Annotated in this window: 229 protein-coding genes, 2 tRNA genes, 2 pseudogenes and 1 riboswitch (1 of these 234 only partly in view); of the genes and pseudogenes, 102 read left to right on the forward strand and 131 right to left on the reverse strand. The window is 63.2% G+C overall.

Annotation, left to right across the window (positions count from 1 at the left end; translation table 11 throughout):
• Nucleotides 1–130: 130 nt before the first annotated feature.
• From iolG to ACX3OW_RS15795, 10 genes are all read right to left on the reverse strand, one after another.
• The gene (iolG, locus tag ACX3OW_RS15750; RefSeq protein WP_459096745.1) at nucleotides 131–1,168 is read right to left on the reverse strand and encodes an inositol 2-dehydrogenase; all 1,038 of its coding nucleotides are present in this window, start codon (nucleotides 1,166–1,168) and stop codon (nucleotides 131–133) included.
• 34 nt (nucleotides 1,169–1,202) lie between these two features.
• On the reverse strand, nucleotides 1,203–1,982 hold the full coding sequence (locus ACX3OW_RS15755; protein ID WP_459096746.1) for an ATP-binding cassette domain-containing protein: 780 nt from the start codon (nucleotides 1,980–1,982) through the stop codon (nucleotides 1,203–1,205).
• A 1-nt stretch (nucleotide 1,983) separates the two neighbouring features.
• Complete coding sequence (locus tag ACX3OW_RS15760) at nucleotides 1,984–3,111, reverse strand: ABC transporter permease (protein WP_459096747.1); 1,128 nt, start codon at nucleotides 3,109–3,111, stop codon at nucleotides 1,984–1,986.
• A gap of 74 nt (nucleotides 3,112–3,185) precedes the next feature.
• Nucleotides 3,186–4,127 (reverse strand): sugar ABC transporter substrate-binding protein, encoded by a 942-nt coding sequence (locus ACX3OW_RS15765; protein WP_459096748.1) that lies wholly within the window; start codon nucleotides 4,125–4,127, stop codon nucleotides 3,186–3,188.
• Nucleotides 4,128–4,878: 751 nt separating this feature from the next.
• Nucleotides 4,879–5,334 carry a MerR family transcriptional regulator gene (locus tag ACX3OW_RS15770; RefSeq protein WP_459096749.1) on the reverse strand — a complete coding sequence of 152 codons (456 nt, stop codon included), beginning with the start codon at nucleotides 5,332–5,334 and terminating at the stop codon, nucleotides 4,879–4,881.
• 26 nt (nucleotides 5,335–5,360) lie between these two features.
• Nucleotides 5,361–5,672: an integration host factor subunit alpha gene (locus ACX3OW_RS15775; protein WP_459096750.1), complete on the reverse strand. Its 312-nt coding sequence runs from the start codon at nucleotides 5,670–5,672 to the stop codon at nucleotides 5,361–5,363.
• Between the two features lie 252 nt (nucleotides 5,673–5,924).
• Nucleotides 5,925–6,902: a beta-ketoacyl-ACP synthase III gene (locus ACX3OW_RS15780; RefSeq protein WP_459096751.1), complete on the reverse strand. Its 978-nt coding sequence runs from the start codon at nucleotides 6,900–6,902 to the stop codon at nucleotides 5,925–5,927.
• Complete coding sequence (gene plsX / locus ACX3OW_RS15785) at nucleotides 6,899–7,969, reverse strand: phosphate acyltransferase PlsX (protein WP_459096752.1); 1,071 nt, start codon at nucleotides 7,967–7,969, stop codon at nucleotides 6,899–6,901. The genes ACX3OW_RS15780 and plsX overlap by 4 nt, the downstream gene beginning before the upstream one ends.
• A gap of 78 nt (nucleotides 7,970–8,047) precedes the next feature.
• Complete coding sequence (locus ACX3OW_RS15790; protein ID WP_459096753.1) at nucleotides 8,048–8,593, reverse strand: YceD family protein; 546 nt, start codon at nucleotides 8,591–8,593, stop codon at nucleotides 8,048–8,050.
• Nucleotides 8,590–9,117: a ubiquinol-cytochrome C chaperone family protein gene (locus ACX3OW_RS15795; RefSeq protein WP_459096754.1), complete on the reverse strand. Its 528-nt coding sequence runs from the start codon at nucleotides 9,115–9,117 to the stop codon at nucleotides 8,590–8,592. The genes ACX3OW_RS15790 and ACX3OW_RS15795 overlap by 4 nt, the downstream gene beginning before the upstream one ends.
• A 166-nt stretch (nucleotides 9,118–9,283) precedes the next feature.
• On the opposite strand from ACX3OW_RS15795, the gene ACX3OW_RS15800 reads away from it, so the two are divergent.
• Entirely contained in the window at nucleotides 9,284–9,733 is a 450-nt protein-coding gene (locus ACX3OW_RS15800; RefSeq protein ID WP_459096755.1) for an outer membrane protein assembly factor BamE, read from the forward strand.
• A gap of 228 nt (nucleotides 9,734–9,961) precedes the next feature.
• On the opposite strand, the gene nusB is transcribed toward ACX3OW_RS15800, so the two are convergent.
• From nusB to ACX3OW_RS15840, 8 genes are all read right to left on the reverse strand, one after another.
• Nucleotides 9,962–10,456 carry a transcription antitermination factor NusB gene (gene nusB, locus ACX3OW_RS15805; RefSeq protein WP_459096756.1) on the reverse strand — a complete coding sequence of 165 codons (495 nt, stop codon included), beginning with the start codon at nucleotides 10,454–10,456 and terminating at the stop codon, nucleotides 9,962–9,964.
• Between the two features lie 101 nt (nucleotides 10,457–10,557).
• Nucleotides 10,558–11,661, reverse strand: a complete 1,104-nt coding sequence (gene ribD, locus ACX3OW_RS15810) for a bifunctional diaminohydroxyphosphoribosylaminopyrimidine deaminase/5-amino-6-(5-phosphoribosylamino)uracil reductase RibD (RefSeq protein ID WP_459096757.1) — start codon at nucleotides 11,659–11,661, stop codon at nucleotides 10,558–10,560.
• Entirely contained in the window at nucleotides 11,658–12,134 is a 477-nt protein-coding gene (gene nrdR / locus ACX3OW_RS15815; protein ID WP_459096758.1) for a transcriptional regulator NrdR, read from the reverse strand. Before nrdR ends, ribD begins: the two co-directional genes overlap by 4 nt.
• A 9-nt stretch (nucleotides 12,135–12,143) precedes the next feature.
• Nucleotides 12,144–13,445, reverse strand: a complete 1,302-nt coding sequence (glyA, locus tag ACX3OW_RS15820) for a serine hydroxymethyltransferase (RefSeq protein ID WP_459096759.1) — start codon at nucleotides 13,443–13,445, stop codon at nucleotides 12,144–12,146.
• Between the two features lie 119 nt (nucleotides 13,446–13,564).
• Nucleotides 13,565–13,647: riboswitch (ZMP/ZTP riboswitch) on the reverse strand.
• 47 nt (nucleotides 13,648–13,694) lie between these two features.
• Nucleotides 13,695–13,907, reverse strand: a complete 213-nt coding sequence (locus tag ACX3OW_RS15825; protein WP_459096760.1) for a DUF6898 family protein — start codon at nucleotides 13,905–13,907, stop codon at nucleotides 13,695–13,697.
• 164 nt (nucleotides 13,908–14,071) lie between these two features.
• Complete coding sequence (locus ACX3OW_RS15830; protein WP_459096761.1) at nucleotides 14,072–15,295, reverse strand: L,D-transpeptidase family protein; 1,224 nt, start codon at nucleotides 15,293–15,295, stop codon at nucleotides 14,072–14,074.
• A gap of 284 nt (nucleotides 15,296–15,579) precedes the next feature.
• A complete protein-coding gene (gene ldtR, locus ACX3OW_RS15835; protein ID WP_459096762.1) occupies nucleotides 15,580–16,089 on the reverse strand; it encodes a transcriptional regulator LdtR in 510 nt (169 codons plus the stop codon).
• Between the two features lie 200 nt (nucleotides 16,090–16,289).
• Complete coding sequence (locus ACX3OW_RS15840; protein WP_459096763.1) at nucleotides 16,290–16,679, reverse strand: hypothetical protein; 390 nt, start codon at nucleotides 16,677–16,679, stop codon at nucleotides 16,290–16,292.
• Between the two features lie 100 nt (nucleotides 16,680–16,779).
• Between ACX3OW_RS15840 and hemB the strand changes: the two genes are divergently transcribed.
• The 4 genes from hemB to ACX3OW_RS15860 all read left to right on the forward strand — a co-directional run bounded on the left by hemB (nucleotide 16,780) and on the right by ACX3OW_RS15860 (nucleotide 20,420).
• Nucleotides 16,780–17,793, forward strand: a complete 1,014-nt coding sequence (gene hemB / locus ACX3OW_RS15845) for a porphobilinogen synthase (RefSeq protein ID WP_459096764.1) — start codon at nucleotides 16,780–16,782, stop codon at nucleotides 17,791–17,793.
• Between the two features lie 215 nt (nucleotides 17,794–18,008).
• Nucleotides 18,009–18,521, forward strand: coding sequence for an RDD family protein (locus ACX3OW_RS15850; RefSeq protein ID WP_459096765.1), 513 nt, complete (start codon nucleotides 18,009–18,011; stop codon nucleotides 18,519–18,521).
• Nucleotides 18,522–18,581: 60 nt separating this feature from the next.
• Nucleotides 18,582–19,310, forward strand: coding sequence for an arginyltransferase (locus ACX3OW_RS15855; RefSeq protein ID WP_459096766.1), 729 nt, complete (start codon nucleotides 18,582–18,584; stop codon nucleotides 19,308–19,310).
• A 120-nt stretch (nucleotides 19,311–19,430) separates the two neighbouring features.
• Complete coding sequence (locus ACX3OW_RS15860; RefSeq protein ID WP_459096767.1) at nucleotides 19,431–20,420, forward strand: endonuclease/exonuclease/phosphatase family protein; 990 nt, start codon at nucleotides 19,431–19,433, stop codon at nucleotides 20,418–20,420.
• 3 nt (nucleotides 20,421–20,423) lie between these two features.
• On the opposite strand, the gene ACX3OW_RS15865 is transcribed toward ACX3OW_RS15860, so the two are convergent.
• The 10 genes from ACX3OW_RS15865 to rpoZ all read right to left on the reverse strand — a co-directional run bounded on the left by ACX3OW_RS15865 (nucleotide 20,424) and on the right by rpoZ (nucleotide 30,790).
• Nucleotides 20,424–20,753, reverse strand: a complete 330-nt coding sequence (locus ACX3OW_RS15865; RefSeq protein WP_459096768.1) for a Dabb family protein — start codon at nucleotides 20,751–20,753, stop codon at nucleotides 20,424–20,426.
• A gap of 127 nt (nucleotides 20,754–20,880) precedes the next feature.
• On the reverse strand, nucleotides 20,881–23,151 hold the full coding sequence (gene parC, locus ACX3OW_RS15870) for a DNA topoisomerase IV subunit A (protein ID WP_459096769.1): 2,271 nt from the start codon (nucleotides 23,149–23,151) through the stop codon (nucleotides 20,881–20,883).
• Between the two features lie 265 nt (nucleotides 23,152–23,416).
• Nucleotides 23,417–24,127, reverse strand: coding sequence for a DNA repair protein RecO (gene recO, locus ACX3OW_RS15875; protein ID WP_459096770.1), 711 nt, complete (start codon nucleotides 24,125–24,127; stop codon nucleotides 23,417–23,419).
• A 62-nt stretch (nucleotides 24,128–24,189) separates the two neighbouring features.
• Complete coding sequence (gene era / locus ACX3OW_RS15880; protein WP_459096771.1) at nucleotides 24,190–25,131, reverse strand: GTPase Era; 942 nt, start codon at nucleotides 25,129–25,131, stop codon at nucleotides 24,190–24,192.
• Complete coding sequence (rnc, locus tag ACX3OW_RS15885) at nucleotides 25,128–25,847, reverse strand: ribonuclease III (protein WP_459096772.1); 720 nt, start codon at nucleotides 25,845–25,847, stop codon at nucleotides 25,128–25,130. Before rnc ends, era begins: the two co-directional genes overlap by 4 nt.
• Nucleotides 25,844–26,638, reverse strand: coding sequence for a signal peptidase I (lepB, locus tag ACX3OW_RS15890; RefSeq protein WP_459096773.1), 795 nt, complete (start codon nucleotides 26,636–26,638; stop codon nucleotides 25,844–25,846). Before lepB ends, rnc begins: the two co-directional genes overlap by 4 nt.
• A gap of 87 nt (nucleotides 26,639–26,725) precedes the next feature.
• The gene (gene acpS / locus ACX3OW_RS15895; RefSeq protein WP_459096774.1) at nucleotides 26,726–27,136 is read right to left on the reverse strand and encodes a holo-ACP synthase; all 411 of its coding nucleotides are present in this window, start codon (nucleotides 27,134–27,136) and stop codon (nucleotides 26,726–26,728) included.
• 109 nt (nucleotides 27,137–27,245) lie between these two features.
• Nucleotides 27,246–27,839, reverse strand: coding sequence for an orotate phosphoribosyltransferase (pyrE, locus tag ACX3OW_RS15900; RefSeq protein ID WP_459096775.1), 594 nt, complete (start codon nucleotides 27,837–27,839; stop codon nucleotides 27,246–27,248).
• Nucleotides 27,826–30,114 (reverse strand): RelA/SpoT family protein, encoded by a 2,289-nt coding sequence (locus tag ACX3OW_RS15905; RefSeq protein WP_459096776.1) that lies wholly within the window; start codon nucleotides 30,112–30,114, stop codon nucleotides 27,826–27,828. The genes pyrE and ACX3OW_RS15905 overlap by 14 nt, the downstream gene beginning before the upstream one ends.
• A 313-nt stretch (nucleotides 30,115–30,427) precedes the next feature.
• Nucleotides 30,428–30,790, reverse strand: a complete 363-nt coding sequence (gene rpoZ / locus ACX3OW_RS15910) for a DNA-directed RNA polymerase subunit omega (protein ID WP_459096777.1) — start codon at nucleotides 30,788–30,790, stop codon at nucleotides 30,428–30,430.
• A 244-nt stretch (nucleotides 30,791–31,034) separates the two neighbouring features.
• Here rpoZ and ACX3OW_RS15915 point away from each other — a divergent pair, with 244 nt between their 5' ends.
• Entirely contained in the window at nucleotides 31,035–31,616 is a 582-nt protein-coding gene (locus ACX3OW_RS15915) for a LabA-like NYN domain-containing protein (RefSeq protein WP_459096778.1), read from the forward strand.
• A 163-nt stretch (nucleotides 31,617–31,779) separates the two neighbouring features.
• Here ACX3OW_RS15915 and smpB read toward each other — a convergent pair whose 3' ends face one another.
• Complete coding sequence (gene smpB, locus ACX3OW_RS15920; protein WP_459096779.1) at nucleotides 31,780–32,277, reverse strand: SsrA-binding protein SmpB; 498 nt, start codon at nucleotides 32,275–32,277, stop codon at nucleotides 31,780–31,782.
• Between the two features lie 5 nt (nucleotides 32,278–32,282).
• Nucleotides 32,283–33,158 carry a 4-hydroxy-tetrahydrodipicolinate synthase gene (dapA, locus tag ACX3OW_RS15925; protein WP_459096780.1) on the reverse strand — a complete coding sequence of 292 codons (876 nt, stop codon included), beginning with the start codon at nucleotides 33,156–33,158 and terminating at the stop codon, nucleotides 32,283–32,285.
• 249 nt (nucleotides 33,159–33,407) lie between these two features.
• On the opposite strand from dapA, the gene ACX3OW_RS15930 reads away from it, so the two are divergent.
• Nucleotides 33,408–35,435 carry a lytic transglycosylase domain-containing protein gene (locus tag ACX3OW_RS15930; RefSeq protein WP_459096781.1) on the forward strand — a complete coding sequence of 676 codons (2,028 nt, stop codon included), beginning with the start codon at nucleotides 33,408–33,410 and terminating at the stop codon, nucleotides 35,433–35,435.
• A 50-nt stretch (nucleotides 35,436–35,485) separates the two neighbouring features.
• Nucleotides 35,486–36,424, forward strand: a complete 939-nt coding sequence (locus ACX3OW_RS15935; protein WP_459096782.1) for an alpha/beta fold hydrolase — start codon at nucleotides 35,486–35,488, stop codon at nucleotides 36,422–36,424.
• 60 nt (nucleotides 36,425–36,484) lie between these two features.
• On the opposite strand, the gene ACX3OW_RS15940 is transcribed toward ACX3OW_RS15935, so the two are convergent.
• The 3 genes from ACX3OW_RS15940 to ACX3OW_RS15950 all read right to left on the reverse strand — a co-directional run bounded on the left by ACX3OW_RS15940 (nucleotide 36,485) and on the right by ACX3OW_RS15950 (nucleotide 41,093).
• A complete protein-coding gene (locus tag ACX3OW_RS15940; protein WP_459096783.1) occupies nucleotides 36,485–36,643 on the reverse strand; it encodes a hypothetical protein in 159 nt (52 codons plus the stop codon).
• A 129-nt stretch (nucleotides 36,644–36,772) separates the two neighbouring features.
• Nucleotides 36,773–39,355 (reverse strand): OmpA family protein, encoded by a 2,583-nt coding sequence (locus ACX3OW_RS15945; protein ID WP_459096784.1) that lies wholly within the window; start codon nucleotides 39,353–39,355, stop codon nucleotides 36,773–36,775.
• 304 nt (nucleotides 39,356–39,659) lie between these two features.
• Complete coding sequence (locus tag ACX3OW_RS15950; RefSeq protein WP_459096785.1) at nucleotides 39,660–41,093, reverse strand: hypothetical protein; 1,434 nt, start codon at nucleotides 41,091–41,093, stop codon at nucleotides 39,660–39,662.
• 454 nt (nucleotides 41,094–41,547) lie between these two features.
• Between ACX3OW_RS15950 and ACX3OW_RS15955 the strand changes: the two genes are divergently transcribed.
• The gene (locus ACX3OW_RS15955) at nucleotides 41,548–42,285 is read left to right on the forward strand and encodes an SDR family oxidoreductase (RefSeq protein WP_459096786.1); all 738 of its coding nucleotides are present in this window, start codon (nucleotides 41,548–41,550) and stop codon (nucleotides 42,283–42,285) included.
• Between the two features lie 13 nt (nucleotides 42,286–42,298).
• Here the strand turns inward: ACX3OW_RS15955 and nagA are convergent, their stop codons facing one another.
• Genes nagA through ACX3OW_RS15970 form a run of 3 tightly spaced genes read right to left on the reverse strand, consistent with a single transcriptional unit; the run spans nucleotide 42,299 to nucleotide 45,275 of the window.
• Complete coding sequence (gene nagA, locus ACX3OW_RS15960; RefSeq protein WP_459096787.1) at nucleotides 42,299–43,459, reverse strand: N-acetylglucosamine-6-phosphate deacetylase; 1,161 nt, start codon at nucleotides 43,457–43,459, stop codon at nucleotides 42,299–42,301.
• Nucleotides 43,456–44,466, reverse strand: a complete 1,011-nt coding sequence (locus tag ACX3OW_RS15965) for an SIS domain-containing protein (protein ID WP_459097019.1) — start codon at nucleotides 44,464–44,466, stop codon at nucleotides 43,456–43,458. Before ACX3OW_RS15965 ends, nagA begins: the two co-directional genes overlap by 4 nt.
• 20 nt (nucleotides 44,467–44,486) lie before the next feature.
• Nucleotides 44,487–45,275: a GntR family transcriptional regulator gene (locus tag ACX3OW_RS15970; protein WP_459096788.1), complete on the reverse strand. Its 789-nt coding sequence runs from the start codon at nucleotides 45,273–45,275 to the stop codon at nucleotides 44,487–44,489.
• Nucleotides 45,276–45,626: 351 nt separating this feature from the next.
• On the opposite strand from ACX3OW_RS15970, the gene ACX3OW_RS15975 reads away from it, so the two are divergent.
• Nucleotides 45,627–46,523 (forward strand): N-acetylmuramic acid 6-phosphate etherase, encoded by an 897-nt coding sequence (locus ACX3OW_RS15975; protein ID WP_459096789.1) that lies wholly within the window; start codon nucleotides 45,627–45,629, stop codon nucleotides 46,521–46,523.
• A 6-nt stretch (nucleotides 46,524–46,529) separates the two neighbouring features.
• Here ACX3OW_RS15975 and ACX3OW_RS15980 read toward each other — a convergent pair whose 3' ends face one another.
• Complete coding sequence (locus tag ACX3OW_RS15980; protein WP_459096790.1) at nucleotides 46,530–46,850, reverse strand: XRE family transcriptional regulator; 321 nt, start codon at nucleotides 46,848–46,850, stop codon at nucleotides 46,530–46,532.
• 129 nt (nucleotides 46,851–46,979) lie between these two features.
• Between ACX3OW_RS15980 and ACX3OW_RS15985 the strand changes: the two genes are divergently transcribed.
• From ACX3OW_RS15985 to ACX3OW_RS16010, 6 genes are all read left to right on the forward strand, one after another.
• A complete protein-coding gene (locus ACX3OW_RS15985) occupies nucleotides 46,980–47,462 on the forward strand; it encodes an SRPBCC family protein (RefSeq protein WP_459096791.1) in 483 nt (160 codons plus the stop codon).
• Between the two features lie 501 nt (nucleotides 47,463–47,963).
• Entirely contained in the window at nucleotides 47,964–49,112 is a 1,149-nt protein-coding gene (locus ACX3OW_RS15990) for an extracellular solute-binding protein (protein WP_459096792.1), read from the forward strand.
• 89 nt (nucleotides 49,113–49,201) lie between these two features.
• Complete coding sequence (locus ACX3OW_RS15995; protein WP_459097020.1) at nucleotides 49,202–49,984, forward strand: ABC transporter permease; 783 nt, start codon at nucleotides 49,202–49,204, stop codon at nucleotides 49,982–49,984.
• Nucleotides 49,985–49,987: 3 nt separating this feature from the next.
• The gene (locus ACX3OW_RS16000) at nucleotides 49,988–50,809 is read left to right on the forward strand and encodes an ABC transporter permease (protein WP_459096793.1); all 822 of its coding nucleotides are present in this window, start codon (nucleotides 49,988–49,990) and stop codon (nucleotides 50,807–50,809) included.
• Nucleotides 50,810–50,965: 156 nt separating this feature from the next.
• Entirely contained in the window at nucleotides 50,966–52,003 is a 1,038-nt protein-coding gene (locus ACX3OW_RS16005) for an ABC transporter ATP-binding protein (RefSeq protein ID WP_459096794.1), read from the forward strand.
• A 5-nt stretch (nucleotides 52,004–52,008) separates the two neighbouring features.
• Complete coding sequence (locus tag ACX3OW_RS16010) at nucleotides 52,009–52,842, forward strand: glycerophosphodiester phosphodiesterase (protein WP_459096795.1); 834 nt, start codon at nucleotides 52,009–52,011, stop codon at nucleotides 52,840–52,842.
• Nucleotides 52,843–52,988: 146 nt separating this feature from the next.
• Here ACX3OW_RS16010 and ACX3OW_RS16015 read toward each other — a convergent pair whose 3' ends face one another.
• From ACX3OW_RS16015 to ACX3OW_RS16040, 6 genes are all read right to left on the reverse strand, one after another.
• A complete protein-coding gene (locus ACX3OW_RS16015) occupies nucleotides 52,989–53,804 on the reverse strand; it encodes an inositol monophosphatase family protein (protein ID WP_459096796.1) in 816 nt (271 codons plus the stop codon).
• A gap of 15 nt (nucleotides 53,805–53,819) precedes the next feature.
• Nucleotides 53,820–55,493 carry a Na/Pi cotransporter family protein gene (locus ACX3OW_RS16020; protein ID WP_459096797.1) on the reverse strand — a complete coding sequence of 558 codons (1,674 nt, stop codon included), beginning with the start codon at nucleotides 55,491–55,493 and terminating at the stop codon, nucleotides 53,820–53,822.
• A 63-nt stretch (nucleotides 55,494–55,556) separates the two neighbouring features.
• Nucleotides 55,557–57,638 (reverse strand): ABC transporter ATP-binding protein, encoded by a 2,082-nt coding sequence (locus tag ACX3OW_RS16025; RefSeq protein ID WP_459096798.1) that lies wholly within the window; start codon nucleotides 57,636–57,638, stop codon nucleotides 55,557–55,559.
• Nucleotides 57,639–57,645: 7 nt separating this feature from the next.
• A complete protein-coding gene (locus tag ACX3OW_RS16030; RefSeq protein WP_459096799.1) occupies nucleotides 57,646–58,794 on the reverse strand; it encodes an ABC transporter permease in 1,149 nt (382 codons plus the stop codon).
• A gap of 228 nt (nucleotides 58,795–59,022) precedes the next feature.
• A complete protein-coding gene (locus ACX3OW_RS16035) occupies nucleotides 59,023–60,015 on the reverse strand; it encodes an ABC transporter permease (protein WP_459096800.1) in 993 nt (330 codons plus the stop codon).
• 130 nt (nucleotides 60,016–60,145) lie between these two features.
• Nucleotides 60,146–62,140 carry an ABC transporter substrate-binding protein gene (locus ACX3OW_RS16040; protein WP_459096801.1) on the reverse strand — a complete coding sequence of 665 codons (1,995 nt, stop codon included), beginning with the start codon at nucleotides 62,138–62,140 and terminating at the stop codon, nucleotides 60,146–60,148.
• Nucleotides 62,141–62,460: 320 nt separating this feature from the next.
• Here ACX3OW_RS16040 and ACX3OW_RS16045 point away from each other — a divergent pair, with 320 nt between their 5' ends.
• The 8 genes from ACX3OW_RS16045 to mnhG all read left to right on the forward strand — a co-directional run bounded on the left by ACX3OW_RS16045 (nucleotide 62,461) and on the right by mnhG (nucleotide 71,267).
• Entirely contained in the window at nucleotides 62,461–63,489 is a 1,029-nt protein-coding gene (locus ACX3OW_RS16045; RefSeq protein ID WP_459096802.1) for a LacI family DNA-binding transcriptional regulator, read from the forward strand.
• Nucleotides 63,490–63,734: 245 nt separating this feature from the next.
• Nucleotides 63,735–64,979, forward strand: coding sequence for an HAD family hydrolase (locus tag ACX3OW_RS16050; RefSeq protein WP_459096803.1), 1,245 nt, complete (start codon nucleotides 63,735–63,737; stop codon nucleotides 64,977–64,979).
• A 252-nt stretch (nucleotides 64,980–65,231) separates the two neighbouring features.
• Complete coding sequence (locus ACX3OW_RS16055) at nucleotides 65,232–68,183, forward strand: monovalent cation/H+ antiporter subunit A (protein WP_459096804.1); 2,952 nt, start codon at nucleotides 65,232–65,234, stop codon at nucleotides 68,181–68,183.
• Nucleotides 68,183–68,518 carry a Na+/H+ antiporter subunit C gene (locus ACX3OW_RS16060; RefSeq protein WP_459096805.1) on the forward strand — a complete coding sequence of 112 codons (336 nt, stop codon included), beginning with the start codon at nucleotides 68,183–68,185 and terminating at the stop codon, nucleotides 68,516–68,518. Before ACX3OW_RS16055 ends, ACX3OW_RS16060 begins: the two co-directional genes overlap by 1 nt.
• A gap of 4 nt (nucleotides 68,519–68,522) precedes the next feature.
• Nucleotides 68,523–70,127: a monovalent cation/H+ antiporter subunit D gene (locus tag ACX3OW_RS16065; RefSeq protein WP_459097021.1), complete on the forward strand. Its 1,605-nt coding sequence runs from the start codon at nucleotides 68,523–68,525 to the stop codon at nucleotides 70,125–70,127.
• Nucleotides 70,124–70,612 carry a Na+/H+ antiporter subunit E gene (locus tag ACX3OW_RS16070; protein WP_459096806.1) on the forward strand — a complete coding sequence of 163 codons (489 nt, stop codon included), beginning with the start codon at nucleotides 70,124–70,126 and terminating at the stop codon, nucleotides 70,610–70,612. Before ACX3OW_RS16065 ends, ACX3OW_RS16070 begins: the two co-directional genes overlap by 4 nt.
• Nucleotides 70,609–70,890, forward strand: coding sequence for a K+/H+ antiporter subunit F (locus tag ACX3OW_RS16075; RefSeq protein ID WP_459096807.1), 282 nt, complete (start codon nucleotides 70,609–70,611; stop codon nucleotides 70,888–70,890). Before ACX3OW_RS16070 ends, ACX3OW_RS16075 begins: the two co-directional genes overlap by 4 nt.
• Nucleotides 70,887–71,267, forward strand: a complete 381-nt coding sequence (gene mnhG, locus ACX3OW_RS16080; protein WP_459096808.1) for a monovalent cation/H(+) antiporter subunit G — start codon at nucleotides 70,887–70,889, stop codon at nucleotides 71,265–71,267. Before ACX3OW_RS16075 ends, mnhG begins: the two co-directional genes overlap by 4 nt.
• Nucleotides 71,268–71,276: 9 nt before the next feature.
• Here mnhG and ACX3OW_RS16085 read toward each other — a convergent pair whose 3' ends face one another.
• The 6 genes from ACX3OW_RS16085 to ACX3OW_RS16110 form a co-directional block, all read right to left on the reverse strand.
• The gene (locus tag ACX3OW_RS16085; protein ID WP_459096809.1) at nucleotides 71,277–71,864 is read right to left on the reverse strand and encodes a DUF6969 family protein; all 588 of its coding nucleotides are present in this window, start codon (nucleotides 71,862–71,864) and stop codon (nucleotides 71,277–71,279) included.
• Complete coding sequence (locus tag ACX3OW_RS16090) at nucleotides 71,865–72,275, reverse strand: hypothetical protein (RefSeq protein WP_459096810.1); 411 nt, start codon at nucleotides 72,273–72,275, stop codon at nucleotides 71,865–71,867. It abuts the gene before it with no gap.
• The gene (locus ACX3OW_RS16095; RefSeq protein ID WP_459096811.1) at nucleotides 72,272–73,486 is read right to left on the reverse strand and encodes a YeeE/YedE family protein; all 1,215 of its coding nucleotides are present in this window, start codon (nucleotides 73,484–73,486) and stop codon (nucleotides 72,272–72,274) included. The genes ACX3OW_RS16090 and ACX3OW_RS16095 overlap by 4 nt, the downstream gene beginning before the upstream one ends.
• Nucleotides 73,487–73,595: 109 nt before the next feature.
• On the reverse strand, nucleotides 73,596–74,498 hold the full coding sequence (locus ACX3OW_RS16100) for a sulfurtransferase (protein ID WP_459096812.1): 903 nt from the start codon (nucleotides 74,496–74,498) through the stop codon (nucleotides 73,596–73,598).
• A 158-nt stretch (nucleotides 74,499–74,656) separates the two neighbouring features.
• Entirely contained in the window at nucleotides 74,657–75,181 is a 525-nt protein-coding gene (locus tag ACX3OW_RS16105; RefSeq protein WP_459096813.1) for a carboxymuconolactone decarboxylase family protein, read from the reverse strand.
• Nucleotide 75,182: 1 nt separating this feature from the next.
• Complete coding sequence (locus ACX3OW_RS16110) at nucleotides 75,183–75,614, reverse strand: OsmC family protein (protein WP_459096814.1); 432 nt, start codon at nucleotides 75,612–75,614, stop codon at nucleotides 75,183–75,185.
• Between the two features lie 292 nt (nucleotides 75,615–75,906).
• On the opposite strand from ACX3OW_RS16110, the gene ACX3OW_RS16115 reads away from it, so the two are divergent.
• From ACX3OW_RS16115 to ACX3OW_RS16135, 5 genes are read left to right on the forward strand one after another with little or no spacing between them, the layout of a single operon-like run.
• Entirely contained in the window at nucleotides 75,907–77,442 is a 1,536-nt protein-coding gene (locus tag ACX3OW_RS16115) for an ABC transporter substrate-binding protein (protein WP_459096815.1), read from the forward strand.
• Between the two features lie 46 nt (nucleotides 77,443–77,488).
• Nucleotides 77,489–78,433, forward strand: a complete 945-nt coding sequence (locus ACX3OW_RS16120) for an ABC transporter permease (protein ID WP_459097022.1) — start codon at nucleotides 77,489–77,491, stop codon at nucleotides 78,431–78,433.
• Complete coding sequence (locus ACX3OW_RS16125) at nucleotides 78,430–79,287, forward strand: ABC transporter permease (RefSeq protein ID WP_459096816.1); 858 nt, start codon at nucleotides 78,430–78,432, stop codon at nucleotides 79,285–79,287. Before ACX3OW_RS16120 ends, ACX3OW_RS16125 begins: the two co-directional genes overlap by 4 nt.
• Nucleotides 79,284–80,084, forward strand: coding sequence for an ATP-binding cassette domain-containing protein (locus ACX3OW_RS16130; RefSeq protein WP_459096817.1), 801 nt, complete (start codon nucleotides 79,284–79,286; stop codon nucleotides 80,082–80,084). The genes ACX3OW_RS16125 and ACX3OW_RS16130 overlap by 4 nt, the downstream gene beginning before the upstream one ends.
• Nucleotides 80,081–80,827: an ATP-binding cassette domain-containing protein gene (locus ACX3OW_RS16135; RefSeq protein ID WP_459096818.1), complete on the forward strand. Its 747-nt coding sequence runs from the start codon at nucleotides 80,081–80,083 to the stop codon at nucleotides 80,825–80,827. Before ACX3OW_RS16130 ends, ACX3OW_RS16135 begins: the two co-directional genes overlap by 4 nt.
• A gap of 103 nt (nucleotides 80,828–80,930) precedes the next feature.
• Here ACX3OW_RS16135 and ACX3OW_RS16140 read toward each other — a convergent pair.
• Nucleotides 80,931–81,021, reverse strand: a tRNA-Ser gene (locus tag ACX3OW_RS16140).
• Nucleotides 81,022–81,365: 344 nt separating this feature from the next.
• On the opposite strand from ACX3OW_RS16140, the gene ACX3OW_RS16145 reads away from it, so the two are divergent.
• On the forward strand, nucleotides 81,366–81,518 hold the full coding sequence (locus ACX3OW_RS16145) for a hypothetical protein (protein ID WP_459096819.1): 153 nt from the start codon (nucleotides 81,366–81,368) through the stop codon (nucleotides 81,516–81,518).
• A gap of 75 nt (nucleotides 81,519–81,593) precedes the next feature.
• Here the strand turns inward: ACX3OW_RS16145 and ACX3OW_RS16150 are convergent, their stop codons facing one another.
• Complete coding sequence (locus ACX3OW_RS16150) at nucleotides 81,594–82,292, reverse strand: glutathione S-transferase family protein (RefSeq protein WP_459096820.1); 699 nt, start codon at nucleotides 82,290–82,292, stop codon at nucleotides 81,594–81,596.
• A 105-nt stretch (nucleotides 82,293–82,397) separates the two neighbouring features.
• Nucleotides 82,398–82,838, reverse strand: a complete 441-nt coding sequence (locus ACX3OW_RS16155) for a glyoxalase superfamily protein (protein WP_459096821.1) — start codon at nucleotides 82,836–82,838, stop codon at nucleotides 82,398–82,400.
• A gap of 318 nt (nucleotides 82,839–83,156) precedes the next feature.
• Between ACX3OW_RS16155 and ACX3OW_RS16160 the strand changes: the two genes are divergently transcribed.
• Nucleotides 83,157–83,924 (forward strand): sulfite exporter TauE/SafE family protein, encoded by a 768-nt coding sequence (locus tag ACX3OW_RS16160; protein ID WP_459096822.1) that lies wholly within the window; start codon nucleotides 83,157–83,159, stop codon nucleotides 83,922–83,924.
• On the opposite strand, the gene ACX3OW_RS16165 is transcribed toward ACX3OW_RS16160, so the two are convergent.
• The 3 genes from ACX3OW_RS16165 to ACX3OW_RS16175 all read right to left on the reverse strand — a co-directional run bounded on the left by ACX3OW_RS16165 (nucleotide 83,925) and on the right by ACX3OW_RS16175 (nucleotide 88,535).
• Nucleotides 83,925–86,018 (reverse strand): molybdopterin-containing oxidoreductase family protein, encoded by a 2,094-nt coding sequence (locus ACX3OW_RS16165; RefSeq protein WP_459096823.1) that lies wholly within the window; start codon nucleotides 86,016–86,018, stop codon nucleotides 83,925–83,927.
• 50 nt (nucleotides 86,019–86,068) lie between these two features.
• Nucleotides 86,069–86,668, reverse strand: coding sequence for a hypothetical protein (locus tag ACX3OW_RS16170; protein WP_459096824.1), 600 nt, complete (start codon nucleotides 86,666–86,668; stop codon nucleotides 86,069–86,071).
• Between the two features lie 304 nt (nucleotides 86,669–86,972).
• Nucleotides 86,973–88,535: an MDR family MFS transporter gene (locus ACX3OW_RS16175; RefSeq protein ID WP_459096825.1), complete on the reverse strand. Its 1,563-nt coding sequence runs from the start codon at nucleotides 88,533–88,535 to the stop codon at nucleotides 86,973–86,975.
• Nucleotides 88,536–88,673: 138 nt separating this feature from the next.
• Between ACX3OW_RS16175 and ACX3OW_RS16180 the strand changes: the two genes are divergently transcribed.
• Nucleotides 88,674–89,297 (forward strand): MarR family winged helix-turn-helix transcriptional regulator, encoded by a 624-nt coding sequence (locus tag ACX3OW_RS16180; protein ID WP_459096826.1) that lies wholly within the window; start codon nucleotides 88,674–88,676, stop codon nucleotides 89,295–89,297.
• Here ACX3OW_RS16180 and ACX3OW_RS16185 read toward each other — a convergent pair.
• The 4 genes from ACX3OW_RS16185 to ndk form a co-directional block, all read right to left on the reverse strand.
• A complete protein-coding gene (locus ACX3OW_RS16185) occupies nucleotides 89,288–90,100 on the reverse strand; it encodes a glycosyltransferase family 32 protein (RefSeq protein ID WP_459096827.1) in 813 nt (270 codons plus the stop codon). The two genes, ACX3OW_RS16180 and ACX3OW_RS16185, sit on opposite strands and share 10 nt — an antisense overlap.
• A gap of 12 nt (nucleotides 90,101–90,112) precedes the next feature.
• On the reverse strand, nucleotides 90,113–92,074 hold the full coding sequence (locus ACX3OW_RS16190; RefSeq protein WP_459096828.1) for a DEAD/DEAH box helicase: 1,962 nt from the start codon (nucleotides 92,072–92,074) through the stop codon (nucleotides 90,113–90,115).
• A 180-nt stretch (nucleotides 92,075–92,254) separates the two neighbouring features.
• On the reverse strand, nucleotides 92,255–92,440 hold the full coding sequence (locus ACX3OW_RS16195) for a tautomerase family protein (protein WP_459096829.1): 186 nt from the start codon (nucleotides 92,438–92,440) through the stop codon (nucleotides 92,255–92,257).
• Nucleotides 92,440–92,862 (reverse strand): nucleoside-diphosphate kinase, encoded by a 423-nt coding sequence (gene ndk, locus ACX3OW_RS16200; RefSeq protein ID WP_459096830.1) that lies wholly within the window; start codon nucleotides 92,860–92,862, stop codon nucleotides 92,440–92,442. The genes ACX3OW_RS16195 and ndk overlap by 1 nt, the downstream gene beginning before the upstream one ends.
• Nucleotides 92,863–93,105: 243 nt before the next feature.
• On the opposite strand from ndk, the gene ACX3OW_RS16205 reads away from it, so the two are divergent.
• The 4 genes from ACX3OW_RS16205 to ACX3OW_RS16220 are packed head-to-tail and all read left to right on the forward strand — an operon-like array spanning nucleotide 93,106 to nucleotide 97,243.
• Nucleotides 93,106–94,977 (forward strand): ABC-F family ATP-binding cassette domain-containing protein, encoded by a 1,872-nt coding sequence (locus ACX3OW_RS16205; protein WP_459096831.1) that lies wholly within the window; start codon nucleotides 93,106–93,108, stop codon nucleotides 94,975–94,977.
• Nucleotides 94,974–95,405, forward strand: a complete 432-nt coding sequence (locus ACX3OW_RS16210) for a cupin domain-containing protein (RefSeq protein WP_459096832.1) — start codon at nucleotides 94,974–94,976, stop codon at nucleotides 95,403–95,405. The genes ACX3OW_RS16205 and ACX3OW_RS16210 overlap by 4 nt, the downstream gene beginning before the upstream one ends.
• A gap of 56 nt (nucleotides 95,406–95,461) precedes the next feature.
• Nucleotides 95,462–96,295 (forward strand): DUF4344 domain-containing metallopeptidase, encoded by an 834-nt coding sequence (locus ACX3OW_RS16215; RefSeq protein WP_459096833.1) that lies wholly within the window; start codon nucleotides 95,462–95,464, stop codon nucleotides 96,293–96,295.
• 57 nt (nucleotides 96,296–96,352) lie between these two features.
• Nucleotides 96,353–97,243, forward strand: a complete 891-nt coding sequence (locus ACX3OW_RS16220; protein ID WP_459096834.1) for a DUF4344 domain-containing metallopeptidase — start codon at nucleotides 96,353–96,355, stop codon at nucleotides 97,241–97,243.
• A gap of 114 nt (nucleotides 97,244–97,357) precedes the next feature.
• Here the strand turns inward: ACX3OW_RS16220 and ACX3OW_RS16225 are convergent, their stop codons facing one another.
• Nucleotides 97,358–97,804 (reverse strand): DNA polymerase III subunit chi, encoded by a 447-nt coding sequence (locus ACX3OW_RS16225; protein WP_459096835.1) that lies wholly within the window; start codon nucleotides 97,802–97,804, stop codon nucleotides 97,358–97,360.
• 153 nt (nucleotides 97,805–97,957) lie between these two features.
• The gene (locus ACX3OW_RS16230) at nucleotides 97,958–99,439 is read right to left on the reverse strand and encodes a leucyl aminopeptidase (RefSeq protein ID WP_459096836.1); all 1,482 of its coding nucleotides are present in this window, start codon (nucleotides 99,437–99,439) and stop codon (nucleotides 97,958–97,960) included.
• Between the two features lie 211 nt (nucleotides 99,440–99,650).
• Between ACX3OW_RS16230 and ACX3OW_RS16235 the strand changes: the two genes are divergently transcribed.
• The 6 genes from ACX3OW_RS16235 (at nucleotide 99,651) to rsmA (ending at nucleotide 107,001) form a co-directional block, all read left to right on the forward strand.
• Complete coding sequence (locus ACX3OW_RS16235) at nucleotides 99,651–100,721, forward strand: LptF/LptG family permease (RefSeq protein ID WP_459096837.1); 1,071 nt, start codon at nucleotides 99,651–99,653, stop codon at nucleotides 100,719–100,721.
• The gene (locus ACX3OW_RS16240) at nucleotides 100,718–101,788 is read left to right on the forward strand and encodes an LptF/LptG family permease (RefSeq protein ID WP_459096838.1); all 1,071 of its coding nucleotides are present in this window, start codon (nucleotides 100,718–100,720) and stop codon (nucleotides 101,786–101,788) included. Before ACX3OW_RS16235 ends, ACX3OW_RS16240 begins: the two co-directional genes overlap by 4 nt.
• A 59-nt stretch (nucleotides 101,789–101,847) precedes the next feature.
• Complete coding sequence (locus ACX3OW_RS16245; RefSeq protein ID WP_459096839.1) at nucleotides 101,848–104,109, forward strand: LPS-assembly protein LptD; 2,262 nt, start codon at nucleotides 101,848–101,850, stop codon at nucleotides 104,107–104,109.
• Between the two features lie 96 nt (nucleotides 104,110–104,205).
• The gene (locus tag ACX3OW_RS16250; protein ID WP_459096840.1) at nucleotides 104,206–105,105 is read left to right on the forward strand and encodes a peptidylprolyl isomerase; all 900 of its coding nucleotides are present in this window, start codon (nucleotides 104,206–104,208) and stop codon (nucleotides 105,103–105,105) included.
• Between the two features lie 52 nt (nucleotides 105,106–105,157).
• Complete coding sequence (pdxA, locus tag ACX3OW_RS16255; RefSeq protein WP_459096841.1) at nucleotides 105,158–106,156, forward strand: 4-hydroxythreonine-4-phosphate dehydrogenase PdxA; 999 nt, start codon at nucleotides 105,158–105,160, stop codon at nucleotides 106,154–106,156.
• Complete coding sequence (gene rsmA / locus ACX3OW_RS16260) at nucleotides 106,153–107,001, forward strand: 16S rRNA (adenine(1518)-N(6)/adenine(1519)-N(6))-dimethyltransferase RsmA (RefSeq protein ID WP_459096842.1); 849 nt, start codon at nucleotides 106,153–106,155, stop codon at nucleotides 106,999–107,001. Before pdxA ends, rsmA begins: the two co-directional genes overlap by 4 nt.
• Before the next feature lie 158 nt (nucleotides 107,002–107,159).
• Here rsmA and ACX3OW_RS16265 read toward each other — a convergent pair whose 3' ends face one another.
• From ACX3OW_RS16265 to fabD, 8 genes are all read right to left on the reverse strand, one after another.
• Nucleotides 107,160–108,392 carry an MFS transporter gene (locus ACX3OW_RS16265; protein ID WP_459096843.1) on the reverse strand — a complete coding sequence of 411 codons (1,233 nt, stop codon included), beginning with the start codon at nucleotides 108,390–108,392 and terminating at the stop codon, nucleotides 107,160–107,162.
• A gap of 187 nt (nucleotides 108,393–108,579) precedes the next feature.
• Complete coding sequence (gmk, locus tag ACX3OW_RS16270) at nucleotides 108,580–109,218, reverse strand: guanylate kinase (protein WP_459096844.1); 639 nt, start codon at nucleotides 109,216–109,218, stop codon at nucleotides 108,580–108,582.
• 10 nt (nucleotides 109,219–109,228) lie between these two features.
• Nucleotides 109,229–110,119, reverse strand: coding sequence for a YicC/YloC family endoribonuclease (locus ACX3OW_RS16275; protein ID WP_459096845.1), 891 nt, complete (start codon nucleotides 110,117–110,119; stop codon nucleotides 109,229–109,231).
• On the reverse strand, nucleotides 110,116–111,237 hold the full coding sequence (mltG, locus tag ACX3OW_RS16280; RefSeq protein WP_459096846.1) for an endolytic transglycosylase MltG: 1,122 nt from the start codon (nucleotides 111,235–111,237) through the stop codon (nucleotides 110,116–110,118). Before mltG ends, ACX3OW_RS16275 begins: the two co-directional genes overlap by 4 nt.
• A gap of 158 nt (nucleotides 111,238–111,395) precedes the next feature.
• Entirely contained in the window at nucleotides 111,396–112,658 is a 1,263-nt protein-coding gene (fabF, locus tag ACX3OW_RS16285) for a beta-ketoacyl-ACP synthase II (protein WP_459097023.1), read from the reverse strand.
• Nucleotides 112,659–112,697: 39 nt separating this feature from the next.
• Nucleotides 112,698–112,934: an acyl carrier protein gene (locus tag ACX3OW_RS16290; protein ID WP_046138081.1), complete on the reverse strand. Its 237-nt coding sequence runs from the start codon at nucleotides 112,932–112,934 to the stop codon at nucleotides 112,698–112,700.
• A 275-nt stretch (nucleotides 112,935–113,209) separates the two neighbouring features.
• Nucleotides 113,210–113,947, reverse strand: coding sequence for a 3-oxoacyl-[acyl-carrier-protein] reductase (gene fabG, locus ACX3OW_RS16295; RefSeq protein WP_459096847.1), 738 nt, complete (start codon nucleotides 113,945–113,947; stop codon nucleotides 113,210–113,212).
• Between the two features lie 53 nt (nucleotides 113,948–114,000).
• Nucleotides 114,001–114,951: an ACP S-malonyltransferase gene (fabD, locus tag ACX3OW_RS16300; RefSeq protein ID WP_459096848.1), complete on the reverse strand. Its 951-nt coding sequence runs from the start codon at nucleotides 114,949–114,951 to the stop codon at nucleotides 114,001–114,003.
• A gap of 234 nt (nucleotides 114,952–115,185) precedes the next feature.
• Here fabD and ACX3OW_RS16305 point away from each other — a divergent pair, with 234 nt between their 5' ends.
• From ACX3OW_RS16305 to ACX3OW_RS16365, 13 genes are all read left to right on the forward strand, one after another.
• Nucleotides 115,186–115,566 carry a VOC family protein gene (locus ACX3OW_RS16305; protein WP_459096849.1) on the forward strand — a complete coding sequence of 127 codons (381 nt, stop codon included), beginning with the start codon at nucleotides 115,186–115,188 and terminating at the stop codon, nucleotides 115,564–115,566.
• Between the two features lie 141 nt (nucleotides 115,567–115,707).
• A complete protein-coding gene (locus ACX3OW_RS16310) occupies nucleotides 115,708–117,156 on the forward strand; it encodes a GGDEF domain-containing protein (protein WP_459096850.1) in 1,449 nt (482 codons plus the stop codon).
• Between the two features lie 234 nt (nucleotides 117,157–117,390).
• Nucleotides 117,391–117,792 (forward strand): 30S ribosomal protein S6, encoded by a 402-nt coding sequence (gene rpsF / locus ACX3OW_RS16315; protein WP_459096851.1) that lies wholly within the window; start codon nucleotides 117,391–117,393, stop codon nucleotides 117,790–117,792.
• An 18-nt stretch (nucleotides 117,793–117,810) separates the two neighbouring features.
• Nucleotides 117,811–118,065, forward strand: a complete 255-nt coding sequence (rpsR, locus tag ACX3OW_RS16320; RefSeq protein WP_046169334.1) for a 30S ribosomal protein S18 — start codon at nucleotides 117,811–117,813, stop codon at nucleotides 118,063–118,065.
• A 205-nt stretch (nucleotides 118,066–118,270) separates the two neighbouring features.
• Nucleotides 118,271–118,843, forward strand: coding sequence for a 50S ribosomal protein L9 (gene rplI / locus ACX3OW_RS16325; RefSeq protein WP_459096852.1), 573 nt, complete (start codon nucleotides 118,271–118,273; stop codon nucleotides 118,841–118,843).
• 352 nt (nucleotides 118,844–119,195) lie between these two features.
• Nucleotides 119,196–120,680 (forward strand): replicative DNA helicase, encoded by a 1,485-nt coding sequence (locus ACX3OW_RS16330; RefSeq protein WP_459096853.1) that lies wholly within the window; start codon nucleotides 119,196–119,198, stop codon nucleotides 120,678–120,680.
• A gap of 2 nt (nucleotides 120,681–120,682) precedes the next feature.
• Nucleotides 120,683–121,813, forward strand: a complete 1,131-nt coding sequence (gene alr, locus ACX3OW_RS16335; protein ID WP_459096854.1) for an alanine racemase — start codon at nucleotides 120,683–120,685, stop codon at nucleotides 121,811–121,813.
• 3 nt (nucleotides 121,814–121,816) lie between these two features.
• Nucleotides 121,817–122,359 (forward strand): DUF1697 domain-containing protein, encoded by a 543-nt coding sequence (locus tag ACX3OW_RS16340; RefSeq protein WP_459096855.1) that lies wholly within the window; start codon nucleotides 121,817–121,819, stop codon nucleotides 122,357–122,359.
• A gap of 76 nt (nucleotides 122,360–122,435) precedes the next feature.
• Complete coding sequence (radA, locus tag ACX3OW_RS16345) at nucleotides 122,436–123,836, forward strand: DNA repair protein RadA (RefSeq protein WP_459096856.1); 1,401 nt, start codon at nucleotides 122,436–122,438, stop codon at nucleotides 123,834–123,836.
• 133 nt (nucleotides 123,837–123,969) lie between these two features.
• Nucleotides 123,970–124,578 (forward strand): CvpA family protein, encoded by a 609-nt coding sequence (locus tag ACX3OW_RS16350; protein WP_459096857.1) that lies wholly within the window; start codon nucleotides 123,970–123,972, stop codon nucleotides 124,576–124,578.
• Between the two features lie 165 nt (nucleotides 124,579–124,743).
• On the forward strand, nucleotides 124,744–126,234 hold the full coding sequence (purF, locus tag ACX3OW_RS16355) for an amidophosphoribosyltransferase (protein ID WP_459096858.1): 1,491 nt from the start codon (nucleotides 124,744–124,746) through the stop codon (nucleotides 126,232–126,234).
• Nucleotides 126,234–126,983: an SDR family NAD(P)-dependent oxidoreductase gene (locus ACX3OW_RS16360; protein ID WP_459096859.1), complete on the forward strand. Its 750-nt coding sequence runs from the start codon at nucleotides 126,234–126,236 to the stop codon at nucleotides 126,981–126,983. The genes purF and ACX3OW_RS16360 overlap by 1 nt, the downstream gene beginning before the upstream one ends.
• Nucleotides 126,983–127,582 (forward strand): GNAT family N-acetyltransferase, encoded by a 600-nt coding sequence (locus ACX3OW_RS16365; RefSeq protein ID WP_459096860.1) that lies wholly within the window; start codon nucleotides 126,983–126,985, stop codon nucleotides 127,580–127,582. The genes ACX3OW_RS16360 and ACX3OW_RS16365 overlap by 1 nt, the downstream gene beginning before the upstream one ends.
• A gap of 126 nt (nucleotides 127,583–127,708) precedes the next feature.
• Here the strand turns inward: ACX3OW_RS16365 and ACX3OW_RS16370 are convergent, their stop codons facing one another.
• A complete protein-coding gene (locus ACX3OW_RS16370; protein WP_459097024.1) occupies nucleotides 127,709–128,971 on the reverse strand; it encodes a hemolysin family protein in 1,263 nt (420 codons plus the stop codon).
• 235 nt (nucleotides 128,972–129,206) lie between these two features.
• On the opposite strand from ACX3OW_RS16370, the gene ACX3OW_RS16375 reads away from it, so the two are divergent.
• From ACX3OW_RS16375 to ACX3OW_RS16395, 5 genes are all read left to right on the forward strand, one after another.
• Entirely contained in the window at nucleotides 129,207–130,496 is a 1,290-nt protein-coding gene (locus tag ACX3OW_RS16375; RefSeq protein ID WP_459096861.1) for an RsmB/NOP family class I SAM-dependent RNA methyltransferase, read from the forward strand.
• A complete protein-coding gene (locus ACX3OW_RS16380) occupies nucleotides 130,493–130,879 on the forward strand; it encodes a hypothetical protein (RefSeq protein WP_459096862.1) in 387 nt (128 codons plus the stop codon). Before ACX3OW_RS16375 ends, ACX3OW_RS16380 begins: the two co-directional genes overlap by 4 nt.
• A gap of 62 nt (nucleotides 130,880–130,941) precedes the next feature.
• Nucleotides 130,942–131,427 carry a TspO/MBR family protein gene (locus ACX3OW_RS16385; RefSeq protein WP_459096863.1) on the forward strand — a complete coding sequence of 162 codons (486 nt, stop codon included), beginning with the start codon at nucleotides 130,942–130,944 and terminating at the stop codon, nucleotides 131,425–131,427.
• A gap of 85 nt (nucleotides 131,428–131,512) precedes the next feature.
• Entirely contained in the window at nucleotides 131,513–133,084 is a 1,572-nt protein-coding gene (gene guaA / locus ACX3OW_RS16390; protein ID WP_459096864.1) for a glutamine-hydrolyzing GMP synthase, read from the forward strand.
• A 174-nt stretch (nucleotides 133,085–133,258) separates the two neighbouring features.
• The gene (locus ACX3OW_RS16395; RefSeq protein WP_459096865.1) at nucleotides 133,259–133,873 is read left to right on the forward strand and encodes a 2'-5' RNA ligase family protein; all 615 of its coding nucleotides are present in this window, start codon (nucleotides 133,259–133,261) and stop codon (nucleotides 133,871–133,873) included.
• Between the two features lie 3 nt (nucleotides 133,874–133,876).
• Here the strand turns inward: ACX3OW_RS16395 and ACX3OW_RS16400 are convergent, their stop codons facing one another.
• On the reverse strand, nucleotides 133,877–135,040 hold the full coding sequence (locus tag ACX3OW_RS16400; RefSeq protein WP_459096866.1) for an acyltransferase family protein: 1,164 nt from the start codon (nucleotides 135,038–135,040) through the stop codon (nucleotides 133,877–133,879).
• Nucleotides 135,041–135,234: 194 nt separating this feature from the next.
• On the opposite strand from ACX3OW_RS16400, the gene ACX3OW_RS16405 reads away from it, so the two are divergent.
• Together ACX3OW_RS16405 and der are read left to right on the forward strand one after the other, a co-directional pair.
• Entirely contained in the window at nucleotides 135,235–136,032 is a 798-nt protein-coding gene (locus ACX3OW_RS16405; RefSeq protein WP_459096867.1) for a tetratricopeptide repeat protein, read from the forward strand.
• 39 nt (nucleotides 136,033–136,071) lie between these two features.
• Nucleotides 136,072–137,526, forward strand: a complete 1,455-nt coding sequence (gene der, locus ACX3OW_RS16410; protein WP_459096868.1) for a ribosome biogenesis GTPase Der — start codon at nucleotides 136,072–136,074, stop codon at nucleotides 137,524–137,526.
• A gap of 186 nt (nucleotides 137,527–137,712) precedes the next feature.
• Here the strand turns inward: der and guaB are convergent, their stop codons facing one another.
• Nucleotides 137,713–139,215: an IMP dehydrogenase gene (gene guaB / locus ACX3OW_RS16415; RefSeq protein ID WP_459096869.1), complete on the reverse strand. Its 1,503-nt coding sequence runs from the start codon at nucleotides 139,213–139,215 to the stop codon at nucleotides 137,713–137,715.
• A 294-nt stretch (nucleotides 139,216–139,509) separates the two neighbouring features.
• On the opposite strand from guaB, the gene ACX3OW_RS16420 reads away from it, so the two are divergent.
• Nucleotides 139,510–140,904 (forward strand): MFS transporter, encoded by a 1,395-nt coding sequence (locus tag ACX3OW_RS16420; protein ID WP_459097025.1) that lies wholly within the window; start codon nucleotides 139,510–139,512, stop codon nucleotides 140,902–140,904.
• A 19-nt stretch (nucleotides 140,905–140,923) separates the two neighbouring features.
• Nucleotides 140,924–142,315, forward strand: a complete 1,392-nt coding sequence (locus ACX3OW_RS16425) for an MFS transporter (protein WP_459096870.1) — start codon at nucleotides 140,924–140,926, stop codon at nucleotides 142,313–142,315.
• An 89-nt stretch (nucleotides 142,316–142,404) separates the two neighbouring features.
• Here ACX3OW_RS16425 and ACX3OW_RS16430 read toward each other — a convergent pair whose 3' ends face one another.
• Nucleotides 142,405–143,145: an RlmE family RNA methyltransferase gene (locus tag ACX3OW_RS16430; RefSeq protein WP_459096871.1), complete on the reverse strand. Its 741-nt coding sequence runs from the start codon at nucleotides 143,143–143,145 to the stop codon at nucleotides 142,405–142,407.
• Complete coding sequence (locus ACX3OW_RS16435) at nucleotides 143,135–144,319, reverse strand: Ppx/GppA phosphatase family protein (protein WP_459096872.1); 1,185 nt, start codon at nucleotides 144,317–144,319, stop codon at nucleotides 143,135–143,137. Before ACX3OW_RS16435 ends, ACX3OW_RS16430 begins: the two co-directional genes overlap by 11 nt.
• A gap of 241 nt (nucleotides 144,320–144,560) precedes the next feature.
• Between ACX3OW_RS16435 and ACX3OW_RS16440 the strand changes: the two genes are divergently transcribed.
• From ACX3OW_RS16440 to ACX3OW_RS16455, 4 genes are all read left to right on the forward strand, one after another.
• A tRNA-Gln gene (locus ACX3OW_RS16440) sits at nucleotides 144,561–144,634 on the forward strand.
• 137 nt (nucleotides 144,635–144,771) lie between these two features.
• Nucleotides 144,772–145,170 carry a hypothetical protein gene (locus tag ACX3OW_RS16445; protein WP_459096873.1) on the forward strand — a complete coding sequence of 133 codons (399 nt, stop codon included), beginning with the start codon at nucleotides 144,772–144,774 and terminating at the stop codon, nucleotides 145,168–145,170.
• On the forward strand, nucleotides 145,167–145,424 hold the full coding sequence (locus ACX3OW_RS16450; protein ID WP_459096874.1) for a hypothetical protein: 258 nt from the start codon (nucleotides 145,167–145,169) through the stop codon (nucleotides 145,422–145,424). The genes ACX3OW_RS16445 and ACX3OW_RS16450 overlap by 4 nt, the downstream gene beginning before the upstream one ends.
• Before the next feature lie 11 nt (nucleotides 145,425–145,435).
• A complete protein-coding gene (locus ACX3OW_RS16455) occupies nucleotides 145,436–145,651 on the forward strand; it encodes a hypothetical protein (protein WP_459096875.1) in 216 nt (71 codons plus the stop codon).
• A 1-nt stretch (nucleotide 145,652) separates the two neighbouring features.
• Here ACX3OW_RS16455 and ACX3OW_RS16460 read toward each other — a convergent pair whose 3' ends face one another.
• Nucleotides 145,653–145,880 carry a hypothetical protein gene (locus ACX3OW_RS16460; RefSeq protein ID WP_459096876.1) on the reverse strand — a complete coding sequence of 76 codons (228 nt, stop codon included), beginning with the start codon at nucleotides 145,878–145,880 and terminating at the stop codon, nucleotides 145,653–145,655.
• Between the two features lie 144 nt (nucleotides 145,881–146,024).
• Here ACX3OW_RS16460 and ACX3OW_RS16465 point away from each other — a divergent pair, with 144 nt between their 5' ends.
• Nucleotides 146,025–146,570 (forward strand): hypothetical protein, encoded by a 546-nt coding sequence (locus ACX3OW_RS16465; RefSeq protein WP_459096877.1) that lies wholly within the window; start codon nucleotides 146,025–146,027, stop codon nucleotides 146,568–146,570.
• Here the strand turns inward: ACX3OW_RS16465 and ACX3OW_RS16470 are convergent.
• The 24 genes and pseudogenes from ACX3OW_RS16470 to ACX3OW_RS16585 form a co-directional block, all read right to left on the reverse strand.
• The gene (locus tag ACX3OW_RS16470) at nucleotides 146,567–146,914 is read right to left on the reverse strand and encodes a hypothetical protein (RefSeq protein WP_459096878.1); all 348 of its coding nucleotides are present in this window, start codon (nucleotides 146,912–146,914) and stop codon (nucleotides 146,567–146,569) included. The two genes, ACX3OW_RS16465 and ACX3OW_RS16470, sit on opposite strands and share 4 nt — an antisense overlap.
• A gap of 202 nt (nucleotides 146,915–147,116) precedes the next feature.
• Complete coding sequence (locus ACX3OW_RS16475; RefSeq protein ID WP_459096879.1) at nucleotides 147,117–147,671, reverse strand: hypothetical protein; 555 nt, start codon at nucleotides 147,669–147,671, stop codon at nucleotides 147,117–147,119.
• Nucleotides 147,672–147,744: 73 nt separating this feature from the next.
• Nucleotides 147,745–148,236, reverse strand: coding sequence for a hypothetical protein (locus tag ACX3OW_RS16480; RefSeq protein WP_459096880.1), 492 nt, complete (start codon nucleotides 148,234–148,236; stop codon nucleotides 147,745–147,747).
• A gap of 67 nt (nucleotides 148,237–148,303) precedes the next feature.
• The gene (locus ACX3OW_RS16485; RefSeq protein ID WP_459096881.1) at nucleotides 148,304–150,391 is read right to left on the reverse strand and encodes a hypothetical protein; all 2,088 of its coding nucleotides are present in this window, start codon (nucleotides 150,389–150,391) and stop codon (nucleotides 148,304–148,306) included.
• Nucleotides 150,367–152,091 carry a terminase large subunit gene (locus ACX3OW_RS16490; protein ID WP_459096882.1) on the reverse strand — a complete coding sequence of 575 codons (1,725 nt, stop codon included), beginning with the start codon at nucleotides 152,089–152,091 and terminating at the stop codon, nucleotides 150,367–150,369. Before ACX3OW_RS16490 ends, ACX3OW_RS16485 begins: the two co-directional genes overlap by 25 nt.
• Nucleotides 152,066–152,440, reverse strand: coding sequence for a phage terminase small subunit P27 family (locus ACX3OW_RS16495; protein WP_459096883.1), 375 nt, complete (start codon nucleotides 152,438–152,440; stop codon nucleotides 152,066–152,068). The genes ACX3OW_RS16490 and ACX3OW_RS16495 overlap by 26 nt, the downstream gene beginning before the upstream one ends.
• Nucleotides 152,437–152,754 carry a phage head closure protein gene (locus tag ACX3OW_RS16500; protein ID WP_459096884.1) on the reverse strand — a complete coding sequence of 106 codons (318 nt, stop codon included), beginning with the start codon at nucleotides 152,752–152,754 and terminating at the stop codon, nucleotides 152,437–152,439. The genes ACX3OW_RS16495 and ACX3OW_RS16500 overlap by 4 nt, the downstream gene beginning before the upstream one ends.
• A complete protein-coding gene (locus tag ACX3OW_RS16505) occupies nucleotides 152,754–153,164 on the reverse strand; it encodes a DUF3168 domain-containing protein (protein WP_459096885.1) in 411 nt (136 codons plus the stop codon). Before ACX3OW_RS16505 ends, ACX3OW_RS16500 begins: the two co-directional genes overlap by 1 nt.
• Complete coding sequence (locus tag ACX3OW_RS16510; protein WP_459096886.1) at nucleotides 153,161–153,562, reverse strand: HK97-gp10 family putative phage morphogenesis protein; 402 nt, start codon at nucleotides 153,560–153,562, stop codon at nucleotides 153,161–153,163. Before ACX3OW_RS16510 ends, ACX3OW_RS16505 begins: the two co-directional genes overlap by 4 nt.
• Nucleotides 153,562–153,849 (reverse strand): head-tail connector protein, encoded by a 288-nt coding sequence (locus ACX3OW_RS16515; RefSeq protein ID WP_459096887.1) that lies wholly within the window; start codon nucleotides 153,847–153,849, stop codon nucleotides 153,562–153,564. The genes ACX3OW_RS16510 and ACX3OW_RS16515 overlap by 1 nt, the downstream gene beginning before the upstream one ends.
• Nucleotides 153,850–153,863: 14 nt before the next feature.
• Nucleotides 153,864–154,412, reverse strand: a complete 549-nt coding sequence (locus tag ACX3OW_RS16520; protein ID WP_459096888.1) for a hypothetical protein — start codon at nucleotides 154,410–154,412, stop codon at nucleotides 153,864–153,866.
• Nucleotides 154,405–155,064: a hypothetical protein gene (locus ACX3OW_RS16525; protein WP_459096889.1), complete on the reverse strand. Its 660-nt coding sequence runs from the start codon at nucleotides 155,062–155,064 to the stop codon at nucleotides 154,405–154,407. The genes ACX3OW_RS16520 and ACX3OW_RS16525 overlap by 8 nt, the downstream gene beginning before the upstream one ends.
• On the reverse strand, nucleotides 155,061–155,417 hold the full coding sequence (locus tag ACX3OW_RS16530; protein WP_459096890.1) for a phage tail protein: 357 nt from the start codon (nucleotides 155,415–155,417) through the stop codon (nucleotides 155,061–155,063). The genes ACX3OW_RS16525 and ACX3OW_RS16530 overlap by 4 nt, the downstream gene beginning before the upstream one ends.
• Nucleotides 155,414–155,752 carry an HNH endonuclease signature motif containing protein gene (locus ACX3OW_RS16535; protein ID WP_459096891.1) on the reverse strand — a complete coding sequence of 113 codons (339 nt, stop codon included), beginning with the start codon at nucleotides 155,750–155,752 and terminating at the stop codon, nucleotides 155,414–155,416. Before ACX3OW_RS16535 ends, ACX3OW_RS16530 begins: the two co-directional genes overlap by 4 nt.
• On the reverse strand, nucleotides 155,752–156,339 hold the full coding sequence (locus tag ACX3OW_RS16540; protein ID WP_459096892.1) for a phage tail assembly chaperone: 588 nt from the start codon (nucleotides 156,337–156,339) through the stop codon (nucleotides 155,752–155,754). The genes ACX3OW_RS16535 and ACX3OW_RS16540 overlap by 1 nt, the downstream gene beginning before the upstream one ends.
• On the reverse strand, nucleotides 156,339–156,806 hold the full coding sequence (locus ACX3OW_RS16545; RefSeq protein WP_459096893.1) for a phage tail tube protein: 468 nt from the start codon (nucleotides 156,804–156,806) through the stop codon (nucleotides 156,339–156,341). Before ACX3OW_RS16545 ends, ACX3OW_RS16540 begins: the two co-directional genes overlap by 1 nt.
• A 3-nt stretch (nucleotides 156,807–156,809) precedes the next feature.
• Nucleotides 156,810–157,961 carry a phage major capsid protein gene (locus ACX3OW_RS16550; RefSeq protein ID WP_459096894.1) on the reverse strand — a complete coding sequence of 384 codons (1,152 nt, stop codon included), beginning with the start codon at nucleotides 157,959–157,961 and terminating at the stop codon, nucleotides 156,810–156,812.
• Entirely contained in the window at nucleotides 157,962–158,486 is a 525-nt protein-coding gene (locus ACX3OW_RS16555) for an HK97 family phage prohead protease (protein ID WP_459096895.1), read from the reverse strand.
• Nucleotides 158,479–158,805 carry a gene transfer agent family protein gene (locus ACX3OW_RS16560; RefSeq protein ID WP_459096896.1) on the reverse strand — a complete coding sequence of 109 codons (327 nt, stop codon included), beginning with the start codon at nucleotides 158,803–158,805 and terminating at the stop codon, nucleotides 158,479–158,481. The genes ACX3OW_RS16555 and ACX3OW_RS16560 overlap by 8 nt, the downstream gene beginning before the upstream one ends.
• Nucleotides 158,802–160,046, reverse strand: a complete 1,245-nt coding sequence (locus ACX3OW_RS16565) for a phage portal protein (RefSeq protein WP_459096897.1) — start codon at nucleotides 160,044–160,046, stop codon at nucleotides 158,802–158,804. Before ACX3OW_RS16565 ends, ACX3OW_RS16560 begins: the two co-directional genes overlap by 4 nt.
• A 78-nt stretch (nucleotides 160,047–160,124) precedes the next feature.
• Nucleotides 160,125–161,945, reverse strand: coding sequence for a DUF6538 domain-containing protein (locus ACX3OW_RS16570; protein WP_459096898.1), 1,821 nt, complete (start codon nucleotides 161,943–161,945; stop codon nucleotides 160,125–160,127).
• A gap of 654 nt (nucleotides 161,946–162,599) precedes the next feature.
• On the reverse strand, nucleotides 162,600–164,003 hold the full coding sequence (locus ACX3OW_RS16575; protein WP_459096899.1) for a copper resistance CopC/CopD family protein: 1,404 nt from the start codon (nucleotides 164,001–164,003) through the stop codon (nucleotides 162,600–162,602).
• On the reverse strand, nucleotides 164,000–164,521 hold the full coding sequence (locus ACX3OW_RS16580; RefSeq protein WP_459096900.1) for a YcnI family copper-binding membrane protein: 522 nt from the start codon (nucleotides 164,519–164,521) through the stop codon (nucleotides 164,000–164,002). The genes ACX3OW_RS16575 and ACX3OW_RS16580 overlap by 4 nt, the downstream gene beginning before the upstream one ends.
• A 1,069-nt stretch (nucleotides 164,522–165,590) precedes the next feature.
• Nucleotides 165,591–165,914: pseudogene (locus ACX3OW_RS16585) on the reverse strand (winged helix-turn-helix transcriptional regulator); the annotation flags it as partial.
• A gap of 145 nt (nucleotides 165,915–166,059) precedes the next feature.
• Here ACX3OW_RS16585 and ACX3OW_RS16590 point away from each other — a divergent pair.
• The 3 genes and pseudogenes from ACX3OW_RS16590 to ACX3OW_RS16600 form a co-directional block, all read left to right on the forward strand.
• The gene (locus ACX3OW_RS16590; RefSeq protein ID WP_459096901.1) at nucleotides 166,060–167,475 is read left to right on the forward strand and encodes an FAD-binding oxidoreductase; all 1,416 of its coding nucleotides are present in this window, start codon (nucleotides 166,060–166,062) and stop codon (nucleotides 167,473–167,475) included.
• 248 nt (nucleotides 167,476–167,723) lie between these two features.
• Entirely contained in the window at nucleotides 167,724–168,044 is a 321-nt protein-coding gene (locus tag ACX3OW_RS16595; protein ID WP_459096902.1) for a hypothetical protein, read from the forward strand.
• A 63-nt stretch (nucleotides 168,045–168,107) separates the two neighbouring features.
• Nucleotides 168,108–168,200 (forward strand): annotated as a pseudogene (locus ACX3OW_RS16600) (CsbD family protein); the annotation flags it as partial.
• 63 nt (nucleotides 168,201–168,263) lie between these two features.
• Here the strand turns inward: ACX3OW_RS16600 and ACX3OW_RS16605 are convergent.
• The 10 genes from ACX3OW_RS16605 to ACX3OW_RS16650 form a co-directional block, all read right to left on the reverse strand.
• A complete protein-coding gene (locus ACX3OW_RS16605; protein ID WP_459096903.1) occupies nucleotides 168,264–168,704 on the reverse strand; it encodes a CBS domain-containing protein in 441 nt (146 codons plus the stop codon).
• 115 nt (nucleotides 168,705–168,819) lie between these two features.
• The gene (locus tag ACX3OW_RS16610) at nucleotides 168,820–168,951 is read right to left on the reverse strand and encodes a hypothetical protein (protein ID WP_459096904.1); all 132 of its coding nucleotides are present in this window, start codon (nucleotides 168,949–168,951) and stop codon (nucleotides 168,820–168,822) included.
• Between the two features lie 323 nt (nucleotides 168,952–169,274).
• A complete protein-coding gene (locus tag ACX3OW_RS16615) occupies nucleotides 169,275–170,027 on the reverse strand; it encodes a sulfite exporter TauE/SafE family protein (protein ID WP_459096905.1) in 753 nt (250 codons plus the stop codon).
• A 96-nt stretch (nucleotides 170,028–170,123) separates the two neighbouring features.
• Nucleotides 170,124–171,035: an alpha/beta hydrolase gene (locus tag ACX3OW_RS16620; protein ID WP_459096906.1), complete on the reverse strand. Its 912-nt coding sequence runs from the start codon at nucleotides 171,033–171,035 to the stop codon at nucleotides 170,124–170,126.
• A gap of 11 nt (nucleotides 171,036–171,046) precedes the next feature.
• Nucleotides 171,047–172,495 carry an aldehyde dehydrogenase family protein gene (locus tag ACX3OW_RS16625; protein WP_459096907.1) on the reverse strand — a complete coding sequence of 483 codons (1,449 nt, stop codon included), beginning with the start codon at nucleotides 172,493–172,495 and terminating at the stop codon, nucleotides 171,047–171,049.
• Nucleotides 172,496–172,608: 113 nt separating this feature from the next.
• Nucleotides 172,609–174,297 (reverse strand): thiamine pyrophosphate-dependent enzyme, encoded by a 1,689-nt coding sequence (locus tag ACX3OW_RS16630; protein ID WP_459096908.1) that lies wholly within the window; start codon nucleotides 174,295–174,297, stop codon nucleotides 172,609–172,611.
• Between the two features lie 112 nt (nucleotides 174,298–174,409).
• Nucleotides 174,410–175,690 (reverse strand): TRAP transporter large permease, encoded by a 1,281-nt coding sequence (locus tag ACX3OW_RS16635; protein ID WP_459096909.1) that lies wholly within the window; start codon nucleotides 175,688–175,690, stop codon nucleotides 174,410–174,412.
• Nucleotides 175,687–176,232 carry a TRAP transporter small permease gene (locus ACX3OW_RS16640; RefSeq protein WP_459096910.1) on the reverse strand — a complete coding sequence of 182 codons (546 nt, stop codon included), beginning with the start codon at nucleotides 176,230–176,232 and terminating at the stop codon, nucleotides 175,687–175,689. Before ACX3OW_RS16640 ends, ACX3OW_RS16635 begins: the two co-directional genes overlap by 4 nt.
• A gap of 104 nt (nucleotides 176,233–176,336) precedes the next feature.
• Nucleotides 176,337–177,347 carry a TRAP transporter substrate-binding protein gene (locus ACX3OW_RS16645; protein ID WP_459096911.1) on the reverse strand — a complete coding sequence of 337 codons (1,011 nt, stop codon included), beginning with the start codon at nucleotides 177,345–177,347 and terminating at the stop codon, nucleotides 176,337–176,339.
• Between the two features lie 182 nt (nucleotides 177,348–177,529).
• On the reverse strand, nucleotides 177,530–177,910 hold the full coding sequence (locus tag ACX3OW_RS16650; protein ID WP_459096912.1) for a RidA family protein: 381 nt from the start codon (nucleotides 177,908–177,910) through the stop codon (nucleotides 177,530–177,532).
• A gap of 162 nt (nucleotides 177,911–178,072) precedes the next feature.
• Here ACX3OW_RS16650 and ACX3OW_RS16655 point away from each other — a divergent pair, with 162 nt between their 5' ends.
• The 5 genes from ACX3OW_RS16655 (at nucleotide 178,073) to ACX3OW_RS16675 (ending at nucleotide 180,328) form a co-directional block, all read left to right on the forward strand.
• Nucleotides 178,073–178,978 (forward strand): LysR family transcriptional regulator, encoded by a 906-nt coding sequence (locus ACX3OW_RS16655; protein ID WP_459096913.1) that lies wholly within the window; start codon nucleotides 178,073–178,075, stop codon nucleotides 178,976–178,978.
• A 534-nt stretch (nucleotides 178,979–179,512) separates the two neighbouring features.
• A complete protein-coding gene (locus ACX3OW_RS16660; RefSeq protein ID WP_459096914.1) occupies nucleotides 179,513–179,698 on the forward strand; it encodes a DUF3008 family protein in 186 nt (61 codons plus the stop codon).
• A 62-nt stretch (nucleotides 179,699–179,760) separates the two neighbouring features.
• A complete protein-coding gene (locus ACX3OW_RS16665) occupies nucleotides 179,761–179,937 on the forward strand; it encodes a hypothetical protein (RefSeq protein ID WP_459096915.1) in 177 nt (58 codons plus the stop codon).
• Nucleotides 179,934–180,185: a hypothetical protein gene (locus tag ACX3OW_RS16670; RefSeq protein ID WP_459096916.1), complete on the forward strand. Its 252-nt coding sequence runs from the start codon at nucleotides 179,934–179,936 to the stop codon at nucleotides 180,183–180,185. Before ACX3OW_RS16665 ends, ACX3OW_RS16670 begins: the two co-directional genes overlap by 4 nt.
• On the forward strand, nucleotides 180,182–180,328 hold the full coding sequence (locus tag ACX3OW_RS16675) for a hypothetical protein (protein WP_459096917.1): 147 nt from the start codon (nucleotides 180,182–180,184) through the stop codon (nucleotides 180,326–180,328). Before ACX3OW_RS16670 ends, ACX3OW_RS16675 begins: the two co-directional genes overlap by 4 nt.
• Before the next feature lie 51 nt (nucleotides 180,329–180,379).
• Here ACX3OW_RS16675 and ACX3OW_RS16680 read toward each other — a convergent pair whose 3' ends face one another.
• Complete coding sequence (locus ACX3OW_RS16680) at nucleotides 180,380–181,801, reverse strand: PAS domain S-box protein (protein WP_459096918.1); 1,422 nt, start codon at nucleotides 181,799–181,801, stop codon at nucleotides 180,380–180,382.
• 133 nt (nucleotides 181,802–181,934) lie between these two features.
• The gene (locus tag ACX3OW_RS16685) at nucleotides 181,935–182,978 is read right to left on the reverse strand and encodes a DNA topoisomerase IB (RefSeq protein WP_459096919.1); all 1,044 of its coding nucleotides are present in this window, start codon (nucleotides 182,976–182,978) and stop codon (nucleotides 181,935–181,937) included.
• Between the two features lie 179 nt (nucleotides 182,979–183,157).
• Here ACX3OW_RS16685 and ACX3OW_RS16690 point away from each other — a divergent pair, with 179 nt between their 5' ends.
• Complete coding sequence (locus ACX3OW_RS16690; RefSeq protein WP_459096920.1) at nucleotides 183,158–183,472, forward strand: hypothetical protein; 315 nt, start codon at nucleotides 183,158–183,160, stop codon at nucleotides 183,470–183,472.
• Nucleotides 183,473–183,527: 55 nt separating this feature from the next.
• Nucleotides 183,528–183,740, forward strand: coding sequence for a DUF2934 domain-containing protein (locus ACX3OW_RS16695; RefSeq protein ID WP_459096921.1), 213 nt, complete (start codon nucleotides 183,528–183,530; stop codon nucleotides 183,738–183,740).
• Nucleotides 183,741–183,792: 52 nt separating this feature from the next.
• Here the strand turns inward: ACX3OW_RS16695 and ACX3OW_RS16700 are convergent, their stop codons facing one another.
• Nucleotides 183,793–184,380 (reverse strand): DUF1236 domain-containing protein, encoded by a 588-nt coding sequence (locus ACX3OW_RS16700; RefSeq protein WP_459096922.1) that lies wholly within the window; start codon nucleotides 184,378–184,380, stop codon nucleotides 183,793–183,795.
• A 399-nt stretch (nucleotides 184,381–184,779) separates the two neighbouring features.
• Here ACX3OW_RS16700 and ACX3OW_RS16705 point away from each other — a divergent pair, with 399 nt between their 5' ends.
• The 3 genes from ACX3OW_RS16705 to ACX3OW_RS16715 all read left to right on the forward strand — a co-directional run bounded on the left by ACX3OW_RS16705 (nucleotide 184,780) and on the right by ACX3OW_RS16715 (nucleotide 185,899).
• Nucleotides 184,780–185,241, forward strand: a complete 462-nt coding sequence (locus tag ACX3OW_RS16705) for a hypothetical protein (RefSeq protein ID WP_459096923.1) — start codon at nucleotides 184,780–184,782, stop codon at nucleotides 185,239–185,241.
• 79 nt (nucleotides 185,242–185,320) lie between these two features.
• Nucleotides 185,321–185,590 (forward strand): hypothetical protein, encoded by a 270-nt coding sequence (locus tag ACX3OW_RS16710; RefSeq protein WP_459096924.1) that lies wholly within the window; start codon nucleotides 185,321–185,323, stop codon nucleotides 185,588–185,590.
• A 75-nt stretch (nucleotides 185,591–185,665) separates the two neighbouring features.
• Entirely contained in the window at nucleotides 185,666–185,899 is a 234-nt protein-coding gene (locus ACX3OW_RS16715; protein WP_459096925.1) for a hypothetical protein, read from the forward strand.
• Nucleotides 185,900–185,966: 67 nt separating this feature from the next.
• Here ACX3OW_RS16715 and ACX3OW_RS16720 read toward each other — a convergent pair whose 3' ends face one another.
• Nucleotides 185,967–186,443, reverse strand: a complete 477-nt coding sequence (locus tag ACX3OW_RS16720) for a hypothetical protein (RefSeq protein ID WP_459096926.1) — start codon at nucleotides 186,441–186,443, stop codon at nucleotides 185,967–185,969.
• Nucleotides 186,444–186,649: 206 nt separating this feature from the next.
• Here ACX3OW_RS16720 and ACX3OW_RS16725 point away from each other — a divergent pair, with 206 nt between their 5' ends.
• The 6 genes from ACX3OW_RS16725 (at nucleotide 186,650) to ACX3OW_RS16750 (ending at nucleotide 189,480) form a co-directional block, all read left to right on the forward strand.
• On the forward strand, nucleotides 186,650–187,303 hold the full coding sequence (locus tag ACX3OW_RS16725; protein WP_459096927.1) for a phosphoribosyltransferase: 654 nt from the start codon (nucleotides 186,650–186,652) through the stop codon (nucleotides 187,301–187,303).
• Between the two features lie 68 nt (nucleotides 187,304–187,371).
• Nucleotides 187,372–187,662 (forward strand): hypothetical protein, encoded by a 291-nt coding sequence (locus ACX3OW_RS16730; protein WP_459096928.1) that lies wholly within the window; start codon nucleotides 187,372–187,374, stop codon nucleotides 187,660–187,662.
• A gap of 64 nt (nucleotides 187,663–187,726) precedes the next feature.
• Entirely contained in the window at nucleotides 187,727–188,044 is a 318-nt protein-coding gene (locus ACX3OW_RS16735) for an I78 family peptidase inhibitor (protein WP_459096929.1), read from the forward strand.
• A gap of 79 nt (nucleotides 188,045–188,123) precedes the next feature.
• Entirely contained in the window at nucleotides 188,124–188,567 is a 444-nt protein-coding gene (locus tag ACX3OW_RS16740; protein ID WP_459096930.1) for a PPC domain-containing DNA-binding protein, read from the forward strand.
• Between the two features lie 33 nt (nucleotides 188,568–188,600).
• Nucleotides 188,601–189,014, forward strand: a complete 414-nt coding sequence (locus ACX3OW_RS16745) for a DUF1801 domain-containing protein (RefSeq protein ID WP_459096931.1) — start codon at nucleotides 188,601–188,603, stop codon at nucleotides 189,012–189,014.
• Nucleotides 189,015–189,042: 28 nt separating this feature from the next.
• Nucleotides 189,043–189,480, forward strand: a complete 438-nt coding sequence (locus tag ACX3OW_RS16750; RefSeq protein WP_459096932.1) for a VOC family protein — start codon at nucleotides 189,043–189,045, stop codon at nucleotides 189,478–189,480.
• A 22-nt stretch (nucleotides 189,481–189,502) separates the two neighbouring features.
• Here ACX3OW_RS16750 and ACX3OW_RS16755 read toward each other — a convergent pair whose 3' ends face one another.
• A complete protein-coding gene (locus ACX3OW_RS16755; RefSeq protein ID WP_459096933.1) occupies nucleotides 189,503–190,132 on the reverse strand; it encodes an FMN-binding negative transcriptional regulator in 630 nt (209 codons plus the stop codon).
• A gap of 10 nt (nucleotides 190,133–190,142) precedes the next feature.
• Nucleotides 190,143–191,006 carry a DMT family transporter gene (locus ACX3OW_RS16760; RefSeq protein ID WP_459096934.1) on the reverse strand — a complete coding sequence of 288 codons (864 nt, stop codon included), beginning with the start codon at nucleotides 191,004–191,006 and terminating at the stop codon, nucleotides 190,143–190,145.
• A 103-nt stretch (nucleotides 191,007–191,109) separates the two neighbouring features.
• On the opposite strand from ACX3OW_RS16760, the gene ACX3OW_RS16765 reads away from it, so the two are divergent.
• From ACX3OW_RS16765 to ACX3OW_RS16785, 5 genes are all read left to right on the forward strand, one after another.
• Nucleotides 191,110–192,498, forward strand: a complete 1,389-nt coding sequence (locus ACX3OW_RS16765; protein WP_459096935.1) for an aminotransferase-like domain-containing protein — start codon at nucleotides 191,110–191,112, stop codon at nucleotides 192,496–192,498.
• Nucleotides 192,499–192,626: 128 nt separating this feature from the next.
• Nucleotides 192,627–193,721 carry a microcin C ABC transporter permease YejB gene (locus tag ACX3OW_RS16770; RefSeq protein WP_459096936.1) on the forward strand — a complete coding sequence of 365 codons (1,095 nt, stop codon included), beginning with the start codon at nucleotides 192,627–192,629 and terminating at the stop codon, nucleotides 193,719–193,721.
• Nucleotides 193,718–194,818 (forward strand): ABC transporter permease, encoded by a 1,101-nt coding sequence (locus ACX3OW_RS16775; protein WP_459096937.1) that lies wholly within the window; start codon nucleotides 193,718–193,720, stop codon nucleotides 194,816–194,818. The genes ACX3OW_RS16770 and ACX3OW_RS16775 overlap by 4 nt, the downstream gene beginning before the upstream one ends.
• Nucleotides 194,815–196,437, forward strand: a complete 1,623-nt coding sequence (locus tag ACX3OW_RS16780; RefSeq protein ID WP_459096938.1) for an ABC transporter ATP-binding protein — start codon at nucleotides 194,815–194,817, stop codon at nucleotides 196,435–196,437. The genes ACX3OW_RS16775 and ACX3OW_RS16780 overlap by 4 nt, the downstream gene beginning before the upstream one ends.
• A 33-nt stretch (nucleotides 196,438–196,470) precedes the next feature.
• Nucleotides 196,471–198,330 (forward strand): extracellular solute-binding protein, encoded by a 1,860-nt coding sequence (locus ACX3OW_RS16785; protein WP_459096939.1) that lies wholly within the window; start codon nucleotides 196,471–196,473, stop codon nucleotides 198,328–198,330.
• Nucleotides 198,331–198,442: 112 nt separating this feature from the next.
• Here the strand turns inward: ACX3OW_RS16785 and ACX3OW_RS16790 are convergent, their stop codons facing one another.
• The 9 genes from ACX3OW_RS16790 to hemP are packed head-to-tail and all read right to left on the reverse strand — an operon-like array spanning nucleotide 198,443 to nucleotide 205,060.
• The gene (locus ACX3OW_RS16790) at nucleotides 198,443–199,435 is read right to left on the reverse strand and encodes an energy transducer TonB family protein (RefSeq protein WP_459096940.1); all 993 of its coding nucleotides are present in this window, start codon (nucleotides 199,433–199,435) and stop codon (nucleotides 198,443–198,445) included.
• The gene (locus tag ACX3OW_RS16795; RefSeq protein WP_459096941.1) at nucleotides 199,435–199,884 is read right to left on the reverse strand and encodes an ExbD/TolR family protein; all 450 of its coding nucleotides are present in this window, start codon (nucleotides 199,882–199,884) and stop codon (nucleotides 199,435–199,437) included. The genes ACX3OW_RS16790 and ACX3OW_RS16795 overlap by 1 nt, the downstream gene beginning before the upstream one ends.
• Nucleotides 199,884–200,570, reverse strand: a complete 687-nt coding sequence (gene tolQ / locus ACX3OW_RS16800) for a protein TolQ (RefSeq protein WP_459096942.1) — start codon at nucleotides 200,568–200,570, stop codon at nucleotides 199,884–199,886. The genes ACX3OW_RS16795 and tolQ overlap by 1 nt, the downstream gene beginning before the upstream one ends.
• Nucleotides 200,571–200,572: 2 nt before the next feature.
• The gene (locus ACX3OW_RS16805; RefSeq protein WP_459096943.1) at nucleotides 200,573–200,998 is read right to left on the reverse strand and encodes a hypothetical protein; all 426 of its coding nucleotides are present in this window, start codon (nucleotides 200,996–200,998) and stop codon (nucleotides 200,573–200,575) included.
• The gene (locus ACX3OW_RS16810; protein WP_459096944.1) at nucleotides 200,998–201,822 is read right to left on the reverse strand and encodes a heme ABC transporter ATP-binding protein; all 825 of its coding nucleotides are present in this window, start codon (nucleotides 201,820–201,822) and stop codon (nucleotides 200,998–201,000) included. Before ACX3OW_RS16810 ends, ACX3OW_RS16805 begins: the two co-directional genes overlap by 1 nt.
• Nucleotides 201,823–201,826: 4 nt before the next feature.
• Nucleotides 201,827–202,930, reverse strand: a complete 1,104-nt coding sequence (locus tag ACX3OW_RS16815; protein ID WP_459096945.1) for a FecCD family ABC transporter permease — start codon at nucleotides 202,928–202,930, stop codon at nucleotides 201,827–201,829.
• Nucleotides 202,931–202,941: 11 nt separating this feature from the next.
• A complete protein-coding gene (locus tag ACX3OW_RS16820) occupies nucleotides 202,942–203,820 on the reverse strand; it encodes a heme/hemin ABC transporter substrate-binding protein (RefSeq protein ID WP_459096946.1) in 879 nt (292 codons plus the stop codon).
• 7 nt (nucleotides 203,821–203,827) lie between these two features.
• Nucleotides 203,828–204,883: a hemin-degrading factor gene (locus ACX3OW_RS16825; RefSeq protein WP_459096947.1), complete on the reverse strand. Its 1,056-nt coding sequence runs from the start codon at nucleotides 204,881–204,883 to the stop codon at nucleotides 203,828–203,830.
• 9 nt (nucleotides 204,884–204,892) lie between these two features.
• Nucleotides 204,893–205,060, reverse strand: a complete 168-nt coding sequence (gene hemP / locus ACX3OW_RS16830) for a hemin uptake protein HemP (RefSeq protein WP_459096948.1) — start codon at nucleotides 205,058–205,060, stop codon at nucleotides 204,893–204,895.
• 193 nt (nucleotides 205,061–205,253) lie between these two features.
• On the opposite strand from hemP, the gene ACX3OW_RS16835 reads away from it, so the two are divergent.
• Nucleotides 205,254–207,449 carry a TonB-dependent receptor domain-containing protein gene (locus tag ACX3OW_RS16835; protein WP_459096949.1) on the forward strand — a complete coding sequence of 732 codons (2,196 nt, stop codon included), beginning with the start codon at nucleotides 205,254–205,256 and terminating at the stop codon, nucleotides 207,447–207,449.
• Between the two features lie 60 nt (nucleotides 207,450–207,509).
• Here the strand turns inward: ACX3OW_RS16835 and ACX3OW_RS16840 are convergent, their stop codons facing one another.
• The 6 genes from ACX3OW_RS16840 to ACX3OW_RS16865 form a co-directional block, all read right to left on the reverse strand.
• Entirely contained in the window at nucleotides 207,510–208,406 is an 897-nt protein-coding gene (locus ACX3OW_RS16840; RefSeq protein WP_459096950.1) for a CehA/McbA family metallohydrolase, read from the reverse strand.
• A 9-nt stretch (nucleotides 208,407–208,415) separates the two neighbouring features.
• Nucleotides 208,416–210,182 carry an ABC transporter ATP-binding protein gene (locus ACX3OW_RS16845; protein ID WP_459096951.1) on the reverse strand — a complete coding sequence of 589 codons (1,767 nt, stop codon included), beginning with the start codon at nucleotides 210,180–210,182 and terminating at the stop codon, nucleotides 208,416–208,418.
• 58 nt (nucleotides 210,183–210,240) lie between these two features.
• Nucleotides 210,241–211,785: an ABC transporter substrate-binding protein gene (locus ACX3OW_RS16850; RefSeq protein WP_459096952.1), complete on the reverse strand. Its 1,545-nt coding sequence runs from the start codon at nucleotides 211,783–211,785 to the stop codon at nucleotides 210,241–210,243.
• A 102-nt stretch (nucleotides 211,786–211,887) separates the two neighbouring features.
• Entirely contained in the window at nucleotides 211,888–212,796 is a 909-nt protein-coding gene (locus ACX3OW_RS16855; RefSeq protein WP_459096953.1) for an ABC transporter permease, read from the reverse strand.
• Complete coding sequence (locus ACX3OW_RS16860) at nucleotides 212,793–213,713, reverse strand: ABC transporter permease (protein WP_459096954.1); 921 nt, start codon at nucleotides 213,711–213,713, stop codon at nucleotides 212,793–212,795. The genes ACX3OW_RS16855 and ACX3OW_RS16860 overlap by 4 nt, the downstream gene beginning before the upstream one ends.
• A complete protein-coding gene (locus ACX3OW_RS16865) occupies nucleotides 213,706–214,572 on the reverse strand; it encodes a metallophosphoesterase family protein (RefSeq protein ID WP_459096955.1) in 867 nt (288 codons plus the stop codon). The genes ACX3OW_RS16860 and ACX3OW_RS16865 overlap by 8 nt, the downstream gene beginning before the upstream one ends.
• Before the next feature lie 158 nt (nucleotides 214,573–214,730).
• On the opposite strand from ACX3OW_RS16865, the gene ACX3OW_RS16870 reads away from it, so the two are divergent.
• The 3 genes from ACX3OW_RS16870 (at nucleotide 214,731) to ACX3OW_RS16880 (ending at nucleotide 216,890) form a co-directional block, all read left to right on the forward strand.
• A complete protein-coding gene (locus ACX3OW_RS16870; RefSeq protein WP_459097026.1) occupies nucleotides 214,731–215,456 on the forward strand; it encodes an HAD-IIA family hydrolase in 726 nt (241 codons plus the stop codon).
• A 9-nt stretch (nucleotides 215,457–215,465) separates the two neighbouring features.
• Nucleotides 215,466–216,332 carry a MurR/RpiR family transcriptional regulator gene (locus ACX3OW_RS16875; protein WP_459096956.1) on the forward strand — a complete coding sequence of 289 codons (867 nt, stop codon included), beginning with the start codon at nucleotides 215,466–215,468 and terminating at the stop codon, nucleotides 216,330–216,332.
• A gap of 72 nt (nucleotides 216,333–216,404) precedes the next feature.
• Nucleotides 216,405–216,890 (forward strand): methyltransferase family protein, encoded by a 486-nt coding sequence (locus ACX3OW_RS16880; protein WP_459096957.1) that lies wholly within the window; start codon nucleotides 216,405–216,407, stop codon nucleotides 216,888–216,890.
• A gap of 19 nt (nucleotides 216,891–216,909) precedes the next feature.
• Here ACX3OW_RS16880 and ACX3OW_RS16885 read toward each other — a convergent pair whose 3' ends face one another.
• Nucleotides 216,910–217,374: an SgcJ/EcaC family oxidoreductase gene (locus tag ACX3OW_RS16885; protein WP_459096958.1), complete on the reverse strand. Its 465-nt coding sequence runs from the start codon at nucleotides 217,372–217,374 to the stop codon at nucleotides 216,910–216,912.
• A gap of 150 nt (nucleotides 217,375–217,524) precedes the next feature.
• Here ACX3OW_RS16885 and ACX3OW_RS16890 point away from each other — a divergent pair, with 150 nt between their 5' ends.
• The 5 genes from ACX3OW_RS16890 to ugpC form a co-directional block, all read left to right on the forward strand.
• Nucleotides 217,525–217,845 (forward strand): hypothetical protein, encoded by a 321-nt coding sequence (locus ACX3OW_RS16890; protein WP_459096959.1) that lies wholly within the window; start codon nucleotides 217,525–217,527, stop codon nucleotides 217,843–217,845.
• Nucleotides 217,846–218,209: 364 nt separating this feature from the next.
• Nucleotides 218,210–219,538, forward strand: coding sequence for a sn-glycerol-3-phosphate ABC transporter substrate-binding protein UgpB (ugpB, locus tag ACX3OW_RS16895; RefSeq protein WP_459096960.1), 1,329 nt, complete (start codon nucleotides 218,210–218,212; stop codon nucleotides 219,536–219,538).
• A gap of 101 nt (nucleotides 219,539–219,639) precedes the next feature.
• The gene (ugpA, locus tag ACX3OW_RS16900; protein WP_459096961.1) at nucleotides 219,640–220,524 is read left to right on the forward strand and encodes a sn-glycerol-3-phosphate ABC transporter permease UgpA; all 885 of its coding nucleotides are present in this window, start codon (nucleotides 219,640–219,642) and stop codon (nucleotides 220,522–220,524) included.
• 14 nt (nucleotides 220,525–220,538) lie between these two features.
• Nucleotides 220,539–221,387, forward strand: coding sequence for a sn-glycerol-3-phosphate ABC transporter permease UgpE (ugpE, locus tag ACX3OW_RS16905; protein WP_459096962.1), 849 nt, complete (start codon nucleotides 220,539–220,541; stop codon nucleotides 221,385–221,387).
• 5 nt (nucleotides 221,388–221,392) lie between these two features.
• A protein-coding gene (ugpC, locus tag ACX3OW_RS16910; protein ID WP_459096963.1) for a sn-glycerol-3-phosphate ABC transporter ATP-binding protein UgpC crosses the window boundary here: on the forward strand, nucleotides 221,393–221,412 show its 5' portion. The gene runs 1,021 nt beyond the window's last position; only the first 20 of its 1,041 coding nucleotides appear in the window; it begins with the start codon at nucleotides 221,393–221,395; its stop codon lies beyond the right edge, outside the window.

Consider the following 221,412-nt stretch of genomic DNA (forward strand, 5'->3'; position numbering starts at 1 on the left):
GCCCACCACAACAACACCCCCCGAAAATGCCTCGGCTTCCGTACCCCCGCCGAGGCCTTCATCCCGTTGCACTTCAAATGTGAATCCACACCCGGCTCAAGGCCGGGGTGACACCGTGGACGGGGTGGGCTTAGCGGCCCTGGAACACGCTCTTGTCGGCCAGGGCGCCGGTGATTTCGCTTACTTTGACTGCCCTGCCCTCTTTGACGGATTTCAGCGCTGCGTCGGCGAGGGCCAGGGCGATGAGGCCGTCCAGGCCGCTGGGAGATGCCGGAGATTTTGATTCAACGGCGTCGATGAAGCTACTGATTTCGCGGGCATAAGCTTCGGTGTAGCGGGTCATGAAGAAGTCGTGCAGCGGCGGGCGGGTGTAGCCGGACGCATTGGCGACTTCGATGGAGACCGGGCGCTGGTTCTCGGCGGAGACGGCACCCTTGGAGCCATGCACTTCGATGCGCTGGTCATAGCCATAGGTGGCGCGGCGCGAATTGGAGATGGTGGCGTGCTTGCCCGAGGCGGTGGACAGCATCACCGAGACGCTGTCGTAATCGCCGGCTTCGCCGATGGCCTTGTCGACCAGCACCGAGGCCTGGGCGCTGACGGTGTCGATCTCCTCGCCGAGCAGGAACCGGGCCATGTCGAAATCATGGATGGTCATGTCGCGGAAAATGCCGCCTGAGCGCTTGATATAGTCGACCGGCGGCGCGCCGGGATCGCGCGAGACAATGGTGACCATTTCCACGGCGCCGATCTCGCCCTTGGCGATGACGTCATGCACGGCCATGAAATGGGGGTCGAAGCGGCGGTTGAAGCCGACCATCAGCGTGCCGGCCGCGGCGTCGACCACCTTGAGGCAGGATTTGACACGGTCGACGCTGAGATCGATCGGCTTCTCGCAGAAGATTGCCTTGCCGGCGCGCGAGAACTGCTCGATCAGATCGGCATGGGTATCGGTCGGGGTGCAGATCACCACGGCGTCGATATCGGCCGAGCCGAGGATCTGTTCGACGCTGCGCACTTCGCAGCCGTACTGGCTGGAGAGGTCACTAGCGGCCTTGGGGAAAGCATCGGCCACGGCGACGAGCTGGGCCTTGGGGTTGGCGGTGATGGCCTTGGCATGCACCTTGCCGATGCGGCCCGCGCCGAGCAGACCGAAACGAAGAGTCATTTACAAAAGTCTCCAAAAATCTGGTGTGATGCTATCAGACCGTGCCGCCCAATGACGAGCTGAGTTCGGCCATTTCGGCGCCGCCGGCCATCATATCCTGCAGCGCCTCGGGGGTGATTTCGCCGCGCAGGGCGGTGCCCAGGGTCTTGCCGCGATTGAGCACGGTGAAGCGATCACCCACGGCCAGAGCGTGGCGCACATTGTGGGTGATGAAGACGATGCCGATGCCGGTTTTTCGGACCCGGTCGATGGTGGCCAACACATTGGCGGTCTGGCGGACGCCGAGCGCCGAGGTGGGCTCATCGAGGATGAGCACCTTGGCGCCGAAATAGACGGCGCGGGCGATGGCCACGGTCTGGCGTTCGCCGCCCGACAGGGTTCCCACGGCCTGATTGGGCTCGCGCAGGCTGATGCCCATGCGGCGCATTTCTTCCATGGTGACGCGGCTGGCGGTTTCTTCGTCAAAGAACTGGAACGGGCCCCAGCCCTTGCGCGGCTCGCGGCCCATCCAGAAATTGCGGGTGACCGACATTAGCGGGATCATCGCCAGGTCCTGATAGACGGTGGCGATGCCGGCGCTCATGGCGTCGCGGGGATTGGCGAAATTCACCGGCTGGCCGTTGACCTTGATCTGCCCGGAGCTGGGTTTGTGGACCCCGGCCATGGTTTTGATGAAGGTGGATTTGCCGGCGCCGTTATCACCCAGGAGGCAATGGCATTCGCCGGGCATGACCGAGACGGAGACGCCATTGAGGGCGATGACCGGGCCGAAGCTTTTGGTGATGTCGATCAGTTCGATAAGGGGGGTGTTCATGTTAGCGCTCCCCGGTGATCAGGCGACGGATATAGGTGTTCAGCACCACGGCCAGCAGCAGGATGATGCCGAGGAAGACGCGGAACAGCGAGCTTTCGACGCCGGCGAAGAACAGCCCCTGCTGCACCACGCCAAAGATCAATGCCCCTAGCGCCGCGCCGATGATCGAGCCATAGCCGCCGGTGAGCAGAGCCCCGCCGATGACCACGGCGATGATGGCCTCGAACTCTTTCAGCAGGCCACGGTCGGCGGCGGCGGAGCCGAATTCCATCACCTGGGAGGTGGCCAGCACGGTGGCGCAGAAGGCGGAAAAAATGAACATCAGGATTTTCACCCGATTGACCGGCACGCCGACATAGCGCGCGGCCTGGGCATCGCCGCCCGAGGCGAAGATCCAGTTGCCGAAACGGGTCTTGGTGAGCAGGATATGGGCGAAAATGATCAGCGCCAGCGCCCAGATCATCAGCATCGGAATGCCGTCCACCACGGGCTGGCCGGCGCGGTTGCCGGCGGTGAATTTGGCGATCCAACCCATGTCGGCGAGCCAGTAAAAGAAGAAGCCAAACACCTTGCCGCCGAAAATCGGGGCCAGCCAATCGCCGGCTGCAGCTTCGCGCACGCCACCGATGATGGTCTGCCGCGTGGTGGAAATGGCGGTGTAGATGGTCAGGCCGCGCAGGATGTAGAGCGAGGCCAGGGTGACGATGAAGGAGGGCAAGCCTGTCTTGATCACCAGATAGCCATTGGCGGCGCCGATCAGCATGGCGACGATGAAAGCGGCGATGATGGCGGCCCACATCGGCCAGCCGAGATGCACGCTGAGCACGGCGATGACGATGCCGGCAAAGCCGATCATCGAGCCGACCGAGAGGTCGAATTCACCGGCGATCATCAGCAGGCACGCGCCGACGGCGATGATGGCGAATTGGGCGGAAACCACGCCCCAGTTCATGATGCCATCGGGGGCGAACATGCCGGTCGAGCCGGCGACGACGCCAAAATAGATGAACACCAGAATGGCGCCGGCCATGGCCCCGAGTTCGGGCCGCATCAGCATGGTGCGCAGCCCCGATTGGCGGGCGAGGCGTTCGTCTGTCGCGGCGGGCGTTGGGGCGCTCGGCTGGGTCATGTCACGATCTCGTTGGATTTCGGGGCGCAGTGTGGCCGGCCCCGGAGTGAAGCGGGGCCGGCCAGCAGCGGCTGTTAGCGGTATTCGCCGGCGAACTTCTCAACCAGGGCGATATTGTCCTTGGTGATGAAGCCTGGGCCCGAATTGATCGAGTTGCCAGGCACCACGCCATAGCGCGCCAGATTGGTCAGGATCACCACAGGGAGGTAGCCCTGCAGGAAGGGCTGCTGGTCGATGGCGAAATTGATCGTGCCGGCCTTGATGGCGGTGGAGATTTCCGGCGACAGATCGAAGGTGGCGAAGAAGATGGTGCCCGCCTTGCCGGTCTGGTCGAGGGCGGCAATGGTCGGGTGGGCCGAGTTCGGGCCAAGGGTCAGGATGCCATTGGTGTCCGGGTTGGTCTGCAGATAGGCGGCGACCTTGGACTGGACTTCGCTGGGGTCCATGCCGGAGTCGATCATCTGGTTGCCCAGCTCGATGCCGAGTGCGTCGGCAAAGCCCTGGCAGCGCTCAACCGAGGCCGGGTTGGTGATGTAGTGGTTGACGCAGACGAAGCTGGTCACGCCGGCGGCCTTGGCCTTTTCGCCCGCACCGAAGCCAGCGTCATATTCAGGCTGGCCGACATGCAACAGCGCGCCGATTTCCTTGGACTGTTCCAGGGTGCCCGAATTGATGGTGATCACCGGAATGCCACGCGCCACGGCGTCGCTCAGCGGGCCCTTGAGGGCGTCGAAGTCGGCGATGGTGGAAATGATGCCATTGGGTGAGGAGGCGGCGGCCTGCTCGATGATGCGGGCCATGTCCGCAATGTCGCCGGTCGGCGGATTGCGATATTCGACGGTCACGCCCATCTGCTCGCCGGCCAGATTGATGGCGTTCTTGATGGTGTTCCACCAGCTATCGGAATCGGGGGCGTGGCTGACGAGCACAAAGCGCTCGCCTTCAGCCTGGGCCGGCATAACCGCGGACACCAGGGTCGCGGTGGCTATCATGCACGCGAGTGCGAGTTTTTTCATGTCGTTTCTCCTCCACAGAGCGGGTGTCCGGCAGCACCCATTTGGTCCCGGATCTATCCCTTGTCGGGAATTGTTGGGCCCAGGGGCATGCTCCTGAAACCCTGGTCGATATGACAGTGAGCGGCAGCCAGAATGGTCAGGCCGGAGCCGGTGGCCAGCAGTGCGCGTGGCGCTTTCAGCTGCTGATTCACACGCTCGGGCAACAAGGCTGGACACTCCCTGCAGCGCCGGACCTTGTTGCATTGGTCCGGTCATTTATTGACCATAATGAAACACCAGTTCCGTTATATTGTCAACGCGGAATATTCATTCCATATCGGTGGAAAATGGGGATGAAATCGATGCAGGGGGCGGGGTTGAGGGGTGGGGGATTCGTTTTGTGTGAGGAGGTTAGGCGGGGGGGGCGCGCACGCGGAAGCACCGCTGGATTGCCCGGACGAGCCGGGCAATGACGGTGGGAGGGAGACGGTGAACGCCGACATGGCAATTTGCGCCTCCCTCCCCCTCCAGGGGGAGGGATTGAGGGTGGGGGTCACAAGCCCCCCCCTCCCCGGCCCTCCCCGCAAGGGGGAGGCTGGGCAGGAGCCGATAGTTTTTGCGGGTGGGTGGCGTCGGGTCAAACACGCCGATGGAGGGCGCGGAGAGCGCTCGGGATGGGTCCCAGCTCAGGGCCGGGATGACATCGGGGGTGGGGTTAGCGCTGCGTTGGCAGTTGGCGCTGAGCCAACAAAGCGGCCGCTAGCGGCTGGCCTCAGGTTTCGCGGGCGCGTTCGAGGATGCGTTTGCATTCGAGGAGTTCGCGCAGCACGTCGGAGAGCTTATCGCGGGATTCGCGGTCGAGGCCGGGGCTGGCGAGCATCACGGCGTCTTCGATTTCCGCCTCGTCGCTGGCGGCCTCGGCCTGTTCGATCATCGGCAGCAGGTCTTCGAGCGGCTTGCCCTCGCCCACGGCGATGACATAGCGGCTGCCCTGATCCTTGAGGATGCGCTGCACGCCCTTGATGGTGAAGCCCTGATCATAGAGCAAATGGCGGATGCCGCGCAGCAGCATCACATCTTCGGGCCGGTAATAGCGCCGGCCGCCGCCGCGCTTCAGCGGCTTGATGGTGGAAAAGCGCGTCTCCCAAAAGCGCAGGACGTGCTGGGGCAAATCCAGCTCGTCGGCGGCTTCTGATATCGTGCGAAAGGCGTCTGGAGACTTATCCACGGAGGCTGAGACTCACTCTGGATGGCTTATTTCCCAGCGCTCACCATAGATTTGTTAATCTTGGACTTCAACACGTTGGATGGCTTGAACACAAGAACCTGCCGCGGAAGGATCGGAACCTCCTCGCCGGTCTTGGGATTGCGGCCGATCCGCTCATTTTTAGAGCGCACCTGAAACGAGCCGAAGGAGGATAGCTTAACGTTGGCCCCGGTGATCAGGGCGTCGCCGATGAGTTCGAGCACCCGTTCGACCAATTCGGCCGACTCGGTTCGCGACAAGCCAACCGTGCCATAGACTGCCTCGGCCAGATCGGCCCGCGTAATCGTCTTCTGCGTCATTCGTACCCCCGTGTTGTCGAAAGGTGCAAATCCCCGCGCGCCGGGACGCGTTGGTTCGCGCCCCCGATCAAACTTGCTGTCGGCACGACCTTATAATGAAGGTCGGGCCATACCGCGGGAATCCTAGCCTTCGCTCAGCGCTACCGGACCGTCACAAATCCCTCGTGCGACCCGATTTCTGCGCTGGGTTCCTCCGCCCGGAAGGACACTAACGCCTTGAAACGGCTAAGGTCAATCAGGTCCGGGCCGGGTTTACCAGCGAATGAGGGAAGCACCCCAGGTAAAGCCGCCACCCATGGCCTCGAGCATCACCAGGTCGCCCGGCTTGATGCGGCCATCGGCAACGGCGACGCTCAGCGCCAGCGGCACCGAGGCGGCCGAGGTGTTGGCATGCTCCTGCACGGTGATCACCACCTTCTCGGGCGGCAGGCCAAGCTTGGCCCCTGCCCCGTCGATAATGCGGCGATTGGCCTGATGCGGCACGAACCAGTCGAGATCGTCGACGGTGTAGCCGGCCTGGTCGAGCGCGGCATAGACCACGTCGGTGATCTTGCCAACGGCGTGGCGGAACACTTCCTTGCCCTGCATATGGACATGGCCGGTGGTGCCGGTGGTGGACGGGCCGCCATCGACATAGAGCTTGTCCCAGTGATGGCCGTCAGAACGCAGCGCCGAGGCGAGCACGCCCTGTTCGGGCGCATCGTCGGCCAGTTCGATCTTTTCCAGCACCACGGCGCCGGCGCCGTCGCCGAACAGCACGCAGGTGGTGCGGTCATTCCAGTCGAGCAGACGCGAGAAGGTTTCGGCGCCGATCACCAGCGCGCGGGTGCCCAGGCCATTCTTGATATAGCTGTCGGCCGTGGCGATGGCATAGACGAAGCCCGAGCACACCGCCTGAATGTCGAAGGCCATGCCGTGATGCATGCCCAGCTTCATCTGCACCAGCGTCGCCGCTGATGGAAAGGTGTAGTCGGGCGTGGTGGTGGCGACGATGATCAGATCGATATCGTCGGGCGTGACGCCAGCGGCGGCCATGGCCTTCTTGGCGGCTTCCACCGCCAGATCGGAGGTGAATTGGCCCTCGGCGGCGATGTGGCGCTGCTTGATGCCGACGCGCTGCTGAATCCATTCGTCGGACGTATCGACCATGGTGGCGAGTTCGGCGTTGGTCAGCACCTTTTCAGGCAGGTAGCCGCCGACACCGCGGATGATGGTACGCGTTTTGGTCACGCCGGTTTTGCCTCAGGTTCAGCTTCGGGAGTGGCGGGGGCCGCCTTGATGGGGAAGCGTTGCATGGTCTCGCCGATCTTGTCGATCAGGCGGCTATTGGCCATTTCATAGGACAGGCTCAGGGCGCTTTTGTAGCCGATCTCGTCGGTGCCGCCATGGGATTTGATGACGATGCCGTTGAGGCCCATGAACACGCCGCCATTGACGGTGCGCGGGTCCATGCGGCGACGCAGGGCATTGAGGGCCGAGGAGGCAAGCAAGGCGCCGATGCGGCTCATCAGGGTGGATTTCAGCGCCGTGCGCAGATAGGTCGCGACCTGGCGGGCGGTGCCTTCGGCGGTTTTCAGCGCGATATTGCCGACAAAGCCTTCGGTGACCACCACATCGACGGTGCCCTTGCCGATATCGTCGCCTTCGACAAAGCCCTGATAGCTGAAACCAGCGCCGCTGGCCTCGGTGAGGATGCGGCCGGCTTCCTTGATCGATTCGAGGCCCTTGACCTCTTCGGTGCCGACGTTGAGCAGGCCGACGGTGGGCGACTCGTTGTGGAACAGGCAGCGCGCCAGGGCCGAGCCCAGAATGGCGTAATCCACCAGCTGCTGGGCGTCGGCGCCGATGGTGGCGCCCATGTCGAGCACGACGATGTCGCTGCGCACGGTGGGCCAGATGGCAGCGATGCCGGGGCGGGAAATGCCCTTCATCGGCCGCAGGCAGAAGGTGGCCATGGCCATCAGCGCCCCGGTATTGCCACCGGAGATCGCCACATCGGCCTCGCCATCCTTGACCGACTGGATCGCCATCCACATCGACGAGGTGCCCTTGCCCTTGCGCAGGGCCTGGCTGGGCTTCTCGTCCATGGCGATGACCTGATCGCAATGGCGCACGACGGAAGCGGGCTTGAGATCGGGAAATTCATCGAGCAGCGGCGTAATCTGCTCCTGCCGCCCGTGAAAGATAAAGCGGGTGTTCTTGCGCTCGCGCAGGGCCAGAAAAGCTCCGTGGATCACTGCCCGAGGGGCATTGTCGCCGCCCATGGCATCCACTGATATCGTTATTGTATCGGTCATTTCAGCCTGTTCTGAGCCTCCCGAGGAGGCAGGCAAACATATCCCATCGGGGAGTCGGTGCAAGCCCGCCCGCCGACGCTAACGGTCAATATCGGTGGACTTCTTGAGCTTTTGAAGGGCGGCGAAGGGCCCGGAGGGTCCGTTGCCGGCATTTATGTCGAGCGCGTCGAGGCTTTCGCCCTCGCGGCGCGGATAGGGATCGATGGCCAGTGCCAGCGTTTCAATCAGCAAGGCGCTGAGATCGACTTCATGACCGTCGATATGGTCGGGAAAGTCGTCATCTTCAAGATCGACGAAAACTTCCGACCCCGCCGCCGGCTTGGGCGCCTGGGCGTCGGGCAGGAAGATGCGGTCAACGACTTCATCAACATGCTGGCCCACCGGCTCGAAGGTCACCACGGAAGGCTGCACGATATCGGCAACCAGCCGGCCCTGGGCGCGCAAACCGCCACGCAGCGGCACCACGACGAGATTGGCCTCGAACGAATCGATGGCGCTCAGCTTGAGGACGATGGCCAACTCGGCGCGGGTCGCTTCATCGAGCGAGACTTTCAGGTCGCGGCCACCAGCCGGCAGGCGGTCGATGCGGACGACGGCGTCGAATAGCGGGGCTTCAGTGCTCACGCGGCAACCTCAAAATTGAGCGCGCCGTCCGTGATGGAAGCGGCAGGCTGGGCGGCAAGCGCCCGATCTTCAGCCAGCAGATAGCTGGCGAGCGCCGCGACGTGATCGCCGGTGGCACCATCGAGAATATTGCGCGACAGCACGGCTTGCAAAGCGGCCTCGTCGCCGCGATCCATCGCTTCGTTCATCGCGGCCAGCAGGCCAAAAAAGATATTGCCCATTTTCTGGATGCGCTTGGGGACGGCGAGATCGCCAACCCCCATTTCGCGCAGCGAGCGGTCCATATCCTTGAAAAACAGATCGAACACCGCCTGGCTGAAATCCTTCTGGTCGCCGGTTTCAGCGCGCAGGCGCCGGAACAGCAGCGCCAGATGCAGGCTGATCATATCAAAACGACCGGTGACGGTATCGGGCACCTGCCAATCGGCGTAGAAAAACGGCTGCCGGGATTGCGCCACAATAGCGTTATAGACGGCGTAAACTGGTGCGGTGGCAGTGTTCTTGCGGAACAGGGACATGATCATGGGATTGCGCTCAGCATCTTGCTCGGCCTAACAGGGGCAAACAGCTGCGCCGGACCATTGCCAGCTTGCCAGACGGACAAGTTGGCAGCTACACATTCCGACGGCCGCAATGGCCGCTGCCTTGTTGCCGTGCCTATAGTCGAGAGCCATCGGGAAAGTCAAATTCATGCTCCTGCGTAACGTCTCCAGTTCATTCGCACCGCTCGCCGCGGCCGCCCTGCTGGCGCTGACGCTGGCCGCCTGCACCAGCAGCAATTCGCTGATCACCAAGCGGACCCAGGGCTATGAACTCTCCGACAGTGCCATGGCCCAGATTCGCCCGGGCCAGAGCCAGCAGCTGGTCACCCTGGTGCTGGGCTCGCCGCAGTCGACCAATAGTTTCGGCGACCAATCTGCATTCTATTATGTCGAGACCAAGGTGCGGCAGACCGCGTTTGGCATGACCATGATCGACTCGCGCACCGTGCTGGTGGTGTATTTCGACAAGAACAAGAAGGTCATCGACAAGGCCGTTTACGGCCTGCAGGACGGCAAGACCGTGGCGGTCGAGAGCCGCCGCACCGCGTCCTTTGGCGAGGATCGCAACTTCATCGACCAGATTTTGCAGAGCTTCTAAGCAAGCGAAATGAGAAAGCCCTGGGAAACCGGGGCTTTTTTTGTTTGTGGGGGATGGTTGTTGGGCTGGCATCGCCCCCTCACCCTAGCCCTCTCCCCGAAGGGCGAGGGGATTTGGCTGGTGGGTGGGCACAGATTTTACCACTGACCCCATCTCAGGATGGGTCCCGGCTCAAGGCCGGGATGACATCGAGTGTGTTGGAGCGCTTGATGCCGCCACGGCGCAGGCCTAGACCGTGCCGTCCATGTCGGAGCCGGCTTCGCGGGCGATGGCGTCCAGGGTGGCGTTGACCAGGCCGGAGGCGTCGTCTTCGTAGAAGGCTTTGGCGATATCGACATATTCAGTGATGACGACGCGGGGCGGAATGTCCTTGCGGCGCAGCAGCTCGAAAGCGGCGGCGCGCAGGATGGCGCGCAAAGTGGCGTCAACGCGCTCGACCGGCCAGCCATCGGCCAGGGCACGATCTACGGCGGGATCGATGGCCAGCTGGTGCTTGGCGACGCCGGCAACGATCTGGCGGAAGAAATCGGCATCGGCGGGCAAATATTGCTCGCCCTCGATTTCGCGGCCGAGGTGGAAGGCGCCGAACTGGGCCAGCGTATCCTCAAGGGTCGCGCGACCGACATCCATTTGATAGAGCGCCTGGACCGCAGCCAGCCGGGCGGCACCACGCTGATTGGCGGGGCGGTCGGTATGCGGGTCGCGTTTGGGAGCGTCGGCCATAACTGCTTTCAACTTTGCTGTGTGGCCGAGGGCCGCGCTGCCGGAGGAGGCGTCGCATTCCCATTAATCGCCCACGGGGGGAACTGCAACTGCGCGCGCGGCTAATCTGGCTGGGCCGGGCGCTCGAAAAGGGTCAATTGGGCATCACCGAGACGCTGATCCTCGACGGCAACGAGGCCGGCGGCGGCCAGAACATCGGCCATTTTGCCATCCTGGCTGGCGGCAATGCCGGCGGCGCCAATGGTCTGATCGAGGGTGATCAGGGCAAAGCGGTCGACCAGATCGGCCTCGAGCAGGGCCGCGGCAAGGCGCTGGCCGGGCTCGACCAACAGGTTCTGGATGCCCTTGTCGGCCAGCGCGGCAAGCGAGGCGGGCAAGTCGGGGCGGCCACTATTACCGGCAACTCGCAGGGTCTGGACCGAGGCTGGCGCATCGACCGATACGTCGGTTTCGGCAATGATTGCAGTGCGATAGCCGGAGAAACCACCAATCAGATTCACCTTGCGATCAATCCCCGCAGCGCCGGCCAGCACGACGCGCAAGGGCGTGCGGGCGGCAAGGCCCGGCAGGGTGACGGTCAGCTTCGGATCATCGGCACGGGCGGTGGCGGCGCCGATCAGCACGGCGTCGGAGCGGGTGCGCAGCAGATCGAGCCAGGCACCGGCTGGACCGGTCAGAGCCGCCCTGCCCTCGCCTGCGACGCCGATCCGGTCATCGGTCGAGATGGCGAGCACGGCGGTGACGAAGGGACGGCCGGCGCTATGCCGTAACGCATGGCCGGCATGCAGCGCCTTGCACGAGGCAGCATCGGCAATCAGGGTTTCGACACCGGCGGATTCGAGCTGGGCAACGCTGCTGCCGGCGATGCGCGGATCAGGATCGGCCATGCCGATGACGACGCGCATGATGCCAGCGCGGATGATGGCATCGACGCAAGGCGGCGTGCGGTCCCAATGATGGCAGGGTTCGAGCGTGAGATAGAGCGTGCAGCCAGCCGCGTCGAAGCCGGCGGCCTCGATGGCCAGGGCTTCGGCGTGCGGGCGACCGCCCTTGGCGGTCACGGCGCGGGCCAGCAGGGTCTGGTTGTGCGGCGCGACCAGCAAGGCGGCTACGGTCGGGCTATCGCCGGTGGTACCGAGAAAGGGCGTGGCGTAGCGGGCGGCGGCATCGAGCCAGCGCCGGTCGTCGGCGGTCAGTTCGTTCACTCGTCGTCCTGAATCGTCGACTGTCCCTCGGCGAGTGCCGCAAGGAAATTGCGGAAATCGTCGGCGGCGGAGAAATTCTTGTAGACCGAGGCGAAGCGCACAAAGGCCACGTCATCGAGGCCCTTGAGGCCATCCATGACATATTCGCCGATCTGGTCGGAGGTGACCTCCACATCGCCCAGGCTTTCGAGCTGGCGGACGATGCCGGAAATCATCCGCTCGATGCGGTCGGCCTCGACGGTGCGCTTGCGCAAGGCGGTATAGACCGAGCGCGCCAGCTTTTCGCGGTCGAAGGGCACCTTGCGGCCGCTCTTCTTGACCACGGTGAGGTCGCGCAGCTGCACGCGCTCAAAGGTGGTGAAGCGGCCGCCGCAGCCATTACAGACGCGGCGGCGGCGGATAGCGCCAGAATCTTCGGTCGGGCGGCTGTCCTTGACCTGCGTATCGTCATTGCCGCAATAGGGACAGCGCATGAAAAGCCCTTACTGACCGTAGATCGGGAAGCGATCGGTGAGCGTCTTGACCTTGGCGCGAACCGCAGCCTCGACGGCCCCGTTATTCTCGTCGCCATTGGCCTTGAGGCCATCGAGCACTTCGATGATCAGCTCGCCGATGAGCTGGAATTCAGCAACGCCGAAACCACGCGAGGTACCGGCCGGGGTGCCCAGACGGATGCCCGAGGTGATGGCCGGCTTTTCCGGGTCGAACGGCACGGCATTCTTGTTGCAGGTGATGTGAGCACGCTCGAGAGCGGCTTCCGTCGCCTTGCCGGTGAGGCCCTTGCGGCGCAGATCGACCAGCATCAGATGGTTGTCAGTGCCGCCGCTGACGATCTCGACGCCGCCCTTGACCAGCGTGTCGGCCAGCACCTTGGCATTGGCCACGACCTGAGCAGCGTAAGCCTTGAACTCGGGCTGCAGGGCTTCCTTGAAGGCCACGGCCTTGCCGGCGATGACATGCATCAGCGGACCGCCCTGAATGCCGGGGAAAATCGCCGAATTGATCTTCTTGGCGATGGCCTCGTCATTGGTCAGGATGAGGCCGCCGCGCGGGCCGCGCAGAGTCTTGTGGGTGGTGGTGGTGGCGACATGGGCATGGGGGAACGGGCTGGGATAGACGCCGCCAGCAACCAGACCGGCCACGTGGGCCATATCGACGAAGAGGATGGCGCCGACTTCATCGGCGATGGCGCGGAATTCGGCCCAGTCCATGATGCGGGAATAGGCCGAGAAACCAGCCACGATCATCTTGGGCTTATGCTCGCGGGCGAGGCTACGCACCTGATCCATATCCACGAGGCCGTCCTGCGCGCGCAGGCCGTACTGGATGGCGTTGAACCACTTGCCGGACTGGTTGGGCTTGGCGCCATGGGTCAGGTGACCACCAGCATCGAGCGACATGCCGAGGATGGTGTCGCCGGGCTGGATCAGCGCCTGATAGACGCCCTGATTGGCCTGCGAACCGGAATTGGGCTGCACGTTGGCATATTCGACGCCGAACAGCTGCTTGGCGCGGTCGATGGCCAGGGTTTCGGCAACGTCGACATACTGGCAGCCGCCATAATAGCGGCGGCCGGGATAGCCTTCGGCGTATTTGTTGGTGAGGACGGAGCCCTGAGCTTCCAGCACCGCCTGGGAGACGATGTTCTCCGAAGCGATCAGCTCGATCTCGCCCTGCTGGCGGGCCAGCTCATTGGTCATGGCCGTAGCCAGCTCCGGATCGGTCTGGGCGACGGAGTTGGTGAAAAACTGCGGAAAGAGCGGAAGGGACGCGGCAGCGCTCATAGGACAACGACCTCGCTGGAGACGAAACGGGCAAGCATGGGAAAGGCCTTATCATGGCGCGGAGCGCGATTCCAAGACCGGGAAAGAGGTTGTGAGTGCATAGGGCTCCCCTAGTTGCGGATGGGTGCCCAGGCGAGCGGCTCTACAAGGTTCGCGTTCCCCGATGGTTACCCATCTCTTCTCGCCAGTCGCGCGAACAGGCGGAATATGGCCCAAAACACGCGCCAGGGGAAGAGCTGGCGGCCAGGCTCAGGCAAATTTGCCGGGGATCACCGGTGGCGCCGGAGTGGTTTCCACCAGTTTGCGGCGCAGTTTGGCGAGGGCGACCTGCTGCATTTGCAGCTTGGTGGCCGAACGCGGGGTGATGACGATGACCTCGATGCCGGTGGCCGCATCGATGGCGGCGACCCGCATCTGCGGGCCAACCTGCACGAACTCGAAATAGACCTCGCCGTCGCTCATGCCACGCCCCTGCCCCAAGCTGTTCACCGCGCCGGTGTCACGATAGCAGGTTTTGGGAGGGGGTGCGATTGGCCCGGATATGGGGGCTAAACATCCCCCACCCTTGATCCCTCCCCGCAAGGGGGAGGGTGTCGACTGAGGCGATTGCGATCTACGAGGCGGGATTAGGCCTGGTCGAAGGTGACCTTGCCCTGTTCGTCGAATTTATAGACGTCGTCGCGGAAGCTGACGGTGCCCTGGCGATTGGCCCAGGCGGTGATGTAGGTGGTGTGGATCGGCACGCGGGCCTTGCACTCCACATCGAGCCGCTGCAGCGAATCGAAGGTCGAGTTGACCTTGTTCTGGTCCCAGTCGCCATTGTCGCGCAGCAACCAGTTGACCAGCTCGGCGACGCCTTCGACGCGGACGCAGCCCGAGGAATGGAAGCGACCGTTTTCGCCGAACAGCTCCTTGCCCGGCGTGTCGTGCAGGTAGCAATCATAGGGATTGTAGAAATTGATCTTGCAGTGGCCCATGGAATTGGCCGCACCGGGCTCCTGGCGATACATGTAGTTGACCGCCTGGTCGCTGATGTTGGTCCAATCGATCGACTGCGGATCAACCTTGTTGCCCGACCCATCGTAGATGAAGATGTTCTGCTCGGTCAGGTAGTTTGGATTTTCCTGCATGTACTTGGTCAGGTCCTGACGGACCAGCGACTTGGGCACGTGCCAATAGGGATTGAAATTGATCTGGCTGATCTTGCTGGCCATGATCGGGGTGGCGCGCTCGACGCGGCCGACCACCGCAGTGTGGCGCTGTTCGACCATGCCGTCATTGACCGCCTCGATGGTGGCGGCCGGAATGTTGACCACGACATAACGCGGGTTCAGCGACGCGGCCATGTTCTGGACGCGAGTGTAATTGAGATAGAGCTGCTGCAGGCGGGTCTCGGCCGGGATGTTCAGGGCGTACCAGGTCGCCTCGTCCACCTGGCCGTTGACCACCAGGCCATGACGGGCCTGGAAGCTGCGCACGCCGCGATCGGTATCCTGATCGAACATGTCGTTGACATTGGGCACCAGCACCATGTCGCCCGACGAAATCAGTCGGCGCTTGAGCGCGATCACCGGAGCGCCGGACTTGCCGATCAGCAGGCGGAACGCCTCCTGGGGAATTTCTTCCCAGCCGCCATTGGCGACGAAAGGCTCATATTGGGAGATGGCCAGCTGGAGATTATACAGCGTGTCATAGGACAGGATCGGCTCATTGGTGGCGATCAGCGCCTGAGCGGCGGCCGTGTTGCCATCCTTGTCGACATTGCGCAGCACATTGCCGCTGTTCATCATGTCGAAGAACGACTCCTGCCCGCGAACCACCGCCGGCATTGCCAGAGATGCTCCGGCCATGGCCGTATACCGGAGCAAGGAACGTCTATTCAGCCGCATCAAGTCACCCGAAATTGCTGGCCCCGAAAAACGTGCCAGTTTTACCATTGCGCCCCGCTGGTCACAACGCGGTCAACCGCATGTGAGCCCGGAATTGCCTGATCCGAAAATACGCATAAATGGTTTCAAACCACGTAACATCGCAGTCGCGCGCGTTTGCGGCGAAAAAGTGAACGCCGGCCCATGGGACCGGCGTTGACCTTCAGATGTGGCACAGCAGCAACAGTGGCGGCAGGCGCCCGGCGTTACAGCTTGTAGAGGATCTGATCGACCCAGAAGCGCTCAAGGCGGGCCAGCGCCTTGTTCAGGCCGTCGAATTCGTCGTCGCCCAGGCCACCGACCTTGTCGATGGACTTCAGGTGACGGTCATAAAGTTCGTCGATGACCTCGGCCACTTCCTCGCCCTTGGGGGTGAGCTTGATGCGGACCGAACGACGGTCAGTGCGCGAGCGCTCCTGGAAGATGTAACCGGTCTCGACCAGCTTCTTCAGATTGTAGGAGACGTTGGAGCCCAGATAGTAACCGCGCGAACGCAGCTCGCCGGCGGTCAGTTCAGCGTCGCCAATGTTGAACATCAGCAGCGCCTGGACCGGGTTGATATCGTCCCAGCCCATCCGGTCGAACTCATCCTTGATGAGGTCGAGCAGGCGACGGTGCAGGCGCTCTACGCGGGAAACAGCTTCCAGATAAAGCGGCTTCAGGCTCTGGGGACGTTCCGGGGACAGGGCCTCGGCTGCGTTGGATTTGATTGCCATTTGTGCCTCACTGTTGTGCAGTCTGTGCGATTTTTCGCATCTCATGAGGCCAAACTACGACCGCCGGACTAAGATCACCCTAAGTGGCGTGATTAAGACTATCTTACTGGAAAGCAATGAGAATTTGGCTTTATTCTTCGTTACACCAGTACATAAAGTTGTAACCTTACGGGGGTGTAAACGGCTTTTTGGCCCTAAGCTCAGTCGGCGGCGCGGGCGCGGCGGTGGCGGACCGACAGCACGAAGATGATGAGGATGGAGGCCAGCAGCACCAGCCGAACGGCGAAGCCAAAGGCGGTCATGCGCACATCGGCATTGCCCAGCAGATAGAGCGCCAGCTCGACCGTGGTGGCCCCCACCAGCAGCACCGCGCCCCAGCTCGCCTTGATCCACAGCCCGACCGCGGCAAACAGCCGGGCGAGGCCGAATATGGCGAGATAGACAAAGCCCGTCATGCCCATGGTGGTGATCGGGCTGACCGCACCCAGATTGACCCCGAGCAGACGCGCCGCATCGTTCAGCCCGAGCAACAGGCTGATGATGGCGACGATGCGGATATAGATGCCGATGGGCTGGGCGTTGAAATCCATGTTGGGTTTCTACCCGCACGCGAGGGATGCGACAAGCCGGAGCTTGGAGCAGGCACACAGCGCTGGTAAACCGGACGCACACGATAAGGAGCCTCCTACAATGGCCGACGATTGGCAGAAGCACGACATGGCATTTCTCGGCGGCAGCCGCCTGCGCCGAACCCGCCGCACCGCATGGAGCCGGGCCATGGTGCGCGAAAGCGTGCTGACGCCGTCCGATCTGATCTGGCCGCTCTTCGTCATCGACGGGCACAATGAGAAGACCCAGATTCGCACCATGCCGGGCGTCGAGCGGCTGAGCGTCGATCTATGCGTCGAAGCCGCCAAGGCGGCGCGCGATGCGGGCATTCCGGCGCTGGCGCTGTTTCCGAATACGCCGGACCATCTGCGCAGCGAAAACGGCGCGGAAGCCTATAACCCGGACAATCTGATGTGCCGGGCGCTGTCGGCCATCAAGAGTGCCGTCCCCGAGATCGGGCTGATCGCCGACGTGGCGCTGGATGAATATTCCAGCGACGGCCAGGACGGGCTGGTGCGCGACGGGGAAATTCTCAATGACGAGACCGTGGCGGTAATGATCCGCTCGGCGCTGGTGCAGAGCCAGGCGGGCGCCGACATCATCGCCCCCTCGGATATGATGGACGGCCGCGTCGCCGCCATCCGCGAGGCGCTGGATGACGAAGGGTTCGAGCAGACCCAGATCATGGCCTATGCGGCCAAATATGCGTCCTATTACTATGGGCCATTCCGCGAAGCCGTCGGCTCGGGCAGCCGGCTCAAGGGCGACAAGCGCACCTACCAGATGGACTATGCCAATTCCGACGAGGCGATGCGCGAGATCGAGCAGGACATTGCCGAGGGCGCCGACAGCGTCATGGTCAAGCCCGGCCTGCCCTATCTCGACATCGTGCGCCGGGCCAAGGACAGCTTCAACATTCCGATCTACGCCTATCAGGTGAGTGGCGAATTCGCGATGATCGAGATGGCCGCTGCGGCCGGGGCGATCGACCGCAAGGGGGCGATTCTGGAGAGCCTGTGGGCGTTCAAGCGCGCCGGGGCCAATGGGGTGCTGACGTATTTTGCGCTGGAAGTGGCGCGGGAGTTGGGGCGGTAAGAGCGGCATCGGGGCTAAACGGCTCGCTCCGCTACCTGGAGGATGGATCACCGGGACAAGCCCGGTGATGACGGTGGGGTAAGATCGGGGTTTTCCTCCTATCGTCATTGCCCGGCTTGTCCGGGCAATCCATTTCGCCACAAGCTCAATTTCGATGGGCACATTTTCGTGCCCGCCCTCTTGCACCCTGCCCTGGCCGTGACAATCTTCTGCTCATGAACCAGAGCAACCCTACCCTGCCCGATCCTGCCACTGCCCCCGAACTGTTCGAGGGGGTGCTGACGCGCCGCGTGATTGCGTTTGTCATCGACCTGTTCGTGATGAGCCTGATGATCATCGGCTTTTCCATGGTGGGGATCATCGCCGGCTTTCTGACCTTCGGGCTGGCCTGGTTGGCGCTGGTGTTCGTCGTGCCGGCCACCATCATCGTCTATTATGGCGTGACGCTCGGCTCGTCGAAGCGCGCCACGCTGGGCATGCAGATGATGGATATCGTGCTGACGCCGACGCGCGGGCAGCCGCTCGACGGGTGGATGGCGATCATCCATGCCGCCGTGTTCTGGCTGACCACCTGGATTTCCTGGCCGCTGTCGCTGGCCTTCGCGCTGTTTACGCCGCGCCGGCAGATGATCCACGATCTGGTGGTGGGTACGCTGATGGTGCGCCGCTCGCCGATGGTGCGGCATTGGCGGCAGACTCATTCAGGTCCTGCGACCGAGGCATTTTGAGGCGTTGCCGGGGGTGACCGGGGGGAGTACCATCCTGCCGATGCCACTTAAGGGTCTTCGATGACCGACCAGACGCCCGAAACCACGCAGCTGTTTTTGACCGCCGCCATGCCGTGCCCCTATCTGCCGGGCAAGCAGGAGCGGAAGCTGTTTACCCATTTGACGGGCCGCCGCGCGGCGAGCCTGCATCATCTGCTGAGCGAAAACGGCTTCCGGCGCAGCCAGAACCTGATCTATCGCCCGGCCTGCGAAGGCTGCAATGCCTGCCTGTCGGTGCGCATCGTCGCCGACGAATTCGAGGCATCGAGTCGATTCCGTCGCGTGTTGCGCCACAATGACGATCTCTCAGTGGAAGTGCGCCCGACCACAGCGACCAGCGAACAATATGAGCTGTTCAAGCGCTATCTGGAATCGCGCCATGCCGGCGGCGGCATGAACCAGATGAGTTTCGTCGACTATGAATATATGGTCGAGGATACCCCGGTGCAGTCGGTACTGGTGGAATATCGCCTGCGCGACCATCCCGACCAGACGCTGATCGCGGTGGCGCTGACCGATGTGATGCCGGATGGGCTGTCGATGGTCTATTCATTCTACGACCCCGACCTGGCGCCGCGAAGCCTGGGGACCTACCTCATTCTCGACCATATCGCGCAGGTGCGCTCCGCCGGCTTGCGCTATGTCTATCTCGGCTATTGGGTGAAGGATTCCCCCAAGATGGCCTACAAGGCGCTGTATCAGCCGCTGGAAGTGCAAAAGGGTCCGCTCGGCTGGTGCCGGCTCGACTAGGCGATCCAGCAGAATTCGGATCAAGGGTAACCGCGCGGTTGCCCTTTTTTCATTGCCGCTGGCATGGTTGCGCCATAAAGCTCGGCTATCGCCCGCCTCCCTTCCCTGCCGGACTGCCGCATGTCTTTTCTTGTTAAACTGATCCGCCTGGGCCTCATTCTCGGCGCGCTGGGCGTCGCCACGCTGGCGATTCTGGCGCTGTTCGGCTTTGCCCTGCCCGAACTCGACCTGCTCAATCACGCGCAGATTTTTCTGTTGCCGGGCACGGCGATTGCGCTGCTGATCCTCGCCGTGCTGCTGCGTGGCCGGCTGCGCAGCGTGGCGATCATCTATGCCGTGGTGGGCGTTGCGGCGTCGGCCAATGTGATGTTGCCCGAATATGTCGGCTCGCTGCAGACGCGGCCGGCAGCGCCCAGCAGTGGCAGCGTGACGCTGATGACGCATAATCTGTTCGGCATGAATTACGAGATGGAAAAGGTCACCGCCGCGATTTTCGCGGAAGATCCCGACATCATCGTGCTGCAGGAGTATTTTGGCGAACAGGCCACCGACCTGCATCCGGCTCTGCTGACGCGCTATCCGTATTTTGTGCGCTGCCGGGGCGGCAAGCGCGCCAATCTGGGGCTGTATTCGCGCATTCCATTCGAGCAGACCGACGCGGATGCCTGTCCCGACAATGCCTATGGCACGACGCGGACAGCGCATATTCTGGCCAAATTCCATCCCGAGGCCGGCAAGAGCTTCTCGGTGATCACCACCCATATGGATTGGCCGATCCCCGTCTCACGCCAGCAGGAGCAGCTGGCGGCGCTGTCCGAGGTGGTGGCCAAAGTCGAGGGCCCGGTGATCCTGGCGGGAGATTTCAACTCAACGCCGTGGTCCTACGCGCTGCGCGATTTCGTGGCGCGGAACGGGCTGGTGCGTCAGACGATGAACCTGCTCACCTTTCCGATGAGCTGGTATTATCTCGGGGACTGGCGCGACACGGTGCCGTTCCTGCCGCTGGACCATGTGATGACCAAAGGCGGCATCGTGGTGCACGACATTCATATCGGCGCGGCGACGGCGAGCGATCACCTGCCGGTGGTGATGATTTTTTCGGTGGAGTGAGGGCTAGGCGCCGAGCTTGAGATCGAACACCAGCAAGCCCTCGCGGCCGCCTTCCAGGGCGCCGACCAGCTTGGCGCCAGCGGCTTTGTGGGCGGGATCCACGAGGTAGCGATCACGGGCGGCTTCGTCGGCCAGGTCCATGATGAAGCCGTCATTGAAGCCCTTGGCGTGGCCTTCGGGCGAGATATTGGGACCGAAATCGGCCGAAAGCAGACCCTCGATCTGGCCCACCAGTGCGTTGAGCCCGGCATAGATGTCAGCGCGTTCGGCGGCGCTGATTTCGGGGCGGAATTTGACGAAGACGCAGTGGCGGATCATGGCTTCCACTTTCATCCTTCTCCCCTCGTGAGAGAAGGTGGCGCGCGCAGCGCGACGGATGAGGGGCGCGATGGAGGTTAGGCCCCCTCATCCGCCCTGCGGGCACCTTCTCCCACGAGGGGAGAAGGGAAGAAGGGGCGATTTACCCGACGAACTTGTTGTTGCGCGGGAAGCCGTTGGGGGGCTGGCGGCCGGCGGTGGCGCGGTCGCCGAGCCAGTCGGTCAGCTCTTCCATCGGCTTGGTGAAGGTGCGGCCGGAGCTGTCGGTCCAGGTCAGGCCATCAGCGGCATAGAAGGTCTTAAGGTCGGAAATGCCGCCATCCTTGTAGCGCTGCAGGCGGACGCCCTTGCCACGGCCCATTTCGGCCAGCTGGGCGAGCGGGAACACCAGCAGCTTGCGGTTCTGGCCGATGACCGCGACGCGATCGCCATTGGCCGGGACCAGCAAGGCGGCTTCGGCGGGCGTGGTGACGTTGAGGATCTGCTTGCCCTTGCGGGTATTGGCGATCATCTCGTCTTCGCCGACGATGAAACCGTAGCCGGTGGATGAGGCGACGATGCGCTTCTGGCCGGGGCGATAGACGAAGATATCGACGATATCCTGCCCCTCCTCGATATCGACCATGATGCGCACCGGCTCGCCCTGGCCGCGCCCGCCCGGAAGCTTGTCGCCGAACAGAGTATAGACCTTGCCGCCGGTGGTGAGCAGCAGCAGCTTGTCGGTGGTCTCGCATTTGAACGAGAGCTTAAGCCGGTCGCCGGCCTTGAAGCCCTTCTCGTCATTGACCTCAACGGCGTGACCGCGCGGCGCGCGAATCCAGCCCTTTTCGGAGAGGATGACGGTGATCGGCTCGCGCTCGATAAAGGCTTCGGTGACCTCGGCCAGATCGGCGGTCGGCGCATCCTTGAGTTCGGTGCGGCGGGCGCCGAGGGCGTGTGGCGTGCCATCGGCATTGGTCAACGGATAGATTTTCTTGAGGGCCTCGATCTCCTTGGAGATGACGCCCCACTGGCGCTTGTCGGAGGCGAGCAGGGTCTGCAAATGGCCCTGTTCGTCGGTCAGCGTGCCGTGCTCCTTGCGCAACTCGATTTCCTCGAGCTTGCGCAACGACCGCAGCCGCATATTGAGGATGGCTTCGGCCTGCACGTCGCTCAGCTCGAAGGTCGCCATCAGTGACGCCTTGGCATCATCCTCCTCGCGGATGATGCGGATCACCTCATCGAGATTGAGATAGGCGATGATGTAGCCGGCCAACACTTCCAGACGGTGGGCAATCTGCTCGAGCCGGTGCGTCGAGCGGCGAACCAGCACTTCCTTGCGGTGCTCCAGCCAGGCCTTGAGGGCCTGGGCCAGGCTCATCACCTTGGGCGCGGTGCCGCGATCGAGCACGTTCAGATTGAGCGGAAAGCGGGTTTCGAGATCAGTGGTCTTGAACAACTGCTCCATCAGGATCACCGGATCGACGGTGCGGGCGCGCGGTTCGAGCACCAGACGGATATCGTCCGAGCTTTCGTCGCGCACGTCCTTGAGCAAAGGCAGCTTTTTGGCCAGCAGCAGTTCGGCGATCTTTTCGACCAGCCGCGACTTGGGAATGCCGTAGGGAATCTCGGTGACCACGATCAGGTAAACGCCACGGGCGCTTTCCTCGACTTCCCACTTGGCGCGTAGCCGGAACGAGCCGCGCCCGGTGGCGTAGGAATGGGCAATGGACGAGGCCGATTCGACCAGAATGCCGCCGGTGGGGAAATCCGGGCCCTTGACGAATTGAGTCAGGTCCTGGGCCGAAGCTTCTGGATTCACATTGATAAGATGCAGCGCCGCATCGCACAGCTCGGAAATATTATGCGGCGGAATCGAGGTCGCCATGCCCACGGCAATGCCGGTGGACCCGTTGGCGAGCAGGTTGGGGAAGTTGGACGGGAGCACGATCGGCTCTTCGTCTTCGCCGTCATAGGTCGCCTTGAAGTCGATGGCGTTTTCGGTGATGCCTTCCAGCAGGCGCATCGCCACGTCGGTCATGCGGCTTTCGGTGTACCGCATCGCCGCGGCGCTATCGCCGTCGATATTGCCAAAATTGCCCTGGCCATCGACCAGCGGGTAACGCTGGGCAAAATCCTGCGCCAGCCGCACCAGCGCGTCATAGATCGACTGGTCGCCATGGGGATGGAACTTACCGATCACGTCACCGACGATACGGGCCGATTTCTTGTAGCCCTGCCCCGGATCGAGCTTGAGCAGACGCATCGCATGGATGATGCGGCGGTGCACCGGCTTGAGGCCGTCGCGCACGTCGGGCAGCGCCCGCTGGGTGATGGTCGAGAGAGCGTAAGAGAGGTACCGCTCCTCAAGCGCCTGCTTGAGATCGACGACGCGCTGGTCGTCGGCAGGCGGCAAGGTATCGGCGTCGGACATCGGCAAGGCTTCCAGAGGAACGAATCAGGAAAGCAGTATAGCGGGCGGGGCTCTCCGCCTCACGATAAATGGCGGTTCCGCGCGCTTTCCACATGATTATCGGGGGTGGGAAGCACTGAAGTCGGCGGGCGGGGCTCCACCCCCTCCTAGCCTCCCCCATCAAGGGGGAGGTATCGGCCGGTGGGGTCTGGCTCGATGGTGCCTCATACACGATCAGACACCTCCCCCTTGATGGGGGAGGATGGGAGGGGGTGATTGGAGATCACTAGCCTTCGTCGCGGGACAGAGCCTCGATCAGCAGTTCCCGGGTGGCCGGGTGGGCCAGCTCGCGGGGGGCCCAGATGTGCAGGTCGAGGAAGTGGCCGCTGAGGCGGAGGGCGTCGCCGATGTCGTGGGGGCTGGCATTGCCGCGGGCGGTGAGGAAGCTGGGCAGCGGCAGCAGGCGGTCAAGATAGGGCGCGGCGGCGGCGCGACAGACGGCGCGGCCGGTTTTGGGCGAGACGTGGGTGAGGTCGTCGGTAACGCCGGTGACGGCGCAGACGCTGAGATCAAGGCCGAAGCCCAGTTCGTCGAGCACGGCCAGCTCGAACCGGGCCAGAGCCACGCCGTCGGGGGCGCCGTCGATGAGACGCAAGCCCATGCCGAGCAGGCGATCATGCGGATCGCGCTCGGGCAGCAGGCGGAGATGGTCGCAAACCAGCTGGCTGAGATAGAGCCGGGTGCGGTCGATGATCAGTTCGGCGGCGCGGGCCTGCAGCAGTTCGACGGTGAAAATGCCGAGGTGGCTTTCGAGGCGGCCGCGCCAGGTGAGCTGGACGGTATTGCCGGGCTGTAGGGCGGCGGCGAGCTTGCTGGAACGGCCGCCGCGCACTAGGCCAAGGGAGCGCCCACGCCCGGCGACCATGGCCTCGGCAATGACGCTGCTTTCGCCGTGGCGACGAACGCCGATCAGCAGGGCGTCAGCGGTCCATTCCATGGCTACTTCCTTCCCTTCTCCCACAGGGGGAGAAGGGTGACGACTGAAGGATCGGGGCCGTGTCAGCCCTTCCCATGGGGGTATTCCAGGCCCATTTCGCGGTAGCGTTCGGGGTCGTCGCCCCACTTTTCGCGGACTTTGACGAAGAGGAAGAGGTGAATCGGCACCTCGTACATTTCCATCAATTCCTTGCGGCTCTCCTGGCCGATGGATTTGATGGTCTGGCCGCCGGCACCGAGCACGATCTTCTTGTGGCTGTCGCGGGTCACATAGACCACCTGGTCGATCTTGTAGGAGCCGTCCTTCTGGATCTTGAAGGACTCGGTTTCGACCGTAGTGTTGTAGGGAATTTCGTCGTGGACGCGCAGGAACAGCTTCTCGCGGGTGATCTCGGCGGCGGTGATCGCCATGGTCAGATCGGTGAGGTGATCCTCGGGGAAATGCCAGGGACCGGGCGGAATGTGCTTGATGCACCACTCCATGAAGTCGGCAACGCCATAGCCCTTGAGCGCCGAAATCATGAAGGTCGCTTCGAAGCGCAGCTTTTCATTGATGGCGGCGGAAAGCTTGAGCAGTTCCTCGTTCTTGACCGTGTCGATCTTGTTGAGGATCAGGATGCGCGGGTGGCGGACGTTCTCCAGCCCTTCAAGCAAAGATTCAAGTTCCGCCGTCAAACCCCTGTCAACGTCGACAATCAGGGCGACGATGTCGGCATCCCCTGCCCCGCCCCAGGCGCTATCGACCATGGCGCGGTCGAGCCGGCGCTTGGGCGCGAAAATGCCGGGCGTGTCGATGAACACCAATTGGGCCTTGTCGAGCGTCACCACGCCGCGCACCTGGCTGCGGGTGGTCTGCGCCTTGTGGGTGACGATGGAAACCTTGGTGCCGACCAGGGCGTTGAGCAGGGTCGACTTGCCGGCATTGGGAGCACCAACCAGGGCGATGAAGCCGCAGGCGGTGTCGATCGGTTCGATGGTCGGGATGGGAGGGATGGATTCGGTCATTGCGGTGTGCCTTTGGGTTCCTGCCATACCTGCTGGGCGATGAGAAACAGCTCGGCGGCCTTGTGTTCGGCAATCTTCTTGGAAGGGCCGGTGGCGCTCAGCGGTTCAAATTCGCCCAGAGTGACAGTGATGGTGAATTCGGGGGCGTGGTCGGGACCACGCCGGTCAGTCTGGGTATAGGTCGGCGGTTCGAGGCCCCGGGCCTGGGCCCATTCCTGCAGGGTGGTCTTGGCATCGGCCTTGTTGGCCTGGCCGTCGGCGAGAAATTCCTCGAACATGCGCTCGACGAATTCATAAGCCTTGTTCATGCCGCCGTCGCAATAAATCGCGCCGATGACCGCTTCGGTCACGTCGCCGAGAATGGCTTCCTTTTCGGCGCCGCCCGTGCGGGCTTCGCTCTCGCCCAAAATCATCTCACTGCCCAGATCGAGGGTGCGGGCAATGATGGCGCAGGTTTCCTTGCGCACCAGCGTATTGAGGGTGCGGCTCAGCTCGCCCTCATTGGCCTTGGGATAGCGGCGATACAGCATGTCGGCGACAACGAGCCCCAGCACGCGGTCGCCGAGAAATTCGAGGCGCTGATAGGAGCGCTCGATGCGCCGCGCCGGAGAGACGGCGCTGGAATGGGTGAGCGCGCGGTTCAGCAGTTCCGGATCGGCAAATTTATAGCCGAGCCGGAATTGCAGTTTTTCATGGCTGCGCGCGGCACGACTCATCGATCGATCGACTGGAACATGCGGTCCCAGCGCACATTGGCCGGCCACTGCCACAGCTGCCAGGGCGGCAGATTGTCCTTGATGGAGAAGAAGCGCGCTTCGGCCTTGGCGATCAGATTGATCGCCGGCACATAGCCGACCTGGCTCAGCACGCGGCTATCGGCAGATCGGTCGCGGTTGTCACCCATCATGAAGTAATGGCCGGCGGGCACGACATATTCGGAGGTGTTGTCGAGCGGGCCGTTATCGGAGATTTCCTGAATGGTGTGGGTCGAGCCCTCGGGGAAGGTCTCGCGATAGACCGTGACGTCGCGGGTATCGCCATTGCTGTCGGTATCCTGCGCCTTACCGATTTCCTCGCGTTCGACCATGGTGCCGTTGATGTAGAGCCGGCCCTGCTGGACCTGGATGGTATCGCCCGGCAGGCCGACGACGCGCTTGATATATTCCATATTCTGCGGCACCGGGCGGAACACGGCGACATCGCCGCGATTGGGCTCACGGCCGAGAATACGGTTATTGATCGGCAGTTCGAAATCCAGCGCGGTGAAATCGCCGTAGCGGCCGAGCGAGAAGGAATGCTTGCCGTAGCCCCAGACGAATTTATTGGCGACGAAATAATCGCCGATCATCAGCGTCTGCTGCATCGAGGCGGTGGGGATGGAAAAGGGCTGGTAGAGGAACGAGCGCAGCACGATGGCGATCAGCAGCGCCTCGACCACCACGACGATGGTTTCGACCCATTCATTGGCCGGGGCCTTCTTGATGGACTTGTCAGTGGGCTGGCTCATGAATTTCCCCGAAAAAGGTAGCGCGGCAGCGTTATTCTGCTGGCGCTTCGATTGCAATCAATGCGTGCGAAACTATTGCCGATGACCTTAGCGTATCGGAGCAATGGGCAGCGCCTCGATGATGACGAAAGCCTGGGCCAGGCCCGCATCGTCAGTGATGGTCAGGTGGATGTGGGCTTCGTGGCCGGGCGGCACAAGCCGGGCCAGCGCTTTTGCCGCGCCATTGGTCAAATTCATCGTGGGTTTGCCCGAGGGCAGGTTCACCACGCCCATATCGCGCCAATAGACGCCCCAGCTGATGCCGGTACCCAGCGCCTTGGAGCAGGCTTCCTTGGCAGCAAAGCGCTTGGCGTAGGAGGCAGCGCGCTGAGCACGGCGGTCGGATTTGCGGCGCTCGATCTCGGTAAAACAGCGCTGGGTGAAGCGCTCGCCATAGCGGTCGAGGGTCTTTTGCACCCGCGCAATCTGGCAGAGGTCGGAGCCTAGGCCGATGATCATGGGGTCACCGCTCCGTACGTGTGGCCCCACCCCCTCCTAGCCTCCCCCATCAAGGGGGAGGTATCGGGCCGGTTTGTGTCGCACAAGGGTGCCACAAGCACGATGCGGATCACTTCACCCCCTGAATGCCGCGGCTGCCGGGCTTGATGGGGGGGATGGCTGCCAGTTCGGGGGGGAGTTGGTCGGCGGGATAGGCGGGAACCTTGAATTCGATGAGGCTGACCAGCGGCACGCCGACATCGGCTTCGCCGCCGGACCGGTCGATCAGGCAGGCGGCGGCAATGACATTGGCGCCGATGCCGCGCAAAGCTTCGACGCATTCGCGGATGGAGAGGCCAGTGGAGACGATGTCTTCCACCACGATCACCTTGTCGTCAGGCGAAATTTCAAAGCCGCGGCGCAGTTCGAATTTGCCGTCGACGCGTTCGGTATAAAGGGCCGGGAGGCCGAGTTGGCGCGCGGTTTCGTAGCCGGGAATGATGCCGCCAATGGCGGGCGAAACGACCTTGGTGGCGTCGCCAAAGCCTTCGGCGCGAATCTTGTCGGCCAGCGCCTTGCACAGCTTTTCGGTCTGGGCGGCGTATTGAAAGACTTTGGCCTTTTGCAGGAACACCGGCGAGCGCAAGCCCGACGACAGGATGAAATGGCCTTCGAGCATGGCGCCGCATTCCCGGAAAATCGCCAGCACGTCATCTTTCGTCATCAACAAACCTCTTATCAACCTTGCCGTCCCATTCCAGGGTCGAAATCATGCCCGCTTCGCGCACACCGGCGCGCTGTACGGCGCTGAGGCCGGGGCTGCGCTTGAGCGTTGCCAGAACATCGGTCAGTTGCGCAAGGTCGCGCACCTCGATTTCAAAGATCATCTGGTGAAAGTCGGGCGAAATCATCCGCATCACGAGATTGTTGATGTTGGCGTCGCAGGCGGCGATGGCCGAGGAAATCTGCGCCAGCGAGCCGGGCTTGTTGACGCTCTCCATGGTGATGACCGTGGGATAGAGCCGATCATCAGTGCTGGCGATGTTCCAGCGCACGTCGACCCAGGCCACATCGCTGTCATGCTTGTCGATCAGCGCTTCGGAATGGATCGGATAGACCAGCATCGGGCTATCGGGCTGCAGGATGCCGACCAGCCGGTCGCCGGGCACGACGCCCTCCCCCGACACCACCACATTCATATGGAAATCGAGCTGGGCCAAAGCCGCCTTGGCGCGCGGACCCGAGCGCTGGCCGCCCGGCACGCGGAAGCGGAACAGGTCGGTGGAGCGCAGGGCAAACCAGCCATCGGCGGTGTCGGCGACCGGCAGATCGAGCTTGCGGCGACGCTTGCGCAGCCCCTTGAGCTTAGCCAGTTCGGCGGCCAGCGGCTCGGAGCCGATCTTGCCCTCACCCACGGCGATCAGCAGATCGCGCCGGTTGGGCAAAGCCAGCGCCTCGGCCAAGGCCTTGGCCTCGCTGTCATCGAGCATGACGCCTTCGCGCTCAAGCAGCATGGCCAGCACATGCTCGCCCAGCGCCAGCGCGCGCTGCGTCGCGGCATGGCGCACCGAACGGCGAATGGCGGCGCGGGCCTTGCCGGTGGCAGCAATGCCGAGCCAGTTGAGCGGCGGCAGATGGTTCTGGTCGCGGATGATTTCGACTTCGTCGCCGCTGCGCAGCTGGGTCACCAGCGGCAGAATGGAGCCGTTGATCTTGGCGCCAACCGTGGTGTCGCCGATATCGGTATGCAGGGCATAGGCGAAGTCGATGGGCGTGGCGCCGCGCGGCAGGGCAATCAGCCGCCCGCGCGGGGTGAAGCAGAACACCTGATCCTGGAACAGCTCCAGCTTGGTATATTCGAGGAAATCCTCGGTGGAGGAATTGCCGGTGGTGAGGTGGGCGATGGTGGAGCGCAGCGAGCCATAGGCCTGCGATTCATTCTCGATGCGGCTGAGATCGGCCGACGCGCCATCCTTGTAGAGCGAATGGGCGGCGATGCCGAACTCGGCGACCAGATCCATTTCCTCGGTGCGAATCTGCAGCTCGGCGCGCTGGCGGCCGGGGCCGACAATGGTGGTGTGGATCGACTGGTAGTCGTTATGCTTGGGGACCGAGATATAGTCCTTGAAGCGCCCGGGCACGACTTTCCATTTGGTATGGACCACCCCGATGGTGCGGTAGCATTCCTCGATGGAGCCGACGATGACGCGGAAGCCGATCATGTCGGAGAGCTGTTCCAGCGCGATGGATTTGCGCTCGATCTTGTTGAAGATCGAAAAGGGCGATTTCACCCGCGCCTTGACCCGCGCGGTGATGCCTTCGGCGGACAACCGCTCGGTCAGCTCGGTCGAGATGGTGGCGATGGTTTCGCGATAGGTTTCCTGCATTTCGTCAAGGCGGGTGACGATGGCCTGATAATGCTCAGGCTGCAGGATCTTGAAGGAGATATTCTCCAGCTCGTTGCGCATGTCCTGCATACCCATGCGGCCGGCGAGCGGCGCATAGATATCCATGGTTTCCTGCGCGATACGCGTCCGCTTTTCGGGCGGCATATAATGCAGGGTGCGCATATTGTGCAGGCGGTCGGCGAGCTTGACCAGCAGAACGCGCACGTCCTGGCTGATGGCCAGCAGCAGCTTGCGCAGGTTTTCCGCCTGCGCTTCCTCGCGCGACACCAGGTTCAGCCGGTCGATCTTGGTCAGGCCATCGACAATGGCTCCGATTTCGGCGCCGAACAGCTGATCGATTTCGGCGCGGGTGGCGTCGGTATCCTCGATAGTGTCGTGCAGTAGGCCGACAGCGATGGAGGCATCATCGAGCTTGAGCTCGGTCAGGATGGCCGCCACTTCGAGGGGATGATTGAAATAGGGGTCGCCGGAGGCGCGCTTCTGCGAGCCATGCTTCTGCATGGCGTACACATAGGCCTTATTCAACAACTGCTCGTCGACGTCAGGATTGTAAGCCTGAACACGTTCGACAAGCTCATACTGACGCATCATGGGGGTGGCTGCCGCTCGCTCGAAGGAATGAGCTTAGCGCTTTGAAAGAAAATGGGAAAGGGCGGCGACGGAGTATCTGGGGTGCGATGAGGGATGAACGGGAGTATCGCGGCTGTGGCTCCACCCCCTCCTAGCCTCCCCCATCAAGGGGGAGGTACAGCGCAGCGGAGTTGGCACCATGCTGCCCCAAGCACGGAACGGCACCTCCCCCTTGATGGGCGAGGCTGTCGCGGGTGATGTTTGGGCAGGATCAAACAAAAACACCCCCGGCTGGCGCCGAGGGTGTTGATAATTTTCGCGAGACGACGCGTATTTAGTCGTCGCGGCGCTCTGGCGGAGCCAGGCTTTCGATACCGCGCAGCAGTTCTTCTTCGCTGATGGTATCGAAACTGATCGAATCGTCGTCGCCACCAATCATTGGAGCCGCATGGCTCTCGGGCTCGTCGACTTCGACATATTTCTGCAGCGAGTGGATCAGATCCTCACGCAGATCGTCGGGCGAAATGGCGCCGTCGCCGATTTCACGCAGCGCAACAACAGGATTCTTGTCGTTGTCGCGCGGAACGGTGATCTGGGCGCCAGCCGAAATCATGCGCGCCCGGTGGGCAGCCATGAGAACGAGATCGAAGCGGTTCTCGATCTTTTCAATGCAATCTTCAACGGTGACGCGGGCCACGAACGTCTCCAAAACTTATGGAATGAACGCATCCCATACACCAGTGGTCCGGCTGGCACAAGGATTGCCTGCCCCGCTCTGTGCGCAGCGGCCATGCAGCGCCCATTCAGCCATATCTTGCTCGCCGCCAGAAAACATGCGAATACCGAAATTAATGCTCTCTGCGGAATTTAAGTCATCCATTCCAGCCACTTTTTCGTGGCACTTGTTCTAGTCGGGGCACACCGCCATCGGGAGATTTGAGATGCCCATCGACCCCCGCGAAAAAATCGTGCTGTTTATCGACGGCGCCAATCTATATGCGACGTCCAAAGCCATCGGCGTCGATATCGATTATCGCAAGCTGCTGGCCGATTTTGCCGCCAGGGCCTATCTGCTGCGCGCCAATTATTACACGGCGCTAATCGAGGAGCAGGAATACTCGTCGATCCGGCCCCTGATCGACTGGCTCGACTATAATGGCTTCACCGTCATAACCAAGCCGGCCAAGGAGTTCACCGACTCAACCGGGCGCCGCAAGGTGAAGGGCAATATGGACATCGAGCTCTGCGTCGATGCGCTGGAGCTGGCCCCCTATTACGATCACATGGTGTTGTTTTCCGGCGATGGCGACTTCACCGCGCTGGTGGTGGCGCTGCAGCGCAAGGGCAAGCGCGTGACCGTGGTGTCGACACTGACCACCTCCACCCCGATGATTTCGGACGATCTGCGCCGGCAGGCGGATTTCTTCATCGACGTCGCCGACCTGGCCAAGACGGTCGGCCGCCCACCGAGCACGAGGCCGGTGGTGGCGCCGGTTGCGCCGGTGGCGGACGACGCCGAGTAGCGCCCTCACCCGACAATTCCAGCAGCTAAACGCGGTGTCATCCCGGCCCTGAGCCGGGACCCATCTCGAGATGGGTTCACCGGCATGGTCTCAGGATGGGCCCCGGCTCTACGCCGGGGTGACATCGTGGGTGGGGATAGGCCAGTCAGGTGAAGGCGAAGCCTTAGCCCCGGCCGCCCTCTTTCATGATGCGGGATTTGTCGCGGTTCCAGTCGCGGTTGCGCTCGGTTTCGCGCTTGTCGTAGTTCTTCTTGCCCTTGCCGATGCCGATCAGCACCTTGGCGCGGCCCTGGTCGTTGAAGAACAGCTTGAGCGGCACGATGGTATTGCCGGCGCGGGACACTTCCTGGTCGAGATGGGCCAGTTGCTTGCGCGAGACCAGGAGCTTACGCGGACGGCGCTCCTCGTGGTTGAAGCGGTTAGCCTGCAGATACTCAGGAATATGGGCGTTGATCAGCCACAGCTCGCCCTTTTCGGGCGAGGCATAGGCCTCGGTGATCTGGGCTTTGCCCAGGCGCAGGGATTTGACCTCGGTGCCGGTCAATACCAGCCCGGCCTCAAGCGTCTCGCCGATTTCATAGTCGTAGCGCGAGCGACGGTTTTCAGCCACGAGACCGTGGCTGATCACTCCGTTTTTCGCTTTGTCGTTCTTGGGTGCCATGGGCTCTAGATAAGGCCTGCGTGCCGCATTGCAAAGTCCACCGCCGCTTCGCCTTCCTTCGTCATCGGCACGACGGGCAGCCGCATCTCGTTGGCGCAGAGGTTGAGGCGGCTGGCGGCATATTTCACCGGCGCCGGGCTGGGCTCGATGAACATGTTCTTGTGCAGGTAAACCAGCTTGTTCTGGACGGCGCGGGCAGCGGCGAAATCGCCGGCCAGCGACAGCTCCTGCAGCTGCGAGCAGAGGCGCGGCGCAACGTTGGAACTCACCGAGATACAGCCATTGCCGCCATGGGCGTTGAAGCCCAGCGCGGTGATATCCTCGCCCGAGAGCAGGATGAAGTCGTCGCCAAGCTTGACGCGCTGCAGGCTGGCCCGGCCCAGATCGGCCGTCGCATCCTTGACGCCGATGATATTGGCATGGGCTTCGTGCAGGCGCGCAATGGTGTCGACGGTGAGATCGACCGTGGTGCGGCTGGGAACGCTATAGAGAATGACCGGAATGCCCACGGCCTTGGCCACGGCGGAGAAGTGCTGGAACAGCCCTTCCTGATTGGGCTTATTGTAATAGGGCACGACCGACAGCACGGCATCGGCGCCGATTTCTTCGGCGAACTTGGCCAGGGCGACGGCTTCAGTGGTCGAGTTCGAGCCAGCGCCGGCAATCACCGGAACGCGCTTATTGGCGACTTCGACGCAGATTTCGACGATGCGGCGATGCTCTTCATGGCTCACCGTGGGGCTTTCGCCGGTGGTGCCGACCGGCACCAGGCCATGGGTGCCCTCAGCAATCTGCCAGTCGACAAAGCTGGCGAAGGCTTTCTCATCGACGTTCCCATTGAGCATGGGAGTGATGAGCGCCGTAATCGATCCTCGCAGCATTGTCGGGACGTCCTTGATTTAAATGCCACAGTTCAGCCGTGGCCGGATGGTATGAACTGCCTGGATGGCAGCTGATTTGTGGGCCGCACCATACTTTCACTTCGCCGCCGCGACAATGTTTCGTTGGCTTCATCCCGCAGGAAACATCGCCGCCGCAACCGAGTGTTTACCCAAACTGGGTAACGATGGCTTAACCGCAGGATGGGGGCACCCTGTTGGATCGAGAAATGCGTACCAGCAGGACGGCAGATGCAACGGCGACTGGCAGCCGGTCTCATCGCAGCGGTTTTGGGTCTGGCGAGCTTTGCCCCCCTTCCCCATGCGACGACCAATGAACTGATCGACCCGGTAACCACCGGCGCCTTGCCGCCGAGCAGCGGCACGCCCGCGGCCGAGGCCAAGGGCTCACAGAGCTTCCGCGACGCCCTGACCGAGCTGGTGAGCGGCGATGCGACAGTGGCTTTTGCGCAGGCGACGACGCTGCCCGATACCGAGCGCCGCACCATCCAGTGGGCTGCGATCTATTTTAATCCCCGCGCCATCGACGCTGCCACCATCGAAACATTCGCCGCTGACGCCCCCGATTTCGCCGCTGCGAGCCTCTATCGCACCCGCATCGAGCAATCGCTGAGCAAGGCCGAACCCGCTCCGGCAGCGATCATAGCCGCCCTGGGCGACGCCCCGCCCAATACCATAGATGGGCAGATCCTGCTGGCCGGTGCCTATCTGGCGCAGGGTGAAACCAGCCTCGCCGGCGGAATCGCCAAGAGCCTGTGGGTCGACAATTTCCTGACCGAGACGCAGGAAGCCGCCGTGCTCGAGACGCTTGGTCCCCTGCTCGACCGCGAGGCGCATTGGGCCCGTGCCGTGCATTTGATGATGCATGACCGGGCGCGGGCCAGCGAACGGTTGCTGCCGCATCTGAGCGCGGCCCAGCAATCGCTGGTGGTGGCGCGGGCTGCGGTGGCGCGCAAGGATGCGGACGCCAAAAAGCTGCTCGACAGCGTCGATCCGTCGATGCGGTCCAACCCGGTCTTCATCTTCTCGCGGGTGCAGCGGGCGCGGCAGTTCGAGCTGTGGCAGAGCGCCGTCGATTGGCTAGCCAAAGCCCCGGCGGACCTGCCCGATGCCGCCGAATGGTGGACCGAGCGGCGATTGCTGGTGCGCAAGCTGCTCGATATCGGAGAACCAAAGCTGGCCTATCAGGCCGCCGCCGGCTACAGCACCGGCCCCGAAGGCCGCTTGGTAGAGGCCCATTTCCACGCTGGTTGGATCGCCCTGTCGTTTCTCAACGATGCGGCGAGCGCCAAAACCCATTTCACCGCCATGGCGGCCCTATCCACCCTGCCCGACACTGTCACCCAGGCCAATTACTGGCTGGCGCGGGCCGAACTGAAGCTGGGCGACACCGAGGCCGCCCGCGCCGCGCTGCAAATCGCCGCCGGTTATGGCGTGGTGTATTACGGCCAGCTGGCCCGCACCGAGCTGGGCGAAGCTGGCGTGGGGCTGCGGCCCCTGCCCGATAGCGAGCCCAGCGAGGCGCTGTTCAATATTCATCCGGTGGTGCAGGCGGTGCGCCTATTGGCCGATAACGGCCAGGCCAATTTGGCCCTGCCACTGCTGCGCAATTTCGGCACGGCGCAGGCCGGCGGCGGCGAATTGCTGCTGGCGGCGCGGCTGGCGACCGAAATCGGCGCGCCGCAGCTGGCGATTTCGATCGCCGCGACGGCCGATCAGCGCGGCACCCCGCTCGACAGTTTCAGCTTTCCCAAGTCCAGCCTGCCCGATACGGCCGTGCTGGCAGCGGACCGGGCGGCGGTTTATGCCGTGGCGCGGCAGGAATCGATGTTTCAGCTCGACGCCGTGTCGCCGGTTGGCGCGCGCGGGCTGATGCAATTGATGCCGGGCACGGCGCAGGAGGTGGCCCGCAAGGTTGGCGTCGACTATTCGCCCAGCCGGCTGGTCAGCGACGCCGAATATAATGCGCTGTTGGGCTCGACCTATCTCGGCACGCAGCTGGATCGCTATGACGGCTCGCTGGTGCTCGCGGCGGCCGCCTATAATGCCGGGCCGGGCAATGCCAATAAATGGATCAAGGCCTATGGCGATCCGCGCCTGCCCAATGTCGATCCGGTGATCTGGGTCGAACTGATTCCGTTTCAGGAAACCCGGACCTATGTGAAGCGGGTGCTGGGCAATTATCTGGTGTATCGCGAGCGGCTGGGCGACGCCCCGGTGACACTGCAACAGGCATTGCGCAGTATTCGCCCGCAATAAGGCTTGAGGCGGCGGGGCGACTACCGCAAAATGGCGCATCGAGATTTGCCATGCCCCGCCCCAGAAAATTTCCCGCCGATCACCCCGCCTTTGCCGAACTGCCGGTCACCCAGGTGACGCTGGCGGGCGGGCTATGCGCGGTCGTGCATGTGGCCGGACAGCTCTCGAGCCAGCGGCTGCCGGTGATCTGCATTCCCGGCTATCAGCGCAATATGAGCGATTTCACCGAATTCGCCGGTTATTTCCGCCGCGTTGGCGGCGGCGCCTGGCCGGTGGTGCTGCTCGATCTGCCGGGGCGGGGCCGCGCCGATGACCGGCGACGGGCCGAGGATTATGGTTCGCCGGCCGATGCGCGCGACGTCGCCTCGGTGCTGGCCGCGCTCGGCATTGGCAAGGCGGTAGTGCTGGGCCAGGGCCATGGCGGCCAGGTGGCGATGATGCTATCGGCCAATCACCCGCTGCTGATCGCCGGCACCGTCTTGCTCGATTCCGGCCCGGTGACCGACTCGCGTGGCATCGTGCGGCTGCGCAACAATCTGGCGCATGTGGAGAGCCTGCGCGGCGCCAAGGCGGTCTCGGCCGGCTTCCGGCGCATTCTGAGCGGCGACTATCCCGGCCTGCCCGATACGCGGCTGGATGCGCTATTGGCGCGCAGCCACGTCATCGACAAGCGCGGTCGCGCCAAACCGCTTTATGACCGCCGGCTGATCGAGGCCTTGGCCAGCATCAATTTCGATGACGTGCTGATGGCGCAATGGCCGCTGTTCGACGCATTGCGCTGCGCCCCGCTGATGCTGCTGCGCACCCAGCTGACCGACCAGCTGCGCCGCGAAACCTTCGATGAAATGACCCGCCGCCGGCCTGACGCGGTGGCGCTGACCATTGCCGGGCAAGGCTCGCCGGCGCTGTTCGATCAACGCGAGGAAATCGAAGCGGTAGCCGAATTCGTCATTCGCACCAGCACGCAATTGCTGGGCCGGGCGGCCTAGGGTGCTCGGCACCTGGCACATTGAATCAAGCGACCGCGCGATTGTCTTGATTTAGCAGGGTTATTGGGTGCCGGTGTGGCCCTCAACGGGCCGACCAACCTGCCTGGTGCCGCGGGCGGCATGGAGCGTGCGGCGCAGGCCATAGCCGACGATGCAGCCGATGAGATAGGCCGCCGCCAGCAGCAGCGCGGTTTCGCCGATAGGGGCCAGATTGCTCATCTCACGCCCTCGGCGCAAAGCTGCGCCAGCCGACAACGAGGCCGATCAGCCCCGCTGCCGCCAGATAGGGCCAGTAAAAGCCCAGCAGATAGCCCAGCGAACTCCAATTCATCGTCATGCTTGCCCGTCTCAGAAGTGCTGCGGCTGCACGATGACGACGATGCGGCGGTTGAGCCGCTTGCCCTGCGCCGTGGCATTATCTGCCACCGGCACCGACTCGCCATAGCCGATGGCATAGAGCCGCCCGGCCCCGATGCCACGCGCCACGAGCGCGCCGACCACGGCCTCGGCGCGAGCCACAGACAATGCCAGGTTCAGCGCCTCGTCGCCGTCTGAATCGGTGTGGCCTTCGACATGCACCACGGCATCCGGGCAGGCCGCCAGATACATCGACAATTCATCCAGCGCAGCATTGGATTCCGCCGCGATGATGGCCGCGCCCGACTGGAAAAGAATGGCGTTTCGTGCCGAAAAATCAGCCACTTGCGCGGCACAGGCGGTGATATCGACAGGCAGCGTCGCCACCGGCTGGCTCGGCGCCGCAACTGGTTCCGGCTCTGGCGCGGGAGCCGGTAGCTCGACGCTTGCGCCCCATGTCGCGGCGCCCGAATCGGCGTTCAACGCCGCCAGGACCATGGTCTGGGTCGTCGCATCAGCGGCAACGCCACTGAGGGACCAGTTGCCATTGGCAAAATTGATCTGACCTTCGCTGAGCTGCAACAGGGCGCGCAGGCCGGTTTCGGCGCTCGCGAGGAAATCTGCCGGCGCGCCTTGGGCGAGACTGACCGCGGCAAAATCGCCGCCGCTGATGGTGCCGAAATAGCGCATGGCCGCATCGGTGGGCAGTTGGCCGCTCAGAATGACGGTGCCATCGGCGGCGCGACTGGCGGAGAAGGCATAATCGGGATCGATGGCCGGCGCGGGTGGGGCTGCAACCGGGGCAGCTTCCGCCGCGATGACGGGTTCGGCGACGGCTGGTTCAGCGACCACCGGTTCAGCGATCTCGGGCTCAGCAATAGCGACGGTCGGGTTTCCGCTCTGCGGTTCAGCGACAGCCATCGACCAGCCGCTGGCCGCGAGCTGGCGGCTGACGAAATCGGCTTCGAGCGCGGCTTTGGCGGAAGGCGAACTGGCCGTGCCGGTCAACGTCCAACCATGGCCGTCATAAGCTACCCTGCCCTCGCTCAGCCCCTGGAGCAGACCGAGGCCGGTCTGGGCGGTGGCCACAAAATCTCGCGGGGCGCCGGAGGCGTAAGCCATTGTTTCCGTTGCGCCCTGCCCGGCTGTGCTGAGCAGGAGCGCTGCGTCATTCGGGCTTGGCACGGCACCGGTGAGGGCGATGGTTCCGGCAATATCCTTGGTGGCCGACCAGTCATAATTGGTGACGCGCGGCGCTTCGATTTCGGCGCGGGCCAGCACCAGGCCCTGCGGCGCCTGATCCGCCAAAATCGCCAGCAGCGCTGCATAATCTGCGCCGGAGCGGGCAATACCGGCAATGGTCAGCACATTGTCGCGGAGCGCTATGCGCCCCTCGCTCATCAGCGCGAGCGCCGCCAGACCGAAATCGGCGCCCGAGCGATAGCGTTCGGGGGCACCACGGCCCAGCTGGAGATAGCTGGTATCGGCGCCTTCGAGCAGGCTGAAGGCTTCGCGGGTGGCTTCGTCGGGCGCATAGCCATCGAAAACCACGACGCCGCCGGGCTGGCGGGTGGCGCTCATCCAATACTCGGCGATGCGGGGCGGTTCGAGCACCACGATACTGCCGCTGGGCGCCAGCGTGTCGACAATGGCCTGGGCAACTTCCAGCGAGGGCGGCGCGCCGCTCAGCGTGCTGTCACTATCGGTGATGCTGGCCGTGCCGTAATCGAGGCGGGCCAATTGCTCGATCAATTGCTGGGAAAGCTCTGCAAAACCAGCGGGTTCGCCGGAGCCCAAGGCCAGACCGGTGGCTACTGGCAGGCCGGAGACATCGGCGGTGCGATAGCGCTCGGCCATGGTATCATCGGGCACAAAGCCGGTGACATCGATGCGCTTGCCATCAAAGCTGGCGCTCCACTGATAGGGCGCAACGAGTGCGGGCGTGATGTCGACTGTGCCGAGCGTCACCCCTGCCGGCGCACCGGCGCGCATGACGATCAGCAGATCCCGAAAGGCGCGCTCGGATTTGGCGCGACCACTGAGGTTAACCGTCAGATCGGAGATGACAGCCTGCCCCTGGTCGAAATATTGCAGCTGGTCGATGGCGAATTCGGCGCCAGCAACCCAGCTGCGCCGCTCCGGCATGCCCGAGCGCAAGTCCAGCTCGCCCTGCGTCAGACCGGCGCGCGCCAATAGGCGCTGTCGCGTGGCTTCATCCGGCACGCCGCCGGCAAGGCTGACGGCGCCCTGCTTGATCCTGGCGGTAAACTGATAGGGCTTGGCCAAAGGCGCCAGGGCCACCTCAGTTGTGACCGGCCCCAAGCCAGCAATGCTGGCGAGGCGTGTCGTCGCGGCCTTCACCGCAATCGGGTCGGTCGCGGTGCCGCTCAGGGTCAGGTCACGGCCATCGAGCGCCAGTTCGGCCCAGTCATGGCCGCTGACAGCCATGGCGGTCGCGCTTTTTGCTGCCAAATCGGTGGCGATCTCGCCCGAAGTCATCGCCAGGCACAGGCTTGTGCCGCCCAGGACAGTGGCGAGTCCCGGTGCGACCCACTTGATGAGGTCCCTGATCATTCTCGTTCCAGTGAATGTCCGCAATTGCCGCAAGGCTAGTGCATTTCAGGAGTCGAGGAAACGAAAATGCCTGCGGTAAGTGATTGTTTGCGTGAGATTATTTCACGCTGTCCAGCGCCACGCTGATCCACCACGCGGAAACACCGGAATCAAGCCGGGCGGTGGGTGCACGGCGGTTTTCGCTGTCGCAAAACCGACACCGCGGAGAGCTGAGGAGAAACCGGCTCGTCAGCATCAGCATTGCCTAAAAGCAGAAAGGCCCGGCGTGAGCCGGGCCTTTCCGTATTGACTAGTAATCCAAGGACTACTCGAAAGCCTTCTTGGCAGTGAAGGTAACCTTGTAGGCACCGTTCTGCTGTGCCTTGGCACCGATCGACGACTCGAAGCCGCCGCCGGGGTTCCAGCCGAGCTTGGCCGAACCGTAGAAGTCGGAGTAGGAAGCGCCGCCGTTGCGAACATCAGCAGGAAGAAGAACCGCGACATCGTCGGCACCATGGCCATAGACGCCGATTTCACCGGTGATCTTGATGGTTTCGGTGACAGCAGCAACGAGCTGAGCTGCAACCTGGTAGCCATCAGCCCGGCCATTGGTGCCATCGTTGAAGTAACGACCGCCGATGTTGATTTCGATGCCTTCAGCAACCTTGGCGCCGATCGAGCCGCCGAAGCCGGCGTCGGTGTCGAGAGCAAGGCCACCAACAGCGGTACCGCCAGCGAATTCACCGGACAGAGCAACCTTGAACATGTCAAAGTTGGCTTCGCCCGAGACCAGACCGTTCCAGTAGGACCAGTTGCCAGCCGCAGCGTAACCGCCGCCGGCAGCACCAGCTGCACGGAGCTTGAATGCGTCGAAGGTGGCGGTGATGCCAGCGTGGACAGCATAGGTATCGCCGGTGTTCTGGACGCCGTCCAGAATGCCGCCGACGGAGCCGCTGACGTGAGCGGTGATGCCGCTACCAGCATACTGCAGCACGCCAATCAGGCTACCAGCGTCGGCGCCGGTGCGGTCGAGAGCTTCAAGACCGATCTTGCCAACGAAGCCTTCGCCGAACTGCGACTCAAGCTGGATGACGTGACCGCCCTTGCGGACCGGACCTTCCCAGACGCCAACGTCGGCGTCGTCAGACATGAACAGGCCGGTGAAGTTGAACGGCTCGTCGTCGCCTTCGTTGAAGATCGAACCCTTCTTACCAGCGCTGAGGATGGTGGTGTCGCCGACCTGGACATAAGCGTCCTGTGCGCGCAGGGGATGAGCGTCGCCGTTCACATACGCGACACCGGTCGCCGGATCGATGCTTCCAGCATCGCGCGAGCGGATGTAGTCGCGCTGGCGCAGGTTGATCACGACGCGGGCCGGACCGAAATCGCTCGAAGCGGTACCAACGAACTTCAGGAAGGTCTCGACCTTCGAGTCCCAATCCTGATTGGAAACACCAACGAGAGCGCTGGGGGTGTCAACGTTGCGAACGCCGTCGTTGTTCAGGCCGGCAGGGAAAGCCTGGCCAACCGGGGTGCGGGCAATGTTCTCGGCAGCGCCGTTCCAGTTGCCATAATCAAAGGTGTACGAGACCGAGCCCGAGATCTGCAGGCAGTTGGTGTCGGACGAAATGGTCAGGCCCGACAGGCCCAGCTCGTCGCAAACGTCCAGCGAGGTGAGGACGCCCAGATCGGCAGCAAAGCCAGCGGTCGAGAGACCGGCAGCAGCGATAGAACCGAGGATAAGGCTCTTGAGTTTCATTAGTTGACCTCCAAAGTCAGTCATTCTTGGTGCCGGTTACCCAGCGGTTTGTCGTAACGCGACCACACTATTCGTGGTGCAGTGTGTTGCCGTCGCGCTGCGACCGACAAACGATCCCATGCATGGATTCGCAAGACCCACCATACGCACGGCGGGAAAGGACGCAATCGCGCAAAAGCCGTTTTGGCGGTCCAGCAATGTGGTTGCCAGCGGTATGTTGCAGATTCAGCACACAGATGGAAACCACCTGTTAACCCGGCTAAACAATGCGTTAAAATCCACACATTTTGAAGGGGTTAGCGCCGAGAAACGGAGATTTTGGGCGCTATTTTGCGGGCCCCGCGGACAAAATGCTCTGCCATGGACGCAGCGCTGATGCGGCCCCAATGTGCGCAAAATCGGGACTCAACGCGGCAGACTACAAGGCACCGCCACAATTGGAGCGAGCAGGACAATGCAGAACAAGGTTGCGGTGGTGACGGGCGGCAGTGCCGGCATCGGGCGGGCGGCGGCGCTGGGTTTCGCCCAGGCGGGCTATCAGGTGGCGATCTGCGGCCGGCGCGCCGAGGCGCTGCAGGCAGTGGCCAGCGAGACCGGCGGATATTGGGCGGCATGCGATGTTACCGACCCGACCGCCGTGGCGCAGTTCTTCGCCGGGGTGAAGGAGCGCTACGGTCGGGTCGATGTGGTGTTCAACAATGCCGGCCGCTTTGCCCCGGCGATTTCATTCGGCGATCTTGACGTGCTCACCTGGCGCGAGATGGTCGATACCAATCTCAATGGCGCCTTCTATGTCGCCCGCGAAGCGTTCCGCGCCATGCGCGACCAGGTCCCGCAAGGTGGGCGGATCATCAACAATGGCTCGATCTCGGCCCATGCACCGCGCCCCGGCGCCGCATCCTATACCACCACCAAGCATGCCATCACCGGACTAACCAAGGCGATCTCGCTCGATGGGCGGGCCTTCTCCATCGCCTGTGGGCAGATCGATATCGGCAATGCCGCCACCGATATGACAACGGAAATCGGTAGCGGCGTATTGCAGGCCAATGGCACCATCCTGCCCGAGCCGGTCTTTGACGTGCGCCATGTGGTGGATGCCCTGCTCTATATGGCCGGGCTGCCGCTGGCGGCCAATGTGCAGTTCATGACCGTAATGGCGACGACCATGCCCTATATCGGGCGAGGGTAGCCCCCTCGCCCGCTCAGGCCCGCCATACCTCTGAACCGGCGATCCAGGTGGCGCGCATCTGCCGATCGTCGGACAGATGGGCGAAGCTGGCGATGGCGCCGGGCTGCAGATGGCCGAACTGGTCTTCGATCCCCATCGCCTGGGCCGGATAGAGCGAGGCCATGCGCAGGGCCTCCTCGAAGGGCAGGCCGATACGGCTATGCATGAATTCGACGGCGTCGATCATGTCGAGATCGGCGCCGGCCAGCGTACCATCGGCCAGGCGCAGTGCGCCGTCGGCGCGGGTGATGGTGCGGCCATTGAGCGTGAGGCTCTTGAGGTCGGTGCCGGTCTGGGACATGGCGTCGGTGACGAGGAAGATGCGGCCCGCGCCGGATTTGGCGCGCAAGGCAATCTCGATCGCTGCCGGGTGGACGTGAATGCCATCAGCAATCAGTCCGGCCCACACCGTGTCACCGTTCAGCACTGCGCCGACCACGCCGGGTTCACGGTTGCCGAGCTGGCTCATGGCGTTGAACAGATGCGTCGCCATGCTGGCGCCCGCAGCGACAGCGGCGCCAGCTGTTGCGGCGTCAGCATCGGAGTGTCCGATGCTGACAATAATGCCGGCATCGGCCAGGGCCCGAATCTGCTCGGGGGTGACGGTCTCGGCCGCCACGGTGACAATCAGATTGGGCAAGTCGGCCCGCGCCGCGATGAGACGGACCAGATCGGCCTCATCCATCGGCCGGATCAGCGCCGGATCATGCGTGCCCTTGCGGGCCAGCGACAAATGCGGGCCTTCCAGATGCAGCCCGATAAAGCCGGGCACGCCCTGCTCGGCGGCCGCCTTGCCGGCAGCCATGGCGGCGACATTGACCGCCACCGTGTCGGTGATCAGCGTCGGCAGCAGCGCGGTGGTACCGAACTGGGCATGGGCGGCGCAGATGGTGCGGATCGACTCGACGCTGGGCGCATTGTTGAACAGCACCCCGCCGCCGCCATTGACCTGCAAATCGACAAAGCCCGGCACCACCGATCCGCCATCGAGCCGGGTGACCACCGCATTGGCCGGGACGGCGTCAGACTGCACAATGCCCGACACATGGCCGAATTCGACCAGCAGCGCCGCATCGTCATGCCAGCGGTGCCCGTCGAAAATACGGGCACCCAGAATGGCGGAGAGGTCGCTCATAGGGTTTCGGTCACCTTCTTGAGGGCCACCGGCACGTCGGGGTTGAAACCGCGATGGCGCGACAGCGCTTCGACAAAACCATAGAATGACACGATCAGCGCCAGCGGGTCGGTGATCGGGTGGCCGGTGGCGGCGAAGGGCAGCGCCTTGGCCGGCCCTGCGCGATCACTGGTGAGGAAGCCCAGCGCGCCCTGCGTGACCAGCTTGTGCGTCATGTCGGCCACGGACGCCTCGGTGGCGTCGCGTGCAGCCAGGCCCAGCACCGGATAGCCGGGCGTGACGATGGCAACGGGACCATGCATCACTTCGGCGGCGCTGTAGGCGGCGGCCTGGATATTGCAGGTTTCCTTGAATTTCAGTGCCGCTTCATTGGCGATGGCGAGGCCCGGGCCCCGCGCCAGCACGTAAAGCGCCGAGTGGCCTTCCAGCGCGCCGATCATCTCCGACCAGTCGCAGGCGACCGCCTTGGCGAGGCTATTGGGCAGGTCGTTGACGGCGGCGTTGAGTGCATCATCGCCGCTCCAGCGCGCGACCAGCGCCAGCCCACTGACCACCGAGGTAACAAAGGTCTTGGTGGCGGCAACCGACTTTTCGAGCCCGGCATGCAGGTCGATGGTGAAATCGGACGACTCGGCCAGAGGCGAGCCGGCGGTGTTGGTAATGGCAATCGTCGTCGCGCCAGAACGGCGGGCCGACTGGGTCATGCCGACAATGTCGGGCGACTTGCCGGACTGCGAAATGGCAATGGCGGCGGCGCCGGCCAGCTTGAGGTCCTTGCCATAGATCGAGGCGATGGACGGGCCGACCGAGGCAACCGGCAGGCCCAGCGTCAGCTCGATGGCATATTTGAGATAGGAGCAGGCGTGATCGGACGAGCCGCGCGCGACGGTGACCACCATATTCGGGTTACGCTCGCGCAGGGCCGCAGCCGCCGCGTCGAGCACCGGCCCGCTCTGGTCGAGGAAATTGGCGACGGTGTCGGGAATGGCGTCGACTTCCTGGCGCATAAAGGTCTGGTTCGTCACAGTCACGGCGTTTTGCCTCCAATCGTGGGCGCGTCGCCGATCCGCAGTTCGGCGACGAAATCATAGGTATCGCCCCGGTAGATGGAGCGGGTGAATTCAATGACTCGCCCGGAGGCGAGATACGAGGTGCGCTCGATATTGAGCCCGGCCGAACCGGTCGGCACCTGTAGCAGATGGGCGTCATCCTCATCCAGATTTGCGGCGCGAATGCGCTGGATGGCGCGAATGGGTCGGTGGCCGGTCTTGTCGAGGTGCTTATACAGCGAGTCGCCGATATTGGCCGGGTCCGGAAGCACACGCGGCGACAGGCTGGCGCGCTCGATGGCCAGCGGGATATCGCCGGTGAGGCGCAGGCGGGAAATCCGCGCCACCAGATCGCCCGACGACAGCCCCAGAATCACGGTTTCCTCGGGCGATGGCAGATAGAGCCCACGGTCGAGCCATTCGGCGCGCACCGCCATGCCGCGTCGCGCCATGTCTTCGGTGAAGGAGGTGAGCTGGGATAGCGACTGTTCGACGCGCTGGGGCTGCGGGGCCACGAAAGTACCCGAGCCGTGGCGCTGCACCAGCACGCCTTCCTTGACCAGTTGCAGCATCGCCTTGCGCACCGTGACGCGCGACACATCGACCTTGGTGGCCAGATCGCGTTCGGAGGGCAGCGCGTCGCCGGGATGGATGGAGCCGCGATGGATGGCGTCCTCAATCCAGCGCTTGAGCTGGAGATAGAGTGGGCCACCCGATGGCAGCACCACCGGACCGGCAGCAAAGAAGTCGTTCGACGGGCCGTCCACTATGTCCCCCTCGCCATGCTGCGATCACTGGTGCAGGCGGGCGCAGTTGCAGCGCTTCCACCGGAAGCGTATGCCGCGCCTCGGGCCTTGAAGGCCAGCATTTTCGGCTCGCCCCGAGCCACCTGTTCACTCACCTGAATGTCCGCCGCTTGATCCAGTCTCGCCCCCTGGCGTTATAATACCAATAAAATACCATTCACCAAGTCCCAAAAAGCGATTCTGCACAAGCGGGGCATTCTGCTGGCGCAATTGAGCTTTTTTCGGTTCTAACAAGGCTTTAGCGCTGCGGTTTCTGCCATCGTCTGGACAAGTGGTATTTTTTTGGCATTATTGCCGCGATGGGAGACTGGCATGAAGGCAACGCAAACCGAGAGGCTCCACGCAAGCGCCAAGGGCTTTGATACCAAGCCCCCGCTGGAAGCGCTGGACATTCTCGCCACCGCACAGGCGGAGGCCGCCCGGGCGGTGCAGCAGGCCGTACCCGCCATTGCCGACGCGGCGCAACTGGCGGCGACATGCCTCGGCGCCGGTGGCCGGCTGGTTTACGTGGCCGCAGGCAGCTCGGGGCTGATGGCACTGGCCGACGCGCTGGAACTGCCCGGAACCTATGGCATTGCGCCGGACCGGATCAAGGTGCTGCTGGCCGGCGGCGTCGCCGGGCTCACCGAAATGGCAGGCGCTCCCGAGGATGACGCTGACGCGGGTCGAGCCGAGGTCGCTGCTGCGGGCGTCGGGCCCAATGATTGCATCATCGCCCTTTCCGCCAGCGGCTACACGCCCTACCCGATGGAAGCCGTAGCGGCGGCACGGGCGGCGGGTGCCAAAACCATCGGCATCAGCAACAATCATGGCGCGCCGCTATTTGACCGCGTCGACGTCGCCATCTGCCTGCCCACCCCGCCCGAGGTCATTGCCGGCTCGACCCGCATGGGGGCCGGAACGGCACAGAAGATCGCGCTCAACATGCTCTCCACCATGATGGCCATTCATCTTGGCCATGTGCATGACGGCTTCATGGTCAACCTCGTCGCCGACAATATGAAACTGCGCAGCCGGGCGCGGGGCATTGTCATGGCGGTGAGTAAAGTGTCCGAAGAGCAGGCGGCAGCAGCGCTGCAACAGGCCGGCGGCTCGGTCAAAACCGCGATCCTGCTGGCGGCCGGCGCCGATAGCGTGGTCGCCGCCCAGCGTCTGCTTGAACAGCATGCCGACCGGCTCAGGCCGGCGCTGCGGACCTTGGGACGCTAGGCTCGCTCAGCCGATATCGTCCTCGCCGGTGGTGCCGCCCTCGCCTTCCCAGGTCTGGAGACGCTTGACGGTCTGGCGCGGAAATCTCAGGCGAACGCCGAACCCCTCCCCGCCCTGCTCTGGCAGAAACAGCACGCCCCCAGTCTCGAGCGCGGCGCGGATGGCGCGCTGGCAGGCGGTATCGGGTTCGGAAATTTCAGCCTCGAACTGCTCGATATCGAGCTCCGCCATGCCGGCGGCTTCAGCCAGCGCGGCGACCGACCAGCCGACAAGCGCCCGACCGGCGCGGCTTTGCGGCGGGGTGATGGGGGGCATCGGGTCGGTCATGGCAATCTCCTATGGCTGCTGCCAGAGAGCATGGCAGCAGGAAAAAATCAAAGAAGCCGATTGCAGCTGTCGAAAGCGCCCGGCACCACTCGTAGCTGGGGTAAGACCACACCAATACAAGGAGACAATATGCCCAACGCCCTGCCTACCGAGGATACCGACCGCGATCTGGTGCTGAGCCGTGTGCTGAATGCCCCGCGCGACAAGGTTTTTCAGTGCTGGACCCAGCCCGAGCTGATCAAGCAATGGTTCGCGCCCAAACCATGGAGCACTCCCAAGGCCGAGGTCGACCTGCGGCCGGGCGGCGGCAATCTCATCACCATGGCCGACGAAAACGGCACCGAATATCCCAATGCCGGCCAATATCTGGAAATCGTGCCCAACGAGAAGCTGGTGTTCACCGACGCCTTCACCGGCGACTGGACGCCATCGGCCAAGCCGTTCTTCACCGCCATCCTGACCTTTGAGGACGCCGGCCCCGGCAAGACCCGCTACACCGCCGTGGCGCGCCACTGGACCGCCGGAGACGCCACCGCCCACAAGCAGATGGGGTTCCACGAAGGCTGGGGCATGTGCGCCGCCCAGCTCGAAGAACTGGCGGCCCGAATCTGATCCGCACAGTCACAATAGAATATTTGTTTCAAATATAGAACGCCTGATGAACTTCATTCGAAACCGCACGGACGGCAAGCGACACCCTGCCGCCCCGTCCGTCGAGCCCTGTCTGGCGCAGATTGTGATCGTCCCGCACCCTCCTGCACCTGCACCACGCCGCGCGCCCAACGCCCGCCGCCCTACTGGGCACTCGCAGCGAACTGCTAGACATATTCATGTTCAATTACAGTCCACTAGCGTGTCACACCTGACATTTTGAATCGCGTTTCGTTGCACCTGAAACCCGTCCACTTCGCGCTGTTACACCGCTGTCGCACGCCTGTGATTTGTTCGCGCCGATCGTCGTGTCGACCAGCAACGGGTTTCCGCTTGCATAATCTTCTGACCAGTAGTTAGCTTTGCTGCGGGAGAGGTCGACGCAAGATCGATGAAACCTGCGGGCGGAACTGACCGCCTTGTGGAACATCCGTTCTAACGAGCGGACTTTGGGAGAGAACAATGAAACGGCGTGATTTCATGCTTGCCGCCGGCACGGCCGCCGGCGCTCTGATGCTGCCCCGCATAGCCTTCGGCGCGGAAGGCACGATCGACTGGTACACCAGCTCGGACCAGAACGTCCTCGATTTCTGGACCAATGTGGTCAAGCCGAAATTCGAGGCGGCCAATCCCGGCGTGATCGTCAATCTGGTGGATGGCGGCGACAATGCCGGCCTGCAGGCCATCGCCGAGCGCGCCATTGCCGCCATGGACACCAATACCGATCCGCAGGCTGACTTCTTTGAAGGCTTTGACGCCCGCCAGCCGGTCGGCGCCATCGAGAAGGGGCTGTGGACCGATTTCTCCACCGCCGGACTCAGCAATTATTCCAAGATCAACCCGCTGGCCCTCGATATCCCGCAGAACATGCCCTATCGCGGCTCGCAGGTGCTGCTGGCCTATGACACCACCAAGCTCGACCCCGCCAACGCCCCCAAGACCTGGGCTGACCTGATCACCTGGATCAAGGCCAATCCGGGCCAGTTCATCTATAACCGGCCCAACAAGGGCGGTTCGGGGCTCAATTTCGTGCGCCGCGCCGTGCTGGAGGCCAATGGCCAGGACCTCAGCAAATTCACCGTCGACAATGCGACGCCGGAAAATGCCGCGGCAATGCTGCCAGGCGCCTGGGACATTCTGAACGATATCGGCCCGTCCTTGTTCGACAATGGCGCCTATACCTCGGGCAATACCCAGTCGCTGCAGCTGCTCGGCCAGGCGGCCGTCACCATGATCCCGGCCTGGTCGGACCAGACCCTGTCGGCCATCGAGCAAGGCGTGCTGCCGGAAACCACCGGCCTCGTGCAATTGCAGGACCTCGGCCTGCCGGGCGGCTTCTCGCGCCTGACCATCAACACCAATGGCGTCAATCATGCCCTGGCGCTGAAGCTGGCCGACTTCGTGCTGAGCGAAGAAATCCAGTCGGCGGTGCTGACCGAACTGGGCGGCTTCCCCGGCGTCAGCTGGGATTATGTCGATCCGGCACTGCGCGAGCGCTTCGCCGACATCATCCCGACCTCGATCCCCGTGTTCCCGAGCGGGGACTGGGAGCGGGCCATCAATGACGGCTGGTATCGCACCGTGGCGCCCAATGTGGACCCGAACGCGTGACAAGTCTCGAAGCGGGCCCACTGACGCCCGTCGCCGCAGAACGCAGGAGGCCCATCGGCCTCCTGCTCGTGGCCGTTCCGGTGCTGCTGATGGTCTGGCTGGTGATCTGGCCGATCGTTTCGGCGGTCATCACCACGCTCTGGATCAAGACCCCCGAGGGCACCGAATTCTCGGTCGCGACCTATAAATTCTTTTTCTCGGACGGCTACAGCCTGTCCAATCTGGCGATGACGCTGTGGACCACCGGGGTCTGCGCCATCCTGTTGCTGGTGATCTGCCTGCCCATCGCGCTGTATCTGCGGTTTTCCGACAGCAAGGTGGCCGCCTATGTGCAGGGCCTTGCCATCTTCCCGATGTTCGTGCCCTCGATCATTCTCAGCTTCGCCTTTATCCGCGTGCTGGGGCCAAATGGCACCGTCGACCTGCTGCTGAATGCCGCCAGCCTGCCCAAGATCCGCTCGCCCTATCTGACGCCCTGGGGGCCGGTGATCGGGCTGGTATGGGACAATATTCCGCTGACCGTGCTGATCCTGCTGTCGGGCCTTGGCAGCGTCTCCAACCAGGCGATCGAGGCGGCCCGCGACGTCGGCGCCGGCCGGCTGGCGGTGCTCTGGTACATCATCCTGCCCCGCATCACCAATTCCATGCTGGTGGCGATTTCCTTCGCCGTTCTCGGCATCTTCTCGGCCTTCACCCTGCCCTATATTCTGGGCCCGGCGGCGCCGGAAATGATGGGACCGTTCATGCAGCGCACCTTCCGCGATCTCTACGATCCGACCAATGCCATCACCCAGGCGGTCATCACCTTCGGGTTCTGCATCATCTTTGGGCTCTTTTATGTGCGCTCCGTCGCCAAAAACAGGACGCCCTAGGCCATGGCGACGGTTATCGTTCGACCCAAAATCGACTGGACCGGCATTGCCCTGGCGGTAGTGCTGACGCTGGTCATCGTGCTGCCGATGGTGGTGGTGGGCACCTGGGCCTTCACCAATGTGTGGCGCTACCCGTCCGTCATTCCGCAGGAATTCGGCCTGCGCTTCTGGAACCAGACCCTGGCCCGCGCCGATGTGTGGAGTTCGATCACCATGAGCCTGTCGCTGGCGACCATGGTGACGGCGATTTCCGCCGCCATCTGCCTGCCGGCCGCCTATGCCTTTGCCCGGCTGGATTTCCCGGGGCGGAACCTGCTGTTCTTCTCGTTCCTCGCCGGCCATGCATTTCCCAAATTTGGCCTGCTGGTCGCCATCGCCGGCATTTTCCTGCAGCTCAATCTCATCGGCACCTTCTGGGGCGTGGTGCTGATCCAGTTGGTGGGCACACTGCTGTTCATGATCTGGATTCCGGTAGCCGCCTTTCAGGCCGTCGACCGGCGCATGGAAGAGGCGGCGCGCGATGTGGGCGCCGGGCCGTTCCGGGTGTTCTGGTCGATCACCCTGCCCCAGGCCGGCCCGACCATTGCCGCCGCCGTGCTGCTCAGCTTCGTCGGCACCTTTTACGAGACCGAAGGCGCCTGGCTGATCGGCGCGCCGCAGGTCCGCACCCTGCCGGTGCTGATGATCTCCTTCATCAACAACCAGCCGGTCATCCAATATGGCGCCGTGCTGTCGGTGCTGCTCTGGGTGCCCAGCTTCATCGCCCTGCTGTTTGCGCGGCGTGTGGTCAATTCCGGCTCGTTTGCCCGGGGGTTTGGGGGATGATGGTGATGACGCCTTCTTCACCTCTCCCTTTGGGGGAGAGGTCGACCCTCTTGGGTCGGGTGAGGGGGCCTTCCCCCGCATCGCACCCCGTAAAGGCCCCCTCACCCGGCGCTGCGCGCCGACCTCTCCCCCAAGGGAGAGGTGAAGGAAACACATATGTCCGTTCTTAAAATCAACGACGTCTCCAAGATTTTCGCCGGCGGCGTGCGCGCTGTGGATAGCTTTTCGCTCGATGTGGCCGATGGCGAACTGGTGTGCCTGCTCGGCCCCTCCGGCTCGGGCAAGTCGACGCTGCTGCGCATGGTGGGCGGTTTCGAGCGCCCCACCAGCGGCGTGATGACCATCGATGGCGACGACATCACCCATGTGCCGCCGGAGCGTCGCCCCACCGGCATGGTGTTCCAGAGCCATGCGCTGTGGACGCATATGAATGTGTTCAAGAACCTCGCCTTCGGCCTCAAGCTGCGCAAGGTGGCGCCCGACGAAATCAAGCGCCGCGTCGAAGAGGTGCTCGATCTGGTCGGCCTCTCCGGCTATGGCACGCGCGGCGTGACCCAGCTATCGGGCGGTCAACAGCAGCGCGTGGCGCTCGCCCGCTCGCTGGTGCTGGAGCCCAAAATCCTGCTGCTCGACGAACCTTTTGCGAGTCTGGACCAGCACTTGCGCGAAAGGCTTCGCGAAGAGGTTCGGGACATCCAGCAGCGGCTCAAGATCACCACGCTGTTCGTCACCCATGGGCAGGACGAAGCCCTGGCGATGGCCGACCGCATCGTGGTGATGCGCGACGGCAAGACCGAACAGATCGACCGGCCCGACGTGGTCTATCGTGAACCGCAGACGCCGTTTGTCGCCGGCTTCATCGGCACGATGAATCTGATCGAGGGCAGTGTCAGCAATGGCATTTTCAGCAAGGCGGGTTATTCCACCGCCCTGCCGGTCAGCGATGGCCCCGTGACGCTGGCCATCCGCCCCGAGTCGCTGGATCTCGTCGCGGCCACCGACAACAGCCAGGGCAAGGTCCACCGCGTCACCGATTATGGCTCGCATGGGCTGGTGGATCTCGAACTGCTCGACGATACCAGGATCAAGGCGATGGTGTCCGACCCCAATCAATTCAAAGCCGGTCAGGGCGTCACTTTGGTGCCCAAAGCCATTGCGGCCTATCGTGACGGCGCGGTGATTTTTCGGACCTGAGAAGCATGACCGCGCCCCTGTTTCTCACCCGCGACGGCCATCGCATTTGGCTCAAATGGCATCGCGCCCGCCGCCGCGCCAGCGATCCGGTGTTTACCGGCGCGCGTATTCTGGAGGGCATGCGGCTCGGCGCCAGCGTCGAGGTGGATCTGGTGATCCATGCCGACCGGGGCTATGCGGTGCTGCATGATCTCAGCGTCGAGCGCGAAACCACCGGTAACGGCAAGGTTGCCGATCTGAGCGCCGAAACCTTGCGCTCATTTCACCTGCGCCATCAGGACGGCACCCCGCTCGCCGACAAGGTGATGCTGCTGGAAGACCTTTGCGCGCTGCTGGCGCAAGGCGGGCTGCATCCCGAGGCCCTGCTGCAACTGGACTATAAGGAGGATGCAACAGCGCTCGACGCCGCCGCCATCGCCTCATTCAAGGCCAGCGTCGGCCCGGTGTCCCAACACATGATCCTGTCATCCGGCGACGCCGAGGCGGTGCGCCTGCTGACCGATGGCGTGCCCGGCCTGCGCATCGGCTATGACCCTTGCCATGATGGTGCGCTGGAACGGCTACAAGCCTCACAGGATTTTGCCGGCTTCGTCCACGATGCCGTAGCCGCCTCACCCAAGGCCGAAATGATCTATCTCGCCTATCCGCTGGTGCTGGAAGCCGACCGCCTGGGCTTCGACATCATCGCCGCCTTCCACACCGCCGGTCGGCGCATCGACGCCTACACCATCAAGCGGGCGGATGACGAAAGCCGTCCCAAGCTGGCGCGACTACTGGAACTCAAGGTGGAGCAGATCACCACCGATGATCCCGAAGGCGTGCTGGCGTTGATGGGCTGATCTTCCTTCACCTCTCCCTCTGGGGGAGAGGTCGACCCTCTTGGGTCGGGTGAGGGGGCCTTCCCCACGTACAGCGCCCAGCAAAGGCCCCCTCACCCGGCGCTACGCGCCGACCTCTCCCCCGAAGGGAGAGGTGAAGATTTCCCTCAGTGTGACCCGTCCTTCGGATCCTTCCTCGGCGCATCCTTGAGCTTGTCCAGCAAATACGCATGCGTAGCCGTGTTCGCCACGATCACGCAGCCGGTGCGCTCGTAGAATTCCGGCCCCCTTCCCCACCAATCGGTGACGATGCCGCCGGCTTCCTGCACCAGCAGTACGCCGACCGCCCAATCGACCAGCCCCGATTCCTCGAAATAGCCGGTGAGCCGGCCGAGCGCGACATAGGCGCAGCTATTGGCCGAACTGCCGACGACGCGGACCGCGCCGATGGGCGCGCGCAGCGCGTCGAGGCGCTGGTAGAAACCATCATGGGTGAACAGGCCCGGCGTGGCGAGGCCGGTGCCGACATTGAACAGGCCGATATCGGCCTGCTCGCTCACCCAGAGCCGTTCGCCATTCATGAAGGCGCCCTTGCCCTTGATGGTGGTGAACATCTCGTCGGAGACTGGATTGTAGAGCGCTCCCGCCACCGTCTCATTGCCCCGGCGCAGGGCGATGGAGATGGTGTAATGCATGCCGTTGATGAAATTGGTGGTGCCATCGATCGGGTCCACCAGCCAGCGGTGTTCGCTGTCCTTGTCCACCGGGGCGAATTCCTCGCCGGTGAAACTCCAGTCCGGGTAGCGCTCGAACAGGAATTTGCGGATCAGCAGCTCGCTTTCCTTGTCGGCTTCGGAAACGAAGTCGGCCGGTCCCTTGATGCCGATTTCCAAATCGCGGAAGCGCTTGAAATAGGTCTGGGTCAGGGCTCCGGCCGCGCGGGCCACCGCAACCATATCCGCGAGGACGGCATCGTAGTTCATCGCAAACTCCAGGATTTATTCTGACGCCGCGCTGGGATCGAGGGCGGCGTGCGGGCGCAGGCGGCTTTCATCAAGCTCGCCCTTGGTTTCGAGGATGGGATAGGCCACCGAGGCCAGATGCGCGGTGATCCGCTTGAGGTCACGCAGCAGATCGAGATGCAGCGAGCTGGTTTCGACCGAGGCCGGCACCCGTTCGCGCACGCGCTGGATATGGCTCTGGGCCGACTCGGCCTCGAGCCGGCGCACCTCAACCTTGGCGGCCACCAGCTGACGCGCCAGTTGCGGGTCGTCGGTGAGGAACACCGTCTGGCTCAGCTGCATGTTGAGAATGGTCTTCTCATACAGCGCGGTGATTTCGGCGAGGCCATCGGCGGAGAATTTCCAATGCCGCTTGGCCATCTTGGCGGCGACGTCATAGAGCCCGGATTCGATGATGTCGCCGACATGTTCGAGATTGATGGCAAAGCTCATGATTTCGCCGGAGCGGCGGGCGTCTTCCAGATCGAGATCGGTCTGGTCGAGCCGGGTCAGATAGAGCTTGATGGCCTGATTAAGCGCGTCGACATCGTCATCGAGCAGCGCCGCAGCGCTGCGCCCGCCCGGGCCGGGATTGCGTAGCGCTTCGAGACTGCCTTCGAGCATATGCAGCACGATATCGCTGACGCGCAGGGTTTCGCGGGCCGCCGCCGCCAGCGCGATGGCCGGGGTGTCGAGCACGGTATCGTCGAGATAGCGCACGCCGCGCTGCCCGGTGGCCGGCTCCGGCACCACCATGGCGGCGAGCTTGCCGATCGGGCCGATCAGCGGCAGGAACAGCACCAGCAGCGCCAGGTTGAAGCCGATATGGGCGGCAATGGTCAGGTCATCGGCCTCCGGCAGGATGGTTTCGAGCAGGCCAGCGGCCGGTGTGGCGAAAATGGTGAGAATGATGGCGCCGATGGCCCGGACCACGAAATTGGCCATGGTCAGCCGCCGCGCCTCGGTGCCTTCGCTCAACACCGCCAGCATGGGGGGAATGGCGCCGCCCAGATTAGCCCCGGCCACCAAAGTCACCGCCAGCGGCGGCGAGACAATGCCGGCCGAAGCCAGCAGCGCCACGAACAGCACCACCGCCAGACTCGAGGACGAGACAAAGGCCAACACGCCGGCCAGAATCAGCGCGAAAGCCGGCGCATCGGCCAGCCCTGACAATATGGCGACCATCACCTCGGATTCGCGCAGCGGCCCGGTGACATTGCCAACCAGTTGCAACGCCAGCAGCATCAGGCCAAGGCCGAGCACGGCCCGGCCAATGCCCTTGCCGCGCGCGAATTTGCTCAACGAAAACACCGTGACGCCGACCAGAATCATCGCCGAGGCGAACCAGTGCACATCGAGCGACAGGATCACCGCCGCGATGGAGGTGCCCACATTGGCGCCCAGCATGACGGCCTGCGCCATGCGCGGATTGATGGCGCCCTTGCTGGCGAAGGAGGCGGTGATGACGGCGGTAGCGGTGCTCGATTGCAGCGCCAGCGTTGCCATGATGCCGGAGAAGACGGCGGCGAAGCGATTGCCGGTGCCTTTGGCGATCCACAGCCGGAGCGAGGCGCCAAACGCGCGCATCACGCCCGTCTTGATCATCCGCAGCCCCCAAAGCAGCAAAGCGCCGGCCCCGAGCAGGTCGATCAACTGAATTGTGGAATGCATGTTCCCTAACCGAAGCACTTGGAACAGGCATTGTACGCCTGTACCGGGGTCTGTCGACCGATTTCACGCCTCGGTCAACTCGGGCTTGCCGGTGACCGTGCGCAGCTGAAGTTCATCGGCCCGAATACAGGCATAACGATGATCCGCTGCCCCGGCCAGTGGTGGTTCGATCTGCCGGCACGCCGGCTGGGCATATTGGCAGCGATCGGCGAAGGCGCAGCCGGTGAGTTGCTGGCTCGGGTCCGGCACATGCCCGCCCAGCCGCACCCGGCCCGCCGATTTTTCCGCGCCCTGACCGGGAATGGCCGCCAGCAATGCCTCGGTATAGGGATGGCGCGGCTTGCGGAAAATCGCCTCGGTGGTGCCGATTTCGACAATGCGCCCGGCATACATCACGGCCACCCGGTCACTGATATTGGCGATCACCCCCAGATCATGGCTGACGAACAGATAGGTCAGCCCCATCTCGGCCTGCAGCGCCTTCATCATATTGATGATCTGGGTCTGCACCGACACGTCGAGCGCCGACACCGCCTCATCAGCAATCACCAGCCGCGGCTCCGACGCCAGCGCCCGGGCGATGGCGATGCGCTGGCGCTGCCCCCCGGAAAAGGCATGCGGATAGCGCTCGGCATAGTCCGGGCTCAGCCCCACCTGCTTGAGCAGCAATTGCACCCTGGCCTCGATCTCAGCGGCGCTATGCCTGCCATTGACCTGCAGCACTTCGCCAATGATATCCCGCACCCGCATGCGCGGATTGAGCGAGCCGGTGGGATCCTGAAAGATCATGCGGATATCGGTGCGCAACCGCTTGGCCTCAGCCCCGCGGGCCGTGCGCAGATCGACCGGCGGATGGCTGCCATCGGCAAAGCTGATGGCGCCGCTATCGGCGCGATGCAGCCCGACAATGGTCTGGCCCAGCGTGGACTTGCCGCAACCGCTTTCGCCGACCAGCCCCAGCGTTTCGCCGGGATAGATATCGAGCGAAATATCGTTGACCGCCCGCACCGCCCCCAGCTGGCGCTGGAAAAAGCCGGCGCGGATGGGGAACTGCTTGTGCAGCGCGCGCACGCTCAGCAGCGGCTCAACCACGGCCGGCTTCGGCACCGCGGCAGCAGCCACCGCCGGCGGGCGCAGCGGCGTTCTGCTGATCTTGGCGCCCTGCGGCCCATAGGCGTGGCAGGCGACCATATGATCATCGCCCAATTGCGTTTCCAGCACGGCGATGCGGTCGCAAAACCCGGCCAGCGCCCAGTCGCAGCGCGGATGGAACGAGCAGCCGGGCGGCCGCAGCGCCGGCGGCGGCACCATGCCGGGGATGGCCTTGAGCGGCGTCTTGAAATCCCCATCCAGTCGCGGCATCGAGGCCAGCAGCCCGCGCGTATAAGGATGCTTGGGATGCTCCAGCACTTCCTTGACCGGCCCACGCTCGACGATCTTGCCGAGATACATCACCGCAACTTCATCGGCGATTTCGGCCACCACGCCCAGATCATGGGTGATGAACAACACCGCCATGCCGGTATCGCGCTGCAATTGCGCCAGCAGGTCGAGAATATTGGCCTGCGTGGTCACGTCGAGCGCCGTGGTCGGCTCGTCGGCAATCAGCAGGCGCGGTTGGTTGATCAGCGCCATGGCGATCATCGCCCGCTGCCGCTGCCCGCCCGACAGCTGGAAGGTGTAGCTGTCATAGCGCCGCGCCGGATCGGGCATGCCGACCTGTTCGAGCATCCTGATGCCCTCGGCCCGCGCCTCGGCCTTGCTCAGCTTGCGGTGCAACGTCAGCGCTTCGCTGATCTGGTTGCCGATGGTGTAGAGCGGCGACAGGAACGTCATCGGTTCCTGATGGATCATGGCGATATCGGCGCCGCGCACCGCGCGCATGATCGGGCTGGAGGGCTTGGTGCTGGCAATATCGAGCAGGCCGCCATCGGGCTGGCGCAAGGTGATCGCGCCGCCCGATACCCGGCCGGGATGGTCGATGACCTGCAAAATCGCCTTGGCCGTCACCGACTTGCCGCAGCCGCTCTCGCCGACCAGGCACAGCGTCTTGCCGGCCGGAATATCGAGATCGAGCCCGGTGACCACATCCACCGCACCGGCGAAAGTGATCCTGAGGTCGCGGATTTCTACCAGGTTTTCCATAGCGTCCTCAGTCCGAATAGGGGTCGGCGGCGTCGCGCAGGCCATCGCCGAGGAAGTTGAGCGCCAGCACCGCAATCACCACCGCCCCGCCCGGCAGCAGCAGCCAGGGCGCCGAGGCGATGGTGCGCACATTCTGCGCCTCCTGCAGCAGCACGCCCCAGCTAACGATTGGCGTGCGCAGCCCGATACCAAGATAGCTCAGCGCGGTTTCGGCCAGGATCATGCTGGGAATAGCCAGCGAGACGGTGGCGATGATGTGGCTCAGGAAACTGGGCAGCATGTGGCGGAAAATGATCCGCACCGGCCCGCAGCCATCCAGCCGCGCCGCCTTGACGAAGTCCTCGTTGCGCATGGCGAGGAACCGTCCGCGCACCACGCGTGCCAGGCTGGTCCAGCCCAGCACCGACAGGATGATGGTGATGAGGAAATACACCTGCAGCGGCGGCACCGAGGCCGGAATGGCGGCGGCCAGCCCGATCCATAGCGGAATCGCCGGCACCGACTGAATAAACTCGATGAAGCGCTGGATGAGATTGTCGACCACGCCGCCGAACAGGCCGGAAATGCCGCCCATCAGAATGCCAAATACCAGACTCAGCGCCACCCCGATCAGCCCGATGGTCATGGAAATCCGGGTGCCATAGATGGTGCGGCTGAGAATGTCGCGGCCCAGCCGGTCGGCGCCGGCGATGAAAAACGGCTGGCCGGCTTCGACCGCCCCGAACAGATGCAGCTCGGTCGGGATCAGCCCGAGCAGGCGATAGGATTCGCCCTGCACGAACAGGCCGACATTGATGGGTTGCTCGGGATTTTCCTCGAACAGGCGACGGCCCGAATTGTAGTCGATCACCGATTTGTAGGCGTTGACATGGGGGGCAAAGCGCCAGCCCTCGCCATCGTCGCGCCCCCAATGCAGCGTCTGCGGCGGCGCATAGCTATAGGCCGGATTATAGGCTTCCAGCGTCACCGGCGCGAGAAATTCGGGGATCAGCGCAACCACATAGGCGAGGATGACGACGATGCCGCCGGCCACACCGAGCCGGTGGCGCAGGAATTTCTGCCAGACCAACGCCCAATGCCCATCATAACCCCGCCCACGCTGCTGGCTGGCAGCGACCGGCGCTACCAGCCCGGTGGTTTCGTCGAAGGTAGTCATGGGTAAGCCCCCATCGTGCGGCGCTGCGGTCTCTGCTCTATCGCCTCCCTCCCCCTTGTGGGGAGGGACAGCGAGATAGGACTTAGCTTGCTAAGTCCGTGATCGAGCCGGGTGGGGGTATGGTGCCGCAGGCTCGGTGCTTGTGGCTCACCCCCACCCTTGATCCCTCCCCACAAGGGGGAGGGAGACGATGAGCCGATGGCACGGTGAAAATTCATCATCATCGCCCTACCCCTGCTGATAGCGAATGCGTGGATCGAGCCAGGCGAGCAGCAAATCCGACAGCAGCGTGCCGATCACCACCAGCACGCTCAGCATCAGAATGAAGCTCGAGGCCATATACATGTCCTGGGTGCGCAGGGAATCGAGCAGCAGTGGCCCGGTGGTCTGCAGCCCCATCACGATGGCGACGATGGTGCCGCCCGAGACAATCTCGACGAAAATATCGTTCTGCCCCGAAACGAACGGGTTGAGCGCGTGGCGCACCGGATATTTCATCAACAGCGCGAACTCGCCCTTGCCCTTGGCGCGGGCCGCCGTGACATAGGGCTTGTGCAACTCGTCCAGCAGATTGGCGCGAATGATGCGGATGACGCTGGCAGTGCCTGCCGTGCCCAGCACCATCATCGGCAGCCACAAATGGTTGAGCAGGTCGAGCACCCGGTCCCAGCTCCAGGGCGCCTCGATATAGTCCGGCGAAAACAACCCGCCGACATTCATGCCAAACCAGGCGAAGGCGACGTACATGCTGGCCAGCGCCAGCAGGAAGCTGGGAACGGCCAGCCCGAGAAAGCCGATAAAGGTGGCGATATAGTCGCCGGCCGAATAGCGGCGCACCGCCGAAAAAATGCCGATGGGGATGGCGACGACCCAGATGAACAGCAGGCTGGCGACCGACAGTACCACGGTCAGCCCCATGCGCGGCCAGATCACGTCCTTGACCGGCAGGTTGAACGAGAAGGAATAGCCAAAATCGCCGCGCAGCACGACGCCGGTGATCCAGTTCCAGTATTGCACCATGATCGGCAGATCCAGGCCATAGGCCCGGCGCATCGCCTCCTGCTCGGCCATCGGCATGACGTCGCCCTTGGAGGCGGAAATTTCGGCGAGGCGGGTCACATAGTCACCCGGCGGAATGGCGATGATCAAAAACGAGATCAGCGAAACCGCGATCAGCGCGGGGATCACATAGATGATCCGGCGCAGCATGAATGCCCCCATTGGCGGCCTCCCTTTTCTGCAGTGGCACGCAGCTGCATCGGAAAAATGGCCGGCTCCGCCAAAGCGATTGGAACAGAGCCGGCCCAGTGAATGGCCCCAGTCACCTGGGACCATCCCGCTCGTGGAGACATTATTCCTTGAAGAAGAAGGTCGAGAAGTTGGCCGGGCCCGGGCCGGGATAGAGCCAGCCTTCGATCAGCTCGGCCGGCACGTTGTGCAGATTGTTCTTGACCGAACGGTAGTAGCCCGCCGGATTGGCGATGCCGATGGTGAGGAATTCCTCGGCCAGCAGGTCGGTGAATTCATTCATCAACGCGGCCTGTTCCTCGCCCACCGTGGTGGGAATGGTCGAGCGCAGCACATAAAGACGCTGCACATTGGCCGGCGGCTCGATGGCGGTCACGCCTTCGGCCAGCTTGGCGTCCGGGTTGAGGCGCAGCGCGTCCCAGGCGGCCCAGCCGCTCCAATTGCCCAGCGACCAATAGCCATAGTCGTTCATGAACCGGCCGAGATTGAGCAGCGGCAACTGTCCGCAACCATTCTCGCCCACCCACACAGCCGCGTCGGAATCCGGCTTGGCGCGGGCGTTGCCGAACAATTCGTCGGAGTGGTAATTGACCGTCACATCGAGGCCAGCCTGTTTCCAGGTGCGTTCGATAAGCTGGAAGGCGTCAACCGTATCCGGCTTGAAGTCGGCGTTGATTTCCACGGAGAATTTGAACGGCTTGCCGTCCGGCCCGACCCGGACGCCATCGGCGCCCATCGGGATGATCTTGTCGAGATGCTCGGCGGCGGCGGCCAGATCGAACTGGGTGAATTCCTTGGCCAGCGTCTCATTGTAGAAGGGCGAATTCGGCAACGGCGCCGGCTGGAAGGGCTCGCCCTGCCCCAGATAGATGGTGTCGATGATTTCCTGGCGGTTGATCGCCAGCGAGACGCCGGCGCGGAAATCCTTGGAGCCGAACACCTGCGCCTTGATCGGATCGGGGTGGTTCACCGAGAAGCCGAGCACGGCGGTATTGTAGTCGCAGCTGGTGGCCGGCACGAGGTGATAGTCACCTGCTTCCTGGCTGTCGAAGAACACCGCGCGGTTCTGCGGCGTCGATACGTTGCGCGGCGACATGGTGATCTGGCCCTGAATGGCCTGCAGCAGCGTCACTTCGGGGTCGGCCGCCACGCTCCAGATGCGCTCATCGATATAGGGCAGCTGCTGGCATGAGGGATCGACGGCGAAGTAATACGGGTTGCGGGTAAAGGTCACGCGTTCCTTGCCCAGCAGCGTGTCGGTGCCGATCCAGGCATGCACCGATGGGCGCGCCGGATTGTTGAACTGGGCCGGGTCATTATAGGAGCCGACATTACCCTTCCACCACGCGGCGTAGTCGGTGGCGTTGGCGGCGGCCATCAGCTCGGCCACGCCATCGGGATTCAGGTCGATATCGAACTGCTCCATATAATGCTTGGGAAACTGCACGGCGCGCTGGCCATAGGGCCCGGCCATATTCTGCAGGAACAGCCCGTTGGGCTCGCTATAGGCAAAGCTGACCGTATAATCGTCCAGCTTGGTGACGATCGGGCTTTCGCCATTATTCTTGAGTTCAGCGCGCGGGCCGCCGGTGGTGACCTTGATATTGTTCTCCACCCGATCCCACCAGAACAGGATGTCGTCGGCGGTGAAGGGCTGGCCATCGGACCATCTCATGCCTTCGCGTAGATGGAAGGTGTAGGTCTTGGCGTCCTCGCTGATGTCCCAGCTCTTGGCGATGCCAGGCACCACCTCGGAACCATCGACGCTCCAGCGCACCAGCGGCTCGTAACCGAACTGGCGGATATCGGCGATGTTGCCGCCACCCCAGCTATCGATGAACTGGCCGCCATAAACGCCGATTTCTTCGGCCGGCTGGATTACCAGCGGATCGAGCGGCAGGCGCTCGGCCACCGGGGGCAACGTACCCGCATCGACCATGGCCTTGAGTTGTGGCGCCTCGGCATAGCTGCCGGCGCAGCTCTTGGCGGCGTCCTGGGCTTGTGCCGGCACCACGATGGCACCAGCCAAAGCCGTTGCACTGAGCAGCACCGACGTTACCGCCAGCAGCCGCGTCACCGCGAAACGATCCTTCTGCATTTGCATTTCCCTCCCACGAAATGAAAACTTCGCATCCTCCGAGGTCCAGCTGGTGGGTTTGAGCCGGAAGCCTCCACTTCCAAGGGTGCTTTTGCCCCTCGTCACTAATACCCACGCTTGTCGATTGAGTGACGATATCTTGTAAACGTTTTCAAAACAAGATATGAATCCCGACCACCAAACGCGGGCAGCAAATCCGCCGGCAGATCCACCAGAAAACCGCAAGAAAACTACAAGAAAACCACCAGCATGCTGGCAGAAAACCACCAGAAAACCTGCAAGCATGCTGGCGAAAGAAAAACACAGAAAAGAGCCGTGGAATGGTAACGATCAAGGATGTGGCGCGGCTGGCGAATGTTTCGATTGCGACGGTGTCGCGCGTGGTCAATGGCTATGCCCATGTGCGGCCGGCGGTGCGGGAAGCCGTTAGCAAGGCGATTGCCGAGCTGGGGTATCGGCCTAACGGGCTGGCGAGTTCGTTTCGCACCCAGCAGTCCAATATTGTCGGCGTTTTGCTGCGCCAGCAGCGCACGCCGTTCAGCAGTGCTTTGGCCTATGCCATTGAAACTACTATGTTTGATCAGGGCTATCGCGTGCTGCTGTGCTCGACCAATGGCGATGCGGATCGCGAAGAGGCCTATCTCGAGACCATGCTCGACATGCGAGCCCAGGGGGTCATCATCCGGCCCTCGGCCGCCAACGCCCGCACCATCAAGCAGGTCAACACCCTGCGCGACCGGGGCATTGCGGTCTCCTTTGTCGATATGAAACCCAAGATCGCTGCGGTCAGCTCGGTGGTTTGCGACAACTACTCCGGCGGCTATCAGGGCATGCGGCATCTGATCGAATTGGGTCACCGCAAGATCGGCGTGGTGGCCGGGAACGTGGCGCAAAAGGGCGGCGCGGCGGATGTTGGCAGTGAGCGCGTACGCGGAATTCGTCAGGCAGCAGAAGACCTTGCGACCGATGTGCAGATCATTTTTTCGCAGCCCTTCGACATTGCCAGCTTTGAAATCGGCAAGGAGGCCGGCGAGGCGATGATCACCGGCCATCCGGAGCTGACGGCGATTTTTGCCACCACCGACATGCTGGCCATCGGGGTGATGCACGCGGCCCACGCGCTCAATCTCGACCTGCCCCGCGACCTCTCGATCCTGGGTTACGATGGCGTGCTTGAATCATCGGTCACCTTCCCGACGCTATCAACCATCGCCCAGCCGATCCATGAAATGGGCCAGATTGCTGCCACGACGCTGATTGACCACATGCGCGGCATCAGCAAATCCCCACGCCAGGTCGTGCTGGAAAACACTTTGATTCAAAGGGCTTCCACCATCCCCCTGCCCTGACCGCGCCAATTTTGCCGACAAGCCTGCGCTGCCAGCATGCTGACAGTTTTCTTGCGGTTTTCTTGATGGTCTCCACCTCAATATCCAAACCGATTTACAAGCAGATTTACTAGCAGATTTACAAGCACTGGCAGCAAGACGGAGCTGATGGCAAAAATTTACCTTTGGCGGCGGCTTGCGGGTCGATGTTGAAAACGATTACAAGATAGAGCACTGCCGTTTTCTGGGTTCGAGGAAAGCCTGCCATGTCGTCACCATCCCGCACCGCCACTGACGCCGACATCGCCCTGGCGCGCCGGTTGGCACCGGTCCTCCGGTTTTGCGACAATGAGCCGTTCCTGCCCTCGCGGGTCGGCGTCTCGGTGTTAACGGCTGCGGGCCAGTCGCCCTCGTCGGCGCTCGACATCGCTTTCGAGCCCGGCGTGGCCAAGGTGATCGAATATGCGATCTGGTGGGACTGGGATATTCAGCATCTCTATGAGCTGGAGCATATCTGGCTCAAGCTCGACGCCGATGACGCGGTGATCGCGGTGGAAGCCAGTGCCCATGGCGGCAAGTTCGCCATGCGGGGCAATGACGGCGCCCTGCCCGTCGAAGCCGGCCGAGTGACGCTGGTATCGACGCCGGGCAAACATGCCTTCACAGCAACGGTCGACGAGCAGCGCCAGGGCGCGGACCTCACCACGATGAGCTGCCAGGAGCTGGCGGGGCGCGGCGGGATTTTGATCAACGCCATGTTCCACGACGCACTGGTTGCGGTGACGCCGGAGGACCATCGCGCGGTCAAACGCTATCTGCAGGCCCGCGCCTTCCTGCCCACGTTCAATTTCGGCCAGACCTTCGACCTCGCCGACGCCCAGTTCAGCGACTGGACCGCATTGGCGGCCTGGATTCCGGGCCAGGTAAAGAGTGTGCTAGCCCAGGTGCGGCAGGAACAGCCGCTGCTCAAGGCGGTGTTCCTCGATAGCGGCGACACGCTGGTCAATGAGGCGAGCGAGAAATTCGACGCCGAGGGCTATGTCATCGAGGCGGGGCTGATCCCCGGCGCGCTGGAAATGGTCCGCGCGCTATCTGACGATGGCTACCGGCTGGCGCTGGTAGCGGATGGCAGGGTGCGCAGCTTTGCGACGATTCTGGGCGGACACGGCATCAGCCCGCATTTCCATGCGCAGGTGATTTCCGAGGCCGAGGGCTGCGAAAAGCCGGATCAGCGGATGTTCGAGAAAGCCATGACCTCGCTGGGACTGGCCAGTGCCGACGCCCAGTCCATCGTCATGGTGGGCAACCATCTGGAGCGCGACATTGGCGGCGCCAACCGGCTGGGCATTATCAGCATCTGGCAGAGCTGGTCCAAGAAGCGCAGCCACATCCCGGCGGAAGCTTGCGAAGTGCCGCGTTATACCATTCGCTCACCCGGGGAATTGCCAGCGCTATTGGCCGATATCGAACGGCAGATGGCGCGCGCCAAGGCCAACCCGTCACCAGCGTGACGCGAATCTGGTGAGCATCGGTTGCGTCACCTTCCCGCAGACCAGACGCCGTTTTTACTGACGAATGAGGTATCGAAGGTGGCTGGCGCCGCCGCCTGACCCGTTGGTTACAAAAATTTCACGCGCCGAAGCGTCGCACGACTTTATTCGGGGTTGCGTAAAACTTCCGCTCAGTTGAAAAGCGGGTATGCCGGTTCGCTTTCGCAAACCGCGCAAACCCTTTTCAGCCATTGGAAGATTTCCGCCGCGCCAATGACTCCAGCTCTATTGCTCACCGCCGTCCTGCTTCTACCGTTTCTGGCCAGTGTGCTGGCGGCGGTCCTGCCCTCGAACGCGCGCAATACTGAAGCCTGGCTGGCCGGAACGGTCGCGGTGTTTGGCCTGGCGGTCATGGTCTGGCTGTATCCCCAGATCACCAATGGTCAGGTCCTCCGGCACGAAATCGAGTGGATCCCCTCCCTCGGGCTGAACATCATCCTGCGGCTCGATGGCTTCGCCTGGCTGTTTGGCGTGCTGATCACCGGGGTTGGCCTGCTGGTGGTGCTGTATGCGCGCTACTACATGTCGCCCAAGGACCCGGTGCCACGGTTCTTCGCGTTTTTCCTGGCCTTTATGGGGTCGATGCTCGGCCTGGTGCTGTCCGGCAATATCATCCAGCTGGTGGTGTTCTGGGAACTGACCTCGATCACTTCCTTCCTGCTGATCGGCTACTGGTTCCATCTCAATCTGGCCCGTGACGGCGCGCGTATGGCGCTGACGGTGACCGGCCTGGGCGGGCTGGGCCTGCTGGTCGGCATGCTGATCATCGGCCATATCGTGGGCAGCTATGACCTCGATGTGGTGCTGAACTCGGGCGATCTCATCCGCGAGCACGCGCTGTATCTGCCGGCTTTGCTGCTGGTATTGCTCGGAGCCCTGACCAAGAGCGCGCAGTTCCCGTTCCATTTCTGGCTGCCCCACGCCATGGCGGCGCCGACCCCGGTTTCGGCCTATCTGCACTCGGCGACCATGGTGAAGGCCGGTGTGTTCCTGCTGGTCCGCTTCTGGCCGGTGCTGGCGGGGACCGATGCCTGGTTCTGGATCGTCACCTGTGCCGGCATGGCGACGCTGATCTTTGGCGCCTATTCGGCGATTTTCCAGACCGACCTCAAGGGGTTGCTGGCCTATTCGACCATCAGCCATCTCGGCCTGATCACCACGCTGCTGGGCATGTCGACCCCGCTGGCGACGGTGGCGGCGATCTTCCATATCGCCAACCATGCGACCTTCAAGGCGTCGCTGTTCATGGCGGCCGGCATCATCGATCACGAGACCGGAACCCGAGATATTCGAAAACTGAGCGGGTTGTTCCGCTTCATGCCCTTCACTGCGACACTGGCCATGGTGGCGAGCGCGGCAATGGCCGGCGTGCCGCTGCTGAACGGATTCCTGTCCAAGGAAATGTTCTTCGCCGAAACAGCGCTGCGTGACGCCAATCCGTTCGTCAACATCGCCCTGCCCGTCGGCGCGACGCTCGCCAGCATGTTCGCAGTGGTCTATTCGCTGCGCTTCGTGCATGGCGTGTTCTTCGGCCCGGCCCCGACCGAACTGACCAAGGTGCCGCATGAGCCGCCCGGGCTGATGCGCCGGCCGATCGAAATCCTGGTGCTGCTGTGCCTCATCGTCGGGATCATTCCCGGCATTACCATCGCCCCCTATCTGGCGGCGGCTGTGATCTCGGTCACCGGCCCTGATACACCCTATTATAGCCTGTCGGTTTGGCACGGTCCCAATCTGGCGCTCGCCATGAGCGGTGTGGCGCTGGTCGGCGGCGGGCTGCTGTATTGGGCGCTGTATGGCTATTTGAACAAGGGCCTCGATGGTCCGCCATTGATCCGTGAGCTCAAGGGCAAGCGCGTCTTCGAGCGCATCATGCTGACCGTCACCTCCAAATGGGCGCGCCGGCTGGAAAGCGTGCTGGGCACGCGTCGCCTGCAGCCGCAATTGCTGCTGCTGTTCGCGGCGGCAACCGCCGCTGCGGCCGTCATCCTGATCGGCGGGCTGGGCCCGATCGAATTCTCCCTGGCCGGGTTTGACCCCGCCTTCGCCCTGCTCTGGGCCGTGGGCATCGTCTGCGCCATCATGGCGGCGCATCAGGCCAAATTCCACCGGCTGGTGTCGCTGGTGCTGCTGGGCGGCACCGGGCTGGTCAGCTGCATCACCTTTGTCTGGCTGTCGGCGCCGGACCTCGCCATCACCCAGTTGCTGGTCGAGATCGTCACGACGGTGCTGATCCTGCTGGGGCTGCGCTGGCTGCCCAAGCGGGTCGAGGACCTGACCGACGAAGCCGCCTTGCAGCAAGCAAAGTTCCGCCGCTATCGCGACATGGGGCTGGCAGCCATTGCCGGGCTTGGGCTGGGGCTGGTGGCCTATGCGGTGATGACGCGCCAGATTCCGTCCGGCATCTCGGAATATTTCCTCAAGAATGCCTATAGCCTTGGCGGCGGCACCAATGTGGTCAACGTCATGCTGGTGGATTTCCGCGCCTTCGATACGCTGGGCGAAATCACCGTGCTGGGCATTGTGGCGCTGACGGTGTTTGCCGTGCTGCGCCGGTTCCGTCCGGCCGCCGACTCCATCGACAAGCCGGAACAGCAGAAGTTCCAGAACGCCTTCGATGATCAGGCCCCGGACCGCGAACAAGGCGACACCATCAGCGAATATCTGCTGATTCCGTCAGTGATCATGCAGTGGATGTTCCCGGTCATCATCGTGCTGGCGCTGCATTTGTTCCTGCGCGGCCATGACCAGCCGGGCGGCGGTTTTGCGGCCGGCATCGTCATGTCGATCGGGTTTATCCTGCAATATATGGCGGGCGGCACCCGCTGGGTCGAAGAGCGGCTGCGTATCCTGCCGGTGCGCTGGATCGGCGCCGGACTGCTGGTGGCGGTGCTGGTTGGTGCGGCCTCGCTGCTGCTCGGCTATCCCTTCATGACCACCTCGTTCCAATATGTGGAAATTCCCTTCATCGGCCGGGTGCCGATGGCAAGTGCGCTGATTTTCGACCTGGGTGTGTTCGTCCTGGTGGTCGGCGCGACCGTGCTGATCCTGATCGCGCTGGCGCACCAATCGATCCGTTCGCCCAAGGTGGCGCGCCATGCGCCCCCGCCAGCGCCGATCAAGGAACCGGAATTGCCGCCCCAGACCACGGGGGAGACACGCTGATGGAACTCATCCTCGCCATTGGCATCGCCGTTTTGTGCAGTTGCGGCGTCTATCTGATGCTGCGGCCGCGGACCTTCCAGGTCATTATCGGGCTGTCGCTGCTGTCCTATGCGGTCAATCTGTTCATCTTCGCGATGGGCCGGCTGGCGGTGGGCAAGGCGCCGGTGATCAGCGGCGGCATTGTCGATCCGAGCCAATATGTCGATCCGGTGCCGCAGGCGCTGGTGCTGACCGCCATCGTCATCGGCTTTGCCATGACGGCGCTGTTCCTCGTGGTGCTGCTGGCGGCACGCGGCCTGACCGGCACCGACCATGTCGATGGACGGGAGCGCTGAGATGATGGGCCTGTTCGACCACCTCATCATCCTGCCGATCCTGTTGCCGATGGCGACGGGCGCGCTGCTGCTGATGTTCGATGAGCGCCGGCGCGCTATCAAGGCGTTTATCAGCCTCACCTCCACCCTGCTGCTGGTGGTGGTGGCGGTCTTGCTGGTGATCCAGGCGGATAACCAGACGACCGTCACCAGCTATGCCCTGGGCGACTGGCCGGTGCCCTATGGCATCGTGCTGGTGGCCGACCGGCTCTCGGCGATGATGGTGCTGCTGACCGCCCTGCTGGGCATTTCGGCGCTGATCTATTCGCTGGCCCGCTGGCATGCGGCCGGGCCCAGCTTTCATGGGCTGTTCCAGTTCCTGCTGATGGGGCTGAGCGGCGCGTTTCTCACCGGCGACTTCTTCAACCTCTTCGTGTTTTTCGAAGTGCTGCTCGCCGCCTCCTATGGGCTGGCGCTGCATGGGCTGGGATCGGCGCGGGTCAGGGCATCGCTGCATTATATCGCGGTCAATCTGGCGGCATCCTTCCTGTTCCTGATCGGCGCGGCGCTGATCTATGGCATTACCGGCACGCTCAATATGGCGGATCTGGCGTCCAAGGTGGCCGGCGTCGCGGCGACCGACCGCGCCTTGCTGGAAACCGGCGCGGCGATTCTCGGGCTGGCCTTCCTGCTCAAGGCGGGCATGTGGCCGCTCGGCTTCTGGCTGCCGACCTCCTATGCGGCGGCGAGTGCGCCGGTGGCGGCGATCTTTGCCATTATGACCAAGGTCGGGCTCTATGCCGTGCTGCGGCTGTCGACGCTGGCGTTTGGCGTCGATGCGGGGGCATCGGCGGGGTTCGGGCAGAATGTGCTGCTGGTCGGCGGCCTCGCCACCATCGCCTTTGGCGCCATCGGCGTGCTGGCCTCGCAGAGCACGGGCCGGCTGGCCGGCTATTGCGTGCTGGTGTCGTCGGGCACCCTGCTGGCCACTATCGGCACCGGCAATGCGGCGGCGACCAGTGGGGCGCTGTTTTATCTGGTGGTGTCGACGCTGGCGATCAGCGCGTTTTTCATGCTGGTCGAATTGCTCGACCGGGTGCGGATCGAAGGCGCGCATGTGCTGGCCATGACCATGGAAGCCTATGGCGACGACGAGGAAGAAAACGAGGACGATGAGGTCGGGCTGGTGATTCCGGGCGCGCTGGCGGTGCTGGGTATCAGCTTTGCGCTCTGCGTGCTGCTGCTGGCCGGGTTTCCGCCGCTGGCTGGATTTCTGGCCAAATTCGCGGTGATTTCGGCGCTGTTCAATCCTGATGGCCTGACGATGGAAACGCCGATTTCGGCTTCGGCGTGGTGGTTGACCGGCTTGCTGGTGTTTTCCGGCTTTGCCGCGCTGGTGTCGCTGATGCGAACCGGCATCAATACCTTCTGGGCCACCATGTCGGATACGCCGGCGCCGGTGCGGGTGGTGGAAATTGCGCCGGTGATCCTGCTGCTGACGCTGACCATTGCCATGACCATCATGGCCGGGCCGACCATGGATTATATGCAGGCGATGGCCGAGGCGCTGTATGCGCCGACTGACACCATCGCCGCCGTGCTGGCGACGCCATTGGTGGGGGCACCATGAGAAAGATCCTCCCCTACCCGCTGCTGACGCTGGGCCTGCTGGCGCTATGGTTGCTGCTGCAGCAATCGCTGGGGCTCGGGCAGATCCTGCTGGGCAGCGTCATCGCGATTTTCGCCAGCCGGGCGCTGGCGGCACTGGAGCCGGAGAAGCCGCGCGTGCGCAAGATCGGCGCGATGCTCCGGCTGCTGGGCGTGGTCATCATCGATATCTTCAATTCCAATGTCGCGGTGATCGGCATCATCCTGCAGGGGCGCCGGCGCAAGTCGACATCGGGTTTTTTGGCTGTGCCGCTGGAACTGCATGACCGCTCCGGGCTGGTCATCCTGGCCTGCATCATTACCGCCACGCCGGGCAGCGCCTGGCTGGAATACAGCCCGACCAGCGGCGTGGTGCTGATCCATGTGCTGGATCTCTATGATGAAGCGGCCTGGACCAATATCGTCAAGCATCGCTATGAACGCCTGCTGCTGGAGATTTTCCAATGAGCGCAGACATTCTGCATTGGTCATTGCTGCTGGCGCATGTGCTGCTGGGGCTGGGCATGGTGGCCGCGACCTATCGCATGATCCGGGGCCCGCGCGCGCAGGACCGCATCCTGGCGCTCGACGCGTTTTACGTCGCCGCCATGCTGATGCTGGTGGTGTTCGGCATTCGCGTCGGCACCTCGGTGTATTTCGAGGTGGCGCTGATCATCGGCGTGCTGGGCTTTGTCAGCACCGTCGCGCTGGCCAAATTCCTGATGCGCGGCGAGGTGATCGAATGAGCGAGCTTCCGGTCTGGGTCGCCGCACTGGTCGGCCTGCTGGCGGTTGCCGGCGCTTTCCTGACGCTGCTGGGCTGTATCGGTCTGGCGCGCTTCAAGACGTTTTATGAACGGGTGCATGCGCCAACGCTGGGCACCAGCTTTGGTTCGGTCGCGATACTGCTGGCTTCGATGGTGTATTTTTCCGTGTCCGGCCAGCGGCTGGCCGTGCATGAAGTGATCATCTTCGTGTTCGTGACGCTGACCACGCCAGTCACGCTGATGCTGCTGGCGCGAGCCGCCCTCTATCGCGACCGGGCCGAGCAGAACGGCATCGTGCCGATGTCGACCGGCCCAGAGGGGCAGACCGACCTCAGCCCCGATATCCGCAAGCCCTGACGAGTTGCCTCAGCGGCGGATGATGTGGTGTTCGGAGGTGACTTCGAGCGCCCGATCTTCGTGCGAAGTCACGCCCTCGGGCGGGAGATGCGCCGCCAAAACCCGATCACGTTCAGCGACAAGCTCGGCGATCTCAGCCTCATAGGCCGCGAAAATGGCGGTGAGCCAGCGATTGACGAGATAGGACGGCCGCGGCATCTGCATGTCGAAGCGGCCCAGCAGCGGAATGGTGGCTTCCGCGTCGGCCCAGTCGTCGCCCACAACCCATTGATTGACGGTGAACAGCCGCAACAGCCGCCCCTCGGCATCGACACCAATGGCGGCGAGGTGATGGATTGGACCCTGCGGCCCCTCGGGCCGCAGGAAGCAGTGGAAGTGTCCGTGCTCGACGGCGGCTTCGGCGGCGGGATGGCAGTGATAGTACCACTGCGCATTGCTGGCAGGGTCGAAGACATCGCCGGGGGGATAATGGTCCCAAGCGGCGATGGCTGAGACGCCCTGGAAGGTTTCGCTCAACACATTGAGACCGCCCTTGGCGAGAATGGACTCGCAAAAGGCGATTTCTTCCAGGGCCCTGTCGCGCGCCGAACCGGACACTCAGGCGCCTCCGACCACAAGATCGGGGGCTTCCTGCCCAGCGGGCAGCGGCTTGGGGGCCGGAGGCGGCGGCGCCAGCTGCTTGGCCGGCTCGGCCACAGGCGGCTGGGCCGGTGGTGGCGGCGGGGCAGCCTTGGCGGGGGTGGCCGGTGCGCCAGCGGCGCAAGGGGCCATGGCTGGCGGCGGCGGTGGCGCGGCCTTGCCCTGCGCGGCAGGGGCGCCGGCGGCGCAAGGCGACATGGCAGCGCCAGCTGCACAGGGCGCGGCAGCGCAGGGAGAGGCGCCGGCGGCAGCAGTGGTGCCGCCATAGACCGGGCGCGGCGGCACCGGATTGCTTACATGGTCGTAGGCGATGGCGGCGGTGCTGGCGACGAGGGCAGCACCAAAAAGCAGAGTGTTACGAGCGCTCATTTCTTGGCAAACCCATCAAGACCAAAAATCGGACGCAACCAAACGCCAGCGAAAGAACCAACAAAGGCCGCAGCGAACCACAGCCAGCCGTGAACGCTGCCCGTGGCGATGCCGGAGAACAGCGCCCCGATATTGCAACCAAAGGACAGGCGGGCGCCATAGCCCATCAGCAGGCCACCAACGATGGCGGCGATCAGCGAGCCCAGCGGCAGCTTGGCCTTGGGGGCGAATTTGCCGGCAATGGCAGCCGCCAGCGCGGCGCCCAGCACCAGACCGAAATCCATCACCGACACGGTATCGGCCAGGACGCTGGAATTGAGCGCCTGAGCCTGAGCCGGCCAGGTCCAGAATTCCCAGCTGGCGACATCAACGCCGACCGCCTGAGCAATCTTGGCGCCCCAGAGGCCGAAGCCATAGGTGATCGACCAGGGATGGCCGGCCAGCAGCAGGGTGGCGACATTGAGCACGGCGAGCAGGAGCCCTGCCCCCACCAGCGGCCACGGGCCACGCAAGATCCAGCTCCAGCCGGGGCGCGCCGGGGCGGGCTCGGTTTCGAGATTGCCATGCGCCCGCTTTTCGATGACTGCCGTGATCAGCGCCACCAGAGCCAGACCGGCAATGGTGACGGCAAGGGCACCGGCCACACCCAATTCAGCGCCGAGGCTGATCGGGGGCAACGAGGGCTGTTCCAGCCAATAGGGCAGATGCGCGGTGCCGAGCAGCGCGCCGACGATGAAGAACACCAGCGTCACCAGCATGCGGGCCGAGCCACCGCCCACGGTGAACAATGTGCCCGAGCCACAGCCGCCGCCCAATTGCATGCCCAACCCGAACAGGGCTGCGCCGAGCAGCACGGAGATGCCAACAGGCGCCAGCGCACCGACCATCGACTGACCGCCGATATTGCCTGCCGCCACCAACGGCAGCATGGCGAGGGCGGCGACGCCGATCATCAGCATCTGGGCCCGCATCGGCCGGCCGCGCTTTTCGGCCACCATGCGGCGCCAGCCGCCGGTGAAACCAAAGGAGCCATGATAGAGCGTGGCGCCAAGCGCCCCGCCGATCAGGAACAAGCCGCCCTGGCGAAAATCGACCAGACCGGAGATCAGCAGAAAGCCCACGACCAGCGCGGCCGCCGCAACAAACAGTGGCGCCCGGTCGGGAATGGCCGGTGGCAGGAATTTTGGGGCGGAAATAGAAATGTCGCTCATGAATACCAGATCTATGAAAGGCTAAAACGCGTTCTGGATGCTGCCGCCATCGCGCACAACACCCAGAACCCGTTCAAAATCGTCGACGGTGCCAGTTCGCTGGACCAGCTTACTGGATCGGACGCGCCGGATCGGCGGCCCATTCGGCCATGGACCCGTCATACATGGCGGTGCCCTTATTGCCGGCAACTTCGCTCAGAGCGAACCAGGCGATGGAGGCCCAGTGACCGGTATTGCAGAAGACAATGTTGTCTTCACCGGCAGCCAGGCCGACACCTTCAGCCAAAGCGGCAATGGTTTCGGGGGTGGCGAAGCTGGCATATTCGGTGCTGAACAGCGAGGAATGCTCGATATTGACCGAACCGGGAATGGTGCCGACGACACGCACGACCGGGCTCTTGGAATTGCCGATATGCTGGTCATGCGGGCGGGCATCGATCAGTTTGGTGCCCTTGGCCAGCGCCGCCAGCACGTCCTCGGTGGTGCCGCGCAGTTCTTCGCGGACCTCAAAGGGGAACTCCACGGCCACGGGCGTCACCGGCTCGGCCACGCGTTCGCCGCCCTGGGCGTCATACTGACGCCAGCCGCCATCGAGGATGGAGACATCATCATGGCCGAGATATTTGAAGGTCCAGTAGATGCGTGTGGCACCGGCGAATTCGGAGGAATCGGTGCCCCAGGGCACGATGACCACATGGTCGTCGCCATCGACGCCCAGGCTGCCGATCAGCGCGGTGATTTCGTCCACGGGCGGGATCTGGCCCGGCACGCCATCGACCTCGGTGCGCCAGCCGGCCGACGCATAGGGCGCGACCACGGCATTGGCGATATAGGGCAGCTCGCCCAGATCGGTTTCGCCGATCTTGTCACGCACGTCGAGAATCACGACGTTTTCGTCAGCGGCATGCGTCTTGAGCCACTCGGCCGTGACCAATGGGGTGACATCTGCCGCTTGGGCAAAAGCGGGAACCGCAACGACAAGGGCGGCGGCGGCGAGCAATGCGAGACGCATGCGAATACTCCGGTGTGATCTGCCCCAGATGTTACCGATAGCGCCGCGGCGATGCGACGATGGACGAACCAATTGCAGCCGCAAACGAGAAAAAGCAGGCTCCCTTGCGGGCCGCCGTCAGAAATATGTTGCGATGACGGCTGCGCCGGCTGTTTCGCCTAGCCGGCGAGGAACGGCAGCAGCTCCACATCGAGGTCGGTGGCGACGGCGTCGGTGAACAGATTGGTGGCCACCATCAGCCCGGCAAAACCCACCAGATCGACCAGGGTCTTGTCCGAATAGCGCGCAGCCAGCGCGGCCCAGAGCTCGTCAAGCACCGACTTGGGATCAGCACCGATGGCGGCGCCAAAACGCTGCAGCAGGGTCTCGGCTTCGCTCAGGTCCAGCGAATCGGGATTATCGCCGCCCTGGATCAAGGCCCGGCGCATGAAGCCGGTGCCGACCGCGCTGCCGGAGGCCACGCAGATGGCGTGGGCGAACACCCAGATGGGACGATCACCCAGCACCGGTAGCAACTCGTCGCGCAGGGTGAACCATTCGCCATAAATGCGCAGCGCCGCCGGCGAGTGATAGAGCGTGCGCTTCATATTGGTCATGCGGCCGCGCAGGCGCAGTTCCTCGTCATGGGCTTGCTGCTGCTCCGGCGTCGCGTCGGCATAGGCCAGCTGGGAAATATGGGCCATGTCAGCTGGCGGTCCCGGCCGGCTCGACATCACGGATCACCGCGCCATGCTCGAAAGTATTGCCCACCGTGCAGAGCGCATGCGCGTCTTCGATCAATTGCTGGCGTTCCGCCGGCGAAAAATCGCCTTCGATCACAAAGGACGAAGCGAAGGACGCCACCCGCGACGGCGCTTCGGGGGCTTTTTCATGGGTCACTTCGACATCGACTTTGACCAGCCGGTCGAGCCAGCCGAGCTTGCGCGCCGCGATGCGCAGGCTCAGCACCAGGCAGCCGGCCAGCGCCGCATCCATGAATTCGAGTGGGGTGAAGCCTTCGTCGGACGCCATGTTCGCCAATCTGGCGGCCGCACCTGACTTGGCCTGCACCGAGCCGTGCCCGGCATGATCGAGAGTGGCGCCGACACTGGTGGGGCGAGTAGCGATATTGACCATGATGAGGAGCTTTCCAATGCAGCGCGCAGTCTGGGGCGCGGGCTTATAGATTGTCGCCGCCGCAGCTGCGTGCAAGATAAAGCAGCGCAGGAATGGCGATAAGAATGGCTTTATCAAAATTCGCGCGGAATCGGGAGATTGATTCCGCCCCGGACCGACAAAATGGAACCCTGCCCCAGCCGCCAGCATGGGTTTCGCGGCGCTGGCGGGGTATCGATAGGGCAGCAATACAGCGCGGCCGCCACGGTCGCGTGTCGCTCAATTCGAGCGGCGAGGACCAGGAGCAGTGCAGATGAAAAATTCGAATAGCAGCGGCAGCATTTCGCGCCGCCAGTTTGGCGCCCGTGCCATTGCCGCCACGTTCGCCACAGCGGCGCTGCTGTCGGTCAGCCCGGCGGCGCTGGCCCAGGCCAGCTTCGATCCGGAAGCGATCATCGAGATCGGCTCGCTCTATGAACCGCAAAACCTCGACAACACCGCCGGCGCCGGCCAGGGCATCAACGAGGCCTTCAACGGCAACGTCTATGAGGCGCTGTTCGCGCTGACCGATGCGGGGACTGTCGAAAACGCGCTGGCCAGCGACTACAGCATCAGCGAAGACGGGCTGACCTATACGATCACCTTGCAGCCGGGCGTGACCTTCCATTCGGGCGATCCACTGACCGCCGCCGACGTCAAGGCCAGCATCGAGCGGGTGACCGCCGAAGCCTCGAAAAGCTCGCGCAAGAACAGCCTCAAGACCATCGCCAGCATCGAGACCCCGGACGAGCAGACCGTGGTGATCACGCTGGCGGAAAAGTCGATCTCGCTGCCGTACAACCTGAGCTATGTGTGGATCGTCAACGACACCGCCACCAGCCTGACCGACAGCGAAGACGGCACCGGGCCCTATGTGCTGGCCGATTGGCGGCGCGGCTCGACCCTGTCGCTCGACCGCAATGACGCCTATTGGGGCGAGGCGCCCACCAATGCCGGCGTCACCTTCAACTATTTCACCGACGCCACCGCGCTCAATAATGCGCTGCTGACCGGGGCCGTCGATATCATCACCTCGGTGCAGAGCCCGGACGCCCTCACCCAGTTCACCGGCAATCCGGATTTCACCGTCACCGACGGGCAGTCCACCACCAAGGAAATCATGGCGTTCAACGACCGGGTCGCCCCGTTCGACAACGTCAAGGTGCGCAAGGCGGTGGCGCGGGCCATCGACAACCAGAAGTTGCTGCAATCAATCTGGGGGGACTACGGCACGCTGATCGGCTCGTTCGTGCCGCCGACCGACCCGTGGTATGTCGATCTGACCGGGGTGGACCCGTATGATCCGGAGAGCGCCAAGGCGCTGCTGGCCGAAGCCGGCTATGCCGATGGCTTCACCTTCAAGCTCGACACGCCCGATTACGATCCGCATCCGATCGTCGCCGAGTTCATCAAGAGCGAATTGGCCAAGGTGGGGATCACCGTCGAGATCAACATCATCACCGCCAATGAATGGTACACCAAGGTGTATCAGGCGCATGATTTCGACGCGACGCTGCAGGAGCACGTCAACCATCGCGATATCGTGTTCTACGGCAACCCGGACTTCTATTGGGGCTACAACAACCCGGCGGTGATCGAGCTGATCAAGCAGGCCGAGGCCAGCGCCGCGGTGGACGAACAGACCGCCAAACTGACTGAAGCCAACACGCTGATTGCCGAAGACGCGGCGAGCGACTGGCTGTATCTTTATCCGCAGATCGTGGTATCGGCAGCGTCAGTGACCGGCTATCCGGTCAATGGGCTGAACTCGCAATTCTTCGCCTACAACATCGAAAAAGCCGCGGATTAATACCGCGACGAGCCGGTGAAAGGGACTGCATATTCTCAGTTATATCCTGCGCCGGCTCGTCATTCTGATCCTCTCGCTGCTGCTGGCCTCAGTGGTGCTGTTCGCGCTGCTGCGGCTGCTGCCGGGCGATCCTGCCAATGCCCTATTGGGCGTTGGCGCCACGCCGGAGCAGATCGCTGCGGCGCGGGCCCAGGTCGGCTCCGACCTGCCGCTGTGGCAGCAATTCGGCAATTTCATCGGCAATCTGGCCCGCTTCGATCTGGGCAATTCCTTTGTCAGCCAGGCCTCGGTGGGCCAGGAAATCCTCACCCGGCTGACGGTGACGCTGCCGCTGACGCTGCTGTCATTCCTGCTCGCCATCGTTTTGGCGGTGCCGCTGGGGATCATTGCGGCGGTCAAATCCGAGCGCTGGTATGGCGCGACGATTTCGGTGGTGTCGCAACTGGGCATCGCCATTCCGGTGTTCTGGGTCGGCATTCTGCTGGTCGCGGTGTTTGCCATCAATTTCCGGCTGTTCCCCTCGGGAGGGTTTCCGCGCCATGGCTGGGCCGATCCGATGGGCGCGCTGCGCAGCCTGGCGCTGCCGGTGCTGACCATCGCTATTGTCATGTCGTCGTCGCTGCTGCGCTATGTCCGTTCCGCCACGCAGGACGTGCTGGGCAGCGATTATCTGCGTACGGCGCGGGCGCTGGGCTCGGGCTTCACCGAGGCCTTGCTGCGCCATGGCGTGCGCAATGGCGTGGTGCCGATCATTTCCATTCTGGGGATCGAGCTGGCTTCGACCTTTCTCGGCGCGGTGGTGGTGGAAAAAGTCTTCGCGCTGCCGGGGCTGGGCACCATGCTGCTGCTGGGCATTTCGCAGCGCGATTATCCCAATGTGCAGGGCGTGCTGTTCGTCTCAACGCTGCTGGTGCTGCTGATCGGCTTTAGCGCCGATCTGATCCAGCGGCTGGTCGATCCGCGCCTGCGTGACCGGGGAGCCGGACATTGAGTGCGGTCGATACAGTGGCGATAGCGCCCCGCCCCCGCTCGCGGCGCTCCTGGCTGTTTGTCGTCGGGCTGGTGCTGGTCGGGCTCAATGTTGCGGTGGCGCTGCTGACGCTGGTCTGGCTGCCTTATGATCCCTCCAGCACCGCCGGTGGACGGCTGGAGGCGCCGTCGCTGCTGCATTGGGCCGGCACCGACCGGCTCGGGCGTGACCTGTTCACCCAGATCATGATCGGCACCCGCATCGCGCTCACCGTCGGGGCCGGCGCCATCGCCATCGGCGCCACGATCGGCGTGACGCTGGGGGTTCTGGCGGCCTTTGCCACCCGCCTGCTCGATGACGCCTTCGCCGCCGCCTTCGATATCCTGATCGCCTTCCCGACGCTGCTGCTGGCCATGCTGGTGGTGGCGGCCAGCGATACGGCAAGCCTCGGCTCGGCGATCCTGGCGCTGGGCATTGCCATTTCGGCCATCGTGGCACGGCTGGCGCGAATTCTGGCCAAGCGCGTGCTGGCGATGGATTACATCACCGCCGCCCGCACCTCGGGCACCTCATGGCCGCGCATCGTGGTCAAACATGTGCTGCCCAATATCTGGCCGACGCTGCTGGTCAATTTCGCCCTGCAATTCGGGCTGGCGGTGATCGCCGAAGCCTCGCTGTCCTATCTCGGTCTTGGCGCACCGCCGCCCAATGCCTCATGGGGCCGACTGCTGCAGGAAGCGCAGGGCACGGTCTATACCGCCCCATTCGGCGCCATCGTGCCGGGCTTGGCGCTGGTGGCGCTGGTCATCGGCATCAACCTGTTGGCCGATGGGCTGCGCGACATTGCCGACCCGACGCAGCGAGGCAAAGCATGAGCCTTCTGACCGTCGAAAACCTGTCGATCCGCGCCGGCGACAAAGCGCTGGTGACCGATCTGTCGCTCAGCATCGCCCCCGGCGAGCGCGTCGGGTTGATCGGGGAATCGGGGTCGGGGAAATCGCTGACGGCGATGGCCATCACCGGATTGTTGCCCGGCAATATCGTGCCGAGCGGCTCGATCCTGTTCGACGGGCAGCAAGTGATCGGCGCCTCCGAGGCCGAATTGGGCCGGCTGCGCGGCAATGCCGCTGCGGTGATTTTCCAGGAACCGCTGACGGCGCTCGATCCGCTGATGCGGCTGGGCCGCCAGATCGAGGAGCCACTGCGCCGGCGCTATCGGCGCGAAGGCCACGATCCCGCAAAAATCAAAACCGAAGTGCTCGAACTGATGGAGCGCGTCGCCCTGCCCCAGCCGGAGCGGATCGCGGCCGCCTATCCGCATGAAGTGTCGGGCGGACAGCGCCAGCGCGTCGCCATCGCCATGGCGCTGGCCTGCCGGCCCAAGCTGCTGATCGCCGACGAGCCGACCACGGCGCTCGACGTGACCACGCAGATCGAAATTCTCAAGCTGCTCGACACCCTGGTGCGCGAGTTGGACATGGCGCTGCTGTTCATCAGCCACGATTTGCCGGTGGTGGCGATGGTGGTCGACCGGCTGACCGTGCTGCGCCAGGGCGTGGCGGTGGAACAGGGGCCGGTGCGTGAGGTGCTCGGCGCGCCGCAGCACGCCTATACGCAAACGCTGGTCGCCGCGGCGCGGGCATTCGATGAAGCCCTGGGGGCGCGACCATGACGCTGATTTCGGTCGATCAGGTCAGTTTTGGCTATTCACGCGAGCGGCAGGTGCTGGACCAGGTCAGCCTGACCGTAGCGCGCGGCCGCAATCTGGGCATTGTCGGGGAATCGGGCTCGGGCAAGACGACGCTGCTGCGCCTGTTGCTGGGGCTCAATCGTGCCAGCAGCGGCGCCATCAAATTTGGCGACGACGTGGTCGATCTGCGTAATGGCGCCTTCATGCGCCGCTATCGCCGCTCGGTGCAGGCGGTGTTTCAGGACCCCTATTCCTCGCTCGATCCACGCCAGACCGTCGCCAGCATCATCGCCGAACCGCTGCAATCGCTGCGCATTCCCGGCAACCATCCCGAGATGGTCGAAGCGGCACTGGTCTCGGTTGGCCTGTCGCCTGACGCCATGACGCGCTATCCGCACGAATTTTCCGGCGGCCAGCGGCAGCGCATCGCCATCGCCCGGGCCATCGTGGCGCGGCCTGAACTGGTGCTGGCCGACGAAGCGGTGAGCGCTTTGGACCTCTCCACCCGCGTCCGCATTGTCGATCTGCTCAAGACGCTGGAACAGTCGATGACGCTGGTGTTCGTGTCGCATGATCTGGGCGTGGTGGCGTCGCTGTGCGAGGACATCGTCATCCTCGAGCGCGGACGCATCGTAGAAAGCGGCAAGACCAGCCAGATCCTGGCCGCGCCGCAGCACCCCTATACCATCAAGCTGATCGCCAGCGCGCCACGCATGCCCGCCTGACATTTTTGTCGGGCGTCTGGTGCGGTGTTGCCAATGGAATCGGAACGCTCCAGCGCGGGACGCTGAACGGGCCTGTGGGCGCATCAATGGCTTGTGGAGAAAATGGCGGAGAGGATGGGATTCGAACCCACGAGACCCTTTAGAGGTCTGCGCCCTTAGCAGGGGCGTGCCTTCGGCCACTCGGCCACCTCTCCGTCAGGGGGGTGGATACCGGTCAAGCGCCTTGCGTTCAAGGTCTATTTCGCAGTCTCGGCATTTTCCCCGAAAAATCATCCGCGCAGGTCCGCAGGGAACTTTGCCGGAACAAACGAACGATGCGTAGGAGGCTGCGTACAAAACCCGTACAGCATGTTTCTCGCCTGTTCCGGGCCAGATCATAGCCGACAGCATTGAGGATTCGTGGGGGCTGCTCCAGGCCGCCATCAAACAGTGCCGCGTTCGGGTGGTTTTGCGAAAGCGCCATCGGGATGTCATTGCTGGCAAAGGAAAAACCCGCTCAAATGGCGGGCGGAGTTTGTCCAAAAATACGAGGTAGCGAATGCGGATCGGTCGTTGGCTGCTTTACGGACTCGCCGTGGCCATGGCGCTGGTCGGCATCTATATTTTTACCCTGGGTGGATATTTCGTCTTTGTCGGCGTGGGTCTCTATGGGGCGTGCTGGTTGGTAGCTTGGCTCGCCGGCAAAATTTAGCCCATGCCGGTGGTCACAAGCGTCGGCAGCAAGACCGGGTTCGGAGGCTTCCGAACCCGGTCTTGCAAGGTGGGATCAGCGCTGGTTGAACAGCATCTTTTGCGCGTCCTTGTCCTGGGACAGATCAGCTGATGGCGCCTCCTTGCCGACAAGCAGGCCCTTGGCGACGCCCGGGCGGGCGTTCATGCGGTCAATCCAGGCCAGGACATTGGGGAACTCGTCCCTGGTGATGCCATAGCGCTCCCAGGACTGGGCCCAGCCAATGGAGGCGATATCGGCGATGGAATAATCGCCGGCGATATAGTCGCGGCCTTCGAGCTGAGTGTTCAGCACGCGGAACAGGCGGTGAGTCTCATCGCTGTAGCGCTTCAAGGCGTAGGGGATTTTTTCGGGCGCATAGACGTTGAAGTGGTTGTTCTGGCCCAGCATGGGGCCGAAACCGCCGACCTGCCAAAACAGCCATTCATCGACTTTGACCTGCTGGCGCGGGTCGGTCGGGTAAAGCTGGCCGAATTTCAGGCCGAGATATTTCAGAATCGCGCCTGATTCGAAGATCGAGATCGGCGCGCCGCCGGGACCTTCGGGATCGACGATGGCCGGGATCTTGTTATTGGGCGAAATCGCCAGGAATTCGGGCTTGAACTGATCGCCCTTGCCGATATCGATGCGGTGATAGGTCCACGGCACCCCCAGCTCTTCGAGCATGATGTGGACTTTCTGCCCGTTGGGGGTGGGCAGGGAATAGGCCTCGATCGGCTTGGTCTGGGTGGTCATTGCCGGTTCCGTCATAAGAATGGGAAGTCTCCCACCTATATCGGTGCCTTACGATGAAAGGCAAGGTAGCGCGACGCTCCCCTGCCTTCCAAAATTGGGCCACGCTCAAGCGCGCCGCAGAATCATCTGTGGATTGCCATTGCCGCGCAGCGCCGACGAAACGCCGTGACTATCGATGGTGGCGACAACACGGTGGCGATAGGCGGCGAACATGAAAGTGGGTGTAACATTGACGGGCTCGTCAAAATTCACCGTCACGGTCATGTGCTGCATGTCGCTGAGCAACTGCACGCCGATCAGCATGCCGGTAAAGGGCTGATCGAGATAGAGGCCGGTAACGCGGGCGCCGACCTGGAACGGCACGGCCACACGGTCCGGCAAGGCGGCGCGGGCGGTGTTCCAATCGCGATAGCCGTGTGCCTTGGCGACCGCTTCAAGGGCAGCGCCATGGGACAGGATTTCGCCGGCGTCGGCCTTCAGCTGGCGCAGCGCCTTGGCTTCGGATTTCAGCGTCTGGGCCGATGGGGTGTCGAGTGAAAACGACATGATAGTCCTCTCATTTGCGATGAGGCGACTGTGCCATGGGAGCCCGCATTGCCATGCTACGCCTCGCAAAGATGAACCTGGGTTCGTTCTCATGCTCGGGGCTGGACTTCACCATCGGAATTGCTTCCGGCGAGCGGCGGGTGCCAGCGACCTGAGCCGGATATGATCCCCGAGCGCGGTTTTGTCAATCTCATGGCTGACCTGCGATCAATCGCGGTGATGCTTCGATCAGACAAATCTGTTGGGCGGGCGCGGCAATGCGGGGTATGGGACATAGTAACGAAGCGAGGGACTGAGCCCTCTATGAGGGCTGTCTCCATGCTTGAAACGCTGTTCCTGTTGCTTGCCGGCCTGGTGGGTGGCGCGGTCAATTCGCTGGCGGGCGGCGGCTCGTTCATCGTGTTTCCGGCGCTGCTGTTCGTCGGCGTGCCGCCGGTGATCGCCAATGCGTCGAACACCTATGCCGCCCTGCCCGGCTATGCCAGCGGCGCTGTCGGCTATTGGCACGCCATGGTGAAATACAAGGATCGGCTGGTGCTCTATGGCATCATGTCGGCGATCTTCGGCTATGTCGGCGCCGAACTGCTGCTGGTGGTGTCGGACGAGTTGTTCAACCTGGTGGTGCCGTGGCTGATGGCGTTTGCGGTGCTGCTGTTCATCTTCGGCAATCAGATCAACGGTTTTGTCGCTTCGCGTAGCGGTGGTGGTCGCGGCATGAAGATGCTGGGCAGCGTCCTGCTTATGATTTTCCTAGCTGGCGTCTGCGTTTACGGCGGGTTCTTCAACGCCGGTCTCGGCATTTTGCTGCTGGCATTCCTGGCCACGGCCGGCCTGACAGACATTCACGCGATGAACGGGCTCAAGCTCTATGTGTCGGCGGTGGTGGCGCTGGTGGCGGTGGCGCGGTTTGCGGTCAGCGGGTCGATCGACTGGTATCACGGCTCGATCGCACTGGTCGGGGTGGTAATCGGCGGCTATCTGGCGGCCAGGAATGCGCATTTCATCCCGGCGCAGTGGATCCGGATTGCCGTGATCATCTATGGCGTGGCGATGACGGGGTATTTCTTCTGGACGGCATATGCCTAGCTAGTCCGCTTTCCTGATCCAGACCGCCGCGTCGTGGAATGCTGCGCCGCCGAAGGGGCGGGCTGGCTTGGAGGTGGTCAGGGTATTGATACCCCGGCCACCGCGATGCGATTTGTTCTGGTGCAGGCCCTCGGCGATGAGCACGCCGGTGGGCAGGCCGGTGCGAACGCGGGCGGTGAGATCAACTGAGCCGCGTCGGTTGCCGACGGTGACGAACATGCCGTCAGTGACGCCCAGAGCCGCCGCATCATCGGGATGGATGAACACCGAGGGCACGCCCTCGCGCTTCTGGCTGCCGGGGGTTTCGTTAAAGCTGGAATTGAGAAAGGCCCGCGCCGGACTGGTGGCGAGGCGGAACGGGTGTTCGGCGTCGGTGGGCTCATTGATGGCCCAATGGTCGGCGAAGCGCGGCATCTCGGCCGGATCGCACATCCATTGATAGTCCTTCTTGATGCGAGCGCCCTCCCAATCCGGGGCGAAGCGGAAGCGTTTGTCGGGCCAGTCGAAACCATCGGCAAAGCGGGCGGCGGCGTCGGGGCGCTCGCGGTCGACAAAGCCGGTCTTTTCGATTTCGTCGAGGTCGCCATAATTGGAGCGGCGGAAGGTTTCGGCGACGACGTCGCGGTCGATGCTGCGGAAACAATCGTCATCGAGGCCGAGCCGCAGGGCCAGCGCGTTGATGACTTCGTGATTGGAGCGAGCCTCGCCGGGCGGCGGGATCAGCGCCGGGCCGTAGAGCACGCGGGTGTGGCCGCCACGGGTGTAATAATCATTGTGCTCGAGGAACATGGTTGCCGGCAGGACGATATCGGCGAATTCGGCGGTTTCGGTCATGAACTGCTCGTGGACCACGAGAAACAGGTCCTCGCGGGCAAAGCCCTGATTGGTCAGGGCCTGATCGGGGGCGACCGAGGCCGGATTGGTGTTCTGGATCAGCATGGCCTTGACCGGACCGCCGCCCTTGAGCGCCTTGGCGTCGCCGGTAAGGATGGGGCCGATCTCGGACATGTCGAGCCAGCGCGGATCACCCTTTTGCAGCGCTGCGCCGGTAATGGCGGATTTGTCGAGCTTCCAGGTGCCTGAATTGGAATGGAAGGCGCCGCCGCCGCGATGTTGCCAGGCGCCGGTCATCGCCGGGATGCAGAGCGCGGCATGCATGGCGGTGGAGCCGTTGAGCTGGCGGGTGAAGCCGTAGCCGAGGCGGAAATAGCTGCGTGGCGTGGTGCCGACGAGGTGGGCGAAGGCGGTGATCTGTTCGACGGTGAGGCCGGTGATGGCGGCGGCCCATTCGGGCGTCCGAGTTGCGAGGTGAGCCTCGAATTCAGGGCTGAAATCGGTGTTGCGGGCCATATAGGCGCGGTCGGCCAATTGGTCGCGCAGCAGGACATGCATGACGGCAACGGCCAGCGCGCCATCGGTGCCGGGCCGCAGAATGAGCCCCATATCGGCCTGCGCCATGGTGGCGGTTTCGTAGATGTCGATGACCACGATCTTGGCCTTGCGCTCCTTGCGGGCGCGCATGGCGTGGGTCATCACATTGACCTGGGTGTGGACGGCGTTGGTGCCCCAGATGACCACGCAATCGCTTTCGGCCATCTGTTCGGGATTGACGCCGCCCAGCAAGCCCGTGCCGGCGATGAAGCCGGGCCAGGAGCTGCCGACGCAGATGGTTTCATACTGGCGGGAATAGCCCATGGCGGCGCGCAGCCGCCCGAGGCCGTCACGCTGCACGTGGCCCATGGTGCCAGCATAAAAATACGGCCAGATGGATTCGGCGCCGTGTTCGGCTTCGATCTGGGTAAAGCGGGCAGCGATCTCGTCGAGCGCTTCATCCCAGGAGATGGGGGTAAACTGGCCGCTGCCCTTGGGGCCGCTGCGGCGCAAGGGACGCGTCAGCCGGTCGGGATGATGCACCCGCTCGGCATAGCGGGCGACTTTTTCGCAGATGACGCCGGCGGTATAGGGATCCTCCTTGGCGCCACGCACCCGGCCAATGGTGTGGGCGTCGATGAGCTCCACATCCAGCGCACAGGCCGATGGACAATCATGCGGGCAGACTGAGCGGGCGGTGCGGATGGCGACGGGCTGGTTCATGCCCGCAATCTATCTGAGCGCCGGGCGGCGCTCAAATAAATTGGTGAGGCTCAGAGCGTGGCAAAAGCGCGGGTGGCCGTCTCGGCATTGCGGCGGGCGCGGTTGGTGGCGTGGATGGCCAATTGGGCGGCGCCGGAATGGAACTGCGAGAAGGTAACGCGCCGCGCATCATGGGTGGCGATGGTGACGCCGCGCCAGGTGGGATGCACCGAACGCACATCGGACCAGGCGAGCTGGGTTTCCCGCCCGAAGGCGCTGCGATGTTCGAGCACGGTATTGTTCCAGCGCACCTTGGTGAACAGGCCGGTCAGGCCGATACCGAAGGCCCCTGCCCCCAACAGGATTGAGGCGATGAACGTCGCCACCATCTGGGCGGCCGCGACATGCCGGGTGCCACCGACGACAATGATGGCGGACATCAGCACCACCGCCAGCGCAGCAGCGCCGTAGCAGGCGAAATATTCCATCATCGAGGGGCGAAGCTCGGACCAGCCATCGACATGGATGGCCTCCTCGCTCTGCACCAGACGCAGCGCCAGAAAGGCGGCATAGCCGAAGGCTACGACCCCTGCGGCCCGGGCCAGCGGCAGGCCAGCAGTAGCAGGCATATATTTGAGGACGATCAGCGAAACGATCACGAGTAGTGGCATAGCCACTTCCTGCCAGCGCAAGGGCACTATTGCTCTCCAATGTGATTGGGGCCGGCGACGCGAGTTCGGCATTCCTATGATTTGAATCTAGCAAAGCTCACTGATTTGGCCATTAACAAATCGGCGAGCGGCTGCGGTTCATGGCGAATACCAACCTTTTTGCCACAGGTGCGGCGGCTGAGAGGTTGAATCAAGGCGCTGGGACTTTGAGTCTGAACGCCGGTCTAAGTGATTGAAAATATGTTGCAATAGTCAATAAAAAACGGCCCGCATTGAGCGCGCCGCTAAGTTGATGGCTTGTGGTTCAGGAGGCTGGCGCGCCGGCAGCGGCAGCAGCGCCATTCTCTCCGCCGTCAATCTCGGCCTCGGGTTCCTTGCGCAGCGTGGTGGCCAGCGGGATTTCCTTGAGCAGGAAGGACAGCGCGAAAGCGAGCACGGCGGCACCGGCAGCGGTGAGGAACACCGGATGCAATGCCGCTGCAAAGCCTTCGAGCACCTGTGTGCGTACGCCCTCGGGCAAAGCCTGAATCGCCTGGGCGTTGAAGGCCCCGCCGCCCGCCGGCATGGTGTCACCCAAGCGGCTGGCCAGACTGCTGCTGAAGATGGCGCCGAACACCGACACGCCGATGGAGCCGCCGATCTGGCGGAACAGCGTGCTGCCGGCGGTGGCGACGCCGACGAGAGCCTGCGGCACCGCATTCTGGGTGGCAGTGACGCTGACGCTGTTGACCGGGCCGATGCCCAGGCCGACGATGAACATATAGAGCGCGATCTGCCAGTCAGGCGTCGACAGCTGCATGACGCCCAGCAGCAGCAGGCCGACAAACAGCGTCGCCGTCGCCAGGGTCGGCAGAATCTTGTAGCGGCCGGTCTTGCTCATGAAGAAGCCGGACAGCGTCGAGGAGCCAATCAGCCCCACCATCATCGGCAGCAGCTGCAACGCCGAATTGGTCGGCGAGACGCCCTTGGCGATCTGCAGATAGAGCGGCAGGAAGGTGATGGAGCCAAACATGGCCATGCCAACCAGAAAGCCGATGGAATTGGTGACCAGGAAGGTGTTGTTGGAAAACAGCTGCAGCGGCAGCACGGGCTCGGCGGCGCGGGATTCGACCCAGATAAAGGCTCCGAGCGCCGCGAAGGACGCCACGATCAGACCGATGATCTGCACCGAGAACCAAGGGAAAGTGTTGCCGCCCAGGCTGGTGGCCAGCACGAAGGCCGACAGCGCCGTGGTGAGCAGCACGAAGCCCATATAGTCGATCTTGTGCGAGACGCGCTCGGTGCGCGATTCAAGGGCAAAGCCAATGACGGCCAGCGCCAGCAGGCCCAGCGGCAGGTTGATGATGAAAATCCACTGCCAGCTCAGCTTTTCGACGATGAAGCCGCCGAGCAGCGGCCCGACAATGGTCGAGACACCGAACACGGCGCCAAAAATGCCCTGAATCTTGCCACGTTGACGCGGAGGAATGACGTCGGCCACCACAGTCATGGCGACCACCATCAGACCGCCACCGCCAAGGCCCTGCACGGCGCGGGCGATGATCAGGAAGGTCATCGAGGTTGCCATGGCGGAGAGGATAGCGCCGCCGAGGAAGATGACGATGGCTGCCTGCAGCACGATCTTGCGACCGAACAGGTCGCCAAGCTTGCCATAGATCGGCGCCACCACGGTGGAGCTGAGCAGATAGGCGATGACCACCCAGGTCAGGTGATCGAGGCCACCCAATTCGCTGACGATGCTGGGCAGTGCTGTCGAGACGATGGTCTGGCCCAGCGAGGCCAGTAACAGGGTGACGGCGACAGCGCCGATGATCAGGCCTACCGACTGCGCTGGCGGCGCTTCGGCAGATTGTGCAGCTTGGGACATTAGGCGATCCTTTGACCGCAATGACGCAGGGAGTCGCGCCCTCTTGCGGGATGAGTTGTTGCGGAATATATCTGCCCGCAGCAAATACATGTCAATAGCATGCAATTGCCATTATCATGCAAAACCACGAGGACAGCCATGCCCCATTCTGGTGGCAAAACCGATATGAATGCCCTGCTGCGCAAGGCCGGCATCGAGCAGGCCACCGTTGACGCGGTGATCGGCATCGATGCGCTGATGCAGACCTGGCGCCGCCGCGCCCGGGCGCGCGAGCTGGGGCACCGGGCGCTGATCGACCTCAAGATCGATATGGATCTGGCGCAATTTGACGTGCTGGTGGCCATTGAGGCGCCGGAGAACCAGTTTGGCGACAGCGGTGCCGGCGAGACCATGGTGGCGACGGTCGCCGAGCGGTTGGGCATCGATCCGTCGCGCGCCAGTCGCGTGGTGAGCGAAATGGTCGACGCCGGCTATGCAAGGCGCGCCGTAAGCCAAGCCGACGCCCGCCGGACCATTATCGAGCTGACCGATGCCGGCGCCGCCATCATCGAAGCGGTGCGGGCCTATAAATTCCTGATCCTGGGGGATTTCCTGTCCGGCTGGACGAAGGACGAGGTCGACAGCTTCGTGCCGCTGCTGCGCAAATTCGGCGACTGGTCGGCCCATACCGAAGTTGGCGTGGTCAAATTTGCTGACGATATTGCGCTCCTTGCCAAGGGCATCGCCGCCAGCCGCAAACAGGCCGAAACGGCTCAGGGATAGGCGGCGGGATCGACGCCCTCGCGGGCGCAAAGTTCGGCCATGGCGCTGCCCGGTGCCGGTTGCGGCAGGCCGGCGCGGCCGCGGCGGGTGAGTTGGCTGCGCCACAGGTGGATGGCGAGGGTTTCCGGACGGATCGCCGCGTCAACGCTGGAGCCGGGCTCCATCAGCGCCGGAATGCCCTCATAGGGAATGGGATAGAGCACGGTGCTCGGCAGGACCGCATCCACCAGGCCATGACGGTGCATATAATGGGTCAGCGCCATCGGGCCGGTGGCGCCATATTGCATGTCTTCGGGGGCGATTTTTTCGCCGAACAGGCGCCGGACCGCGACTTCGATACGGCGGAACGGCGGCAGATGCGGCTCCAGCAATGGCCGCTTGGTATCGGTGAAAATCGACAGCAGATCGGCCAATAGCGGCGCATCGGCAGGGATGTGCAACACCGCGCCATTGATCGAGCCGGGGCGCTCATAGGCCATCAGATAGTCGGGCGGACCCTCGATGGGACGGACGCAATAGACGTCGAGATCGGCATAGACGCCCCGGTTCTGCCGGAGCGCCATCATGCGGAAATAGTCCGAAAACACGCCGGGCGTGCCCTTGCCCTTGTAGAACACCAGCTTGTCGCGCGGCAGCACGTCGGCCGCGTCGCGGGCGATGGCGCTGGCCGGCAGGCCAGCCACCGGATCGAAGGAATAAACCTCCACCCGATGGCCCTGCCGCACGAAGGAGGCGATGGACAAGGCTTCGAGCCAGCTCATCGGCCCGTGCCAGAAGCTCACAATGGTCGGCAGCGTGGTCATCGTTAGCTGAGCCTAGACCTGCGGCGCGCGCTTGGGCTTGTGGTCCTTGAGCTTTTTGGCAGCCTTGGGAGCGCCATCAGCCGGCTTGCCAGCCCATTTTGGCTTGCCCTTGTCCTTGGCCGGCGGAGCCTTGGCGACCTTGGGCGGACGCGGCTTGTCGAAATCGGGCTTTGGCTGGCGCGGCGTTTCGGCCTCGGCGGCTGGGTTCCAGCTACCGGTTGCCGGCTCGGCAAAATCGTCAGGACGCAGGCCGGCGGAGCCATAGCGCGCCTGGCGGTCGGCGCGTTCAGGACGCGGTGCATTGGGGTCGAAGCGCTCCACCGGACCGGGCGGACGACGCTGCGACGGGGGCGGACCGGCACGGCGTTCGCCGGGGCCATCTACGGCCGAAATGGTAACGCCGCGCTCGCCGGAGCCGTTCTTCTCGACGCTGCGAGCAAAGGCATCAGCCTTGGGCGCGGCAACTTCAAAGATGGATTCGGTGTCGAAAATGCGGATCGAGCCGATGGCGGTCTTGGTGACGTTGCCCGCCTTGCACAGCATCGGCAGCAGCCAGCGCGGCTCGGCCTTCTGCTTGCGGCCGACGGAAACCTTGAACCAGGTGCCGCCTTCGAACTTTTCGCGGACCCGCGGATCGCTGTCGCCGGGCTTGCTCGGCACCGGATTGTCGCTGATGTCCTCGGGGGCCGGACGCGCTGCCAATTGCTGGCGCAGATAGGCGCCGGCGATGGCCTCGACGCTGTGGCGCGCCAGCAGCTCGGTGACCATGGCGGCCTCGTCTTCGGTGGCCGGGGTGGTCAGGATCGCAGCGGACAGGATGCCTTCGCGGAAGCGCGCATCGATCTCGGCGGCGGTCGGCGGGGCCATCATGGTCACGTCGAGCTTGGCGGTCTTGAGGATGCGCTGGGCGACGTTGCGGCGATGCATCGGCGAGATGATGACGCAGGTGCCCTTGCGCCCGGCGCGACCGGTACGGCCCGAACGGTGCAGCAGCGTATCGGGATTGTTCGGCAGATCGGCGTGGATCACCAGATCGAGATTGGGCAGATCGATACCGCGCGCGGCCACGTCGGTGGCAACGCAGATATGGGCACGGCCATCGCGCATCGACTGCAGCGCATTGGTGCGCTCGGCCTGGCTGAGTTCGCCCGACAGCGTCACCACGGCAAAGCCGCGATTATGCAGCCGTGCCGACAGATGCTTCACCCCTTCGCGGGTGGAGGCGAAAACGATGGTGTTGACCGCTTCAAAATACAGCAGCGTGTTGATGATGGCGTTTTCGCGCTCGGCGGCGGGCACCAGCATCAGCTTGTAGTCGATATCGGCGTGCTGCTCGGTAGCACTGGTGGCGGCAACACGCAGGGCATTGCGCTGGAAGATCTTGGCCAGCTGGGCAATCGGCTTGGGAACAGTGGCCGAGAACAGCAGCGTGCGGCGGTCTTCCGGCGCGGCGTCGAGGATGAATTCGAGGTCTTCGCGGAAACCCAGATCGAGCATCTCGTCGGCTTCGTCGAGCACGACAGCGCGCAGCGCCGACATGTCGAGGGCGCCACGGGTGATATGGTCACGCAGGCGGCCGGGGGTGCCGACGACGATATGGGCACCTTGATCGAGCGCACGGCGCTCGGCACGGGCATCCATGCCGCCAACGCAGGACGCGGTCTTGGCGCCGGTTTCGGCATAGAGCCACTCGAGTTCGCGCTGTACCTGCAGGGCAAGTTCGCGGGTCGGGGCAATCAGCAGCGCCAGCGGAGCGCCAACGGAGGTGAAGCGTTCGGCGTCGCCCAGCAGAGTCGGCGCAATGGCCATGCCGAAGGCAACGGTCTTGCCGGAGCCGGTCTGGGCGGAAACGAGCAGATCGCGGCCGGCGGTCTCATCTTCGATGATGGCGGCCTGGACGGGGGTCAGGGTCTCGTAACCCTTGTTGGCAAGAGCACGAGCGAGCGGGGCGAGAATGGTCTCGGGAAGGGACATATGTGGCTTTCGCTGGACGCCGATCAAACAACGGCGTCGTACCCGCTTCAGCGGGAAGCCCACTTTGCGGATGGTTCAGTTTTGGAATTATGCGGCAGAGTTGGCGTGCATCATAGCACAAACGAGCAAAAAGGCCGCCCGGCGGGCGGCCTTCGCGTGACGACTAGCAGATTGCGGGGCTTAACGCTCGCTGAAAGGAATGCCGCCCTTGGCCTTACTGTCCTTGGGCGACTCGACGATCTGCACCGTTACCTTTTCGGGATCGGTGCCGAAATTCTTCACCACCGCGTCGGTGATGTCCTTCATCAGGCCGCGCTTTTGTTCGGCGCTACGGCCTTCGACAGCGTAAACGTAAACCTCGGGCATTAGCCGACCAGTTCGTCGTCGTTGAAGAAGAACTTGATCTCTTCAGCAGCGGTCTCGGGAGCGTCCGAACCATGCACGGAGTTTTCGCCGATCGAGAGGGCGAAGTCCTTGCGGATGGTGCCGGGAGCGGCGTTTTCCGGATTGGTTGCGCCCATGACTTCACGGTTCTTGAGGATGGCGCCTTCGCCTTCCAGAACCTGCACGACGACGGGCGAAGCAATCATCTGCTCGACCAGCTCGCCAAAGAAGGGGCGATCCTTGTGCACGCCGTAGAAGCCTTCGGCCTGGGCGCGGGTCATGTGGATCTTCTTCAGCGCGATCGGACGCAGGCCGGCGGCCTCGAACTTGGCAATGATCTGGCCGATGAGGTTGCGGCGGACGGCATCGGGCTTGATGATGGAGAAGGTGCGTTCGAGCGCCATGAGGTCGATCCTTGAATGGGTCTGTTGGACAGGTGGCGCCTTGTAACGTCAGAGTTTGACGGAGGCAAGACGGGGCTTTGTCGTGCCTGCCATGCGCCAAAGGGTCCCCCGGCCCGCGCGCAAAGCCGGTTGCCATGCGGACGGCTTAACTCTATCCAACCAGCAACACATTTTCGCAGTGCGTTTGCCGCGCCGGCCCGGTGTCGCCGCAGGCACCCTGCCCTCTCCAAAGATTGCCGCATCATGCTGACCATTAACAACCTTACCTATCGCATCCAGGGCCGCGAACTGTTCGAGGATGCCTCGGTGGTGCTGCCGACCGGCTCCAAGACTGGCTTTGTCGGCAAGAACGGCACCGGCAAGACCACGCTGTTCCACCTGATTCAGGGCCATATCAGCGCCGATGCCGGCTCGATGGAGCTGAACAAGAAGGCGCGCATCGGCGCGGTGGCGCAGGAAGCCCCCGCCGGCAATGAAAGCGTGCTGGAGGTGGTGATGGCCGCCGACAAGGAGCGCACGGCGCTGATGGCGGAAGCCGAAACCGCCGATGATCCAGATCGCATCAGCGAGATCTATACGCGCCTGGCCGACATCGACGCCTATTCCGCCGAGGGTCGCGCCTCATCCATTCTGAAAGGGCTGGGCTTCGAGCAGGATCGACAGAACGCGCCGACGCATGAGCTGTCGGGCGGCTGGCGCATGCGCGTGGCGCTGGCGGGCGTGCTGTTCAGCCAGCCTGACCTGCTGCTGCTGGACGAGCCAACCAACTATCTCGATCTGGAAGGCACGCTGTGGCTGGAGAAATATCTCGCCACCTATCCCTATACCGTCTTCATGATCAGCCACGACCGTGACCTGCTCAACAAGTCGGTCAGCTCGATCATCCATCTCGAGCACCGCAAGTTCACCTTCTACAAGGGCAATTACGACACGTTCGAAAGCACGCGTCGCATGCAGATGGAGCTGAACAACAAGGGCCGCGACAAGGCGCTGGACCAGGTCGCGCATATGCAGAAGTTCGTCGATCGCTTCCGCGCCTCCGCCACCAAGGCCAAGCAGGCCCAGGCGCGCATCAAGATGATCGAAAAGCTGAAGCCGCCGGCGGCGATGTTCGATGAATATTCCGCGCCCTTCACCTTCCAGCAGCCCAAGGCCGACCAGTCCACCCCGATGATCACGCTGGATGGCGTGTCGGCCGGCTATGGCGACAAGACCATTTTGCGCAATATCAATATGCGTATCGACCCGGAAGACCGCATCGCGCTGATCGGCGTCAACGGCAACGGCAAGTCGACCTTTGCCAAGCTGCTGGCCGGCGATATCGCGCCGTTGAGCGGCACTATGCGCAAGGGCAAGAAGCTCGAAATCGCCCACTTTGCCCAGCACCAGATGGACAAGCTCAAGCCCGAATGGACCCCGTTCGAGCATATCGTCGACCTTATGCCGACGGATGGCGAAGCCAAGCGCCGGTCGCGGCTCAGCCAGATGGGCCTGACCAAATCGCGCATGGATACCAAGGCCAAGAACCTGTCTGGTGGCGAGCGGGCGCGCCTGTTGATGGGGCTGATCACCTTTGGCGGGCCGGGGATGATGATCCTCGACGAGCCGACCAACCATCTCGACATCGACAGCCGCGATGCGCTGGTGCATGCGCTCAACGATTATGAAGGCGCGGTGCTGATCATCAGCCACGACCGCCATCTGATCGAGGCGACCTGCGACACGCTGTGGATCGCCGACGGCGGCGGCATCCGCGTGCTGGACGAGGATCTGGACAGCTACCAGCGCAGCATCACTTCCTCCAAGGAAGGCAAGGGCGGCGGTGGTGGTTCGAAGGCGGATCGCAAGGCCAACAAGGCTGAAGCGGCGGCCCGTCGCGCCGAGATCGCGCCGCTCAAGGCGTCGATCAAGGATGCCGAAACCAAGATTGCGCGCTTGAAGACCGAGATCAGCAAGGTCGATGCGCAGCTGGAAGACCCCAAGGTTTACAACGGCGCGCCCGACCGGGTGATTGCGCTTGGCAAGGACAAGGCGCGCTTTGCCGCCGAGCTCGAGACCACCGAGGAACAGTGGCTGGCGCTGAGTGCCGAGCTGGAGCAAGCGGAGCGCGCATGAGCAAGCTCACCGCCAAGGACGTGATCTTCACGCTCGGGATGCAGCGCCATCCCGAGGGCGGCTGGTATGCGCAAACCTTTGAGGATGAAGCGAAATCTGACGACCGCCCCCGTTCCACCGCGATTTATTACCTGCTCGAAGCCGGCGATGCGTCGCATTGGCACCGGGTTGATGCGGTTGAGGTGTGGCACTTTTACACCGGGGCGCCGCTTAAATTGCGCATCTCGGATGGCCAGTCCGTTGTTGAACATGTGCTCGGTGCGGACCTCGACAAGGCCGAGCGGCCGCAGGTGGTGGTGCCGCGCGGAGCCTGGCAAGCGGCGGCCAGCACGGGGGATTGGACGCTGGTGGGCTGCACGGTGGCGCCGGGATTTCAGTTCTCCGGCTTCGAGCTGGCGGACCCTGACTGGACACCGGGCGGCCGTTGACAGCAAGGCAGCATTGCCATTTCCTGCTGCCACGACACGCCTGGCGAAAGGGCACCATGCGCCTCCCCGGTTTCAAGCTGATATGCCTGCTATTGCTGGGCTTTTTGTGCGTTCCTGGCGCTCTGCAGGCGCAGGAGCCGGGCAAGAAACGTCTTGCAGCAAGCTGGCAGTTTTCTTCCAATAACAGCCTGTTTGCCCTCTATCACGAGATGGCGCACCTGTTGTTCCACAAACTCGACCTGCCGGTGCTGGGCAAGGAGGAGGATGCGGCCGACAATATGGCGACCTGGCTGCTGCTCAACAAGCGGACCGAGGCGGCCGATCGGGCGCTGGCGGATGCGGCGGAGGGCTGGGTGCTGTCGGGCACGGCTTACGACAGCGGCGGCGCCGAGAGCGACTATGCCGACGGCTATAGCCTCGACAAGCAACGAGCCTATCAGATCGTCTGCCTGATGGTGGGCAAGGACAAGACGGCCTATCGGCCGCTGGCCAATGAGTATCGGCTGGAGCGCGACCGGCAGGAGAGCTGCGTCTGGGACTACGATACGGTCAACCGGGCGTTCCGCGGCTTGCTGAATGAGCATGGCAAGAAGAAGAGCCGGGGCACCAAGGTGGTGGTGACCTATCACCCGGTCGGCGGGCGGCTGAAAGCGGCGGCGGATGCCTTCAAGTCGAGTGGGGTATTCGAGCAGGTGGCCGATGAGCTGCGCAAGAATTATACCCTGCGCGGGCCGGTGCAGTTCAACGCCAAGCGCTGCGGCGAGGCCAATGCCTTCTATGATCCCGAAACGGTGGAAATCATCTTCTGCTACGAGTTGATGGCCGATTATATGGCGCTGTTCGAGGCCAATATGCCCCCGCCCGGCAAGGAAAAACCTGCAAAATTTTGACGATTGCGTGATCTAGTGGGATGAGGCGACTTCTCGCCAATATTCCCGGAGACCGTCTTGCGTGCAGTTTTTTCTGTGCCTGCCGCCCTGATCTGCGGCCTGGGCCTTGTGTGTTCCGCGACGGCGCAGGACTTGTCCGAGGCGGATGCCGAAGCGGCCATCGCCTTTGCCATGCATGACGCCAGTTTCACCATGTATCACGAGATCGGGCACCTGCTGGTCGGGGAGCTGGGCTTGCCGGTGCTGGGCAAGGAGGAGGACGCCGCCGATGCGCTGGCCGTCATCATGCTGCTCAACGATGACAGCGACGATGATAGCTATAACGCGCTCGTCGACAGTGCCGATGGCTGGTATTTCAACGCGGTGAAATCGACCGGCTCGGGCGTCGAGGATTTTTCCTATTACGACGAGCATAGCCTCGATATCCAGCGCGCCTATGCCATGGTGTGCATGATGGTCGGCAAGGACCCCGAGGCCTTTTCCGACACCGCCGATGCCTATGAACTCGATCAGGATCAGCGCGACGCATGCGCTGTTACCTATGAGCAGGCCAATGTCAGCTGGACGACGCTGCTGGAGCCGCATGCGGTCAGCGAGGCGGAAGGCGCTGCCATCTCCATCAGCTACGAAGATGCTGGCGACTATACCGAATTCGCCAATGCGCTGGAAAGCTGGCAGGTGCTGGAGCGGGCGGCGGCGCTGGTGACCAGCCGCTATGTATTGCCGGGACCGGTGACGTTCCGGGCCACATTATGCGGCGAGGCCAATGCCTATTACAGCCCCGGCGACAGCGAAATCACCTATTGCTACGAATTGGCGGCGGACATGTTCGGGCTGTATGTGAACGACATTCTGGGCGCCGGTGACGAGGGCGCGGAAGGCGACGGCGAGAGCAATTATTTCACCAAGGATGCTGATGAGGCGCCGGTGCGGCAGCGCGCCGAGTAGCCCCATCGTCACCACCCGGTTTATCCGGGTGGTCCATACAACGCTCCCGAAGATGGATTGCCGGGACAAGCCCGGCAATGACGAAGGAGGGGTTGAAGCGCTCTCGCTGATGCCTCAGGCCTTTTTGACCCAGCGGCCGCCGGCTTCCTGGTGCCAGTAGGTTATGGCATTGCTGCCTTTGAGGGCGGTCCAGGCCAGGCGGGCTTCGGCGACGGCGTCGGGGTCGTGGCCGGAAAACAGATAGACGACGCGCTCATAGCCCTCGGCCGATTGCGGCACGGCGCGATCGACGAAGAAGCGCACATTGGCAGCATTGGGATTGTCGGTGCCGGTGGTGAGCAGCACCGGCTGGTCGGCGTCCGTCTCGGCGCCGGCCAGCGCGTGGGGAATGAAGCTGTCGTCGCGCCAGGTCCAGAGCTGTCCATCGAGCAGTTCGGTCCGCTCGCTGGAGCCGATTTCGACCACGGCACGCCAGCCGCGCTCAAGCGTCTTCTCCAGCAATTGGGGAAGCACCATTTCGAGCGGTTGGGTTTCGAGGTGGTAGAAGAAGACGTCGGGCATGGGGACACTTAACCGCGTTGTGGGCTGGGGCGGAAGGGGGGATCGGCGTGCCCACGACTATAGAGCGCGCGGAGAGAACCCCTCACCCTCGCAAATCCGCTGAACGCGGATTTTCTATCCCTCTCCCGCAAGGGGAGAGGGGAAGAAAATGGGTTAGCCCTGATAGTGGTCGCGGACCAGGCGGTCGAGGAGGGCGACGCCGAAGCCGGGGGCCCAGGAGGTGTTGATTTCGGTGGTGCCGGCGCCGAAGGCGGTGCCGGCGATGTCGAGATGGGCCCAGGGCACGTCATTGACGAAGCGCTGCAGGAATTGGGCGGCCAGGATCGAGCCCCCCGGGCGGCCGGCCGAGTTGCGGATATCGGCGAATTTGGATTCGATGATCTTGTCGTAGGCCGGGCTCAGCGGCAGGCGCCACAGCTTCTCATTGGCAGTGAGGCCGGCACTGAGCAGCTGGGTCGACAGCTCGTCATTGTTGGAGAACAGGCCCGCATGCTCGTGGCCGAGGGCGACGACGATGGCGCCGGTCAGCGTTGCCAGATTGATCATGAAGCGGGGCTTGAAGCGGTCCTGCGTGTACCAGAGCGCGTCGGCCAGCACGAGGCGGCCTTCGGCGTCGGTATTGATCACTTCGATGGTGGTGCCGCTCATCGCCTTGACGATATCGCCGGGGCGGACGGCCTTGGCCGAGGGCATGTTTTCCACCAGGCCGATGACGCCGACGACATTGACCGGAGCCTTGCGGGTGGCCAGGGCCAGCATCAGGCCGGTAACGGCGGCCGCGCCGCCCATGTCGCCCTTCATGTCTTCCATGGAGGCGGCAGGCTTGATGGAAATGCCGCCGGTATCGAACACCACGCCCTTGCCGACAAAGGCCAGCGGCGCGTCATCGGCCTTGCCGCCGCGCCATTGCATGACGACGAGGCGCGCCGGACGGTCAGAGCCCTGCGCGACGCAGAGCAAGGAGGCCATGCCAAGCTGTTCCAGCGCCTCGGGTTCGAGAATTTCGATCTCGACGCCCAGCTTGGCCAGTTCGGCGGCGCGGGCGGCGAATTCGACCGGGCCGAGCACATTGGCCGGCTCGTTGATCAGGTCGCGGGCCAGCAGGGTGCCGGCGACGGTGGCGCCACGGTCGGCGATGGCAAGTTCGGCGGCAGCCGGATCGGCAACGTGGAGGGTTACGGTGAGCGCGCCGGGGGCGTCTTCGGCGCGGACGGACTTGTATTTGTCGAAGCGATAATGGCGCAGGCGCAGGCCGGCGGCGACCTCGCCAATGGCAGCGGGGCTGGCCCCGGCCTCATCAATCACCACGGCCACGGTTTCGGCGCGGGTGGCGGCGATCTTGGCCAGCAGCGAGCCGCCACGATCAGTCCAGCCATTGAGCGGCGCGTCGGCACCGGCCTTGCCGCTGCCCAGCACCAGCAGGCGCTTGCCCCCTACCCCCAGCACGTCGAGCGTCTGGCCCTGCTTGCCCTTGAAGGCGTTGCTGGCGGCGCTCTCGGCCCAATCAAGTCCGGTGGCGGCCCAGATCGCTGCCGCAGCCCCGGCAGGTGCGGCGCTTTCAGCGGCATAGATGATGGTCAGGGGGGCGGACACGCCGGAGAGCGGGGCAGTGCGAATGGTGATGGATTGGGACATTGAACAGCCTTAGTGGGCAGAGGCCGACAGGAACGGTCGGGCGGAAGGATTGGTCTTACATTGAAGGCTTTGCCGGCCGCGTCAATCCCGCAACAGGACGCTGGACAATTCCCCGCGCCGGCGGTTGCGCGCTTGTGCCTGAGCACAAACTGCACCAAGGTTCGGCTTGCGGGCGGGGTGGCCCGCTCCCCGGAGACGCTGGCAAAACGGCATGAAGAGACTGACGGCCTATCTTGCACGCCTGTTTGTGACGGACGCGCTGATTCTGTTTGGCGTGGTCTGCTTTTTGCTCTGGCTGGTCAATTGCCTGCGCTCGTTCGACGTGGTGTCGGTGAAGGGGCAAAGCGTGCTCGTGCTGGGGGTGCAGGCGCTTTACACCATGCCGCCGCTGGCCATCTCCTTCTTCTATATCTGCATCGGCATCGGGCTGGCGCGGGCGCTGATCTCGTTGCAGGCCAATAAGGAACTGCACATCATCCACACCAGCTACGGGCTGGGGTCGCTGTGGCGCGCCACCGGGGTGGTGACCGGCGCCGGCGTGCTGGGCGTGCTGCTGCTGTCCAATTTCATCGAGCCCTATGCCAATCAGCGGCTCAATACGCTGAGCGCCAGCATCGCCGCGGATCTGGTGAGTTCGACGCTGCGGCCGGGGCGGTTCACCCAGGTGACGCCGGGGGTGATTCTGCTGATCGGCGGCCGTTCGGGCAGCGGCGAAATCGAGGAATTCTTTGCCGATGACCGGCGCCAACCCGGCCGGCGGCGCACCTATATTGCCGACACGGCGCGGGTTTCGACGGATGGCGAGACCTATGTCATCGAGCTGCGTGACGGCGCGATGCAATATGTCGAGGCCGATGGCCGGTTCTCGGAGATTTCCTTTGCCCGCTACGACATCAGCGTCGAAGGCCTGTCGCAGCCTTATGGCGTGACCGATCCGCTGCAGGAGCATGACAGTATCCAACTGGTGCGCGACGCCATCGCCAATGACGACTGGAGCCAGCAGCGGGTGATGCTGCTGACCAACCGGCTGGCCGAGGGGCTGCGGGTGATCGGCATGGCGATGATGGTGTTGGCGATGATGGCGTTTCCCAGTGGGCGGCGGTCGCGCATCCCCGTGCCGATGGAAGCGGCGGTGTTACTGATCGCCTTTGGCGAGCGGGGACTGAGCGCCTATAGCCCGCTGGGCACGGCGACCGGGGCGCTGGTGCTGGTGATCATCGCCGGCAGCGTGCTGCTGTGGCGGGTGCGACCGCGCCGCATTCCCGAGGCGGTGACGCCATGAGCAGGATCGACTGGCTGGTGCTCAACCGGCTCGGCAGCCGCATCGGGGTGACGGTGTTCGTGTTTTACGGGCTGATCGCGCTGGTGGAATCGCTCGACACCTGGCGCTTCAATTTCGTCGCCGAGGCGCATGGCGTGCCGATGGCCATCGTCATGGTGCTGATGAGCGCCGTGCGCTGGACCATCAAGACGCTGCCGGTGACGGTGCTGATGGGGGCGATCCTGGGGTTTATCGACCTCAAGAGCCGGCAGGAACTGACGGTGATCCATGCCAGCGGGATTTCGATCTGGCGGGCGGTGCGCGCGCCGGTGATCGTGCTGGCGCTGTTGAGTCTGGTGATCTCGCTGGGGCTGGAGACGGCCAGCACCCAGATCAACCGCGACCTGTATCCCACCCCGCCCGGACAGGCGGCGATGCTGACCCCGGCCGACGAAGTCTGGCTCGAGCAGCGCAGCGGCGAGCTGCATTATGTGCTGATGGCCAGCGGCATGCAGGGCGGCGGCGCGACGCTGGGCAATGTGACGGTGTTCCAGCTGGGTGACAGCCCGGCGCCGCGCATCGAGGCGCCGACCGCGCGGCTGGAGGATGGGCAATGGGTGTTTCCGACCGCCACCATCCTGACGCCGGAAAAGCCGCCGCAGCAGGTGACGGACTATGCCATCGCCACCAGTTCCTCCGCGGCCGAGCTGGAGCTCAAGCTGATGTCGACCGAGGACATGACTTTTTTTGAACTGGCGGACCTGTTGCGGGCCGGCGTGAGCGACCCCGCCATCCGCAATGCGGCGGCCATGCGGCTGGTTAAACTATTGGCGCTGCCGCTGGTTTTGACCGGCTCGCTGTTCATTGCTTTTGCGTTTACCGCAGGTTATCGAAGAGCCTCTAATTATGGACCTGCGGTTCTGTACGGGATCGTGCTCGGGTTTGTTGTATTCGTGATTACCGAGATGGCCGACCGTGCCGGGTCGACCGGGGTTCTCGATCCCACGTTTGCGGCAGTTGGCCCGGCATTCGTAGCCATCGTCATCGGCGTGACGGTGTTGCTGCATAGGGAAGACGGGCGCGTTTGAGGATGATGGCCAAGGCCAAGAGGGGGACACCGTCGTGGCGACTGGCCTGTGCCAGCGCAGTGTTGACGCTCGCCCTCAGCTCCGGCGCCATGGCCCAGGGGATTTTGCCCGCCAGCCTGTTCAGCGCCCCGATCGACAGCAGCGCCCCCTCGGCCATCGAGGCCGATACGCTCAGCTTCAACAGCGTCTCCAATGTCATCACCGCCGATGGCGATGTGGTGCTCAGCCAGAGCGGCTATACCCTGACCGGCCAGCATCTGGTGTATGACCGCAATACCGGAAATCTGAAATTCGTCGGCGCGGTGACGGTGCGCGATCCGTCCGGCAATCTGGCGGAAATGACCGATCTCGATGTGACCGGCGGGTTGAAGCAGGCCTTCATCAATTCGCTGACGATCACCACTTTCGACGGCTCGCGCGTCACCGCCGACAGCGCCGATTATGACGTGGCGCTGCGCACGATTCTCGAAAACGCCACCTATGCGCCGTGCGGCGACTGCATCGACGACAAGGGACGGCGCATCGGCTGGTCGATCAGCGCGGCGCGCGTGACCCAGAATGCCGAGGACGGCTCGCTCTATCTGGAGCAGCCGAGCCTGGCGCTGCTGGGGATTCCGGTGGCGTGGCTGCCGTTTTTCTGGATGCCCGACACCAGCGAGGGAGCGCTGGCCAAGCTGCGCATGCCCACCTACGACTATGGCGAGCAGACCGGGCATCGGCTGGAAGTGCCGTATTACGCCTATTCGAGCCGCTGGACCGATGTCATCCTGACCCCGACGCTGATGACACGGCAGGGCTTTTTGATGGGCGCGGAATGGCTGCAGCGGTTTGACGCCGGCTCGTTCCAGATCAAGGCTTCGGGGCTGTATCAGCTCGACCAGGATGCCTTCACCTTCACCGAAGCCCGGCGCGACTGGCGCGGCGCGGTGCAGACCTCCGGGGAATTTGTCCCGGTCAAGGACTGGAAAGCCGGCTGGAGCTATACCGCCTTTACCGATGCGGCCTATCTGACCGATTACCGGCTGACGGTGGGCAAATCCTCGATCAACGAGGTCTATGCGACGCATCTGACCGAGGACACCTATATCGACGCGCGGGTGCAGCAGTTCACTCTGCTGGGCAATTACACCATGGAATCGCAGGGCCGGCAGGGTCAGACCGTGCCAACAGTGCGGTTCGAGCATGTCGAAGAGCTGGGGCCGGGCAATGGCCGGATCGAGATCAGCGGCAAGCTGCTCGGCGTCAGGCGCGAGCTGGATGCGACCGGGCCGGTACTGACCGACGGATCCGGCAATCCGGTGCCGTATAATTTCGGCTATGCCGGCAACAAGCAGCATTTGAGCCTGCAGGCGGGCTGGCAGACGCAGTGGATCGGGGCTGGTGGCTTTGTCGCGACGCCTTATCTCGGCGGGCGCGGCGATGTGGCTTATTATGATGGCACCAGCGCCCTGTTGCCCGGGGCGACCACTTTGTGGAGCGCCACGCCGATCGCGGCGATGGATGTGCGCTTCCCGGTGGCGGCCAATGACGGCTCCACCGTGCATCTGATCGAGCCGGTGGCGCAGCTGGTCTATCGCGGCTCGAGCAGCACGGCCGTCGGCATCACCAATGACGATGCGCAGAGCTTCGTCTTCGATGACACAAATTTGTTCAGCTATAACCGCTTCTCGGGCAGTGACCGGCAGGAGACCGGGCTGCGCGCCAATATCGGTGGCCGCTATCAGGCCAGTTTCGACAATGGCGGCTATGTGGAAGTGATTGCCGGGCAGTCGTTCCAGCTGGCGGGTGACAATGCGTTTGCCGCAGCGGACCCGGCCAATACGGCGCTGGGCGCGGGACTGGGCGCCACGGCGTCCTATGCCGTGCTGGGGGTTTATGGCTCCTTCGTGCCGTGGCTGACCATAGGCGGCAAGCTGCAGCTCGATAGCGGCACCGGCGAAGTCGCCCGCGCCGGACTGGGCGCCAATGCCAGCCTGGCGGGCTATACCGGCGGCGTCGACTACACCTATCTCGCGGCCAATCCGGATGCCGGCGTGCTGAAGGACCAGCATGAGATCGGCGGGCGGATCGGCGTGCCGATTGCCGATTACTGGACCCTGTCGGGCAGCACCTATTGGGATATTGCCGGCAATAGCTGGCTGCAGGTCGGCGGCGGCGTGACCTATGATGACGGCTATCTGCAGATCGGCGCCAGTGCGACGCGGAACGGGCCGACCCACGCCACGCCCAACGAAACACGGGTCACCGCGACCTTCCGCATCAAGGCGCCGGCGGGGCTGAATGTCGGCTATAGTGGCGACGTGCCGGTGCCCGCGTTCTGAGCGATATCGGATTTTGGCCTCAATCATGGGGCAATTGACAGCGCGCCGTTCCCGCCGCATTGAGGGCGGGCAGTTGACGTGAGGCGGATGAAGATAATGGCCAAGAATTTCTGGATGCGCGCGGCGAGCGCGATGATCGTGGGTGTGGTGCTGAGCTTTGGCGCTGCCCTGCCGGCTGCTGCGCAGAATGTCGTTGCCACCGTCAATGGCACCAATGTCACCGATATGCAGGTGCAGGCGCGCCTCAAGCTGTTCGCCATCGAAGGCAACAAGACCGGGCGCAAAGGGGCGACCGAGCAGCTGATCGACGAAGCCATCCAGTTGAGCGAAGCCAAGCGGCTCGGCATCACGGTCTCGAATGCGCAGATCGATGAGGCGCTGCTGCAGATCGCCCGTAACATGAAGGTGAGCCAGGACCGCCTGGTGGCCATGCTGCAGCAGGGCGGCGTCAGCACCGAGACGCTGAAGGACCGGCTGCGCGCGGCGATTGCCTGGAATGCCGTGACCGAGCGGGCGATCATGCCGCAGGTGCAGATTTCCGAACTCGATCTCGACCAGAAGGCCGCCACGCAGGTCAAGGAATTCCAGACCTTCGATTATATCCTCAAGGAAATCATCTTTGTCGGCGCCGGCTCGAGCAACCGGTCGGGCCAGGCCAACAAGTACCGCGCCAATTTTGCCGGCTGCGATACTGCCGTGGATCTGTCGCTGGCCTATACCGATGCCGCCGTGCTCGATATCGGCCGCCGCCACGCCACCCAGATCCCCGAGGCCATCGCCAAGGAACTGGCCGGGCTCAATGTCGGCGGCATCACCAAGCCGCGCGTCGTTGAATCGGGCGTGTCGATGCTCGCCGTATGCGAGAAGACCCAGGCGGAAGACCTGACCTTCATCAAGGGCGATTTGCGTGCTACGGCCGGCAATGACGCGCTGGGTACCCAGGTGAAGGACTATTTCGCCAACCTGCGCAAGACCGCCAAGATCATCTACAACTGACACGAACGGGTCCGCTAGCCGGACCCGTTGCCTGTTGTCCGACGGGGGCGAGATGGACAAGCCGCTGGCCATCAGCATGGGCGAACCCGCCGGGGTTGGCCCCGATATCATTTTAGCACTGTATGCGCGCCGGGCCGAACTGGGGCTGGCGCCATTCTGCGTGTTCGGCCATGCCGAATTTCTCAAGGCGCGGGCGCAACGGCTGGGGCTGGACATTGAATTTGCCGATGTCGGCGCCGAGGGCGCCAACGCAGCCTTTGCCACCGCCCTGCCCGTCGCGGCGGTGGAGGGGCTGGTGCCCGACCATCCGGGGCAGATTTCGCCGGTTTCGGGCGGGGCGGTGATCCGTTCCATCGAAGCGGCGGTCGCGGCGACGCTGACCGGCGCCTGCCGGGCGCTGGTGACGGCGCCGATCCACAAGGGCGCGCTCTACAATGCCGGCTTCCGGCATCCGGGGCATACCGAATTTCTGGCCGAACTCTGCGCCAATGGCGGCACGCCACGCCTGCCGGTGATGATGCTGGCGCATGGCGGGCTGCGCGCCGTGCCGGTGACCATCCATGTGCCGCTGCGCGATGTGCCGGTGCTGCTGACCAAGGCACTGATCGTCGAGACCGTCCGCATCGTGGCCTATGACCTCAAGCACCGCTTCGGCATCGCCAATCCGCAGATCGGGCTGGCGGGGCTCAATCCGCATGCGGGTGAAGGCGGGGCCATCGGGCGGGAGGAACTCGACATTATCGGGCCGGCCGTGGCGCAATTGCAGGCGGAGGGCATCGGGGTGGACGGGCCCCTGCCCGCCGATACGCTATTTTATCCGACGCATTGGGCGCGCTATGACGCCGTGGTGGCGATGTATCACGACCAGGCGCTGATCCCGATCAAGACCGTGGCGTTTGACAGCGCCGTCAACGTAACGCTGGGCCTGCCCATCGTGCGAACCTCGCCGGATCACGGCACCGCATTTGACCTGGCCGGCACCGGCCGCGCCTCCCCCGCCAGTTTTCTGGCCGCCATTGAATTGGCCGACACGATGACAGCCAAAACATGAGCCAGATCGACAATTTACCGCCGCTCCGCGAAGTCATCGCCGAGCATGGCCTGCAGGCCAAAAAAGAACTCGGGCAGAATTTCCTGCTCGACCTGAACCTGACGTCGCGCATAGCGCGGGTGGCGGGGCCGCTGGAGGGCGTTCGCGTCATCGAAGTGGGTCCGGGCCCGGGCGGGCTGACCCGGGCGCTGCTGGCCGAGGGCGCGCGCGAAGTGATCGCCATCGAGCGCGACGCGCGGGCGCTGCCGGCGCTGGCGCAGATCGCCGAAGCCTATCCCGGACGGCTGACGGTGATCAGCGGCGACGCCATGGAAATGGATTATTCCCTGCTGGCCGATGGGCCGACGCGGATCATTGCCAATCTGCCGTATAATATCGCCACGCCGCTACTGACCGGCTGGCTGACCATGGACCCATGGCCGAATTTCTTTGAAAGCCTGACGCTGATGTTCCAGCGCGAGGTGGCCGAGCGCATCTGTGCCAAGCCGGGGGAAGACCCCTATGGCCGGCTGGGCGTACTGGCAGGCTGGCGCAGCGAGGCGCGGATTGCCTTCAATGTCGGTCGGCAGGCCTTTGTGCCCGCGCCCAAGGTGACGTCCTCGGTGGTGCATCTGGTGCCCAAGGCCGTCGACGGCGACGTGACGGTGAAGAATCTGGAGCAGATTACCCGCGCGGCGTTCGGCCAGCGGCGCAAGATGGTGCGGCAGAGCCTCAAGGCCGCAGGCGTGCCCGTGGAAGGGCTGCTGGCGGCGGCGGGGCTGCGCGGCGACGAGCGGGCCGAGGAGTTGCCGATTGAGGCGTTTCTGGCGATGGCGCGGGTGTTGCCGGGGTTGCGGCAGGGTTAGGTTGCGCTCCCCTCATCATACTCGACGTCATCCCGGCCTTGAGCCGGGATCCAGCTTGAGATGGTTGTCGACGCGAGATCTCAGGATGGGCCCCGGCTCAAGGCCGGGGTGACACGGTGGGTGGGGCTAGATCTGTAGTCTGCACCTGCGATGCCCAGTCAGACCCCGGCTGGTGGTTCGGCGGGACGTTCCGGCACGGGCAATGGTGGCAGGGAGAGCAGGCGCAGCGCGACCAGCAGGGCAGCGAGGGCGGCGCCGCCGCTGACCAGCATGACGCCGTTCCAGCCCCAGGCGACCCAGGCATAGCCGCCCAGCGTGCCCAGCACCGATGACCCCAGATAATAACTGAACAGATAGATGGCCGAGGCTTGCGCCCGGCCGATTTGCGCGCGGCGGGCGACCCAGGCGCTGGCGATGCCGTGGGCGGCGAAATAGCCGATGGTGGCAATGGCGAGACCGGCGATGATGACCGGCGTGGACGGGATCAGCGTCAGCAGCGTGCCGATGACCATGGTCAGCACCAGCGTCCAATAGACCTTGCGGCGGCCAAGGCGCTGGGCCAGACCGCCGGCCCAGGCCGAGCTGATGCTGCCGAGCAGATAGACCACGAAAATGCTGGCGATGGCGGCATGGCTGAGATCGAAGGGCGGCAGGGCCAGACGGAAGCCGGCATAATTATAGAGGGTGACGAAGCTGCCCATCAGCAGGAAGGCCGAAGCGAACAGCCAGGGCAGTCCGCGATCGGTGAACTGGACGGCGATCAGCCTTGTCAGATCGCGCAGGCCGAGGCGCGACGGGGCTGAATTATGCGGCTTGGGCAGCAGCAGCACGACCACCAAAGCGGCGGCGGCAATGGCGAGGCCCAGCACCAGCAGCGCTCCACGCCAGCCGATCAGATCGGCCAGGACGCCGGCGATCAGCCGGCCGGCCATGCCGCCAATGGCGGTGCCGCCAATATAGAGGCCCATGGAGAAGCCCAGCGCGTCGGGGTCCATCTCCTCGGCGAGATAGACCATGGCAACGGCGGGCAGGCCCGAGAGGGTCAGGCCCATCAGGGTGCGGATGGCGAGCAGCGCGCCCCAATTGGGCGCGAAGGGCAGCAGTACGCCCAGCGAGGCGGTGAGCAGGATGGCCCAGATCATCAGCGTCCTGCGACCCAGCCGGTCGGCGACCCAGGAGGCAAGCAGCAGGGCGATTGCGAGGGTTGCCGTGGTGGTGGAGAGGGCCAGCGAGGCCGCGCCGGCGTCAAGGCCGAACTCAGTGGCAAAAATCGGCAGCAGCGGCTGCACCGAATAGAGCGAGGCGAAAATGGCGAAGGCGGAGAGGAAGAAAGCAATATTGGCGCGGCGAAAGGCCGGGGTGCCGCGACGGATGACGGTGGGGGTGCTCATGCAGAGGCTGCCATGGTGGGCCGGCACCGGGCGGTACCTCCCCCTCGACGGGAAAGGCTAGGAGGGGGTGCGAGAGCCCGGATGATCGGAGCCAAACCACCCCCACCCTTGATCCCTCCCCGCAAGGGGGAGGGTGTCGACTGCAACATCGAGGCAAGGTGCGCAGTCATGGCCACGGCTCACCCTCTCAAAGAGAATCGATCTGGTCTTGTAAGTCTTTGACGAAGCTATCCAATTGGACGAGGCGCGGGCGGGCCAGGCGGGCGGCGGCGAGGATCGAGCGCACTTTCTGGGAGGAGGCCTCGAGGTCGTCATTGATGATGATGTAGTCGTATTCGCCGAAATGCTGCATTTCGAGCTTGGCGTTGCGCAGGCGCTTTTCGATGGTGCCGGCGCTGTCCTGAGCGCGGCGTTCCAGCCGGGCGCGCAATTCCTTGATGGTGGGCGGCAGGATGAACACCGTCACCATGTCGGCGCGGCTCTTTTCGTAGAGCTGCAGGGTGCCCTGATAATCGACGTCAAACAGGATGTCGTTGCCTTCGGCGAGCTGCTCCTCGACCTTGGCGCGCGGGGTGCCATAGAAATTGTCGTGTACCTGGGCCCATTCGAGCAGGTCACCCTCGTCCTTCATGCGGTTGAAGGTAGGCACGTCGATGAAATAATAATGGACGCCCTCGACCTCGTCGCTGCGCTTGGCGCGCGTGGTCACCGATACCGACAGGCGGATATTGGGGTCCTGCTGAAACAGGGAGCGGGAGATTGACGACTTGCCGGCGCCCGACGGCGAGGCGATGACCAGCATGACGCCGCGGCGCTGAAATTCCATCAGCCAAATCCTATTCGATGTTCTGCACTTGCTCGCGTAGTTGATCGATCGCCGCCTTGAGGTCAAGGCCGATGGCGGTCAGCTCCACTGCATTGGATTTGCTGCACAGGGTATTGGCTTCGCGATTGAATTCCTGGGCGAGGAAATCCAGCCGGCGACCGACGGCGCCGCCGCCCCGGATCAGCTGGCGGGCGCTGGCGATGTGGGCGGTGAGGCGGTCGAGTTCCTCGCGGATATCGGCCTTGGTGGCGAGCAGCAGGGCTTCCTGCGCCAGCCGCTCCTCGGGGAGGGCAATATCGGCGGCAAGATCGGCCATCTGCTGGCGCAGGCGGGCGAGGATGACCTCGCGGCTGCGGCTGGGATGAGATTCGGCGCGGGCGACCAAAGCTTCGATTTCGTCGAGGCGGTCGAGCAGCACCGTCGCGATCTGGCCGCCTTCCTGGCGGCGGGATTGGACCAGATCGGTCAGGGCCTGGGCGGCGGCGGTCAGAATGGCGGCGCTCAGCGCCTCCTCGGCGTCGGCGGACATGGGGCGGTCGCGCTGTTCGAGCACGCCGCGCAGGCCGAGAATGCCGTCGAGGCTGGGTGGGGCGGCGGTGATGGTGCCGGAGAGTTCGTCGAGGGCGGACAACACGGTGGCGAGGGCCTGTCGGTTGAGCAGCAGGTCGCCCCCTGCTCCGTCGCGCTCGATGCTGAGATTGAGGGTGAGCGAGCCGCGCGCGATCTGTTTGCCGACCAGCTGGCGCAGCTCGCTTTCGAGCGCGTCAAAGCCCGGCGCGAGGCGCAGGCGGATGTCGAGGCCGCGGCCATTGACCGATTTGACCTCGCAGGCGAAGGACGCGCCGGGCACCGACCCGGCGGCGCGGGCATAGCCGGTCATGCTGGCAAGCGGCTGGCTCACGGCGTGGCCGGGGTTTCGTCGGCCGTGTCGGCTTGCTCAGCCTCCAGCGCCTCGCGGGCTTTCTCGGCGTCGGCTTCGGCCTGGGCGGCGGCTTCGGCAGCGATGCGGCGATATTGTGCAACGTTCTTCTGATGCTCGGCATAGGTTTCGGCGAAGACGTGGCCCTCGCGCGGGGACGCGCCCTTGGCGACGAAATAGAGATATTTGTGGCTGTCGGGATTGGCGACGGCCTTGAGGGCATCAATGCCCGGATTGGCGATCGGCGTCGGCGGCAAGCCGTCGATCTGATAGGTGTTGTAGGGGGTTTTCGCCTCGATCTCGGAGCGGCGCAGGCCGCGCTCGAGGGTCGATTGACCCTTGGTGATGCCATAGATGATGGTCGGATCGGACTGCAGGCGCATGCTCTGGCGCAGGCGATTGACGAAGACGGCGGCGACCTGCGGGCGCTCGCTGGCGACGCCGGTTTCCTTTTCGACGATGGAAGCCAGCACCAGCATCTGCTCGGGTGTTTCGATGGGCAGGTCGGGCTGGCGGCTCGCCCAGACGGCGGCGAGTTCGGCGGTCATGGCGGACTGCATCTTGTCGAGCACGGACTGGCGGGTGTCGCCGGGCACGTAGTCATAGCTGCCGGGCAGGATCGAGCCTTCGGCCGGCAGGTTGGGGACGTCGCCGACCAGATTGCCGTCGCCACTGATGCGCTGGATGGCCTCCCAGGCGGTCCAGCCCTCGGGGATGGTCACCGCATAGCGGATCGGATTGCCCTCGGTCAGTTCCTTGAGGATATCGGCCATGCTGGAGCCGGCGGGAATATTGAAATCACCGGCCTTGATGACGGTGTTGGTTTCGACGCGGCCACCAAACTGGCGGAAGATCAGCGCGTTGGAAATCAGCCCCTGCTCTTCGAGGCGATTGGCGGTGGTCGAGAGCGAGCTGCCCGATTCGACGCGGAAGGTCTTGTCGGCCGTCGCCGGACCATCGCCGTAATATTGCGAAGCAACGAAGAACAGCCCGCCCCCGACCACGACGAGGCCAATGACCAGCAGGGTCAGCAGGCCGTTGAGAATATCGACAAAACCGTTGCTCGAACGGCGGCGGCGCCGGACCTTGCGATCATTCATCGTGCTGGATCACCCTCAAAGCCCATACGCATGCGACGGGACTTGTCATCGTTTTTAGGCGGCCGTGTGGCCTGCGGCATTGTTTGCACGCCGGAGCGCAAAAACAAGAGGCACATCGCGCGGCAACGCGATGTGCCTCCAATTTGAAGCGGCAAAAATCAGTGGACTTTGCGCATCACCAGGGTCGCATTGGTGCCGCCAAAGCCGAAGCTGTTGGAAAGCGCCACGTTGATCTCCTTCTTGAATGCCGTTTTGGGCACCAGGTTGATCACCGTTTCGACCGATGGATTGTCGAGATTGAGCGTGGGCGGGGCAATGCTGTCCCGCATGGCCAACAGGCAGAAGATGGCTTCCACCGAACCGGCGGCGCCCAGCAAATGCCCGATGGCCGACTTGGTCGAGCTCATCACGGCCTTGGGAGCCGAATCGCCCAGCACGCGGGTAACCGCGCCCAGTTCGATTTCGTCACCCAATGGCGTCGAGGTGCCGTGGGCGTTGATGTAGTCGACTTCCGAGGGCGCAATGCCGGCCCGCTTGATCGCCGCGCTCATGGCGCGGAAACCGCCATCGCCATCCGGCGACGGTGCAGTGATGTGATAGGCATCGCCGGACAGGCCATAACCGATCACTTCGCCATAGATCTTGGCACCGCGAGCCTTGGCGCGCTCATAATCTTCGAGCACGACAATGCCGGCGCCTTCGCCCATGACGAAACCATCGCGATCCTTGTCGTAAGGGCGCGATGCGGCTGCTGGATTGTCATTGAAGCCGGTCGACAGGGCCCGGGCAGCGGCAAAGCCGGCCAAAGCCAGGCGGTTGACGCAGCTTTCGGCGCCACCGGCAACCATCACGTCGGCATCGCCGAACGCGATCAGCCGGGCCGCATCGCCAATGGCGTGCGCCCCGGTGGAGCAAGCGGTCACGACCGAGTGGTTGGGCCCCTTGAGGCCAAACCGGATCGAGACATAGCCGGACGCCAGATTGATCAGGCGGCCAGGGATGAAGAAGGGGCTGATACGGCGCGGGCCCTTTTCGTGCAGCATGATGGAGGCATCATAGATGCCGCCGACGCCGCCGATACCCGAGCCGATCAAAACGCCTGTGCGTTCCTGATCTTCCTGGGTCTTGGGCTCAACCCCGGCATCGTCAATGGCTTGCTTGGCAGCAGCCATGGCATAGACGATGAACGGATCGACCTTGCGCTGTTCCTTGGTATCCATCCACTCATCGGGATTGTACTTGCCGTCGGCGTAGTCGCCGAGCGGCAAGCGATGAGCGATCTGGCAGGCGATATCATCGACCTGGAACTCGTCGATCCGTCTGGCGCCACTCTTGCCTGCCAGAATATTGGACCAAGTGGCTTCAACTCCGCAACCGAGGGGCGTAACAAGGCCCAGTCCGGTGACGACGACGCGACGCAATTCCATGTTCTGTTGCCTAACCCGGCGAAGCCCGGGGGCTTAGCCGACGGCCTTGGTGAGGAACGACACGGCGTCGCCAAAGGTCTGGATGCCCTCAGCAGCGTCGTCAGGGATCTCGACCGAGAATTCTTCTTCGAAGGCCATTACCAGTTCAACCTGGTCAAGGGAGTCCGCACCAAGATCGTCGATGAAGCTGGCCTTTTCGACAACCTTCTCGGCATCCACATTGAGGTGTTCCACAACGATCTTGCGGACCCGATCAGCGACATCGCTCATATTTGACTTCCCTTTTCGAAATCGAGGTTTCGTTTCGCTTCTTATTGGCGCAGTGCCAAATCTTCAAGCACCGTTTGGCTGACGAACGGGCAATGTAGGCGCGCTTTTCGACGCCTGCAAGGCAGTCCGCCATGGGTGACAGCGGCGGCGAGTATCACACTTGGTCCAGCTTCGCCATAAGCGAGTACCCTGGTTTTCAACGGCTTTCGCTTCGTTTTGCCGTTCTGACAGCGATTGATCGGCAAATCACTGACCGGTTTGCCGACCGATCCCGATCAAATCATCGCCATGCCGCCATTAATGTTGAGCGTATGGCCGGTGATGTAGGCAGCGGCGTCGCTGGCAAGGAAAACCGTGCTGGCGGCGATTTCCTGCGCCGTTCCCAGCCGATTGGCGGGAATCGTCGACAGGATGGCTTCGCGCTGCTTGTCGTTGAGTTCGTCGGTCATCGCCGAGGCAATGAAGCCCGGAGCGATGGAATTGACCGTAATGCCACGGCTGGCCACTTCATGGGCCAGCGCCTTGTTCATGCCGATCAGGCCGGCCTTGGACGCGGCATAATTGCCCTGCCCCGGATTGCCCATCACCCCGACCACCGAGGAAATGCCGATGATACGGCCGAAACGCTGCTTCATCATGCCCCGCAACACGGCCCGATTGAGATGGAAGGCAGCGGTGAGGTTGACGGCGATGACGTCGTCCCACTCTTCGTCCTTCATGCGCATGAACAGATTGTCGCGCGTCAGGCCGGCATTATTGACCAGGATATCGAGGCCACCGAGCGCCGCTTCGGCGGCGGGGACCAGCTTGTCGACTTCCTCAAGCTTGCTGAGATTGGCCGGCAGAATCGGGCAGTCCTTGCCAATTTCGCTGGCCGTGGCTTCCAGCGCGCTGACGCGGGTGCCGGAAAGGGCCACGGTGGCGCCGGCCGCAGCGAGTGCCTTGGCGATCTCGCGCCCGATGCCGCCGCTGGCGCCAGTTACCAGAGCGCGTTTGCCAGTTAGATCAAACATTTAGTCGTCCTCACGGAGATATCGATTCAAGCCCTTAACGAGCTGATTCAAGGTCAGGCGGATAGTTCAGCCACCAAAGCGTCAATGTCGGCTGGGGAGCCGATGGCGGTGCCGACGGTCTCGGGATTGATGCGTTTGGCGAGGCCAGTCAGCACCTTGCCGGTGCCCAGTTCGGCCAGATGGGTCACCCCACCCTGCCCGGTCAGCCAGATGACGCTCTCGGTCCAGCGGACGACGCCCGTCACCTGCTCGACCAGACGCTGGCGAATCTCGGCCGGGTCGGAAATCGGGGTGGCCAGCACATTGGCGACCAGCGGCACGACTGGGGCATGCATGGTGACTTCGCCGAGCGCAACGGCCATGGCCTCGGCAGCGGGCTGCATCAGCGAGCAATGGAACGGGGCGCTCACGGGGAGCAGCAGCGCGCGCTTGGCGCCCTTGGTCTTGGCAATTTCGACAGCGCGCTCGATGGCGCCGGTGGCGCCGGAGACCACGATCTGGCCCGGGGCATTGTCGTTGGCGACGGCGCAGACTTCGCCCTGCGCGGCTTCGGCAGCGACTTCGAGCGCGGTTGCCATATCGAGGCCGAGCAGTGCGGCCATGGCGCCGTGACCGACCGGAACGGCCTTCTGCATCGCCTGACCGCGGGTCTTGAGCAGACGGGCGGTATCGCCCAGCGAGAAGGTGCCAGCAGCGCAGAGCGCGGAATATTCACCGAGCGAATGGCCGGCGACATAGGCGGCGTGATCGGCGAGTCGGATGCCCTTGGCTTCCAGCACCCGCATCACGGCCATGCTGACGGCCATCAGGGCCGGCTGGGCATTTTCGGTGAGACGCAGGATATCGTCGCTGCCCTCGAACATGATGGCCGACAGGCGCTGATCCAGCGCCTCATCGACTTCCTGAAACACGGCACGCGCTTCGGGGAAGGCGGCGGCAAGGTCCTTGCCCATGCCAACGGCCTGGCTGCCCTGCCCGGGAAAGGTGAATGCGCGTTTGGTCACGATGTGGCCTCCGATACGTCCGCGATAAGGCTGCTGTCGCCGCAGATAGCGGCGGTTTCTTGCCCGCCAAACTACGACAGGCAGCAAGGCGGGTGCAAGTTGGGAAGCCGCATGCCTGTTCCGGCGGGGTGGAGTCAAGCGAGCACATGGCACATGGACGCGTGAGCGCGTTTACATGACTGGCGGAGAGGCGTATTTTTACGAGGTCAAAGGCTCTCAGAAAGGGAGGAAGTCATGCTCGCGGACCATCGTGCTTACGCAACCATCCCGGCTGCAGACATGAACCGAGCGAAGACCTGGTACAGGGACAAGCTCGGGCTGACGCCAGCGATGGAAGACGAACTGGGCTGCATATACAAGATCGGCGGCGGCACCAGTTTCCTGCTTTATCCCACCCCGAATGCCGGCAAGGCGCCCAATACCCTGCTGTCCTTCGCCACTGACGACGTCGAAGCCGAGGTCCAGGACCTGCGCCGGCACGGCGTCATGTTTGAAGACTATGACATGCCGGGTCTCAAGACCGTCAACGGCATTGCCACGATGGGCAAATTCCACGCCGCCTGGTTCAAGGATTCGGAAGGCAATATCCTGGCGGTGGGCGACGAGCCCAACTGACCCAGCACGCGAGCCGGGCCCAGCTTCGATCCGCCCGGCTTGCCTTTATGCTCCCGCGCTTGAGGACAAAGCACGGGCCGATCTCGACGGTCCATTAACTCGCTACAGTTATGATGCTCTCTCGACTGGAGAGATATCGGTGTGGCAACACGCGCTGTAGTCAAGATCGGCTGGGACCTATTACCCGACAACCCGACCCTGCTGTCGATGCTCGTCGGCTTGCTGGTTCTGGGTGCCTGTATCGTCGGCATTCACAGTCAGGTGCTGTTTTCGCTCGCCAGCATCTGGCCCGCCAATGCCATGCTGCTTGCCATTCTCGTGCTCAAGCCGGAAACCAACCGGCCGCTGACCTGGCTGGTGTCGTCGCTTGCCTTCATTGGCGCCGATCTATTGGCCGGCAATGACCTGGCCCGCTCGACACTGCTGAACGGGGCCAATATTGCCGGCGTGGCCGGTGGCGCGCTGGTATTCAAATCCATGCCCAAGGGGGTCCTGCTGATGCAGCGCCCCACCGACGCAATCTTTATTGTCGTCACCATCGTGTTTTCCGCCACCTGCGCCGCCGTGGCCGGGATCGTTCCCGGAACCATGCTGTTCGCCATGTCGGTCACCGACAGCTTCTATCTGTGGTTTTCGACCGAGCTGGTGAATTACTCCATCGTGCTGGCGCTGGCGTTTGGCATTGCCATGCCAAAGCACCACAGCACGCTGTCGGATGACCGGTTTCGGGTGCTGTCGATGATCGCGGCGGTGGTGGGGCTGCTGGGGTCAATCGGGCTGATGCACCTGCTGGGCCGTGCCGGGAGCATCGCTTTTTCGGTGCCGGCGCTGATCTGGTGCGCGGTGATCTTTCCGCCGATGGTGTCGATGCTGCTGACGGCGCTGACCTGCGGCTGGCTGCTGATTGCGGCGCCGCTGAACCTGCTCCCCCTGCATACCGACCTGGCAGAATCGGCGTCGCTGTCGTCGCTGCGGCTGGGGGTCGCCATGGTCGCCATCGCGCCCTTCGCCGTCGCCTGCCTGACCGCGGCCTGGAACACGGCGCAGGCGCGGCTGGAATTTGCCGCCGAGCATGACGCCCTGACCGGCCTGTTCAATCGCGGGGCCTTTGTCGAACGCGCGGCGCGGCTGCTGACCAGCGGCGCGCGCAATGGCGCCTGCATGCTGATGCTCGATGTCGACCATTTCAAGCAGATCAACGATACCCATGGCCATGCCATGGGCGATGATGTGCTGGGCGCGATCGGCGTCTTGCTGCGGCGCGCCCTGCGGGAAGACGACCTGATCGGCAGAATTGGCGGCGAGGAATTTGCCGTGCTGCTGCCAGGCACCTCGATCCTGGCTGCCACCATCATTGCCGAACGCATCCGGCGCGCCATGGCAACCTGCCAGGTGCCGTGCCAGTCGGGCCAGCCCGTGCCAGTGACCGTCAGCATCGGCCTGGCCCATGGCGTTGCCGGCACGCCGCTCGGCACCCTGATGTCGGCTGCCGATACGGCGCTGTACCGGGCCAAGCGCGGCGGGCGGGACCGGGTCGAGCTGGCCGGGCAGGATGTCCCCGAAATTCCGCTGAGCGCCCGCACGCGCTGAGGCCCCTGCCAGTTCTTGCGTTCGCGAGGCTTTTCCCCTATAGCGACGCCAGCAATTCGTTTGGCCGGGGGCTGAACGGAGGGTTTGTTGATCGGCTTGTGCCGCCAGCAGATAGGGTTTCGGCCCGGCCTCCCGTGTTCCCGCTCTTTGCAAGACTGCTTTGATGCCCTTCCGGCTTCAAGGAGGCTCCGCGCCAGATATTGCTGTGTTTGAACCACGAAGGAAGGCGCATCAATGGCCCTCTACGAGCATATCTTCCTGGCGCGCCAGGACGTTTCCCAGCAGCAGGTCGAAGAACTGACCGCTGCACTGACCGAAATCCTCGCTTCCGGCGGCGGCAAGGTCACCAAGAACGAATATTGGGGCCTCAAGGGTCTCTCTTATCGCATCCGCAAGAACCGCAAGGCGCATTACACGCTGCTGAACATCGACGCATCGGCTCCGGCCATTGCCGAAATGGAACGCCAGATGCGCATCAATGAAGACATCCTGCGCTTCATGACCATCCGCGTGGACGAGCATGAAGAAGGCCCGTCGGCAATGATGCAGAAGCGCGACCGTGATGACCGCGATGGCGGCCGTCCCGGCGGCGACCGTGGTGGCTTCAGCGGCGAACGCCGCCCGCGCCGTTTCTAAGATAAGGACCTAACAGCTATGGCAATCAAAGACCTCACCACCGCCCAGGCCCGCCGTCCGTTCCAGCGCCGCCGCAAGACCTGCCCGTTCTCGGGCGAGGGCGCGCCCAAGATCGACTACAAGGACGTGCGCCTGCTGTCGCGTTACGTGTCGGAGCGCGGCAAGATCGTGCCGAGCCGCATCACCGCCGTTTCGGCCAAGAAGCAGCGCGAACTGGCCCAGGCCATCAAGCGTGCCCGCTTCATCGGCATCATGCCTTACGCTGTCCAGTAAGTCCGCTGGGCTGGCGATCTAGCGGCGGTTTTTGCGAATCGCCGCTATCTCATCCGGCCCAACGACTTCCTGTCCGCGTAAGCGCCAGACTACCAGCCTGCCCTGCATGGGCGGGCTGCGTGCCTTCTAGGCACATCGTTGGGGTTTCGGATGGTCCGGGGCTCCTAACCGTCATCGAGACGGGACAGCTACAAGGAATATTCAGATGAAAGTCATTCTGCTCGAGCGTATCGGCCGCACCGGCGCGATCGGCGAAGAAGTCACCGTCAAGGACGGCTTTGCCCGTAACTTCCTGCTGCCGCAGGGCAAGGCGCTCCGCGCCACCGAAGCCAACCGCAAGAAGTTCGAAGCCGAACGCGCCCATATCGAAAAGCGCAACGACGACCGTCGTAACGCTGCCGCCGGCATTGCCGAAGGCATCAATGGTCGTGAAGTCATCATCATCCGCCAGGCCGGCGAAACCGGTCTGCTCTACGGTTCGGTCGCCTCGCGCGATATCGTGGAAGCCCTGGCTGCCGATGGTTTCACCATCCAGCGTTCGCAGGTCGACCTGACCGATCCGATCAAGTCGGTTGGCGTGCACTCCGTGCCGCTGAACCTGCATGCCGAAGTGGCCGTGACCATCTCGGTCAACGTTGCCCGTTCGGAAGACGAAGCCGGTCGCCAGAGCCTTGGTGAAGACGTCACCGTCACCCATTACGAAGATGACGTGGATGGCGATTTCGCCGCCGGTCAGAAGGACGCCCAGCAGGACGACCGCTTCGACGACGAACTCTAAGGCTCCGCCTTATGGATTGAAGAGGCCGGGCCATGTGCCCGGCCTTTTTGTTTGTTTGCGCGCGATGCCGCCCCGCCACTGGCCGTCACCCTCGGGCTTGACCCGAGGGTGCTGCGCTCTCTAAACCCGGCAAGTAAAGAGCCCTCGGGTCAAGCCCGAGGGTGACGGTCGAGGTTGGCTGCGACTCATGCCATTCTGCTGCCTTGCTCACATGCAACACAGGATCGTCATGATCCCCGTTGTCCACAAAGTTCACAGGGGCGAAAGGGCTGCATTAACCCCTCACCAGATAGGCCAAGACTCACGCCCGAGTCGCGTGATTAAGACACGTTAACGTTTCTTCAGAGGCACCATGGCAGAGATCGCGCGGCTCCATCCGGTCGAAGACAAGTCCTTCCGTCTGGCCCCCCATAACGTGGAGGCCGAGCAGGCCTTGCTGGGCGCGCTGCTGCTGAACAATGACGCCTTCTACCGCGTCTCGGACTTCCTTGAGCCGATCCATTTCTACGAGCCGATCCACCGCGATATCTATGAGCTGGCCGGCAAGATCATTCGCGCCGGAAAATCGGCCGACCCCACCACCATCAAGACGCATTTGCCCGATCAACTGCTGCCGGATGTGACCATGGCGCAGTATCTGGCGCGCCTGGCGGCGGAAGCGACCACGGTGCTGAACGCTGCCGATTATGGGCAGGCGATCTACGACCTGGCGATTCGGCGCAACCTGATCCTGGTCGGCGAGGAGATGGTTCAGGTCGCCTATGAGTCGGACGTCGAGATGACGCCGAACAAGCAGATCGAAAAGGTCGAAGGCGAGCTGTTCCAGCTGGCCGAAAAGGGCCGCTATGATGGCGGCTTCCTCAATTTCTCCACGGCGCTCAGCGCTTCGATCCAGATGGCCGGCGAAGCCTATCAGCGCGATGGCGGCCTGTCGGGCATTTCGACCGGGCTGGATGACATGGACCGCCAGATGGGCGGCTTGCAGCGCTCCGACTTGATCGTGCTGGCCGGCCGCCCCGCCATGGGCAAGACCTCGCTGGTTACCAATATCGCTTTCAACATCGCCAAGGCTTACGCGAATGAAGTGCAGGCGGACGGCCACAACAAGACCACCAATGGCGGCATTGTCGGCTTCTTCAGCCTGGAAATGAGTTCCGAGCAGCTGGCCACGCGTATTCTTGCCGAGCAGGCCGAGATTTCCTCGTCGGACATTCGCCGTGGCCGCATCCATGACAGCCAGTTTTCCAAGCTGGTCGACGTCTCCAACATGATGAGCAAGCTGCCGCTCTATATCGACGATACTGGCGGCATCAGCGTGGCGCAGCTGGCGGCGCGGGCGCGGCGGCTAAAGCGGCAGAAGGGGCTCGACTGCGTGATCGTCGACTATTTGCAGCTGTTGAGTGGCTCGTCCAAGGCCTCGAGCCAGAACCGCGTGCAGGAACTGACCGAAATCACCACCACGCTCAAGGCGCTGGCCAAGGAACTTGAAGTTCCGGTGATCGCGCTGTCCCAGCTGTCGCGTCAGGTGGAAAACCGTGACGACAAGCATCCGCAGCTGTCAGACTTGCGCGAATCGGGCTCTATCGAGCAGGACGCCGACGTGGTGCTGTTCGTGTATCGCGAAGAGTATTATCTGAAAAACAAAGAGCCCAAAGAGGGCACGCCAGAGCACATGACCTGGCAGGGGGAAATGGAACAGGTACACGGCAAGGCCGAAGTCATCATCGCCAAGCAGCGCCACGGGCCGACCGGCACGGTGCAGCTTAGCTTCGAGGCGCAGTTCACCCGCTTCGGCAATTTGGCGCGGGCTGAATACCTGCCGGAGCGCATGGAATAGGCATGGCGTTGACGTCCGGGCTTGGGGGCCAACTCAGTATCGATCTCGGGGCATTGGCCCGCAACTGGCGCGCACTCGACAAGGTGAGCGCCGGCGCGCTGACCGGCGCCGTGGTGAAAGCGGATGCCTATGGCACCGGCATCACCATGGCCAGCAAGGCGCTGCATGCGGCCGGAGCCCGCTTCTTTTTTGTTGCCACGCCCGATGAAGGCATGGCGGTGCGCGCGGCGGTGCCCGATGCGCATATCTTCGTGCTCAACGGGCTCTATCCGGGGGCAGCCAACCTTTATATCCGGCAGAATCTGATGCCGGTGATCGCCTCGATGGCGATGCTGGAGGAATGGCTGGCCAAATGCATGGAGCGCAACGAGGCCTATCCTTCCGCTTTCCATTTCGACACCGGCCTCAACCGCTTCGGCTTCCGCCTCAATGAGGCGAGCCTGGTGCGCGAACGCATCCAGGCGCTGGGCTATGCGCCGCAGATGATCATGAGCCATTTGGCCTGCGCCGATCAGCCCAACCACGAGAAGAACCGCACCCAGCTGGCGCTGTTCGGCTCGGTGATGAACCAGTTCCCCGGCATTCCGGCATCGCTGTCCAATTCGGCGGGGATGATGACGGGGCGCGACTATCACTTCCAGATGGTGCGGCCCGGCATCGCGCTGTATGGCGGGCGGGCAGTCAATGGGCGCAAGAACCCGATGGCGCCGGTGGTGACGCTGCATGTGCCGATCCTGCAGGTCAAGGAAGCGCGCACCGGGGAAACCGTGGGCTATGGCGCCAATTATTCGCTGTCGCGCGACAGCCGGCTGGCCATCCTCGGGCATGGCTATGCCGATGGGTTTTTCCGCTCGCTGTCAGGCAATAATATGCGGCCGGGCGGCAAGGTGGCGATCCGGGGCAAGCTCTGCCCGGTAATTGGCCGGGTGTCGATGGACCAGATCACGGTGGATATCACCGAACTGGGCCCTGACCTGCCGAGCCCAGGTGAAGGCGCGGAAATCCTCGGCAATCTGATCAGCATCGATGATCAGGCCGATGCCGCCGGCACCATCGGCTATGAAATCCTGACCTCGCTCAAGGGGCGCTATAGCCGCAATTATGTCGGCGACGGCAATCTGCCGACGGAGTAGCGCATGGCCCTGTTCGTCGTGCTGCTGCGCGCTATCGGCCCCATCACCCATAAGGTGATGTCGATGCAGCAGTGGCGCGATGGCGTGGCGGCGGCGGGCTATGACAATCCGCAGACCTATGTGGCGACCGGCAATATGATTGTCGGTGGTGATGGCGCGCTGAGCGCGGTCACCGAGGATATGAACGCGGTGGTGCGCGGGCTGGGGCTCGGTCCGGGCAATATCGCGGTGGTAAGGACGCCGGCGCAATTGCGGGCGCTGTTCGCCGCCAATCCCTTTCCTGAAGCCAGCGCCGAGCGCCCCAGCGAAGTGGCGATATATTGCTTTGCCGGCGACAGGCCGGATTTTGCGTGGGTGGCCGATTATGACGGGCCGGAGCGCATCCACATCGCGGGCGAGCATCTGATTGTCGATTATTCCGGGCAGCTTTCGGCGAGTCCGCGGCTGCCGGGGCTGATCGAGAAGCGGTCGGGCGCGGTGACGGCGCGGAACTGGAATACGCTGCGCGGGCTGGTCGAGCGGGCCAATGCGCGCGAGAGCAACTAGCGCAGGTTCCTCATTTGTTCTTGCCAGCCTAATGAGGCTCGGCTACACCGACTGAGAGTCTAACCGAGAGCGTCGCGTGGCCAAATCCCGATCATCCTTCATCTGTCAGTCCTGTGGCGCCATCACCACCCAATGGCAGGGACGGTGCGATGCCTGTGGCGAATGGAACTCCATCGTCGAGGAAATCACCGATAGCGGGGTGGGCGCAGGGCCGAAATCGGCCAAGGCCGGGGGGCGGCCAACCAATCTGGTGCCGCTATCGGGCGAAACCGAGAGCGCCGCGCGCGTGGTGACCGGGCTGGCGGAGCTGGACCGGGTGACCGGCGGCGGCTTCGTCAAAGGCTCGGCATTGCTGGTGGGCGGCGATCCGGGCATCGGCAAATCGACCTTGCTGCTGCAGTCGGCGGCGGCGCTGGCCAATAAGGGCAAGCGCGTCGTCTATGTGTCGGGCGAAGAAGCGGTGGCGCAGGTGCGGCTGCGGGCGCAGCGGCTGGGGCTGGGCGAAGCCAATGTGCTGCTGGCGGCCGAGACCAATGTGGAGATCATTCTCGCCACGCTGGAAAACGGCCCTGCCCCCGATCTGGTGATCATCGATTCGATCCAGACGCTGTGGACCGACCGGGTGGACAGCGCCCCCGGCACGGTGACGCAGGTGCGCACCTCGGCGCAGGCGCTGACGCGCTTTGCCAAAAAGAGCGGCGCGGCGGTGGTGCTGGTCGGGCACGTGACCAAGGACGGCCAGATCGCCGGGCCGCGTGTGGTGGAGCACATGGTCGACGCGGTGCTGTATTTCGAAGGCGACAGCAGCCACACCTTCCGCATTTTGCGCGGGGTGAAGAACCGTTATGGCGCGACCGACGAAATCGGCGTGTTCGCCATGACCGAGCGGGGCCTCGAGCAGGTGGCCAACCCATCGGCACTGTTTCTCGATCAGCGCGACGAAGGCGCGGCGGGCTCGGCGGTGTTTGCCGGCATGGAGGGCACGCGGCCGATTCTCATCGAAATCCAGGCGCTGGTGGCCCCTTCCCCGCTGGGCACGCCACGCCGCGCCGTGGTGGGCTGGGATAGTTCGCGGCTGTCGATGGTGCTGGCGGTGCTGGAAACCCGCTGCGGGGTGCGGATCGGGGCCAATGATATTTATCTCAATGTCGCGGGTGGGCTGAAGATCAACGAGCCGGCGGCGGATCTCGCGGTGGCGGCGGCGCTGATTTCCTCGCTGACCAATTCGCCGCTGCCCTCCGAGTCGGTGTATTTCGGCGAAATCTCGCTGGCGGGCGGGGTGCGGCCGGTGGTGCATGGCTCGCTGCGGCTGCGCGAGGCGCAAAAGCTGGGCTTCAAATCGGTGTCGACCGGCAAGCTGAGCCAGGCCGACCGCAATTCGGGGATGGAGGTGGCTGAATACACCGCTCTGTCCGAACTGGTCGGGCGGATTGCGGCGGCAGGAACGCCGCGCGAGCCCGAGCGGGACGAGTGGTAGCGGGCGGCGTTCTCAGAAGAGAGGTGAAGTGGCCGGTTTCTTGGGAGATCGCGCCGTTACCCTTGGCATCGCGACACAAAGCGGATAAACGAACCGACAAAGCCGGGGCGGCAACTGGAGCTAGCGAAGACATATGCTGACAGCGTTTGACGTTGGTGTTGGTGTTCTAGTGCTGATTTCGGCAATTCTTGCCACGGCGCGCGGCTTGACCCGCGAAGTGCTGTCGCTGGCGACTTGGGCCGGTTCAGCCGCGATCGCCATCTATATGTGGCAATATCATCCCGAAATCGCGCGGCAATATATCGCCGAGCAGATCGTGGCCGACATCGCCACCGTGGTGGTGACGTTCATCGTCGCGCTGATCGTGCTGCATCTGTTGACCATGCGCATTGCCGATTTCGTCGTCGACAGCCGCATCGGGCCGATCGACCGGACGCTGGGCTTTGTGTTCGGCGTGCTGCGCGGCGTTCTGATCGCCATCGTCATCACCATTTTCGGGACCTGGCTGCTGCCAACCAATTTGCCGAGCTGGGCTGCTGAATCGCAGTCGCTGCCGCATTTGCGCAATATGGGCCAGACGCTGATCTCCATGCTGCCTGAAGGCCTGGAACAGCAGGTGACCGACATGCTCAAGGGCGGCACCGGCCTCACCGAGGACCCGGAGGCCGTAGTGCCGCTCGAAGAGGGCACGGACGCCACGGAAGACGGCACGGTGGAACCGGCGCCCGCCACCCAGACCTGATCATTTTCCGGTGAGCGCCGAGCGCTCGCCACAACCCTGACCGCCCAGTATGGCATTGGTCGGGATCGACAAAATGGGCTATGGCGTAAGCCCTTAGTTTTTAGCCCAGCCGTCACAGCGACACGCAATCAATGCGGTTGAGGCAGCATTGGCATGGAGAACCCGGTGAACCATCCAAGCGATGACAATTTCAGTCTCGATGGCGACACGCTGCATGAAGAATGCGGCGTGTTTGGCATTTTGGGGCATAGCGACGCCGCGACGCTAACCGCTCTGGGGCTGCATGCCCTGCAGCATCGTGGCCAGGAAGCGGCAGGCATCGTCAGCTTCGACGGCCGCCAGTTCTATACCGAAAAGCGCATGGGGCTGGTGGGCGACCACTATACCGACCCGGCTTTGCTGGCGAAGTTGCCCGGCTCGATCGCCATCGGCCACACCCGCTATTCGACCACCGGCGAAGTGGCGCTGCGCAATGTGCAGCCGCTATTTGCCGAGCTGGAAGATGGCGGCATCGCCATTGCTCACAACGGCAATTTCACCAATGGGCTGACGCTGCGCCGGCAGATCATCGCCACCGGCGCCATCTGCCAGTCGACTTCGGACACCGAAGTGGTGCTGCATCTGGTGGCGCGCTCGCGGCACAGCTCCAGCACCGACCGCTTCATCGACGCCATCCGGCAGATGGAAGGCGGCTACGCCATGCTGGCGGTGACCCGCACCAAGCTGATCGCGGCGCGCGACCCGGTCGGCATCCGGCCGCTGGTGATGGGCGAACTCGACGGCAAGCCGATTTTCTGCTCGGAAACCTGTGCGCTCGACATTATCGGCGCGAAATATATCCGCGACGTCGAGAATGGCGAAGTCATCATCTGCGAATTGCAGCCGGATGGCTCGATCACCATCGAGGCGCGCAAGCCGGCCCGGCCGCAGCCGGAACGGCCATGCCTCTTCGAATATGTCTATTTCGCCCGCCCCGATTCCATTGTCGCCGGCCGCAGCGTTTATTCGGCGCGCAAGCGCATGGGGATGAACCTGGCCAAGGAAGCTCCGGTGGAAGCCGATGTGGTGGTGCCGGTGCCCGATGGCGGCACGCCGGCGGCAATCGGCTTTGCCCAAGCGAGCGGCATTCCGTTCGAGCTGGGTATTATCCGCAACCACTATGTGGGCCGCACCTTCATCGAGCCGACCCAGTCGATCCGGGCCTTTGGCGTCAAGCTCAAGCATTCGGCCAACCGCGCCGAAATCGCCGGCAAGCGCGTGGTGCTGATCGACGATTCCATCGTGCGTGGCACCACCTCGGTCAAGATCGTGCAGATGATGCGAGATGCCGGGGCGACCGAGGTGCATATCCGCGTCGCCAGCCCGATGATCTATTATTCGGACTATTACGGCATCGACACGCCGGACCCGGAAAAGCTGCTGGCCAACCAGCACAAGGATCTGGAGTCGATGTGCAAATTCATCGGCGCCGACTCGCTGGCCTTCCTGTCGATCGATGGTCTCTACGACGCCGTGGGCGGGGAACCGCGCAACGCCAAGGCGCCGCAGTTTACCGACCATTATTTCACGGGCGACTATCCGACGCAGTTGACCGATCTCAACGGCCGCGCCAAGAACGGGCCGAAACGTATTTCTCTGCTCAAAGAGGCCGGTTAATGGCTGGAAAACAGGATCGCGCTGGACAGGATCTGGCCGGTAAAGTCGTCCTCGTCACCGGCGCTTCGCGGGGCATCGGCTATGCCGCCGCCATCGAAGCGGCGAAACGCGGCGCCCATGTGGTGGCCGTGGCCCGCACTGTTGGCGGGCTGGAAGAGCTGGACGACGAAATCCAGGACCTGGGCTCGGCGGCAACGCTGGTGCCGCTCGACCTGCGCGATGGCGACGCCATCGACCGGCTTGGCGCAGCGATCTTCGAGCGCTGGGGCGCGCTGGATGGCCTGGTGGCCAATGCCGGCCAGCTCGGCGTACTCAGCCCCCTGCCCCATGTGAAGCCGGAAGATTTCGACAAGGTGATGGCGGTCAACGTCACTGCCAATTATCGCCTGCTGCGCGCCACCGACCTGCTGCTGCGGCAGTCGACGGCCGGCCGGGCGGTGTTCGTGTCGTCGTCCTCTGCGCGTTCGGCGCGGCCATTCTGGGGGCTCTACGCCGCCACCAAAGCCGCCGTAGACGCCATGGCAAAATCCTATGCCGGGGAAATCGCCCAGACCAAGGTCCGGGTCAACGTGTTCTATCCCGGCGCGGTGCGCACGGCGATGCGCGCCAAGGCTATGCCGGGCGAGAACCCGGATACGCTGCCCACGCCGGCTGAAATCGCGCCGAAGCTGATCGACCTGATCACGCCTGCGGTGAGCGAAAATGGCCGGTTGTTCAATGTCGAAACGGGTGCTTTCGAGGACATCTGATGGTCGAGCTGCGGCCCTATCGTGCCGAGGACCTGGACGCGCTCTACGAGATTTGTCTCGTTACCGGCGATTCCGGGCAGGACGCGAGCAGGCTGCATCATGACCGCAAGGTGATCGGGCACCTCTATTCGGCGCCCTATGGGGTGCTGGAGCCCGAGCAGGTGTTTGTCGCCGAGGATGACCAGGGCGTCGCCGGCTATATTGTCGGCACAAATGACAGCACGGCGTTTGCCGCGCGGCAGGAACGCGAATGGTGGCCGGCGCTGCGCCGGCATTATGCGACCATTCCCGCCGATCAACTGACGGCAGCTGATCGGCAGCGCATCACGGCGATCACCCAGCCAGAGAGCAATCCGGCCGATATCGTCGCCCGCTATCCAGCCCATATTCATATGAACCTGCTGCCGCGCCTGCGCGGACAGCGCGTCGGCACCGGGCTGCTGCAGCTGTGGATCGCACAGGCGCGGGCGGCTGGGGTCAGCGGCATCCATCTTGGCGCCAATGCCGGCAATACGGGCGCCGTGGCGTTCTGGACCCGGAGCGGATTTGAACCCGTGCAGACCATTGGGCGGACGGTGTGGTTCGGGATGGCGCTGTAGGACGAGGCTTCCGCTAGCATCGCGCTCGCGGAGAGAACCCCTCACAACCTGATCTGCTGCTGAACGCGTCAGGTCTGCCCCTCTCCCGCAAGGGGAGAGGGTCGCTCCACTCTTGGGGCCCTGCCCCTAGTCCAGCTTGGTCATCAGAATCTTGTCGATGCGGCGGCCGTCGAGGTCCATGACTTCGAATTTCCAGCCATTATGCTCAAAGGTTTCGCCAACGGCCGGCAGGCGGTTGATGATGGAGAGCACGTAGCCGGCGACAGTTTCGTATTTGCCGTCGCGGGCGATGGACAGCTTGAGGCGGTCGCCGAATTCGTCGACGGGCATCCAGCCGGCCACCAGATAGGACCCGTCTTCGCGGCGGACCAAAGCCGGGTCATCACCGGTTTCTTCCTGGAACACGCCGGTGATGACTTCAAGGATATCGCCCGAGGTGACGATGCCTTCGAAATGGCCGTATTCATCGACCACCAGCGCCATATGCACGGTGGAATTGCGGATGGCGCGCACCACGTCCAGCGCATCGGCATGGTCCATCACCACCGGCACCGGCTGGACGAATTTGCGAATTTCGAGCGGCAGGCCATTGGCGAAGACGCCGATAATGTCCTTGATCGCCACCACGCCGATGATGGAATCGGCATCGCCGTCCTGCACCAAGAGGCGTGAGCGATGGGTGTCGAGAATGGTGCGGCGCAGCTCATCGCTATCGTCGGAGAGGTCGATGACGTCGACATCGAGGCGCGGCGTCATCAGGCCACGGGCCGAACGGTCGGCCAGACGCATGACGCCCGAGATCATCGAATGTTCGTCACTCTCGATCACGCCGGCCGTGGTGGCCTCGGCAATGATGGTCTTGACCTCTTCTTCGGTGACCTTCTCATCGGACTCGCCGTGCTGGCCCAAGAGGCGCAACACGCCCTTGCCGGAAACATCGAGCACCCAGACCACCGGCGAGCCAACGGCGGCCAGCAGTTTCATCGACGGGGCGACGCGGGCGGCAACGCCTTCGGCATCGCGCAGGGCAATCTGCTTGGGGACCAGTTCGCCGATGATCAGCGAGATATAGGTGATCAGCAGCACCACGACGCCGACGCCCAGCACATCGGCGACATTGTTCGCCACGCCGACCGTTTGCAGCCAATTGGTGAGGCGCAGGCCCAGCGTGGCGCCCGAGAAGGCGCCGGACAGGATGCCCACCAGGGTAATGCCGATTTGAACGGAAGACAGGAACTTGCCCGGGTCTTCAGCGAGGGCGATGGCGATGGCGGCGCCCTTGTTGCCCTGGTCGGCCATGCCGCGCAGGCGGGCCGGTCGGGCGGAAACGACGGCCAGTTCCGACATTGCCAACAGGCCGTTGACGATGGTCAGAACGACGACGATCAATATTTCTACGTACAAGGTGTTTTCATATGGATGCGGCCCCGCTCTCAGCATCGGGTCGCTTGTGCCGGTGCAATATAAGGGTAAAGCGCCCGCTTACACCATGGGTCTGGAAAATTAGTCGCGGCCAGTCGGCGGCGGGCATTTCCGCCCTGCGGCAGCAGGTCTTGTGGTGCGGGCGCTTCTGCGGCTATGGCTCGTATTGCCTAGTGTTTTCCGTAACTCGCGAGTGTCCCAAATGCGTCTTCCCGGTCGCCTGTCTGCTGCCATTGCTGTGCTGACCGACGTGGAAACGCGCAAGCGTCCAGTGTCGGAAGCGCTCAAAGCCTGGGGAATCAATAACCGCTTTGCCGGGGCCGGCGACCGCGCCGCCATCGGCAATCTGGTCTATGACGCGCTGCGCCGCCGCGCCTCGCACGCCGCGCTGATGGGCAGCGACAGCCCGCGTGCGCTGGTGCTGGCCGTCGCGGTGCGCGACTGGAATGAAGACCCGGCGGCGCTGAATGAGAGTTTTGCCAGCGACAGCCATGCGCCCGAGGCGCTGAGCGAAGATGAAATGGCCCGCGTGGGCGAGTTGAATGACGATACGCCGGGCTGGGTGCTGGCCGATGTTCCGGAATGGCTGACGCCATCGCTGCAGCGGGCGTTTGGCGACAACTGGATTGCCGAGGGACAGGACATGGCCGGGCGGCCATCGCTGGATTTGCGGGCCAATAGCCTCAAGGCCAGTCGCGAGCGGGTGATGAAGTCGCTGGCGCGGTTCAATCCGCAGGAGACGGCGATTTCGCCGGTGGGCGTGACTATGCCGGCCGGGCCGCGCGATGCGCGGACGCCCAATGTCACCACCGATGAGGGCTACCTCAAGGGCTGGTTCGAGGTGCAGGACCAGGGCAGCCAGATCGTGGCGGCACTGGCCGGGGCCAAGCCGGGCGAGCAGGTGCTGGACCTCTGCGCCGGCGCGGGCGGCAAGAGTTTGGCGCTGGCGGCGGCCATGGCCAATAAGGGCCAGATTTTTGCTTTTGACAGCGACCGTAACCGGCTGGCGCCGATCTATGACCGGCTCAAGCGCAATGGCGCGCGCAATGTGCAGGTGCGGGCGCCGCAGCCGGGCGCGCTGGATGATCTGGTGGGCAAAATGGACCGGGTGGTGATCGACGCGCCCTGCACCGGCACCGGAACCTGGCGGCGGCGGCCGGACACAAAATGGAAACTGTCGCCGGAACTGTTGGCGCAGCGGATCGGTGAACAGGCGGCAATCCTTGCCGAGGCGCAGCGCTTTCTCAAGCCGGGCGGCACGCTGGTCTATATCACCTGCTCGATCCTGCCCGAGGAGAATGATGATCAGGTCGCGGCTTTCATCGCCGCCCATCCGGGCTTTGCCTCGGTGGCACCGGAAGAATTGTGGCAGGCGGCGTTTGGCGCCGAATTGCCGGCCGAGCTGGCGACCGCGCAGTCGGGCATTGCGCTGACGCCGCGACTGACCGGCACCGACGGGTTTTATGTGAACGCCTTGCGGCAGGTGGCATGACCACCGACACGCAGGAAACCGGCATTCCCCTATGGGGGTTTGTGGCGGGGGCGGCGCTGCTGATTGTGGCAGCGCTGGCCGCCGTGTGGTTCATGTTCCCTGCCCCCGATACGCGACATGATCTGGTCTCGCCCTCCGGCGCGGTGCGGCTGGAGCTGGGCGAGCTATGTGGCGAGACTGGCTGCACGCGTGTGGCGATCCTCGATGTTGGCGGCCAGCGTCAAGGTTGTCAGCTGGCGCTGGAGGGCAATCAGCCGCTGTTTGAGGCGGTGACGGCGGCCTGGGCGGCGGATGAAAGCAGCGTGGAGCTGAGCTATGTCGCGGCCGATGGGACCAAGGGCGCGCTGAGCATCGCGCAGGCGGACTGCAGCCCGACGCAATAGGTGAACTCTACGGCGTGTGGCGCGTTGATGGAGCAGTGCTCTCTCCATCGAGTTTTTGACCCATGACCACGCCCTCGCTTGCCGACTACAAGACACCCCGCCCCTGGCTCACCCTGGGGGTTTTTCTCGTCGTGGTGATCGGCGTTGGCGCGCTGATCGGGACGCAATCGGTGCCGGGCGAATGGTATGCCGGGCTGACCAAGCCGCCCTTCAATCCGCCGAACTGGATTTTCGCGCCGGTGTGGTTCGCGCTCTATGTGATGATCGCGGTGGCGGGCTGGCGCATCTGGATGATCGACGCCGGCAGCAAGGCGATGAAAATCTGGTTCGCCCAGATGGCGCTCAACTGGGCGTGGTCGCCGATCTGGTTCATCGGGCAAATGCTGTGGCCGGCGGCTGTCGTGATCGTGGCGCTGCTGGCGCTGATCCTGGCGTTTATCCTGACGGCGCGGGACGATGATCCCACCGCAGCCTGGTTGTTCGTGCCCTATGCGGCCTGGGTCGGCTTTGCGACGCTGCTGAACCTGTCGATCGCGATCCTGAACTAGCGCCAGCGCCACCAAAGACCAATCGCAAGCCTGTGTTGCACGCGTGAGGCTTGCGGAATCTACGCCACGGCGATAATGGCTCGCCATGCAAAACCCTGACCCCTCCGCCCGCCCGCAATCAATCCTCATCGTCGACTTTGGTTCGCAAGTCACTCAGCTGATTGCGCGTCGAATTCGCGAGACCGGGGTATATTGCGAAATCCATCCGTTCCAGAACGCTGCAGCGGCCATGGAAGCGATGCAGCCCAAGGGCGTCGTGCTCTCGGGCGGCCCGGCGTCGACGCTGGACGAGCACGCGCCGACCATCGATCAGTCGATCCTGGACGCCAATGTGCCGATCCTGGGCATCTGCTATGGCCAGCAGGCACTCTGCGTGGCGCTGGGCGGCACGGTTGAGGCCGGCCATCACCGCGAATTCGGCCGCGCCGAGGTCAAGGTCGACAAGGCTAGCGCGCTGTATGACGGCGTGTGGGAGCTGGGCAGCGAGCATCAGGTGTGGATGAGCCATGGCGACCGCGTCGTGGCCCTGCCCGAGGGCTTTGAGGTCGTCGGCACCTCGGCCAACGCGCCTTATGCCATGATCGCCAATGAGGCGCGCCGCATTTGGGCGGTGCAGTTCCACCCCGAAGTGGTGCACACCCCGGACGGCGGCAAGCTCTACGCCAATTTCGTCCACCAGATTTGCGGCATCGAGTCCAACTGGACCATGTCGGCCTATCGCAGCAAGATGGTCGAGAAGATCCGCGCCCAGGTCGGCAGCAACAAGGTGATTTGCGGGCTGTCGGGCGGGGTCGATTCCTCGGTCGCTGCCGTGCTGATCCACGAAGCCATCGGCGACCAGCTGACCTGCATCTATGTCGACCACGGCTTGATGCGGCTCAATGAGAGCGAACAGGTCGTCACCATGTTCCGCGACCAGTACAATATCCCGCTGGTGCATGTGGACGCGTCCAAGGTGTTTTTGAGCGAGCTGGAGGGCCAGTCGGACCCCGAGACCAAGCGCAAGATCATCGGCCGGCTGTTCATCGAAACCTTCGAGGCGGAAGCCAAGAAGCTCGGCGGCGCCAAGTTCCTGGCCCAGGGGACGCTCTATCCCGACGTGATCGAATCGGTGTCGTTCACCGGCGGTCCCTCGGTGACCATCAAGAGCCACCACAATGTGGGTGGCCTGCCCGAGCGCATGAATATGGAACTGGTCGAGCCGCTGCGCGAGCTGTTCAAGGATGAAGTGCGGGCGCTGGGCCGTGAGCTGGGCCTGCCCGAGAGCTTTATCGGCCGCCACCCCTTCCCCGGTCCGGGCCTCGCCATCCGTTGCCCCGGCGGCATCACCCCGGAAAAACTCGACCTGCTGCGCCGGGCCGACGCCATCTATCTCGATGAAATCCGCAAGTCGGGCCAGTATGACAAGATCTGGCAGGCCTTTGCCGTGCTGCTGCCGGTGCAGACCGTCGGCGTCATGGGCGACGGGCGGACCTATGAGTTCGTCTGCGCGCTGCGCGCGGTGACCTCGGTCGATGGTATGACTGCCGATTTCTACCAGTTCGACATGAACTTTCTCGGCAAGACCGCCACCCGCATCATCAACGAAGTGCGCGGCATCAATCGCGTCGTCTATGACGTGACCAGCAAGCCGCCCGGCACCATCGAGTGGGAATAAGCCGCGGCTAGTTTAGCTGAGACGTCCCAGCTTCCCGCGCAGGCGGGAAGCGCCAGCCTGCCCTAACCACATGTCGATCCCGCCCTCGCGGGATCAGATCGTGATCTATGACACGATTGACGCTCCATTGCGGCCGCTCTATTTTAGAACAAATAGAGAACAAACGGTGCCATCATGGATATGCAGTTGGAGCTTTTCGGCGGCGCGCCGCCTCAAGATGCAGCGACCCAGCGGGCGCTGGACCATCGCTATTATTTCACCCTGGTGCCGCCGCCGGCCGTGGCGCAGGACATTGAACGCGGCGCGATGCTGCTGGCACGGCGTGTTGGGGCGCGCAATCTGGTACGAGCCGATCGGCTGCATGTCTCGCTCCACTGTGTGCAGCAAGGCCGGGAAATTACGCAGGATCGGCTGGACGAAGCGCTTGAGGCTGGCGGGGCCGTGCGGCGGCCGGGGTTCACCGTCAGTTTTGACCAGGTGCTGAGCTTGTCCGGCAAGCGAGCCGGAACGGGCGGGCGAAGGCAATTTCCAACCGTGCTGACCTGCAGTAATGGCGCGCATGATTTGCTGGGGCTCTATGGCGACATTCGGCAACAGCTGCAGCGGCTCGGCCTGCCGGTTGGGCCGCGCAAGGTCGTGCCGCATCTGACGATCTGGTACAGCCCCGAGCGGCTGCCAGAGACACCGCTACGGCGGGCCTATCGTTGGCCGGTGCGGGCATTCTGGCTGGTGCACACCACGCCGGGAATGCGACGGCCGGACTATCTGGGAGAGTGGGTGCTGGGCTAATGCCTATTCAGCCGCTGCGGGTGCAACGGCCAGCGGGGCGTTGCGCAGGAGGCTCAGGCCGCGGCCTTGGTTGCCTAGCCAATCCAGAATGGTCATGGCCAGTTTTTCGACGGGCTTGCGGAAGCGGTGTTCGACCAGATGGGCGAAGACCACGGCAATGCAGAAGGTCGAGATCATCGCCAGCACCAGAGCGATTTGGGCCGGCAGATAGATATCCAGCGTGGTCAGGAAGCTGATGCCGATATTTTCGTGGATCAGATACCAGGAGAAGCTGAGCAGCCCGACCTTGGCCACGGCCGAGGACAGGCCGGGCACATGCGGGATCGAGCCGCCCGAGACAAAGCGGACGAACAGCAGGGTCAGGCCAAGATAGGCCAGTGCGCAGACGCTGGCGCTGAGACCGCCATCATGCAGTTCGAAGGAATAGGCCTCGATCCAGACCACGGCGGTGGACAGCACCAGATTGGCCAGCAGCAGGTTGCGGACCTGCGGGGCGCCGTTCTCCAGTTGCCGGCCGAGAATGCCGACGGCGAAGAAGGTCAGATAGGGCGCGATGGCGAGGAATTTCAGCATGGATTGCGGCGTCACCGGACCGCTGCCCAGATGGGAAAACAGGGTCGAGACTGCCCAGATTGGGGCCATAACGATGGCCAGCCAGGCAAACACCGTGGTGAAGCGGGCTCGATCGGTGAAGACGCCGGCCAGAATCGCCACCAGCAGGTAGAATTTCACTTCCACGGCGATGGACCAGAACGAACCATCGACCCACTCGCCAATCTCCCCGATGAAGAACAGATTCATCAGCACATCGAGCAGATTGGGCGGGATGACATGGAAGTGAGCTTCGGGAACGCTGGGAATATAGGCGACCAGCCCGAAGACGAAGAGCAGCAGTACGGCGGCAAAAAAGGCGGGATAAATGCGCGAAAAGCGCCGCGCCAGGAATATTCCGACCGTCGCCGAGCGCTCCAGCGTCATGAAGATGCAGTAGCCCGAGATGATGAAGAAGAAATACACCCCGACCCAGCCGAAAAACACCGGCAATGGCGCGCCTTCGGTGATGTTGAGGGAATAGGCCGGCAGGCGGGCGGTAAAATGAAACATCACCACCATCAGGATGGCGATACCGCGAAAGACGTCGATGGTTTCGACCCGGCCTTTGGTCATGCTGGTTTACTCTGGTGTCCGCGGCCTGATTATAGCGGCGATTGCCGGTCACGGCAGGCGATCCTCAGCCTAAGCTTAATAGATAAAGCTTTAGCCAAGCGAATTGGCCGGGAACCCATGCCCTGGGCGCATTTGCTTTCGCCCGACAGCGTGCTAAACGTGCGCCCAATTCAGCCAGTGACTTTAGGCAGGCCATGTCCCAGGACAATATCTTCCAAGAAATCGACGAGGAGCTGCGCAGCGATCGTATGCGCGCCCTGTGGCGTCGGTTTGCTCCCTATGTGATCGGCGCTGCCGTGGGCGTCGTGGCGCTTGTCGCGGTCAATGAAGGCTGGACCTGGTATCACGCCAACAATGCCGCGCAGTCGTCCGACGAGTTGTACAGCGCTTTCGAGCTGATCGATGGCGGTGATCTCGTCGCGGCCCAGACGCAGCTCGATACGCTGATGGCCGATGGCTCGGGCAGCTATCCGGTGCTGGCGCAGTTCCGCAAGGCCGGCGTGCTGGCCCGCGAGGGCAACACCGCCGACGCCGTGGCCGCTTATGACGCGCTGGCCAATAGCCAGTCCAACGCCCGCCTGCGTGAGCTGGCGCTGGTGCTGGGCGGCACGCTGATGGTCGATACCGGCACCCTGGCCGATGTCGAATCGCGCGTCGGCAGCATCGCCGTCGAGGGCAATGCGCTGCGCAATGCGGCGCGCGAAACCCTGGGATTGGCACAGTACAAGGCCGGCGACTTCGCCGCCGCGCAGGCCAGCTTCGAGGCCGTGATCAACGACCCGCTGACCCAGAATTCAGTGCGCAACCGCATGGGTTACTACCTCGCCCAGCTGCTGTCGCAGGGTGTGCTGACCGAAACGCCGGCCGATGCCGACGCCGAAGCAGCCGCTACCGCCATTGATGCCATCGTCAGCGACGAGACGCCTGCCGCCGAATCCCCGGCTGCCGACGCCCCCGCTGCCACCACCGAGGCCGCGCCAGCCGCGCAATAGCGGCTGTCTCGCCTCCCGCCGGATCGGAACCTTACTCGCATGACCGTCACCGTCGCCATTGTCGGTCGCCCGAACGTCGGCAAATCCACTCTGTTCAACCGCCTCGTCGGGCGCAAAATTGCGCTGGTCGATGACACGCCCGGTGTCACCCGCGACCGCCGCGAAGCCGAGGGCCGCATCGCGGACCTGACCTTCCGCATTCTCGATACCGCCGGCTACGAAGACGTGACCGATGGGAGTCTGGAAGACCGCATGCGCCAGCAGACCGAGCTGGCGATTCGGGAAGCCGATGTCATCCTGTTCATGATCGACGCCCGCGTCGGCGTGATGCCGCTGGACCAGCGCTTTGCGCAGGTGCTGCGCAAAGCCGGCAAGGACGTGCATCTGGTCGGCAACAAGGCCGAGAGCGGCGCGGCCGAGGCCGGGCTGGTCGAGGCCTATAAGCTGGGCTTCGGCGAAGCCATCGCGCTGTCGGCGGAACACGGGCTGGGCCTGTCGGAACTCTATTCGATCGTTTCGTCCACCATCGACCGCATGGCGGCCGAAAAGGAAGCGACCGAGATCGGCGATCTCGACGCGATGCCGGAAACCGACATCGACATCACCGAGGACATGCTGGAAGGCGAAGGCGACGAAGCGACCCTGCGCTGGAACCCCAATCGCTATCTCAACGTCGCCATTGTCGGCCGTCCCAATGCGGGCAAGTCGACGCTGATCAACCGCATGGTCGGCGAAGAGCGCGTGCTGGTCGGTCCCGAGGCCGGTATCACCCGCGACTCGATTCTGGTGCCGTGGGAATGGGAAGGCCGGGTGATCAACCTTGTCGATACCGCCGGTATCCGCCGCCGCGCCCGCGTCACCGAGAAGCTGGAAAAGCTGGCCGTGGGCGACAGCCTGCGCTCGATCCAATATGCCGAAGTCGTCGTGCTGATGCTCGACGCCACCATCCCCTTCGAAAAGCAGGACTTGGCGCTGGCCGATCTGGTGGAGCGCGAAGGTCGCGCCCTGGTGATCGCGCTCAACAAATGGGACCTGATCGAAGACAAGAACGAAACGCTGGCGCATCTGCGCGAAGCCTGCAACCGCCTGCTGCCGCAGCTGCGCGGCGTGCCGCTGGTGACGCTGTCGGGCCTCACCGGCAAGAATATCGACAAGCTGATGGACGCGATTTTCACCATCGAGCGCAGCTGGAACTCGCACGTCTCGACGGCGCGACTGAATCGCTGGCTGGCCGGCATGATCGATGGACATCCGCCCCCGGCCGTGTCGGGCCGTCGCCTCAAGCTGCGCTACATGACGCAGGCCAAGACGCGGCCGCCGAGCTTCATCATCTTCGCCTCGCGGCCGGAAGCGCTGCCGATGGCCTATCAGCGCTATCTGATCAACGGGATGCGGGAAGCCTTTGACATAAAGGGTACGCCGATCCGGCTGTGGATCCGCGCCGGCAGTGAAAAGAACCCGTATGACGACAAGCGCAAGCGTCGACTGGGTTAAGCCAATCAAAATAAGAAAAACCCGCGGAGCGATCCGCGGGTTTTGTTTTGACCGTCACCGTGCGCCGCGCTGCAATTCACGCGATTGAATGTTCAATCCCTTGCGGGCGGCCGCCCTATCTCAGGATGGGCCCCGGCTCCAAGGCCGGGGTGACACCGTGGGTGGGGAGAGACGAAAGCGGGCTGCTTAGCGGCCGCTGCGGTAGTTGGGGGCTTCGCGGGTGATGATGACGTCGTGGACGTGGCTTTCGCTGAGCGCAGCGCCGGAGATTTTCACGAACACCGAATTGTCGCGGAAGTCCTTGAGATTGTGGGCGCCGGTATAACCCATCGAGGCGCGCAAGCCGCCGGCGAGCTGATGCAGCACGGCACCGGCCGAACCCTTGTAGGGCACCTGGCCTTCGATGCCTTCAGGCACCAGCTTCATCTGATCGCGCACATCCTGCTGGAAGTAGCGATCGGCCGAACCGGAGCCCATGGCGCCGACCGAACCCATGCCGCGATACGACTTATAGGAGCGGCCCTGGTAGAGATAAACCTCACCGGGGCTCTCGTCGGTGCCGGCCAGAAGTGAGCCGACCATGACGCAAGAAGCACCACCGGCCAATGCCTTAGCCATATCGCCTGAGTATTTGATTCCGCCGTCGGCGATGATCGGGATGCCGTGACGGGCCCCCTCCTCGGCGCAGGCCATGACGGCTGCGAGCTGGGGAACGCCGACGCCGGCGACGATGCGGGTGGTGCAGATCGAGCCGGGGCCGATACCAACCTTGATCGAATCCGCGCCGGCATCAATCAGCGCCTTGACTGCCTCGGCGGTGGCGACGTTGCCGGCGACGATGCGAGTGGAATTGCTCTCGCGCTTGACGCGCTCGACGGCCTCGGCGACGCGCACCGAGTGTCCGTGGGCGGTGTCGATGACCAGAAGGTCCACCCCGGCGTCAATCAGGGCCATGGAGCGCTCAAAGCCCTGGTCGCCGACCGTAGAGGCGGCGGCGACGCGCAGGCGCCCCTGCTCGTCCTTGACGGCGTCTGGGTTGAGCTGGGCCTTTTCGATATCCTTGACGGTGATCAGGCCGGTGCAGCGATAACCGGCGTCGACCACCAGCAGCTTTTCGATGCGGTGCGTGTGCAGCAGCACCTTGGCTTCTTCCTTGGAGATGCCGTCGCGCACGGTGACCAGATTCTGGTGGGTCATCAGCTCGCTGACCGGCTGCGCCGGATGGGAGGCGAAGCGCACGTCGCGGTGGGTAAGGATGCCGACCAGCTTGCCGATGGCGCGACCGCCCTTGCCGCCGTTTTCGACGACCGGAATGCCGGAAATGCGGTTGACCTGCATCAGCGACAGCGCATCGGCCAGCGTGGCGTCGGGGCCGATGGTGATCGGATTGACCACCATGCCGGATTCGAACGACTTGACCTGGCGGACCTGCTCGGCCTGCTCGGCGGTGGTGAGGTTCTTGTGGATGACGCCCAAGCCGCCGGCCTGCGCCATGGCAATGGCCATGCCGCTCTCGGTGACGGTATCCATGGCTGAACTGATGATGGGAAGATTGAGCGCTATGTCCTTGGTGACATAGGTGGAAATGTCGGTTTCCGTGGGCAGGATGTCAGAGCGCGCCGGCTGCAGCAGCACGTCATCGAAGGTTAGCGCCGCATCGCCGGTGATGGTGGTAATAATCTTCGCCAAGGCCAGACCTTTCCTGCCTTCTGATATGATCAGAAATGTTGGAGTGTGAACCGGGCCGACGTTTGCGGCGGGTTCAGGTTGGCGAGGGTCAATAGCACCGGGGGGCCGGCTTGCATAGGGGGCGGCCACCGCGTGCAAGGCGGGGCGGCCCAGCGGCGAACGCATGCCTCGACGAGGACGGGGCAAATGTGGACGGAAGGACTAGGGCAAATAGCCTTTCCAGCCTCTGGTCCACAGTCCATATTATGCCTGCCACATATTGGCGCATCCCGATTCCTTGCCGGTCCCAGTGTCCTGATCCGCGTCACCCCCCTCATTCTTGCGGTCGCCCTGTTCATGGAACAGATGGATTCGACCGTCATTGCCACCTCGCTGCCGGCGATTGCGGCCGATATCGGCACGGACCCGATTGCGCTGAAGCTGGCGCTGACCGCCTATTTCGTGTCGCTGGCGATTTTCATTCCGATCAGCGGCTGGATGGCCGACCGCTTCGGTGCCAAGACTATTTTCCGGCTGGCCATCGTGGTGTTCATGCTCGGCTCGCTGGCCTGCTCCTTCTCGTTTTCGCTGGAGAGCTTCGTGCTGTCCCGTTTCTTTCAGGGCATTGGCAGCTCGATGATGACGCCGGTGGGCCGGCTGCTGCTGGTGCGCTCGACGCCGCGCAGCGAGCTGGTGTCGGCCATGGCGTGGCTGACCGTGCCGGGCCTGCTGGGGCCGCTGACCGGGCCGCTGATCGGCGGTTTTCTCACCACCTATCTCAGCTGGCACTGGATTTTCTGGATCAATATTCCCATCGGCATTGCCGGGGTGATCCTGGCCGGGATTTTCCTTAAGGTCCCCGATGCGCGCAATCCGCGCCCCATCGACGTCACCGGCTTCCTGCTGGCCGCCATCGCCTTTTCCGGCACGGTGTTCGGGCTGTCAGTTGTGAGCCTGCCGGCGCTGCCAATCGCCTATGGCTATCTGACCATTGCCGTCGGCGTGGCCGCTGGCCTGTTATATCTGTCGCATGCCAAGCGGACGGCATTTCCGCTGCTCGACCCGCAATTGTTCCGCCACAAGCTGTTTCGCGCCTCGATTACCGGGGGCTCGCTGTTCCGCATCGGCGTCGGGGCGCTGCCGTTTCTGCTGCCGCTGATGTTGCAGCTCGGCTTTGGCCTCAATCCGTTCCAGTCCGGCGCCATCACCTTCGTTTCCGCCTTTGGCGCGATCATGAGCAAGTTCGTCGCCGAGCGGGTGTTCAAGCGGTTCGGCTTTCCGCTGATACTGGGCATAGCGGCCGTCGGTGGCGGGGCGCTGATCGCGGCGCAGGGGTTTTTTAATGCCGCCACGCCCGTCCCGGTGATCATGGCCGTGCTGCTGCTGGGCGGCGTGCTGCGCTCCGTGCTGTTCACCGGCTCCAACGCGATGGGCTATGCCGATGTCGACGACGAAGACGCCAGCCAGGCCACGGCCATCGTTGCCGTGTGCCAGCAGCTGAGCATCGCATTCGGGGTGGCCATGGCCGGCGGCGTGCTCGAAGTCAGCATGCGGCTGCGCGGCAGCGCGCTCGACCTCATCGATTTCCAGATCGCGTTTTTCGTGGTCGGCGGCCTCAGCATCCTGGCCGGTCTGATTTATTTCCGATTGCCGCCCAATGCCGGCAACAATGTTTCGGGCCATCAGGGCGCCGTCATCCACAGGGAGTGACCGGGATAATCCCGGCAATATGGCTGTGTCGCGTATCGTTCCCCTCATCCTCGCCACGGCGCTGTTCATGGAAAACATGGACGCGACCGTCATTGCCACCTCGCTGGCGGCCATTGCCGACGATCTGGGCACCGATCCGATTTCGCTCAAGCTGGCGCTGACCGCCTATCTGGTGGCGCTGGCCATCTTCGTGCCGATTTCGAGCTGGATGGCCGACCGCTTCGGCTCGCGCAACGTGTTCCGCATCGCCATGGTGGTGTTCGTGCTGGGCTCGATTGCCTGTGCCTTCTCCGATTCGCTGCTGGCCTTCGTGGTCGCCCGCTTCATTCAGGGCATGGGCGGCGCCATGATGACGCCGATTGCCCGGCTGGTGCTGGTGCGGGCCACGCCGCGCCACCAGCTGGTCCATGCCATGGCCTGGCTGACCATTCCCGGGCTGATCGGCCCGATTGCCGGGCCGCCGTTTGGCGGCTTTCTCACCACCTATCTGAGCTGGCACTGGATCTTCCTGATCAATGTGCCGATCGGCATTGTCGGGGTGGTGCTGGTGGGGCTGTTTTTGCCGGAAACCCAGCGCAATGCGCCGCGCGCCATTGATTTGCCAGGCTTTTTCCTGGCGGGAACCGCCTTCGCGCTGTTTGCCTTCGGCACGGCGGTGATCAGCCTGCCGGCGCTGCCGCCGATTATCGGGGTGATCGCCACCGCGATTGGCATCGGCATTGGCGTTCTCTATGCCCGCCATGCGCTGACCGGCGACAATCCGCTGCTCGATCTGCGGCTGTTCCGCCTGCCCTATTTCCGCAGTGCGGTGGTGGCCGGCGCGGCCTTCCGGCTGGGTCAGGGCGCGACGCCGTTCCTGTTTCCGCTGATGCTGCAGCTGGCTTTCGGCATGACGCCGTTTGAATCCGGCATGGTGACCTTTGCCGGCGCCGTCGGCGCGATCATCGCCAAATTCTTTGCCACCTGGATTTTCAAATCCATCGGCTTCAAGACCTCGCTGGTGATTTCCACCGCCGTCTCGGCCCTCGGCATCCTTGCCATGGGGCTCTACACCCCCGAAACGCCGATACCGCTGATCCTGTCGGTGCTGGTCTTTACCGGCTTCTGGAACTCGACCTTCTGGACCGGCTCCAGCGCTTTCGTGTTCGCCGATGTCGAGGACAAGGATGCCGGCCAGGCCAATGTGATCAACCAGGTGAGCGGGCAGCTGACCATGGCGCTGGGCATTGCCGTGGGCGGCGGGGTGCTGGAAGCCGCCAATGCGCTACGCGGCGGGGGCGAGCTGATCCTGTCGGATTTCCACGCCGCCTTCTTCGTCGTCGGCGCTATCTGCGCCATTTCGACGGTGATGTTCTTGCGCCTGCCCAAGGATGCCGGACAGGCGCTAACCCGTGGTCCGCACGCGCATTAGCCGGGATATAGCCCCCATAACCGCGCAAGCAAAAGCCGCCAGCATGCTGACGGCTTTCTTGTGGTTTTCAGCCTGTTGCCGCCGAGCGACTAGCGGTCGTATTCGCCTTCGCCGGGCACGGTATCGTTGGTGCCCTTGAAACCCTTGGCGATGAGATAGGCCTCGGCCGAATTGGAGCGGCTGGAAGGCGGCTTGGCGTGGAAGGTCGATTTGAAGTGGCGCTTGAGCATATGCAGCAGCTCATGCTCGGTGCCGCCCTGGAACACCTTGGCGACAAACGAGCCGCCCGGCGCCAGCACGTCGAGCGCGAAGGCGGCGGCGATCTCGATCAGCTGCACGATGCGCAGGTGGTCGGTCGGGCGGTGGCCAGTGGTCGGCCAGGCCATGTCGCTCATCACCAGATCGGCCTTCTTGCCACCCATGGCAGCAATCAGCGCCGCCGGCGCGTCCTCATCGGTGAAATCCTTCATCAGCAGGGTGACACCGGGGATGGGGTCCATCTCCAGATAGTCGATGCCGACGATCAGCGGATTGGCCTCGGTGGAGCCGATGGCCTTGGCGGCCACCTGCGACCAGCCGCCCGGCGCGGCGCCCAGATCGACGATGCGCATGCCCTTGCGGAACAGGTGATGCTTTTCGTCCATCTCCTTGATCTTGAAGGCGGCGCGCGAGCGATAGCCTTCCGAGCGAGCCCGCGCCACATAGGGGTCGTTGAGCTGGCGTTCGAGCCAGATCGTCGACGACACCTTGCGACCCTTGGCCGTCTTCACCCGAATCTTGAGGTCCCGTTCGGACTTGCGTCCGCCAGTACCGAGAGCTTTATCCACCATTGCCAGTCCTCCGCGGGTACCGCGACGCCCGATTATGGGCGCGGTCCGCGTCCATCAGCGAAATTAAAATACCTTCACGCAAGCCACGATCGGCCACGCGAACACGCTCCGTCGGCCATTCCCGCCGGATCGCCTCGAAAATAGCGCAGCCCGGCAGCACCAGATCAGCCCGGTCCCGGCCAATGCAGGGATGGGCCATGCGGCGCTCATAGGACATGGCCAGCAGCACCTTCATCGTATCATCGACTTCGGCGCGCTTCATCCACAAGCCGTCCACCTTCTGGCGCTCATAGCGTTCCAGGCCCAGATGCAGCCCGGCCAGCGTGGTCACGGTACCCGAGGTGCCGATCAGATGCACCGGATGATTAGCAATCATCTGGCGCAGCTTTTCACGGCCGCGGAACTGGCGCAGATGCTCGGAGACATGGGCCACCATCGCCTCGAACACCGCCGGCGTCACATCGATGCCGCCGAATTTTTCGGCAATCGACACCACGCCGACCGGCAGCGACTGCCAGGAGCGGATCGACGCCGACATGCGGCCCTGCGCCTTGGGCCGGCCACCGCGAAAATCGAGCCAGGCCAATTCGGAGGAACCGCCGCCAATATCGAACATCAGGGCGCCGGCAGCGCCCCCCTCGATGAGGTCGGCACAGCCGGTCACCGCCAGCTCGGCCTCGGTACGGCGATCAACGATCTCCAGCTCCAAGCCCAGCTCATGCTTGACCCGGGCCAGAAAGGCCAGGCCATTCTCGGCGGCGCGGCAGGCTTCGGTGGAGATCAGCCGCATGCGAATGGGCTGATGCTCGCGCAGCTTGTTGCGGCACTGGCGCAGCGCATCCATGGTGCGGTCCATGGCGGCTTCGCTCAGCCGTCCGGTGACCGAAACCCCCTCGCCCAGCCGGACGATTCGGGTAAAGCCATCGAGCACGCGAAAGCCATGGTCATGCGGGCGGGCGATCAGCAGGCGGCAATTATTGGTGCCAAGATCGAGCGCGGCGTAAACCGGCCCGCGGTGTCGGCGCGGAGTGGTGGCGTTGGACGTCCGCCTGTCCGCGGCGGGTGAGAGCATGTCGCCCCCTACCCTCCCCGCCGGTCCGGGACTGGACGGGGCACGGATTGCCGGTTCGTCGAGCGACGAATAGCCGGCAGCGGACCGATCGGAATCGGTCACAGAAAGTCTCCTGTCGTGCGCGGTCGCCGGAACCGGCCTAGCCGGCAGCGCCCGGCGCACTGTTTATAACGTGTCGAGAACGACGGTAGTGCAAGGGGCGGGCAAGCGCAATGGCGACAAGCTATCCACAGCTTGCGTCAGAGGCGCTTGCAATCTGTTCGGGCATTGTCTATGCAGTGCCCGCGCCGGACGCTTTACCCGCCTCCCGCCAAATACCGCCGGCCTCGCCGGAAACCCTTGCTGGGGAATAGTTCAACGGTAGAACAGCGGACTCTGACTCCGTCAATCTTGGTTCGAATCCAGGTTCCCCAGCCATCTCTTTTTATTCAATGAAATCAGTGACTTAGCAAAACGCTGTCACACCCTATTGTCACAGTCTTGTGGCACGCTGATCTGTGTGGAAAACTCCACAACGGTGAGCGCGCCTTGTGCTGTCTGACCTGGGGGATTCGATGAACTGGTTGTGGATCGTGCTGGCCGTTGCCGGGCTGGTCGTGGCGTGGTGGGTGCTCAAGATCGTCCTGGCGCAGGCAGTGCCGCCCGAAGTGTCTGGTCGTGCCCTGCTTAAGCAGGAGCTAAAACGCGGCGGCGTCGATGTCGCGCGGCTTCCTGATCGGGCGATCGATGAGATCGTGCAGCACTGCCTCAAGGCGGCGAAGGGCATGGCGCTCGCCAGTTCGATCTCCCCCTCTTACGGCCGCGCCGAGGATAAGAACTGGCGAGCGAACCTAGTGCGGCAGCTTCAAGCCCATGTTCCACTTATAAGAAGCATCGTGAACGGCGACCGGCCTTCCATGGCCGATGAGCACATTAGAGAAATCCTCGTCCGCAACGGTGTGGTGGGTTCGTGATCAACCGCAAGACGATCCTTGTCTCTGCGCTGGCTCTGGCGCTGCTCGCCATCGCATTCCCGCCATGGGGCTTTCTAGGCCAGGACTTCGACCATTTCGCCTTTGCTCTTCGGAACAGCCCGAAGTTGACCGGCGAGTATAGCAGTGTCAATGCCAGCATCGCCTGGCACCTGTTAGGTCTTGAACTGGCGGCAATCGCACTGGTCGGTGCGATCACATACGTGCTGGCACCGAGCGACAGTAAACAGCCATGAGACGCAGGCCGTTGAACGGCAGCACGGCCATCCTCATCGGCTCTGCGATCATGCTGGTGCTGGCCCTGCCGGCCATCGTCTCGCGCTTCGTGGAGGTAGACGACAAGCTCGGCTTCGTCGTCTCTGGTGCCTACCATGCGGCGTTGTGGGCCAGCCCATTCGTGTTGATGGGGCTGGCCGGCTGGTGGATTGAGGATCGAGCTAGACGCCGAGAGCGCGGCGAGTAGATCAGGCCGCTTCGACTTCCCTGCCCGCCTCAATAGTGGCGCGCCACTTCTCGGGCCAGAGATCGAGCATCCCGCCGAGCTGGTCGGCGACCAGGTATTCCTCGACCTGGCCGGAGAACGGACAGAGCTGCACGCCCATGCGCTGGCGAAGGGTGTCGTCGGTGGCGAGACGGCTGATGAGGTCGTCCCAGCTTGCGGTCGAGATATACGTGGGCGTGTCGTCGTGCATTGGTGTCTCCAAATCGGTGATGCGGAATCATCGCCGGGAACCAATGCGCCGTCAATCCATTTTATCGTTTATTATCAGACACTTAATGTAAGTAAACGCTTACTTACAATCATCTATTTCGCTACACCAGCACCGTGACCCGACTTGCCAGATAAAGCGGCGCGCCGTTATGGTGCAGCCGCTAATGGAGGATACTTTATGCGAATTATTGCGGCCCTGGCGTTGGCATGTATGTCTTGCACCGGAGCCAATGCTCAAGCATTCGGCACACATTTGGGGATGAAGCTAGAAGATTTCGCCATTGTAGCGGATGGCGATCCGTTCATTGAAGTGGTGCCACCCCAACCAAACGCTACATTCGTCAAATACTATGCATCCATCGGCCGCAGTATTGGGCTCTGTGAGATACAGGGATTCTCCCAGATGTATGCAACAGAAGAAGAACAAGAATCCGCATTCAGGGGCGTGAAAGCTCAACTAGGAGATATTTACACCGCGGAAGAAGATGCATCATACGCAAACACAGCGACATTCTACCCCGCCGACAATCTGAACCGCGACCCATACCCTAAAGTATTCTTGCGCTACTTATACAACAGTAGGCATATCGAGATTTGGTATAGTTTCCGCAACGCTTGGGACTGCAAGGCGGACAACGACGCATATTCGGTTGATGCCACCGGACTCTAGGCAGCGTCACGGTAGCTGCTCCAATCGGCCTCTGCATGGTCGCGAAGGGGTGCCGAGACGATCCGCACCTTATCGATGCCGAGCGTCTTGATCGTGCCGGAGAGAGCCTTGTTGAAATAGGCCGTCCAGCCATCGGCGCTGTAGAGCTCGGCAACCTTGACCTGGCGCGACCCTGCATGACCCTTGATCTTGCCGCCTGCAGCCGCCAGGGCGACCTTAAGGGCGTCGAGCTCGGCCTTATCGGCACGGTTGAGGCAGACGACGCCATGAACGTGCAGACGGCCGGCAGGGCTGATCTCGAACTGGAACGCATAGGGGAGCGCCTGGCCGAGCTGCTTGGTCATGGCGCGGTTGATGTAGGTCGCCAGGAGCTTCACCGGATCAAGAGACGCGCGCAGCGCCTTTTCGCGGACCTTGGACAGGTTGAGGGAGAACGCGACGGCCTTCCTCGACTGGCTCGACCGGATGGCCTGGGCGAACTTGTTGGCCTCGATCGAGCGCGACCAGGAGGTCGAGGGGATGATGGTCGAGAGCTTGAAGGCGTCTTTAGGTGCCTCGGCGAACAGGTGGGAGAGAGGCGACTGCTTGCGCGCCTTGAGGTCGAGGATGAGCTTCTGCAGGGGTGACAGGGTGGGGGTAGAAAGGGGGGTGTAAGCTCTTACTCTTACTGTAAGCTCTTACTCTTACTGGACAACGTGCGCCAAGATCGGCCGGAGAGGCCGGCGCCGCCTGGTCATTCGCGGGATTTCCGACGCCGAATTTTGTCGACGTTTTCGCACCGGCCGGAGTGGTGGCGTCATCGTCGCAGGCCTCGAGCCAGGCAAGGATTTCGGCCTCGGTCATGCTCGGCGTGGTGGTGGCGATCGGCCGCACGACTGGCGCCGGTTCGGGTTCGGGTGCGATCGACGGCGCGGCCAGGAGCTCGGCGAGCATGGCGTCGAGCTCGGCTGAAATGTCGAGCGGGTCACTTGCCGGCGTAGGTGCAATAATCGCTGGCTCGACCGTAACAACGGGAGCGCGGTGAGTAATCAAACTCTTGATAAAATCGAAAAACCGCACGTAAACGCGCTTAATTCCTTGCTTTTTGTGCAGATTTTCCATAGTATAAAACCGTTCTCCTCCGAACGAACCTAGTAAGTGTTAAGCCCTCGCGATTGCCGTCGCGGGGGTTTTTCTATGCCGTCTGTTCTGCCTCGTCTGCAGCCAGGCGAAGCATCTTAGTCAGGTCGCGCGCAACGTCTTTCGGCACGACGCGCTTGCGGTCCATAAAGCTCGAGATACGAATGCCGGTGCCTACACGTGCCAAGTTGTAGGGCGCCATAGGCACATACTCCGCTTTATAGCGAACATCGGTCGCAAGGCGCTCGAGGCTATCCGCAAGCGCACGTGCATCAACTGGCGACAGGAGATCATTATAGACAGTGCCCATCGTGGCGAACGCCATCAATGTGGCGGAGCGCTCATCGTCGGGGTCGGTGATCTCAAACTTGACCTGGCCGCCGTCCGCGCGAATATCAAAACCGGAGATCTCGCGAGGGATCAAATTGTCATCGATAGCGCGGTTCAACAGAAAGCCGACCGCCTCCGCCGTGGTGATACCGAGAGACTTAGCCAGGGCCTTGAGCTGGTCGGCCCGTTCGTCACTAAGGCCGATATGAGTAGGCATGCGATATACTCCGTAAGGATTTAACTCTTTACAGACTCTATCATAGGTAGATCGGCCGGTGCAAGCTCTACCGGCTGCGGGTATTGGCGATGTTACCCGGACGCATGGAACGCCGGAGCTCATCGCTTGCGATTGCCCGCATAGTGCCCTCGATCTTCTTGGCAATGTCGTCGCCGAGGGCCTGGTCGGCCTTCTCGCCGCGCGATCCGCCCTCAACCTTGACCGAGATCGTGGGGGCGATCGTTACGCCGGCACCAGGTCCGGAGCTGCCGATCGAGCGAGCCGCATTACCGACCAGGCCGCCATCGGCGAACTTGCCGAGCTTGCCGGCGTTGATGGCCTCGAGCAGGGCACGATTACGTGCCGTCGCTGCAGAGTTGACGACGAACTCGCCATTAGAGAGCGCGGCCGGGATCGAGTCAGAGCGGCCGGTGCCGGTGCCGCGAACGTGCCCACCACTGGCGAAGCCCTGCACTTCGCCGCCATCGGCGAGCTTGAGGATGCCGCCGAGCAATCCGCCGCCCGCGCCTCCTACGCCAGCCGTCAGGCCCGCGAAAAGGTTCTCGATCAAAGCGTTGACGGCCATATCGATCAACTGGTCGGCGAGCTTGACGAACGCATTGGCGAGCGCCGTAGCGCCATCGACGCCGTTCCGGAGATCGCCGAGCAGGCCGCCGAGGAAGTTCTTTGCCATCCCCTTCGCCGAGTCCGATGCCGCCTCGAGCTGGTCCATAGCGGCCGTCTCAGCCTCGATCTCCTGCACCAGGCCGCGAATAGAGGTCTTCTGGTCGTCGGTCGCCGAGGCGCCGGCTTTACGGAGCTCGGCGTCAACGCGCTTCTCGGCTTCGCTCATACCGATCATCGTGAGCTCGCGCTGCAGCTCGGCGATCAATGCGGCCGCCGCGTCCTTTTCTTCACGCATGCTCGAGGCACGGCCGCCGCCGCCGCCGCCAGGCGTAGGGAGAGTGCCGGCGCCATCGACCAGGATAGAGAGAGGCTTAGGCGGTGCGAGCGCCGTCTGCATTTCATCGACGCTGTCATAAGTCGGCGTCTTGAGGTTGTCGAAAATACTGTTGACGTCGAACTGCGTCGGATCCTGGCGCCGATCGATCGCGGCCGTGAGCTCGGCGATCTCGGCCGAGAGGCTGGCCTTTGCGTCGTCATGGCCGAGGCCGGTATTGAACCAGCCGGAGAGCTCGCCCTTGCCTTCACGATCGAGAACGCCGTCGAGGGCGGCCTGCTTGCTGGCCCGCTGGTTCTGCATAACGCCGAGGCCGCGCGTTGCGAGCGGCGCCGTTGCACCCTGCAGGTTAATCATGCCAGGCATAGAATTGAAGGTGTTGATGAAATCCATGAGCGCGGCCGCCGCGCCGACGATCGCCGCCTTGAGGGCGCTGCCGACCGTATTGGCGACCATATTGAACCGGCGATCGAGCTCGTCGGCCTTCGCGATCAGCTCGTCGGACATGACCAGGCCGAGGTCGTGCGCTTCCTGGCGGGTCCGGTTTAGCGCGGCTTCACCCTGCTCGATCAACTGCACGAACTGCTCGCCGCCCGTTCCGCCGAAAATCTCGTCGGCGTTGAGAATTGCCGAGGCCCGATCCATCTGGCCGAGCTTGCCGATGATCTCGGTAAACAGAGCCGAGGGGTCGGCCATCTTGCCGGCGAGCTCTTCGGACGTATAGCCGAGCCGAGTGAAGGCGTCGGCCGCCGATCCGCCGCCCGTGGTTACGAACTCGGCGGTGCGCAGGCTCAATTCCTTGAAGCCATCGACCAGGGCGTCAACGCCGACGCGGTTCTGCTCGGCGACATACCGGAGCTCTTGAAACGCCGTGGTGCTAAGGCCGGCGCGGCGCGCTTCGTCGCCGATCTGAGCCATGCCGCGCGTCACGTTGCCGATCTGGCTCATAATCGCGGTAAGGCCGCCTGCAGTGAAGCCGGCGACCAGGCCGAGCGCCATATTCTTACCGATGCCCATGGTCTTACCGGAGAGACTGGTAAACTCATGTTCGACGCGGTCGGCGGCCTTCTTGGCGCGGTTTTCGATCTTGCCGAAGTCGCGGTCGGACGTGCGGGTTGCACGGCTGAAATTCTTCTCGAAGTCGCGCACGCGCGCCTCGAGCTGGACGACTAAGCGGTCGGTGTCGGTAGCCATATTTTTGATCCTTTAGAAAACGAGTAAGCCGTCAGGCCGTGCCGAGGGGTCGGCGTAATGCTGCGCTGAGAGTTGCCCTGAGAGGCGCGGTTGACGGCCATGGCCGAGGCGACACTTCCGTCGATCCGGTCGCGGCTCTTGCCCTTATGGAAGCTCTTATTTTCGGCCTTGTCGGTCTCGACGGCGATGTTGCTGAAATTCCACCGGAGCACCGGATGCCCACCATGGCGGAACATGCCGCCGAGGATTGCCCGCTCGAGCTCTTTCACGGCCGGCGCCATGGAGATCCAGCCCTGGCGGTGCTCGACAACGGGGAAACCGTCATCGGACAAGTTAGCCATCATCACGCGGCCCATATGCGGGTCGAAGGCAACTTCCTGCACATTGAGCTCGGCGCAGAGCTCGCGCACCTTATCCTCGACGGCGCGGAGATCGACCACGTTGCCAGGGGTCGGGGTGATATGACCGGCCTCGGCCCATGCGGGATAAGGAACGCCGTCACGATCGGCACGGCCGCGCAGGTTGTCCGCTGGGCAGAAAAACCACGGCTGCACGTCATAGCCGCCATCGTCATCGGGCCAGGCGGCGACGATGGCAGTCAGGTCGCCATTGCTCGAGAGATCGACGCCGAGCCAGCACGGCCGGAAGCGTAGCGCCTCGAGATCGACCGGCACGTTGCCGCCGTCATAGACGCTCATTTCAACAAAGGGCGTGGCGCTGTAATCGAGCCATACGTTGAGGCTCAACTGGCGGAAAGCATCACGCTCGCCGGGAGAGCCTTCGCTGTCTTTCGCATACTGATGGAAGCCAGCCAGGTCGGGATAGGACGGCGAGCACGACATGCCGGGGTTGGCACGGCGCCAGACTTCGGGGTCGCGCCAGTCGGCGTCTGCAGCCGTCTCGAACAGCACCGGCAGGTAAGTCGGATCTTCGAGCTCGCCGAGGGCGATCTTACGGGCCTTGGCATAGTGCTCATGGGCCAGGTTGTCGTCACCACGGCCGGCAGTCGTGGCGATCACCATGAGGGTGTTGGGCGTCTTGATAAGGCCGGAGCGCAGCACGTCCCAGAGGTCGCGCTTAGGCCAGGCGTGCAATTCGTCGGCCAGCACAAAGGCCGGCGTGCGACCGTGCTGCGTGCCAGCGTCGGCGCTGATGGACTCGAAGTAGGAGCCATTGTCAGGATAAAGAATCTTGTTCCGATAGTCCTGTTGCGTGACTGCAGCCTTGAGCCGGCGATCGGAACGGATGATGCCCTGGGCTTCGGTATAGGCGAGGCGTGCCTGCTTACGATCGGACGCGGCCGTAATGACTTCGCCGCCTGGCACCTTCTCCGGGCCGATGGTGTGCAGGAGCGCCAGGGCTGCCGCCAGCGTGGTCTTGCGGTTGCCGCGTGGCAGCAACAAAAAGACGCTGCGCACGATACGATCGCCGCGGCGAATGCCGAGCTCGGGAATATCGACCAGGTGCCGCGGGCCATAGATCCGGCGCACGATGCGCTCCTGCCATGGGTCGAGCGTGAAGGCGCCGCCCCTGGCCGTGCTCTTGGGGTGTTTAAGGGCGCGCAGGAACCGCACGGCGCGCTCGCCGCCGCCGATCATGTCGCCAGTCTTGGTTGCAAAAATCGCCGGGTCATCGATCGGCGAGCCGTCGAAAATCCATTCCGGATAGGTCGATTTAGAAGTCGAGCGGGTTGTCATCATCCCCCTGCCCGGTTTCGCGAACGGCCGGCCGCGACCGAGAAACCGGCGTGAGGCCGAGCTCGGCCGCAATCTGGCGTGCGCTGATGATTGCTTTGTCCTGCAGCCGTGCGAGCTTGGGATCGAGGCCGGCCTTGAGCAGCACCTCGATCTCGCGGACGCGGCCGACCAGGAGACAGAAAGACTCGACCATTGCCAGGTCGGCGTCGGTCAGGATCCGGCGCTCGACCAGCACCGGCATGACGCGGCGCCATTCGGCCTTGGCGTGGGTGCTCAACCAGCTTGGCGCCCTCGGCACCTCGAGCATTGGGTTCGCGGCCTGGCCGATGGTGTCGGGCTTACGTCCCTTCACGACGCCAGCCTTTCGCACCGGAGCTCGAGGCCCTGGCGCCGGCCGAGCGGCTTGATCTCAACCAGGTCGTAAGCCTGGCCGGCATGGGTAACGCGGGCCGACGTCGTCAGGCCTGGCACATAGCGGACGCGGAAAATGATGGTGTTGCGCTCGGCCTCGGCCTCGGCGCGCAGAAACTCGGTCGCCGTCTGCTGCAGGATCTCGGCGCGCACGGTGGCGATCGGCGCCCACGTCTGCGTGACGGTGCCGGCCGGCGAGACCGTCTTGGTCGGTGCCTCGAGGGTGATCTGGTGATTGAGCTTGCCGGCGCGCATTACAGAATTTCCTCGAGCAGGGCCTCGACCGCGACGATTGCATGACCATGTTCCCCTGCAGGGTCGCGCAGGTAGCGCGTGCCGGTGAGACGGAAATCGACCAGGTGATGCGAAGTAAGTGCCGGCTTAGTGCGCAGCGCGGCCTCGATCGTGCCGGCGACTTCCTTGACGAAAGCCAGGCCGCCCTCGACGGTCCAGACGTGAAGGTCGGCGACTACGCGGACATGCCGGCGTGCATAGGTGAGATCTTCGCGGACGGTCTGGCCGTCGCCGACGATGATGGCCGGGAAGTTTTCAGGGCGGGCGCTATGGTCAACAATATGGTCGGCCGGCACCAGGTCCAGGACGGCCGGAGAGGCGACCAGGGCGGCGCGGATAGCGATCTGCAGGGCAAGGCTAGGTTCGGTCATAGGGCGTCCTTTACGGCCTTACGGATAGAGCGCCGGATCCGGTTGTTGAGGCGCTTACGGAGAAGGCGGAAGGCCGGGAAAAAGAAAGGATTGGCCGGCATATCGACGGTGCCGAGCTCCTGAGCCAGGGCGTAATCGTATTCAGCATCGGCGCCGTCGCGCACCGGGACAGTCGTTGCCTCTCCACCGGCGACAACCTGGCGGGCCAGCTCATGCTTGCCGGCCTGGGCTTCGATGCTGCCCTGCAGGTCGCCATCTTCATGCGGCGCAATGCGCTTCATGGTGCCGACCAGCTCGGCGGCCGACTGATCGAGCGCAGGCTTTACGGCGGCGCGAACGCCGGCCGGGATGGCCTTCATACGGCGTGCAAAACGGGCGAGCTGCGGAGAACGGGACACTAGAAACTCCACGTCCGGAACGGCCGCACCAGGTCGTGAAAACCGAAAGGGAGCTCCTGGGCAGATACGCCGACCAGGCTGGCCTCACGGTTCTCGTAGTAGTGCGCGGCGAGCTGCAGCACGGCTTCCTTGAGCGGAGCCGGAGCGTCGGCGTAGGTGACAGGATCCTCGGCGCCGATATGGCGCGCGACCATGCCCTCGGCCGTCGCGATCTTGCTGGTGAGCAGCGCGTCGTCGAGGTCGTGCTCGAGGTTCAAATGGGCCTTAAGGTCGATGAGAGCAGTCACAGAAAAATCTCCAATTAGGCTAGATCACGCACGATGCTATGGGACCGGTGTGGGGCGTCGGCGGCCAGGTCCGACCCTTCCCCCCGGTCATGGGTGCGGCTGGGGCGCTGCAGGACCAGGCAAGGCGTGGTCAGGGCTTCCTCGATCGACCAGCCCTTGCGCAGGCGGTTGCGAAGGCCATGGGGCTTGATGCCGAGGCGCTTGGCCCATTCCTCGATCGGCAGCGTCTCGCCGTTGTGGGTCAGGATTGCATCGGCGTTGTTAGCCGAGCGAAAGCGTGCCGGCGTGGTGAGCACGGCGGCAGGCGGCCAGCCATACTTGACGCGCTGGCGGATCGTGGTGACGGTCAGGCCGGTCTTGTCGGACCACTGCGAAAGCGTAAGCGTCTGGTTACGGTAAGTGATGGTCTGCTTACTCACTGGCTCGGTGAGTGCGCGCTCGAGCGACCAGCCAGAGCGGACGCGGGTCGTTACTCGGCCGACCGGAACGCCATAGATGCTTGCCCACTGGCCGAGCGTGAAGCGCTGGCCGTTGAGCTCATAGGGGGTGATGGTCTTAGGCAATTGCAGGTTCCTTAGTAGTGATGGTTTCCCTGGGTGTGACGGGCGTCGTGAGCGCGTCCTCGAGCGTCATGCCCTGGCTCAACCGGGAGGTGATGGTGCCCTTCTTGATACCGGCCAGCTCGCACCACTCATTGATGGGGCGTTCCGCACCAAAGGCGGCGTAGGTGCGGTGAGGCAGGAGATTGCCCTTGCCGGTGTTGATGGGAGCGGTCAGTGCCTTCTCGAGCGGCCAGCCGTTGCGAAGGCGCGAACGCATGGCGTTAGCAGTGACGCCGGCCTGGGCGGCCCATTGGGCTGCAGTCATGGTCACGCCGCCGAGGGTGTAAACGGTGGGGCTTTTGGGCGCGGTGACGGGCTTCCGGTTGCGTGCAGGAGTAGAGGCGGCCTGGCGCACGGTCTTAGGCGGGCGGGCGGGCGTGGGATCCTTGAGCAGCACGATCATGCCGGAGTGGCGCCGGAAGCCTTCATAAACGGCGTCCGGATCGAGCTCGGCTAGGAAACAAGCCTGCTCAAAATCACGGTTGCCTGGCTGCAGCCATGCGAGGGCGTCACGCTGGTCGCGATACTTTTCCACAGCGCCGCTAGATGCCGGCTTGATAGCGTCCTGAATTGCCAGCTCGATCACTGCGCACCACAAATCACGGTCACTCATCGCGCAGCACCGAAATACTGGCGAAGGGTCGCGGTGATGCTGAAAAGCTGGGCCGGGAGCGTCTGCACGCTCCACTCGGCGCACGTCCAGGTGCGACGGCAATCACCAGGCAAGGCGTAATGGAACGGCTGATTGCCCTGGTTGCGCTCGAAAAAGGTGATGATCTCGGCCTTTTCGTCCAGCTCGAGCACGTCCCACCGGAGCTCAATATTCTGGCGAATATGGTTCAGGCCGTTCGGCGTGGGCTGACTGTAACCGTCGCCGAACTCGGCTTTGAGCAGCTTGACCTCTGGCCGGTGCATAGTGCCAGGCGAGGGAGCGATCGGCGGATCAAAAGTGAGGATATTATTCATGGTGCTGCCCTTTCCTGGGCCTGCTTATGGCGGTTGTGGCAGGGAGCGCAGAGCGCCTGCCAATTGGCGCGGTTCCAGAACAGGGCCTGATTTCCACGGTGCGCCATGATGTGATCGACCACGCTGGCCGGTGCATTGCAGCCAGGCCAGGAGCACCAGGGATTGAGCACCAGGAACTCGGCGCGGGCCTTGCGCCAGGCGTGGTCATAGCCGCGTGCGGTCGCGTTCGGCCGGCGAGTGTCAGTGCGGGCCTTCCGAGCCACCTGGCAGGCGCAGCGGACGCCATGGGCGACGATGTTGCCGCAAGAACAGATGCGAGGGGCGCGGCTGGGCATTATGCTGCCCTCTTGGCGCCGAGGCCGCGCATAAGGCCGCGCACCTTGTCGGAGAGCTTTTCAGGCGTGGCCGGCGAGCGCTTGCTGTCGTCGCCGCCATAGATGGCCTTGAGCATTTCGACGCGGCCCTGGTGAGCAGCGATGATCTCGGCCGGCGTGGCGTTCCATGCGGTTTCGGGGGGCCAGCCGAGCCAGCCGGTCGCCAGGCCGAAAAGTCGCTTGTGGTAATCATCAAACGCGATCGGCTCGACATGGTCGGCCGGTGCGGTCGGTTCCTCGATCTTGCTTTCGTCATAGCCAGCGAGTGCGAGCACGAACTGCAGGAGAGGTTCTGAAATCTGGCCGAGGATCGAGCGAAGGCCGTTTGCCTCGATCGCCTCGAGCAGGCGATCGTCACCGACCGAGCCGCCTTCGCGGATCAAATCGGTGATGATGCCAATATGCCCGTCGAGGATGCCGCGTAGGAGAGGCGCGAACGTTCCATGGCGACGGGCCAGGCGGGTCGCAGCCCGCAGCGACGGGCGCAACTCGATCACCAGCCGGTCGGCCGTGATCGTGATGGTGTCGGGTGCGAGCTGCATGGTCATTAGGCGGCCGCCACTTCCAGCGGCTCGCTGTCGATCTCGAGGTTGAACGTCTGGCGCACAACATCATTAGCCTCGCCGACCGAGACGCGGCCGCTCATAACAAGCGCGGCCATGTAGAACGTCGAAGGCTCGCCAGCGGCCGGAGCATCGTCCAGCTCGATCTTGAAACCGTAGGTGTCGCGGGTCTTGGTTGCGGCGCGGAGAGCGATCTGGCCGGGGTCGGCAGCATTGCGGCCGACAACCAGCTCGATCGCACCGGCGTTGCTGGTGCCCTTGAGCTTGCGCACGCGGGAGTCTTCGAGCGTGGTGAAGGTCACGACTTCGGCTTCGTCGCCGAACTCGCCGAGATCTTCGATGCCCTTTACCTCGACATAGATGGCGGCTTCATAAACCGCCAACGCGGCCGAGCTGGCGATCGGCATGGAGCTGATAAACAGCTTGGTTCCTGCTGCAGCGTGGAAGGTCATGGGTTACACCTTCACAGTCAGGAACTTGAGGGCTTCGGCCTTCGACACGGCGCCGCCGACGCGACGGCGAGCATGGAAGCGCACCTGGCCGGTCGTCTGAACCGTGTAGGGGTCGCGCAGGATCGACACGGCGGTGCGATCGAAAATGCGGAAGCCCTGATGGAAGTCACCGAACGCGACCGGTATCTCGCCGGCAGCGGCGTCGGGCATATCGGGGAACTCGACAACCGGGCGGCCGAGGATGGTGCCAGGGTTGCCGGCGACCAGGCCAGCCTGCCAGAGGTAGTTGCCGTCAACGTCCTTGAGCTTGCGGATCTTGCCCAAGGTCTGGCGGTTCATGGCCCAAGTGCCATTCGCGGCGTAGAACGATGCCAGGCCGTGGAACAGGTCAATCAAGTCGTCGGCAGCGATGTTGACGCCAGCCGTCTCGAGATCCTCGACGTCGGTATTGAGCAGCATGCCGGTCGGCTTGCCGGTGCCGTCGCCGCCTACAAAGGCAGCGGACTCGATGCGGCCGAACTCTTCGCCGAAATCATGGGCCAGCTCGCCCTCGACGTTGAACGCGGAATCTTCGAGCAGGCGGTTGGACACATCGACGTAACAGGCGATTTCGTGCATGACGAAAGTCTGCTGGCCGTAGGTCGGCTGAGTGGCCGCGCGGGCGGTCGTTTCACCTACCCAAGCGCCGGTAAGGGTGCCGGTGCGCTTCGGCAGAATGATCTCGCCGGCCGAGGCAGGCGCAACACGTGCAACCGAACGGATGGGCGAATAGAGCACCAGGTTTTTGTCGAGCTCGGTGAGGAACTGGTCGGGGACCAGATAGCCGCCGGCCGAGTCGGTCGAGACGGTGAGGCCCTTCACTTCGTCGGCAGGCATGCGTTCAACGCCATGGCGGGCGAAAGACTGGAAAGCCTTCTGCTCGAGGTCGGTGTCGATGACGACATTGCCAGCGACGGGCCGGTTGAGGGCGGCCTGCATCTGGTCGAGGCGGGTGTTTACGGCGCCGAGATCGACGTTAGCCGACTTCGTTTCGATGGCAGCGATACGGTCGTCAACGGTCTTGGTGAGATCGGCCAGGGCCTTAGTCACCAGGTCGACCTGGTCGGCTTCCTTGATCTCAAAAGCGCCGGGGGTAGCATGGGGATTGAAAGTCACTTATGCGGGTTCCTTGTGGGTTTTAAGCGCCACGGCGGCGCGGTTGATGGCCTCGGCGATCGCAATCGCGGCCGTGGCGTCTTTCGCCGAGGTGATGCGGGCCAGGGGATGGGCCGGCACTGTCACCAGGGAGATTTCGTGAAGATTGAGGGCGCCGATCTCGCGGCCGCCGCCCGGGCGGGGTTTCGCCTGCTTGGTGACGAAACCGATTGAAATGCCGGTGATGGCGCGGGCGCGCACCAGGGCGTGAACCTCGCGGGCCTTCTCAACGTCATTGATGAGCAGCCGGCCGCGAACCTCGAGGCCGTGCGTCGTTTCGCGGATCTCGTGCCAGACGCCTATCGGCTGGTTAGGGTTGTGCCCGAACAGCATCGGCAGCGTGCTCGGCGAGCTAAAGGCGCCCTTGGTAATGAGATCGCCATAGCGATCGGCCGAGCCGAACGGCCAGGCGATGCCAGTGATCTCGCCGGCGTCGGTGACGGCCAGGTCGGCCTTGATCTCGAGCTTGCCGTTGTTGTCAGTCATTCTTTGCGGGTTCCTTGGTCTCGCCGGCTGGCGTGCCGGCGTAAAATTCCTCGAGCGCAGAGACGGCCAGGGCGTGGCCGTGAACCAGGCTGGGCGTCGTGCTGTAGGTGTCGGCCAGGGTCTTGGCCTTCTCCGGATCAAGGCCGGCGCCGATGAGCGCCAGGCGGATCGTTTCGGTGATGTCGGTAAGGTGGAAATGGCCGCCGAAAACCTTGCGGCAAAGAGCGCCGATGCCGGTGCCAGTCGTGCGCTCGAGCTCGAGCACCATGGGGCGCGTCAGCTTGAACTCGTATTCAGCATCACCGAAAAACTGGTTCATGCTGCGTCACCCTCGGCCGGGGTGTCGGCCTGGTTGGTGCTCGTGGTGTTGCTGGTCGTGTAGGGGCTTGCCAGGTCGTCGCCGTCCGGACGTGCTGGCTTGTTGAGGCCGGCGCGGACTTCGTTCGCCGTGATGGCGCCCATGGAGCGATAGGCCTGGTAGGCGGTCGCGCGGGCGGCAAATTCCACGGTGAGAAGGTCGTCGGTGACGAACTCGATCAAGAGCTCATCACGCTCGGCGCCGGGCTCGAGCAGGACGCGGGTGTAAGCCCAAACCCAAGTGCTCAACCAGGAGCGCAGGGTGTAGGTAAGGAACGTCTGGCCCATCTGTTCGGTGTTGGCGAGCGTGCCGTTGGAAAGCTCAAAAAGCATCGTCGCCGGCACGTTGAAGGCGCGGGCGATTTCCTCGATCTGCAGCCGGCGAGACTCGATGAATTGCGCGTCAACGCTGGTAAACTGCAGCGGCTGGAACTGGCCGCCATCCTCGAGCACGGCGGTCTTGCCAGTCTGCTCGCCAGAGTGCGCAGCGTGCCAGGAGGTCGAGACGCGCTTGGCTACGTCTTCGCCGAGCTTGTTGGGGAACGAGAGCACGCCGGAAGGACGGCCGCCACGGCTGAACAGGCGCGCGGCGTGCTGCTCATAGGTGAGCGCCAGGCCGATCGCTTCGCGGGCCAGGTGGATCGGCGAGACGCCGGTGAGGCCGTCGAGGCTGAACGCCGGAACGTGCAGCACGTCACGGTAAGAGAGCGTGCGTTGATCGCGGCCGGAGCCGGAGAGGTAAACAGGTTCGCCGGTCGCCGAGGTCTTAGCCTGCACGGTGGTCGGGTCGAGCCGGATGAACTCGAGCACCTGGCCGTTGACGCGGTTGGCATAGGCGTAGCCGTTGCCGTGTAGCAGAGCGTCAGCGGTGAGCTGCTGGCGAAGGCCTTCGGAGCTGGTCCAGGGGTTCGCCTCGCCGTGCAGGAGCTTATGGGCGGGGTGGTCGGTAGCGGCCGTCTTGCCGCCCTTGCCATCACGGCGGAACAACTTCACCGGCAGGGTGCCGACGCTCTTGCTAATGAGCTGCACGGCGCACGAAACCGCCGTCGAGCGCATGGCCGTCTGAGGGGTTACGGCTGGGCCAGAGATCGACGGCGCGGCGAAAATCAGCTCGGCGCCCCAATCGGGGAGCGCGGGAGCGCTTTTCTGCTCGGGAGCGGCGATGCGGTTGAGCATCGCGGCTGCGCTTTCGATCAATCCCATAGATATTGTCCTAGTGAACTACTAGGACAATATACCTAATTTAGCCAACTAATGCAATGGAATTGCAGGTAATTATTCCTATTTCGTGATTAGATGGTCCAGCTCTAGGCTGGGGTATTTCACACTCTCAACGATGGACTGACGATGTTGAAGGGTGCCGTGCTGGAGCTGACCATAGCCCTCGGTCTGGACTTTGTTGCGCGGGCCAAAAGACTCGTCGTGCCCGACCACAAGAGCAATCTGCTCATTCATAAAGCCGCCGACGCGGGCCTGATCGATGAATGTGTGCCGGAGCGAATACGTGACCAGCCTGCGGTCGGTCTTGATGCCAGTCGCAGTTAGATAACGATTGGACTCCCTCGAGAACTGCGCGGCGATCTGGCCGACTTCCGGCGTCTCGAGCTCGGGAAAGAGCTGCTGATGCCCTGCTCGTTGGTTCGCCGTATGAAGGTCGCGCAGGCCGAGCCGGACTAACTCGGAGTGGATAGGAACGCGGCGCCGGCTGGCGTCTGGTTTCACTCGCTGGTTTTCCTCCTGGTCGGCGATGTGCATGAACCAGATTCCGCCCTGCTCATCGAAGTCACTAAGCTCGAGCTGCGCGATCTCGCCAGGCCGCGCACCGGAGTAGAGCATCACAAGCCAAATCCAGTAACGATGATCTCGGATTACATGATCGCCTGGCTTACTGAACTTCGACCACTTCTCGGAGCTGGCCGCACCAGTGAACAGCGGCGAGTTAAACAGGGTGGTGAGCTGGGCCGTGGTGAAGGTTGTGCGCTTAATGGGCGCGTCCTTACCTTTGGGTTTCGTCATAAGACCGGAGACAGGATTGCCGTCCGGGAGTCGCCCGCGCGGCGCCAGCCATTTGAAAAAGCTGCTGAGGCTCGAGAGCGTCTTATTGACAGTGATACGGCTAAGGGCCGGCTTCCCCACGGTCTTGTTAGCCTCTACAACTTGCTGCGGCGTCATTCCCTTAAAAGCGTTGATCTCGGCCGCGCGCACCGGATAAGCGAGCAGGAGGTCTTTGAAGTCGCCGCACAACCGACGGGTGATCTTTTCAACCGGCACTCGCGGGCTGAGGAAGTCGGCAAACAACTGCACGTCGCGCCGCTGCTGACTTAAAGTTTCCGGGCGAATGCCGTTCTCATTGTCGGCTGCATAGCGCCCGAATAGCTCCATGATCGACTCGCCGGCCGGTGCCTTGGCCCTACCCTCACTGACAACGGGGATCAGGGTCGGGTCGCTGGGCTGGCCGTGGAAATTGCCCTGGTCGCGCTCGAAGGTCCGATCGAGGGCCTGCAGGTCGGCACGCTGCAGGCGTTGACATAGCGCCCTATACTGCGGCGAGCCCTTGACGATATTTAGGTGGTTTCGGGCAATGAAGTCGTCGGCCGACCACTCGATCAAAACTGTCTCGCCGGATGCGAGCTGCTCGCGGGCGATCTTAGCCCGGGCCTCGCGACTGCTATGGTTGAACTTCGCTTTACCGGCGAACGCCTGCAGCTCGGCGCGCGGGCCGACCATGGCCATCTGGTCGCGCAGGTCGATCTGCTGGCGCTGCACGTCCGCGACGATCTCCTGGGTCTTAGCGTCAATGTCGGCCTGGGTCGGCAACCCATGGCGCTCGTTCTGGTCTATCTCGAGCTCGCGGCTGTAGTGCTGCCACGCGGCCCGGTCCAGGTCGTCGTCGGTCAACGTGCGCGCGGCGCGCGCTTCCTCGAACTTATCGCGCCAGTCCGATGCCTCACGCTGCACTAGGGTCTTAGCTTCACCGAAATCTTTGGTCTCGAGGGTATGACGGATCACCTTGCCGAACGTGGCCTGCAAGTCGGCCGGCACCGGAAGGCGGATTTGATATACGGCGCCACGGCGCTCGAGATAGTCGGTTTTCTTCGGCATGGCCGCGCTCGCTATTGTCACACCTTGTTGTCACACCCCTTCTATCGCCAACCCCATGAAACACAACAATTAATTGTTACATCAACGGGTTACACCATGCCTAAAAGTGGCCCGCTGATAATCCAGGTTCCCCAGCTAATTTCCTTCAATCAATAAAATCAATGACTTAGCGAAACTCGTTGACAGGGTTCGCTAGCACCTTTCGGTAGCAATTCGGGGTGTGGAAAAGCGCGGCAGTCTCACCGAGTTGAATCAGCCAGTATTCCCCTGCGTCATGTATATGGGGAGCGGCTATGGACATTGTTTCGTGGGCACTCTCTGCTCGGAATCGCGAGCCAGACGCTTTCGCTCGCGATCTTTCGCCTTGATCGCCTCGCGCTCGCGCGGCGCCGGGGTGCTGCGCTTGGGTGGCGGTACCGGCGTATTAGGGCACGATCTCTAGCGCGCCGTGGAGTTTTGATAGTTCAAAGTCCGACACACGGATCTCGACCTCCACCAACCAAACGCCTGCCATGGGGACGGTAAGCTCATCAATGCCCCATAGGCCAGCTGGCTGGGCGTCGGCCGCCCGCGTGATTGGCGACATCATGCCGTTCTCGGGATCGAGCGAGAGTTTGACCGACCTTGGCGACAATGGCTCTCCCGGGACGGTACTTACCTCGATCCCACATCGATAGGGCCGGCACGGTTCGACGAAAGCGTTACCGTCGCGGTCACGCTGCCGTTCGCAAGTTCTAGTGTAACGGGCGTGCTCGCCTCCCCCGCCAGCGCACGCGGCGGAGGGGTAAAGCGCCAGACAGAAACGAGCCCCAGGACGGCCAGGATAATGACGACCTCCGCAACGATCCCCCGGCGCATGTGCTTTATCGCGCAACCATCACCCCTCGCGGCCGGTGCCGTCAGCGCCCATCGGTTCCAGCTCGCAATGGCAAAAAGTGCGAACAGCAGCGTCAACTTGGCCGCCAGGATCTGTCCGTACGGAGACCACCAATGTGATCCAAAAGGGCCGAGCTGGACGATTGCCAGGATCGCTCCCGAACCAATGAGCGGCACGATGGCGAATGGGATGGCTCGGGAAAAAGCGATGAGCGGTGGAGCCGCCACCCGCTGATCCTGCCGGAGCAGCACGATCAATGGAAAAAGGGCTCCTACCCACCAGGCGATCGTGGTGACGTGCACGAAGAGGGCCGGACGCGTCAGCCATTGCGGATCGGCCGCGCTGGCGTGACCGCTGGCGCCGATGGCGAGGCCGCACAGGATAATGGCGAGCCCCGCCAATGCCCTCGCCATCGTCCGGAAACGACTGCGGATGGCAATCAGACCCAGCAGCAGGGCAGCCGTGGCCAAGGCGAGTGTAACGCCGTAGGGACTGGTCAGCCCGAGGCGCCATGTCCGCCCTTCGCCGAGCTGGGGCAGCTGCCCGCCCAGCAGGTCTAGACCCTGCAAGCCCAAAGCAGCGGGCACCGCGACTAGTCCCCCGGCGATCGCCCATTGGGAGGTGACCGTGGCTGCCCGCGGGAGTTCGGCCAGCAGGCGGAAGGCGGCGCCGCCCGTTCCGAAAAACAAGCCGACATACAGCAACAGCCGGGCCGACCAGAGCAGGGCTGCAACAACGGGTGTCTGCGCAGGGATGGCCGAGGCGGGCGCGGCGCTGGGCGACCCAATGATGAAGAAGGTCGTTCCGGCAATCGGGTGCCCATCTTCCGACACGGCTCGCCAGCTCAGGGCATGGCTGCCCTGCCCCAGCTCTGCCGGCAGGGCAACCGAGATCGACCGTCCCGATATGCTGAACCCGTCCAGCGCCAGGGCTTCACCGCCTGGCACGATCAGGGTCGCGGCAGTGGGCGATACCGGCTCATTAAACGAGAGGGTGACCGCGCTGGGCGGATCGGTCAACACCGCACCATCGGCGGGCGCCGTGGCCGTCAGCGTCGCATGCGCGTGGGCCTGCACGCAGCAAAACATGAGGGCCAGCGCAAGCACGAGCAGGGCGACGACGTGACGTCCGGCGTGGGTGCGGGCGGCTACGTCGCCAGCACCCGAAATCGCGGTGGTCAATGAGCGTGCTCGGCTGGAGACAGCGTCACCGACGGCGCAGGGTACTCGACATCATCCTCACCGGATTGGTCGATCCAGGCATCTTCTAGTACGCCGCAGGTCTGAATAACCGGGAAATAGAACGCACTGTCCGCTTCGAGGTTGGCGCCGAACGTGCCGCGGAAGGTGAACTCGTCGAAGAAATCATTGGGCAGGCTGCCCCCCGACCAGCTGATCTCCATCACCCCCTCGGTGATCTCGGTACCGTGGTTGAGGAAGGGCGTCTCGTAGGGACCGGTGACGGTTTCGATGGTCCAGCCGGCCTTGGGCAGGGGTTTGACATTGTAGAACCCTTCGGGCACCTGCACCCGCAGGCCGGTTGTCGCTTCCTCGCCGCAACCGTGCCCGACAACGAGAACGGCGCGATAGCCCGCAGCCACCTGGGCCTCTTTAACCTGCAACACGATATGGGCCATTGCCGGCGAAGACAGCGCCAGCATGATGGTGACACCGGTCGCAAACGCAGTGATCGTTTTCATCGCAATCTCCAAATCAGTTGGCAGCGCCAGAATCGGCGTCGGGGACTTCGATGGTGAATGGCACAGTGCGTATCTCTCCCCCACCGATAAATTCGATCCATAGGGCATAGGTGCCTGCGGCTGGGGGCGTCACGTGAAGGCTCATGGCAGGGGCGACAGCTATTGCCGGCGCTGCCCCGTGATCACGATGACCACTGTCACTGGCCGGCGCCGCTTCATGGCTGACATGGCCAGCAGCGGGGGCGCTCGTCCCGCCATCCATTGCCATGGCGTGATCGTGGCCGCCCGCACCGGGTGAACTCATATCATGGGGCTCTGCCGCGGCTGCTCCGTGGGCATCGTGGGTCTGCTGATCCTCATTTCCCGGCATCGCATGCGCGTGGATATAGGCCAGGTCTTCAGTGGGGATGAAAACCGCATGGGCGGAAACGCCGAGATAGGGCGCCAAATCGGTGGCGGGATGGCCGTCCTTCTCAACGAGGAGCGACACCGCGCTTTCCTCCTCCGCGCGCAACTGCGAGGCATCCAGCGTCACCGCATAGGGACCATCCGACGATACCAGCGGACCACTCGACACATCCGCGCCATCCGCCTGCATCTCGCCAGATGCCGTCTCGGCCCCAACGGTCACGTCGAAACGCAATACCTGCTGGCCGATGCCAGTGGGCGCAGCGTCAGTATAGATGTGGTAGAGGCCGGGCGCGGGAAACTCGATCTCGGTGGTGAAGGTTCCGTCGGATCTGACCTCATCGGCGTGTTGGTGGATCAGATGGGTGAGCCCGGCATCAGTCGCCAGGATGTGGAGCTTTTGGGTGAGTTCAACGTCGAAATCTGCGATCTGTTCGCCGGTCGCAATGTTGGTGTAGTTCAGCTCCATTCGCCGGCTGAGGGGCGCCGTTTCCGTCACCTTCAGTTGCCCTGTGACCGCCTGATCGGCGCTTGCCAGTGCAAACACGCCATCGACCGTAGTATCTTGCGCCAGCACGGCCAGACAGCTCGCACAGAGCAAGGCAGCGAGGGACGCGCCTCCGGCCAGGACGCGTCTGGCGAGGTGGTTGGTCATAGCAATCTGCAGCGTTGGGGCGGTCTCGACCCAGCGCTGTCCCCAGAACCCCATGGCCGCGACAATGGGTTCAAGCTCCCTTCCGGCAGGCGTCAGGCGATATTCGAAGCCGCCGCCGCTGGCCACCCGCTGCACGACGCCAGCGACCTCGAGGTCTTTCAGGCGTTTGGAGAGCAGCGCCGGTGACATGCGGGGAACACCGCGTTTGAGGTCGTTGAACCGGGTCGAGCCGCAGACCAGTTCGCGCACCACAATCATGGTCCAGCGGCTGCACAGCACCTCCGATGCCATCGCGACCGGGCAGAACTGCTTGTAACTCCCTTCAGCCATAGCTGCTCCTCCTGGGAGAAGAGAATACCGCCTGATGAGTGCCGCCGACTAGTACAGATTCAGTACCTTGTTTGCTTCAGTTCCTGAACTGGCGCCATATGGCCAGGGGGCAGACAACAGGGGCATTCGACCCAGGGAGTTTACAATGTCCTCAGCTCAGACCATCAGCAGTCGCGTATCCCCATCTGCAGTCGCCAACCTGGCAGAACGGCTCACCGGCACCTGCCACCTGCCGGGGGACCCCGCCTTTGATTCATGCTGTGCCATCTGGAACGGCATGATCGACAAGCGCCCCGCCTTGGTGGTGCGGCCCACCAGCGAGGCCGATGTATCGGCGGCGACCGCCTTCGCCAGGGACCATAACCTGCCCCTCTCCGTACGCGGGGGTGGACACAATGTGGCGGGCGCCGCCCTCAGCGATGGCGGCATCACCATAGACATGAGCCAGCGCCGCGCCGTCACGGTGGATCCGCACACCATGCTGGTGCGCGTCGAGGCGGGCGCCACATGGAAGGATGTGGACGCTGAGACCCAGGCACACGGCATCGTCGTGCCCTCCGGTATCATCTCGGCCACCGGTGTCGCCGGGCTGGCGCTGGGCGGCGGTTTCGGCTGGACCTCGCGACGGTTCGGCTTCACCGCCGACAATATCGTATCGGCGCGCGTGGTCACCGCCGATGGGCAGGCGCGCACCGCCAGCGCCACCGAGAATGCCGACCTCTTTTGGGCGCTGCGGGGCGGCGGCGTGAATTTCGCTGTCGTGACCGAGTTCATGTTCCGGGGCCATCGGCACGGTCCAGAGGTGCTGGCCGGCATGGTCGTCCACCCCTTCGCCGCGGCAAGGGAGGTCGTGGACTTCTATGCGCAGCTCACTACGGGGGCGCCAGACGAGCTGACCTGCCTTCTGGTGCTGCGCAAGGCGCCACCCGCGCCGTGGATTCCAGAAGCCTATCATGGGCAAATGATCGCCGGGATCGCCGCGCATTGGACCGGCAGGCCTGAAGAGGGCGCTGCGGCAATGCAGCGGCTCAAGGACTTCGGCAAGCCGGTGGCGGACACCATCGAGCCCAAGAGCTTCGTCAGCTTCCAGAGCTTTCTGGATGGCGGGCAACCGTTCGGACGCAGATACTACTGGAAGTCGGACGAGACCACAGAGATCGGCGGCGGACTGGCGACAGAGCTCTGTCGCGCTGCGGAAGCCATCACCTCGCCATTCTCGGCGCTCCTCTGCATGCAAATGGGCGGCGCCCCCGGGCGTGTCCCGATCGGCGACACGGCAGTTGGCATTCGAGAAGCGCAGTATGGCCTGGTCTTCCAGAGTGCCTGGACCGATCCTGTCGAGGACAACCAACACATCGCCTGGGCCCGGAACTCGATGGCTGCGGTGCGGCCTTTCACCTCCGGCTCCACCTATGTCAACTTCATCACTGCCGACGAGGGGCCGGCCCGCGTGCCGGGCGCCTATGCCGACGAGACATTCCAGCGGCTCCGTCAGATCAAGACCACGTTCGATCCGCAGAACCTATTCGGTGGCACCCTCAATATTCCACCGGCCGCCTGATCATGCCGTCGCCTGCACGCCGGCCGCCGGCGCGCGGGCCGCCAGCCGATGCATTTCACCCTGATGCCGCCCGACGATATCGACACCACAGTACCTTACGGAAACCAGAACTGAGGCAATACACCTCACCAATCCGGCTGGCTCTCTTAGGCACCACGATCACAATATCGCCCGCTTCGCAACTACTCCGCACATTTGACGTTTTAAAAATCGCCGCAAATACGCGGCCTTGTCAAAGGAGCATTGCAATGAATGTCAGATCAATTTTATCGATCGCTGCCATTACTGCCACTATGGCCCTTCCAGGCCTCGCCGTCGCTCAAGAAGAACACTTGATTGGCGGAATGGCGGTTCCCGCCGACCAAGTCGAAGAAGTCCAGACAAAATGCGACCTGCTTCGGTCTTCTGACGACAGCGCTGTCGACAACGCTGCCGACGCGATCACGACGCCGCCGCCGCCGTCCAGCGCTACCGCCGAAGGCTGGCTGGAGGACGGCTCCAAAGTCGATATCGAGAAACTCACTGTTCAGCTTTGTGAAGAAGGCAACTTCATTACCAGCACCGAATAATCGCACGCACCCCGCTTCTTTGCGGGGTGCTTCCCCCACGCGGAGCCTGGGCGGATGCTTCGACAAGGCGAAGGCAAAATCCAAGAGCGCTACGGGAAGGCCAAGGACGAGGTCCGCAGGGACATCGATGACTGGTATGGTCGGCAGACTTGCTAGTCTCGACTGATGAAACAAAGGCCCATGCCAGTAGGGCCCTTTTTCATGGGGATCCGAGCAGATTTAGCGGTATCCGACGCCCATCACATAGTCCCGCATCATCGCTTCTTCGTTGACCGACTCCGCGAGGAGCGCCTGCAGCATATCCCGGGCGTTGAGCACGCCAATTGGCTCATCGGCGGCGCCGATCATCGGAATGTTTTTCAAGCCTCGGGCATTCATGTCCGCCCACAGAGTTTCCAACACGTCCCCTGCCCTGCAGAACAGAACATTTTGTGTCATGGCCATTCTCAATAGCGTCATACAGCCCGCGCCCTGACATTGCCCGATCTGCTTCACCACGTCAGTTTTCGTAATGACCCCGGCAAGGCGTCCAGCCTCACCGCACACGACCAATAGATCAACGCCAGCACCCAACAGCCGCGCTGCATCTAGTAAGGGCGCGTCCTGAGAAATTGTCACCAGCCGTTCGCGTGCCGCAGGCAGAATCGCTTCAACAAACATCTGCGCCTCTTAATTGCTGGCCCGCCGCGAGCGGAACGAACCTCACTGAGGGGCCAACTGTATCACGGCTGCCCTTGCGGTCCTGAAGATGAATCGCGAGGCAGGAACGACGTGCTCAAAGCCCCTTCCAGGCATTGAGCCCCGTATTGACGAGCCAGATTACGCCGCCGACAATGGCCGTGATCACCAGCGGGCCGATCTTGCCGGCAATGCCATTTACCGCCCGGCGAAAGGCCTGCGAGAACATGAAGTCCGGCGCGCCTCATCCTACTGCTCGGCCACATCCACCAACGCATCAGCGCCGTCAGGACGCGGGACTGCTGTGCTCGGTCCCTCTCCGGTATCATTGAACGTCGGAAATGGTGCGCATTGCTGATGGGCAGCTTCCGACCGCAAGTCGGATTTTCCCCTACGACAGAGAGCGGCAGCTTTTAGGAATTCGCATTTGGGCCTCGAACGACCGGAATGGGGTGGTTCAGACTGGCAGCTTTTGGGATCCAACGTCGCGTAAAAGGACCTTCGGTCAACCTAAGGCCTCTCCTCAAAACCGGAGGGAACTTGGGGCTCAGGTCAGGCGCTTTGAAAGTAGTAGCCGGTGAGGAACACTCCTATTGCGATCACGAACAGCCGCAAATAGAGCTGAGGAATCTGGCGGGCTATCCACACCCCGGCGTAACCGCCCAACGCGACGGCGGGAATCATCACTAGCGCCTCCGCCCAGCCGATCAACCCGCCCATCGTGAATACAGCGATTGCGACCGTGGCGATAACAATCGACAGGAGGTTTTTGAGAGCGTTGAGGCGGTGATAGTCGCCGCCCTCGGTAATGCCAAGGCTAGCTAGCATCATGATGCCCATCCCAGCCCCGAAGAACCCGCCATACACTGAAACTACCAGTTGCACCGCCTTTCCGAAGAGGCGGCGCCCCTCGGGCTCGCCCTCTGGCTGCGGTTTGGGCTTGAGCCAGGGACCTGCGGCGAAGATGACTGTGGCAAGGAGCAGTAGCCAAGGAACCAGGGCGCGGAAGGAGAGGTTGTCAAGCGAAAGCAATAGAAACGCGCCGCCTAGCGCCCCCACCCCCGAAATGGCTGCAAGTAGCACGGCCTGCCGCCAGAAGCGTCGGATGTCGGCGAAATAGGCGAGGGTCGAAGTGATGTAGCCCGGAAACTGGGCAATGGATGAAGTGGCGTTGGCCATGATGGGCGGCATGCCCGAGAGGGTAAGGACGCCAAAAGTGATGAACGTCCCACCCCCGGCCACGGCGTTGACGGCCCCCGATACGAAGCCGGCAATGAATAGCAGGACAATGGTCAGTAAACTCATGGCAATGGTCCGAACGTGGGTTTGAGTGCTTGGATTTGCCAAGAATTGCCCGCGGGCGGACTTTCTTGGGTCAGTGAGTGAGGCCCCTGTTTCCGGCTATTCCGGACGCTGCACGAACGACACTATGGCCTGTTCCAAAGCGGTATCAGCGGTGTTGAGGTGGGCGATGGCCGAGGTGTGATTGTGGCCGCGGAGCCAGAGGCTGGGTGGGGCGCGACGCTTGGCGAGGGCGATGCGATACAGCAGTTCGGCGCAATACAGATCAATCAGCGGATTCTCGAATTCGCTCCAGCAGACAAAGGTCGGGACGCTGTCGGGACCGATATGGGAGACCGGCGAGACGTCGTCGTAAATCGTGTTGTCGGGGCCGTAATAGGCTTCCACCTTGCGCGCATTGGGGTTTTCCGGGCCGTTATCGGCGCGCACGCGGCCGCTGACCACGATGACGCCCGCCAGCCCCGGCCCCGCTGCAGGGTGATGCCGGCGTTCATAGGCGTAGCTGCCGACATGGGCCGCGCCCGCCGAGTGGCCGAAGAGGAAAATCCGGGTGGGATCAATGCCCAATTCGGCCGCATGCTCCCGCGTCCACTGCACCGCGCTGGCGATATCCTGCGTCGCGCCGGGATACTTGACGTCGCTCGCGAGCCGGTAGCCGATATTGATCCCGACCATGTTGTTGCGCGCCAGGCAATACAGCACGTTGGCGTAGATCTCGGCGCTCTTGTTGCGATGGCCGTCGACAAAGGCACCACCATGGACAAACAACACGGCGGGCCGCAGTTCAGCCTCATCGTGTGGCAGGAACACGTCGAGCACCTGGCGCGGATGCTCGCCATAGGCCACGTCGCGCCGCACGCTGATACCAGCCTTAGGGCCCCGCTGCAGCAGCGGCGTGAACTGCTCCACCATCAGCCGCACATGCCCCGGCACGTCCTCGCGCCAGCGCGGGCCGATTTCGGCCATCAGCGCGCGCAATTCGGGTGGAATAGACGGCAGCACAACAGTCACGCTCGACCCTCCTAAGCGGTAGGCGCTGGAAAGCGAATGCCGGTGAAGCGCCATTGCGCAAACGCTTCCATGGCGAACTTGACCCCCTCGCGCCCAAAGCCACTCGAACCGACGCCGCCGAACGGGTAGTTGTCGAGCCGGAACCGGCTGCCTTCGTTGATCCAGAGCGAGCCGACCACCAATTCACGCGACATCTTGAACGCCGTGTCGAGGCTGCTGGTGAAGCAGGAGGCCTGCAGCCCGAATTCGGAGGCGTTGGCGATGGCGATGGCGTGGTCCACATCGCGCGCCGGAATAATGACGACGACCGGGCCGAAAATCTCTTCGGTGACGATGCGCAGGCTCTCGCTCTCCGACACGATGATGCCGGGCGAAATCACGCAACCCTGGCGTTCGGGCATTAAGGCAAAGCGCGCGCCCGCCTGCTGCGCATCGGCAATGACCGCCATGATCCGGTCCGCCGAGCGCAGATGCACGACCGGGCCCAGATCGGTGATTTCCAGTTCGGGATCCCCCACCGCGAGCTTGTGCGTCAACGCCAGGAACTGCTCAAGGAAAGTATCCAGCACCGCACTTTCTACGATGATCCGTTGTGCGGAAATGCATTGCTGGCCGCTGGCTTCAAAGGCCGAGGGGACAATACGGGCCGCGGCGTCCGCCAGATTGGCGTCGGCACAGACGATATTGGCCGAATTGCCGCCCAATTCACCGACAAACGGCTTCGCGCCTGCCGCCGCGTGCAGGGCATGGCCGGCGGCAGTTCCCCCGGTAATCGTCACGTAGGCCACGAGCGGGTGAGCCGCTAGGGCCTGGGCCTCTTCGGCGCCCCCCGGCACGACATTGAACAGGCCAGCCGGCAAGCCGGCTTCGAAAAAACACTCTGCCAGGATCAGCGCAATTTCGGTACCTTCAGGCGCGGGCTTGACGACAACGGCGTTACCGGCCGCCAGTGCTGGCGCCACTTTTTGCAGCAACAGATTGGCTGGAGCATTGAAGGGCGTGACCGCCCCGACCACGCCATAGGGCGTGCGTTGGGTAAAACCAAATAGGCCCGTCCCCGCCTTGGCGGCGTCGAGCGGAATGGTATCGCCGCCGAAATCGCCCAGATGCGCGGCGCAGGCGCGGATGAACTGTACACTGCGCTGCACCTCGAAGCGCGCAGCGCGGCGGGGTTTGCCGATCTTGGCAATCGCCGAGGCGATGATCCGTTCAGAGGCCGCTTCCACCGCATCAGCGGCTTGCTGCAGCCAGGTGATCCGGCTGGCCAGCAGCGACACGCGGTGCTTGAGAAACGCCCTATGGGCGCTGCTGACCGCCGCATCGACCCCGATGACGCCGGCGGGGCGCAGGCCGGCGACCGGGTCGCCGGTCCAGGGCGATAGGAGGTCGATGACGGCGGCCGACGACCGGTTGGGGACGGACACCCCATCGATCCACGATGGGAATGGCTCAAAGCTCATCACGCGCTCCTCGGCGAGAACATTACTATGGAGAGGGAGAGCCATACGAAGGCATTGGCAGACCTTCGTATGGCAGCTTGATGGGGCACGGAATGGCCCTGCCCCATCAAGCTTTAGGCCCGCTGGCGCGCGTAAGCGGCTTCGCGGATTTGCGTCAGGGTCACCCGCGTGGTGATGGCCTCGGCGTCCATGGCCAGATCAATCAGCGCCGGCTTACCGGATTTGACCGCCGCCTCGAACGCCGGCAGGAACTCCTCGGTGCGCTCGACACGCACGCCGAAGCCGCCATGCGCCTGCGCCAGGGTGGTATAGTCGGGGTTGGTCAGCCCGGTCCCCGAGACCCGGCCCGGATAGGCAATTTCCTGCCAGGCCCGGATCGAGCCCAGCATGCCATTGTTGAAAATGAACACGATGGGTGCCGCCCCACAGGCCGCCGCGGTCGCAATTTCATTGCCGGTCATGCCGAAGCCGCCGTCGCCAACCATGGCAATGGCCATGCGGTCGGGCGCGGAAATCTTGGCCATTACCGCCGCCGGCACCGCATAGCCCATCGCCCCGGAAACGGGAGCGAGGAAACGGCGCTGCCCGCCGAAGCGCAGGAAGCGCTGCACCCAGCCGGTATAGTGCCCGGCATCGGAGGTGATGATGGCATCCGCCGGGAGCAACTTGTCCAGCGCCACCAGGCACTGGCCCAGATCGAGCGCACCCTTGGGCGAGTTCGAGGGGTCTAGGGTGGCTATATACTGGGCCCGCGCCGCGGCGACATAGCCGGCGCGCTCGGGGCTGGCCTTGGGCGCCGCAGCATTGGCGGCAGCGACAAACGCCTGCATATCGGACTGGATGGCGAGCGTCGGGTTGAACACCCGCCCGAGGTCGCGCGCATCCTGCAGCACGTGGATCAATTTCTGGCTCGGCACCGGATGCTCCAACAGCCCGTAGCCCCGGGTCGCGTGTTCGCCCAGTCGGGTTCCCACCGCGATCAGCACGTCGGCGTCCTTGATCAGCTGCACCAGATCGGGCGCTGCTGCCGGGCCCACTTCTCCGACATAGTTGGGATGATGATTGTCGAACGTATCCATGCGGCGGAACGAGCAACACACCGGCAGGCCATGGGCGGCTGCAAACTGCTCCAGCCCCGTCTTGCCCGCCTCGGTCCAGCCGCTGCCACCAACATACAGCACCGGCCGCTTGGCGCCGGCCAGCAGCGCCGTCAATTCACGCATTTGGTCGGGGCGCGGCGCCAGCATGGCCGCGGACTGGAACGGCAGATCGGGGGCCGTTGTGGCCTCGGTCAGCATGTCCTCCGGCAGTGCCAGAACGACGGGACCGGGCCGGCCTTCCTGGGCGATGCGGAACGCCTGGGCCAGGTAATGCGGCAATTCCTCGGTGCGTTCGACCTGGGCGACCCATTTGGCCATCGGGGCGAACATGCGGGTATAGTCCAGTTCCTGGAACGCCCCCCGGCCCCAGAAATCGCGCCGCACCTGGCCGATCAACAGGATCATCGGCGTGCCATCCTGAAACGCGGTGTGGACGGCGATGCTGGCATTGCAGGCCCCTGGGCCGCGCGTGACCATGACGACGCCGGTCTTGCCGGTCAGCTTGCCGTAGGATTCCGCCATATAGGCGGCGCCACCCTCATGGCGAGCGCTGACCAGATCGATCTCGCCGCCGACGTCGCGCAGCGAATCCAGGATATCGAGATAGCTCTCGCCGGGCACGCAGAACACGCGCTCCACCCCCTGCTGGCGAAATGCATCGACAACGATCTTACCGCCGCTCCGCTTTGCTTGACCCGTCATAATCATAACCTTTCTATGCATAAACCGAAGGATAGCGGGCGTCGGCCCGTAGCCTGGAGGCGGCCGGCTGGCCGCCCCGGACTGCGCCAGGCGTGCTGGCGCTGGATTGGCATCAGGAACCCATCAGCAGGTTGGGCAGGAAGGTCGCGACCCCCGGCACATAGGTGATGATCGCCAGCACCACGAGATTGATCGCGATGAACGGGGTAACGCCGCGGGTGATCTCGATCACCGGCTTGTTGAGCGTCGAGGAGGCCACGAAGATATCCAGCCCAAAGGGTGGGGTGATCATGGCGATGCAGACGTTCAAGCCGACGACGAGGCCGAAATGTACCGGGTCGATGCCGTAGGACACCGCCACCGGGAACAGGACCGGCACCAGGATGAGCTGGGCCGTACCCGGATCGATGAACATGCCTGCGATCAGGAACACGATGTTCACGATCAGCAGGAACAGCAGCGGTCCGGCCCCGACGAATTCCAGCAGACCAAGCACCGCCTGTGGCAGTTGCGCGATAATCACGAAATAGGCGATGATGCTGCCGATAGCGAGCAGGATAAAGATCACCGAGGTCATCACCGCGGTGCGCTGCGCGATTCGCATGAACTTCTTGAAGCTCAGCGTGCGGAACACCACGGCTTCCACAAACACCGCATAGACCACGCTGACTGCGGCGGCTTCGGTGGTCGTGAAAATGCCCGAATAAATGCCGCCCAGAATGACCAGCGGCATGCCGAGCGCCCAGATCGTGCCCTTGATCACCTGCCCGGGCGCATCGTCCCCATAGATGCCGGCTGGCAGGCCCTTCCGCTTGACTTCGATGAAGACCAGAACGGCGAAAGCGAGGGCCAGCAAGATGCCAACGACCAAGCCGGCGGCGAACAGGCGGCTGATCGAAGTTTCGGTCAGCCAACCATAGATGATCAGCGAAATGCTCGGTGGAATGAGCAGTGCAGTTTCCGCCGCCGAGACGATCAGCCCGAGGGTGAACTTTTCGCTATAGCCTGATCGCCGCATCGGTGAATACATGATCCGCCCCAGCGCGGCGACCGTTGCGGGCGCCGAACCGGACACCGCGCTGAACGCCATGCATCCGGCGATGGTGGCGTAGCCCGGGCCGCCGCGTACGCGGCGGAACAGGTTTTGAGCCGCGCCGCCGAGTAGACCGGCCAGCCGACCACCGGACATCATTTCGGCGGCGAACATGAAGAACGGAATAGCCAGCAGCACGTTGTGGTTGATCCCACCAACCATTTTCTGGATCAGCACGACTTCAGGCAGGGAGCCGAAATACACTACCTTGATCAGATAGCCCGGCACGCCGAGCACGAGGAACATTTCGAAGCCGACAAACAGCATGACGGCGGTGACGATACCTATGAGCCAGATCATCCCAGTTCACTCCCAGCCCACTCAGGCCGAACCGGGGTCCGGCGCGCATCCCGCACATTGGTCAGTCGCAGCAGGAATTGAAAAGCCAGCGACGCAAAGCCGATGCAGGGGGCGACATAAAGAATAAAAGTCGGGACCCCGAGCGTCGGGCTGATCTGCCCGGTCTTGGCCACGAACAGCACCAATTGCAGCGAGTAATACGAGGCGCCCGCGCAAAACAGCACGCCGACCACGTCGATGGTACCGTAAAGGATGCGGGTGGCCTTGGCCGAGAAGCGGCCGATAAACAGGTCGACGGAAATATGGCGGCCGATTTCCAGCGTCATGCCGCAGCCCAGGAACACCGCCCAGACCAGCATGTAGCGCGCCGCCTCGTCGATCCAGGCGAAATTGCTGGCATAGGTCGGCAGGAACAGGCGTACTAGCACGTTTAAGGCATAGAGCAGGACCATGACGGTCACCAGCAGGCCCGTCACATAGCGCTCGATGACGCCCCAGATATCAGCGGTCCTCGCCAGACCTCGCCGTAGCGTTTCTATCATAGTGAATTTCTCCCCAAAGATGCAGGCAAGTGGCAGGCCGTGCGGCACGGCCTGCCAACGGGTGCGGTTAGGTTAGCCTCGGCATCCCGTTTTGAATGCGCCTACTATTTGGTGAGAAGCTGCAACTGCTCTTCGTAGAGCGCGATCAGCTTCTTGCCTTCATCGCCCGCCATGTCGAAATAGGCGTCGCGGGCCGGTGGGTAGATGACGTCGCGGAGTTCCTGGCGTTCCGCCTCATCTGCAACGCGCACGTTGAGGCCCGCATTGGTCAGGAATTCGAGCGATGCGGCAGCGTCGGCCTCCTTGCCGGCCTCAACTTCGGGCGCCAGTTCGAGGAACGCGGCCCGCACGATGGCCTGGTCATCCGCCGACAGGCTCTGCCAGAAACTCGGGCTGAACAGGAGCACCTCAATGATGACGCCATGCTCGGTGACGGCGACGTTTTTCTGCACTTCGAAAAACTTCATGCGCTGGATGATGTCGAGCGGATTTTCCTGCGCATCGATGACGCCGTTTTGCAGCGAGGTATAGAGCTCTCCGAACGACAGCACGATGGCCGAGGCGTCGAGGGCGGCAAACTGGCCGATCAGGATTTTGGAATCCATGACGCGGAAGCGCTGGCCGGCGAAGTCCTTGACGGTATCGAGCGCCTTGTTGGACGAGAACACCTTGCGGCCACCGGACCACAGCGCCACCGGCTCAAAGCCCCGGCTGCGGAAGGTTTCCAGCACGGCTTCGCCAAACGGACCCTCGCGCAATTCGCGCGAAATTTCGCGGTCCGAGGGGAAGATGTAGGGGATATCAAAGATCGACACGGCCGGGTCGAACCCACCGAGGAACGAGGCCGGCGTGATGACGGCATCGAGCGCCCCCAGTTGCACCGCTTCAGTCATTTCCCTCGAGTCGCCAAGCTGCGACGAGGGGAAAACGGTGATCTCGATCCGCCCATCGGTACGGTCCTTGATCAATTCGGCAGCCTTGAGCAGCCCGATATGCTTGGCCGTGGTGGTCGGGTCCAGATGCCCCAGGCGGGCGGTGATCTCGGCTGCATAGGCGCCGGTGCTGAGCGCTAGTCCCACTGCCATGGCGGCCAGTGATTTGGTAAAGAGCGACATTGTTAATCCTCCCATTTTGTCCTCAGGACGGCCGTCCTGAGCCAGTCTACCGACCGCGTCACCTCTTGAAGCCCTGTGGCCGGGTGCTCTGCGTCGGGTTCGATTACGGCAAATTGGCTGGTCCTGTTCCCCCAAGTCCAGCCAGGTCGTGAGCGTCCGCATCAGCAATGCGGAGGCCAGGGTTATTGTGGCGCGTAGGCCACCACATCGATCTCGATCATGACGCCCGGCGCCAGAACGCTGCCCACCGTGGTCCGGACCGGCAGCGGCTCAGGCACGAGTTCGGCATAGACGGCGTCGTAGCGGCGAAACTCCGACAAATCGGACAGATGCACTGTCGCTTTGACGATGTCGCCCAGGCCGTGGCCGGCATCGCGCAGAATCGATTCCACATTCTTGAGTGTGGTGCGGGTCTGCTCTTCGATGGTCTCGCCGATGACATTGAGATCCATATCGCGCGAGCTCTGGCCCGCGACATAGACGAAGTCGCCGCACCTGATCGCTGCGGAATAGGCTCCGCGAGGCTTGGGCGCGCTTGGAGTGTTCACTTTGGTTTTGGTCATTGGCTATTTCTGCCTTCGCTAGAACTTCGGCTTCGCATTGGCCGGATCGCGCTGCGTCGCAAACGACAGCGGCGAAGGGCACGCGACATTTGGTAACTGAGAGCCTTGCGTTCACACAAGCAGAGATATTATTACAGAGCGCTCTAATTATGAGAACACCACATGATGCTGAACCCGCTCCGTTATCTGGTCGAAGTCGCGCGCTGCCGCTCCATCCGGGTGGCGGCCGATAATCTGCATGTCGCCCCCTCGGCGATCAGCCGCCATATCCAGAATATCGAACTGGAGCTGGGCACCGACCTGTTCGAGCGCAATTCACGCGGCGTCAACCTGACCCCCGCCGGGGAGATTTACATCCAGTACGCCCAGTCCGTGCTGTTTGAAAAAGACCGGCTGCGCTTCGATATCGACGAACTCAAGGGGCTCAAGCGCGGCCATGTCCGCATCACCACCATTGACGGCGTGGTGTCGGGCCATCTGTCGGTGGCGGTGTCGTCCTTCACCAAGCTCTATCCCGGGGTGACGTTTCAGTTGACCTCGACCGGCACCGAATTGGTGACCAAGGCGGTGCGTGAGGGGGACGCCGATATCGGCATCGCCTATCAGCCGACCCCCGATCCCGAGGTCAACATTGTCATGCGGTTCGCCGACCCGCTGTTTCTTATCGTCGCCCCTGGGCATCCGCTGGCGGGCCGAAAATCGGTAGATTTCAGCGAGGCCCTCACCTTCCCCTACGCCCTGCCCGAAGCCACCTTCGGTATCCGCCGGCTGATCAATGCCTATTGCCGCGAGGAACGCATCTCGCTGGCGCCGACTCTCGAAACCAACTCCATCGAGGCACTGCGTGGCTTTGCCCGTTCCGGCGCCGGTGTCAGCATGCTGCACAGTCTATCGATCAGCCGCGATTTGGCGTCTGGGGTCGTTGCCGCCATCCCGTTCCGCAATCCGACGCTGCAGAAATCCTGGGTTGAGGTGTGCACCCGCGCGACCCGGCGCCTGCCGCCCGCCGTCGAGCAATTTACAAATCATCTTAGGGCGACGTTCCTGCAGGACCTGATCCAGCTATGAACTGCGGCCGCGCAGTGGGCTGCGGGACGCGTGCCGGGTCATCCAACATCACATCCTCCCTCATGCCCAATAGATTTGAGCATGAATAGAAACAACGGGAGCTTAGGTGGACGAACTAGCAGCCGAATATAGTCGAAAGACCAACAACCGCCCACCAAACGGCATAGGCCGTTCCGAAGACAGCAGGCCCCATGGGTGGCATGGTCGATGGGACAAGCGGCTCCAACACCGTAAGCCGTCCCGCGGCGCTGCGGAGTGCTGAACAGATAGCGCTTTGCGCCCGCCCACATCCGTAGAGCGGTTGCCTTATGGTCCAACGCCATATGTAGAATCCCCAAGGGAGCTGCCAGCATAGCACAGCGCCGAGACTGGGGAGATCTGGGGTGCCGTGTTTGGTCGGGCTGGTATTAGGCCGTGCGCTTAACCGCGTCGACAACGGACCAGCAGCCCTGCCGGCGCGGTGCTAAACATTGTGGCGAACTTCTCACGGCGCCGTGCGTTTTAGCTTGATCTCATCAAGATCGGAGACCCGTGATGCCCGCCAAATCAGCAGCCCAGCAGAAAGCCGCCGGGGCCGCCTTGTCGGCCAAGCGTGGCGATACGCCCAAGAGTGAACTCAAGGGCCCCTCGAAATCGATGTTGTCCATGAGCGAAGAGGAACTCAGCAAGATGGCGTCGACAAAACGCAAGGGAAAGCCGGAGCACAAAACAAAGCATTAGCGGCCGGCTCCAGTCCCTTCAAACCACAGTCAGCACCAATAAAATCGCAGTGAGGATCAGTCATGGCCAATAAACTCATCTGGGGAATTCTAGGGGGCGGGGTATTGGGCGCCGCCATTGGTTCGATCGCCGGCAATACGCCGGTTGGCATCGCGGTCTGCATCGCCGCTGGGGCCGTGGCGGCCGGTATCTGGCAGTATCTGGAAACACGCCGGGAGGATAAGGGAGCAGCAAAATGACCACGCCACTCGATCCGAGCAGACGAAACCCCAAGGGCGACCACAACCGCCGCATCGCGCTTGGCCTCGACCTGGATCAATTCGCGGCCGAGGCGGGCGTCAGCCCCGAGGATTTGCGGCACTACGAGACCACCAGCCCCGATGATGACTTCGACGTGGATGTCGCATGGCGGGTCGGCAAGGCATTGGCTCGTCTGGAAGCGCATCCGCCGACATCCCAGATCGTCGAAAGCGGAGAAAGCCAATGATGAAAGAAAAGCCCAAACCGACGCCGCTGGAAACCGGGACCGGCAAGCAGCAAGACGACAATATCGATGATCTGGGCCGGAAGCAGGATGGCTCGAGACAGGAGCAGCCCGGCCAGACCAAGCCATCAAAGCCGGTGGACTAACGCCTGCTGGCGCGGCGACGTCTATTGCGTGACCGGCGGCGCCGGGGTCGGCTAGTAGTTGGGACTGAGCCTGTCCTTGGCTACCGTCAGGCGAATCTGCAACCCTTCCCGCCGCCAGACCTGCTCGACCGCGCCGCCCAGTTGGCTGCCAACGGTCGCCTTGGTGAGCAAGGACCCGAATCCGGCGCCATCACCCGGCCCTTCCACGGCCGGGCCGCCACGCTCCGTCCAGGTGACAACAAAATCCACCTCGCCGTTTTCGCAGACAATATCGACGCCGCCCTGGGGCACCGAAAGCCCGCCATATTTGGCGGCGTTGGTGGCAAATTCGTGCAGCAACAGGGCAAAACTGGTAACGGCAGAACCGGCAACCGCGATGTCAGGCCCGGTGATCGTCAGGCGTGCCGATGCGGAGGCCGGGCCGGAATAGGGCGCGGCGATGGTCTGGATCAGGGCATGCAGGGTCGTGACCTGGTCATTGTTGCCGGCCGGCCCGGCGGCACGCCGGATCGTCAGTGAATGTGCCTGGGCCAGCGCATTGAGCCGCGCCGACACGGCTTGAGCCATTTCCTCGGACGTCGCCGCTGAGCGCGCACTCAGCGTCACCAGACTACTTGCCAGGGTGAACAGGTTTTTGACCCGGTGATCCATTTCCCGCAACAGCAGGTGCTGCTGCTCCTCGGCGCGCCGGCGGTCGGTGATATCACGGGCGATCTTGGAGGCGCCGATAACCCGGCCCGCGCGATTGCGGATCGGCGACACGCTGAGAGAAATATCGACCAAACTGCCGTCCTTGCGCTGACGGATCGTTTCATAGTGGTCGATCCGCTCACCCTGCCGGATGCGGCCAATGATATTGGGTTCTTCGTCAGGCCGATCAGCGGGAATAAGCATGGCCACCGGCTTGCCGATCGCTTCGGCGGCCGTATAGCCGAACAGCCGTTCCGCACCCCGGTTCCAGGTGATGATGGTGCCATCCAAATCCTTGGCCAGGATCGCATCATCCGATGATTCAACAATCGCCGCATAGCGCTGGGCGGTCTCATCAGCGGATTGGCGGTCGGTGATATTGACCAGCATATTGACGGCCCCGAGCAAGGCTCCGTCGGGGCCGAGGATCGGCGTGGGGAATGCCAGGAAGGGAATGAGCGTGCCGTCCGGCCGTTCTGCTATGGCCTCAACATCGCGTATCGGCCGGCGTTCGCGCAGTGCTATCGCCATCGGGCACTCATGGTGAGCCATCGGCGTTCCATCCGGCCAACGCAACTGCCAGGAGCCGCAAAACGTGCTTCTGCCGATGTCTGGGCGCGTGCCCCATAGTTCGGCCGCCGCTTCATTGTAAAAGGTGATCAGGCCATTGGGGTCGGTCATATAGACCGCCTCCGGCAAGGCCTCCAGGAGAGCCTCGATGGTAATCGCGGGTTCGCTCGCCCGCGCGGTTCTACCACCGAGCAGCACCGTATCGTCGCTCAATGGCAAATCAGCCATGTGGTACTCCCGGATGGTCCAACAGAAATCTGCCGAATTGCCATAACCGATAACTGTAATTGGGCTTATGAGGCGATAAAAACAATAGCTAGTGTGGGCAGCATTGGGCGACCACCACCTAGTGCTTTCCCCTGCGTTTTTTCATCAGGGCCAGCACCATGCCCTCTTGTGGTGTCAGCCCAGATTCAGTGCGGCGCGCCGCAACCAGCAGGCTGCCGTCCAGATAGGCCTGCAAAACCTCTGGGTGGACATAGCATTTTCGGCAGATGCTGGCGGTATTGCCCAAATGCACGGCCACGGCTTTGATGGCGGTTCGGATATTTTTCTCGGCTTCGGCAACACTGTCGAATCCACCGAATTCCTGCAGCGCCGTCGTCGTCAGCACCGTCCCGGCCCAGGTCCGAAAATCCTTGGCGGTAATCTCGGCTCCGGTAATGTCCTTGAGATAGGCGTTGACGTCGGACGACGTTACATCGTGGATCGCACCGCTGTCGTCCTGATATTGCAGCAATTGCTGGCCGGGCAAATCCTGGCACGCCTTCAATATCCTGGCGATACGGCGGTCGCGCAGTTGCACCCGCCAAATCTTGCCGCTTTTGCCCTTGAAGCGGAAGCGCAGCTCCGTGCCCTCGACCTGCAAATGCCGGCGGCGCAAGGTGGTCAGGCCAAAACTACCGTTTTGCCTGGCATAGTCGTCATTGCCGACGCGAATAAGCGTGGTCTCGAGCAGATGCACCGTCGTTGCCAGCACCTTCCGGCGCGGCAGGCCGGCCAGCGCCATGTCGTTGGCAACTTGGGCGCGAATGGTCGAAAGGGTCCGGCCAAACTCCAGCATATGGGCAAACTTCACGCTATCGCGGACCTCGCGAAAACCGGCATGGTAGAGGTATTGCTTGCGCCCTTTCTCGTCGCGTCCCGTGGCCTGTAGATGGCCGTTGGCATCGGGGCAAATCCATACCTCGCTCCATGCCGGCGGGATCGCCAGTGCGCGAATGCGCTGGAGGGTCGAGCGGTCTTTCAGCGTGGCGCCATTGGCATTCCGATAACTGAAACCCCTGCCGGCCTTGCGGCGGCCAATCCCCACAGTGTCGTCGGTGACATAGACCAGGCCCATCGCCCGGGTCATGGCTTGCGTGGCGGAACCGTCGTCGGGCGGCTGCATCGGGCTTCATATCCTTTCCGGCGACGCGACGTCGTTTCGAACACTACAAACCCTCTACCTCGGCTCCGGTTCCCTACCCCGCACGCTCTTCACTTTCCCGATGCAATCGCAACCGCCGGCGCATGGTTAACGTTTTGCTTGGTCCCCGCATTCAGCGGGACGATCGAAGGAGAAATGGAATGAAAGTCAGAACACTTCTATCCATCGCCGCCTTTGCCTCGGCATTGGCTGTTCCCGGGTTCGCCTTTGCCCAGGAGGAACACATGATCAGTGGCAAGGCGGTACCAGCCGATCAAGTCGCCGAAGTTCAAGCCAAATGCGACGAACTTCGCAAGGCGCCACCTGCCGCCGCGGAGGCCCCTGCTGCGGCTCCAGCCGCTGAAGCGCCGGCTGCCGGCACGGTTGGCTGGACCGAAGACGGCACCAAGATCGACGTGGCAAAACTCACGGTGGCGTTGTGTGACGAGGGCATGTTCCACGCCTCGGCCATGTAGCCTGTTAACCTAGCGCCCCGCCATTGCGTGGGGCGCTTACCCAGGGAGCGGTAAGATGGATGAACGATCACAAGACCGATGGATAGATCACGAGTTCGACCAAAAAGTACGCGAGACGGCCTATTTTTTATGGGAGCAAGGCGGACGCCAGTCCGGGCGGGAAAAGGAATATTGGTTCATTGCCCTCGATCGCTGCCTGCGGGAGCGAGAGGCCGATCAACTGCTGCGGGAGGGGAAGCCGGACTTCCTGCATACTTGGGATCAGTAGTCCGACAGTTTGGGCCACTCGCCAAGCGCGACGGGTGGCCCCAAGTGTAGGCCTATCTGAGATAGACCACCGTTCGGCTGCCATTCTCCACCAGCACCGGCTGGTCGTTAATATAGACGTAGGAGTAAGTGGGGCTCTCGGGGATGGGGATCAGCTCAACATCCGAGGGCAAAACATAGCCCACCACGACGTCACCGGCCATATTCACCGAGCCAATCGGGTTGGCGACAGCATAGTCAGCGGCGGCCTGCGGCACGAGATATCCCGGCGACATGGCCAGCGCCCGGCTTTGCAAATCCACGATCCACACCCGGTTATTGGCGTAGATATAGCCGTAATTATCGTCGCCCTCAACCGGGTAGATAGCGACGTCAGGCGGGACGACAAAGCCGACATCGACACTGTCGAGATAGACCGGCTCAACCGGATGCAGGCCAGCATATTCGACAGTCGACGCGGCAACGCCGGTCGCGGCCCCGAGGGTGGCACCGCTGAACCCTCCGATCACGGCACCAATCGGCCCGCCGATAATGAAGCCAAGCGCCGCGCCGCCGGCGCCACCCGCTACGCCGCCGACAGCGGCATTGGCATCCGCGTCGCCGTTATCCTGGGCGAAAGCCGGAAAAGTCGCGCCAAGCATTAGTACTGCCACAGAGGCCAAAAGCACGTGTCTCATGGTCTTCCTCGTCTCAGTTTGGTTACTAGCCCTTGTGAGACAAACGGATGGGCTTGGAGGTCGTTCCGATTTTTGCGCTCGGCGCCCTGCCCTCGCCCGATCCGACAGCAGGCTTTGGGAACCCTCTGTGGCGCACCCCGTTTCCATCGAGAGGCGTAGCGCGCGTCAACCGGACGTAGTGGCATAGGGAACAGTTTGGTTTTTCCGGTTTCCCATACTGGCCAACGAAATGGCAGCCGAGCCCTTATCCCACCCGCGTAGCGCCCCAACATGCCAGCCCTGCCCGGTTTTTCCACGCCGCGTGCAACGTTTGAAAGCGGTTGCCGTTGACTGAGCAACGTCGTGCAACTGAGAGGAACGATCATGAACAAGATTGCAGCTATTGGCATCGCCAGTGCATTGGCACTCGTGTCTCCGTACTCAGTCCTGGCCCAGGAAACGCCGGCTCCGTCGGTTGAAGCGCCGGCCACGCCCCCAGGCGCATCCGCCAACCAAGGCGGAGAAGTTATCGAGAATTACGGCACCGTCGTTGATGCCATCGGCCAGATGGGCACCGGGGATGAAATTTCCACGTTGCCTGCAGGAGAGCTGACCATAATCCTGCTTAGTTCCCTGGAGGGCGACGTCAATCATGATGGCGCGGCGGTGGATGCGGCCATTGCCGATCATCAGGCCGCAATTGCTGCACTTCGTGCGGCGGTAGCTGGGGATGAGGCGTTGGTGGCCAAACTGCAGGAAAGCGGCCTGTCGGCCGAGAATGCCATCGCGGTAGGCCAAAATGCCGACGCGACCTGGCGCCTCTACGTCGATGACCGCGAGCAGTAGCGCTTCGGCACCTATTCCAGTTCCATATGCGGCATCGATCACATTGCCACTTCGGGCACTGTGGCGGTATCGTGCCGGAATGGAACGTCGCGAAACTACCCAAACCAACTCCACCAAGCTCATCGTCCTGCTCGCCTTCATCCGCGACGAGGAAGGTGAGCTGCGGCCAGCATTCGAGCCCCGCGAGGTCCCGTCGGAAGACAAGGCCAAGATGGACGCCAGACGCATGGCAGCGCTGGGCACCTATGTCGGCGTCATCGCCTGGTCGCGGACGGCTGATCTGGTGAATGGGGAGTTCGGCGAGCCGGTGGTGCTGTTTCAGCACGGCGATGTGCCGGAGATGGAATAAGGGCGCAAGCGCCAGCCGACGCTGCGCTGGACTCGCCCACCATCTTGCCGCATTCTCGCTGCGCAGGAGGCCGACATGCAGGACGAACATATCGTGCGTGACCTTCAGGTCGTGGATGGCGGCCAGACCATCAAGGCGACCTATTTCATTGAAGCCGGAACCATCCACGCCCGCATTGAGGGGCGCAGCCTGATGCTACCGGTGGGCGTCGATACTTCCGAAGACACGGTTCGGCGCCTGGTGCTGGGACAAATCCAGACGCGGCACTGGCGCGAACGCGTGGCTGAGCGCCGGCGCCAGCAGGATTGAGACATAGGCGAGAGGCCCATGAAGCTGGATGCTCCATGGGCCTCTTGCGGGTTTAGACTAGCGTGGGTTAGGCACGGTCATCGACATAGACGATGACCGATCCATCGGCATTGCTCTTCACGGCAACGACATCGTCCGCGCTATGGCCTTCGGCTTCAAGCTTGGCTTTGATGGCCGCATTCGCTTCGATGTTCGAATGCAGCGTCGCGACCGCTTCAGCGTTGGCGGCCACGGCCGCATCAAGCGCGGCAGCTTCCGTCTCGGCATTGCCCTGTAGCGAGGACAGCAGAATAATGGTGATGCTGGCGTCATCGGCCACAGCGGACAGATCGACATCGGCCGAACCCGCAATTGATGACGTCACAGCGCCGTAGGTGTCATCCCCGGCATTCGCACTCACATCGGCACCAAGCTGAGCGTCGACGGCCGGCGTCTCGACGGTTACGCCCGCTCCGGCTCCGGCGCCAGCATCCTGGGCGAAGCTAGGCAGAGCGATCGACGCGAGAAAGGCGGCGGCCGTCGTTAGGATCAGGGTGTTCTTCATTTTTTTATCTCCGTGGTGGTTTGCCCCCACTTGAGCCTAAGGAACGACCCGGGGCCCCGATGGTTGCGAAATAGAGTTGGGGACGAGGCAATCAACAGCCACCGACTGGGTGCTCTCCGCCCGCCCGGCGACAGCAGCGGTGTTGCCCGTTCTGATCGACGGATAGGCCATTCGGCCGCATAATCAGCGCACCCGCGGAGGGTTCCATGACCAGGGTCGGCCCGCCATTCGCTGATCGTCGGGAAGCCGGGCGCCAGCTTGCCCAGGCGGTCGCGGCGCTGCAACTCCACGATCCGCTTGTGGTGGCGCTGCCGCGCGGGGGCGTGCCCGTGGCCTTCGAGGTGGCGCGTGTGTTGGGCGCGCCGCTCGAGCTGTTGCTGGTCCGCAAGATTGGCGCACCGGGGCATGCCGAATATGGCCTTGGCGCCGTGGTTGACGGCGATCCGCCGCAGCTTGTCCTCGACGACGCCATCATGCGCGTGATCGATCCACCGGCCGGCTATGTGGAGGCGCAAGCGGGCCGCGCGATCGCCGAACTCGCCCGCCGGCGCCAGCTCTATCTCGGCCAGAGGCCAGCGCTTACGGTGCGGAACCGAACCGTGATCCTCGTCGATGACGGCATCGCCACCGGCGTGACCATCACCGCAGCGCTGACGGGCATGCGAAACAACGCGGTCGCCCGCATCATATTGGCGATCCCGGTGGCGCCGGCGGATGTGCTCGACACATTGCGGCCGAAGGTCGACGCCATCGTCTGCCTGTCCACGCCGGAACCGTTCAACGCCGTCGGCTTACACTATGCCGCTTTCCCTCAGGTTGCAGACCAGGAGGTTGTGGCCCTGCTGCGTGCCGCCGAATAGGCTCAGCTTGCCAGCAAAGGCGGACAGGATGTAAAAATGGGATGGGGCTCTGCCTGTAGGAGGGCGCCATGGCTACGCTGCATATCGAGCATCGCATTACCGACTTTTCCACCTGGAAAGCCGCATTCAATCGGTTTGAGAGCCTGCGCTCCGATGCGGGCGTTACCGCCTATCGCATTTATCAACCGCATGATGACCCAGCGTACATCATGGTCCAACTCGACTTCCCGAGCGTTGACCAGGCAAAGAGCTTCCTGACCACACTCGAAGCCCGGGTCTGGTCGGTTCCGGCGAATTCGCCCGCTCTGGTCGGTAGCCCGCAAGCTCGAATACTGGTGCGGGCGCCAGAACAGCCATAAGTCGGGGCATCTCAAAATAGCCAGATCGCGCTGAGATGGTGCGGCTCGCTAGAAGGAGCCACCCATGACACGGCATTTTATTCCGGGCATTGCCGCCCTCGCCGCCGCACTCGTTCTCACCGGATGCACAAACGCAGCCCCGCCTGCGGCACAGCTCCCACCGCCGTCAGATTGTGGGGCGTCTCTACTGCAGAGCAAGGTTGGTCAACCCGTCACCGGCAGCACGGCCGCAGATGCACAGGTTAGAGGGGTTCCAGTCCAATCGCAAGGCGTGGTGCGGGTGATCGCACCGGGTCAGGCGGTAACCCAAGACTATAGCGACGCGCGGCTCAATCTCGAAACCGACGCTGCCGGCAACCTCGTCCGTGCCGCCTGCGGGTAATTTCTCTCCCGCTCTTTGCTCGGTCCGGAACAGTTTCCCACGCCGGTCGTTGGCACAGGGAGACCCTCGGAGAGACCCTATGCAGAGCAAACTCATCCATGATGCAGACGGACAGCAAACCTACGCCATCATTCTTTCGACGGGCGATGAAGTAACCGCCTGCCTGACCGCGTTTGCTAAGGAGGCTGGGCTGCAGGCGGCAAGCTTCAAAGCCATCGGCGCCTTCCAGCGCGCCACCCTTGCCTTCTTCGATTGGGAGGCGAAGACCTATCTGCCCATCGAAGTGAATGAACAGGTCGAGGTCGCATCCCTGACGGGCGACATTGCGATTGGCCCCGAAGGCCAGCCAGCATTGCATATCCACGCCGTGCTCGGCCGCCGAGATGGCAGCGCCGTGGCCGGACACCTTCAAACCGCGGTGGTCCGCCCGACCTTGGAAGTAATCCTGACTGAATCGCCAGAATACCTCCGCAAGAAACTCGATCCCGATTTGGGGCTTGCGTTGATCAAGCCAAATCTCTGATCCTTGGGGCAACAGCACCATGCGGAGGCCGAGATGACGAACACGACAGAGCCCAAACTTCTGTCTGGCGGCAATCCGCAGATCGCCAAGGGCTACGGCGACAAACCCGTCCAGGCCTACATCGCCGCCATGCCAGGGTGGAAAAGCGATCTCGGCCGACGCCTTGATGAAAGCATTGAGCTTGTCGTGCCGGGGGTCCGCAAGGCCGTAAAATGGAACTCCCCCTTCTACGGAACCGAGGACGATATATGGTTCCTCAGCCTGCATTGTTTTGCAAAATACGTGAAGGTGACGTTCTTTCGCGGCACGTCGCTGCGCCCCGAGCCGCCCGGCCAGTCCAAGCATCCTGAAGTGCGCTATCTCGACATCTACGAAGGCGATTTCGATGAGGCCCAGTTCACCGAATGGGTGAAGCAGGCCAGCAAACTTCCCGGCGAAAAACTGTGACACTGTAACACCCTGGAGGATTGGACACATGGCGCTCAAACGGATGGACAATGTCGGAATCGTCGTCGATGACCTCGGCGCGGCGGTTGATTTCTTTCGGGAGCTCGGCCTGGAGCTCGAAGGGCGGGCCACGATCGAAGGAGAATGGGCCGGACGGGTCACCGGACTGGGCGATCAGCATGTCGAGATTGCCATGATGCGCACGCCGGACGGCCACAGCCGGCTCGAGCTATCCCGCTTCCTCGCGCCGCCTGTCGTCGCGGATCACCGCAACGCCCCGGTCAACGCGCTGGGCTACCTCCGCGTCATGTTCACCGTGGACGACATCGACGATACGCTGGAGCGGCTCCGCAATCGCGGCGCGCAGCTCGTGGGAGAAGTGGTCCAATATGAAGACGTCTATCGGCTCTGCTACATCCGTGGGCCTGAAGGGCTTCTCATCGGGCTCGCCGAAGAACTGGGCTGAGTTCCATACGCCAGTCGCTGAGCTATGAAGGCGGCGAGATCAGTTTGGCCACCCTGCGGTCTTCCGCTTGCTCACTTGACGATAGACCGGTCACGACGCCTTCCCGGTCGGCCTCGCTCCGGTTTTGGCTCATCTTCACCTTGCCCTCGAGGCGCGAGATCGGCAGGCGCAGTCCGACAATGCCCTTGAGTTGCGCCTTTATGAACGGGGCCGGTGCATCGGAGACGGCCCAGGGCTGCTGTCGCGGTTGTTCGTAGAGATTGGTCAACCGCGTCACCATGTCGAGCAGCCGCTCGGGGTCTTCGAAGAACTCCACTGGCCCATAGGCGTGGACGGTGACGTAGTTCCAGGTGGGCACGACCTTGCCGTGCTCGCGTTTGGACGGATACCAGCTCGGTGTGACATAGGCGTCGGGGCCAGAAAAGATCACCATGGCCTCGCCCGTAACCGGCAGTTGCCATTGCGGATTGGCCCGCGCCAGGTGCCCATAAAGAACGCCATGTTCGCCCTCAGTCTCATCAAGGATCAGCGGCAACGGCGTGGCGACCAGCCCCTGCGATGTTGCGGTAACGAGCGTCGAAAGCCGCGCCGCGCGGATGATGCGGTGGATTTCGGCTGGGTTGTCCTCGCGAAAGGCCGGCGGCGTGTACATCGCGTTTCTCCTAGTTTCCAAACCTGCGTGCGCCCGCAACGCAACCGATCACCGCGACCGTCACCAGCAGCATGGCCGGGGTGACCGGCTCATGCAGCAGGGTTGCGGCCAAGGCCAGGCCGAAGAACGGCTGCAGCAGTTGCATTTGCCCGACAGCGGCAATGCCGCCTTGGGCCAGGCCACGATACCAGAACACGAAACCAATGAGCATGCTGAACAGCGAGACATAGCCTAGGCCGAACCACGCGGGCGCTACGATGCCAGCAAAGCTCGGTGGCCAATAGATCAAGCTCAGCACGCCCATGACCGGCAGCGACAGCACCAGCGCCCAGCAGATCACCTGCCACCCGCCCAGCGAACGGGAGAGCTTGCCGCCTTCGGCATAACCCAGGCCGCAGACGATAATGGCTGCCAGCATCAGGCCATCGCCAACGGGCGAAGCGCCGATGCCCTGCGACAGCGCGAAGCCGGCGACCAGGGCGCTGCCGAGTAGAGAGAAGATCCAGAACGGCCGCTTGGGGCGCTCACCGCCGCGGATGACGCCGAAAATGGCGGTGGTCAGCGGCAAGATGCCGATGAAGACGATCGAATGCGCGGAGGTGATGTGTTGCAAGGCCAGGGCCGTTAGCAGGGGAAAGCCAACCACCACGCCAAGCGCCACGATGATGAGGGAGATGAAATCCTGTCGCCCAGGACGGCGCTGCCGGAAGATCAGCAGCAGCAGCAGGCCAACAAGGCCGGCAATGACGGCGCGCATCCCCGTGAGAAACATCGGGTCGAACGCCGCCACAGCCACTTTCGTCGCCGGCAACGAGCCGCTGAAAATGATGACCCCGACCAATCCATTGATCCAACCGCTCGTCGACCGTTCCATGCGACACTCCTGTAGTGCCGCTCTATGCCGGCAAGCCATTGCCCGCGCCAGTTACAGTGCGATACAGTTCTGCCGAACTGTTATGGCCTTGAGGACAGCACGGATGGAAACGACGCGCGTTGGACAGGTGATGCGCACGATCAAGCAGCGGATCGCCGGGCGCAGCCTGACCGCCGGCGCCAAGCTACCATCGGTGCGCGCTTTGGCCAAAACCATGCAGGTATCGGTCTCGACAGTGGTGGATGCCTATAATCGCCTGGTGGCCGAAGGCGTGATCCTGTCCCGCCCCGGCTCCGGCTTTTACGCCGCCCAGCATACCGCGCCGCTCGCTTTGTCGGCCGTTGGACCGAAACTCGACCGTACACTCGATCCGTTCTGGGTGTCCCGCCAGTCGCTGGAAGCCGATGCCGGCGCGCTCAAGCCTGGTTGCGGCTGGTTGCCGCCCAGTTTGCTGCCGGAGGATGGTCTGCGCCGCGCCCTGCGCACGCTCGCGCGCGGCAACAGCCAGGTGCTTACCGAGTATGACACGCCGCTTGGGTTGCCACCGCTGCGCCAACTGATCGCCCTGCGCATGGCCGAACGCGGAGTGGAAGCGTCACCCGATCAAATCATGCTGACGGAAAGCGGCACCCAGGCCATCGATATGCTGTGCCGGTTTCTGCTCGAGCCGGGCGACACGGTGTTGATTGATGATCCGTGCTACTTCAACTTCCAGGCGCTGCTGCGCGCCCACCGCGCCCACATCGTCAGTGTGCCCTATGCTCCCAACGGCCCGGATCTTGCCTTGTTCGCGGCGGCTTTGGCCGAACACAAGCCGCGGCTCTACATCACCAATGCAGGCATCCACAATCCGACCGCCGCAACGCTGTCGCCGGTCGTCGCGCATCGCGTGCTGAAACTGGCCGACCAGCACGGGCTGACCATCATCGAGGACGACATATTCGCCGATTTCGAGCACAGCCCGGCTCCACGTCTGGCCGCTTTCGATGGGCTGGATCGCGTCATTCACATCGGCAGTTTTTCCAAGACGCTATCGGCAGCGGCACGATGCGGGTTCATTGCGGCCAAGCCCGACTGGATCGAGGGCCTGATCGACCTCAAGATCGCCACCACATTCGGCGGCGGGCGGCTCAATGCCGAGCTGGTGCTGAGCGTGCTCAGCGATGGGGGCTATCGCAAGCACATGGACGGATTGCGCAGCCGTCTGGCGCAGGCGCGGTTCGACATCGGGGGCAAGCTGAGGAATATCGGCATCATCCCTTGGCTCGAACCGCAAGCCGGCATGTTCTTGTGGTGCCGCCTGCCCGATGACCTCGATGCTGCGGCCATCGCCCGGGCAGCGCTGGCAGAAAAAATCGTCCTCGCGCCGGGCAACGCCTTCAGCCTCGCCCAGACCGCGACCAGTTATCTACGCTTCAACGTGTCTCAAAGCGACGACGAGCGCGTGTTCGCCGTGCTGCGTTTAGCACTGGGGGCCCAGAGCAATGGATGAGCATAGCGACGCCCGTCGCCTTGCCAAGCCGTCGCGGAAGTGCTGCATTGGCCGCGACAGTCTCATTGCCTGATGGCAGGGTGAGCGCGCATGATGGGCTAAGCTAGGCCAGGGTTACCGGAGCAGGAATGGGCGCCTATATTTTTCGCCGTTTCTTGCTGATGATTCCGACAGTGTTCGGCATCATGGCGATTTCGTTTCTCATCACGCAGTTTGCGCCGGGCGGCCCGGTCGAACAGGCGCTGGCCAATATGTCCGGCCAGAGCGGCGGGATCATGGAACGGGTCACCGGCAGCGCGGGCGGCGATCTGGCGGCCCAGCAACCCCAGACCAAGACGTCCACCTATAGGGGCAGTCAGGGCCTGCCGCCCGAACTGGTGGCGCGCATCGAACAGCAATTCGGCTTCGACAAGCCGCCGCTCGAGCGCTTCTTTGGCATGTTGGGCAATTATCTGCGCTTCGATTTTGGCGACAGCTATTACCGCGACATTTCGGTGATCGACCTGATCAAGGAGAAAATGCCGGTCTCGATCTCGCTCGGGCTGTGGATGACGCTGCTGGCCTATGGCATTTCCATTCCGCTCGGCATCGCCAAGGCCAGGCGCGATGGGTCGCGCTTCGATGTCTGGACCTCCACCATCGTCATCATCGGCTATGCGGTGCCGGGGTTCCTCGTGGCCGTGGCGCTGGTGGTGTTGTTTGCCGGAGGCTCATTCTGGTCGGTTTTTCCGCTGCGCGGCCTGACCTCGCCGGGCTTTGAGAGCTTCCCCTGGTGGCGGCAGATCCTCGACTATTTCTGGCATCTGGTGCTGCCCATTATCTCCATGGGGTTGGGAGCCTTTGCCACGGCGACGCTGCTGACCAAGAATTCCTTCCTCGATGAAATCGGCAAGCAATATGTGGTGACCGCCCGCGCCAAGGGGCTGAGCGAGCCTCAGGTGCTGTATCGCCATGTGTTCCGCAACGCGATGATGCTGATCATTGCCGGCTTTCCCGGCGCCTTTATCGGCGCGTTCTTCGGCGGTTCGCTGCTCATCGAAACCATCTTTTCGCTCGATGGGCTGGGGCTGCTCGGCTTTCAGTCGGTGGTCAATCGCGACTATGCGGTGGTGCTGGCGACGCTCTATATCTTTTCGCTGCTCGGGCTGGTGATCGGGCTGATTTCCGACCTCGCCTATATGTGGGTTGATCCGCGCCTCGATTTTGAAAGCCGCAGCATATGAGTGCGGTGCTGTCGCCGCTCAATCGGCGCCGCCTCGCCAATTTCCGCGCCAACCGGCGCGGCTGGTGGAGCTTGTGGATATTCCTGGTGCTGTTCGTCGTCACATTGGGCGCCGAATTCATCGCCAATGACCGGCCGATCCTGGTCGCCTACCAAGGTGAACTGCTGGTGCCGGCGCTGGTGGATTACCCCGAGGCGAAATTCGGCGGCTTTTTCGCCACCACCAATTTCCGCGATCCGTTCATCGCCGAGGAAATCGCCGCCCATGGCTGGGCGCTGTGGCCGCCCATCCGCTTCAGCCATGGCACGGTGGACGGCAATATCGCCTATTCCGGCGCCAATCCGCCCAGCATGCTGCTGAGCCGCGAGCAGCTTTGCCAGCGCTATGCTCTGGGCGTGGCCGACCCGGACTGCAACGCCGGCAATTATCACTGGCTGGGCACCGATGATCGGGGCCGCGACGTGCTGGCCCGCCTCATCCACGGCTTTCGCATCTCCGTACTGTTCGGGCTGACGCTGACCATATTTTCCTCGTTCATCGGCGTGCTGGCGGGCGCGGTGCAGGGCTATTTTGGCGGCTGGATCGACCTGATCGCCCAACGGCTCATCGAAATCTGGACCTCGATACCGGCGCTCTATCTGCTGTTGATCATTTCCAGCGTCATCGCTCCCAGCTTCTGGGTCTTGCTGGGCATTCTGATGCTGTTTTCCTGGGTGAGTCTCGTGGGCATCGTGCGCGCCGAGTTTCTGCGCGCCCGCAATTTCGAATATGTCGCGGCGGCACGGGCGCTGGGGGTGTCCAATCCCGTCATCATGTGGCGGCATCTGCTGCCCAACGCGATGGTGGCGACGCTGACCTTCATGCCCTTCATTCTGTCGGGCTCGGTCGCCACCCTGACCTCGCTCGATTTTCTCGGCTTTGGCCTGCCGCCGGGCTCGCCCTCGCTCGGCGAATTGCTGGCGCAGGGCAAGAATAATCTGCAGGCGCCCTGGCTCGGCCTCACCGGCTTTTTCACCATTGCGCTGATGCTGACCCTGCTGGTGTTTATTGGCGAAGCGGTGCGCGACGCCTTCGACCCGCGAAAGACTTTTGCATGAGCGCGCCTTTGCTTTCAGTCCGTGACCTGTCGGTCCGCTTCGGCACTCATGCGGCGGTGCGCGGCATCAGCTTCGATATCGCGCCGGGCGAGACGCTGGCGCTGGTGGGCGAAAGCGGCTCGGGCAAGTCGGTCACGGCCCTGTCCACCCTGCGCCTGCTGCCGCCTTCGGCCCAGCTTTCGGGGGAGGTTCGCTTCGCCGGGCAGGATCTGGTGGCGGCCGGCGAGGCAGCGCTGCGCGGGGTGCGCGGCAATCAGGTCGGGATGATTTTCCAGGAGCCGATGAGTTCGCTCAATCCGGTTCACACCATTGGCCGGCAGGTCGCCGAAGTGCTGAGCCTGCACCAGGGCCTGCGCAAGACCGCCGCCCAGACGCGCGCCATCGCGCTGTTGCAGTCCGTAGGCATTCCCGACCCGGCCAGCCGGTTCCACGACTTTCCGCACCAGCTGTCGGGCGGACAGCGCCAGCGCGTCATGATTGCCATGGCGCTGGCCAATGACCCGAAATTGCTGATCGCCGACGAGCCGACCACGGCGCTGGACGTCACCGTGCAGGCGCAGATTCTGGCTCTGCTGAAGGCGCTGCAGCAGCAAAATGGCATGGCCTTGCTGTTCATTACCCATGACCTGTCCATCGTGCGGCGCATCGCCGACCGGGTTTGCGTCATGACCGAGGGCGAAATCGTCGAAAGCGGGCCGGTGGGCGAAATTTTCGCCAATCCGCAGCATGAATACACCAGGCATCTGCTTGCCGCCGCGCCACAAGGCTCTCCGCCGGAGCATGACGCTGCGGCCCCCAGCATTGTCGAAGCCAGCGACCTAAAAGTCTGGTTTCCGATCAAGCGCGGCTTGTTGCGCCGGGTGGTGGGGCATATCCACGCCGTCGACGGCGTTGATCTCAGCATCACCCAAGGCGAGACTCTGGGGGTGGTCGGCGAGAGCGGCTCGGGCAAGTCGTCGCTCGGCTATGCCCTGCTGCGGCTGATCCCGTCCACGGGCCGGATTGTGGTGCTGGGCCAGCAGGTGGACGGCCGCTCCTGGCAGGCGCTGCGCCCGTTGCGGCAACACATGCAAATCGTCTTCCAGGACCCCTTCGGCTCACTGAGCCCCCGCATGTCGGTGGGTGACATTGTCGGCGAAGGGCTGAAGGTGCATATGCCGCGCCTCACGGCGGCGCAGCGGGCCGAAAAGGTGACGGCGGTGCTGCGCGAAGTCGGGCTCGACGCCGCCATGTCAGCGCGCTATCCGCATGAATTTTCCGGCGGACAGCGCCAGCGCATCGCCATTGCCCGCGCCTTGGTGCTAGAGCCGCAATTCCTGGTGCTGGACGAGCCGACCTCGGCGCTCGACGTTTCCATCCAGGCCCAGATCATCGACCTGCTGCGCAACGTGCAGCAGCGGCGCGGCCTGACCTATCTGTTCATCAGCCATGATCTCAAAGTGGTGCGGGCCCTGGCGCATCGGCTGATCGTCATGCGGAACGGCAAGGTGGTTGAGGCTGGCCCCGCCGCCGACATCTTCGCTGCACCGCGCGAAGCCTATACGCGCCAATTGCTCGCCGCAGCCTTCGACCTCGCCACCGACGACACGGCATTGCCCCTGCCCCCGACAAGCGCATAACCTATGCCCACAGACCCCATGCGGAGCCGCACCATGACGCGTTCAACCATTTTGGCTTCCCTCATCGCCGCCGGCTTCCTCGCCATGGTGGCGCCCAGCCTGGCGCAGACGCCGACCGGGGTCTGGGTGCATGCGGATTCGCTGACCGAGAGCCCGAAATATCCCGAAGGCTTTACCCATTTTGACTATGTGAACCCCGACGCGCCCAAGAGCGGCACCGTGAGGCTGGGCGATCGTGGCGGCTTTGATACCTTCAACCCGATCCTGCCCAAGGGCGAAGCGGTGAGCGGGCTCGGGCTCGTCTATGAAACGCTGATGACCCCGTCGTTGGACGAGGTCAACACCAGCTATGGCCTGCTCGCCGAGGCGATGAAGGTGGCCGATGACTATGGCGCGGTGACCTTTCACATGGACCCCGACGCCCACTGGCATGACGGCGAGCCCGTAACCGCCGAGGACGTGGTCTGGTCCTTCGACAAGGTCGTCGAAATCAGCCCGGTCTATGCGCAATATTACACCAACATCACCAGCGCGGTGGTGACGGCGCCGGGCGAGGTGACCTTCACCTTCGACCAGACCGGCAATCGCGAATTGCCGCATATCCTGGGACAATTGCTCGTCCTGCCCCAGCATTGGTGGGAGGGCGAGACGGCCGATGGCAAACAGCGCGATATCGGCAAATCGACGCTCGAAGCACCGCTGGGCTCTGGCCCCTATCGCCTGGCCAGTTTCGATGCCGGCCGCACCGTGACCTATGAACGGGTTGCCGATTATTGGGGCGCCACGCACCCGACCCAGGTGGGCACCAATAATTTCGAAACGTTCAAATACGAATATTTCCTCGATGAATCAGTGTGGTTCGAGGCCTTCAAGGGCGACCAGTTCGACTGGTGGAGCGAATATACCGCCCGTCGTTGGGCCACGGGTTTCGACTTTCCCGCCGTGGCTGATGGCCGGGTGATCCGCGAAGAATTCCCGCAGGATTACAATGGCAGCGGGCAGATGACCGGCTTCATTCCCAATCTGCGCCGGGAAAAATTCCAGGACGAAAAGCTGCGTCAGGCGTTGAACCTCGTCTTCGATTTCGAGGAACTCAACAACACCGTCTTCTACAACCAGTATCAGCGCATCAACAGCTACTTCTATGGCCTGCCCTTCGCCGCCTCCGGCTTGCCGGCAGGCGAGGAGTTAGCCGTGCTGGAAAGTGTGCGCGATCTGGTGCCAGCGACGGTGTTCACCGAGGTTTACACCAACCCGGTCAATGGCGATCCGGGCAAGCTGCGCGCCAATCTGCGCAGCGCGCTGAACCTGCTGACCGAGGCGGGCTATCGCCTCGACGGCAATCGGCTGGTCGATGTCAATGGCACCCAGCTCAGCATAGAACTGCTGATGCACCAGACCACGCTGGAGCCCATCGCGCAGAATTTGGCCACCAATCTGCGCCAGATCGGCGTCGAACTCAGCATCCGCATGGTCGACACGCCGCAATATATCAACAGGCTGCGCAGTTTCGACTATGACATGATCTATGGCAGCTGGACCCAGTCCTTCTCCCCCGGCAACGAGCAGCGCTTCTTCTTTGGCTCAGGCAGCGTCGGTGAGGAGGGCTCGCGCAATTATGCCGGCATCGCCGACAAGGGCATCGATGCGCTAATCGACAAGCTGATCGTGGCCGATGATCGGGAAACCCAGCTCGCCATCACGACGGCGCTCGACCGGGTGCTGCTGCATCACCATTACGTGGTGCCCGGCTATGCGCTGACCTATTCCCGCATCGCCCATTGGAACCGCTTCAGCCACCCGGAAACGCTGCCCCAATTTTCCAACGGCTTTCCCACCATCTGGTGGTGGGACGCGGACAAGGCGGCCCAGACCAGCGGCGCGGGGCAATAGGGTCCCACCCCGATCAAGCCGCCGCAGGCAGGCGGAAGGCAATAGGCCGACAGCAGAAAGTTCTGGCAGCGACACACTTCGATTTCTTCAGCGGCGGGTGGCGGCGAGGACGCTAGCCACCAAATGCCAGTGGGACATCGAACGTCCATGACGATCGATTGGCCGCAGCTGGAATGGCTGGGAAGGGCGCTGCCCGGCCGACGGTGGCGAGGCCTGCCTGGTCCAGGGCGCTGTTGCCTGATGAACGGGCGATGCTCACTTCCGCCACCTGTCCATTGGCGAGAACGGTGAAGCGCACGACGACTTCGCCGCGCTGGCTATTATTACTGCGCAACGCGCGGCGCAGCTTGCGCAGGACGTCGCCGGGATAGCGGGCAATTTCGGCGTCGCCACCATTGCCCTGATCTGCCTGCTGGGCGGTGCTCCCGGCGGAAGCAGCCGCGTCTGCATTGCTGGCGCCACCATTGCCTGCCGTATTGGGGGGAGGCGTTGCCGCTTGACGCGGCACTTGTTGTTGCGACTGGGGATTGGTCGGTTTGCTGGGGCGCACAAAGCTTAGCGTCTGGGGAATGGGCGCTTGCTTGAGGTCTTCGCTGCTGACCGCTTCGATGGTCTCGGACGGCGAGGCCGTTATTGGCTGGCTGGCGAGGCTGTTGAGGGCGGTGGATGTAAGCACGGCAACGTCCGTTATGGCCTCCAATGGCATCTGCGGCTCAGGTGGCGGCTCTGCCACATCCGGCAAGGGAGCTTCAACTGGCTCGACACTGTCCGGCTTCATTGCTTCAATGGCGGGCTCATTTATCGGCTGCTGCGTCTCGGGGGGCAGCGGGGCGATGGCTTCGGTGATGGGCTCGATCGCATCGGGTTTGATCGGTTCGATAGGGGGCGGCGTTGTCGCCGCTGCCCCGGCAGAAACGAGATCCAGCGTTGAATCGCTCTGGACCAGAGAGGTTGCATTGGCCGAAACCGAGGACATGGTCACGATGCTGACACTGACGGATTCTGCTGCTGGGGCGTCGTCCGGTTCCGGCCAGGAAAAGCCGACAAAGGCGGCGCCGATGACAGCCACATGAACCAGCACCGAGCCGGATAACGCGCGTTGCATTATTCGGCCTGCTTCCGCTCGGTAATCAGCCCGATCTGGCCATAGCCAGCGGCCGACAACGCCCCCATCACTTCCATGATGGCCCCATAAGCCGCAGTCGCATCGCCGCGCACATAGAGGCGTTCGTCAGTTCCCTGCACGGCCAGCGAAGCTACTGCGGGCACCAGCGCCGCCAGCGTCACCGGCTCATTGTCGATGGAGATGGCGCCGTCAGGGGTTACCGTCACGGTGATCGGCTTACGCTCCAACGGCATGGCCTGGGCCTGGGTTTGCGGCAGGTTTACCGGCACACCCATGGTCATCAGCGGCGCCGCGACCATGAAGACGATCAACAGCACCAGCATGACGTCGACCATAGGCGTCACGTTGATATCGCTGATCGCGCCATTGCGGTCCCTGCCCCGGCCGCGACCCCGCGCGCGCTTCGCTCCGCCAGCGGACATGCCCATCAGGCTTTCCCGGCGTCGAGCTGGCGCGACAACATTGCGACCAGCCGGTCGGCGAAGGCTTCCAGCCGGCCGATCAGCTTGCCCGCTTCGGCGTTGAGCTTGTTATAGGCGATGACGGCCGGAATCGCGGCCAGCAGACCCAAAGCCGTGGCCAGCAGCGCCTCGGCAATGCCGGGCGCCACCACGGCAAGACTGGTATTTTCCGCCGAGGCAATGGCGGTGAAGGCGTTCATGATGCCCCAGACCGTGCCGAACAGGCCGACGAAGGGGCCGGCACTGCCAATGGTCGCCAGAAAGCCCAGGCGCTTTTCCAGCGCACTGCTCTGTTCGTTGACCGCCAGGTCTAGCGCGATTTCCAGCCGCATCTGCAACCCGCCAGCGGCTGTCGCCTGCTCGGCATGGCTTCTGTCCCACTCATCCATGGCCGCAAGAAAAACAGCGGAGAGCCCGCTGGCATCCTTCCCGGCATAGTCGCCGCGCAGGTCCGCCAAGGACTTGCCGGAGGCAAAAGCCCGGTCAAATGCCACCATGTCGCGGCGGGCCCTGGCATAAGTCGAGACGCGATTGGCAATGATCGCCCAACACCAGATCGAGGCCACGAGCAGGGCAATCATGATCGATTTCACCACCCAGTCGGCCTGCATGAACAGGGCGAACATGGAAAAGTCGTGCGTTGGAGTGTCCATGGTCAGATACCGAACGCAATATCGAGGCGCGTGCTGGTCTCGAGCGCATCAAGGCAAATCGAAGCGGGCGCGATCTCTCCCTCGCAGGCGCTGATGTCATTGACGAGGATGCGGCCAAGCCCGTCGCATTGCAGGCCCGCCAGCTGGAACTGCAGCACTTTTGTCTTGCCGTTGCTGAGGTCCTTGAAGTCGAGCGTCACGATGCGGTCAATGCTCCCGGCGACATCGAAGAGGGCCAGCTCAACTGCGGCCCGGTCCAGCTGCCCACCCAGTTGATTGGTGGCGAGGAAGCTGACGCGACATCCGGCCTCGGCGGGCTGGAGCGCGTTGAGTTCGAGAGCGAATTTGGGCGCCGCAACGTCCTGTGCAGCAGCGGATGAACAAAGAAGGGCGAGGCCCAACAGGGTGGCGAAGGGGCGTGTGGTCATCAGGCAACCTTGGTGATGGGATTTGACGCGCCAAGGCGGTCAACGGATTGCGGCAGCACGAAGGGGATGCTGGCAGGTGGAAGGGCGTCAACGCGGAGTTGGCAATCGAAAACCTCGGCGATGAGGTCGTCGGTCAGCACGTGCTGCGGCGTACCGAAGCCGGCCACCTGACCGTCGCGCAATGCCAGAATGGTGTCGGCATACATCGCCGCGAGGTTAAGATCATGCAGGATGGCAATGACGCCACCGCCGGAATCGGCGTAGCGGCGGGCCACATCCATGATCATCAACTGGTGTTTTACGTCGAGGCTGGAGACAGGCTCATCGAGGAACAGGTAGCGCGGCACGCCATCCAGCACGGGCATCCAGACCTGGCACAAGACCCGCGCCAACTGCACCCGTTGCTGTTCGCCGCCCGAAATCTCGCCGTAGTAACGGCCACCAAATCCTGCCAGATCAACGGCAGCCAGGGCCATTTCCGGAATGCGTTTCGCCATGCCCAGCGGCACGCCGGAACGCCCTGCCGTCATCCCCATAGCCACCACTTCGTGCACGGTGAAAGGAAACGGCAAATTGCTCGATTGCGGCAGCACAGCACGCAATGTCGCTGCCTGCATGGTGTTCATCTCGGCGAGGTCCTGACCGTTGATGCTCACCGCGCCGGTATAGGAAATATCCCGGCAGATTGCCTTCATCAGTGTCGATTTGCCCGAGCCATTCGGACCGATCACTGCCGTGATAGCGCCGGGTCTGGCCGAGAAGGAAACATCGCGCAGTATCAGCCGATTGCCCAGACTGACCGCGAGCGATTGCACATTGATCATGGTTTCACCAAGCAAAGGCCGCGCGCTTGCGCAGCAGGATCCAGAGGAAAAACGGACCGCCGAAAGCCGCGGTTACAATGCCGATGGGCAGTTCCGCCGGGGCAACGATGAGCCGGCTGATGGCATCGGCCATCAGCAGAAAGGACGCGCCCAGCAGCGCCGTCGCTGGCAGCAGATAGCGGTGATTGGGCCCGATGATCAGCCGCAGCAGATGGGGCACGACGATGCCGACAAAACCGATGCCGCCGCTGACGGCGACCGAAGCGCCGGTGGCACCGGCCACGGCGACGATGGTCATCAGCTTGAACCGTTGCACCGGTACGCCAAGATGGGCGGCTGTGGCCTCACCCAACGTCAGGGCATTGAGCCCCTTGGCTAGAAAGCCAGCCGCAATCAGCGAACCGACAATGATGGGACCGGATGCGGCCACCTTGGTCCAATTGGAACCCGATAGGGAGCCCAGGCTCCAGAAGGTCAGGTCGCGCAACTGGCTATCGGTCGCAACATAGACCATGACGCCAGTGGCGGCGCCCGCCAGCGCCGCAATGGCGATACCGGCCAGCAGCATGGTGGCGATTGCGGTCTGCCCGCTGCGCGTGGCGACGCTGTAGAGCACAAATGTCGTGACCAGCCCGCCCGCAAACGAGGCGATCTGGAGGCTGTAAATGCCCAGCAACGCCGTGAGCGGGGCCAGCATGGTCGTGCCCAACACGATGATGCTGACCGCGCCAAGCCCAGCCCCGGCTGACACACCCACGAGGCCCGGATCGGCCAAGGGGTTGCGAAACAGGCCTTGCATCAACAGGCCGGAAACAGCCAGGCCAGCCCCGACCAGCGAGCCCAGCAGCATGCGCGGCAGGCGGATATTGTAGATGACGGCATGGTCCCGCAGCGCCTGCTCGGCATGCTCCGGCACGATGCCGAACCAACTGCCAATGATGGCCCATGCCGAGGCGCCTGAGGCTCCGGTGGTCATCGACACGACCACCATCACCAGCAACAGCACGGTCAGGACGACGATGGCGAGACGCCCAAGATTGCTGCGATCCCCCTCGGCCCGTTCAGCCGAGGCAGGATTTTCGCCGGACATTGTAGCTGCACTCGCCATGCGTCCGCTTCCTAGTTTGCGCCGTAGAGCAGGTCGGCGACCTCGTCGGCCGCAGCCGCCGTGCGCGGACCAAAGCCAAGCAGATAGGCGCCCTCCAGACGGTAAAAGGCATCATTCTGGCCCGCGGGGGTCAGCGCGATGGCGGGATTGGCCTTGAGATCGGCATCGCTGGCGCTGTGGTCGCCGCCGCGATCCATCATCAGGATGACGTCGGGAGCCGCATCGATGATCGCTTCCTCGGTCAGCGCCTTGTAGCCGGCAAATTCGTCGATGGCGTTGACCGCCCCAGCCAGCGCGATGATGCCGTCGGCGGCAGTCCCCGTACCCGAAGCCTGAATCTTTCCGCCTTCAGCCGACAGAATAAACAGGATGCGCTTGGGCGCGGCGACCGCAGCGGTGCGGGCCGCAAGATCGACGAACTGCTGTTCGGTAGCGCCGGCGAGTGCTTCGGCCTTGTCCTCAGCCCCAAGCGCCTGCCCCACGGCGCGGATCTTGAGCAGAACGCCCTCGGCCGAATAGCTCTCGGGCACGGTCTGGTATTCCACCCCCGCCTGGCTCAGCACGCCGAGCGCCTCGGGCGGCCCGCTGCCTTCGATGACCAGCAGCGCCGACGGGCTGACCGACAGCACGCCCTCGGGCGCCAATTGGCGCATATAGCCCACATCTGGCAGTGCCAGCGCCGCCTCGGGATAGAGCGCTGTCTGGTCGCGGGCGACGAGTTTGCCCTCTTCGTTCAGCGCGTAGATGATTTCGGTGAGCGAGCCACCGATGGAAACCAGTCGCGAGGTGTCGGTGAATTCGTGCAAATCCTGCGCCGCGACGCCGGACAGACCGAAGGTAAGCGTCAGAAAAGTCGCGCGCGCCAGGCGGCGGATGGGAAGAACGTGCATGGTGGCCTCAGGCTGCATTGGACTGGTTGTGGAGCGGCAGCTGTTCTACGGCAGTGCGCCAATCGGCCCGCTCGTCGGTCCCTTCCTGCCGCTTGCCAAAGAACTGGATAATCAGCTCGCGATTGCCGTCATAGACTTCGATCGAGGTGACGTGACCGTCACTGGTCGGCTTGCGCACTGCCCAAACCGAGGCGATGTGGTCGAGCCGGAGATGGAGATGGAAGGTGTCGTCCATGACGTTGATCCATGGCCCCATCGGCTTGATATTGGTGACCGGGCCAGCATGGATCTGGATGCAGCCATGATTACCGACAAAGGCCATAACCGGCAGGTCCGTGCCCGCAACGGCGGAGAACATCTGCTCCACGGCATTGGCATCGAGCTGCCAGGCAAGGTCCTCTCCCACCATTTCGAGGGCAGAGAGACGGTGCAGATTGAGCTTCTTGAGCAGACCGAAAAACTGGTGCGTATCGGTCATCGCCTGCCACTTGTCGCGCAGAGTGGCAACGTCAGCGGTTTCGCCAAGCGCCGGGACCGGCGGCAGTGGTGTGGTAATGATTGTGTCGACCTGCTCGGCGTGACGCAGATTTGTCACCAGCACCGACCAGGCTTCCAGATTGGTCGCCGGACGCGCATGCACCTTGTGCACGGCCTGGCCCTGTGCGTCGAAAAACTGCAACGAGCGTCGGATAGCGCCGTCCTCGCCGGACTTTTCCACCGCAAAGCCGAAGGCCCATTTCGACGGGAAAATGCGCAGATCGATCTGCTCACCCAGCACCATGGAAGCCATGGGACCGATGACGGCCTTCTCATAGGGACCGATCTTTTCGTGCACCGCGCTCTCGTTGCGGGTCAGCGCCATGACCTCACCGACCGCCGTCAGCCCGTTGAGCAGCAGCGTCAGATCGGGCTTTAGCCGGATGGCCGTGCGGCCCACTTCAGCGGCAACCAGATCGGCTTCCGAGATGGCGTGGATACGGGCAAAATCGCGCTCGCGCATTTGCGGATGCAGTGCGCGCAGGTGCCGTATCTCAGCAGCGGTCTTGGGTGTGGTTTTGTTCAATTTGAGCCCCTATTTCGTCAGGATAAGTTTGTCTTGGCGCGTGATGCGCAGGCGGTACTGCTCGCCGTTATGCAAAATGAGAACTTCGTTCTGGCCGTCGAAAAGCGCGGCACTCTCGACAATTCTGCGACCAGAAACCGGGCGGTAGTCGGGCGGAGGCTCAACGGCGGCAGGCATAATATTCCTTATTTATCAGTCTCATAGGAGAGGTCACAGCGGTGTACGCTTCCGTCCAAGAAAACTTGACTTTCATAGACAGCTTATTTATTCGACGCAATAGGTGATTTTAAGAGTCATGTTTTTGACTCGATCACAGCCAGCCAGCCAACCGCCAGCCAGCATCCCAAAAGACGAGAAACTGGAGTTTGAAATGGGGCTGGTAAAATCGCGTGCAGTCGCGCTGATGTGCGGCGTCGCGTTGGCGGCGGTTGCAGTGCAGGGTGCGTCGGCGCAATCGAGTGTCAACACCACCAATGTGACGCTGCTGGAGCGCTTGGTTATTGGTCTGGGCGGCAAGCCCAAAGTGGCAATCGATACGCCGCAGGCCGTCACGGTGGTCAGCCAGGAGGATATCGACAGGCTTCAGGCCACGACCACAGGCGAAATCTTCGACAATGTGCCGGGCGTTACCATTGTCGGTAGCGACCGCCAGCTTGGCGAGGCCTTCAACATCCGCGGCATCGGCACGACGGAAAACTCGTCGGATGGCGCGCGCGTAATCGTCACCGTCGACGGAGCGCCCAAGTTCAACGAACAATACCGCATGGGCTCGTTCTTTTCCGATCCCGAACTCTACAAGCAGGTTGAAGTGCTACGCGGGCCGGCCTCATCGACGCTGTATGGCGCCGGTGCCATTGGCGGCGTGATCAACTTCACCACCAAGGATGCCTCGGACTTCATCGCCGATGGGGCCACCGGCGCCGTGCGCCTCAAGGAAACGCTGTCCAGCAATGGCCTGGGCACCGCGACGTCGGTGGTTCTGGCGCATCGCGCCAACGAAAACCTCGATATGCTGGCGACCGGAACCTGGCGCCGTTCACAGGATATCGACCTGGCTCAGGGTACCCCGCTCACCGGGTCCGCTCTCGATACGTGGAGTGGCCTCGTCAAGGGTACTGCCCGTTTTGGCGACAACAACGAACAGGTCCTGCGCGCATCCTATCAGCGCTGGTACAGCGAAGCCTTCGATCAGGCCTATGCCCAGACCGGCACTGGCGGCCAGGGTGGCCTGCTCGCGGGTCGCCCCGGCACCCCGCCCAGCACGCTAGGTGGCATGTTCGGCATTATCGATCGCAAGGTGACGGACCAGACGGCGGTGCTGTCCTATGAAAATCCGGATAGCGACAATCCCTGGGTCGATCTGAACGTCAACCTCTCCTGGTCCGACACGCAGAACAACCAGTATAACCATCGCAGTTCCGCTGGCGTGCCCACGCCCCAGACCGGCACCAACGTGCTTGCCGACACCGTCTATGGCTACCGGACGATCCAGCTCAAGGCCGACAATACGGTCGAATGGATCGGCGAGAACTTCGAGAACTATTTCACCTTCGGTCTGCAGACCAGCTCGATGGACCGTTCGGTGACGCGCGCCGCCACCGCCCTGCCCCTGCCGGCTCACCCGGAAGGCAATGAAGGCAAGCTCGGCCTGTTCGCCCAGGATGAATTGATCTTGAACGAGCAACTGACCCTGGTCGCCGGCTTGCGCGGCGATTTCCATTGGGTCAAGGCCACCACGGCCGGCATTCCGGAGATCAATGGCTCGGCCTTTTCACCCAAGCTCGCTGCCCATTACGAGATCAACGACACTATCGCTATCTTCGGCTCGCTGGCGCACACCGAGCGGCTGCCCACAATCGACGAGCTCTATTCGGTCGGCGATGCGGTCTTGCCGGCCGGGACAAGTCTTGGCAGCTCGGGCAAAATTGCCAGCCTTGATCTGCGCAAGGAACAGGCCAACACCATCGAAGGCGGCTTTGCCCTGAGCGGCTATGACCTGCTGCAGGATGGCGACACCGTGACCGTCAAAACCACCGGATTCTACAGCGACCTCACCGATCTCATCGCATCCACCGGAACCGCGCCCGTCTTTGGCAATCCCGCTCCGGCGTATTATGCCAACATCGCGGCCGCCCGCATCTATGGCGTGGAAATCGAAGGCGCCTACAACTCCGACAATATCTTCGCCAGCCTCGCTTACACCTTCACCGTCGGTGACGATCTGGTGAGCGGCAAGCCGCTCACCACCGTGCCGCAAAACAAGCTCGTTGCCACTTTGGGCGCTCGCAACACCGAGTGGAATCTCGAATATGGTGCCCGTGCGACCCTGGCAGCAGCCGGTGCCTACGCCATGACGCCGGCAGCCGGCGCCGATGGCTCGTCCGACGCCTACCAGACAGTCGACCTGTTCGCCTCGTGGAAGCCCGATGGCGGTCAGTTCAAGGGTCTTGAAGCGCAGTTCGCGGTGGAGAACATCTTCAACGCCGACTACCGCGAAAGCCTGTCCGCCGACCGCTCCAAGGGCCGCACTTTCAAGCTGACCCTGGCCAAGCAGTTCGACTACTAGGACACACAAAAAGGCCAGCAGCCCTCGGCTGCTGGCCTTTTACTTGGCGCCAGGTCTGGCCTATGCGGCGATGAACATGGGCTGGCCCCAGGCGCGTTTGCCTTGAACGTCGGTCACAACCAGCCGCAGCCAGGAGCCGGCGAAGGGCGCCAGATCGAATTTGGCCTCGACCAGAGCTTCGCCATGATGGGCCTGGGCCTTGGCGCCGTGCCCGGCGACCAAAATGCTCTGGGCCGCTGACGTGCGCACCAGCAGCGTGTCGCCATCACGGGTGACGGAGACGATCTCGGGGCCCTGGCTGGCATAGTACTGGCCGGCCTTGAGCGCGGCGAGCAACAGCTCGGGATCGTTGGCCTCGGCTTTCACCATCACCCAGCCACCAAAGCTATCATCGGATTTGAAGTGCGCGTCGTCCGCAGCAAAGCCGGTCAATCGGCGGCCCTCCTGCAGCAATTGGTCGAGCATAACCACCCCATCGGGGCGGGCCGACAAGCGCTCGCAGGTGTGGTTGTAGATTTCGACCGCATGAGCCGCATCCAGCGACAGACCATCCTCGGTGTTGAGGCCATACCATTGCGGGTGCGCCATGCCGACAAAGGCCCCGGCGTCGCGCGCCCGGCGGGCCAGTTCAGGACCAGTCTCGGTTTCGGCTGGAGCGGCAAAGCTGGCGGGCAGACCGACCGCCAATATGTGCCAGATATCGCCCAGATGGGTCGAGGGCGCGTGCAGCTCGGCGCCGATGATGGTGGTGAAGCCATCTGTGCGATAGGGCGCGGTGTCGGTCAGCGGGTAGCTGAACTGCGGCAGGAAGTGATCGGACACGCAGAGGAAGTCATAGCCGTTGGCCTGATAGCGGCGGCAAACTTCTTCTGGCGGCAAGGCACCGTCCGAACGGTTGGAATGGGTGTGCAGATTGCCGCGAAAGAAGCGACCGGGGGCAGCGAAAGTGTCGAGCATTGGTAATTCCTAAGCAGCGAGAACGAGATGGCCATCACCCAGATCGTCGTAACGCAGCGCCGGGGCCGCATAGTCGATTGGGTGAATAGGGGACGGCAGCGGCACGTTGGGCGGCACGCCCAGATTGTGCCGGCGCGGATCGGGATTGGGCACCGCTGACAGCAAGGCGCGGGTGTAGCTGTGTTGCGGATTCTGGAAGACGGCGGCACGCGGGCCGATCTCGACGATCTGGCCCATATACATAACGGCGACGCGGTGGCTCATGCGCTCGACCACCGCCATGTCGTGCGAGATGAAGAGATACGACATGCCCAGTTCGGCCTGTAGCTCGAGCAGAAGGTCGACGACCTGGGCCTGGATCGACACATCGAGCGCCGAGACGGGCTCATCAGCGACGATGAGCTTTGGCGACAGGGTTAGCGCCCGCGCGATGCAGAGGCGTTGCCGCTGACCGCCGGAGAATTCGTGCGGGTAGCGCTCCAGATGCTCTTCGGACAGCCCGACGCGGCGCAGCAGGCCGATGACGCGATCCTGAATGCCGCTGCCGGAATCGACATTGTGGATCAGCAACGGATCGGCGACCTGCTCGAACGCGGTCAGGCGCGGATCGAGCGCGGCATAGGGGTCCTGAAAAATGATCTGCATATCGCGGCGCTTTTCGCGCAGCTGTTCGGCCGGCAGGGTCAGAACGTTCTCGCCATCCAGCACCACCGATCCGGAATTGGGCTGCACCAGCCGCAACAGGCTGCGTCCGGTGGTGGATTTGCCGCAACCTGACTCGCCAACCAGCGCCAGAGTCTCCCCCGCAGCCAGCGAAAAGCTTACATCATTGACGGCGTGAACATTGGCCACGTGCCTGTTGAATATCCCCCGCCGCACCGGGAATTGCGTCACCAGATTGCGCACCTCAAGCAGCGGCCGAGTGGGCGCCGGCGCGTCGCCATGCGGACCCACTGTGCCGGCCATGGCGCCAAGTCGGGGCACAGCGGCCAGCAACTGGCGCGTATAGGCCTGCTGGGGCGAGGCAAACAGCGTCTGTACCGCCGCTTCCTCGACCTTGCGGCCGTGACGCATGACGACAACGCGGTCGGCGATCTCGGCCACCACGCCCATATCGTGGGTGATGAACAGCATCGCCATGCCCTCCTCGCGCGCCAGCACCCGCATCAGATGCAGGATCTGCGCCTGGATGGTCACGTCGAGGGCCGTGGTCGGCTCGTCGGCGATGAGCAGGCGCGGCGAGCAGGCCAGCGCCATGGCAATCACCACGCGCTGGCGCATGCCGCCGGACAGCTCATGCGGAAACTGGCGAAACCGCCTGGCCCCGTCGGGAATGCGGACTTTCTCGATCAGTTCCAGCGCCGCCTGGTCGGCTTGCGCCCGAGATACCGACCGATGGGCACGAACGGCCTCGGCGATCTGATCACCAATGGTGAAGACCGGATTGAGGCTGGTCATCGGCTCCTGAAAGATCATGGCGATCTCGTTGCCGCGGATTTCGCGTAACTGCGCGGTGCTCGCCTGGGCCAGATCAATGGTCGACCCATCGCGCCGCGTGAACTGCACACTGCCTTTGGCGAGCTTGCCACCATTATAGCCGGTGAGTCCCAGGATCGACATGGCGGTGACCGACTTGCCCGAGCCGGACTCGCCGACGATTGCCAGGCATTGCCCGGGCGCCACGTCGAAACTCAGCGCGTCGACGGCGGTGAATGGCCCCTTCTCCGTATCAAAGGTTACGGTCAGGTCCTTGAGACTGAGCAGTGGCTGGGTCACGGCAGAAACTCCGATGGGAGAATGGCCGGCAGGACAATCCCGCCGGCCAGGATTGGCATCAGTCGATCGACAGCGAACCGGCGCGGAAATCGAGCACATAGGGGATGTGGCCGGGCAGCGGCGCCCAGTTGACACCCTGGCGGACGCCATAGGCCTCATAGGGTTCGTAGAGCGGCAGAACCGGGGCTTCGTCCTTCACATAGGCCATGATCTCGACATAGGCGGCCTTGCGTTCCTCGATATCGGTCGAGTAGCGGAAGCGATCCCACAGGCCCTCATAGGCCTCGTTCGGCTGCCAGGTATTGCCGATGCGCGCGCCACCCGGCGCCCACATGGTGCCGTAGGAACCGGCCGGATCGGCGAAATACATCGGGTTGGACCAGTTGCGGGTTTCGACTTCCGACAGCTCGCCCCAGGCATTGGTGACGTTGAGCGTCATCTCGACACCCACGGCGGCCCACATCTCCTTGATGGCCTGCGCGGCCAGCAGACCATTGGTGTAATACACCGCGTCGGTGTCGAAGCGGATCGGGCTGCCGTCATAACCGGCTTCGGCCAGCAAGGCCTTGGCCTTTTCGGGGTCGTATTCGAAGGTGTCGAGCTCAGGCATATGGAGCTCGCCAAACTGGGAATAGCTGTGGCTGGAGGGAACCACGGCCTTGCCGAGCCACAGGGCTTCGTTGAGCAGATCGCGGTCGATGGCATAGCTCAGCGCCTGGCGAATGCGCTTGTCTTCGAGCTTGGGGTTCATCGCGTTGAAGATGACCACATGGAACAGCGGCGTCACCGCGCCTTCGACCCGTAGATTGGGATTGGATTCGATCACGCCGGCCTGATCGGGCGGGATATTGGTGATGATGTCGACTTCGCTATTGGCCAGAGCGGTTAGGCGCGTGGCCAGTTCGGAAATGCGGCGCATCTCGAAACCTTCGAGCGGAGCCTGCTCGCCGTAATAGTCGTCGAAGCGCTCGTAAACCAGGTTTTCGCCGGGCTGGAAGCTGGCGATGCGGTAGGGACCAGTGCCCATCGGCGCGAGGGCAAAGGCTTCAAAGTCGGCGATTTCGGCCACCGCCGGGTCGCCGGTGAGCCCCATGATATAGGCCTTGGGCACGATATAGCCCTGCTGGGTGTTGAGCAGGATTTCAAACAACGGCTCGGGCTTATGGGTGGTGAAGCGCACCTTGTAGGCGTCGAGCGCTTCTACCTTGGCGAAATTGCCGAAGAACTGGGTCTTGATCGACTGATATTCGGGCGTGAGGGCATCGATGATGCGGTGGAACGAGAACACCACGTCCTCAGCGGTCATTTCCGAACCATCGTGGAATTTGACGCCTTCACGCAAGGTGACTTCGAGCGTGGTGGGCGAGGTCTGCTCCCAGTCGGTGGCGAGACCAGGCGAAAACACCGCGCCAGCCTGGCTGTAGTCCTTCTGGATCAGCGGATCGAAGGCATTAACGTAGTTCTGCGAGCCAACATTGGAGTGGTCGCGGCCCGGGTCCACAAAGGAGGACATGTTCTGAGTGCCAACGGTCAGTTCGGCGGCGGCGAGACCGGTGCTGCCGAGCAGCAAGGCGGCGAGAGAGGCGATCAGGCGGGTTTTCATTTCCAACAATCCTGGGTTTTGAAGACAAGGCTCTCCCGCTCTGCGGCCATGCAGACTCTGAGAAGCGGGAAATTCGGGGGACGGCGGCGCGCGGCCGCCGGTTTATTTGAGGCGCACGTCGAGCGTGTCGCGCAGCCAGTCGCCGATCAGCAGCACCAGCAGGGAAACCAGCATGATCATCAGCGACGGCAGCAGGGCAATCCAGGGGCTCGAGGCCAGATAGTCGCGGCCAAGCCCGACCATCGAGCCCAGTGTAGCGGTCGGCGGCTGCACGCCGAGGCCGAGAAAGGACAGCGCGGATTCGGTGAGGATCAAGCCCGAGAAGGTCATGGTCCAGATGACCACCAAGGGCGAAGCGATATTGGGCAGTACGTGCCGCAGCAGGATGCGGGGCCGCGAAGCGCCGGCGGCAATGGCGGCCTCAATGAAGGGCATGCGCGAGATGGTCAGCACCTGAGCGCGGACGATACGGGCATAGCTTTCCCAACCCGCCAGCCCGATGACGCAGACCAGGACCGGGAGCGAGTTGCCCAGCAGGGCGATGGTGAACAGGGCGATCAGCGTGAACGGTACGGCGATCTGGACGTCGACCATGCCCATGATGAAGGCGCCGACACGACCCCGGCCATAGCCGGCGATGATGCCGAGCGTCGTGCCCAGCACCAGGCTGATCAGGCTGCCGATCAGCGCGATGCCCAGCGTCAGTTGCAGACCGTAAAGCAGGCGCGAGGTCAGATCGCGACCCAACTGGTCGGTACCGAGCAGATGCTTGGGCACCGCCCCGTCCATGCCCACCGGCGGCTTCAGCCGGGCGAGCAAGGCCTGGGAATTGGGATCGTGCGGGGCCAGCACCGGCGCCAGAATGGCGACCAGCACGATGCTAACGAAAGCCAGGAGGCACAGCTTGATGGGCAGCGAAGTCTTGCGCCAGATCACGGCCAGCCGGTTGCTGGAGGGGCGGCGGCTGGTGGCAGGACGGAACGAGGGAAGCGGCGAAGCGATATCTGTCATGATGCGACTTTCACGCGTGGGTCGATGGCTGCGTAGAGCAGATCGACGATGAGAGAGACGACCACCACCATGCCGGCGATCAGGATGACGCCGAATTGCAGCACGGGGTAATCGCGCCCGATGGTGGCGTAGACGATCAGGTCGCCGACGCCCTTGGTTGAAAAGATGGCTTCCACCAGCACACAGCGCGCCACCATATTGGCGACCTGCAAGCCGATGACGGTCACCACCGGCACCGCTGCGTTGCGCAGGGCGTGCTTGCCGATAACCTTGTATTCCGGCAGGCCCTTGGCGCGGGCCGTGCGCAGATAATCCTGCCCCAGCACGTCGAGCATGGCGTTGCGGGTGAAGCGGATGATTTCCGCCAGCATGGGCAAAGCGAGAACAATGGCCGGCATCAGGAAATGCAGCGGTGTCGCCGCGCCAGAACTGGGCAGCCAGTGCAGCTGGAACGAGAAGACCAGGATCATCAGGATCGCCAGCACGAAATTGGGCGTGGCATAGCCCATGAAGGCCAGCGTCATCACCGACGACCCGACTGGCCCCTTGCGGTCCAACGCAGCAACGATGCCCATCGGTACCCCGATCACCACAGCCAGAAACAGGCCATAGCCAAACAGGCGCAGCGTATTGGGCAGGCGCTCGGCATAAATGGCGATCACCGGTCGACGTTCAGCCAGGCTCACCCCAAAGTCGCCGGTCACCAGGCCCTGAAGGTAGGTCCAGAACTGGACCCAGGCCGACTGGTCCAGCCCATAACGCGCGGCCAGCGCCGCCTGGATCGCCGGGTCAGATCCGGGTGGCAGCATCATCTCGACGGCATTGCCGGTGAGCCTAGTGGCGCAGAATACCGCCACGATGACCACGGCGATGGTGATGAAGCCGCCGACAGCCCGACGGGCAAGGAACTCAAGCATCTTCGCTGACCGCAGCGGCGGCCTCGGCCTGACGGAACGGAGCGTGCGGCGCCAACCAGGGCCGCGCACCGGAAGCCCGGAAGGGCACGCGGGCGTAGAATGGGTCCTGGCCATGCACCGTCAGGCTCAACTGGCCATCGGCGATCTCGAGCAGCGACCAGGCGGCGGCCGGCTCCGGCATGGTGGTAAAGCGCTCGCTCAGCGACTGCACGGTGATGTGCTGGATGCCGCGAACCGGCGTGATGGTGTTCCAATGGACATGCCCGGAAAGCCAGGCCGCGGCCCGGCCAGTCGCTTCCACGGCGGCGCGCACCGCGTCGTGGTCGGGATAGGTAGAGTAGCCCGGATTGCGTTCGAAATAGTAATTGCCGATCTGCGAATGCCCGGACAGCGGCACATGGGTGGCGATGATCGCCGGGCGCTCATCCTGCTCCAGCGCCGCCACCAGCCAATCGAGGTGAGCCGCACCGGTGGGCTGAAAGCCTGGCGGCACGAGGCGCACATCGGGTTGCCAGGCGATCAGGCGAAAATCGCCAAGATCAATGACCCGGCTCGCCATTGAGCAACCGAAGATGGCCTCGTTGTCGGCAATGCTCAGATTGGCAACGTCGTGGTTGCCCAGCAGATGGACGCGCGGTCCGGCGAACCGGGCCAGCCGAGCCACCACTTCGGTCATCGCGGCGGCATCGGCCTCGGGGCCGGTGTCGGAGATATGGTCGCCCAGATCGAGCACCAGATCAGCGCCCTGCCCTTCCGCCCAGGTCACGAAGTCATCGACCACCGCCAGGGCGTCCCAGCCCTCTTTCTTGGTATGCGACAGCGGGCCGTGATGGATGTCGGTGATGATTGCGATCTTCATGTCTGCCTCGCTGCTCGGCGGAGAATTGCCGTTTGGTGAGGCCAGCGATAACGGGCTTATGTGACAGTAAAATGAAACATGCTCATTTAATGATGTTTGACAAATTGAGGAAAACTCAACACCCTAAAGCGATCGACAAGGAGGCTGATTTGCAGCTTATGACGCGCGCCGCCGGCTATCTGGTGGACCTCGATGGAACCCTGATCAGCGGCAATCTGGTGCTGCCGGATGCGCGCTGGCTGCTGGCGCAGGCCGCCGACCGCTACATGCTGGTCTCCAACAATAGCGAGCACACGCCCGAACTGCTGTGCCGGCATTTGCGCCGCATGGGCCTGCCGGTGCAGCCCGATCGTATCGTGCTGGCCGGGACTTCGGCCATTGACCTGATTGCCCGCAACCAGCCGGGCGCAAGCCTGCTGCTGCTCGGTAGCCAGGCCTTGCGGAACTACGCCAAGCGGCAGGGACTGGATGTGGACGGCACAACCTATGATGTGGTGCTGGTGGCGCGCGACCGGCGCTTCAGCTATGCCCGACTGGCCCGCGCTGCCGAAGCCTTGGCCGGCGGCGCCACGCTCTATGTAGCGTGCCCCGATCGCAGTCACCCCGGCAGCCATGGCCAGCCAGTCCCCGAGGCTGGCGCTTTGGCCGCTGCCGTCATGGCCGCAGCCGGCGTGACCCGCCATATCTGTGTCGGCAAACCCGAACCGCTGCTGTTCGAGGCGGCGTGCCGGCGCCTCGGTATTGCGCCACGCGAGGCCATCATGATCGGCGATAATGCTGACACTGATGGCGAGGGTGCGCGGCGGCTGGGCATGGCGTTTGTGCAGGTGCGCAACGGCGATATCCGCTCCGGCTTCGACGTTCCGTTGAGAATAGCTGTCTAGGATCTGACCATGAGCCGAAACTCCGAACCATCGCTCAGCGGCGTGCTGGATCGCCTGGCGGCGCTGAAGTCCGGCCTGCCCCCCGCTGCAAGGCGCATCGCCGATTTCATCGAGGCCAACGCGCAGGATGTGGTGCATATGTCCGTCACTGAAGTGGCTGAGGGCGCCAATGTCAGCGAGGGCAGCGTGATTGGGCTGTGCCAACAATTGGGCGCCCGCGGCTTCCAGGAGGTCAAGCTGTCGCTGGCGCGCGATCTGGTCCAGCCCATCCAGTTCATCCATGAAGACCTGGCGCGGGGTGACTCGGCTGCGACCGTGATCGACAAAATTTTCCAGTCTGACATGCAGGCGCTCGACGACACCCGCAAAGCGCTCGACGCAGTTGCGCTTGAACGCGCCGTGCAGGCCATCCGTCAGGCAAAACGCGTGGAAGTTTTCGGCATCGGCAGCGCCGCCCCGATCGCCGAAGACGCCAATTATCGCCTGCTGCGCATCGGCATCAATTCACGGGCCGCCGTCGACAGTCACGTCCAGGCTATCACCGCGTCTCTCGCCGGCCCCGATGTTGCCGTGCTGACCATTTCCCACTCCGGCAGCACGGTCGAAACCCTCACCGCAACCCGGCTCGCCAAAGAGGCCGGCGCCACGACCATCGCCATCACCAATTTCGGCAAATCGCCGCTGCTGGCCCATAGCGATATCGTGCTGAACACCCTCGCCCGCGAAACCCAGTTCCGCACCGAGGCTATGACCAGCCGCATTGCCCAGTTGGCGATCATCGACACGCTGATCGCTTGCCTCGCCCTCACCGACTACGACCGCTCCGTCGCCACCATCAACAGCACCTTCGAAGTGCTCGCCAGCAAGCGGGTGTAGCGCTGCTATGATCGGCTATTGCATGGGTGTATGCTGATAGATGCGCAATGAACCCGATTGGGAGCACAGCAAATGTCAGTCACGCGCAACGACGACCATCCAGACGTCATCATGCTACCGCCGTTCATTCTGCTGATCGCGCTGGCCATCGCCATCGGCATGGAATTCACCGGCACGTTGCAGTTCCTGCCGCCAATGTCGGGGGCGAGTTGGGCGCTTTATCTGGGGGTGGTGCTCCTCGTTGTCGCACTCGCGCTTGGCGTATCGGCCATCCGAACTTTTACCAAGGTGGGCACCAATCCCTCCCCGCACCAACCCAGCCTCAAGCTGGCGACATCAGGGCCTTATCGCTTCACCCGCAACCCGATGTATCTTGGCTTCGCCATGATCCTTGCCGGGTTGAGCCTGACCTTTTCGCTCGATTGGGGAATAATCCTGGTGCCGGTATTGCTGGTGCTGCTGCATTATGGCGTCGTCACTCGCGAAGAAACCTATCTGACGGCCAAGTTTGGTCAGCCCTATCGCGACTTCATGAGCCGGACCCGCCGGTGGATCTAGTGAGCGCCGAGCTGGATGATCAGCTGCGATAGCTGACGGAGCGGAACGTTCCGTCGGGTTCCACCAGATTGGTTTCCATGTGGGGCACGATATCGGTGTTCTGCGCGGAAGCGCAGCTCCAGCCGTCGTCGCGCCGATGGACGACAAACGACAAAATGGTGTGGCGCACAGCAGGCCGGGCACCCTCCGGCGTGGCGGTCTGGCCCTCGAGGCGGACCCTTGCATGCACCACCGCGATAGCGTCGGTCAGCGACTTCACCTTCAATTCCACCAGCCGCAGCGTCGACGCATCGAAAATATGCTCGAAGCCATAGGCATGTGCCTTCCGGATCGCCGCGCGATCATGCCACCACAGTCCGGTGACGTTGACGAATTCAGCGTCGTCGTCGAACAGCGATGCCAACTTATCCGCGTCTCGCTGCCCCCAGGCCTCGACGAAAACGCGCGCGATGCTTTCCTGTTCGTTGAGTGGGCTGTAGTTCAAGCTGGCCTCTTCTCGTGATCGTCAATCACTGGGAACTTAGCGGCTTCGGCGGTCGAGATCGCGGTTAAATCGCGCTCCGGGTCGCTTAATGCGAATCGGGGGCCTGGAAGAAACACCTTGTTAACTTCGTCCGGTGACACTTCGTCCATCATGAGCAAGCCCTATATTCTGAACATATATGAACGCGCGGCCCTACTGGCGCTGTCGAAACACAAGCAAATACCGGCGCATAGCGACGCCAATCCTGGCTTTGGCCGGGCCCATCTCGACGCGTTGCTCGGGCTTGGCCTGGCCGCTGTCGTGCCGTCCCAGACCGATCCGAAGCGCAATGACTTTCGGATTTCGGACGATGGCTGGCGCTGCATGTTCGGTCTCTCCAAAGCGCAGATCGACGGCGACGCAGACCGCGCGCCAGCGCCTTTCCGGGTGTGGCAATGGCCACTGCCGGCCGCCTTCAAAAAAGCAGCTTAGATAGCGCTGCCGGCCCGGCGGGGTTACCACCGGGCCGGCAGTTCTTCCCAGCAATCGGCCGACGTCCTGCTCGATCCAACGGATCGCGGGACGCCGTTGGCACGCGCGTGGGGCGTTCTTCCTGACATCGCCGGCATCCGTCGCGGCCTATGGCGGCGATTGCACGCCCGCGTCTGCTGTATGACCGCCCAGCAATCGGCCCGTCACACGACCTTCATATGAACACCCTAAGGGTCTCGTCGCGGCGAATAACGCCGCTCCAACGTTCACTTGAACATCTCCCTTTGCCAAATGAACATCGCGTTGCTACGACTTGGCACGCGAGGACGGAGATCCTTTGCTTAATAACAGGAGGAACCACCCCATGAAGAAACTAGCGCTGCTGATGACGGCCGGCGTGATCGCCGCTCTTGCTTCCGCACCCCACGCCACCGCGCAGACCGAAATTTCCTGGTGGCACGCACTGGATGCCGAACTGGGCAAGAAGCTGGAATCGATCGCTCAAGGCTTCAACGCCAGCCAGCCAGACTACAAGATCGTGACCACCTATAAGGGCACCTATCCCGAAACCCTGACCGCCGCGATCGCAGCGTTCCGCGCCAATGAGCAGCCCGCCATCGTGCAGGTTTTTGAAGTCGGCACCGGCACCATGATGGCAGCCAAGGGCGCCGTGAAGCCGGTTTACGAACTGATGACCGAAAACGGTCAGCCATGGGATCCGACCGCATTTCTCGCCCCCGTCGTGGGCTATTATTCGGACACAGACGGCAACATCCTGTCGCTGCCGTTCAACTCGTCCACCCCGATCATGTACTACAACAAGACCGCCTTCGAAAAAGCCGGCCTTGACCCCAATGTCGCGCCCAAGACCTGGGCCGAAGTCGAAACTTTCATGAACCAGATCGTCGATTCCGGCGCCGCCAATTGCGGGTTGAGCAGTGCCTGGATCTCCTGGATCCAACTGGAAAACCTGTCGGCCATCCACGACCAGCCCTATGGCACGCTGGAGAATGGCTTCGGCGGCCTGGCCACCGAATTCACTTTCAACGGCCCGGTCCAGGTCAAGCATTGGGAAAACCTCAAGAAGTGGTCGGACGAAGGTCTCTACCAGTATGGTGGCCCGGTCGGCGGTCCTGATGCCGCACCGAAATTCTACTCGGGCGAATGCGCCATCTACATGAACTCGTCGGGCTCGCGCGCTGGCGTGATCGCCAACTCGAAGGACTTCGAAGTCGGCTTTGCGCCCCTGCCCTATTATGACGACGTGACCACCGATCCGAAGAATTCGATCATCGGCGGCGCCACCCTGTGGGTGCTCAACGGCAAGGATGCCGAGGTCTATAAGGGCGTTGCTGAGTTCTTCACCTATCTCAGCCAGCCTGAAGTTCAGGCCGATTGGCACCAGTTCACTGGCTACCTGCCGATCACCAACGCTGCCTATGATCTGGGCGTTGAGCAGGGCTATTACGAAGCCAACCCGGGTTCGGACGTGGCGATCAAGCAGATCACCCGTGGCACCCCGACCGCCAACTCCAAGGGCGTCCGCTTTGGCAATCTGAGCCAGGCTCGTACCGTGGTTGATGAGGAATTCGAAGCGCTGCTCGCTGGTAACAAGACGGCCCAGGAAGCTCTGGACTCAGCCGTTTCCCGTGGCAACGAGATCTTGCGCGAATTCGAAACGACCAATCAGTAACGAACTTTAGTCGGGGCCGGATAAATCCGGCCCCGTTTTCCATGCGCTAAGCTGGCGGATGGCCCATTGCGGCTTTCCGTCAGTAGCCCGTGCGAGGACCCATGCAGACCAAACGCACCGTATTTCCCAACAAGCTGCTGCCCTATGCGCTGTTGGCGCCGCAATTGACGGTCACGCTGATCTTTTTCATCTGGCCCGCATTGCAGGCCGTTAAGTCCTCGTTCGAGCGCGAAGACCCTTTCGGTTTCAAGACCACCTTCATCTGGTTGGAAAACTACCGGAAGATTTTCGCCGATCCGAACTATCTCGGCTCGCTCGGCCGCACCGCCCTGTTTGCCCTGTCGGTGACCATTCTGGCGATGGCGGTCTCCCTGCTGATGGCCGTCGCGGTCAATCGGCTGCTGCGCTCGGGCAAAATCTACACCACCCTGTTGGTCTGGCCCTATGCGGTTGCGCCGGTGGTGGTGGGCATTCTGTGGTGGTTCATCTTCAACCCGTCCATTGGCATCGCGCCCTATATCCTGCGCGGCATGGGCATTGCCTGGAACCATCGTATCGAGGGCAACCAGGCGATGATCCTCATCATCATCGCTGCGGCCTGGAAGCAGATTTCCTACAATTTCCTGTTCTTCGTGGCCGGGCTGCAATCGGTGCCGCAATCACTCAATGAGGCCGCTGCCATTGATGGCGCTGGCCCGTTCAAGCGGTTCTGGACCATCGTCTTCCCGCTGATCTCGCCCACGACGTTCTTCCTGCTGATCATCAACATCAACTACGCCATGTTCGACACGTTCGGCATCGTCGACGCGACCACCATGGGCGGTCCGGCCCAGGCGACCAATATCCTGGTCTACAAGGTCTATACCGACGGCGTGCTGAATTTGAACATCGGCTCGTCGGCGGCCCAATCGGTGATTTTGATGATGATCGTCATCGCGCTCACCGTCGTGCAGTTCCGCTTCGTCGAACGCCGCGTACAGTATTAAGGGGCTGACACAACATGGTTGAAAACAGACCCTTCCTGGATTTCCTCACCCACCTGGTGCTGATCATCGGTGTGGTTATCGTGGTGTTTCCGGTTTATCTGGCGTTCATCGCCTCTACCCATGGTCCGGGTGAATTCGTCAGCGGCGTCGTGCCGCTGCTGCCTGGACCGCATATGGTCGAAAACTACAGCACCATCTGGAATGAAGGCCTCACCAGTTCCGGCGCGCCGCCGATCTGGGTGATGATGATGAACTCGCTGATCATGGCGGTGACCATCGCCGTGGGCAAGATCGCCATCTCGCTGCTGTCGGCCTATGCCATCGTCTATTTCAAGTTCCCGTTCCGCCTGCTGGCGTTCTGGGTCATCTTCATCACGCTGATGTTGCCGGTCGAAGTGCGCATCATCCCCACCTTCAAGGTGGTGGCGGATCTTGGGATGCTCAATTCCTATCTGGGCCTGACCCTGCCGCTGATTGCCTCGGCCACGGCGACCTTCCTGTTCCGCCAGTTTTTCCTGACCATTCCGGAAGAGCTGATGGAGGCCGCGCGGGTGGATGGTGCCGGACCGATCAAGTTCTTCCGCGATATCCTGCTGCCACTGAGCCGCACCAATATCGCGGCGCTGTTCGTCATCCTCTTCATCTTCGGGTGGGTGCAGTATATGTGGCCGCTGCTGGTGACCACCGACAGCCGCTATTACACCATCGTCATGGGCATCAAGCGCCTGGCCGCCAGTGCCGACTCCGAGCCGCTTTGGCATCTGGTGATGTCGGCCGTCATCCTGGCCATGCTGCCCCCCGTACTCGTCGTCATCTCGATGCAGCGCCTGTTCGTCAAAGGCCTTGTGGAAACGGAGAAATAATAACAATGGCAAGCATCGACATCAA

Source organism: Devosia sp. A449 (assembly GCF_054489375.1).

Bases quoted from the DNA above. Each gene is read 5' to 3' on its own strand.
- iolG (WP_459096745.1), bottom strand. From the start codon at position 1,168: ATGACTCTTCGTTTCGGTCTGCTCGGCGCGGGCCGCATCGGCAAGGTG.
- ACX3OW_RS15755 (WP_459096746.1), bottom strand. From the start codon at position 1,982: ATGAACACCCCCCTTATCGAACTGATCGACATCACCAAAAGCTTCGGC.
- ACX3OW_RS15760 (WP_459096747.1), bottom strand. From the start codon at position 3,111: ATGACCCAGCCGAGCGCCCCAACGCCCGCCGCGACAGACGAACGCCTC.
- ACX3OW_RS15765 (WP_459096748.1), bottom strand. From the start codon at position 4,127: ATGAAAAAACTCGCACTCGCGTGCATGATAGCCACCGCGACCCTGGTG.
- ACX3OW_RS15775 (WP_459096750.1), bottom strand. From the start codon at position 5,672: ATGACGCAGAAGACGATTACGCGGGCCGATCTGGCCGAGGCAGTCTAT.
- plsX (WP_459096752.1), bottom strand. From the start codon at position 7,969: ATGACCGATACAATAACGATATCAGTGGATGCCATGGGCGGCGACAAT.
- ACX3OW_RS15795 (WP_459096754.1), bottom strand. From the start codon at position 9,117: ATGATCATGTCCCTGTTCCGCAAGAACACTGCCACCGCACCAGTTTAC.
- ACX3OW_RS15800 (WP_459096755.1), top strand. From the start codon at position 9,284: ATGCTCCTGCGTAACGTCTCCAGTTCATTCGCACCGCTCGCCGCGGCC.
- nusB (WP_459096756.1), bottom strand. From the start codon at position 10,456: ATGGCCGACGCTCCCAAACGCGACCCGCATACCGACCGCCCCGCCAAT.
- nrdR (WP_459096758.1), bottom strand. From the start codon at position 12,134: ATGCGCTGTCCCTATTGCGGCAATGACGATACGCAGGTCAAGGACAGC.
- glyA (WP_459096759.1), bottom strand. From the start codon at position 13,445: ATGAGCGCTGCCGCGTCCCTTCCGCTCTTTCCGCAGTTTTTCACCAAC.
- ACX3OW_RS15825 (WP_459096760.1), bottom strand. From the start codon at position 13,907: ATGAGCGACGGCGAGGTCTATTTCGAGTTCGTGCAGGTTGGCCCGCAG.
- ACX3OW_RS15830 (WP_459096761.1), bottom strand. From the start codon at position 15,295: ATGGCCGGAGCATCTCTGGCAATGCCGGCGGTGGTTCGCGGGCAGGAG.
- ldtR (WP_459096762.1), bottom strand. From the start codon at position 16,089: ATGGCAATCAAATCCAACGCAGCCGAGGCCCTGTCCCCGGAACGTCCC.
- ACX3OW_RS15840 (WP_459096763.1), bottom strand. From the start codon at position 16,679: ATGGATTTCAACGCCCAGCCCATCGGCATCTATATCCGCATCGTCGCC.
- hemB (WP_459096764.1), top strand. From the start codon at position 16,780: ATGGCCGACGATTGGCAGAAGCACGACATGGCATTTCTCGGCGGCAGC.
- ACX3OW_RS15850 (WP_459096765.1), top strand. From the start codon at position 18,009: ATGAACCAGAGCAACCCTACCCTGCCCGATCCTGCCACTGCCCCCGAA.
- ACX3OW_RS15855 (WP_459096766.1), top strand. From the start codon at position 18,582: ATGACCGACCAGACGCCCGAAACCACGCAGCTGTTTTTGACCGCCGCC.
- ACX3OW_RS15860 (WP_459096767.1), top strand. From the start codon at position 19,431: ATGTCTTTTCTTGTTAAACTGATCCGCCTGGGCCTCATTCTCGGCGCG.
- ACX3OW_RS15865 (WP_459096768.1), bottom strand. From the start codon at position 20,753: ATGAAAGTGGAAGCCATGATCCGCCACTGCGTCTTCGTCAAATTCCGC.
- parC (WP_459096769.1), bottom strand. From the start codon at position 23,151: ATGTCCGACGCCGATACCTTGCCGCCTGCCGACGACCAGCGCGTCGTC.
- recO (WP_459096770.1), bottom strand. From the start codon at position 24,127: ATGGAATGGACCGCTGACGCCCTGCTGATCGGCGTTCGTCGCCACGGC.
- era (WP_459096771.1), bottom strand. From the start codon at position 25,131: ATGACCGAATCCATCCCTCCCATCCCGACCATCGAACCGATCGACACC.
- rnc (WP_459096772.1), bottom strand. From the start codon at position 25,847: ATGAGTCGTGCCGCGCGCAGCCATGAAAAACTGCAATTCCGGCTCGGC.
- lepB (WP_459096773.1), bottom strand. From the start codon at position 26,638: ATGAGCCAGCCCACTGACAAGTCCATCAAGAAGGCCCCGGCCAATGAA.
- acpS (WP_459096774.1), bottom strand. From the start codon at position 27,136: ATGATCATCGGCCTAGGCTCCGACCTCTGCCAGATTGCGCGGGTGCAA.
- pyrE (WP_459096775.1), bottom strand. From the start codon at position 27,839: ATGACGAAAGATGACGTGCTGGCGATTTTCCGGGAATGCGGCGCCATG.
- ACX3OW_RS15905 (WP_459096776.1), bottom strand. From the start codon at position 30,114: ATGATGCGTCAGTATGAGCTTGTCGAACGTGTTCAGGCTTACAATCCT.
- ACX3OW_RS15915 (WP_459096778.1), top strand. From the start codon at position 31,035: ATGCCCATCGACCCCCGCGAAAAAATCGTGCTGTTTATCGACGGCGCC.
- smpB (WP_459096779.1), bottom strand. From the start codon at position 32,277: ATGGCACCCAAGAACGACAAAGCGAAAAACGGAGTGATCAGCCACGGT.
- dapA (WP_459096780.1), bottom strand. From the start codon at position 33,158: ATGCTGCGAGGATCGATTACGGCGCTCATCACTCCCATGCTCAATGGG.
- ACX3OW_RS15930 (WP_459096781.1), top strand. From the start codon at position 33,408: ATGCAACGGCGACTGGCAGCCGGTCTCATCGCAGCGGTTTTGGGTCTG.
- ACX3OW_RS15935 (WP_459096782.1), top strand. From the start codon at position 35,486: ATGCCCCGCCCCAGAAAATTTCCCGCCGATCACCCCGCCTTTGCCGAA.
- ACX3OW_RS15940 (WP_459096783.1), bottom strand. From the start codon at position 36,643: ATGAGCAATCTGGCCCCTATCGGCGAAACCGCGCTGCTGCTGGCGGCG.
- ACX3OW_RS15945 (WP_459096784.1), bottom strand. From the start codon at position 39,355: ATGATCAGGGACCTCATCAAGTGGGTCGCACCGGGACTCGCCACTGTC.
- ACX3OW_RS15950 (WP_459096785.1), bottom strand. From the start codon at position 41,093: ATGAAACTCAAGAGCCTTATCCTCGGTTCTATCGCTGCTGCCGGTCTC.
- ACX3OW_RS15955 (WP_459096786.1), top strand. From the start codon at position 41,548: ATGCAGAACAAGGTTGCGGTGGTGACGGGCGGCAGTGCCGGCATCGGG.
- nagA (WP_459096787.1), bottom strand. From the start codon at position 43,459: ATGAGCGACCTCTCCGCCATTCTGGGTGCCCGTATTTTCGACGGGCAC.
- ACX3OW_RS15965 (WP_459097019.1), bottom strand. From the start codon at position 44,466: ATGCGCCAGGAAGTCGACGCCATTCCCGACACCGTCGCCAATTTCCTC.
- ACX3OW_RS15975 (WP_459096789.1), top strand. From the start codon at position 45,627: ATGAAGGCAACGCAAACCGAGAGGCTCCACGCAAGCGCCAAGGGCTTT.
- ACX3OW_RS15980 (WP_459096790.1), bottom strand. From the start codon at position 46,850: ATGACCGACCCGATGCCCCCCATCACCCCGCCGCAAAGCCGCGCCGGT.
- ACX3OW_RS15985 (WP_459096791.1), top strand. From the start codon at position 46,980: ATGCCCAACGCCCTGCCTACCGAGGATACCGACCGCGATCTGGTGCTG.
- ACX3OW_RS15990 (WP_459096792.1), top strand. From the start codon at position 47,964: ATGAAACGGCGTGATTTCATGCTTGCCGCCGGCACGGCCGCCGGCGCT.
- ACX3OW_RS15995 (WP_459097020.1), top strand. From the start codon at position 49,202: ATGGTCTGGCTGGTGATCTGGCCGATCGTTTCGGCGGTCATCACCACG.
- ACX3OW_RS16000 (WP_459096793.1), top strand. From the start codon at position 49,988: ATGGCGACGGTTATCGTTCGACCCAAAATCGACTGGACCGGCATTGCC.
- ACX3OW_RS16005 (WP_459096794.1), top strand. From the start codon at position 50,966: ATGTCCGTTCTTAAAATCAACGACGTCTCCAAGATTTTCGCCGGCGGC.
- ACX3OW_RS16010 (WP_459096795.1), top strand. From the start codon at position 52,009: ATGACCGCGCCCCTGTTTCTCACCCGCGACGGCCATCGCATTTGGCTC.
- ACX3OW_RS16015 (WP_459096796.1), bottom strand. From the start codon at position 53,804: ATGAACTACGATGCCGTCCTCGCGGATATGGTTGCGGTGGCCCGCGCG.
- ACX3OW_RS16020 (WP_459096797.1), bottom strand. From the start codon at position 55,493: ATGCATTCCACAATTCAGTTGATCGACCTGCTCGGGGCCGGCGCTTTG.
- ACX3OW_RS16025 (WP_459096798.1), bottom strand. From the start codon at position 57,638: ATGGAAAACCTGGTAGAAATCCGCGACCTCAGGATCACTTTCGCCGGT.
- ACX3OW_RS16030 (WP_459096799.1), bottom strand. From the start codon at position 58,794: ATGACTACCTTCGACGAAACCACCGGGCTGGTAGCGCCGGTCGCTGCC.
- ACX3OW_RS16035 (WP_459096800.1), bottom strand. From the start codon at position 60,015: ATGGGGGCATTCATGCTGCGCCGGATCATCTATGTGATCCCCGCGCTG.
- ACX3OW_RS16040 (WP_459096801.1), bottom strand. From the start codon at position 62,140: ATGCAGAAGGATCGTTTCGCGGTGACGCGGCTGCTGGCGGTAACGTCG.
- ACX3OW_RS16045 (WP_459096802.1), top strand. From the start codon at position 62,461: ATGGTAACGATCAAGGATGTGGCGCGGCTGGCGAATGTTTCGATTGCG.
- ACX3OW_RS16050 (WP_459096803.1), top strand. From the start codon at position 63,735: ATGTCGTCACCATCCCGCACCGCCACTGACGCCGACATCGCCCTGGCG.
- ACX3OW_RS16055 (WP_459096804.1), top strand. From the start codon at position 65,232: ATGACTCCAGCTCTATTGCTCACCGCCGTCCTGCTTCTACCGTTTCTG.
- ACX3OW_RS16060 (WP_459096805.1), top strand. From the start codon at position 68,183: ATGGAACTCATCCTCGCCATTGGCATCGCCGTTTTGTGCAGTTGCGGC.
- ACX3OW_RS16065 (WP_459097021.1), top strand. From the start codon at position 68,523: ATGGGCCTGTTCGACCACCTCATCATCCTGCCGATCCTGTTGCCGATG.
- ACX3OW_RS16070 (WP_459096806.1), top strand. From the start codon at position 70,124: ATGAGAAAGATCCTCCCCTACCCGCTGCTGACGCTGGGCCTGCTGGCG.
- ACX3OW_RS16075 (WP_459096807.1), top strand. From the start codon at position 70,609: ATGAGCGCAGACATTCTGCATTGGTCATTGCTGCTGGCGCATGTGCTG.
- mnhG (WP_459096808.1), top strand. From the start codon at position 70,887: ATGAGCGAGCTTCCGGTCTGGGTCGCCGCACTGGTCGGCCTGCTGGCG.
- ACX3OW_RS16090 (WP_459096810.1), bottom strand. From the start codon at position 72,275: ATGAGCGCTCGTAACACTCTGCTTTTTGGTGCTGCCCTCGTCGCCAGC.
- ACX3OW_RS16095 (WP_459096811.1), bottom strand. From the start codon at position 73,486: ATGAGCGACATTTCTATTTCCGCCCCAAAATTCCTGCCACCGGCCATT.
- ACX3OW_RS16100 (WP_459096812.1), bottom strand. From the start codon at position 74,498: ATGCGTCTCGCATTGCTCGCCGCCGCCGCCCTTGTCGTTGCGGTTCCC.
- ACX3OW_RS16105 (WP_459096813.1), bottom strand. From the start codon at position 75,181: ATGGCCCATATTTCCCAGCTGGCCTATGCCGACGCGACGCCGGAGCAG.
- ACX3OW_RS16110 (WP_459096814.1), bottom strand. From the start codon at position 75,614: ATGGTCAATATCGCTACTCGCCCCACCAGTGTCGGCGCCACTCTCGAT.
- ACX3OW_RS16115 (WP_459096815.1), top strand. From the start codon at position 75,907: ATGAAAAATTCGAATAGCAGCGGCAGCATTTCGCGCCGCCAGTTTGGC.
- ACX3OW_RS16130 (WP_459096817.1), top strand. From the start codon at position 79,284: ATGAGCCTTCTGACCGTCGAAAACCTGTCGATCCGCGCCGGCGACAAA.
- ACX3OW_RS16135 (WP_459096818.1), top strand. From the start codon at position 80,081: ATGACGCTGATTTCGGTCGATCAGGTCAGTTTTGGCTATTCACGCGAG.
- ACX3OW_RS16145 (WP_459096819.1), top strand. From the start codon at position 81,366: ATGCGGATCGGTCGTTGGCTGCTTTACGGACTCGCCGTGGCCATGGCG.
- ACX3OW_RS16150 (WP_459096820.1), bottom strand. From the start codon at position 82,292: ATGACCACCCAGACCAAGCCGATCGAGGCCTATTCCCTGCCCACCCCC.
- ACX3OW_RS16155 (WP_459096821.1), bottom strand. From the start codon at position 82,838: ATGTCGTTTTCACTCGACACCCCATCGGCCCAGACGCTGAAATCCGAA.
- ACX3OW_RS16160 (WP_459096822.1), top strand. From the start codon at position 83,157: ATGCTTGAAACGCTGTTCCTGTTGCTTGCCGGCCTGGTGGGTGGCGCG.
- ACX3OW_RS16165 (WP_459096823.1), bottom strand. From the start codon at position 86,018: ATGAACCAGCCCGTCGCCATCCGCACCGCCCGCTCAGTCTGCCCGCAT.
- ACX3OW_RS16170 (WP_459096824.1), bottom strand. From the start codon at position 86,668: ATGCCACTACTCGTGATCGTTTCGCTGATCGTCCTCAAATATATGCCT.
- ACX3OW_RS16175 (WP_459096825.1), bottom strand. From the start codon at position 88,535: ATGTCCCAAGCTGCACAATCTGCCGAAGCGCCGCCAGCGCAGTCGGTA.
- ACX3OW_RS16180 (WP_459096826.1), top strand. From the start codon at position 88,674: ATGCCCCATTCTGGTGGCAAAACCGATATGAATGCCCTGCTGCGCAAG.
- ACX3OW_RS16185 (WP_459096827.1), bottom strand. From the start codon at position 90,100: ATGACCACGCTGCCGACCATTGTGAGCTTCTGGCACGGGCCGATGAGC.
- ACX3OW_RS16190 (WP_459096828.1), bottom strand. From the start codon at position 92,074: ATGTCCCTTCCCGAGACCATTCTCGCCCCGCTCGCTCGTGCTCTTGCC.
- ACX3OW_RS16195 (WP_459096829.1), bottom strand. From the start codon at position 92,440: ATGCCCGAGGTTTACGTTTACGCTGTCGAAGGCCGTAGCGCCGAACAA.
- ndk (WP_459096830.1), bottom strand. From the start codon at position 92,862: ATGGCGCTCGAACGCACCTTCTCCATCATCAAGCCCGATGCCGTCCGC.
- ACX3OW_RS16205 (WP_459096831.1), top strand. From the start codon at position 93,106: ATGCTGACCATTAACAACCTTACCTATCGCATCCAGGGCCGCGAACTG.
- ACX3OW_RS16210 (WP_459096832.1), top strand. From the start codon at position 94,974: ATGAGCAAGCTCACCGCCAAGGACGTGATCTTCACGCTCGGGATGCAG.
- ACX3OW_RS16215 (WP_459096833.1), top strand. From the start codon at position 95,462: ATGCGCCTCCCCGGTTTCAAGCTGATATGCCTGCTATTGCTGGGCTTT.
- ACX3OW_RS16225 (WP_459096835.1), bottom strand. From the start codon at position 97,804: ATGCCCGACGTCTTCTTCTACCACCTCGAAACCCAACCGCTCGAAATG.
- ACX3OW_RS16230 (WP_459096836.1), bottom strand. From the start codon at position 99,439: ATGTCCCAATCCATCACCATTCGCACTGCCCCGCTCTCCGGCGTGTCC.
- ACX3OW_RS16235 (WP_459096837.1), top strand. From the start codon at position 99,651: ATGAAGAGACTGACGGCCTATCTTGCACGCCTGTTTGTGACGGACGCG.
- ACX3OW_RS16240 (WP_459096838.1), top strand. From the start codon at position 100,718: ATGAGCAGGATCGACTGGCTGGTGCTCAACCGGCTCGGCAGCCGCATC.
- ACX3OW_RS16250 (WP_459096840.1), top strand. From the start codon at position 104,206: ATGGCCAAGAATTTCTGGATGCGCGCGGCGAGCGCGATGATCGTGGGT.
- pdxA (WP_459096841.1), top strand. From the start codon at position 105,158: ATGGACAAGCCGCTGGCCATCAGCATGGGCGAACCCGCCGGGGTTGGC.
- rsmA (WP_459096842.1), top strand. From the start codon at position 106,153: ATGAGCCAGATCGACAATTTACCGCCGCTCCGCGAAGTCATCGCCGAG.
- ACX3OW_RS16265 (WP_459096843.1), bottom strand. From the start codon at position 108,392: ATGAGCACCCCCACCGTCATCCGTCGCGGCACCCCGGCCTTTCGCCGC.
- gmk (WP_459096844.1), bottom strand. From the start codon at position 109,218: ATGGAATTTCAGCGCCGCGGCGTCATGCTGGTCATCGCCTCGCCGTCG.
- mltG (WP_459096846.1), bottom strand. From the start codon at position 111,237: ATGAATGATCGCAAGGTCCGGCGCCGCCGCCGTTCGAGCAACGGTTTT.
- ACX3OW_RS16290 (WP_046138081.1), bottom strand. From the start codon at position 112,934: ATGAGCGATGTCGCTGATCGGGTCCGCAAGATCGTTGTGGAACACCTC.
- fabG (WP_459096847.1), bottom strand. From the start codon at position 113,947: ATGTTTGATCTAACTGGCAAACGCGCTCTGGTAACTGGCGCCAGCGGC.
- ACX3OW_RS16305 (WP_459096849.1), top strand. From the start codon at position 115,186: ATGCTCGCGGACCATCGTGCTTACGCAACCATCCCGGCTGCAGACATG.
- rpsF (WP_459096851.1), top strand. From the start codon at position 117,391: ATGGCCCTCTACGAGCATATCTTCCTGGCGCGCCAGGACGTTTCCCAG.
- rpsR (WP_046169334.1), top strand. From the start codon at position 117,811: ATGGCAATCAAAGACCTCACCACCGCCCAGGCCCGCCGTCCGTTCCAG.
- rplI (WP_459096852.1), top strand. From the start codon at position 118,271: ATGAAAGTCATTCTGCTCGAGCGTATCGGCCGCACCGGCGCGATCGGC.
- ACX3OW_RS16330 (WP_459096853.1), top strand. From the start codon at position 119,196: ATGGCAGAGATCGCGCGGCTCCATCCGGTCGAAGACAAGTCCTTCCGT.
- alr (WP_459096854.1), top strand. From the start codon at position 120,683: ATGGCGTTGACGTCCGGGCTTGGGGGCCAACTCAGTATCGATCTCGGG.
- ACX3OW_RS16340 (WP_459096855.1), top strand. From the start codon at position 121,817: ATGGCCCTGTTCGTCGTGCTGCTGCGCGCTATCGGCCCCATCACCCAT.
- ACX3OW_RS16350 (WP_459096857.1), top strand. From the start codon at position 123,970: ATGCTGACAGCGTTTGACGTTGGTGTTGGTGTTCTAGTGCTGATTTCG.
- ACX3OW_RS16360 (WP_459096859.1), top strand. From the start codon at position 126,234: ATGGCTGGAAAACAGGATCGCGCTGGACAGGATCTGGCCGGTAAAGTC.
- ACX3OW_RS16365 (WP_459096860.1), top strand. From the start codon at position 126,983: ATGGTCGAGCTGCGGCCCTATCGTGCCGAGGACCTGGACGCGCTCTAC.
- ACX3OW_RS16375 (WP_459096861.1), top strand. From the start codon at position 129,207: ATGCGTCTTCCCGGTCGCCTGTCTGCTGCCATTGCTGTGCTGACCGAC.
- ACX3OW_RS16380 (WP_459096862.1), top strand. From the start codon at position 130,493: ATGACCACCGACACGCAGGAAACCGGCATTCCCCTATGGGGGTTTGTG.
- ACX3OW_RS16385 (WP_459096863.1), top strand. From the start codon at position 130,942: ATGACCACGCCCTCGCTTGCCGACTACAAGACACCCCGCCCCTGGCTC.
- guaA (WP_459096864.1), top strand. From the start codon at position 131,513: ATGCAAAACCCTGACCCCTCCGCCCGCCCGCAATCAATCCTCATCGTC.
- ACX3OW_RS16395 (WP_459096865.1), top strand. From the start codon at position 133,259: ATGGATATGCAGTTGGAGCTTTTCGGCGGCGCGCCGCCTCAAGATGCA.
- ACX3OW_RS16400 (WP_459096866.1), bottom strand. From the start codon at position 135,040: ATGACCAAAGGCCGGGTCGAAACCATCGACGTCTTTCGCGGTATCGCC.
- ACX3OW_RS16405 (WP_459096867.1), top strand. From the start codon at position 135,235: ATGTCCCAGGACAATATCTTCCAAGAAATCGACGAGGAGCTGCGCAGC.
- der (WP_459096868.1), top strand. From the start codon at position 136,072: ATGACCGTCACCGTCGCCATTGTCGGTCGCCCGAACGTCGGCAAATCC.
- ACX3OW_RS16425 (WP_459096870.1), top strand. From the start codon at position 140,924: ATGGCTGTGTCGCGTATCGTTCCCCTCATCCTCGCCACGGCGCTGTTC.
- ACX3OW_RS16430 (WP_459096871.1), bottom strand. From the start codon at position 143,145: ATGGTGGATAAAGCTCTCGGTACTGGCGGACGCAAGTCCGAACGGGAC.
- ACX3OW_RS16445 (WP_459096873.1), top strand. From the start codon at position 144,772: ATGAACTGGTTGTGGATCGTGCTGGCCGTTGCCGGGCTGGTCGTGGCG.
- ACX3OW_RS16460 (WP_459096876.1), bottom strand. From the start codon at position 145,880: ATGCACGACGACACGCCCACGTATATCTCGACCGCAAGCTGGGACGAC.
- ACX3OW_RS16470 (WP_459096878.1), bottom strand. From the start codon at position 146,914: ATGACCAAGCAGCTCGGCCAGGCGCTCCCCTATGCGTTCCAGTTCGAG.
- ACX3OW_RS16475 (WP_459096879.1), bottom strand. From the start codon at position 147,671: ATGGAAAATCTGCACAAAAAGCAAGGAATTAAGCGCGTTTACGTGCGG.
- ACX3OW_RS16480 (WP_459096880.1), bottom strand. From the start codon at position 148,236: ATGCCTACTCATATCGGCCTTAGTGACGAACGGGCCGACCAGCTCAAG.
- ACX3OW_RS16485 (WP_459096881.1), bottom strand. From the start codon at position 150,391: ATGGCTACCGACACCGACCGCTTAGTCGTCCAGCTCGAGGCGCGCGTG.
- ACX3OW_RS16490 (WP_459096882.1), bottom strand. From the start codon at position 152,091: ATGATGACAACCCGCTCGACTTCTAAATCGACCTATCCGGAATGGATT.
- ACX3OW_RS16500 (WP_459096884.1), bottom strand. From the start codon at position 152,754: ATGCGCGCCGGCAAGCTCAATCACCAGATCACCCTCGAGGCACCGACC.
- ACX3OW_RS16505 (WP_459096885.1), bottom strand. From the start codon at position 153,164: ATGACCGAACCTAGCCTTGCCCTGCAGATCGCTATCCGCGCCGCCCTG.
- ACX3OW_RS16525 (WP_459096889.1), bottom strand. From the start codon at position 155,064: ATGAGTGACCGTGATTTGTGGTGCGCAGTGATCGAGCTGGCAATTCAG.
- ACX3OW_RS16530 (WP_459096890.1), bottom strand. From the start codon at position 155,417: ATGAATAATATCCTCACTTTTGATCCGCCGATCGCTCCCTCGCCTGGC.
- ACX3OW_RS16535 (WP_459096891.1), bottom strand. From the start codon at position 155,752: ATGCCCAGCCGCGCCCCTCGCATCTGTTCTTGCGGCAACATCGTCGCC.
- ACX3OW_RS16540 (WP_459096892.1), bottom strand. From the start codon at position 156,339: ATGACCATGCAGCTCGCACCCGACACCATCACGATCACGGCCGACCGG.
- ACX3OW_RS16545 (WP_459096893.1), bottom strand. From the start codon at position 156,806: ATGACCTTCCACGCTGCAGCAGGAACCAAGCTGTTTATCAGCTCCATG.
- ACX3OW_RS16555 (WP_459096895.1), bottom strand. From the start codon at position 158,486: ATGACTGACAACAACGGCAAGCTCGAGATCAAGGCCGACCTGGCCGTC.
- ACX3OW_RS16560 (WP_459096896.1), bottom strand. From the start codon at position 158,805: ATGAACCAGTTTTTCGGTGATGCTGAATACGAGTTCAAGCTGACGCGC.
- ACX3OW_RS16565 (WP_459096897.1), bottom strand. From the start codon at position 160,046: ATGGGATTGATCGAAAGCGCAGCCGCGATGCTCAACCGCATCGCCGCT.
- ACX3OW_RS16570 (WP_459096898.1), bottom strand. From the start codon at position 161,945: ATGCCGAAGAAAACCGACTATCTCGAGCGCCGTGGCGCCGTATATCAA.
- ACX3OW_RS16580 (WP_459096900.1), bottom strand. From the start codon at position 164,521: ATGAAAACGATCACTGCGTTTGCGACCGGTGTCACCATCATGCTGGCG.
- ACX3OW_RS16590 (WP_459096901.1), top strand. From the start codon at position 166,060: ATGTCCTCAGCTCAGACCATCAGCAGTCGCGTATCCCCATCTGCAGTC.
- ACX3OW_RS16595 (WP_459096902.1), top strand. From the start codon at position 167,724: ATGAATGTCAGATCAATTTTATCGATCGCTGCCATTACTGCCACTATG.
- ACX3OW_RS16605 (WP_459096903.1), bottom strand. From the start codon at position 168,704: ATGTTTGTTGAAGCGATTCTGCCTGCGGCACGCGAACGGCTGGTGACA.
- ACX3OW_RS16610 (WP_459096904.1), bottom strand. From the start codon at position 168,951: ATGTTCTCGCAGGCCTTTCGCCGGGCGGTAAATGGCATTGCCGGCAAG.
- ACX3OW_RS16615 (WP_459096905.1), bottom strand. From the start codon at position 170,027: ATGAGTTTACTGACCATTGTCCTGCTATTCATTGCCGGCTTCGTATCG.
- ACX3OW_RS16625 (WP_459096907.1), bottom strand. From the start codon at position 172,495: ATGAGCTTTGAGCCATTCCCATCGTGGATCGATGGGGTGTCCGTCCCC.
- ACX3OW_RS16630 (WP_459096908.1), bottom strand. From the start codon at position 174,297: ATGACGGGTCAAGCAAAGCGGAGCGGCGGTAAGATCGTTGTCGATGCA.
- ACX3OW_RS16635 (WP_459096909.1), bottom strand. From the start codon at position 175,690: ATGATCTGGCTCATAGGTATCGTCACCGCCGTCATGCTGTTTGTCGGC.
- ACX3OW_RS16640 (WP_459096910.1), bottom strand. From the start codon at position 176,232: ATGATAGAAACGCTACGGCGAGGTCTGGCGAGGACCGCTGATATCTGG.
- ACX3OW_RS16645 (WP_459096911.1), bottom strand. From the start codon at position 177,347: ATGTCGCTCTTTACCAAATCACTGGCCGCCATGGCAGTGGGACTAGCG.
- ACX3OW_RS16650 (WP_459096912.1), bottom strand. From the start codon at position 177,910: ATGACCAAAACCAAAGTGAACACTCCAAGCGCGCCCAAGCCTCGCGGA.
- ACX3OW_RS16655 (WP_459096913.1), top strand. From the start codon at position 178,073: ATGATGCTGAACCCGCTCCGTTATCTGGTCGAAGTCGCGCGCTGCCGC.
- ACX3OW_RS16660 (WP_459096914.1), top strand. From the start codon at position 179,513: ATGCCCGCCAAATCAGCAGCCCAGCAGAAAGCCGCCGGGGCCGCCTTG.
- ACX3OW_RS16665 (WP_459096915.1), top strand. From the start codon at position 179,761: ATGGCCAATAAACTCATCTGGGGAATTCTAGGGGGCGGGGTATTGGGC.
- ACX3OW_RS16670 (WP_459096916.1), top strand. From the start codon at position 179,934: ATGACCACGCCACTCGATCCGAGCAGACGAAACCCCAAGGGCGACCAC.
- ACX3OW_RS16675 (WP_459096917.1), top strand. From the start codon at position 180,182: ATGATGAAAGAAAAGCCCAAACCGACGCCGCTGGAAACCGGGACCGGC.
- ACX3OW_RS16685 (WP_459096919.1), bottom strand. From the start codon at position 182,978: ATGCAGCCGCCCGACGACGGTTCCGCCACGCAAGCCATGACCCGGGCG.
- ACX3OW_RS16690 (WP_459096920.1), top strand. From the start codon at position 183,158: ATGAAAGTCAGAACACTTCTATCCATCGCCGCCTTTGCCTCGGCATTG.
- ACX3OW_RS16695 (WP_459096921.1), top strand. From the start codon at position 183,528: ATGGATGAACGATCACAAGACCGATGGATAGATCACGAGTTCGACCAA.
- ACX3OW_RS16700 (WP_459096922.1), bottom strand. From the start codon at position 184,380: ATGCTTGGCGCGACTTTTCCGGCTTTCGCCCAGGATAACGGCGACGCG.
- ACX3OW_RS16705 (WP_459096923.1), top strand. From the start codon at position 184,780: ATGAACAAGATTGCAGCTATTGGCATCGCCAGTGCATTGGCACTCGTG.
- ACX3OW_RS16710 (WP_459096924.1), top strand. From the start codon at position 185,321: ATGGAACGTCGCGAAACTACCCAAACCAACTCCACCAAGCTCATCGTC.
- ACX3OW_RS16715 (WP_459096925.1), top strand. From the start codon at position 185,666: ATGCAGGACGAACATATCGTGCGTGACCTTCAGGTCGTGGATGGCGGC.
- ACX3OW_RS16720 (WP_459096926.1), bottom strand. From the start codon at position 186,443: ATGAAGAACACCCTGATCCTAACGACGGCCGCCGCCTTTCTCGCGTCG.
- ACX3OW_RS16725 (WP_459096927.1), top strand. From the start codon at position 186,650: ATGACCAGGGTCGGCCCGCCATTCGCTGATCGTCGGGAAGCCGGGCGC.
- ACX3OW_RS16730 (WP_459096928.1), top strand. From the start codon at position 187,372: ATGGCTACGCTGCATATCGAGCATCGCATTACCGACTTTTCCACCTGG.
- ACX3OW_RS16735 (WP_459096929.1), top strand. From the start codon at position 187,727: ATGACACGGCATTTTATTCCGGGCATTGCCGCCCTCGCCGCCGCACTC.
- ACX3OW_RS16740 (WP_459096930.1), top strand. From the start codon at position 188,124: ATGCAGAGCAAACTCATCCATGATGCAGACGGACAGCAAACCTACGCC.
- ACX3OW_RS16745 (WP_459096931.1), top strand. From the start codon at position 188,601: ATGACGAACACGACAGAGCCCAAACTTCTGTCTGGCGGCAATCCGCAG.
- ACX3OW_RS16750 (WP_459096932.1), top strand. From the start codon at position 189,043: ATGGCGCTCAAACGGATGGACAATGTCGGAATCGTCGTCGATGACCTC.
- ACX3OW_RS16755 (WP_459096933.1), bottom strand. From the start codon at position 190,132: ATGTACACGCCGCCGGCCTTTCGCGAGGACAACCCAGCCGAAATCCAC.
- ACX3OW_RS16760 (WP_459096934.1), bottom strand. From the start codon at position 191,006: ATGGAACGGTCGACGAGCGGTTGGATCAATGGATTGGTCGGGGTCATC.
- ACX3OW_RS16765 (WP_459096935.1), top strand. From the start codon at position 191,110: ATGGAAACGACGCGCGTTGGACAGGTGATGCGCACGATCAAGCAGCGG.
- ACX3OW_RS16770 (WP_459096936.1), top strand. From the start codon at position 192,627: ATGGGCGCCTATATTTTTCGCCGTTTCTTGCTGATGATTCCGACAGTG.
- ACX3OW_RS16775 (WP_459096937.1), top strand. From the start codon at position 193,718: ATGAGTGCGGTGCTGTCGCCGCTCAATCGGCGCCGCCTCGCCAATTTC.
- ACX3OW_RS16780 (WP_459096938.1), top strand. From the start codon at position 194,815: ATGAGCGCGCCTTTGCTTTCAGTCCGTGACCTGTCGGTCCGCTTCGGC.
- ACX3OW_RS16785 (WP_459096939.1), top strand. From the start codon at position 196,471: ATGACGCGTTCAACCATTTTGGCTTCCCTCATCGCCGCCGGCTTCCTC.
- ACX3OW_RS16790 (WP_459096940.1), bottom strand. From the start codon at position 199,435: ATGCAACGCGCGTTATCCGGCTCGGTGCTGGTTCATGTGGCTGTCATC.
- ACX3OW_RS16795 (WP_459096941.1), bottom strand. From the start codon at position 199,884: ATGGGCATGTCCGCTGGCGGAGCGAAGCGCGCGCGGGGTCGCGGCCGG.
- tolQ (WP_459096942.1), bottom strand. From the start codon at position 200,570: ATGGACACTCCAACGCACGACTTTTCCATGTTCGCCCTGTTCATGCAG.
- ACX3OW_RS16805 (WP_459096943.1), bottom strand. From the start codon at position 200,998: ATGACCACACGCCCCTTCGCCACCCTGTTGGGCCTCGCCCTTCTTTGT.
- ACX3OW_RS16810 (WP_459096944.1), bottom strand. From the start codon at position 201,822: ATGATCAATGTGCAATCGCTCGCGGTCAGTCTGGGCAATCGGCTGATA.
- ACX3OW_RS16815 (WP_459096945.1), bottom strand. From the start codon at position 202,930: ATGGCGAGTGCAGCTACAATGTCCGGCGAAAATCCTGCCTCGGCTGAA.
- ACX3OW_RS16820 (WP_459096946.1), bottom strand. From the start codon at position 203,820: ATGCACGTTCTTCCCATCCGCCGCCTGGCGCGCGCGACTTTTCTGACG.
- hemP (WP_459096948.1), bottom strand. From the start codon at position 205,060: ATGCCTGCCGCCGTTGAGCCTCCGCCCGACTACCGCCCGGTTTCTGGT.
- ACX3OW_RS16835 (WP_459096949.1), top strand. From the start codon at position 205,254: ATGGGGCTGGTAAAATCGCGTGCAGTCGCGCTGATGTGCGGCGTCGCG.
- ACX3OW_RS16840 (WP_459096950.1), bottom strand. From the start codon at position 208,406: ATGCTCGACACTTTCGCTGCCCCCGGTCGCTTCTTTCGCGGCAATCTG.
- ACX3OW_RS16850 (WP_459096952.1), bottom strand. From the start codon at position 211,785: ATGAAAACCCGCCTGATCGCCTCTCTCGCCGCCTTGCTGCTCGGCAGC.
- ACX3OW_RS16855 (WP_459096953.1), bottom strand. From the start codon at position 212,796: ATGACAGATATCGCTTCGCCGCTTCCCTCGTTCCGTCCTGCCACCAGC.
- ACX3OW_RS16860 (WP_459096954.1), bottom strand. From the start codon at position 213,713: ATGCTTGAGTTCCTTGCCCGTCGGGCTGTCGGCGGCTTCATCACCATC.
- ACX3OW_RS16865 (WP_459096955.1), bottom strand. From the start codon at position 214,572: ATGAAGATCGCAATCATCACCGACATCCATCACGGCCCGCTGTCGCAT.
- ACX3OW_RS16870 (WP_459097026.1), top strand. From the start codon at position 214,731: ATGACGCGCGCCGCCGGCTATCTGGTGGACCTCGATGGAACCCTGATC.
- ACX3OW_RS16875 (WP_459096956.1), top strand. From the start codon at position 215,466: ATGAGCCGAAACTCCGAACCATCGCTCAGCGGCGTGCTGGATCGCCTG.
- ACX3OW_RS16880 (WP_459096957.1), top strand. From the start codon at position 216,405: ATGTCAGTCACGCGCAACGACGACCATCCAGACGTCATCATGCTACCG.
- ACX3OW_RS16890 (WP_459096959.1), top strand. From the start codon at position 217,525: ATGAGCAAGCCCTATATTCTGAACATATATGAACGCGCGGCCCTACTG.
- ugpB (WP_459096960.1), top strand. From the start codon at position 218,210: ATGAAGAAACTAGCGCTGCTGATGACGGCCGGCGTGATCGCCGCTCTT.
- ugpA (WP_459096961.1), top strand. From the start codon at position 219,640: ATGCAGACCAAACGCACCGTATTTCCCAACAAGCTGCTGCCCTATGCG.
- ugpE (WP_459096962.1), top strand. From the start codon at position 220,539: ATGGTTGAAAACAGACCCTTCCTGGATTTCCTCACCCACCTGGTGCTG.